This is a genomic window from Streptomyces sp. NPDC007917, from assembly GCF_042959105.1.
In the GTDB taxonomy this organism is placed as follows: Bacteria; Actinomycetota; Actinomycetes; order Streptomycetales; family Streptomycetaceae; genus Streptomyces.
This window is the reverse complement of sequence record NZ_JBIBKK010000007.1, coordinates 57,672-284,756: the sequence shown is the minus strand read 5'-3', so window position 1 is coordinate 284,756 and position 227,085 is coordinate 57,672. Positions and strand designations below refer to the sequence as shown.

The 227,085-nt window shown below is 71.3% G+C and carries 200 protein-coding genes, 5 tRNA genes, 3 pseudogenes and 1 riboswitch (2 of these 209 running past the window's edge); of the genes and pseudogenes, 129 read left to right on the top strand and 79 right to left on the bottom strand.

Annotated elements, in window-relative coordinates; translation table 11 throughout:
- Together ACFZDL_RS16400 and ACFZDL_RS16395 are read left to right on the top strand one after the other, a co-directional pair.
- Nucleotides 1–162, top strand: the end of a protein-coding gene (locus ACFZDL_RS16400) for a helix-turn-helix transcriptional regulator (protein ID WP_353593424.1). It extends 666 nt beyond the left edge of the window; the window shows 162 of its 828 coding nt (coding positions 667–828); its start codon lies off the left edge, out of view; the stop codon is at nt 160–162.
- A complete protein-coding gene (locus ACFZDL_RS16395; protein WP_353593425.1) occupies nt 159–383 on the top strand; it encodes a DUF397 domain-containing protein in 225 nt (74 codons plus the stop codon). Before ACFZDL_RS16400 ends, ACFZDL_RS16395 begins: the two co-directional genes overlap by 4 nt.
- A 31-nt stretch (nt 384–414) precedes the next feature.
- Here ACFZDL_RS16395 and ACFZDL_RS16390 read toward each other — a convergent pair whose 3' ends face one another.
- Nucleotides 415–2,718, bottom strand: a complete 2,304-nt coding sequence (locus ACFZDL_RS16390) for a tetratricopeptide repeat protein (protein WP_353593426.1) — start codon at nt 2,716–2,718, stop codon at nt 415–417.
- 42 nt (nt 2,719–2,760) lie between these two features.
- Here ACFZDL_RS16390 and ACFZDL_RS16385 point away from each other — a divergent pair, with 42 nt between their 5' ends.
- Nucleotides 2,761–3,039, top strand: coding sequence for a hypothetical protein (locus ACFZDL_RS16385; RefSeq protein WP_353593427.1), 279 nt, complete (start codon nt 2,761–2,763; stop codon nt 3,037–3,039).
- A 68-nt stretch (nt 3,040–3,107) separates the two neighbouring features.
- Here the strand turns inward: ACFZDL_RS16385 and ACFZDL_RS16380 are convergent, their stop codons facing one another.
- On the bottom strand, nt 3,108–5,075 hold the full coding sequence (locus ACFZDL_RS16380; RefSeq protein WP_353593428.1) for a heavy metal translocating P-type ATPase: 1,968 nt from the start codon (nt 5,073–5,075) through the stop codon (nt 3,108–3,110).
- A 108-nt stretch (nt 5,076–5,183) separates the two neighbouring features.
- Between ACFZDL_RS16380 and ACFZDL_RS16375 the strand changes: the two genes are divergently transcribed.
- Nucleotides 5,184–5,582, top strand: a complete 399-nt coding sequence (locus tag ACFZDL_RS16375; protein WP_353593429.1) for a metalloregulator ArsR/SmtB family transcription factor — start codon at nt 5,184–5,186, stop codon at nt 5,580–5,582.
- A gap of 8 nt (nt 5,583–5,590) precedes the next feature.
- Nucleotides 5,591–5,737: pseudogene (locus tag ACFZDL_RS16370) on the top strand (Uma2 family endonuclease); the annotation flags it as partial.
- Nucleotides 5,738–5,761: 24 nt separating this feature from the next.
- Here the strand turns inward: ACFZDL_RS16370 and ACFZDL_RS16365 are convergent.
- Nucleotides 5,762–6,139: a TraR/DksA C4-type zinc finger protein gene (locus ACFZDL_RS16365; RefSeq protein ID WP_353593430.1), complete on the bottom strand. Its 378-nt coding sequence runs from the start codon at nt 6,137–6,139 to the stop codon at nt 5,762–5,764.
- Nucleotides 6,140–6,158: 19 nt separating this feature from the next.
- Nucleotides 6,159–6,386: a DUF5133 domain-containing protein gene (locus ACFZDL_RS16360; protein ID WP_353593431.1), complete on the bottom strand. Its 228-nt coding sequence runs from the start codon at nt 6,384–6,386 to the stop codon at nt 6,159–6,161.
- Between the two features lie 216 nt (nt 6,387–6,602).
- On the opposite strand from ACFZDL_RS16360, the gene ACFZDL_RS16355 reads away from it, so the two are divergent.
- On the top strand, nt 6,603–6,932 hold the full coding sequence (locus tag ACFZDL_RS16355; RefSeq protein ID WP_353593432.1) for a plasmid stabilization protein: 330 nt from the start codon (nt 6,603–6,605) through the stop codon (nt 6,930–6,932).
- 45 nt (nt 6,933–6,977) lie between these two features.
- Here the strand turns inward: ACFZDL_RS16355 and ACFZDL_RS16350 are convergent, their stop codons facing one another.
- Nucleotides 6,978–9,032: a heparinase II/III family protein gene (locus tag ACFZDL_RS16350; RefSeq protein WP_391191307.1), complete on the bottom strand. Its 2,055-nt coding sequence runs from the start codon at nt 9,030–9,032 to the stop codon at nt 6,978–6,980.
- Nucleotides 9,033–9,130: 98 nt separating this feature from the next.
- Here ACFZDL_RS16350 and ACFZDL_RS16345 point away from each other — a divergent pair, with 98 nt between their 5' ends.
- Nucleotides 9,131–11,227 (top strand): DUF2264 domain-containing protein, encoded by a 2,097-nt coding sequence (locus ACFZDL_RS16345; protein WP_353593434.1) that lies wholly within the window; start codon nt 9,131–9,133, stop codon nt 11,225–11,227.
- Here the strand turns inward: ACFZDL_RS16345 and ACFZDL_RS16340 are convergent.
- Nucleotides 11,205–12,308, bottom strand: a complete 1,104-nt coding sequence (locus ACFZDL_RS16340) for a substrate-binding domain-containing protein (RefSeq protein WP_353593435.1) — start codon at nt 12,306–12,308, stop codon at nt 11,205–11,207. The two genes, ACFZDL_RS16345 and ACFZDL_RS16340, sit on opposite strands and share 23 nt — an antisense overlap.
- Before the next feature lie 227 nt (nt 12,309–12,535).
- Here ACFZDL_RS16340 and ACFZDL_RS16335 point away from each other — a divergent pair, with 227 nt between their 5' ends.
- From ACFZDL_RS16335 to ACFZDL_RS16315, 5 genes are all read left to right on the top strand, one after another.
- The gene (locus ACFZDL_RS16335; protein ID WP_353593436.1) at nt 12,536–13,555 is read left to right on the top strand and encodes a hydroxyacid dehydrogenase; all 1,020 of its coding nucleotides are present in this window, start codon (nt 12,536–12,538) and stop codon (nt 13,553–13,555) included.
- Nucleotides 13,556–13,697: 142 nt separating this feature from the next.
- Nucleotides 13,698–14,972, top strand: a complete 1,275-nt coding sequence (locus ACFZDL_RS16330; protein ID WP_353593437.1) for an extracellular solute-binding protein — start codon at nt 13,698–13,700, stop codon at nt 14,970–14,972.
- Nucleotides 14,969–15,964 carry a sugar ABC transporter permease gene (locus ACFZDL_RS16325; RefSeq protein ID WP_353593438.1) on the top strand — a complete coding sequence of 332 codons (996 nt, stop codon included), beginning with the start codon at nt 14,969–14,971 and terminating at the stop codon, nt 15,962–15,964. The genes ACFZDL_RS16330 and ACFZDL_RS16325 overlap by 4 nt, the downstream gene beginning before the upstream one ends.
- On the top strand, nt 15,961–16,896 hold the full coding sequence (locus ACFZDL_RS16320) for a carbohydrate ABC transporter permease (RefSeq protein ID WP_353593439.1): 936 nt from the start codon (nt 15,961–15,963) through the stop codon (nt 16,894–16,896). Before ACFZDL_RS16325 ends, ACFZDL_RS16320 begins: the two co-directional genes overlap by 4 nt.
- A gap of 10 nt (nt 16,897–16,906) precedes the next feature.
- Nucleotides 16,907–17,665, top strand: coding sequence for a DUF624 domain-containing protein (locus ACFZDL_RS16315; protein WP_353593440.1), 759 nt, complete (start codon nt 16,907–16,909; stop codon nt 17,663–17,665).
- Between the two features lie 82 nt (nt 17,666–17,747).
- Here ACFZDL_RS16315 and ACFZDL_RS16310 read toward each other — a convergent pair whose 3' ends face one another.
- The 4 genes from ACFZDL_RS16310 to ACFZDL_RS16295 form a co-directional block, all read right to left on the bottom strand.
- Nucleotides 17,748–18,527, bottom strand: a complete 780-nt coding sequence (locus ACFZDL_RS16310; protein WP_353593441.1) for a SprT family zinc-dependent metalloprotease — start codon at nt 18,525–18,527, stop codon at nt 17,748–17,750.
- Between the two features lie 6 nt (nt 18,528–18,533).
- Nucleotides 18,534–22,175 (bottom strand): type I restriction endonuclease, encoded by a 3,642-nt coding sequence (locus ACFZDL_RS16305; protein WP_353593442.1) that lies wholly within the window; start codon nt 22,173–22,175, stop codon nt 18,534–18,536.
- A gap of 220 nt (nt 22,176–22,395) precedes the next feature.
- A complete protein-coding gene (locus ACFZDL_RS16300) occupies nt 22,396–22,647 on the bottom strand; it encodes a hypothetical protein (protein WP_353593443.1) in 252 nt (83 codons plus the stop codon).
- On the bottom strand, nt 22,644–22,808 hold the full coding sequence (locus tag ACFZDL_RS16295) for a hypothetical protein (protein WP_353593444.1): 165 nt from the start codon (nt 22,806–22,808) through the stop codon (nt 22,644–22,646). Before ACFZDL_RS16295 ends, ACFZDL_RS16300 begins: the two co-directional genes overlap by 4 nt.
- A gap of 603 nt (nt 22,809–23,411) precedes the next feature.
- On the opposite strand from ACFZDL_RS16295, the gene ACFZDL_RS16290 reads away from it, so the two are divergent.
- Nucleotides 23,412–24,239, top strand: coding sequence for a helix-turn-helix transcriptional regulator (locus tag ACFZDL_RS16290; RefSeq protein ID WP_353593445.1), 828 nt, complete (start codon nt 23,412–23,414; stop codon nt 24,237–24,239).
- A complete protein-coding gene (locus tag ACFZDL_RS16285; protein WP_353593446.1) occupies nt 24,232–24,456 on the top strand; it encodes a DUF397 domain-containing protein in 225 nt (74 codons plus the stop codon). Before ACFZDL_RS16290 ends, ACFZDL_RS16285 begins: the two co-directional genes overlap by 8 nt.
- Nucleotides 24,457–24,526: 70 nt before the next feature.
- On the opposite strand, the gene ACFZDL_RS16280 is transcribed toward ACFZDL_RS16285, so the two are convergent.
- The 4 genes from ACFZDL_RS16280 to ACFZDL_RS16265 all read right to left on the bottom strand — a co-directional run bounded on the left by ACFZDL_RS16280 (nt 24,527) and on the right by ACFZDL_RS16265 (nt 29,944).
- A complete protein-coding gene (locus ACFZDL_RS16280) occupies nt 24,527–25,132 on the bottom strand; it encodes a restriction endonuclease subunit S (RefSeq protein WP_353593447.1) in 606 nt (201 codons plus the stop codon).
- The gene (locus tag ACFZDL_RS16275; RefSeq protein WP_353593448.1) at nt 25,122–27,836 is read right to left on the bottom strand and encodes a class I SAM-dependent DNA methyltransferase; all 2,715 of its coding nucleotides are present in this window, start codon (nt 27,834–27,836) and stop codon (nt 25,122–25,124) included. The genes ACFZDL_RS16280 and ACFZDL_RS16275 overlap by 11 nt, the downstream gene beginning before the upstream one ends.
- 102 nt (nt 27,837–27,938) lie before the next feature.
- Entirely contained in the window at nt 27,939–28,688 is a 750-nt protein-coding gene (locus ACFZDL_RS16270) for an RloB family protein (protein WP_353593449.1), read from the bottom strand.
- On the bottom strand, nt 28,688–29,944 hold the full coding sequence (locus tag ACFZDL_RS16265; protein WP_353593450.1) for an ATP-binding protein: 1,257 nt from the start codon (nt 29,942–29,944) through the stop codon (nt 28,688–28,690). Before ACFZDL_RS16265 ends, ACFZDL_RS16270 begins: the two co-directional genes overlap by 1 nt.
- 166 nt (nt 29,945–30,110) lie before the next feature.
- Here ACFZDL_RS16265 and ACFZDL_RS16260 point away from each other — a divergent pair, with 166 nt between their 5' ends.
- Both ACFZDL_RS16260 and ACFZDL_RS16255 read left to right on the top strand, forming a co-directional pair.
- Nucleotides 30,111–32,276: a PrsW family intramembrane metalloprotease gene (locus ACFZDL_RS16260; RefSeq protein WP_353593451.1), complete on the top strand. Its 2,166-nt coding sequence runs from the start codon at nt 30,111–30,113 to the stop codon at nt 32,274–32,276.
- Between the two features lie 41 nt (nt 32,277–32,317).
- Nucleotides 32,318–32,785, top strand: coding sequence for a hypothetical protein (locus ACFZDL_RS16255; protein ID WP_391191298.1), 468 nt, complete (start codon nt 32,318–32,320; stop codon nt 32,783–32,785).
- 247 nt (nt 32,786–33,032) lie between these two features.
- Here the strand turns inward: ACFZDL_RS16255 and ACFZDL_RS16250 are convergent, their stop codons facing one another.
- The 6 genes from ACFZDL_RS16250 to ACFZDL_RS16225 form a co-directional block, all read right to left on the bottom strand.
- On the bottom strand, nt 33,033–33,650 hold the full coding sequence (locus ACFZDL_RS16250) for a hypothetical protein (protein WP_353593453.1): 618 nt from the start codon (nt 33,648–33,650) through the stop codon (nt 33,033–33,035).
- A gap of 1 nt (nt 33,651) precedes the next feature.
- On the bottom strand, nt 33,652–34,341 hold the full coding sequence (locus ACFZDL_RS16245; RefSeq protein ID WP_353593454.1) for a hypothetical protein: 690 nt from the start codon (nt 34,339–34,341) through the stop codon (nt 33,652–33,654).
- 362 nt (nt 34,342–34,703) lie between these two features.
- Nucleotides 34,704–37,769, bottom strand: coding sequence for a glycoside hydrolase family 38 C-terminal domain-containing protein (locus ACFZDL_RS16240; RefSeq protein WP_353593455.1), 3,066 nt, complete (start codon nt 37,767–37,769; stop codon nt 34,704–34,706).
- Nucleotides 37,770–37,817: 48 nt separating this feature from the next.
- Entirely contained in the window at nt 37,818–38,714 is an 897-nt protein-coding gene (locus tag ACFZDL_RS16235; RefSeq protein ID WP_353593456.1) for a carbohydrate ABC transporter permease, read from the bottom strand.
- Nucleotides 38,714–39,631, bottom strand: a complete 918-nt coding sequence (locus ACFZDL_RS16230; protein WP_353593468.1) for a sugar ABC transporter permease — start codon at nt 39,629–39,631, stop codon at nt 38,714–38,716. The genes ACFZDL_RS16235 and ACFZDL_RS16230 overlap by 1 nt, the downstream gene beginning before the upstream one ends.
- Nucleotides 39,632–39,636: 5 nt before the next feature.
- Nucleotides 39,637–41,013: an extracellular solute-binding protein gene (locus ACFZDL_RS16225; protein ID WP_353593457.1), complete on the bottom strand. Its 1,377-nt coding sequence runs from the start codon at nt 41,011–41,013 to the stop codon at nt 39,637–39,639.
- A 312-nt stretch (nt 41,014–41,325) separates the two neighbouring features.
- On the opposite strand from ACFZDL_RS16225, the gene ACFZDL_RS16220 reads away from it, so the two are divergent.
- Nucleotides 41,326–42,564 carry an ROK family transcriptional regulator gene (locus tag ACFZDL_RS16220; RefSeq protein WP_353593469.1) on the top strand — a complete coding sequence of 413 codons (1,239 nt, stop codon included), beginning with the start codon at nt 41,326–41,328 and terminating at the stop codon, nt 42,562–42,564.
- Nucleotides 42,565–42,589: 25 nt separating this feature from the next.
- On the opposite strand, the gene ACFZDL_RS16215 is transcribed toward ACFZDL_RS16220, so the two are convergent.
- The 4 genes from ACFZDL_RS16215 to gcvT all read right to left on the bottom strand — a co-directional run bounded on the left by ACFZDL_RS16215 (nt 42,590) and on the right by gcvT (nt 46,989).
- Nucleotides 42,590–43,972 carry an L-serine ammonia-lyase gene (locus ACFZDL_RS16215; protein ID WP_391191293.1) on the bottom strand — a complete coding sequence of 461 codons (1,383 nt, stop codon included), beginning with the start codon at nt 43,970–43,972 and terminating at the stop codon, nt 42,590–42,592.
- Nucleotides 43,973–44,062: 90 nt separating this feature from the next.
- The gene (gene glyA, locus ACFZDL_RS16210; protein WP_353595663.1) at nt 44,063–45,328 is read right to left on the bottom strand and encodes a serine hydroxymethyltransferase; all 1,266 of its coding nucleotides are present in this window, start codon (nt 45,326–45,328) and stop codon (nt 44,063–44,065) included.
- A 24-nt stretch (nt 45,329–45,352) separates the two neighbouring features.
- On the bottom strand, nt 45,353–45,730 hold the full coding sequence (gcvH, locus tag ACFZDL_RS16205; protein ID WP_353595662.1) for a glycine cleavage system protein GcvH: 378 nt from the start codon (nt 45,728–45,730) through the stop codon (nt 45,353–45,355).
- Nucleotides 45,731–45,867: 137 nt separating this feature from the next.
- Nucleotides 45,868–46,989 carry a glycine cleavage system aminomethyltransferase GcvT gene (gene gcvT, locus ACFZDL_RS16200; RefSeq protein ID WP_353595661.1) on the bottom strand — a complete coding sequence of 374 codons (1,122 nt, stop codon included), beginning with the start codon at nt 46,987–46,989 and terminating at the stop codon, nt 45,868–45,870.
- A gap of 158 nt (nt 46,990–47,147) precedes the next feature.
- Nucleotides 47,148–47,258: riboswitch (glycine riboswitch) on the bottom strand.
- A 221-nt stretch (nt 47,259–47,479) separates the two neighbouring features.
- On the opposite strand from gcvT, the gene ACFZDL_RS16195 reads away from it, so the two are divergent.
- Nucleotides 47,480–48,178 (top strand): AAA family ATPase, encoded by a 699-nt coding sequence (locus ACFZDL_RS16195; RefSeq protein WP_391191289.1) that lies wholly within the window; start codon nt 47,480–47,482, stop codon nt 48,176–48,178.
- 28 nt (nt 48,179–48,206) lie between these two features.
- On the opposite strand, the gene ACFZDL_RS16190 is transcribed toward ACFZDL_RS16195, so the two are convergent.
- Complete coding sequence (locus ACFZDL_RS16190) at nt 48,207–49,574, bottom strand: hypothetical protein (RefSeq protein WP_353595659.1); 1,368 nt, start codon at nt 49,572–49,574, stop codon at nt 48,207–48,209.
- A 247-nt stretch (nt 49,575–49,821) separates the two neighbouring features.
- Between ACFZDL_RS16190 and ACFZDL_RS16185 the strand changes: the two genes are divergently transcribed.
- The 9 genes from ACFZDL_RS16185 to ACFZDL_RS16145 all read left to right on the top strand — a co-directional run bounded on the left by ACFZDL_RS16185 (nt 49,822) and on the right by ACFZDL_RS16145 (nt 60,027).
- Nucleotides 49,822–50,646: an enhanced serine sensitivity protein SseB gene (locus ACFZDL_RS16185; protein WP_353595658.1), complete on the top strand. Its 825-nt coding sequence runs from the start codon at nt 49,822–49,824 to the stop codon at nt 50,644–50,646.
- Between the two features lie 145 nt (nt 50,647–50,791).
- On the top strand, nt 50,792–51,559 hold the full coding sequence (locus ACFZDL_RS16180) for an enhanced serine sensitivity protein SseB C-terminal domain-containing protein (protein ID WP_353595666.1): 768 nt from the start codon (nt 50,792–50,794) through the stop codon (nt 51,557–51,559).
- 315 nt (nt 51,560–51,874) lie between these two features.
- Entirely contained in the window at nt 51,875–52,879 is a 1,005-nt protein-coding gene (locus tag ACFZDL_RS16175) for an ABC transporter permease (protein WP_353595657.1), read from the top strand.
- A gap of 131 nt (nt 52,880–53,010) precedes the next feature.
- Nucleotides 53,011–54,777 (top strand): ABC transporter substrate-binding protein, encoded by a 1,767-nt coding sequence (locus tag ACFZDL_RS16170; RefSeq protein WP_353595656.1) that lies wholly within the window; start codon nt 53,011–53,013, stop codon nt 54,775–54,777.
- Between the two features lie 154 nt (nt 54,778–54,931).
- Nucleotides 54,932–55,906, top strand: a complete 975-nt coding sequence (locus ACFZDL_RS16165; protein WP_353595655.1) for an ABC transporter permease — start codon at nt 54,932–54,934, stop codon at nt 55,904–55,906.
- Nucleotides 55,903–57,066, top strand: a complete 1,164-nt coding sequence (locus ACFZDL_RS16160; protein WP_353595654.1) for an ABC transporter ATP-binding protein — start codon at nt 55,903–55,905, stop codon at nt 57,064–57,066. The genes ACFZDL_RS16165 and ACFZDL_RS16160 overlap by 4 nt, the downstream gene beginning before the upstream one ends.
- Before the next feature lie 20 nt (nt 57,067–57,086).
- On the top strand, nt 57,087–58,196 hold the full coding sequence (locus ACFZDL_RS16155; RefSeq protein WP_353595653.1) for a dipeptide ABC transporter ATP-binding protein: 1,110 nt from the start codon (nt 57,087–57,089) through the stop codon (nt 58,194–58,196).
- A 104-nt stretch (nt 58,197–58,300) separates the two neighbouring features.
- Nucleotides 58,301–58,960: a trimeric intracellular cation channel family protein gene (locus ACFZDL_RS16150; protein WP_353595652.1), complete on the top strand. Its 660-nt coding sequence runs from the start codon at nt 58,301–58,303 to the stop codon at nt 58,958–58,960.
- Nucleotides 58,961–59,106: 146 nt separating this feature from the next.
- Nucleotides 59,107–60,027 carry an SRPBCC family protein gene (locus ACFZDL_RS16145; protein ID WP_353595651.1) on the top strand — a complete coding sequence of 307 codons (921 nt, stop codon included), beginning with the start codon at nt 59,107–59,109 and terminating at the stop codon, nt 60,025–60,027.
- 76 nt (nt 60,028–60,103) lie between these two features.
- On the opposite strand, the gene ACFZDL_RS16140 is transcribed toward ACFZDL_RS16145, so the two are convergent.
- Together ACFZDL_RS16140 and ACFZDL_RS16135 are read right to left on the bottom strand one after the other, a co-directional pair.
- Nucleotides 60,104–60,955, bottom strand: a complete 852-nt coding sequence (locus ACFZDL_RS16140) for an alpha/beta hydrolase (RefSeq protein ID WP_353595650.1) — start codon at nt 60,953–60,955, stop codon at nt 60,104–60,106.
- A 47-nt stretch (nt 60,956–61,002) separates the two neighbouring features.
- A complete protein-coding gene (locus ACFZDL_RS16135) occupies nt 61,003–61,482 on the bottom strand; it encodes a carboxymuconolactone decarboxylase family protein (protein ID WP_353595649.1) in 480 nt (159 codons plus the stop codon).
- A 154-nt stretch (nt 61,483–61,636) separates the two neighbouring features.
- Here ACFZDL_RS16135 and ACFZDL_RS16130 point away from each other — a divergent pair, with 154 nt between their 5' ends.
- Together ACFZDL_RS16130 and ACFZDL_RS16125 are read left to right on the top strand one after the other, a co-directional pair.
- Nucleotides 61,637–62,806, top strand: coding sequence for a cysteine desulfurase family protein (locus ACFZDL_RS16130; protein ID WP_353595648.1), 1,170 nt, complete (start codon nt 61,637–61,639; stop codon nt 62,804–62,806).
- Between the two features lie 198 nt (nt 62,807–63,004).
- A complete protein-coding gene (locus tag ACFZDL_RS16125) occupies nt 63,005–63,490 on the top strand; it encodes a hypothetical protein (RefSeq protein WP_353595647.1) in 486 nt (161 codons plus the stop codon).
- Between the two features lie 18 nt (nt 63,491–63,508).
- Here ACFZDL_RS16125 and ACFZDL_RS16120 read toward each other — a convergent pair whose 3' ends face one another.
- Nucleotides 63,509–64,240: a peptidoglycan recognition family protein gene (locus ACFZDL_RS16120; RefSeq protein WP_353595646.1), complete on the bottom strand. Its 732-nt coding sequence runs from the start codon at nt 64,238–64,240 to the stop codon at nt 63,509–63,511.
- 155 nt (nt 64,241–64,395) lie between these two features.
- Between ACFZDL_RS16120 and ACFZDL_RS16115 the strand changes: the two genes are divergently transcribed.
- The 3 genes from ACFZDL_RS16115 (at nt 64,396) to ACFZDL_RS16105 (ending at nt 68,652) form a co-directional block, all read left to right on the top strand.
- Complete coding sequence (locus ACFZDL_RS16115) at nt 64,396–65,298, top strand: TIGR03619 family F420-dependent LLM class oxidoreductase (protein WP_353595645.1); 903 nt, start codon at nt 64,396–64,398, stop codon at nt 65,296–65,298.
- A 73-nt stretch (nt 65,299–65,371) separates the two neighbouring features.
- Nucleotides 65,372–66,544: a tRNA 2-thiouridine(34) synthase MnmA gene (gene mnmA / locus ACFZDL_RS16110; RefSeq protein ID WP_353595644.1), complete on the top strand. Its 1,173-nt coding sequence runs from the start codon at nt 65,372–65,374 to the stop codon at nt 66,542–66,544.
- A gap of 686 nt (nt 66,545–67,230) precedes the next feature.
- Nucleotides 67,231–68,652 (top strand): non-reducing end alpha-L-arabinofuranosidase family hydrolase, encoded by a 1,422-nt coding sequence (locus ACFZDL_RS16105; RefSeq protein ID WP_353595643.1) that lies wholly within the window; start codon nt 67,231–67,233, stop codon nt 68,650–68,652.
- A gap of 229 nt (nt 68,653–68,881) precedes the next feature.
- On the opposite strand, the gene ACFZDL_RS16100 is transcribed toward ACFZDL_RS16105, so the two are convergent.
- Complete coding sequence (locus tag ACFZDL_RS16100; RefSeq protein WP_353595642.1) at nt 68,882–69,550, bottom strand: phosphotransferase; 669 nt, start codon at nt 69,548–69,550, stop codon at nt 68,882–68,884.
- Nucleotides 69,551–69,631: 81 nt separating this feature from the next.
- On the opposite strand from ACFZDL_RS16100, the gene ACFZDL_RS16095 reads away from it, so the two are divergent.
- On the top strand, nt 69,632–70,252 hold the full coding sequence (locus tag ACFZDL_RS16095) for a hypothetical protein (protein WP_353595641.1): 621 nt from the start codon (nt 69,632–69,634) through the stop codon (nt 70,250–70,252).
- Between the two features lie 9 nt (nt 70,253–70,261).
- Here the strand turns inward: ACFZDL_RS16095 and ACFZDL_RS16090 are convergent, their stop codons facing one another.
- The 6 genes from ACFZDL_RS16090 to ACFZDL_RS16065 all read right to left on the bottom strand — a co-directional run bounded on the left by ACFZDL_RS16090 (nt 70,262) and on the right by ACFZDL_RS16065 (nt 75,235).
- On the bottom strand, nt 70,262–72,517 hold the full coding sequence (locus ACFZDL_RS16090; RefSeq protein ID WP_353595640.1) for an N-acetylmuramoyl-L-alanine amidase: 2,256 nt from the start codon (nt 72,515–72,517) through the stop codon (nt 70,262–70,264).
- A gap of 323 nt (nt 72,518–72,840) precedes the next feature.
- Entirely contained in the window at nt 72,841–73,086 is a 246-nt protein-coding gene (locus tag ACFZDL_RS16085; RefSeq protein WP_353595639.1) for a hypothetical protein, read from the bottom strand.
- 321 nt (nt 73,087–73,407) lie between these two features.
- Nucleotides 73,408–73,611, bottom strand: a complete 204-nt coding sequence (locus ACFZDL_RS16080) for a DUF397 domain-containing protein (RefSeq protein WP_353595638.1) — start codon at nt 73,609–73,611, stop codon at nt 73,408–73,410.
- A 13-nt stretch (nt 73,612–73,624) separates the two neighbouring features.
- Nucleotides 73,625–74,158 (bottom strand): Uma2 family endonuclease, encoded by a 534-nt coding sequence (locus tag ACFZDL_RS16075; protein WP_391191275.1) that lies wholly within the window; start codon nt 74,156–74,158, stop codon nt 73,625–73,627.
- A 9-nt stretch (nt 74,159–74,167) separates the two neighbouring features.
- Entirely contained in the window at nt 74,168–74,368 is a 201-nt protein-coding gene (locus ACFZDL_RS16070) for a DUF397 domain-containing protein (RefSeq protein WP_353595636.1), read from the bottom strand.
- A 12-nt stretch (nt 74,369–74,380) separates the two neighbouring features.
- Complete coding sequence (locus ACFZDL_RS16065; protein WP_353595635.1) at nt 74,381–75,235, bottom strand: helix-turn-helix transcriptional regulator; 855 nt, start codon at nt 75,233–75,235, stop codon at nt 74,381–74,383.
- A gap of 159 nt (nt 75,236–75,394) precedes the next feature.
- Here ACFZDL_RS16065 and ACFZDL_RS16060 point away from each other — a divergent pair, with 159 nt between their 5' ends.
- Both ACFZDL_RS16060 and ACFZDL_RS16055 read left to right on the top strand, forming a co-directional pair.
- Nucleotides 75,395–75,856 carry an ATP-binding protein gene (locus ACFZDL_RS16060; RefSeq protein WP_353595634.1) on the top strand — a complete coding sequence of 154 codons (462 nt, stop codon included), beginning with the start codon at nt 75,395–75,397 and terminating at the stop codon, nt 75,854–75,856.
- A gap of 68 nt (nt 75,857–75,924) precedes the next feature.
- Nucleotides 75,925–76,449 (top strand): TIGR00730 family Rossman fold protein, encoded by a 525-nt coding sequence (locus tag ACFZDL_RS16055; protein WP_353595633.1) that lies wholly within the window; start codon nt 75,925–75,927, stop codon nt 76,447–76,449.
- Nucleotides 76,450–76,503: 54 nt separating this feature from the next.
- On the opposite strand, the gene ACFZDL_RS16050 is transcribed toward ACFZDL_RS16055, so the two are convergent.
- Nucleotides 76,504–76,629, bottom strand: a complete 126-nt coding sequence (locus tag ACFZDL_RS16050) for a hypothetical protein (RefSeq protein ID WP_353595632.1) — start codon at nt 76,627–76,629, stop codon at nt 76,504–76,506.
- Between the two features lie 256 nt (nt 76,630–76,885).
- Between ACFZDL_RS16050 and ACFZDL_RS16045 the strand changes: the two genes are divergently transcribed.
- From ACFZDL_RS16045 to gatB, 11 genes are all read left to right on the top strand, one after another.
- A complete protein-coding gene (locus ACFZDL_RS16045; protein WP_353595631.1) occupies nt 76,886–79,816 on the top strand; it encodes a BTAD domain-containing putative transcriptional regulator in 2,931 nt (976 codons plus the stop codon).
- A gap of 138 nt (nt 79,817–79,954) precedes the next feature.
- Entirely contained in the window at nt 79,955–80,644 is a 690-nt protein-coding gene (locus tag ACFZDL_RS16040) for an SDR family oxidoreductase (RefSeq protein WP_353595630.1), read from the top strand.
- Nucleotides 80,645–80,754: 110 nt separating this feature from the next.
- On the top strand, nt 80,755–81,210 hold the full coding sequence (locus ACFZDL_RS16035; protein ID WP_353595629.1) for a MarR family transcriptional regulator: 456 nt from the start codon (nt 80,755–80,757) through the stop codon (nt 81,208–81,210).
- Nucleotides 81,211–81,349: 139 nt separating this feature from the next.
- Nucleotides 81,350–82,810, top strand: coding sequence for an MFS transporter (locus ACFZDL_RS16030; protein WP_353595628.1), 1,461 nt, complete (start codon nt 81,350–81,352; stop codon nt 82,808–82,810).
- Nucleotides 82,807–83,844, top strand: coding sequence for a methionine synthase (locus ACFZDL_RS16025; RefSeq protein ID WP_353595627.1), 1,038 nt, complete (start codon nt 82,807–82,809; stop codon nt 83,842–83,844). Before ACFZDL_RS16030 ends, ACFZDL_RS16025 begins: the two co-directional genes overlap by 4 nt.
- A 15-nt stretch (nt 83,845–83,859) precedes the next feature.
- Nucleotides 83,860–86,046 (top strand): NAD-dependent DNA ligase LigA, encoded by a 2,187-nt coding sequence (gene ligA, locus ACFZDL_RS16020; RefSeq protein WP_353595626.1) that lies wholly within the window; start codon nt 83,860–83,862, stop codon nt 86,044–86,046.
- Nucleotides 86,047–86,369: 323 nt separating this feature from the next.
- Nucleotides 86,370–88,544, top strand: coding sequence for a bifunctional diguanylate cyclase/phosphodiesterase (locus ACFZDL_RS16015; RefSeq protein WP_353595625.1), 2,175 nt, complete (start codon nt 86,370–86,372; stop codon nt 88,542–88,544).
- A gap of 134 nt (nt 88,545–88,678) precedes the next feature.
- The gene (gene gatC / locus ACFZDL_RS16010) at nt 88,679–88,975 is read left to right on the top strand and encodes an Asp-tRNA(Asn)/Glu-tRNA(Gln) amidotransferase subunit GatC (protein WP_353595624.1); all 297 of its coding nucleotides are present in this window, start codon (nt 88,679–88,681) and stop codon (nt 88,973–88,975) included.
- A 5-nt stretch (nt 88,976–88,980) separates the two neighbouring features.
- Nucleotides 88,981–90,474 carry an Asp-tRNA(Asn)/Glu-tRNA(Gln) amidotransferase subunit GatA gene (gatA, locus tag ACFZDL_RS16005; protein ID WP_353595623.1) on the top strand — a complete coding sequence of 498 codons (1,494 nt, stop codon included), beginning with the start codon at nt 88,981–88,983 and terminating at the stop codon, nt 90,472–90,474.
- Nucleotides 90,471–90,710: a hypothetical protein gene (locus ACFZDL_RS16000; protein WP_353595622.1), complete on the top strand. Its 240-nt coding sequence runs from the start codon at nt 90,471–90,473 to the stop codon at nt 90,708–90,710. Before gatA ends, ACFZDL_RS16000 begins: the two co-directional genes overlap by 4 nt.
- Before the next feature lie 14 nt (nt 90,711–90,724).
- Nucleotides 90,725–92,233, top strand: a complete 1,509-nt coding sequence (gene gatB, locus ACFZDL_RS15995; RefSeq protein ID WP_353595621.1) for an Asp-tRNA(Asn)/Glu-tRNA(Gln) amidotransferase subunit GatB — start codon at nt 90,725–90,727, stop codon at nt 92,231–92,233.
- Nucleotides 92,234–92,300: 67 nt separating this feature from the next.
- Here gatB and ACFZDL_RS15990 read toward each other — a convergent pair whose 3' ends face one another.
- The 3 genes from ACFZDL_RS15990 to ACFZDL_RS15980 form a co-directional block, all read right to left on the bottom strand.
- The gene (locus tag ACFZDL_RS15990) at nt 92,301–93,806 is read right to left on the bottom strand and encodes a M81 family metallopeptidase (RefSeq protein ID WP_353595620.1); all 1,506 of its coding nucleotides are present in this window, start codon (nt 93,804–93,806) and stop codon (nt 92,301–92,303) included.
- A gap of 131 nt (nt 93,807–93,937) precedes the next feature.
- Entirely contained in the window at nt 93,938–94,516 is a 579-nt protein-coding gene (locus ACFZDL_RS15985) for a GNAT family protein (protein WP_353595619.1), read from the bottom strand.
- Nucleotides 94,494–95,798, bottom strand: coding sequence for an MFS transporter (locus ACFZDL_RS15980; RefSeq protein WP_353595618.1), 1,305 nt, complete (start codon nt 95,796–95,798; stop codon nt 94,494–94,496). The genes ACFZDL_RS15985 and ACFZDL_RS15980 overlap by 23 nt, the downstream gene beginning before the upstream one ends.
- Before the next feature lie 55 nt (nt 95,799–95,853).
- Between ACFZDL_RS15980 and ACFZDL_RS15975 the strand changes: the two genes are divergently transcribed.
- Together ACFZDL_RS15975 and ACFZDL_RS15970 are read left to right on the top strand one after the other, a co-directional pair.
- Entirely contained in the window at nt 95,854–96,849 is a 996-nt protein-coding gene (locus ACFZDL_RS15975; protein WP_353595617.1) for a helix-turn-helix domain-containing protein, read from the top strand.
- 213 nt (nt 96,850–97,062) lie between these two features.
- Nucleotides 97,063–99,351: an MMPL family transporter gene (locus tag ACFZDL_RS15970; protein WP_353595616.1), complete on the top strand. Its 2,289-nt coding sequence runs from the start codon at nt 97,063–97,065 to the stop codon at nt 99,349–99,351.
- On the opposite strand, the pseudogene ACFZDL_RS15965 reads toward ACFZDL_RS15970, so the two are convergent.
- Nucleotides 99,242–100,210: pseudogene (locus ACFZDL_RS15965) on the bottom strand (transcriptional regulator); the annotation flags it as partial. The gene ACFZDL_RS15970 and the pseudogene ACFZDL_RS15965 overlap by 110 nt on opposite strands.
- A gap of 58 nt (nt 100,211–100,268) precedes the next feature.
- Here ACFZDL_RS15965 and ACFZDL_RS15960 point away from each other — a divergent pair.
- From ACFZDL_RS15960 to ACFZDL_RS15950, 3 genes are all read left to right on the top strand, one after another.
- Nucleotides 100,269–101,468, top strand: coding sequence for an MFS transporter (locus tag ACFZDL_RS15960; RefSeq protein WP_353595615.1), 1,200 nt, complete (start codon nt 100,269–100,271; stop codon nt 101,466–101,468).
- 129 nt (nt 101,469–101,597) lie between these two features.
- Nucleotides 101,598–101,792, top strand: a complete 195-nt coding sequence (locus ACFZDL_RS15955) for a hypothetical protein (RefSeq protein ID WP_353595614.1) — start codon at nt 101,598–101,600, stop codon at nt 101,790–101,792.
- Between the two features lie 78 nt (nt 101,793–101,870).
- A complete protein-coding gene (locus tag ACFZDL_RS15950; RefSeq protein ID WP_391191262.1) occupies nt 101,871–105,026 on the top strand; it encodes an AAA family ATPase in 3,156 nt (1,051 codons plus the stop codon).
- Between the two features lie 140 nt (nt 105,027–105,166).
- Here ACFZDL_RS15950 and ACFZDL_RS15945 read toward each other — a convergent pair whose 3' ends face one another.
- From ACFZDL_RS15945 to ACFZDL_RS15935, 3 genes are all read right to left on the bottom strand, one after another.
- On the bottom strand, nt 105,167–105,334 hold the full coding sequence (locus ACFZDL_RS15945) for a DUF6191 domain-containing protein (protein WP_353595612.1): 168 nt from the start codon (nt 105,332–105,334) through the stop codon (nt 105,167–105,169).
- A gap of 85 nt (nt 105,335–105,419) precedes the next feature.
- Nucleotides 105,420–106,604, bottom strand: coding sequence for a PQQ-dependent sugar dehydrogenase (locus tag ACFZDL_RS15940; protein WP_353595611.1), 1,185 nt, complete (start codon nt 106,602–106,604; stop codon nt 105,420–105,422).
- A gap of 153 nt (nt 106,605–106,757) precedes the next feature.
- A complete protein-coding gene (locus ACFZDL_RS15935) occupies nt 106,758–107,756 on the bottom strand; it encodes an aldo/keto reductase (protein WP_353595610.1) in 999 nt (332 codons plus the stop codon).
- A 73-nt stretch (nt 107,757–107,829) separates the two neighbouring features.
- On the opposite strand from ACFZDL_RS15935, the gene ACFZDL_RS15930 reads away from it, so the two are divergent.
- The 8 genes from ACFZDL_RS15930 (at nt 107,830) to ACFZDL_RS15895 (ending at nt 120,260) form a co-directional block, all read left to right on the top strand.
- Nucleotides 107,830–108,828: a 2-hydroxyacid dehydrogenase gene (locus ACFZDL_RS15930; protein ID WP_353595609.1), complete on the top strand. Its 999-nt coding sequence runs from the start codon at nt 107,830–107,832 to the stop codon at nt 108,826–108,828.
- 276 nt (nt 108,829–109,104) lie between these two features.
- Complete coding sequence (locus tag ACFZDL_RS15925; RefSeq protein ID WP_353595608.1) at nt 109,105–112,089, top strand: EAL domain-containing protein; 2,985 nt, start codon at nt 109,105–109,107, stop codon at nt 112,087–112,089.
- Between the two features lie 215 nt (nt 112,090–112,304).
- Nucleotides 112,305–114,161, top strand: coding sequence for an acetolactate synthase large subunit (locus tag ACFZDL_RS15920; protein ID WP_353595607.1), 1,857 nt, complete (start codon nt 112,305–112,307; stop codon nt 114,159–114,161).
- Nucleotides 114,162–114,205: 44 nt separating this feature from the next.
- A complete protein-coding gene (gene ilvN, locus ACFZDL_RS15915) occupies nt 114,206–114,733 on the top strand; it encodes an acetolactate synthase small subunit (RefSeq protein ID WP_353595606.1) in 528 nt (175 codons plus the stop codon).
- A 132-nt stretch (nt 114,734–114,865) separates the two neighbouring features.
- The gene (gene ilvC, locus ACFZDL_RS15910; RefSeq protein WP_353595605.1) at nt 114,866–115,864 is read left to right on the top strand and encodes a ketol-acid reductoisomerase; all 999 of its coding nucleotides are present in this window, start codon (nt 114,866–114,868) and stop codon (nt 115,862–115,864) included.
- Nucleotides 115,865–116,109: 245 nt separating this feature from the next.
- Nucleotides 116,110–117,714 carry a phosphoglycerate dehydrogenase gene (gene serA / locus ACFZDL_RS15905; RefSeq protein ID WP_353595604.1) on the top strand — a complete coding sequence of 535 codons (1,605 nt, stop codon included), beginning with the start codon at nt 116,110–116,112 and terminating at the stop codon, nt 117,712–117,714.
- A 220-nt stretch (nt 117,715–117,934) separates the two neighbouring features.
- Nucleotides 117,935–118,657, top strand: coding sequence for a helix-turn-helix domain-containing protein (locus ACFZDL_RS15900; RefSeq protein WP_353595603.1), 723 nt, complete (start codon nt 117,935–117,937; stop codon nt 118,655–118,657).
- A gap of 103 nt (nt 118,658–118,760) precedes the next feature.
- Nucleotides 118,761–120,260: an MFS transporter gene (locus ACFZDL_RS15895; protein WP_353595602.1), complete on the top strand. Its 1,500-nt coding sequence runs from the start codon at nt 118,761–118,763 to the stop codon at nt 120,258–120,260.
- A gap of 9 nt (nt 120,261–120,269) precedes the next feature.
- Here ACFZDL_RS15895 and ACFZDL_RS15890 read toward each other — a convergent pair whose 3' ends face one another.
- A complete protein-coding gene (locus ACFZDL_RS15890) occupies nt 120,270–120,719 on the bottom strand; it encodes a hypothetical protein (RefSeq protein ID WP_353595601.1) in 450 nt (149 codons plus the stop codon).
- Nucleotides 120,713–121,321 carry a TIGR03086 family metal-binding protein gene (locus ACFZDL_RS15885; protein WP_353595600.1) on the bottom strand — a complete coding sequence of 203 codons (609 nt, stop codon included), beginning with the start codon at nt 121,319–121,321 and terminating at the stop codon, nt 120,713–120,715. The genes ACFZDL_RS15890 and ACFZDL_RS15885 overlap by 7 nt, the downstream gene beginning before the upstream one ends.
- A 69-nt stretch (nt 121,322–121,390) precedes the next feature.
- On the opposite strand from ACFZDL_RS15885, the gene ACFZDL_RS15880 reads away from it, so the two are divergent.
- Nucleotides 121,391–122,803: a PLP-dependent aminotransferase family protein gene (locus ACFZDL_RS15880; RefSeq protein ID WP_353595599.1), complete on the top strand. Its 1,413-nt coding sequence runs from the start codon at nt 121,391–121,393 to the stop codon at nt 122,801–122,803.
- On the opposite strand, the gene ACFZDL_RS15875 is transcribed toward ACFZDL_RS15880, so the two are convergent.
- From ACFZDL_RS15875 to ACFZDL_RS15850, 6 genes are all read right to left on the bottom strand, one after another.
- Nucleotides 122,804–123,304: a PPOX class F420-dependent oxidoreductase gene (locus tag ACFZDL_RS15875; RefSeq protein ID WP_353595598.1), complete on the bottom strand. Its 501-nt coding sequence runs from the start codon at nt 123,302–123,304 to the stop codon at nt 122,804–122,806.
- Between the two features lie 44 nt (nt 123,305–123,348).
- The gene (locus ACFZDL_RS15870) at nt 123,349–124,827 is read right to left on the bottom strand and encodes an MFS transporter (RefSeq protein WP_353595597.1); all 1,479 of its coding nucleotides are present in this window, start codon (nt 124,825–124,827) and stop codon (nt 123,349–123,351) included.
- Between the two features lie 106 nt (nt 124,828–124,933).
- Nucleotides 124,934–125,413, bottom strand: coding sequence for a MarR family transcriptional regulator (locus ACFZDL_RS15865; protein ID WP_353595596.1), 480 nt, complete (start codon nt 125,411–125,413; stop codon nt 124,934–124,936).
- Between the two features lie 33 nt (nt 125,414–125,446).
- A complete protein-coding gene (locus ACFZDL_RS15860; protein ID WP_353595595.1) occupies nt 125,447–126,304 on the bottom strand; it encodes a hypothetical protein in 858 nt (285 codons plus the stop codon).
- Between the two features lie 3 nt (nt 126,305–126,307).
- Nucleotides 126,308–127,261: a glycoside hydrolase family 6 protein gene (locus ACFZDL_RS15855; RefSeq protein ID WP_353595594.1), complete on the bottom strand. Its 954-nt coding sequence runs from the start codon at nt 127,259–127,261 to the stop codon at nt 126,308–126,310.
- Between the two features lie 245 nt (nt 127,262–127,506).
- A complete protein-coding gene (locus ACFZDL_RS15850) occupies nt 127,507–129,156 on the bottom strand; it encodes an MFS transporter (protein WP_353595593.1) in 1,650 nt (549 codons plus the stop codon).
- 97 nt (nt 129,157–129,253) lie between these two features.
- Between ACFZDL_RS15850 and ACFZDL_RS15845 the strand changes: the two genes are divergently transcribed.
- Nucleotides 129,254–129,862 (top strand): helix-turn-helix domain-containing protein, encoded by a 609-nt coding sequence (locus tag ACFZDL_RS15845; RefSeq protein ID WP_353595592.1) that lies wholly within the window; start codon nt 129,254–129,256, stop codon nt 129,860–129,862.
- A gap of 7 nt (nt 129,863–129,869) precedes the next feature.
- On the opposite strand, the gene ACFZDL_RS15840 is transcribed toward ACFZDL_RS15845, so the two are convergent.
- From ACFZDL_RS15840 to ACFZDL_RS15810, 7 genes are all read right to left on the bottom strand, one after another.
- Nucleotides 129,870–131,219 (bottom strand): activator-dependent family glycosyltransferase, encoded by a 1,350-nt coding sequence (locus ACFZDL_RS15840; protein WP_353595591.1) that lies wholly within the window; start codon nt 131,217–131,219, stop codon nt 129,870–129,872.
- A gap of 89 nt (nt 131,220–131,308) precedes the next feature.
- Nucleotides 131,309–132,349 carry a polyprenyl synthetase family protein gene (locus tag ACFZDL_RS15835; RefSeq protein ID WP_353595590.1) on the bottom strand — a complete coding sequence of 347 codons (1,041 nt, stop codon included), beginning with the start codon at nt 132,347–132,349 and terminating at the stop codon, nt 131,309–131,311.
- Nucleotides 132,346–133,416, bottom strand: coding sequence for a terpene cyclase (locus tag ACFZDL_RS15830; RefSeq protein ID WP_353595589.1), 1,071 nt, complete (start codon nt 133,414–133,416; stop codon nt 132,346–132,348). The genes ACFZDL_RS15835 and ACFZDL_RS15830 overlap by 4 nt, the downstream gene beginning before the upstream one ends.
- On the bottom strand, nt 133,413–134,813 hold the full coding sequence (locus ACFZDL_RS15825; RefSeq protein ID WP_353595588.1) for a cytochrome P450: 1,401 nt from the start codon (nt 134,811–134,813) through the stop codon (nt 133,413–133,415). The genes ACFZDL_RS15830 and ACFZDL_RS15825 overlap by 4 nt, the downstream gene beginning before the upstream one ends.
- 118 nt (nt 134,814–134,931) lie before the next feature.
- A complete protein-coding gene (locus ACFZDL_RS15820) occupies nt 134,932–136,302 on the bottom strand; it encodes a cytochrome P450 (RefSeq protein ID WP_353595587.1) in 1,371 nt (456 codons plus the stop codon).
- Between the two features lie 214 nt (nt 136,303–136,516).
- Nucleotides 136,517–137,113 (bottom strand): hypothetical protein, encoded by a 597-nt coding sequence (locus ACFZDL_RS15815; RefSeq protein ID WP_353595586.1) that lies wholly within the window; start codon nt 137,111–137,113, stop codon nt 136,517–136,519.
- Between the two features lie 123 nt (nt 137,114–137,236).
- Complete coding sequence (locus ACFZDL_RS15810; RefSeq protein ID WP_353595585.1) at nt 137,237–138,634, bottom strand: helix-turn-helix domain-containing protein; 1,398 nt, start codon at nt 138,632–138,634, stop codon at nt 137,237–137,239.
- Nucleotides 138,635–138,792: 158 nt separating this feature from the next.
- Between ACFZDL_RS15810 and ACFZDL_RS15805 the strand changes: the two genes are divergently transcribed.
- The 3 genes from ACFZDL_RS15805 (at nt 138,793) to ACFZDL_RS15795 (ending at nt 142,033) form a co-directional block, all read left to right on the top strand.
- Complete coding sequence (locus ACFZDL_RS15805; RefSeq protein WP_353595584.1) at nt 138,793–139,719, top strand: proline dehydrogenase family protein; 927 nt, start codon at nt 138,793–138,795, stop codon at nt 139,717–139,719.
- 74 nt (nt 139,720–139,793) lie between these two features.
- Nucleotides 139,794–141,425, top strand: a complete 1,632-nt coding sequence (gene pruA, locus ACFZDL_RS15800; RefSeq protein WP_353595583.1) for an L-glutamate gamma-semialdehyde dehydrogenase — start codon at nt 139,794–139,796, stop codon at nt 141,423–141,425.
- A gap of 485 nt (nt 141,426–141,910) precedes the next feature.
- Nucleotides 141,911–142,033: a hypothetical protein gene (locus tag ACFZDL_RS15795; RefSeq protein WP_014176128.1), complete on the top strand. Its 123-nt coding sequence runs from the start codon at nt 141,911–141,913 to the stop codon at nt 142,031–142,033.
- A 55-nt stretch (nt 142,034–142,088) separates the two neighbouring features.
- Here the strand turns inward: ACFZDL_RS15795 and ACFZDL_RS15790 are convergent, their stop codons facing one another.
- A complete protein-coding gene (locus ACFZDL_RS15790) occupies nt 142,089–143,723 on the bottom strand; it encodes a metallophosphoesterase family protein (RefSeq protein WP_353595582.1) in 1,635 nt (544 codons plus the stop codon).
- Nucleotides 143,724–143,852: 129 nt separating this feature from the next.
- On the opposite strand from ACFZDL_RS15790, the gene ACFZDL_RS15785 reads away from it, so the two are divergent.
- The 6 genes from ACFZDL_RS15785 (at nt 143,853) to ACFZDL_RS15760 (ending at nt 151,074) form a co-directional block, all read left to right on the top strand.
- Nucleotides 143,853–144,896 carry a 3-isopropylmalate dehydrogenase gene (locus tag ACFZDL_RS15785; RefSeq protein ID WP_353595581.1) on the top strand — a complete coding sequence of 348 codons (1,044 nt, stop codon included), beginning with the start codon at nt 143,853–143,855 and terminating at the stop codon, nt 144,894–144,896.
- Nucleotides 144,897–145,104: 208 nt separating this feature from the next.
- Nucleotides 145,105–146,190 carry a branched-chain amino acid aminotransferase gene (locus ACFZDL_RS15780; protein ID WP_353595580.1) on the top strand — a complete coding sequence of 362 codons (1,086 nt, stop codon included), beginning with the start codon at nt 145,105–145,107 and terminating at the stop codon, nt 146,188–146,190.
- A gap of 382 nt (nt 146,191–146,572) precedes the next feature.
- Nucleotides 146,573–148,171, top strand: coding sequence for a citramalate synthase (gene cimA, locus ACFZDL_RS15775; protein ID WP_353595579.1), 1,599 nt, complete (start codon nt 146,573–146,575; stop codon nt 148,169–148,171).
- A gap of 301 nt (nt 148,172–148,472) precedes the next feature.
- Nucleotides 148,473–148,994, top strand: a complete 522-nt coding sequence (locus ACFZDL_RS15770) for a hypothetical protein (RefSeq protein ID WP_353595578.1) — start codon at nt 148,473–148,475, stop codon at nt 148,992–148,994.
- 216 nt (nt 148,995–149,210) lie between these two features.
- Nucleotides 149,211–150,794 carry an acyl-CoA carboxylase subunit beta gene (locus tag ACFZDL_RS15765; protein ID WP_353595577.1) on the top strand — a complete coding sequence of 528 codons (1,584 nt, stop codon included), beginning with the start codon at nt 149,211–149,213 and terminating at the stop codon, nt 150,792–150,794.
- 43 nt (nt 150,795–150,837) lie between these two features.
- Nucleotides 150,838–151,074, top strand: coding sequence for an acyl-CoA carboxylase subunit epsilon (locus ACFZDL_RS15760; RefSeq protein ID WP_353595665.1), 237 nt, complete (start codon nt 150,838–150,840; stop codon nt 151,072–151,074).
- A gap of 106 nt (nt 151,075–151,180) precedes the next feature.
- Here the strand turns inward: ACFZDL_RS15760 and ACFZDL_RS15755 are convergent, their stop codons facing one another.
- The 8 genes from ACFZDL_RS15755 to ACFZDL_RS15720 form a co-directional block, all read right to left on the bottom strand.
- Nucleotides 151,181–151,759, bottom strand: coding sequence for an ATP/GTP-binding protein (locus ACFZDL_RS15755; protein WP_078610434.1), 579 nt, complete (start codon nt 151,757–151,759; stop codon nt 151,181–151,183).
- Nucleotides 151,740–152,429: a DUF742 domain-containing protein gene (locus tag ACFZDL_RS15750; RefSeq protein ID WP_353595576.1), complete on the bottom strand. Its 690-nt coding sequence runs from the start codon at nt 152,427–152,429 to the stop codon at nt 151,740–151,742. The genes ACFZDL_RS15755 and ACFZDL_RS15750 overlap by 20 nt, the downstream gene beginning before the upstream one ends.
- Nucleotides 152,430–152,512: 83 nt before the next feature.
- Nucleotides 152,513–152,926 carry a roadblock/LC7 domain-containing protein gene (locus tag ACFZDL_RS15745; protein WP_179285426.1) on the bottom strand — a complete coding sequence of 138 codons (414 nt, stop codon included), beginning with the start codon at nt 152,924–152,926 and terminating at the stop codon, nt 152,513–152,515.
- A 10-nt stretch (nt 152,927–152,936) separates the two neighbouring features.
- Nucleotides 152,937–156,014 carry a nitrate- and nitrite sensing domain-containing protein gene (locus ACFZDL_RS15740; RefSeq protein ID WP_353597291.1) on the bottom strand — a complete coding sequence of 1,026 codons (3,078 nt, stop codon included), beginning with the start codon at nt 156,012–156,014 and terminating at the stop codon, nt 152,937–152,939.
- A gap of 349 nt (nt 156,015–156,363) precedes the next feature.
- On the bottom strand, nt 156,364–156,951 hold the full coding sequence (locus tag ACFZDL_RS15735) for an ATP/GTP-binding protein (protein ID WP_353597292.1): 588 nt from the start codon (nt 156,949–156,951) through the stop codon (nt 156,364–156,366).
- Nucleotides 156,932–157,342: a DUF742 domain-containing protein gene (locus ACFZDL_RS15730; protein WP_353597293.1), complete on the bottom strand. Its 411-nt coding sequence runs from the start codon at nt 157,340–157,342 to the stop codon at nt 156,932–156,934. The genes ACFZDL_RS15735 and ACFZDL_RS15730 overlap by 20 nt, the downstream gene beginning before the upstream one ends.
- Nucleotides 157,343–157,445: 103 nt before the next feature.
- Nucleotides 157,446–157,859, bottom strand: a complete 414-nt coding sequence (locus ACFZDL_RS15725) for a roadblock/LC7 domain-containing protein (RefSeq protein ID WP_391191378.1) — start codon at nt 157,857–157,859, stop codon at nt 157,446–157,448.
- A gap of 9 nt (nt 157,860–157,868) precedes the next feature.
- Nucleotides 157,869–161,798, bottom strand: coding sequence for a nitrate- and nitrite sensing domain-containing protein (locus ACFZDL_RS15720; RefSeq protein WP_353595383.1), 3,930 nt, complete (start codon nt 161,796–161,798; stop codon nt 157,869–157,871).
- A gap of 571 nt (nt 161,799–162,369) precedes the next feature.
- On the opposite strand from ACFZDL_RS15720, the gene ACFZDL_RS15715 reads away from it, so the two are divergent.
- The 8 genes from ACFZDL_RS15715 (at nt 162,370) to ACFZDL_RS15680 (ending at nt 165,617) form a co-directional block, all read left to right on the top strand.
- Nucleotides 162,370–162,552, top strand: a complete 183-nt coding sequence (locus ACFZDL_RS15715) for a hypothetical protein (protein WP_353595391.1) — start codon at nt 162,370–162,372, stop codon at nt 162,550–162,552.
- Between the two features lie 126 nt (nt 162,553–162,678).
- Complete coding sequence (locus ACFZDL_RS15710) at nt 162,679–163,473, top strand: fumarylacetoacetate hydrolase family protein (protein WP_353595382.1); 795 nt, start codon at nt 162,679–162,681, stop codon at nt 163,471–163,473.
- A gap of 4 nt (nt 163,474–163,477) precedes the next feature.
- A complete protein-coding gene (gene gltX, locus ACFZDL_RS15705; RefSeq protein ID WP_353595390.1) occupies nt 163,478–164,953 on the top strand; it encodes a glutamate--tRNA ligase in 1,476 nt (491 codons plus the stop codon).
- A 189-nt stretch (nt 164,954–165,142) separates the two neighbouring features.
- Nucleotides 165,143–165,214: transfer RNA gene (locus tag ACFZDL_RS15700), tRNA-Gln, on the top strand.
- Between the two features lie 49 nt (nt 165,215–165,263).
- Nucleotides 165,264–165,336: transfer RNA gene (locus ACFZDL_RS15695), tRNA-Glu, on the top strand.
- 38 nt (nt 165,337–165,374) lie between these two features.
- Nucleotides 165,375–165,447 (top strand) — tRNA-Glu (locus tag ACFZDL_RS15690).
- A gap of 13 nt (nt 165,448–165,460) precedes the next feature.
- Nucleotides 165,461–165,532: transfer RNA gene (locus ACFZDL_RS15685), tRNA-Gln, on the top strand.
- A gap of 12 nt (nt 165,533–165,544) precedes the next feature.
- Nucleotides 165,545–165,617: transfer RNA gene (locus ACFZDL_RS15680), tRNA-Glu, on the top strand.
- A 47-nt stretch (nt 165,618–165,664) separates the two neighbouring features.
- Here the strand turns inward: ACFZDL_RS15680 and ACFZDL_RS15675 are convergent.
- On the bottom strand, nt 165,665–166,312 hold the full coding sequence (locus ACFZDL_RS15675; protein WP_353595381.1) for a MerR family transcriptional regulator: 648 nt from the start codon (nt 166,310–166,312) through the stop codon (nt 165,665–165,667).
- Nucleotides 166,313–166,406: 94 nt separating this feature from the next.
- Here ACFZDL_RS15675 and ACFZDL_RS15670 point away from each other — a divergent pair, with 94 nt between their 5' ends.
- Nucleotides 166,407–166,898 carry a DUF4188 domain-containing protein gene (locus ACFZDL_RS15670; RefSeq protein WP_353595380.1) on the top strand — a complete coding sequence of 164 codons (492 nt, stop codon included), beginning with the start codon at nt 166,407–166,409 and terminating at the stop codon, nt 166,896–166,898.
- A 78-nt stretch (nt 166,899–166,976) separates the two neighbouring features.
- Here the strand turns inward: ACFZDL_RS15670 and ndgR are convergent, their stop codons facing one another.
- Entirely contained in the window at nt 166,977–167,693 is a 717-nt protein-coding gene (gene ndgR, locus ACFZDL_RS15665) for an IclR family transcriptional regulator NdgR (protein ID WP_353595379.1), read from the bottom strand.
- A 141-nt stretch (nt 167,694–167,834) separates the two neighbouring features.
- On the opposite strand from ndgR, the gene leuC reads away from it, so the two are divergent.
- The 4 genes from leuC (at nt 167,835) to ACFZDL_RS15645 (ending at nt 170,932) form a co-directional block, all read left to right on the top strand.
- A complete protein-coding gene (gene leuC, locus ACFZDL_RS15660; RefSeq protein ID WP_353595378.1) occupies nt 167,835–169,265 on the top strand; it encodes a 3-isopropylmalate dehydratase large subunit in 1,431 nt (476 codons plus the stop codon).
- 6 nt (nt 169,266–169,271) lie between these two features.
- Entirely contained in the window at nt 169,272–169,865 is a 594-nt protein-coding gene (gene leuD, locus ACFZDL_RS15655) for a 3-isopropylmalate dehydratase small subunit (protein WP_353595377.1), read from the top strand.
- Between the two features lie 126 nt (nt 169,866–169,991).
- Nucleotides 169,992–170,237 (top strand): hypothetical protein, encoded by a 246-nt coding sequence (locus tag ACFZDL_RS15650; RefSeq protein WP_014176104.1) that lies wholly within the window; start codon nt 169,992–169,994, stop codon nt 170,235–170,237.
- A gap of 125 nt (nt 170,238–170,362) precedes the next feature.
- Nucleotides 170,363–170,932 carry an HU family DNA-binding protein gene (locus tag ACFZDL_RS15645; protein WP_353595376.1) on the top strand — a complete coding sequence of 190 codons (570 nt, stop codon included), beginning with the start codon at nt 170,363–170,365 and terminating at the stop codon, nt 170,930–170,932.
- A gap of 77 nt (nt 170,933–171,009) precedes the next feature.
- Here ACFZDL_RS15645 and ACFZDL_RS15640 read toward each other — a convergent pair whose 3' ends face one another.
- On the bottom strand, nt 171,010–171,222 hold the full coding sequence (locus tag ACFZDL_RS15640) for a hypothetical protein (RefSeq protein ID WP_353595375.1): 213 nt from the start codon (nt 171,220–171,222) through the stop codon (nt 171,010–171,012).
- A 45-nt stretch (nt 171,223–171,267) separates the two neighbouring features.
- Entirely contained in the window at nt 171,268–171,912 is a 645-nt protein-coding gene (gene cofC / locus ACFZDL_RS15635; RefSeq protein WP_353595374.1) for a 2-phospho-L-lactate guanylyltransferase, read from the bottom strand.
- Between the two features lie 172 nt (nt 171,913–172,084).
- On the opposite strand from cofC, the gene ACFZDL_RS15630 reads away from it, so the two are divergent.
- From ACFZDL_RS15630 to ACFZDL_RS15620, 3 genes are read left to right on the top strand one after another with little or no spacing between them, the layout of a single operon-like run.
- Complete coding sequence (locus tag ACFZDL_RS15630) at nt 172,085–172,837, top strand: lysophospholipid acyltransferase family protein (RefSeq protein WP_353595373.1); 753 nt, start codon at nt 172,085–172,087, stop codon at nt 172,835–172,837.
- Nucleotides 172,834–173,835 (top strand): NAD(P)H-dependent glycerol-3-phosphate dehydrogenase, encoded by a 1,002-nt coding sequence (locus ACFZDL_RS15625; protein WP_391191242.1) that lies wholly within the window; start codon nt 172,834–172,836, stop codon nt 173,833–173,835. The genes ACFZDL_RS15630 and ACFZDL_RS15625 overlap by 4 nt, the downstream gene beginning before the upstream one ends.
- Nucleotides 173,836–173,869: 34 nt before the next feature.
- Nucleotides 173,870–175,042: a D-alanine--D-alanine ligase family protein gene (locus tag ACFZDL_RS15620; protein WP_353595372.1), complete on the top strand. Its 1,173-nt coding sequence runs from the start codon at nt 173,870–173,872 to the stop codon at nt 175,040–175,042.
- Nucleotides 175,043–175,137: 95 nt separating this feature from the next.
- On the opposite strand, the gene ACFZDL_RS15615 is transcribed toward ACFZDL_RS15620, so the two are convergent.
- On the bottom strand, nt 175,138–175,656 hold the full coding sequence (locus ACFZDL_RS15615) for a DUF3515 domain-containing protein (RefSeq protein ID WP_353595371.1): 519 nt from the start codon (nt 175,654–175,656) through the stop codon (nt 175,138–175,140).
- A gap of 19 nt (nt 175,657–175,675) precedes the next feature.
- Complete coding sequence (locus tag ACFZDL_RS15610) at nt 175,676–175,909, bottom strand: Lrp/AsnC ligand binding domain-containing protein (RefSeq protein ID WP_353595370.1); 234 nt, start codon at nt 175,907–175,909, stop codon at nt 175,676–175,678.
- 137 nt (nt 175,910–176,046) lie between these two features.
- Here ACFZDL_RS15610 and ACFZDL_RS15605 point away from each other — a divergent pair, with 137 nt between their 5' ends.
- Both ACFZDL_RS15605 and thiD read left to right on the top strand, forming a co-directional pair.
- Nucleotides 176,047–177,015: a thiamine-phosphate kinase gene (locus ACFZDL_RS15605; RefSeq protein WP_353595369.1), complete on the top strand. Its 969-nt coding sequence runs from the start codon at nt 176,047–176,049 to the stop codon at nt 177,013–177,015.
- Nucleotides 177,016–177,095: 80 nt separating this feature from the next.
- Complete coding sequence (gene thiD, locus ACFZDL_RS15600) at nt 177,096–177,908, top strand: bifunctional hydroxymethylpyrimidine kinase/phosphomethylpyrimidine kinase (protein WP_353595368.1); 813 nt, start codon at nt 177,096–177,098, stop codon at nt 177,906–177,908.
- A gap of 174 nt (nt 177,909–178,082) precedes the next feature.
- Here the strand turns inward: thiD and rpmB are convergent, their stop codons facing one another.
- Nucleotides 178,083–178,268: a 50S ribosomal protein L28 gene (gene rpmB / locus ACFZDL_RS15595; protein ID WP_009714771.1), complete on the bottom strand. Its 186-nt coding sequence runs from the start codon at nt 178,266–178,268 to the stop codon at nt 178,083–178,085.
- A 248-nt stretch (nt 178,269–178,516) separates the two neighbouring features.
- Between rpmB and ACFZDL_RS15590 the strand changes: the two genes are divergently transcribed.
- From ACFZDL_RS15590 to mutM, 9 genes are all read left to right on the top strand, one after another.
- Complete coding sequence (locus tag ACFZDL_RS15590; RefSeq protein ID WP_353595367.1) at nt 178,517–180,322, top strand: DAK2 domain-containing protein; 1,806 nt, start codon at nt 178,517–178,519, stop codon at nt 180,320–180,322.
- Between the two features lie 51 nt (nt 180,323–180,373).
- Nucleotides 180,374–182,605: an ATP-dependent DNA helicase RecG gene (gene recG, locus ACFZDL_RS15585; protein WP_353595366.1), complete on the top strand. Its 2,232-nt coding sequence runs from the start codon at nt 180,374–180,376 to the stop codon at nt 182,603–182,605.
- Between the two features lie 120 nt (nt 182,606–182,725).
- Complete coding sequence (gene rsmD / locus ACFZDL_RS15580; protein WP_353595365.1) at nt 182,726–183,313, top strand: 16S rRNA (guanine(966)-N(2))-methyltransferase RsmD; 588 nt, start codon at nt 182,726–182,728, stop codon at nt 183,311–183,313.
- Nucleotides 183,310–183,819 carry a pantetheine-phosphate adenylyltransferase gene (gene coaD / locus ACFZDL_RS15575; protein WP_353595364.1) on the top strand — a complete coding sequence of 170 codons (510 nt, stop codon included), beginning with the start codon at nt 183,310–183,312 and terminating at the stop codon, nt 183,817–183,819. Before rsmD ends, coaD begins: the two co-directional genes overlap by 4 nt.
- A 164-nt stretch (nt 183,820–183,983) precedes the next feature.
- Complete coding sequence (locus ACFZDL_RS15570) at nt 183,984–185,096, top strand: cell division initiation protein (protein WP_353595363.1); 1,113 nt, start codon at nt 183,984–183,986, stop codon at nt 185,094–185,096.
- A gap of 194 nt (nt 185,097–185,290) precedes the next feature.
- On the top strand, nt 185,291–185,881 hold the full coding sequence (locus ACFZDL_RS15565; RefSeq protein WP_353595362.1) for a DUF177 domain-containing protein: 591 nt from the start codon (nt 185,291–185,293) through the stop codon (nt 185,879–185,881).
- A 2-nt stretch (nt 185,882–185,883) separates the two neighbouring features.
- Entirely contained in the window at nt 185,884–186,057 is a 174-nt protein-coding gene (rpmF, locus tag ACFZDL_RS15560) for a 50S ribosomal protein L32 (RefSeq protein ID WP_065965136.1), read from the top strand.
- A gap of 19 nt (nt 186,058–186,076) precedes the next feature.
- Nucleotides 186,077–186,907, top strand: coding sequence for a ribonuclease III (gene rnc, locus ACFZDL_RS15555; RefSeq protein ID WP_353595361.1), 831 nt, complete (start codon nt 186,077–186,079; stop codon nt 186,905–186,907).
- A gap of 76 nt (nt 186,908–186,983) precedes the next feature.
- Nucleotides 186,984–187,934 (top strand): bifunctional DNA-formamidopyrimidine glycosylase/DNA-(apurinic or apyrimidinic site) lyase, encoded by a 951-nt coding sequence (gene mutM, locus ACFZDL_RS15550; protein WP_353595360.1) that lies wholly within the window; start codon nt 186,984–186,986, stop codon nt 187,932–187,934.
- On the opposite strand, the gene ACFZDL_RS15545 is transcribed toward mutM, so the two are convergent.
- Nucleotides 187,826–188,323, bottom strand: a complete 498-nt coding sequence (locus tag ACFZDL_RS15545) for a helix-turn-helix domain-containing protein (RefSeq protein WP_353595359.1) — start codon at nt 188,321–188,323, stop codon at nt 187,826–187,828. The two genes, mutM and ACFZDL_RS15545, sit on opposite strands and share 109 nt — an antisense overlap.
- Before the next feature lie 110 nt (nt 188,324–188,433).
- Between ACFZDL_RS15545 and ACFZDL_RS15540 the strand changes: the two genes are divergently transcribed.
- Entirely contained in the window at nt 188,434–189,024 is a 591-nt protein-coding gene (locus ACFZDL_RS15540; protein WP_353595358.1) for a flavodoxin family protein, read from the top strand.
- A 45-nt stretch (nt 189,025–189,069) separates the two neighbouring features.
- Here the strand turns inward: ACFZDL_RS15540 and ACFZDL_RS15535 are convergent, their stop codons facing one another.
- Nucleotides 189,070–190,023 carry a CAP domain-containing protein gene (locus tag ACFZDL_RS15535; RefSeq protein ID WP_353595357.1) on the bottom strand — a complete coding sequence of 318 codons (954 nt, stop codon included), beginning with the start codon at nt 190,021–190,023 and terminating at the stop codon, nt 189,070–189,072.
- Between the two features lie 134 nt (nt 190,024–190,157).
- On the opposite strand from ACFZDL_RS15535, the gene ACFZDL_RS15530 reads away from it, so the two are divergent.
- The 4 genes from ACFZDL_RS15530 (at nt 190,158) to ACFZDL_RS15515 (ending at nt 196,781) form a co-directional block, all read left to right on the top strand.
- A complete protein-coding gene (locus ACFZDL_RS15530; protein ID WP_353595356.1) occupies nt 190,158–190,439 on the top strand; it encodes an acylphosphatase in 282 nt (93 codons plus the stop codon).
- 374 nt (nt 190,440–190,813) lie between these two features.
- Nucleotides 190,814–191,020, top strand: a complete 207-nt coding sequence (locus ACFZDL_RS15525) for a hypothetical protein (protein WP_311727813.1) — start codon at nt 190,814–190,816, stop codon at nt 191,018–191,020.
- A 275-nt stretch (nt 191,021–191,295) separates the two neighbouring features.
- On the top strand, nt 191,296–195,147 hold the full coding sequence (locus ACFZDL_RS15520; RefSeq protein ID WP_353595355.1) for an AAA family ATPase: 3,852 nt from the start codon (nt 191,296–191,298) through the stop codon (nt 195,145–195,147).
- 215 nt (nt 195,148–195,362) lie between these two features.
- Complete coding sequence (locus ACFZDL_RS15515; protein WP_353595354.1) at nt 195,363–196,781, top strand: sugar porter family MFS transporter; 1,419 nt, start codon at nt 195,363–195,365, stop codon at nt 196,779–196,781.
- A gap of 45 nt (nt 196,782–196,826) precedes the next feature.
- On the opposite strand, the gene ACFZDL_RS15510 is transcribed toward ACFZDL_RS15515, so the two are convergent.
- Complete coding sequence (locus tag ACFZDL_RS15510) at nt 196,827–197,825, bottom strand: LLM class flavin-dependent oxidoreductase (RefSeq protein WP_353595353.1); 999 nt, start codon at nt 197,823–197,825, stop codon at nt 196,827–196,829.
- Between the two features lie 207 nt (nt 197,826–198,032).
- Between ACFZDL_RS15510 and ACFZDL_RS15505 the strand changes: the two genes are divergently transcribed.
- From ACFZDL_RS15505 to ftsY, 5 genes are all read left to right on the top strand, one after another.
- Complete coding sequence (locus tag ACFZDL_RS15505; RefSeq protein WP_353595352.1) at nt 198,033–198,431, top strand: hypothetical protein; 399 nt, start codon at nt 198,033–198,035, stop codon at nt 198,429–198,431.
- Nucleotides 198,432–198,586: 155 nt separating this feature from the next.
- On the top strand, nt 198,587–198,931 hold the full coding sequence (locus ACFZDL_RS15500; RefSeq protein ID WP_353595351.1) for a hypothetical protein: 345 nt from the start codon (nt 198,587–198,589) through the stop codon (nt 198,929–198,931).
- On the top strand, nt 198,928–201,123 hold the full coding sequence (locus tag ACFZDL_RS15495; protein WP_353595350.1) for a histidine kinase: 2,196 nt from the start codon (nt 198,928–198,930) through the stop codon (nt 201,121–201,123). The genes ACFZDL_RS15500 and ACFZDL_RS15495 overlap by 4 nt, the downstream gene beginning before the upstream one ends.
- Nucleotides 201,120–201,788: a response regulator transcription factor gene (locus ACFZDL_RS15490; protein WP_353595349.1), complete on the top strand. Its 669-nt coding sequence runs from the start codon at nt 201,120–201,122 to the stop codon at nt 201,786–201,788. Before ACFZDL_RS15495 ends, ACFZDL_RS15490 begins: the two co-directional genes overlap by 4 nt.
- Before the next feature lie 35 nt (nt 201,789–201,823).
- Nucleotides 201,824–203,041, top strand: a complete 1,218-nt coding sequence (ftsY, locus tag ACFZDL_RS15485; RefSeq protein WP_353595348.1) for a signal recognition particle-docking protein FtsY — start codon at nt 201,824–201,826, stop codon at nt 203,039–203,041.
- A gap of 168 nt (nt 203,042–203,209) precedes the next feature.
- On the opposite strand, the gene ACFZDL_RS15480 is transcribed toward ftsY, so the two are convergent.
- Nucleotides 203,210–203,881, bottom strand: a complete 672-nt coding sequence (locus ACFZDL_RS15480) for a bifunctional DNA primase/polymerase (RefSeq protein ID WP_353595347.1) — start codon at nt 203,879–203,881, stop codon at nt 203,210–203,212.
- A 427-nt stretch (nt 203,882–204,308) separates the two neighbouring features.
- Between ACFZDL_RS15480 and ACFZDL_RS15475 the strand changes: the two genes are divergently transcribed.
- From ACFZDL_RS15475 to ffh, 5 genes are all read left to right on the top strand, one after another.
- Nucleotides 204,309–205,808 carry a hypothetical protein gene (locus tag ACFZDL_RS15475; protein WP_353595346.1) on the top strand — a complete coding sequence of 500 codons (1,500 nt, stop codon included), beginning with the start codon at nt 204,309–204,311 and terminating at the stop codon, nt 205,806–205,808.
- 217 nt (nt 205,809–206,025) lie between these two features.
- Entirely contained in the window at nt 206,026–207,318 is a 1,293-nt protein-coding gene (locus ACFZDL_RS15470) for an ammonium transporter (RefSeq protein WP_353595345.1), read from the top strand.
- Nucleotides 207,315–207,653, top strand: a complete 339-nt coding sequence (locus tag ACFZDL_RS15465) for a P-II family nitrogen regulator (protein WP_089510916.1) — start codon at nt 207,315–207,317, stop codon at nt 207,651–207,653. The genes ACFZDL_RS15470 and ACFZDL_RS15465 overlap by 4 nt, the downstream gene beginning before the upstream one ends.
- A gap of 44 nt (nt 207,654–207,697) precedes the next feature.
- Complete coding sequence (locus tag ACFZDL_RS15460; protein WP_353595344.1) at nt 207,698–210,340, top strand: [protein-PII] uridylyltransferase; 2,643 nt, start codon at nt 207,698–207,700, stop codon at nt 210,338–210,340.
- Nucleotides 210,341–210,473: 133 nt separating this feature from the next.
- Nucleotides 210,474–212,021: a signal recognition particle protein gene (ffh, locus tag ACFZDL_RS15455; protein ID WP_353595343.1), complete on the top strand. Its 1,548-nt coding sequence runs from the start codon at nt 210,474–210,476 to the stop codon at nt 212,019–212,021.
- A 58-nt stretch (nt 212,022–212,079) separates the two neighbouring features.
- Here the strand turns inward: ffh and ACFZDL_RS15450 are convergent, their stop codons facing one another.
- On the bottom strand, nt 212,080–213,021 hold the full coding sequence (locus ACFZDL_RS15450) for an SAM-dependent methyltransferase (protein ID WP_353595342.1): 942 nt from the start codon (nt 213,019–213,021) through the stop codon (nt 212,080–212,082).
- 251 nt (nt 213,022–213,272) lie between these two features.
- Here ACFZDL_RS15450 and proS point away from each other — a divergent pair, with 251 nt between their 5' ends.
- The 17 genes and pseudogenes from proS to whiG all read left to right on the top strand — a co-directional run.
- On the top strand, nt 213,273–214,688 hold the full coding sequence (gene proS / locus ACFZDL_RS15445; protein WP_353595341.1) for a proline--tRNA ligase: 1,416 nt from the start codon (nt 213,273–213,275) through the stop codon (nt 214,686–214,688).
- A gap of 241 nt (nt 214,689–214,929) precedes the next feature.
- A complete protein-coding gene (locus tag ACFZDL_RS15440; RefSeq protein ID WP_353595340.1) occupies nt 214,930–215,523 on the top strand; it encodes a hypothetical protein in 594 nt (197 codons plus the stop codon).
- Between the two features lie 155 nt (nt 215,524–215,678).
- Nucleotides 215,679–216,119, top strand: coding sequence for a 30S ribosomal protein S16 (gene rpsP, locus ACFZDL_RS15435; protein WP_353595339.1), 441 nt, complete (start codon nt 215,679–215,681; stop codon nt 216,117–216,119).
- 2 nt (nt 216,120–216,121) lie between these two features.
- Nucleotides 216,122–216,361 carry an RNA-binding protein gene (locus tag ACFZDL_RS15430; protein WP_005311361.1) on the top strand — a complete coding sequence of 80 codons (240 nt, stop codon included), beginning with the start codon at nt 216,122–216,124 and terminating at the stop codon, nt 216,359–216,361.
- Nucleotides 216,362–216,444: 83 nt separating this feature from the next.
- Nucleotides 216,445–217,005, top strand: a complete 561-nt coding sequence (gene rimM, locus ACFZDL_RS15425) for a ribosome maturation factor RimM (RefSeq protein ID WP_353595338.1) — start codon at nt 216,445–216,447, stop codon at nt 217,003–217,005.
- Nucleotides 217,005–217,910 carry a tRNA (guanosine(37)-N1)-methyltransferase TrmD gene (gene trmD, locus ACFZDL_RS15420; protein ID WP_353595337.1) on the top strand — a complete coding sequence of 302 codons (906 nt, stop codon included), beginning with the start codon at nt 217,005–217,007 and terminating at the stop codon, nt 217,908–217,910. The genes rimM and trmD overlap by 1 nt, the downstream gene beginning before the upstream one ends.
- Before the next feature lie 129 nt (nt 217,911–218,039).
- Nucleotides 218,040–218,390, top strand: a complete 351-nt coding sequence (rplS, locus tag ACFZDL_RS15415) for a 50S ribosomal protein L19 (protein ID WP_014176061.1) — start codon at nt 218,040–218,042, stop codon at nt 218,388–218,390.
- Nucleotides 218,391–218,452: 62 nt separating this feature from the next.
- A complete protein-coding gene (gene lepB / locus ACFZDL_RS15410; protein ID WP_353595336.1) occupies nt 218,453–219,238 on the top strand; it encodes a signal peptidase I in 786 nt (261 codons plus the stop codon).
- A pseudogene (gene lepB / locus ACFZDL_RS15405) lies at nt 219,231–220,004 on the top strand (signal peptidase I); the annotation flags it as partial. The gene lepB (ACFZDL_RS15410) and the pseudogene lepB (ACFZDL_RS15405), both read left to right, overlap by 8 nt.
- 352 nt (nt 220,005–220,356) lie before the next feature.
- Nucleotides 220,357–221,442, top strand: a complete 1,086-nt coding sequence (gene lepB / locus ACFZDL_RS15400) for a signal peptidase I (protein WP_353595335.1) — start codon at nt 220,357–220,359, stop codon at nt 221,440–221,442.
- Between the two features lie 82 nt (nt 221,443–221,524).
- Nucleotides 221,525–222,283 (top strand): signal peptidase I, encoded by a 759-nt coding sequence (gene lepB, locus ACFZDL_RS15395; RefSeq protein WP_353595334.1) that lies wholly within the window; start codon nt 221,525–221,527, stop codon nt 222,281–222,283.
- Nucleotides 222,276–222,797, top strand: coding sequence for an NUDIX hydrolase (locus ACFZDL_RS15390; RefSeq protein WP_353595333.1), 522 nt, complete (start codon nt 222,276–222,278; stop codon nt 222,795–222,797). The genes lepB (ACFZDL_RS15395) and ACFZDL_RS15390 overlap by 8 nt, the downstream gene beginning before the upstream one ends.
- A gap of 39 nt (nt 222,798–222,836) precedes the next feature.
- Nucleotides 222,837–223,145, top strand: a complete 309-nt coding sequence (locus tag ACFZDL_RS15385; protein ID WP_004944840.1) for a DUF2469 domain-containing protein — start codon at nt 222,837–222,839, stop codon at nt 223,143–223,145.
- Nucleotides 223,146–223,228: 83 nt separating this feature from the next.
- A complete protein-coding gene (locus ACFZDL_RS15380; protein WP_353595332.1) occupies nt 223,229–223,588 on the top strand; it encodes a YraN family protein in 360 nt (119 codons plus the stop codon).
- The gene (locus ACFZDL_RS15375) at nt 223,588–225,213 is read left to right on the top strand and encodes a YifB family Mg chelatase-like AAA ATPase (protein ID WP_353595331.1); all 1,626 of its coding nucleotides are present in this window, start codon (nt 223,588–223,590) and stop codon (nt 225,211–225,213) included. Before ACFZDL_RS15380 ends, ACFZDL_RS15375 begins: the two co-directional genes overlap by 1 nt.
- Nucleotides 225,214–225,413: 200 nt before the next feature.
- On the top strand, nt 225,414–226,595 hold the full coding sequence (dprA, locus tag ACFZDL_RS15370; RefSeq protein ID WP_391191228.1) for a DNA-processing protein DprA: 1,182 nt from the start codon (nt 225,414–225,416) through the stop codon (nt 226,593–226,595).
- Between the two features lie 129 nt (nt 226,596–226,724).
- Nucleotides 226,725–227,085: the 5' portion of an RNA polymerase sigma factor WhiG gene (gene whiG, locus ACFZDL_RS15365; protein WP_353595329.1), read on the top strand. It continues 473 nt past the right edge of the window; 361 of the gene's 834 nt are visible here — the first part of the coding sequence; the start codon lies at nt 226,725–226,727; its stop codon lies beyond the right edge, outside the window.

The window sequence follows — 227,085 nt, the reverse complement described above, 5'->3', positions numbered from 1 at the left end:
AACATCGTCTACACAGACACGGCGATCGCAGGTCAGGTGATCGATGGACCGGAAGAAGTGGAAGCCGCGACTGCTGCGTACGACCGGCTACGGGCTGCTGCCCTGAACCCGGATGAGTCGCTGGCCGTGATCCGCAGAGTGATGGAGGAGTACACCAGATGAGGACTGCCCTCGACCTGTCCCGCGCCATATGGGTCAAGTCCAGCTACAGCAACGGCAACGGAGGCCAGTGCGTCGAGTTCGCGCCCGGCATAGTCACCGCTGCCGGTGTCGTCCCCGTCCGGGACAGCAAGCACCCGGCAGGTCCGGCCCTGGTCTTCTCGGCCGCCGCGTGGGGCTCGTTCACGGCTGCCGTGCGGGCCGGGGAATTCCCCATGGCCTGAGGCACAACACTTCGTGGCCCTGTCGCGCCACTCAGCCCAAGGCGTCGTCACCGCCATCGGCCGCGAGAGTGCGGCGCAGGGCCGCGAGGTTGTTCAGGTAGAGAACGGTGTCGGGGTGGTTGGAGCCGAGCGTTGTCTCGGTGATGGCCAGCGCCCGCTCCGCGAGTGGTAGGGCCTCGGTGTGGCGTCCCAAATCGCTGAACGTGGCGGCGAGGTTGCCCAGTCGGAGAGCGGTGTCGCGGTGGTTGGGGCCGAGGGTTGTCTCAGTGATGGCCAGCGCCCGCTCCTTCAATGGGAGGGCGTCGGTGTGGCGGCCGAGGTAGCTGAGCGTGACGGCGAGGTTGCCCAGGCGGGTTGCGGTGTCGGGGTGGTTGGGGCCGAGGGTTGTCTCGGTGATGGTCAGGGCCCGCTCTTCCAGGGGGAGGGCGTCGGCGTGGCGGCCGAGGTAGCTGAGCGTGACGGCGAGGTTGCCCAGGCGGGTTGCGGTCTTGGGGTGGTTGGGGCCGAGGGCGGTCTCGGTGATGGTCAGGGCCCGCTCCTTCAGGGGGAGGGCGTCGGTGTGGCGGCCGAGGTCGCTGAGCGTGGTGGCGAGGTTGTTCAGGCAGGTTGCGGTGGTGGGATGGTTGGGGCCGAGGGTTGCTTCGGTGATGGTCAGGGCCCGCTCTTCCAGGGGGAGGGCGTCGGCGTGGCGGCCGAGGTCGCTGAGCGTGGTGGCGAGGTTGTTCAGGCGGGTTGCGGTGGTGGGGTGGTTGGGGCCGAAAGCTGCTTCGGTGATGGCCAGGGCCCGCTCTGCGAGTGGGAGGGCGTCGGCGTGTTGGCCGAGGTTGTCGAGCGTGGCGGCGAGGTTGTTCAGGCGGAGGGCGGTGTCGGGGTGGTTGGGGCCGAGGGCTGCTTCGGTGATGGTCAGGGCCCGCTCCTCCAGCGGCAGTGCTTGTGTGGCCTGGCCGCGTGCCCACAGATGGAAAGCGGACGTCTCCAGCACAAAGGCGAGGTCGGGATGGCTGTCGTCGATCTCGGCGTAGTTGATTACAGCTTGGATGTGGGGCAGGAGCTTCTGCCACGCGGGCCAGGTCTCGACATCCTCGGGGCTGTCGGACGGGACCGCCGCGCTCAGGAGCGAGAGGGTGGTGGAGGCCGGGTGCAGCGGTGCAGGTGGCGTGCGCCGGGGTCGCAGTCGGCGGATGCCCCGGGGAGGGGGTATCGGCATGGTGGGCGGTGTAGTGGCGCGGATGACCGCCTGGACGAGGCGGTGGATGGTGACCGTGGTCTCGGTGAGGGTGATCATGCTGTAGGCGGCCAGCACGCCCAGGGCGTGGTCGACGGCGCGCCGGGACTCCAACGCGCCGTCCAGCACCGTGCGGGGCAGTGGATCCGGGGCGCAGTACGCCAGGATGCGCAGCAACTCCACCGCGTGCGGGTCGGCGCTCTCCACAGCGCTCAGGGTGACGCTCCACAACTGGGCGATGGTGCGCTGCTGGGGATCACCAGGGGTGGTGGCGGCTAGGACCCCGGCCGGGTCCTCGTGGAGCTGATCGAGGTAGTCCCCGGGGGTGGTGCAGGTCTGGGCCAAGTAGGCGCCGGCCTGTTGCAAGGCCAGCGGCAGGTAACCGAGTTCCCCGGCCAGACGACCGAGCCCCGCCGCGTCCGTACTGCCCGTGATCTCCCGCAGCACGTCCACCGCCGCCTCGGGGGCGAGCGTGTCCAAGCGGAGCGGGGTGCCCAGGTCGCGCCAGGGTAGATCGCGGCGCGTCGTGATCAACACCTGTCCGGTGGTCAGGCGCCCCAGGTACGGGTCGAGATCAGCCGGATCCTCCGCGTTGTCCAGCACCAGCAGCCATCCCGTACGGCCCTGTAGCCAGACCACTGCCCACTGCGCCGCCTCGTCCAGCGGCAGCCCCGCGTGCACTGGATTCAGCGCCGTCGCCAGCTCGGCCAGCCCCGCCATCACCTTCGACGCGGAATCGGCGTCCATCCACCACACCGGCCCGCCGCCCGCCGCCAGGAATCGCCGTGCGTGGTGCAGCACCAGCGTGCTTTTGCCCACCCCGCCCAACCCGCGCACGCTTTGCGCGACTACCCCCGCCCCGGCCGCCGGTAACGCTTCCAGCACCGCGAGGGCCTCGTCCCGGCCCCGAAATACCGCGCTGTCCAGCGTGGGCAGGTTGTTCACCCGTCCCACGGCGTCGCCGGTCACCGCCGCGCCCACAGCGCCAGCAGGCAGAACCATGGTCCGGTGCTCGATGCGGTTGCCGTCACCGGTCGCGACCACCCCGGAATTGCTCCCCGCCGCAGCCGAACGGCCACCGGACGCGGACGGCACGATCTCCTCGCTCACCGCTGAACCGTGCCTCCGTCACCCGTCACGATGACACCCGAGTTGTCCTGCACAGCCACCGACCGCTCCCCGGACGCCGTAGGCCCACCCGAACCCGCCCCAGGCGACGTCGGCGCGGGCGGCGGCGGAGCTGGGGACCCGTTCAGCGAGGACACCCATGCCACCAGCACCCCAGCCGCGACGGCGCCGGCCCCCGCGCCCGTCCCGATGCGCTCCGGCCGGTCCCAGGGCAACACCAGCTCCCCCAGCCACACGAACAACCCGAACACCGCCAGCGACCCAAGCCCCGCCAGCAACCACCGCATCCACGCGCTCACGTGACGCCCCCTCACGCCGTAGAAACCCTTCCATGGTGGCATGACACAGCGTGCGGGGGACGGCCTCGCGGCCTACCCGCCGTCCCCGGAGCCCCGCGCGCGGCGCCACGCACCATCGGCCAGCAACCGCAGACCGTTGAGGCCGACGATCACCGTGGAGCCCTCGTGGCCCGCGACACCCAGCGGCAGGGGCAGGGTCCCGGCCAGGTCCCACACCACCAGGCCGGTGATGAAAGTCCCGGCGATGACCAGGTTCTGTACCACCAGCCGCCGGGCGCGGCGGGAGAGCGCGACGACAGTCGGGATGGTGGCCAACTCGTCTCGCACCACGACCGCGTCGGCGGTCTCCAGGGCGAGGTCGGAGCCGGCGCGGCCCATGGCGATGCCGGTGTGGGCGGCGGCCAGGGCGGGGGCGTCGTTGACGCCGTCGCCGACGACCAGGACCTTTCGCCCGGCGGCCTCCAGCTCCCGCACCGCCGCCACCTTGTCCTGCGGCAGCAGTCCCGCCCGTACGTCCGCGATGCCGACCTCGTCGGCCAGACGCGCGGCGGCGCGCGGGTTGTCGCCGGTGACGAGGACCGGGGCGGTGCCGGTGAGCGTGGCCAGGGCGGTGACGGTGACGGTGGCCTCGTCGCGGAGCCGGTCGGCGATGCCGAGCACACCGACCGGGGCGCCGTCCACCAGTACCAGGACGGCGGTGCGGCCCTCGCTCTCCAGTTGTTCAACAACTGCAACGGCGGCGCTTCCGTCCAGGAGCCGGGCCGGGCTGCCGACCGCGACGACCTGACCTTCGACGCGGGCGGTCACGCCGGTGCCGGGCTTGGAGTTGAAGTCCCCAGCCGGGGGGAGACGGAGGTGACGCGCGGCGTCCACGATGGCGCGGGCCAGGGGGTGTTCGCTGGGGTGCTCGGCCGCCGCCGCGAGCCGTAGCAACTCGTCCTCGGTGAGGCCGGACGCGGGCAGCGGGCGGATGTCCGTCACCTTCGGGGTGCCCTCGGTGAGGGTGCCGGTCTTGTCGAGCGCCACGGCGTCGATCTGCCCGAGGCGTTCCATCACCACGGCGGACTTGACCAGTACGCCATGGCGTCCGGCGTTGGCGATCGCCGACAGCAGCGGGGGCATGGTGGCCAGCACCACGGCACACGGCGAGGCGACGATCATGAAGGTCATCGCCCGCAGCAGAGTGGGCTGCAGCGCGGCGCCGAAGACGAGGGGGAGCGCGAACAGCGCGAGGGTGGCGGCGACCATGCCGAGGCTGTAGCGCTGTTCGACCTTCTCGATGAACAGCTGGGTGGGGGCCTTGGTCTCGGCGGCCTCCTCGACCATGGCCACGATGCGGGCGATGACCGAGTCCGACGGGTCGCGTTCGACCTTCACCCGGAGCGCGCCGGTGCCGTTGAGGGTGCCGGCGAACACCTCGTCACCCGCCTCCTTCGCCACCGGCAGCGGCTCGCCGGTGATGGTGGCCTGGTCGACGTCGCTCGCCCCGTCCAGTACCCGCCCGTCGGCGCCGATGCGCTCCCCGGGCCGCACCAAAACCGTGTCGCCCACGCGCAACTGCTCGGTGGGCACCGTCTCCTCCCCGCCGTCGTCGGCGAGGCGCGTGGCGGTGGCCGGGGCGAGGTCGAGGAGGCCGTGTACGGAGTCGGCGGTGCGGGCGGTGGCGATGGCCTCCAGCGCGCCGGAGGTGGCGAAGATGACGATCAGCAGCGCGCCGTCCAGCACCTGTCCGATGGCTGCCGCGCCGAGTGCGGCGACGACCATGAGCAGGTCGACGTCGAGGGTCTTCTGCCTGAGCGCCTGAAGGCCCGCCCAGCCGGGCTCCCAGCCGCCCGTCACGTACACCAGCGCGAACAGCGGACCCCATGCCCACCCCGGCGTCCCCAGCAGATACAGCGGCAGCCCGACCAGGAACAGCACCAGCGCGGCCGCCGCCCAGCGGGCCTCGGGCAGGGCGAAGATCCGCGTACGGCGCCTGGGCGCCACCGCGTCGCGGGCGGCGCCGGGGGCCTGGGCGGGGCGGGTGAGAGTGGACGACATCGCGGCAGTGGTCCTTACGCGGGCGGGGGGAATGGCATCCGACGGCACTACCGTAACAGGAATAGATGAACAACAATTCATGCATTCATCGGGCCGTACGATGGCCGCATGGGTCATGGAGCCGCATCCCCCGCCAGCGCAGTCCCCCGTGCGCGCCTGGACGCGGCCGGTGCCGCCAAGGTGGCCACGACCCTGCAGGCCCTGGCCACCCCCTCCCGGCTGCTGATCCTCGCCCGGCTGCGCGAGGGTCCCCTCGCGGCCACCGAACTGGCCGCCGAGGTCGGCATGGAGCAGTCAGCCTGCTCCCACCAGCTCCGCCTGCTGCGCAACCTCGGCCTGGTGACCGGCACCCGCAAGGGGCGCTCCGTGGTGTACGCCCTCTACGACAACCACGTCGCCGAACTCCTCGACCAGGCCCTCTACCACGTGGAGCACCTTCGCCTGGGCCTGAGCGACACCCCGGCCGGGGCGGCGGAGTCCGCGCCTGGGGCGGTGGTGGCCGACTGATCGGGGCGGTCGAGCAGACCGCCACCGGCGTTCCGCTGGTGTACACGTACGTCCTGGACCCGGCTACCAGGGCGTATCGGGACGGAGACGTGTTCACCGGCGTGGTGAAGGTCGCGGCTCCGTTCCCGGTGGAGATCGGCCTCGGCCAGATCTAGCCTCTCCAGCGCGCCCCGCGGCGCTCAGGGCCCGCTCTGCCGCTCGGTGCAGGCGACGCACCGTTCGGCGTGTGGCATGGCCATCACCCGTTCCCGGCCGATGGGGGCGCCGCAGGTGGCGCAGGTGCCGAAGGTGCCGTCCTGGATGCGGGTGAGCGCGGCGAGGGTCCGGTCCAGGAGGGCGGTGGCGGTGTCGGTGCGGGTGTGCAGCTCCTCGATGGCGAGGGTGGTCGCGCCGGCGTCCGCGGCGTCCAGGACGCAGTCGCCGCGGACGGCCGACTCGGTGTCCCGTGCGGCGGCGATCTCCGCGCGGAGGCGGTCCCGCTGGTCGGACAGCTTGGCGGCCGCTTCCTCGAGATCGTGTGGTCCCAGTGGGCTTTCGCGCGGGGGTGTGCCGTTCATCGCCTGGCCGATCCCGCCGTCAGCCGGCCACGAGGGAGTCGTCCTCGACGCGGGCGCCGGGGAGCCGGTGCCGGGCGGCGATGAGGGCGGCGTCCACGTCCCGGGTCCCGGTGGAGATGCACAGGGTGTAGGCGACGTCGTCCATGCGCTGCCGCACTTCGGGGCTGCCCTGGTCGGCGTTGAGCGCTTGCAGGGCTTCGTACTGCTGGACGAGGTTGCGCAGGACCGCCGGGTGTGCCATCAGCATGGGGCCTCCTTTGACCGCGGAATCGCGAAGCGCGGAATCGGTACAGCTGTCAGCGGAAGCTCGGATACCCGCCCGGCGAAGGCGTATGCCCTTGCGTCATATGAGACCTGTGTGGTGTTAGAGCCGGGGAATGGCGGGGACACGAAGCGTGGTGCCCACGGGCCGTGGGCACCACGGACACGGCAGGCAACCGAAGGGCAGGGAAGAGGGATAACCATGCCCGCAGGATCCAGCAGCAAGCGTGAACGACAGTACGAGCACATCAAGGAAGGCGCGGAGAAGCGAGGCACGTCCGAGGGCCGCGCCAAGGAGATCGCGGCGCGCACCGTCAACAAGGAACGCGCCCGCGCCGGGGAGTCGAAGTCCGCGAGCAAGAGCTCGACCCGGGACCGGAAGTCCGCGCCGCAGCGTGGCGGCGAGCGCTCGGGCGGCGGCGGCCCGAAGGGGCCGACGCGTGATCAGCTGTACAACGAGGCGAAGCAGCGCGGCATCGAGGGCCGCTCGCACATGACCAAGGACGAGCTGGCCAAGGCCCTGGGCCGCTGACCGTACGCGCCGCGCCGCCGCAGGCTCTCGGGCGGCCGGCGCCGCTCACACGGGGTCCGCCGAGCGGCCGTCGCGCTCCATCCGGACGGTGAACGGCTCCCCGGCGGCGGGGCCCGGGACGGTCAGGGTGAGCCTGGTCAGTCGCTCTCCCCACGACTCGCGCAGCAGCGGGTCGTCGAGGCGGCGGTGTTCGAGGGACGCGGTGGCGCGGTTCGGGTCCCAGCTGATCGACAACGAGTGTCCGTCGGCGGTCACCCGCGCCCGTCCCTCGGCCAGTTCGACGTCTTCCACGTCGCCCGCCAGGACGTGCCGCAGCAGTACGGGGGCGGCGAGGTCGGGCGTCCAGCGGTCCTCGATGAGGACGTGCGCCGGGGAGTTCGCCGTGGCGCGTACCAGCCGCAGGGAGCGGCGCCAGGTCCGCAGCAGGCCCGCCGGGTACGCGCCGGCGAGTTCGGCGTGCAGGGCGGCAGCGGCGGGGGTGAGGTCGACCCGTACGTCGTCCGCTCGGTGGCCGGGGCCCGGTTGTTGCGCGGCGCCGGGCTCGGGGACGTTGTGCCAGGCGCTCTGGAGGGGCCACGCCTGATAGCGGCCGGGGCCGAAGCTGGCCGCGGTGTACGTCGGCTGGCCGACGTCGACGACCAGGGGGCGGCCGTCCAGGGCGACCCAGTACGAGCCCACGTCGAGGTGGTTGTGCCGCTCGCCGTTGTGGCCCGCCTTCGCCGCCAGGGTCAGACCCGCGGCCGTGCCCGCCGTCTCCCTGGCGACGAGCACCTGCACGCGGGGCAGCCAGGTCTCCCGTGCCGCCCAGGGCGCGGGGCCGTCGTCCGCATCGGCGGTGGTGGCCAGGGCGCGGCGCCACCGGGGGTCGCGGAGTCCGGCCAGTGCCCGGCCGAGGCCCGCTCGCGGGCGTACGGCAGGACCTCCGCGCGCGCATGCCAGGGCGTGCGCGCGGACGTCGGGGTCGGCCAGTCGCTCGCCCCATTGGAAGAGCACATGCCAGGGCTGGTCGGGCCACAGACGGGCGGGGGCGTCACCGGCGTTGACGTACCAGTGCCCGGCGAGGTGCATACGGTGCGGGAACTTGCTGAGCGGACCGAATACGGGCAGGTCGCGGGCGTCGAGCGCGGCGCCGCCCGCGTCGGCGAGCAGGTCGAGGGCTTCCAGCAGCCGGCCGGCGCCCTGCCACCAGTAGGCGACGCCCTCGTCGATGCCGCCGTCGTCGGGGAGCACCGCGAGGTAGTGGTCCAGGCCCTCGACGACGAGCCGTACGAGCCGCGCCCGCCGTTCCTCGTCTTCGGTCAGCAGGAGGGCCGCGGCGAGCACCGCGCCATGAATCCAGGGGTTCCAGTTGTGGGCGTCCCCGTCGAGGCCGATCCAGTGCCAGTCCCGGGTGCGCTCGAACGGCGTCAGCACCCGCAGGTCCACCTCGCGCCGTAGCCGCCTGCGCAGGCCGGGGACCCGGGTGTCCAGATGCGGGCCCAGGACGTGATCGGCCCAGGCCAGCAGGGATGCCACCTCGGCGGCCCCCAGGTCGAGGAACGGCTCGTCCGGGTCCGGCAGCACCTCACCGCGGGCCTTGGCGAAGCGGTCGTGCGGGGCCCAGCACCACGTACTGGTCTCGGCCAGGGCCATCAGCGCGTCGGCCGCGGCGTCCAGATACGGCGCGGCCCCGGGCGGGGCGTCGGCCGGCGCCACCTCGCCGGTGAGCGTGGCGGCGAGCACGAACAGGGTGGCGCGCTCGCGCAGCCGCCTGGCGGAGTCCTCGTACGCGGTCCGCACCCCGTCACGGAACGTCCGCGCCCAGTCCGACGCGGTCAGCACGGGTGCGGTTTGGCGGAGTTCGGCCGCGGCCTCGTCCAGCAGCCCCTCGCGCGTGGTGGCGTCCACCGCCTCCCACACCGGGCGCGCGGTGACGGCGGGGACGGGCAGCCGGGCGGGGGCGTCCCGCAGGAGCCCGACCAGCGGATCAGGGCCGGAGGAGGGGCCGGAGACGGAGCCGGAGGAGGAGTCGGAGACCGGGCCGGAGGTGGGGTGCAGGGCCGGGCCCAGTCGGCTCCGGAGGGAGCGGTACGCGGGGGAAACCAGCTCTACCAGGCCCATCATCTCTCCTGATCGATTCTGTTCGAAATCGTTGACTCGGAACTATGCCACGGGATGAGGTGGCATCCACCACCACCCACCCACCTTCGGAGGAAGCCGTGTCGCCTGACGAGGACCGGGACCTGGCCCCGTACACCGGCTGGACCAGGGCGCACTGGACCGCGCTCGCCGACCGGATGCTCGCCGCCACCCAGCCGTACGCCTCCCCGGCGGGAGCCCGGATCGACCTGCCCGGTCCCGCGAGCGCGAACGGCGCGGTCTCCGACGGCCTGGAGGGCTTCGCCCGCACCTTCCTGCTCGCCGGCTTCCGCGTCGCGGGGGAGCGGGGCGCGGACCCCGGCGGGCTGCTGGAGCGGTACGCGCGCGGCCTGGCGGCGGGCACCGACCCGCGTTCGCCCGAGGCCTGGCCCCGCCCCGACCAGCTCGGCCAGGCCAAGGTCGAGGCCGCCTCCATCGCCCTGGTCCTGCAGCTGACCAAGCCGTGGCTGTGGGACCGGCTCGACGACGGGGTGCGCGAGCGGGTCATCGACTGGCTGGGGACCGTCATCGGGCAGCCCTATCCGCCCATCAACTGGGTCTGGTTCAGGATCGTCGTCGAGTCGTTCCTGCGGGAGGCCGGCGGGCCGTGGTCGGCCGGCGACATCGAGGAGGACCTGGCCGTCCACGCCTCGCTGCGCCGGGCGGGCGGCTGGCTCAGCGACGGGCAGGAACGGGCCTTCGACCACTACACGGGCTGGGCGCTGCACCTGTACCCGCTGCTGTGGACCCGCCTGTTCGACGTCACCGGCACCCTGTGCCCGCCCGCACTCCGGGAGACCTGGGCCGCGGACCTCGCGCGCTACCTCGACGACGCGGTGCGCCTGGTCGGCGCGGACGGCTCCCCGCTGCTGCAAGGGCGCAGCCTCGCCTACCGCTTCGCCGCCGCCGCGCCCTTCTGGGTCGGCGCGGTCACCGGGGCGGGCGGGCAACCGGCAGGGCTGGTACGCCGGGTGACCAGCGGCATCGTCCGGCACTTCGCCGACCGGGGAGTCCCGGACGGGGACGGACTGCTGGGCCTCGGCTGGTACGCCGCCTGGCCGATGATGCGGCAGTCCTACTCCGGGCCCGGCTCGCCGTACTGGGCGGTCAAGGGCATGCTCGGCCTGATGCTCCCCGAGGACCACCCGGTGTGGACGGAACCGGAACTCCCGCTGCCGGTGGAGACCGGGGACGTCGCACGGATCGTCGAGGCCCCCGGCTGGCTGGTCTCCGCGCGCCGCCGCGATGGCATCGCGGTGGTGCTCAACCACGGCACCGACCACGCACGCCCCGGCGACACCAGCGCGGACTCACCCCTGTACGCGCGGCTCGGCTACTCCACCGCCACCGTGCCCCCGCTGACCGCCGGGGCGGCGGCCGATCCGGTCGACAACGCGGTCGTACTGCTCGACGACGCCGGCCGGGCCAGCCACCGCACCGGGTTCGAGACCCTGTTCGCCCGCGAGCTTCCCGGCGGGGTGCTCGCCGCCGCGTCCCGGGGGCCGGTGCGCTGGGTCGACAGCAGCGCCGACGACTCGCCCGACCACGGCTCCGGCCGGACCGGGCCGACGACGCCGGGGCCCGTGATCACCGTGGCCTCGGTGCTGCGCGCGGGGGTTGAGGTCCGGCTCGTCAGGGTGGACGCGCCGGAGTCGGGGTCCGGGCCGGGGTCCGAGTCGGGGGCGGGCCGGGCCTGGGACCGGGTGCGGATGGGCGGTTGGCCGGTCGCGGCCGACACCCCGCCCGAGACCCGGGTGGGCACCGGCCCCGCGGGCGACGGGCCGTACGCGGAAGCGCTGTACGCCGAAGCGGGCACCGCGTCCCCGCGCTCGTCCCCGCGTTCGCCGCTGCGTTCGTCGATGCGCGGGCTGCGGGGTCTGCACCGCGGCGGAGTCGCCACCGGGAAGGACGACAGCCCGCTGGGCGCCCGGACCGCGACGCCGTGGCTGGCCACGGACGGTGTGCCGTACGGCGAAGTGCTCGCGGCCGTGGTCACCCTCGACGGTGGCGGCCACGGCGGTGGCGGCCACGGCGGCCCGGACGGTCCCGATCCCGCCGTCTCCGTCCACCCGGGGCCCGGCGGTGGCCACCGCGCCCGGCTGACCTGGCCGGACGGCCTCACCACCGAGGTCGAGCTGCCCTCCGGCCGCACCGTCACAGGGCCCGCGCCCGCTTGACCGACGAGTCGCGGAGGATCAGCTCCGGCAGGATGGCGACGCGCTGCGCCGGGCGGCGCTTGCCCTCCATGAGCCTGGACACCATCATCTCGACCGCGACCCGGCCGACGCGGGCCTTGGGCGGGCGGACGGCCGTCATCGCCGGCTCCGCGAGATGGGCCACCTCGTCGTCGTAGCTGACCAGAGCCATGTCGTCGGGGATGGAGAGCCCCCGCTCGGCGAGGTACTGGGCGACCGACATCGCGTCCGGGTCGCTGTGCACGATCAGCGCGGTGATCCGGGACGCTCGGCACCGGTCCAGGATGCCCTTGATGATCTGCCGGTGGCCCGGCTGGTCGAGGGCCACGCTTTCGCGGACCACCAACTCGCTGGGCAGATCGAGCTCCGTGCACGCCTTCAGCCAGCCCTGGGCGAGGTGGGTCGAGTGCGGGCTGCCCTTGGACAGCACCAGACCGATCCGGCGGTGGCCGTGCTCGTGGAGGTGGCGTACGGCCATCTCCATGCCGAGCGCGTGGTCGCTGCGCACCCACTCCAGCTGGCGCGGGGTCGGTGCCCACTGCGAGGTCTGCCGCTCCACGAGGATGGTCGGCACCGGCAGGTTGGCGATCCATTCGATCATCTCGTCGACGCCGTTGCCCTCGAGGTTGGGTGCCAGCAGCAGTCCTTGGACCTGCTTGGCCTCGATCAGCCGGCTGATCTGGCGGCGGTCCTCGGCCTGGTCGTACGTCGACCCGCGCAGCTGGAGCTGGACGCCGAGCCCGGCGGCCGCTGTGCGCGCGCCGCTGACGATCGACGGCCAGTAGAAGTCCAGGGAGGGCACGACCATGCCGATCGTGAAGGGCACGGGCGTGGGGCGGGGCCGGCGGACCGGGGCCTGGTCGAGCTCGGTCGGCAGGGTGGCGCCGCCGTGCACCTTGGTGAGCAGACCGCGGGCGGCCAGGGCGGTGATGTCGCGCCGTACGGTCAGTTCGCTGACGTCGAGCAGCCGGGCGAGGTCACGGACCCGCACGGTGCCGTGCCGGCGCAACTCGTCCATCAGCCGTTCCCTGCGCTGAAGGGCGAAAGGTCGGTCTGCGCTCATCGGGCCCCCTTGGTCGACGGCCTGATGGCCTGTTCGAGTCTGAACGAATTGCTTCGATTGTGTTCGCTCTATGGCGAGCGTGTGCTGCTGACCACTATCCCTGTTCCAACGTGTTCGACAAGTTCCCCTGTGTTCCACGCAACACGGTATTTAGCGGGAAATAACGACCTCGCGTCAGATGGCAACGGTGCCGGTCCCCCGCCGGCCTAGGGAAGGACTCGACGCCCGTGCAGGCGAAACCCCAAGCGCTGGTCGTCATGGACAGGCAGAGCTTCGACGCGCACTTCGACTCCGCCCGGCTCGCGCGTCTGGCGGAGCTGGTGACCCTGGGCGACCCGGTCTGGGCCGACGACCTCGACGATCCGGCGGTGCGGGCGCGCCTGGCGGAGGTGGAGGTCATGCTCACGTCCTGGGGCGCGCCCAAGCTGACGCCGGAGCGGGTCGCCGCGGCCCCCGCGCTGCGGGCGGTGCTGCACTGCGCCGGCAGTGTGCGGGGCCTGGTGGGTGAGGAGGTGTGGCGCCGCGGAATCCGGGTGACCAGCGGCGCGGACTCCAACGCGATCCCCGTCGCTGAGTACACCCTGGCGGCCATCATCTTCGCCGGCAAGAAGGCCCCGTTCCTGGCCGCCGACGAGGAACGCGCCTACCAGGGCTGGGGCACGGTGACGGGGTACGGCGACCTGTCCAACTTCGGCCGGACGGTGGGGATCGTCGGCTTCTCGCGGATCGGCCGCAGGGTGGTCGATCTGCTCAAGATCCTCGGGGACACCACCTGCCTGGTCGCGGACCCGTATGCGGACGCGGAGGAGGTGAAGCGCGCCGGCGCCACGCTGGTCCCGCTGGAGGAACTGCTTCCGCGCGTCGATGTGCTGTCGCTGCACGCTCCCGAGCTGCGCGAGACCCGCCATCTGATCGGCGCCGACCAGCTCGGTCTGCTCCGCGATCACGCGACCGTGATCAACACGGCGCGCGGCAGCCTCATCGACTCCGACGCGCTCGCCGCCGAATGCGCCTCCGGCCGCCTCTTCGCCATCCTCGACGTCACCGACCCCGAGCCCCTGCCCGTCGACTCGCCACTGAGACACCAGGCCAGCGTGATGATCACCCCGCATATCGCGGGCTCGCTCGGCACGGAGATCGGGCGCCTCACCGACCACGCCATGGACGAGCTGGCCCGGTGGACCGCGCGCGAACCCCTGCAGTCCGAGATCACGGCGGAGGCGCTGGCGCTCGGCCTGAGCGCCTGAGTCCCGTCGCCCCGCTCGCCCCACCAGGACTCTTCGCATCACCACCCCCCCCGCGCCACGTACCCCCGCAACGCACCCCCCGCAACGCACCTCCCGCAACGCACCTCCCGCAACACATCCCTCATCACAAGGAGCCGCTCCCGTGATACGCACCCTCAAAGGTCCCGTCAGAGGCCTGACCGCGGCCGTCGCGCTGTCCCTGCTCACCGTCGGCTGCGGCAGCGACGAAGGCAGCGGCAAGACTGCCGACGGCAAGACCATCGTCAAGGTCGCGGTGTGGGACTACGAGAAGACCCCCGAGTTCAAGGCGCTGATCGACGGATTCGAGGCCGAGAACAAGGACATCGACGTGCAGCCGGTCGACATCCTCTCCGCTGACTACTCCAACAAGGTCACCACCATGCTCTCCGGCGGTGACAACACCGACGTGCTGACCATGAAGAACGTCACCGACTACGCCCGCTACGGCACCCGCGGCCAGCTCCAGTCGCTCACCACCGACGTCAACAAGCTGGACAAGGCCAAGTACTCGGGCCTCGACGCCTTCGACCTCAAGGGCGACTACTACGCCGTGCCGTACCGGCAGGACTTCTGGGTGCTCTTCTACAACAAGGACCTCCTCAAGAAGAGCGACGCGGACCTGTCCAAACTCACCTGGTCCGACTACGCCGAGCTGGCCAAGAAGCTCACCACCGGTTCGGGCTCGTCCAAGGTCTACGGCACCTACCACCAGACCTGGCGCTCGGTGGTGCAGGCGATCGCCGCCGCGCAGACCGGCGGGGACCAGCTGAGCGGCGACTACGGGTTCTTCAAGAAGCAGTACGAGATGGCCCTGGACCTGCAGAAGGCCGGAGCCGTGATGCCGTTCGCCACGGCCAAGACCCAGCAGACCACCTACGACGCGATGTTCTCCACCCGTAAGACCGAGATGGTGCCGATGGGCACCTGGCTCGCGGCCCGTCTGCTGCAGCTGAAGGCCGAGGGCAAGAACGACGTCGACTGGGGCATGGCACCGCTGCCGCAGACCAGTGCGAACGGCAAGACGGTCACCTTCGGCTCCCCGACCGCGTTCGCCGTGAACAAGAAGGCCAGGAACTCCGAGGCGGCCAAGAAGTTCGTGCTGTGGGCTTCCGGCCCGAAGGGAGCGGCCGCGATCGCCAAGGTCGGCGTCGTGCCGTCCTACACGGATGACGCGGTGATGAAGAACTTCTTCGGCGTCAAGGGCATGCCGAACGACGATCTGTCCAAGAAGGCCATGAGCCCGGACACCGTCAAGCTGGAGATGCCGGTCAGCCCGAAGTCCTCCGACATCGACCAGATCCTCAAGGAGGAGCACGAGCTGGTGATGTCCGGTGAGAAGTCCGTCGACAAGGGCATCCAGGAGATGGAATCCCGTGTGAAGTCCGAAGTCGAATGAGCGAGATCTCCGGCGCCACGGCCCTCGACAAGGCCCTCGACAAGACCTCCGGAGCAACGGCCCTCGGCCGGGCCTCCGGGGGTACGGGCCGCGGCAAGACCTCCCACACCGCGGCCCTCAAGCGGCGCCGCCGGCGCAACGCGCTGGTGGGCTGGACCTTCATCCTGCCGAACCTGCTGGGCTTCGCCGCCCTGACCCTGGTCCCGGTGGTCGCCACACTGCTGCTGTCGTTCACCGACTGGAACTCGTACAACACGCCCCAGTGGATCGGGTTCGACAACTTCCGCCGGATGTGGGACAACGACAACTTCTGGACGGCCCTGACCAACACCTCCTGGTACGCGGCCGGGCACATCCCGCTCACCATGGCGGCCTCCCTGGGCCTTGCGGTGCTGCTCAACCAGAAGCTGCGCGGTGTCGCCTTCTTCCGCACGGCCTTCTTCTTCCCCTACATCACCTCGCTCGTCGCGGTGGCCGTGGTGTGGAACATGCTGTTCAGCCCGGACGCCGGTCCGGTGAACCAGCTGCTGAAGGCCGTGGGGATGGCCCATCCGCCGGGGTGGACCACCGACACCGACTGGGCGCTGCCCGCGGTGATCATCACCAGTGTGTGGCGGGACATGGGCTACTACATGGTGCTGTACCTGGCGGGGCTCCAGGCCATTCCGGCGGAGCTGTACGAGGCCGCCAGGGTGGACGGGGCCGGGGCGTGGAAGCGGTTCTGGCACGTCACGGTGCCGTCCCTGCGGCCGACGACCTTCTTCGTGCTGGTCATGCTGACGGTCTCCAGCTTCAAGGTCTTCGACCTCGTCCAGGTCATGACCGAGGGCGGCCCCGGCCGCTCGACGCTGGTGCTGTCACAGCTCATCTTCAGGGAGGGCATCACCCAGGGCCGGTTCGGCTACTCCTCGGCCATCTCCCTGGTGTTGTTCGTCATCGTCCTGATCATCACGGTGACCCAGTTCCGATTCCAGCGGAGGAACGAGCGATGAAGACGACGACCGTGCTGCCGAAGGGCAGCTCGACGGCCGAGTCGTCGCGATCGAGCGGCCGCGCCACCGCTCCCGCCGGGCCCCGTCGCCGGGGCCCGGCGGGGCCGGGCGGGCCGGGGCGGATCGTCGGCCGGGCCCTGCTGTACGTGGTGCTGACGGTGCTGTCGGCCGCGGTCCTGGTGCCGTTCGTATGGATGCTGGTGTCCTCGCTGAAGCAGGACACCGAGGTCTTCACGGTCCCGATCCAGTGGATTCCGAAGTCCTTCCGCTGGGAGAACTTCTCCGACATCTGGACCGCGATCCCGCTGTGGACCTACATGGGGAACTCGCTGTTCCTCAGCGTCGTCATCACCGCACTTCAGGTCCTGACCGGGAGCTTCGCCGCCTACGGCTTCGCCAAGATGCGGTTCCCCGGGCGCGACGCCGTCTTTCTCGCCTACATCGCCACCATCGCGGTGCCGTGGCAGGCGTACATGGTGCCGCAGTACATCATGATGCAGAAGCTGGGCCTGGTGAACACGCACCTGTCGCTGATCCTGCTGCAGGCGTTCGGCGCGTTCGGTGTCTTCCTGATGCGCCAGTTCTACCTGACCATCCCGGACGAGCTCAGCGAGGCCGCCCGGCTGGACGGGCTGACCGAGTACGGCATCTGGGCGCGGATCGTGCTGCCGCTGTCGAAGCCCGCACTGGCCAGCCTGGCCCTGCTGACCTTCGTCAACACCTGGAACGACTACATGGGTCCGTTCATCTATCTGACGGACAACAACCTGTGGACCGTACAGCTCGGCCTGCGGTCGTTCGTGGGCATGTACAGCTCCCAGTACGCGATGATCATGACCGGCTCGGTGCTGTCCGTGCTGCCGATCCTGGTGGTCTTCCTGCTCGGTCAGCGGTACTTCGTCCAGGGCATCTCCACCAGCGGGATGAAGTGAGGTGACGGCGATGAGTACACCGGGCACACCGAGCACACCGGTGAGCGGCCGCAGGCTCCGGCTGAACGTCGGCCACGACTCATGGGACCTCATCTGGTCCCATGTCCACCGGGTCCTGGTGGTCAACCTCGGAGTGGCGGTCACCAACCTGCCGCTGCTGCTGGCCCTGGCCGCCGAGCACCAGCCCTGGCGGTACCCGGTCTTCTTCGGCCTGCTGTCGCTCGGGGCCGGCCCCTCCCTCGCCGCGGTGTTCGCCTACCTGGGGCGCACCGCCGACGACGAGCGGGCGCCGGTGGCCGACCTGTTCCGCGGCTACCGGCGCCTGTTCACCCGGGCGCTCCTCGGCTGGACCCCCTTCGTCCTGCTGGTCGCCGTGGCGGCCGCCGACCTGGCCGCCCTCTGGGGCTCCTCACTCGGGCCGGCTCTCGCGCCGCTGCTGCTCGTGGTGATCGTCCTCGCCCTGAGCTCCGGAGTCGTCGCCATGGCCGGCCTGGCCGAGGACCCCCGCGCCGTGCGGCACACCCTCCTGGCGGCCTGCTACGCCTCGGTGCGCCGCTGGCCGCTCGCGCTGCTGAACCTCGCCCTGCTGGCCGTCTCCCTGGCACTGGTCAACCAGGCCCCGCTGCTGGGCCTTGCCGTGGTGCCAGGCTGCGCGCTGTTCGTCGTATGGCGCGACTGCGGCGCCATGCTGGAGTCGGTGCCCGGCGCGGGCGCGCAGCCGGACGACGCGGCACACCTCGCCGAGCAGGCCTTCGCTAGCACTCGATGACGTTCACCGCGAGCCCGCCCTGCCTCGCGCCACGGGACGGCGATGCGGTTGATCCGCGACGGCGACCTGGACGGCTTGGGCATCACTCGGCCAGGTCGCCCATCCACACCCTCCGGCCCATTTCGTCCAGCTCCGCCTTCCACCGGGCGCACTCGGGCATCGCCCGGCGCAGCAGCCGCCAGTATTCCGGCCCATGCCCCGCGATCCGGGCGTGCGCCAGCTCGTGTGCGATCACGTAGTCGACGAGATGGAAGGGAAGCTGGAAAGTGGCCCAGTGAAGCGCGACGCGGCCGTCCGTGCCACGGCCGGATCGGTAGGTGCCCCAGCGGCGCCCCACATCCCGCACCTCGACATGGGGCTCGCGCACATCCATACGGGCCGCCCACGGCTGAAGCCGTCCCTGAACCCAGCGCAGACCGGCCCTGGTGTACCAGTCGGCGATCGCCCGCCTGGCCCGCCGGGGGTCGGTGGCGTCGGACTGGTCCATGCGCAGCCGCCCGGCGACGAGCCGTACGGGCGCTCCCGGCTCGTCCACGACGAGCAGCCGGTAGTCCCGGCCGAGATAACGGTGGATCTCCCCGTCGGCCAGCTTCCGGGTGGGATGCAGCGGCTGCCGTTCCTCGCGCAAGCGCAGTTTGCTGTCGATCCAGCCCCGGTTGCCGCGGACGAATTCCTGGGCCCGCTCCGGCGCGCACTCCTGCGGAACCCGCAGGGTCAGCGACCCGTCCCGCTCCACGGTCAGTCCGAGGCGGGAGCGGCGCGCGCTGACGCGTATCTCCAGCGCCAAACCGTCCACCGACAGCGTCTGCCCGTCGGTGAGGCAGGCGCTGTCAGTGAGAGAGGAGGACCTTGCGTCGGGCACGGCCGCCTATTCTGCCCGACCCTCCGCGCGAAAGATCTCCAGGTGGTCCTGTGCAAAGCCCGCCAGTGAGTTCGACAGATCGCGCAGCGGCCCGATCCCCCCTTGCCGGGGTTTGAGACCTGCGCGGCGCAGCCGCTGCCAGAGGTGGCCCTGCAACTCCGTCACGTCCCGGTCGCTTCCCGTGTACGAGGCGAACCCCACCCGCTTGACGATCTCCGCGTACACCTCCTGGGTCAGCGTGCGCAGAAAGTCCGTATCCGGTACAGCGAAGGAGGGGTGCTCGGCGAGACGGTCGCCCAGCTGGGCGTAGAGCCGCTGCTCCATCGGCGACAGGTCGGCGACCTCCGAGTCGGGCTCCTCCGCCTTACGGGCCCGGTCGATCAGCGGGCCGACCTTCTCTTTGATCTTGTCCCAGCGGCCGTCGAACTCGCGCAGCACCTCCTCCAGCTCCTCCGACAGCTTCCGGTACACGGGCCGGTCGTCCCGCTGTGTGCGCTCCTCGAGGTGGTAGCGCAGCGCCTGCACCTGCTCAGCGGCGGACTCCCGGATATCCGGGATACGGTCCACGATCTCGTCGAAGTCGGTCGCGAGGATGGACACCGGAGCTATGGTCTGCTCGATCTCGGGCAGCTCCAGATGGTCGGCGATCAGCGCACGCACCTTGCGCCCGTAGCCACGAAGCGAGAAGTCGCCTCCCGGGGCGTCGCGGTAGTGCCGCCGTACGCGCTTTTGCAGCAGCGTCCAGACCTGCGCCTTCGGCACCTGCTTCAGCGCGTCCTCGTGCGGCAGGGCGCGGTCCAGTGCGCCCATGAACTTCTTCAGAAAGCGGTCGAAGGTGGCCCGCTGCTCCTCGTCGTGGAGGGTGAGCATGGCCTGAGAGATACGGCCGGGCGTGGAGAGGTCGTCGATGTCCAGCTCGTCCAGGAACACCTCGACCAGATCCGCCGCCTCCTCCAGAGCGGGCAGCTCGTCGGCCATGCTCGTCGCGCCGAGTGCCGGCGGCGCGCCCTGGTAGGCGGCGAGGGTGACGGCGAGGTTGTTCAGCACGCCGTAGTAGTCCACGACGCGCCCTTCGTCCTTGCCGGGGGCCGGACGGTTGACGCGGGCCACAGCTTGCAGCAGCTCCGCGTCCTGGATGGGCCGGTCCAGATACAGCACCTGCTCGATGGGCGCGTCGAAGCCGGTGAGCAGCATCGACTTCACGATCAGGAACGCGATCGGAAGCTTCTCCGGGGCGGCGTGCGCGAGCGGGGTGTGGCCGCTCCACGGATTGAGGCCGCCCGCCGGCACGAGGGCGGGATCGGGCTTCGGATCCTCGTGAATGGTCTCCCACGGGTTGTCGGGCGGCAGGTTGGGGAACGGCTCCAGGAACCTCTCGACGTGGTCGTCCTGCTTGTTCTTGTCCGTCCACTCCCGCCACAGGCCCGACTTCACCTCATCGCCCGCCGAGATCACCGGGACGAAGTCGATACGGCGCAGCAGATCCTGGTAGTGCCAGGCACGGAGCAGCAGCAACTCGTCCCGGGTGTACTCCGTGGGACTCTTCCCCCGCAGGGCCTCCCGGACCTCCGGGCCGAACTCGGTGCGAACCCGGGTGAGGAGCTCTGCGCGTACGTCACGCAGTGCGTGCCGGTAGAGCACAGCGGCCCGGCGGCTGACCGCGGCGACCTGGGCCTTGAAACCGAAGCCCATCGCGCCCAGCACATAGTGGTGGAGCATGTCCTTCGCCTTTGCCCGGATCATGGACGTGGACTCGGAGACGTCACGGGGGGTGGGCTTCGAGTTCTGACGGACCTTGTCCTGGGCGGTTTTCTCAAGGGAGGCGATCAGGTCCTCGAACGTGGCGTCCATCTTCTGCCCGTCACGGACGCGCGCCGGTCCGGTGCGTCCCTCGTACCGGATGGGCACGACGACCTGGTCCCGCTCTGCCTCGCGCATCCGGTACTCGTCGAGAAACCCTCCACCCGGCTCCAGACCGAAGATCCGACCCGTGTCGGTCAGCTTTCCCTTCATGATCGGTGTGCCGGTGAAGCCGATGCGGGCGGCGTTCGGCAGCGCGTCGCGCAGGCATGCGTGCAGCACCGAGGTGTGCGAGCGGTGCGCCTCGTCCACCAGCACCAGGACCCGGGTCGAGTCACTGCACTCCCGGAACTCGCGCCGCGCGGCACGCGTCGTCTCCTCATCCGGTGTCGGGTCCGCCACCTCCTCCGGGCTCGCGCCGGCGGCGACGCGGGCCCGGCCGCGTTCGAAGTCCTCCTCAAGCACCCGGCCGTCACCCCGCGAGTCACCGAGGCCGGGAATGCTTCCCAGGTACTTCTGGATCATCGCGAAGATCACCGCACGCCCGCCGTCCCGCCCCGCGCGCTCCAGCCGCCCCTCCAGGTCGGCCTGCGAGGTGGCCACGCCGATGTCGCTGCCGCTGACCCGGACCGCGGCCGACAGCTGGTCCTGGAGCTGGGTGCGGTCGGTGACGACGAGGAGGGTGAACCTGTTCAGCTCCGGATCGAGGCTCATGTGCAGCCGTCGTGAGAGGAACGCCATGGTCAGACTCTTGCCGGAGCCCTGGGTATGCCAGACGACGCCTCCGCGCTCGTCGTCCTCCGCGCCCGCGTCGAGCCGGGTCCTGCCGGTCCGCAACTTGTGGACCATCTTCTCCACGGCCCGGTACTGCTGGTGGCGGCAGACCGCCTTGACCGTCTTCGCGGGCTCGCCCTCCTTGACCTTGAGCGGGAGCTCGAAGACGTAGTGCCGGATGATGTTGAGCAGGTTCTCTGGCTTGAGCACGACGCCGATCAGCTTGTGCTGCTCGGTCAGCTCGGCCCCCGGCTCCAGCAGCCGCCGGCCGTCCGCCGTACGCCGCTCCTCCAGTTCACGCCGCAGCTCCCGAGCGTCGCGGTAGTCGGGCGTGACGCTGCGCCACGGCGCGTAGTGCGCCTCGTCGGAGGAGATCGTGCCGAGCGCGGCGGTGGTGCCGCAGGCGGCGATCAGCAGTTGGGCGGGCGCGAACAGCTCGGGGATGGCCCGGGGCTTGTCCCGGCCTTTCCGGCCGTCGTCGCTCAGCGGGTTTCCGGTGTACGCCCGCAGGTCCCGGACCGCCGAGCCGATGGGGTCCTTGATGTCGGGGCTCTTGCACTCGACGACGGCGACGGGGATGCCGTTGACGAAGAGGACGAGGTCGAGGACCTCCGGTTTCCCGTCCGCTGTGTGGACGCGGAGCTGGTCGACGACCAGGAATTCGTTGCGCTTGAGGTGTTCTGGGTCCTCGAAGTCCCAGTCGATGTAGTGGACCTTCTGATCGGTGCCCTTGTGGTGGATCTCGTGGCCCTTCACGAGAGTGCCGTGCAGGAGCAGATCGGTGGCCTGGCGGTTGGCGGCGAGCAACGGGCGCCCGGAGATGTTCCTGGCCGCCTGTCGCAGGTTCTCCTCGGCCCGGCGAGCCTGTGCGTCCCCCACCCAAGCGGCGTCGGTCTCCGCGAGGCGGTTGAGGCGGCGGAGGGCGGCATCCAGACGGCGAGGGAGGAACACGTCCTCGTACGAGCGGTCCTTGGAGGAGAGGTCGGGACCGTGGATGTGGGTCCACCCCATCGAGACGAGCTGGTCGATGAACGGCCGCTCGACCTCGTCCCGTTCGGTCTCTCTCCGTACCATGCGCCCGCGCCCCTTCGCCCGTCCGGCTGTGCCTGCCCGTGCTCGCTTGTGCCGCTACTCCATTGTGCGGCAGGGGGGTTGGGCTACGAGGGGAGGGAGGGGCGGCGTCGAGTCCGGTGCCTGTGTTTGCGGTGAGTATGGGACAACGACACGCCGTCGCCTCGGCGTGTCGTTGTCCCATACTCACCGCAAATCGTGGAGAGGGGCGTCGGTACGGGCGTCAGGTGGCCCGTTCCTCGGCGACGGGGCTACGGAGGGTGGAGGCATCGGCCAGCCACTCGACCCCGCCGCGCGCCGGCCGGAGGAAGGCGACACGGCTGCCGGTCATCCTGTGGTCGAAGCACAATTCGGCGGCGCTGTACACCGCTTGCACGACGCCAGTACGCCCGCTGGCGGGGTCGTACGCCACTTGGCCGAGGGCGGGCACGCGGCGGTCGGGGTGTGGGTGGGGGAGTCGGGGTCGGTTGTTCATGCGGTGCGCCCTTCGGACTGCCGGGGGATGTGGACGGCGTGGGTGGGGTGGCGGCGGCGCAGCACCTCGTAGTCGGTGGCTTTGCTGTAGTCCCCTGCCTGTTTGGCCTGTTCGCGCAGGGCTGCGTAGTGGCGGCAGGTGGGGCAGGTGTTGTTGCTCAACGGTCACTCTCTGGGGGGTGTGGGTGCGGCGTGGGTGCCTGGTGGCCGGGATATTCGTGCCGGTCGAGGTGGGCGCGGACTGCGGCGCTCAGCTGGTCGGCGAGTTGCCACAGCTCGTCGAGGGCGGTGGTGCTGGGTGACGGCTGGGTCTCCCGGTGTGTGGTGGGACGTGTTGACGTCTGCGCCGGCGTGACTGCGTTCATGACGGTGGCTGCTCCGTGTTCCGGGCCCTGATGTCCTGCGACGAGCCGCCGTGCGAGGTCTTCGGCAAGCGCTCCGCAGAAGAGTGCGTGCGGAGTCTCTGCTGCTGATGGCTGGGGTTGGGCTGTCGGAACCCAGCCGCGTCGGTGCGCCACTGCCTGCATCTCACGGGTCACTTGGTCCGTGACGCGGCGGAGGCCGTGGGGGGCTGTGGTCGTCGGTTCCGTGGGTTGCGTGGATTCGATGGGGTGTTCGGAGGGAAACACCATGGGGGGTTCTTTCTGACCTGGATGCTTCTTGCGAGGTTTAATCACTCTGTGTACTCCCAGCGTTGCGGTGAGGGACGGCGAGCAACAGGGGATTGAGCACACCAAGAGGCTTGGGGTGAGGGGAGAACCGCAGGTGAAAGAGGTCAAGGAAGGACAGGAGCCGTCGAGTGGGGCGGCCTTTTTCGGGGCCGAGGTGCGGATCTGGCGGCTACGGGCCGGGCTGAGTCAGCGGGAGTTGGGCTTGAAGGCCAACTACGGGCAGCAGTATGTGGCCAAGGTGGAGGCGGGTGAGCGGTTGGCGAGCCCTGAGTTCGCCGACGCGTGTGACCGGGTCTTCGGTACGCCGGGGACTTTCGCGCGACTCCGGAAGCGGGCCAGTCGGCATGGTTATCCGGAGTGGTTCGTGCCGTACGTGCAGTTGGAGCAGCAGGCGACGAGCATCCTGGACTACTCGGCGACGCTCATCATGGGGATGTTGCAGACGGAGGAATACGCGCGGGCGGTTTTCCGGGCCGTGCATCCCCGGGAGAGTGCGGACAAGATTGAGGCGATGATCGAGCGGCGGCTGCGGAGGCGGGAGGTCATGGAGAAGGACACGCCTCCGCTCCTGTGGTGTGTCCTTGACGAGTCCTGTCCGAGGCGCATGGTGGGTGGAGCGGGCGTGATGCGAGCGCAACTGGCGCATCTGGCCGAGGCAGCAGAATCACCGCACATCACCATCCAGATGTTGCCATTCTCGTCGGGAGCGCCAACGCGGCATATGCCGTTTACCCTGCTGAAGTTCGAAGACGAGCCCAGCCTTCTATACGTCGAGAATCCGGTCTCGGGACACGTGATCGACTCGCGGTCTGTCGTGGAGGGCAGCGAGGTGGCTTACGATCGGCTGCGAGCCGACGCGCTTTCCCCAGAGGCGTCAATTGCCATGATTCGTAATGTAATGGAGGAACTAACGGATGAGTAGCACACCTGACATCTCCTGCGCCGAATGGGTCAAGTCCAGTTACAGCGGTGGTAACGAAGGTCAGTGCGTGGAGTTCGCGCCCGGCATAGCCGCCACTGCCGGTGTCGTCCCTGTCAGAGATAGCAAGAACCCGGCAGGTCCGAGCCTTTTCTTCTCTCCGGAGGCGTGGGATTCGTTCACAGTTGCCGTGTGCAGCGGAGAGTGCCAGGCCGACTGAGTCTGAATATTTTTAGCCCCGCCTTTCACTCAAACGAAAGGCGGGGCTCTTTGTCTATTTCAATCCAGAGTCATGCGATGTTACTGAAGCGAACCCTGCCACTCAGAAGGTCGTCCGCCAATCCTTGCTTGACTGCTCTCAGCTTGGTCAGCTCGGCTTCCATGGATTTCTCGCGGGCTGTCACCGATTGGAGTACCGAGACAATTTGGTCTTGCTCTTCGGCAGGTGGGACTCGCAAAGAATATCCGGATAGATCAGATCGGTTGATCTTTGGGATCCCTGTTCGCCCAGAAGCGTTTTCCGCGTATTGTGAAAAATGTTCGCTCAGCAATACGGCGAAAATGAATTCTGGACGAACGCCCTCGTGGGGGCGGAGAGGATACATGTCTGCCGAGCAAATGCCTGTAAAGTCCGCCAAGGCGACTTTTCTGAGAGCTGGCCTGATCTTGCTAAGTACGACATCTCCTGGACGAACCGTATACTTTCCGCTTGAAGCTCCTTGTTTTTCTGCAGATTCTTTCTTGAGGATTTTGCCCGTCCCAGATTCTATGTGATCGGGTGCCAAAAGGATTTGATCACGATATGGGCTCTTGCGGGGATCAACTTGTCCGACTGGAAGTTGGACGATATCTGTAAGCCTCCGCACAGGCCAATTCTGGTCGAAGTTACCCGACATAACCCAGCTCCTCCAGGAACCCGTCCAGCCGCTTCGCGGCCTCCGCCCGCCGCGCTTCGATCTCCCGCATCGACACCGCGTACTTGTCCTCCCACACCCGGTACGCCTCCACCAACTCCCGGCGGCGCCGGACCACATGGCCCTCCAGCTTGCTGGCCAGGTCGTCGCGCAGAATGCCGAGCACCACCCGGCGCTCACCATCCGTCTCCTCCGCCAGCGCCTTGCGGGCGCGGGTGAGACGAGCCTCCGCCGACTTGCCGACCTCGGCCTCAGCAGACACAACCGCCTGGACCTCCAGCATGCCCTGCACGGCGGCGCCCTCCTCAGCGGGGGCCACCGCCTTCTTCGCTTTCGGCCGTCCCCGCTTGGCGGACTCCAGCGGCCAGAAGTCGGCTTCCAGGCGCTTGACCTCGTTACCCGCCGCTGTCCGATCCTTCTTCAGCTTGGTCATCTCTGCCTTGCTGAGCACCGCCTCAGCAAGCGCCGGATCGATGCCCCCGGAATCGCCCTCGCCGTCATCGCCCTCACCCGCCTCAGCCTCCGCCCTCGCCTCCGCGAGCGCGGCCTCCGCCTCCTGCGCGGCCTTGAGCTTCGCGTCAAGCTGCGCCTTGTGGCGGTCCGCCGACGCCAGCTCCTCCAGGAAATCAGAGGCAATCGCGGCGACCACCTTGTGGTCGTACGCCTGGCGCCGCTCCGCGCCAGACCGATTCCGGGCCCCGCCCGTCTTGGGGTCACGCTCGGGAGCCAGCATGGTCTCGACGTTCTCGACCCAGCCGTCCACCACGCCCGTAAAGCCGCCCACCGACAGGGCCTTGAGCTCGTTGCGCGCGTCCTGCCACCAGCCGGCGACCGCGCCCGCCAGCGCGTACTCGTCCAGCAGCCCGACCCGGAGCAGTTCGGTGCGGAAGGAGTCGATCAGATCCTCACGCAGACGGGCGAGCTGCCTGCGGCGCTCGCTCTCCGTACGGTCGTCGCCCTCGGCCGGGGCCAGCGCCGCGATCTGCTCGGCCTCCCGGGCCCACCAGTTCTCGAACTCCCCGCGCAGCACGTCCTCACGCGTCCGCGCCAGCTCCGCGAGGCGGGCCGCGTCCGGCCGCTGCCCTTCCGGCAGGAAGTCGACGTAATCCGGGTCGCCGGCGCGCTCCGCGAACAGATCGGCGATCCCGATCTCGTACGCGTCCAACAGCCCCTTCTTCGCCTCGATCTCCGCGCGCGGCACCCCGCCCTTCAAGTGCGCCCGGACATCCTGTGGCTCGGGCGGCGGGGTGTTGTCCACGTAGCGGCGGATGTTGAGGTTGTCGTCGTTGTCCGCGAGTTCCTGGCGGGTGACGACGCGGGCGAAGCCCTCGACCCCCGCGAACGTCTCGTCGTCACGGAAGCGGTGATAAGTCGAGACGATCTTCTCCACGTGCTCGGGCAGCAGCACGTTCTGGGCCCGCTCCGCGTGGAACTCCCGGTCGGCGTTGATGAAGAGCACCTTGTGCCCTTGGTGGCGCAGCTTGCCGCCCGGGGCACGCAGCACGATGACACACGCGGGGATGCCGGTGCCGTAGAAGAGGTTCGGGGCGAGCCCGATGACGGCCTCGACCAGGTCGGCGTTGAGAAGCTCACCGCGGATGGAGCGTTCCGCGCCGCCGCGGAAGAGAACACCATGTGGCATGACGCTGAAGACGGCTCCGCCCCGGTCGCGCACCTGGTACAGCATGTGCTGGAGGAACATGAGGTCGGCTTTGCCGCGCTCGGAGGTCCCCCCGTACGGCATGCGCGAGGTGAGGTGTTTGACCTCGGCCTGCGCGTAGTCCATGGAGAAGGGCGGGTTGGAGAGTACGAGGTCGAAGTCGGTGTCCAGGTGTGCCGGGTCGGTGAGGGTGTCGCCCGTGCTGAGCAGGAATTTGTTGGCACCGTGGAACAGCATGTTCATGGTGGCCATGACCCAGGAGCCGCTGTTCGCGTCCTGTCCGGCGAGCAGCAGGTCGTCGGAGTCGCCGCCGTGCTCGTCGATGTACTCCTTGGCGTGGATGAGCATGCCGCCGGAGCCGACGCACGGGTCGTAGATCCTCTGATTTTCCTGGGGCCGGGCCAGCTCCACCATCATGCGGACGACCGCACGGGGGGTGTAGAACTCGCCGCCCTTGCTGCCCGCCGAGTCGGCGAAGTCCTTGAGCAGGTACTCGTAGGCGGCGCCGATCATGTCGGGGAACTCGAAGTCCTCGCCGCGCAGTCGCAGGCTGCCGAAGTGGCCGATCAGCGCCGAGAGCCGTTTGTCGGCGAGTTTCGCGGAGGAGGTGCTGTTGCCCGCGCCGCCGCCGATGCGGTTGAAATTGATGTGGTCGAAGAGGCCGCGCAGAGGGGAGTTGTTCGTCTCCAGCTCGCGGAGAGCGGGCTGGAGGTAGTGGCCGGCCACATCGTCCACCGCTCCGGACAGCCGCTCCCAGCGGGCTGCCTCCGGGACGTAGAGGACCTTGCGGGTGACGTAGCTCTCGGGGCTGTCGGCGATTTCCTCGGCTTCCTCTTGGGAGGCCCCGGTCGCCAGCTCTTCCGCGACGACCGCTTCCCGGGCGGCGTCGAACTCGTCGTTGACGCGTTTGAGGAAGAGCAGGACGAGAATGAAGTCGCGGTACTCGGCCGCGTCCATCGTGCCCCGCAGGATGTCCGCCGCCGCGAACAGATGGCGTTCCAACTGGGCGAGCGTGAGCTTTGCCACGTACGAGACTCCCTCTGCTGATGTACTGCCCGGCACCCCGCCCCGCACGGCGGGACGCGGAGCGCCGGAGAGCAGCCTACGGCCTCGGGCGGGGAGCGCCGGTCAGTAGTCGGTCAGCCCGATGGCGTCCTCGACAAAGCGCCATACATCGGTGTAAGGGTCCCATTTCTCGCGCTCGGGGGAGGTGTGCTGCTCGTTGATCTTCTTCGCGAAACCCTTGGCCTGCTTGTAGCCGTCCCGCACCTGATCCGGAAGCACCAGCTTCGCCTGGTCCTCGGAGACGGAGGTCAAGTGCCGACCGTACGTCTTGATGAACTTCGGATTCCGCCGGAGGCGGGCTGACGCCTCTCCGCACACCCCGCCGAGGGGGGTCGTGTAGTTCTGATAGTGCAGCAGTCGCCATAGTTCGAAACAGGGGTGGGAGTACGCGACCTCGACGCCTGCCTTGGACGCCGCGGTGGCCGCCCGCTGTACGCCCTGGTGATCGTCCCGGTCGAAGAGGCACCACACCGAGGGTTGGTACTGCTTGCCCAGGTGCCGTGCTTCCCGTGTCACCTTCTTCTTGTGGGCGATGGCGGCCTCGACGATCACCAGCGGCTTGCGCTCATAAGTGGCGCGCTTCGGACCGCGCGTCCCGCCGTGGGTGCGCTCGTCCCATTTGATCTCGATGGTGGACTCGACGCCATCCGCCCTGAGTGTTCCGTTGTCACGCGCCTGCTGCTTGAAACCGATCAGCGCGTCGATGTACGAGGGCTCGGTGAGAGTGCCCTCCGTGAACACGTAGACCATCCGGCGGCGAACCGATGGCCGGGTGGTGCGCTGTGCCGAGTCCTTCCCCCTCTTCGGAGCCATCAGGTCCGCTCCACCTCCGTCGCTCGTGCCATCAGCAGTCTGCGTCCGATCTGTCCCGCGGTGAGCGTGGGGATGCCTCCGAACGCGCCTTCCAGATAGGACCGGGTCAGATCCTCGTCCTCGCCCGGTTCCGCCGCCGTCAGCGGATACAGCTCGCTGGCGCCCCTGCTGTCCTTCTCGGTGAGCCAGATCTGGCCGGGGTCCAGCAGCCTGCCGCCGCTCGGGGTGGACAGCAGCGAAGGGTCATGGGAGGTGAAGACCAACTGTGCGCCCTTGGGATTAACGAGAGGGTCGTGGAAGAGCCGGACGACCTCGGCGGCGAAGCGCGGATGCAGGCTGGAGTCCAGTTCGTCGATCAGTAGGACCGCTCCCTCGTCCAGGGCGAGCAGCAGCGGTCCCAGGAGGGCGTACCAGGAGCGGGTGCCGAAGGACTCCCGTTTCCAGTCGATGGCCACTCCATCGCCATCACCGTCGGCGTGGATCAGGCGGACGACGGGACGGTCGGTGCCGGGGGGCTGATCGACGCGGGTGCCCGTGATTCCGAGGTCGGCGACGCGCAGCAGCTCCTCGATGCGGGACCGGGCTTCGGGGTCCTGGAGCCTTTCCGTCGTGTACGCCTCGCGCTGGGGCCGCTCCGTCTCGGGGCCGATGTCCCAGAGGTTGCCGAAGAACCAGCGGTGGATCCGGCTGAGCTGGGGGTGATTGTCGGCGGCGGCCCGGGAGAGCAGCAGGGCGTTGGACCTGGTGGTACGGGCAAGGAGCGCGCGGTCCTGGATCCGCTCTCCGGGGAAGTGGAATTCCCTGTCCCGCGAGGCGTCTCGGTCGAGCCATTCCTGTCGGCGCCCTTTGGGGTAGGCGTGCAGCCATTCGGCTTCGACTCGGATATCGCTCAGCTCGAAGCCGTAGGTCCAGCGGACGCCGTCCTCGAGAACGAAATCCGCTTCGTAGAAGGTGTTCTCGTCGGCCGAGTGCGGATCGAGGGCGAAGCGCTCGCGGGGGACGGGCCCGTGGGATCCCCAGCCCGTGTAGGACTGCAGGACGGCCTCTCGCATCTTCTTGAGCGAGCTGAGGACGTTCGACTTCCCGGAGGCGTTGGCCCCAAAGATGCCCAGGAGAGGGTAGACGTCGAGCGTTTTGCCGTCGGACAGCTTCAGGGCGCGGGCCGTCGGCGCGTCCTCACCCTGCGGGACGACGAAGGACAGCTCCTGCTCGTCGCGCAGGGACAACGCGTTCGCCACGCGGAATCTCAGCAGCATGCCACCCTCCTCATCGACACAGCGTAACGGTGATGCGGCAGCTTGGAGTGATCGTCTTGCACTCCGGTCGGACGGCGGCAAGAAAATCATCTTGTCGCGCCCGTGATCAAGGCGTAGCCTCGCCAGCCGATTCGACCAGCCATCGGGGGCGGGTTTGGCGTTACTCATGGTCGCCGCGACGGTGTACGGCGTGGCGCAGTTGCTGGTGCTGTCCTCGTCGACGCGGTCGGTGCGGGTCTTCACGGCATTGCTGGCCATCGCGGTGGGTGTCTACGGGTGCGGGGTCGCGGCGGCGCTGCTGGAGCTGGCATACACCCGGAGCGTCGCGGAGGTGACCGGGGAGCCGCTGACCAAGGTCGTGGAGACCGCGAGCTACACGGTCGACCCGGTCATCGAAGAGCTGGTGAAGCTCGCGCCGCTGCTGCTGGTGGCTTGGAACATCAGGATCCGGCGGCAATGGGGGCTCACCGATTACGTCGTGCTGGGCACGGGGCTGGGGGCCGGTTTCGGGTTGCTGGAGGCGGTGACCCGCTACGGACTGGACGCGGGACGGGCGATCTCCCACCCGGGTGGTGGCTGGGTCATCCCGGACAGTCTCCGCGCGCCTTACATCCCTGGTCCCGAGCAGGTCTTCTCCGCCTGGTTCCCCGCTCCGCAGGGGACACTCGAACTGGGCGATCTCTCGCCTGCCGCGGGAACCAGCCCCCATCTGGTCTACACGGCTCTGGCGGCGCTCGGGCTTGGGATTCTGCTGCGTACGAGGGGCTGGATACGCGTTCTCGGCATCCTGCCCCTGGCCGCCACGTCCGCTCTGCACATGCTGACCAACTACGCAGCCGCGCATCCGACCGACCGGGGCGCCGCGTCACGGGTCGACACGTTCGAGGGGATGCTGTGGGCGGTGCCGCTGGTGTGCCTGGCCGTGGCCATGGCTGCCGATCTGCGGCAGGTGTGGCGTGCGAAACCGGTCGTGCCGGGCGCCCTCCTGCACGCGGAGCGGTCCGGGAAACCCGGCCTGAGTGCGCTCTCGGGCTACGCCGCCTGGTGTGTTCCCTGGTCCACGCTGATCGCGTTACGTTTCGCCCGACTGCGGCGGTCGCTGCTCTACGGGGTGAGGGGCGGGGCACCGTATGCCGGTGCCGAGGCCCTGTACCGCACGGTCGCCTGGGCCGCCGCCCAGATCGACGCCTCCGACCGTGAACATGCGTGGCGTGGTGTGGACTTACGGGCCGTGCTCCGGGCGGGGCGCGGGCTTCGGGACCCACGCCGGAAGTGGTTCGTGGTCGTTTCACTCGGGCTGATGATCCCGGCCCTGGCCCTTCTGCTGGTCGGCTCCTTTCCCGCTGCGGCTGAGGTACAGCAGTATTTCGGCTCGGGCAACGGGCCGTACATCCTGGTCGGCTTCGGGATCGCCGGTCTGCTATTGACCGGCTGGCGGCTCGTGCGGCTGCTGGTCGCTTGGCGGGCGACTCTCGCGCTTCCGCATGGCGAGGTGCTCGCGATCATCCGCCTCCGGCTCTGGGTGGCGTTCGGCAGCGGTGTCACGGGTGTGGTGTTGGTGCTGAGACTGGGGGACGGCGTGGCGCCGGATGGCCCGGTGATCCGCAATCTCCACCTCCTGGACGCGCTGAACAACTTCCTGGCATACCTCGGCTTTGCCCTTATGCTGCTCGCCTTCCTCGCCCTCCTCCCGCCCGCCGGCGGGCTCGCCCTCGCGACCACGGGGGTGACGGCCGGCGTCATCACCACCGAGGCGGCCGTCCACGCCGCCGCGCTCGGCGCCCTGGGCGTCGTCCTGATGGCTGCGGCGGCTGACGGCAGTGGCGCGGAAGAGGGCACATCAGCCCATGCGCCATCCGAGAAGCAAGGGAAGCAATCAGGCCGCACCGATGGGCGCTTTCCATCGGATGAGTCCGGCCCGGTCACCGAGGAACAGCAGCGAGCCTTTACACAGAGCCAGCAGCAGCTGAACGGGCTCACTAAGAGGAAACAGGCCGAGGAAGTCGGAAGAGGGTTCGAGAAGGACGGCCAGAAGTACAAACCGGAGGCGCCCCTGCTCAGAGGAGGAAAGCACGGGTTGGACTGGTCGGAGGGAACGGCTCGTGCGATCAAAGATGGCCGTCCGCAAGGACGCTTCGGGAGTGCCGCGGATGTCAAGTACGCTACCGAGCGCGGAGCCGAACTGGGGCCGGGCAAGGAGGGGTTCTTCAGGTTACCGGACGGGCATAACTGCGTGGAATATCTGTCGGATGGAACGACCCGCACGCCGAACAGCATATTCGTGAAAGTTTATCCGAACGGTAAGGTGCACGCCTACCCGTTGACCCGATAGAGGTTTTTGTGAGCTTTTACATCCAATCCGGGTGTCCCGAGGTGCTGAAGGTCGAAGCCGCTGACGACATGGCCGATGCGGTGGGTCAGCTTTATCCTCTGGAGACCGAGCACGCGGTTTTGGTGTGGAACCGGGTTCCGGTGCTGCTGGAGTACCGTTATGATATTCCGGTGCTACTCGACGACCTTGTGCCCCTACTTGAGGGGGTGCAGCGTCGGGAGTTCTCCGAAACGCGGGTCTACTGGGGATCGGACACTTTCTCTGCCGAATGGCTGATTCGTCGGGATGGGGAATTGCTGAGTATTGATTCCCGCTGGATGGCCGTCTCCGGAGGTTACGAGTCCCTTCTCAACGACAGGAGTCAATTGGCCGTCGAGATCAACTCGTTCGTCGCCGAGTGGCTGAAGGTGCTGCGACGGATCACAAACGATCTGGGCGCCCAGTCCGTATATCTTGAGGATGACGAAATAGCGGTACGGGCGAACGCTCTGCTGACGTCATCGCAGTGACGTGGGCCGTGCGGTCTTGTTCACCGTTGCGTTCATGTCTTCGTTAGGTAGGAAATGAGCGACGGGTTTCTCTATTGGTACCGGCAGGGACGGGGGCCGCCGACGCCAGGCAGGTCATCGGCGCGCTCGAAGGCAACGGGTTGCAGCTCAGCAGCCCCCGTACCGGGCTGATCACGTTTATCTGTTCTCCTCGATTCCGCGACTCCACGGCGAGGGGCCGGCTCCGGCTGATCGGCTGCCACCCGAGTCACTCCAGTCGTGCGTCCCCGAGTTTCGCGGTGAGCATGGCCTGTCCCAGAAGCGGCAGCCGCCTGCTCAGTTCGTCATGCATGCGCAGCTGCGTGTTGATCTCGTCGAGCGCGCCCGCCAGCGCCCGCTGGCTGTCCAGGTCGGGCAACAACACCGGCAGCTCTGACAAGTTCTTGGACGTCAGGGTTTCCACGGCCTGCCCTGGGTTGGCCCGGTTGCCGATCCAGCGGTGCACCGGCGGATGGCCCAGGTAGTGCAGCAGATAGGACGGGAGGAGCCGGTCGCTCGTCACCACGACCCGAAGGCAGGAGGTGGCGAACAGCCATCTCTCCTGCTCTTCGGTGATCAGAGCTCGTCGCCCGAGGCCCGTCGTCGACTGGCGGACGAGGACCACATCGCCCGCGCAGAGCCGGAATCGGTCCGCCAAGCTGTTCGCGGTTTCCCCGTTCACCCGCCGGATGCGGCTGGTGTCCACGACTTGGCGGTCGGTGAGGTCGGGAGGCGAGATGACGGGCACACCGTCGATACCTGCCGACAGCTCGTCCAAGAGGCCACCGGAAGGGCCGGGTACGATCTCGCAGAGTTCGCCGAGGCGAAGCCGTTCGTACGTGGGCATCTCAGAGTTCCTTCCGGGGGCCCGGGAGCGCCGGAGCGCAGAGAGTCGGGCGCTCGGCGAGCACCTGGGGAATCCGGTCCTCTGCGAGCGCCCAGTCGTGCACATCCGCCGAAAGGTACCCGAGGATCCGATACGCGCTTTCCCGGTCGGCGGCGAGAGTCCGGGAGCCGATTGGCTCGTGGTGGGCCACCTGGTTGCGCAGTTCCCGCAGCTCGTCCAGGTCCTTGTAGAGGGGCTTGCGGGCGCCGCGATAGGAAGGGAAGGCGTGCCGCAGGGTGGGCCGCCAAAGCCGGGTCTCGTAGTCGTTGCCCGGGCCGAGTAGAGCGACCCAGAAGCCCAGCGTGAGCTCATGCTGCACGGCCTCGGCCGTGAGCACCCGGCGGCGGTTGCGGGCGAGCTTCTTCTGGACGGCTGTGATCTTGCCCCGGGAGACATGGTGGAGGTCGATCTCGGGGTGGTCCCACCAGTCAGCCCGGCCGAACCGTGCCGTGAGCTGCTTCGCCATGGCGTGCCGGAGCGTTCGCTCCAGGTGGCGGAGGAGAGGTACGAAGGCCGAGGCGATCTCGGCCTCCCAGGCGTACCACCGCATGACGCCGTCGCACTCAGGAGAGCAGAGGCTGCCGGGCGGGGAGAACACCTCCGCCCGTACGGCCCTGGCAACCGCGCCGAGACTTAACTCCTGAGTACGCACCGCACCCCCCACGGGATTGATTCCGTTGTTGACGCCAGGTATGGTCGGCGTGTAAGCCCCGGTGTGCGCCTAGGCATAGCAAGCGCCCCGGGGCATAGCTCTGCCGTCAGGCAGTCGCTTTTGGCTTCCAGCCGAATAATTAGCCGCCGTCTTCTGACTGATGAAAAGCTATCAGAAAGTAAGAGCGCTTGTCGCGTAGGTGCCTACGCGAATTTGTGCGCAGCGGCGCGTAGTGACGGAAGAGTCCGGCGGGACGGCACTTGATGACGTTCGCCGCGAGCCCGCCCCGCATCCCCAGATGGCCTCGTTGTTCTCGCGCATCCCGCGAGAACAACGAGGCCATCTGCTCAGGCTTCCTGCGCCTAGGCGCCCTGGGCCGCCGCCGGGCGGAGGCGGAGGGTGAGGATCTGGAAGGGGCGCAGTGTCAGCCGGACGGTGCCGTCGGTGACCTGGTGGCTCGCCGGGTCGTCGAGGGGGCGTTCCAGGAGGTCGGTGACGAGGGCGGACGCGAGCGGGAACCCTGGGGTGAGGGTGGCGCGGGCGCGGACGCCATGGGCCTCGTAGAGGCGGACGACGACGTCGCCACTGCCGTCGTCGGCGAGCTTGACGGCCTCCACGACCACCCCCTCCTGGTCGACCGAGATCAGGGGGGCCACGGGCGCGCTCCCGGGCAGGGCACGTTCGGGCAGGTTGAGGTGGTAGCCCTCGCGGACGGCGTCGGCGATGTCGGCGCCGATCAGCAGGGCGTAGCGGAGCTGGTGGGTGCCCTGGTCGGTGTCCGGGTCGGGGAAGCGGGGGGCGCGCACCAGGGAGAGGCGGACCGTGGTGGTGGTGCCGCCGTCGGGGCGGACGTCGCGGGTGACGTCGTGGCCGTAGGTGGAGTCGTTGACCAGCGCCGCGCCCCAGTCGCGTTCGCCGACGTGCAGGAATCGGTGGGCGCAGATTTCGAACTTCGCCGCGTCCCAGCTGGTGTTGGTGTGGGTGGGGCGCTCGACGTGCCCGAAGGGGATCTCGGCGGTGGAGTGCGCCGCGCGTACGTCCAGGGGGAAGGCCGCCTTGAGGAGCTTCTCCTTCTCGTGCCAGTCGACGACGGTGTCGATCAGGAGCTGCCGGGAGCCGGCGGGCAGGGTCAGGGTCTGCTCGATCCGTGACGCGCCGAAGACGCGGACGACGCGCACGCCGCCGTCGGTCGCCGTGACCGACTCGGCTTCGACGAGGTCGCGGACGGTGTTGCGGTAGAAGACGTCGATGTCCCAGGCATCCCACTGGTTGGGGAAGTCCTGGTGCAGCTGGAGCAGGTTGGCCCGCGCGCCGGGGGGCAGCGCCTCGCGGTCGGCGGTCAGGTCGTATGCGGAGGTGATCAGGCCCTGGGCGTCGATGACCACCCGGACCAGGCCGTTGTCCAGGGTGAAGCCGTCGCCGTCCGCGACCGGCCGCACCGGGGAGTCGGTGGTGGCACGTGGCGCGGCGCCGAACGCCGGGATGCCGCCACGGGCGTGGGGCGCGGCGTTGAAGACGACGGTGCCCTCTCCTGGTCCGGCCAGCGCCCGCTGGGCGTCCTCGATCAGCCGGCCCAGTTCGTCGGCGACGGCCGCGTAGGTCTCCTCGGCCTCCCGGTGCACCCAGGCGATCGACGTGCCCGGCAGGATGTCGTGGAACTGGTGCAGCAGCACCGTCTTCCACAGCCGGTCCAGCGCCTCGTACGGGTAGGGGTGCCCGTGGCGCACGGCGGCGGTGGCCGCCCACAGTTCGGCCTCGCGCAGCAGGTGTTCGCTGCGCCGGTTGCCCTGCTTGGTGGCGAGCTGGCTGGTGAGCGTGCCACGGTGGAACTCCAGGTACAGCTCGCCCGACCATACGGGGGCGCCGCCGTTCTCCTCGAACTCCGCGTGCGCGCGGGTGAAGAAGTCGGCCGGCTTCTCGATGGCGATCCGGGCCGAGCCCTCCAGATCCTTCAGCCGAGCGGCGCGGGCCAGCATCTCGCGGGTGGGGCCGCCGCCGCCGTCGCCGTAGCCGAAGGGGATCAGGGAGCTGTTGGCGGCGGCCTTGTCCTGGAAGTTCCGTACGGTGTGGGCGAGCTCGGCGCCGGACAGTTCGCCGTTGTAGCTGTCGACGGGCGGGAAGTGGCTGAAGATCCGGGTGCCGTCGATGCCCTCCCACCAGAAGGTGTGGTGGGGGAACTTGTTGGTGGTGTTCCAGGAGATCTTCTGGGTGAGGAACCAGCGGACGCCGGCCAGCTTCATCAGCTGCGGCAGGGCGGCGTTGTAGCCGAAGGTGTCCGGCAGCCACATCTCCTCGGTCTCGACACCGAACTCCTCGAGGTAGAAGCGCTTGCCGTGGACGAACTGGCGGGCCAGCGCCTCGCCGCCGGTGATGTTGGTGTCGGGCTCCACCCAGAGACTGCCCGTGGGCAGGAACTGGCCGCACCGCACCTTCTCCTGGGCGCGGGCGTACACCTCGGGCCGGTGTTCCTTGAGCCAGGCGAGCTGCTGGGCCTGGGACATCACGAACCTGAACTCGGGGTGGTCGTCCATGAGCTGGGTGACGTTGGAGACGGTGCGGGCGACCTTGCGCACGGTCTCGCGCAGCGGCCACAGCCAGGCGGTGTCGATGTGCGCGTGCCCGACCGCGGAGACGCGGTGCGCGCTGGCGCTCGCGGGCGCCGCGAGGGCCGGGGCGAGGGCCGCGCGGGCCGCGGCGGCGCTGCCGCCGATGTCCTGCAGGTCGACTGCGTCCAGGGCGCGCTCGACCGCGCGCAGGATCTGCCACCGCCGCGGGGAGTCGGGGGACAGCTCGTGCATGAGCTGTCCGAGCACCTCCAGGTCCTGGACCAGCTCGTGGACCTCACGGTCGAAGACGGCGAGGTCGAGGCGGCGCAGCCGGTACAGGGGCGCGCCCGGGTCGGCGGCCGGGTCGCCCAGCCAGGGCGCGCGTCCGCCGACCGAGGTGGGGCCGAAGGCGAGGGCGTCGGGGCCGGTGTGCATGACGACCGGGTTGGCCGCGGCCTCGATGTACGCCACGAACTCCTCGCCGCCGGTGGCCGATCCGGTCACGGGGAGCCAGGTGTTGCGCGGGTTGAGCGCCTTCACCGCGGTTCCGTCGGCGCGGTAGACCAGGCCCTCGGCGGAGAACCCGGCGGAGTGGGTGGCGAAGCCCAGGTCCAGTACGGCCTCCACGGGCAGCCCGGCCCACTCGGCCGGGACGGTGCCGCTGACCTTGAACCAGCTGGTCGACCAGGCCGGGCCCCAGTGGTCGCCGACCCGGGCGGGGCGGTAGGGGGCGGCCAGGCCCTCGGCGACGGGCACGGGTTCGCCGGGTACGTCCCAGATCTCGACCCGGAGGGGTACCGCGCGGGCGTGGACGGCCGGGCGTATGCGTTGGTTCAGCACCCGGTCCAGTCGCTGCTCGGTGACTTCGCGGTCGTTGTGCATGGGCGTTTCTCCGTTGGGGCCTGGGGTGGGGAGCCTGGGGTAGGGGGATCAGCCCTTGAGGGCGCCGCCGAGTGCGAAGCCGCCGCCGAGCTTGCGGGACAGCAGCAGGTAGAGCATCACGACGGGGAGGGAGTAGATGATCGAGAACGCCGACAACTGCCCGTACTGGGTCTGGTCGTGGGCGCTGAGAAAGGTGAACACGCTGACGGACGCGGGGAGTTTCTCCGGTGACAGCAGCAGGATGAAGGGGACGAAGAAGTTCCCCCACATGCCGATGAAGGTGAAGATGGTGACCACGACGACACCGGGCTTCATCAGCGGCAGGACGACCCGCCACAGCACCTGGAGGGTGTTCGCGCCGTCGATCCGGGCGGCCTCCTCCAGCACGATGGGCACGCCGTCCATGAAGCTCTTCATCAGCCAGATCCCGAACGGCAGCGAGGACGCGGCCAGGAACAGCGTCGTGCCGGGCATCGAGTCGATGAGGTTGACCTGCACGAACATGCTGTAGACGGGGATCATCACGGCGGTGATGGGCAGCCCCGTGGAGAACAGGATGGTGTAGAGGAAGGGACGGCGCAGCCGGGAGCGGTAGCGCGACAGCGGGTAGGCGCACAGGATCGACGCCACCACGGTCACGGCGGTCGCGAAGCCGCACAGCAGCAGGCTGTTGAGCATCGGCCGGTAGGTGGTGTCGACGTTGAGGATCGCGTCGAAGTTGTCGAGGCTGAACGCCGACGGCCACGTCAGCCGGAAGCTGTTGGTGTCGCTGACGGAGGCGAGCAGCATCCACAGCAGCGGCAGGACGTACACCACCGACACCGCCAGCAGGACGGCGTTGACGGCTACGCGGCCGAGCGGGGAGCGGCGCCGTCGCGAGGCCGTCGGCGCGGCGGTCGTACCCCGCGGGGTGGAGGTGGCGGGTGGTGAGGCGACAACGGCCATCAGTCGTCCTCCAGTCTGAGCAGGGCGACGTACACGGTGGAGAACAGGGCACCGACCACCAGCAGCACCAGGGCGATGGCGGTGCCGTAACCGATGAGACTGTTCTGGAATGCCTGCTGGTACATGAAGATGGGCAGAGTCTCGCTCTTGTTGCCGGGACCGCCGCGGGTCATGGTGTAGATCAGCCCGAAGACGGAGAGCGTCTGGAGCGTGATCAGCATCAGGTTGGTCATGATCGACCGCCTGATGACGGGCAGGGTGACCCGCCACAGCCGCTGCCAGGGGCTCGCGCCGTCCATCTCGGCCGCCTCCAGGAGTTCCCGTGGTACGTCGTTGAGGGCGGCGGAGAAGACCATCATCGAGAAGGCGGTGCCCCGCCAGACGTTGGCCAGGCAGACCGCCAGAATCGGCATCGTGTACAGCCAGTTCTGCTGCGGCAGGTGCAGGGCGTCGAGGATCGAGTTGAGTGAGCCCTGGTTGTAGAAGAAGGCGTACATCAGATAGCCGGCGACCACCTCGGGCAGCACCCAGGCGGCGATGACGACCCCGTTGACGATCGCCCGCACCGGCTTGGTGGCCTTCTCCATCAGGACGGCCAGGGCCAGCCCCAGGGTGTTCTGACCAATCACGGCGGAGCCGATCACGAAGACGAAGGTCAGCCAGACCGCGTTGAGGAAATCGGTGTCGCCGAAGGCCCGGGTGAAGTTGTCCAGGCCCACGAAGTGGGTGCCGGACGCGCCTGTCAGCTGCATGTCGGTGAACGCGTAGTACACGCAGTAGGCGATCGGGCCGGCCAGGAAGACGGTCAGCAGGACCACCGCCGGGAGCGTGGGCAGGCCGCGCAGCAGGGAGCGTACGGGGGAGGGCACCCCGGAGGGCCGGCGGTGGTCGCCGGCCTTCCGGGGGGCGGTGGCCATCGTGGTCACGAGTCACCCTTGACGGTCTTGTCCTTGCCGACGGCGGCGGCCACGTCGCTGTCGAAGGTGGCGGCCGCCTTGGCGACCGACGCCTGGCCGGTGGTCACCGACTCCATGGCCTTCTGGATCGCGGTCGACACCTGGTTGTAGGCGGGCAGACCGGGCCGGTAGTGGGTCGAGGACACGAGCTCGGTGAAGAACTTGTTCGTCGGGACCGCGTTCAGGTACGTCGGGTCGGTCGCGACGTCCGTGCGCACGGCGATGGTGGCGTTGAGCGCGTTCCACTTCGCGGAGTTGGTCTTCGTCTGGATGGACTTCAGGAACTTCCACGCCAGGTCCGGGTTGCCGGCCTTGGCCGGGATGGACCAGGCCCAGCCGCCTGACATCGATGTCTTGCCAGGGGCCTGGCCGTTCTGGGTGGGCATGGCCGCGGTGCCCATCACCGATTGCCACTCCTTCCACGGCTTGCTGCTGGAGGAGCCCCAGTTGTTGGGCATCCAGGAGCCGTCGATGTCCATCGCGAGCTTGCCCTGGGGTATCAGCTCGGTGCCGACGGTGGTGCCGAAGTTGGCGCCGAGGGCCTGCTCCTTGGCGGGGCCGAGCCCCTCGCCGTAGACGGTGTGGACGAAGTTCAGCGCGTCCTTGAAGCCCTTGCTGCCGACGACCCACTTCTTCTGCCCCGCGTCGTAGAGGGACTTGTCGCCGGCCGGGGTGCCGTACAGCAGCATCTCCAAGCCCTGCATGGAGGACGCCTCGCCGCCGGCCGTGCCGGTGTAGAGGTTCAGCGGCGTGACGCCGGGCAGCTTCGCCTTGATCTTGCGGGCCGCGCTCAGCACGTCGGCCCAGGTCTTCGGCTGCCACGGGACGGCGATCCCGGCCTTCTTGAAGAGTTGCTTGTTGTACCAGATCCCGCGGGTGTCGGTGTTGTCCGGGACGCCGTAGACCTTGCTGTCGGAGGCGCCGGTCACCGCGCCCTTGGCCGCGGCCGCGTACTTCGACCAGTCGGCCCACTTCGCGGTGTAGGCGTCCAGCGGCTTGAGGTAGCCGCCCGCGATGTCGGAGTTGATGAGGGCGGTGTCCTCGTAGACCAGGTCAGGGGCGGTCGCCGGGGACCGCATCATGAGCTGGATCTTGGTGTAGTAGTCGTTCTCGGAGGCGGTGACCGGGACGAGCTTCACGGTGGTGCCCGGGTTGGCCTTGGTGAACTGCTTCACCATCGAGGCGAGGAAGTTCGCCTGGAGCTTGTTCGTGCTGTCCAGGTTCTGCCAGTAGACGACCTTGATCGACTTGGCGGAACTCCCTGAAGAGCCCGAACTACAGCCTGTGGCTACCAGGGCAGTGGCGGCGGTGAGCGCCGCGGCGGCGATGAGTTTCGAACGCACAGTGGTTCCTCCGGAACGCGAAACCTGAGGGAAAGCCGCGATGGCGTGCGGGTTGCAAGTACGTCGTGCGGGGCTGCTTCGCTCGACGCGCCCTCACGACCTGGCCTTTTCTGGCCTGCTTGGTGGCGACAGCTAAATCCAATTGATGGATGAAGTCAATGCTTCCGGTATGTAAAGTTCCGGTACTGAACGGCGCGCGGGGCGCATACCCTGTCGCGTACGCCGATGATGGGGTGCCCAACTCCGACGACAGGGCAAAACGGGGCAAGACGGGGCAGGGTGCGAGGTGGGACAGGTGACCGACAGGTGACGATGCTCGGTGGGACGAACCTGCCGCGGGTCGGCGGGTACAACCAGGCCGTCGTGCTGGACGCCATCCGGACCGGCGGCCCGGTGAGCCGGGTCGAGTTGGCCGACCTCACCGGCCTGACCAACCAGACCGTCTCGAACGTCGTCCGTAAGCTGCTCGACATCGGCCTTGTCACGGAGTCCGGCCACGCCCCGTCCAACGGCGGCAAGCGCCGCACCCTGCTGTCCCCCCGCCCCGACGGCGCGTACGCGCTCGGTGTCCACCTCGACCCCGACACGGCCGTCATCGTCCTGGCCAACCTGGCCGGAGAGGTGATCAGCAGCCGCCGGCTGCGGCTCACCGCCCCGAGCGACCCCGCCGACGTCGTGGACCGTGTCGCCCGCGCGGCGCTGCGACTGGTCGCCCGGTCGGAGGTGGACGCCTCCCGGCTGCTGGGCCTGGGCATCGCCGCGCCCGGACCGATCGACGGCTCCGCGGGTGCCGTCGTCTCCCCGCCGAACCTGCCCGGCTGGGGCCGCGTGCCCCTGGTGGAGATGTTCGCCGAGGCCACCGGCATGCCCGTCGCGCTGGACAACGACGCGACGGCCGCCGCCATCGGGGAGCGCTGGATCGGCGGCAAGGCCAGGGCGGGCAGCTTCCTGTTCGTCTACCTGGGCACCGGTATCGGCGCCGGCATCGTGCTCAACAACACGGTCATGCACGGGGATTCGGGCAACGCCGGCGAGTTCGGCCACATGGCCGTCGAACCCGGCGACCGCGTCTGCCACTGCGGCGGCACGGGCTGCCTGGGACCCTATTGCAGCCCGTCCGCGATCATCGACGACCTGCTGCGCCGCCACGGCCAGGCCGCCGCCGACCGGATCGGCCTGGCCTGCACCCCCGACTCCCTGCACAGCGACTGGCAAACCCTGCGCCGCGCCGCCCGCGCCGGCGACCCGGGCGCCGTCGATGTCATACGCGCCGCCGCCCGCCGCATCGGCCAGGCCGCCCGGGGAGCCGTCAGCCTGCTCGACGTCAACCGGGTCGTCCTCGGCGGCGAGGCGCTGCGCGGTGTCGAACCCCTCATGCGGGAGGAGATCGACAAGGCCGTCAACGCCACGTCCGTGGCCCGCGGCATCCGCCCCATAGCGATCGAGCGGAGTGTCATCGGTGACACGGTCGGCGCCGTGGGTGCCGCGTCACTCGTGCTGCACGGCAACTACGCGCCCGGCTGGCGCATGCTCACGGACGCCTCCGGCTGACCCGCGCGAGCCAAGGACCGTCCCGTCAGCACTCGATGACGTTGACCGCGAGCCCGCCCCGCGCGGTCTCCTTGTACTTGACCTTCATATCGGCGCCCGTCTCCTTCATGGTCTTGATGACCTTGTCGAGGGAGACGTGGTGCCGCCCGTCCCCGCGCAGCGCCATGCGGGCCGCGGTGACGGCCTTCACCGAGGCCATGCCGTTCCGCTCGATGCAGGGGATCTGGACGAGGCCGCCGACCGGGTCGCAGGTGAGGCCCAGGTTGTGTTCCATGCCGATCTCGGCGGCGTTCTCCACCTGTTCGGGGGAGCCGCCCAGGACCTCGGCGAGGCCGCCGGCGGCCATGGAGCAGGCGGAGCCGACCTCGCCCTGGCAGCCGACCTCGGCGCCGGAGATGGAGGCGTTCTCCTTGAAGAGCATGCCGATGGCGCCCGCGGCGAGCAGGAAGCGGACGACGCCCTCCTCGTCGGCGCCCGGCACGAAGTGCGTGTAGTAGTGGAGGACGGCGGGGATGATGCCGGCCGCGCCGTTGGTGGGGGCGGTGACCACGCGGCCGCCCGCGGCGTTCTCCTCGTTGACGGCCATGGCGTACAGGGTCACCCACTCCATGGCGCGGGTGGCCGGGTCGCCCTCGGCGCGCAGCGCGCGGGCGGCGGTGGCGGCGCGGCGGCGGACCTTGAGGCCGCCGGGGAGGATGCCCTCGCGGGACAGACCGCGTTCGACGCAGCCGCGCATGACCTGCCAGATCTCCAGCAGACCCGCGCGGATCTCCTCCTCGGTGCGCCAGGCCTTCTCGTTCTCCAGCATCAGGGCCGAGATGGAGAGCCCGGTCTCGTGGGACAGGCGCAGCAGCTCGTCGCCGGTGCGGAAGGGGTACTTCAGCACGGTGTCGTCGAGCTTGATGCGGTCCGCGCCGACCGCGTCCTCGTCCACGACGAAGCCGCCGCCGACGGAGTAGTACGTCTTCTCCAGCAGGGGGAGGCCGTCGCCGTCGTAGGCGAACAGGGTCATGCCGTTGGCGTGGTACGGCAGCGAGCGGCGGCGGTGCAGGACCAGCTCGGCGGACTCGTCGAAGTCGATCTCGTGCTCGGCGCCGATCTCCGCGCCGAGCAGCCGCAGCCGCTTGGTGGTGCGGATGCGGGCCACCTCGTCGTCGGCGGTCTCGACGTCCACGGTGCGCGGGGAGTGGCCTTCGAGGCCGAGGAGGACGGCCTTGGGGGTGCCGTGGCCGTGGCCGGTGGCGCCGAGGGAGCCGAAGAGCTCGGCGCGTACGGCGGCGGTGTGGGCGAGCAGACCGTCGTTCTTCAGCCGGCGGACGAACATCCTCGCGGCCCGCATGGGGCCGACCGTATGGGAACTGGACGGACCGATGCCGATCGAGAAGAGGTCGAAGACGGAGATGGCCACCGGTGAACTCCTTGCGTCTGCACGGTGGGTGCGTGGTGCGGGGCGGGCAGGGGCGCTGGGATGTGCGCCCCCGCCCGCCTTCCGGGCCCGTTACTTCTTCAGGTCCGGGTACAGCGGGTGCTTGTCGGCGAGCGCGGTGACGCGCGCCTTCAACCCCTCCGCGTCGTAGGACGGCTGGAGGGCGGCGGCGATGATGTCGGCGACCTCACGGAAGTCGTCGGCGGTGAAGCCGCGGGTGGCCAGCGCCGGGGTGCCGATGCGCAGGCCGGAGGTGACCATCGGGGGGCGCGGGTCGTTCGGGATGGCGTTGCGGTTGACCGTGATGCCGATCTCGTGGAGGCGGTCCTCGGCCTGCCGGCCGTCCAGCTCCGAGTCGCGCAGGTCGACCAGGACGAGGTGGACGTCGGTGCCGCCGGACAGTACGGAGACCCCGGCCTTGGCCACGTCCGGCTGGGCGAGCCGGTCGGCCAGCAGCCTGGCGCCTTCGAGGGTGCGCTGCTGGCGCTCCTTGAAGTCCTCACCCGCGGCGATCTTGAACGCCACGGCCTTGGCCGCGACCACATGCTCCAGCGGGCCGCCCTGCTGACCGGGGAAGACCGCGGAGTTGATCTTCTTGGCCAGTTCGGCCGTGGAGAGGATCACACCGCCGCGCGGGCCGCCGAGGGTCTTGTGGGTGGTGGTGGTGACCACATGGGCGTGCGGCACCGGGGAGGGGTGCAGCCCGGCCGCCACCAGACCGGCGAAGTGGGCCATGTCCACCATGAGGTAGGCGCCGACCTCGTCCGCGATCCGGCGGAAGGCCGCGAAGTCCAGCTGACGCGGGTACGCCGACCAGCCCGCGATCACCAGCTTGGGACGGTGCTCCTTGGCCAGCCGCTCGACCTCCTCCATGTCGACCAGGCCGGTCTCGGCGTCCACGTGGTAGGGCACCACGTTGTAGAGCTTGCCGGAGAAGTTGATCTTCATCCCGTGGGTGAGGTGGCCGCCGTGCGCCAGGTTCAGCCCGAGGATGGTGTCGCCGGGGGAGAGCAGGGCGAACATCGCGGCCGCGTTCGCCTGGGCGCCGGAGTGCGGCTGAACGTTGGCGGCCTCGGCGCCGAAGAGCGCCTTGACGCGGTCGATGGCGATCTGCTCGACCACGTCGACGTGCTCACAGCCGCCGTAGTAGCGGCGGCCTGGGTAGCCCTCGGCGTACTTGTTGGTCAGGACCGAGCCCTGGGCCTCCATGACCGCGACCGGAGCGAAGTTCTCCGAAGCGATCATCTCCAGGGTGGACTGCTGGCGGTGGAGTTCGGCGTCGACCGCGGCGGCTACGTCCGGGTCGAGCTCGTGCAGGGAGCTGTTGAGAAGCGACATCAGGGTCCCGATCGAAGGAAGGGTTCAGTTTTCGGTGAAGGCGGCGTACTCGTCGGCGGACAGCAGTTCGTCCGGCTCGTCCGTCACCCGCACCTTGAACAGCCAGCCGCCCTCGAAGGGGGCGGAATTCACCAGCGCCGGGTCGTTCACCACGTCCTCGTTGATCTCGGTGACCTCGCCGGTGACCGGCGCGTAAAGATCGCTGACGGACTTCGTGGACTCCAGTTCGCCGCAGGTCTCACCCGCGGTGACCGTCGTGCCGACCTCCGGAAGCTGGACGAAGACGACATCGCCGAGCGAGTTGGCCGCGAACTCGGTGATGCCGACCGTCGACACACCGTCCTCGCCGGCCGACAGCCACTCGTGCTCCTTGCTGTAACGCAGCTGCTGGGGGTTGTTCATAGGTCCGATTCTCCTGGATACGGGGGAGTGCTTGGGAAACGGGTCTTGCCTGGTGGGACAGGCGGTACGCAGGGATATGCGCGGGATGGCCCGGCGCCGCCCGGTGGACGGCGGCCGGGCACCGGGGGACGGCGGGCTCAGCGCCGCTTGTAGAAGGGGAGGGCCACGACCTCGTACGGCTCATGGGTACCGCGGATGTCCACCGACACTCCCGCCGTCCCCGGCGCGGCGTGCGCGGCGTCCACGTACGCGATCGCGATCGGCTTGCCGAGGGTGGGCGAGGGCGCGCCCGAGGTGACCTCGCCGATCACCGCGCCGTCCGCGGCGAGCACCGCGTACCCCGCGCGCGGGACCCGGCGGCCCGCCGCGACCAGGCCGACCAGCGCCCGCGGCGGATCTGCCTCGGCCCGCCGGGCCGCCGCCTCCAGGGCCTGGCGCCCGACGAAGTCACCGGGCTTGTCGAACTTCACCACCCGGCCGAGCCCCGCGTCGAAGGGCGTGGTCGCGCGGGTCAGCTCATGCCCGTACAGCGGCATCCCGGCCTCCAGGCGCAGCGTGTCCCGGCAGGACAGCCCGCACGGGACCAGCCCGGCCGGGGCCCCCGCCTCGCTCAGCGCCTGCCACAGCCGCTCGGCGTCGCCCGGCGGGACGAACAGCTCGAAGCCGTCCTCGCCCGTGTAGCCGGTACGGGCGATCAGCGCCGGGACGCCCGCGACCGTGCCGGGCAGGCCCGCGTAGTACTTGAGGCCGTCCAGATCGGCGTCGGTCAGGCCCCCCAGGATCGCTGCGGACGCCGGGCCCTGGACGGCGATCAGCGCGTACGCGTCCCGGTCGTCCCGTACGGCGGCGTCTAGGCCCTCGGCGCGCTCGGTCAGCGCGTCCAGCACCACCTGGGCGTTCGAGGCGTTGGCGACCACCAGGAACTCCTGCTCGCCGAGGCGGTAGACGATCAGGTCGTCCAGGATGCCGCCTTCGGCGTCGCAGATCATGGTGTAGCGGGCGCGGCCGACGGCGAGCGCCGACAGATGGCCCACCAGCGCCCGGTCCAGGGCGGCGCCGGCCTGCGGACCGGTGAGTGTGATCTCCCCCATGTGGGAGAGGTCGAAGAGGCCGGCGCGGGTGCGCACCGCGGTGTGCTCGTCGCGCTCGCTGCCGTAGCGCAGCGGCATGTCCCAGCCGGCGAAGTCGGTCATGGTGGCGCCCAGCGCGCGGTGCACCGCGTCCAGGGCGGTGCGGCGGGGGGTTGAGACATGGGTCATAAGGGTTGGCTCCAGGGCGGGACGACGACGAGGACGACGAGGACGTTGTCCTCCCCATCTGTCATCGGAACCTGAGAGGTTCGCCGTGACCCCTTCTTCGAGCGGTCCGGCTTGCACCGTGGGTGGAGCCACGCCAGCGGCTCGCTTTTCAGATCTGCCTCGTCCACGCGGTATCGGGGCCTGAGAGATTCAAGGGAGGACTTGCTCCTTCGGCGCCCCGGACGGCCGGCACTGCTGCCGGTGGCCGAGGACTCTCCCGCGCGGATTCAAGCGGCCGGTATGGAGTTGCGCGCAACATCATCGCACGTACGCCCGAGAAGGGAAGGCCCGAACGGGCAGAACCGCCGTCGCCCCTGGCCCCTGACCCCCGAAGGCCGGACCCACAGGGCACGAACACCCAGCCCACGGGAATACCACCTTGCTGGACATTACCTTTTCTTGACACTCTTCGGGAACGAGCCGCAGTGACCGACCTAGGAGGACGATCACGGTGCACGGGCAGGGTACGTACGCGACGACGACATGTGGACCCCTGCCGGTGACGCAGGGCGCGGCGCCGACCGGAGGTGCGCTCAGGCCGGGGCGCGGGGCGCATGTGCACGATCTGCGCGGCGACGGCGGCGCGGCCGCGACCGGGCGCGAGCTGCGCTACCGCGCGGGGGACGTGGTGGTCGCCTCCGGGCTGCCCGGCAGCGGCAAGAGCACCATGATCGGCCGGGCCGTGCCCCGCCTGGACCAGCGCGGGGGCGTGGTGCTGCGGGTGGACTCGCAGGACACCCGCGAGCGCTGGGAGCGGCGGGTGCCCCGCTGGCTGCCGTACGCCCTCTACCGCCCCCTGGTGCGCTGCGCCCACTACGCCGGGCTGCGCCGGGCGCTGCGCTCGGGCGCCAGCGTCGTGGTGCACGACTGCGGCACGCTCCCCTGGGTCCGCCGCTGGCTGGCCCGCGACGCCCGGCGCACCGGCCGCCGGCTGCACATGGTGCTGCTGGACGTGGGGGCCGCGGTGGCCCTGGAGGGGCAGGCCGCCCGCGGCCGCGCGGTCTCCCGCTACGCCTTCGGGCGGCACCGCCGCGCCGTGGGACGGCTGGTCGCCGCCGCGGAGGGCGGGCGGCCGCCCGAAGGCTGCGCCTCGGTGGCGCTGCTGGATCGGGCGGCCGCCGGCGCGCTGCGCCGCATCGGCTTCGAGTGACGCGCGGCGGGACGGCGGAGCGCAGCCGTCACGGGGTCCCGGCGATCGCCTCCACCGGGTGGGGCAGCGGCATGGGGGCCACGGAGTCGTCCTCGGCCACCTTGGGCGCGGCGGGCTCGACGGCAGACAGGGGGCTGAGGGCCGTCGTGGTGGGCCGCTGCGTACCGGGCTTCTTCACGTCCGGCTTCTCGGCGGGCTTCTCGGCGCCGGGCTTCTCGGTGCCGGGCTCCTCGGTGTCGCCGGGCTTGGTGTCGTGCTTCTTGGCGTCCTGCTTCTTGGCGTCCGGCTTCTTGGCGTCCTGCTTCTTGCCGTGGTCGCTCTTGTCGTGGTCCTTCTTGCCGTGCTCGTTCTTGTCGTGCTCGTTCTTCGCGTGGTCCTTCTTTACGTGATCGTCCTTGCCGTGGTCGTGCTTACCGGGCTTGTCGGTGCCGGGCTTCGCGCCGGGCTCGGTGGCGGCAGCCATGGTGATGGGCCGGGCGGCGAGCGCGGACGCGTCGTCGGCGAGGGTCGATGCCTCGTCCGGGAGCGGCAGCATCGGGGGCGTCATCGGCTGGCCCATCCCCGGGAGCGGGCCGACGAGAGAGCTGATCAGCTCGACGATGGCGTCGGCGATACGGGGGAGCGCCGCCGCGGCGGCGGCTTCGTCGCCGGCGGCGATGGCGTCCAGCAGGTCGTCGATCGCCCGCTGCAGCGCGTCCAGCGGGTCCGTCGAGACGTCCGTGGGCTCGGTCTGGGCGGCGTACGGCGGCATCTGGGCCTGCTCCTGCCCGGCGGCCTGCCCCTGCTCGGCGGCCTGCGGCGGCACGGTGATCTGGCCCTGCTCCTGGCCCTGGTTCTGACCCTGCTCCTGGTTCTGGCCCGGCTGCTGGTCCTGGCCTTGGTTCTGGTTCTGGCCCTGCTCCTGGTCCTGGCTCTGGCCCGGGTCCTGGCCCTGCTCAGGGTCGTCCGAGGGCATCCGGTCCCGGACCTGCTTGCGGCCCTCGGCCTGGGCCTTGTCGCGCGCCTTGCTCTGGGCCTTCTCCTGGACGTGCGCGGTGGCCCTCGGGGTGCGGGCCGCCTCTGCGGACTTGCGGGCGGCCTTCACCGCGCTGTCGATCGCCGCCGCGTGCTTGACCAGCTCGGCCTCGGAGAGCATCCCGCCCGGGGCCTCCTCCACCGCCTTGGCCAGGGCGGCCACCCGCTCGAGGAGGACCCGCAGATCGCGCATGGCCTGGGTCTGGGCGGGGCTCATCCGTGTGTCGGCGAGTGCTGCCGGGGTGGGGACCGGGGCCTTGGCGCCGGCCGCGCCCCCGGACCCGCCGGTCGAGGCTGCGGACAGCCCGGCGGTGCCGAACAGAAGGGAGCCGGCCATGACGGAGGTGACAAGGACTTCGGCCTTGCGGGAGGGGCGGATCATGAGACCTTCCTTCGCTGTGGTGACGTACGGGCGTACTCGACATCACGGTGCGAAGAACGCAAACGGTGCGCAACTCGACAATTACTGCCTGAAGCGGTCAGAAGTGGTCGTAAGGCGTAACACGTCTGGCCGTCTCCTCGCCCCCGGCCTGGGGATTTGCTGTGGAGATCGACGGCCCCCGATGCCGCCGGGCGATGCAGCCGTTAGGGTGCTTGTGCAGGTCCGACGAGATGGCGGTTGAGCGGAAATGAGCATCCCGGAGCAGTACGGTCCAGTACCGGCTCACAACGGGTTTTCTGACGGTGCGTTTGCTGAGTCCCCGGCTGGGACCCCGGCGTTTCCGGCCTTTCCGGGCAATGAGCTCGAAGAGGTGCTCGCCGCCTCGGTCGACGTCCCCGGCGCCGGCGCCCGCATCGTCGAGACCCTGGCCCGCAGCCGGATCTGGGTGCCGCTGCCCAAGGGGGGCGGCCCGGACAGCAACGGCCTGGACCTGCCCACCATGGAGATCGAAGGCGGCGCCTATGTGCCCGTGTTCAGCTCCGAACAGCAGTTCCTGCAGGTCGTAGGCGCCCATATGGCGTTCACCGTCGCCCCTGCCGTCGAATTCGCCCGCGGACTGCCGCCCCAGCTCGGCATCGCGGTGAACCCCGGCGGCGCGGTCGGCGTCCCGCTTCCGCCGCCGGCCGTGGCCGAGCTGTGCCGGAGCGGGCGCAGCGAGCTCGACGGTCCGGCCACCGGTGGCCGGGTGCGCCTCTTCGAACCGGACTGGCAGGACGAACCGGTCGACTTCCTGGCCGCCGCCGGGCTCGAGTTCGGCAAGGTGGACGGATTGCGCACCGCCCGGCGCGCCCTGGCCAGCGTCGAGGGGGAGCCGCCCGCGCTGTTCGTCGGCGTCGAGCTCGACCTTCCGGGCCCGGAGAGCCAGGCCACCGCGGTGGAGGCGCTCGGCCGTGCGCTCGGCGCCGTGCCGTTGCCGTGGACGGTCCAGCTCGTTCTGCTGGACGTCGCGCAGGACCCGGTGGCGGACTGGATGCGCGAGCGGGTGCGACCGTTCTACGACCGTGACCGCTGAGTCGCCCGGGAGACCCCTGTAAGGGCCCGTAAGCTGGTTGGATGACCGGTGACGGGGCGCGGTCGTGCGCCCCTGGCCGAGTGTTGTGGACAGGCCGAGAGAGGGGCGGACCCAGGTGAGCGCGGGAGGCGGCCATATCGAGCGGATGCTGCAGCAGGTCGCTCCCGGCCGGTACGACGCCTATGAGTCACTGCTGTACGCGCTCGCCGACGGCCAGGTCTGGATGCTGCTGTGGCACGGCACCCCCGGCTCGCCCGACGCGCAGTACGGAAACATGGACGTCGCCGGGCTCGGCTACGCCCCCTGTGTGACCTCCGCCCAGGAGCTCGCCGCCAGCGGCTGGAACCGCGCCCATGAGGTGGTGGGCGGGCGCCAGATCGCGTCCTCCCTCTTCCCCGACCACTACGGCCTGTGGCTCAACCCGCACGCCCCCGGCGGTGGCGTGGGCATTCCCTGGCTCGATCTGCGCAGAATCGCCTGCGGCCTGGACCTGCTGCCCGCCGGGCCGCTGCGGCTGAGTGAGCCGGCCATTGAAATCCCCCAGTTCTACGCCCTGTTGGGGCAGAACGCGCACCGCACACCCGCGGTGCGGTCGATGCGCCGCGCCTGGGTGCAGCCCGCGCTCGGCGCGCCGTATCTGGCGATCGGGCTCGACCTGTACGACACCGGCGCCGCCGGGGTGGAGGCCGCGCGGGCGATGATGCGCCAGTCGGTCGGCGCGGTGCCGGACGGGCTGCCGGTCTCCACGGTCGCGATGTCCGACGAGTACGACCCGGTGGCGATGTGGATGCGGGCCAACGCCCGCCCGTTCTTCGACCGTGACGCCTTCGGGGCGGCCCAGCCCGCGCCCTCGTACGGCTATCCGCCGCAGCACGGCGGCCGGCAGTCCGGACCCGCCCCCAGCACCTGGTAACACCCCTGTCACCACACCGGTAACGGTCCTGTTAACCGGACGGCACGCACCGCTGAGCGGAGTCGCGGTCCGGATAACGGAACACTCCTCGCCACATCACGGTTAGGCATCCATTGCCCGGATGGGCTGGCGGGTGATCACAAGCGCGATGAAGACTCCCGCAACGGGAGGTGTCCGTACCTGCGGGTAGCTCACACTTCCCCTTCGCAAAACTTCCGCACCACAAGCACGACATTCACTTGCGTTTGTGAACCATGCCGCTACAGCGGCGGGTCGTGGGCCGGTCACCACCGGTCGAGAGGGGTCCCCACCACGATGACGGCACCATTGCACGGCACGAGCACGGACGTGGAACCGGCCGCGCCCGTCGATGTCGCGGCGGATGTAGTCAAGGCCTCGGTCGAGGGCAGGTCGCTGCGTCAGATCGCCTGGATGCGCCTCAAGCGGGACAAACTGGCGCTGGCCGGCGGGGCCGTGGTTCTGTTCCTGGTGCTGGTGGCCATCTTCGCGCCGCTGATCGTGAGTCTGCTGGGGCATCCGCCCAACGAGTTCCACCAGGAGGAGATCGACCCGCTGTTCGGCACCCCGAAGGGGTCGATGGGCGGCATCAGCTCCGACTTCCTCCTCGGTGTCGAACCGCAGAACGGCCGCGACGTGTTCAGCCGGATCGTCTACGGCGCGCGGATCTCGCTGCTGGTGGCCTTCCTCGCGGCGGTCGTCGCCGTGGTGCTGGGGACGGTCTTCGGCGTCATCGCGGGGTATTTCGGCGGCTGGGTTGACACCGTTATCAGCCGCGTGATGGACATGCTGCTGGCCTTCCCGCAGCTGCTGTTCATCATCTCCCTGGTCTCGGTGCTCCCGAACGACCTGCTGGGGCTGAGCGGCAGCGGGGTGCGCATCGCCATCCTGGTCTCCGTCATCGGCTTCTTCGGCTGGCCGTACGTCGGCCGCATCGTCCGCGGCCAGACGCTGTCGCTGCGCGAGAAGGAGTACGTAGAGGCGGCGCGCAGCCTGGGCGCCGGCCGGCGCTACATCCTCTTCCGGGAGCTGCTGCCCAACCTGGTCGCCCCCATCACCGTCTACGCCACGCTGATGATCCCCACCAACATCCTCACCGAGGCGGCGCTCAGCTTCCTGGGCGCGGGCGTGAGGCCGCCCACCGCCTCCTGGGGTCAGATGCTCTCCAAGGCCGTCGGCACCTATCAGGACGACCCCATGTTCATGATCATCCCGGGTCTGGCGATCTTCATCACGGTGTTGGCGTTCAACCTCTTCGGCGACGGCGTCCGCGACGCCCTCGACCCGAAGGGAACGCGTTGACGGCGACCCGCCCGGCCGCGGCCCAGCCGCACCGAAACGAATCTGCCCCTACCGCGTCTGTCAGGCGGCGGTCCCCCGATGGTTCTCCGGCGCCGTGCCAAGGACCCATACCCCGGAGGTTGCAGGAAACAATGAAACCCCTACGTTCGTCGAGAAGCAGGCGGATCGCCGGTGCCACGATCGCCGTCGGTGCCCTGATGGCCACCGCGGCGTGTGGCGGCGGCTCCAAAGACGACAAGGGCGAGGGCGCCGGTTTCAACGCCGCGGTGACGGGCATCGCCAGCAAGTCGACCAAGACGGGCGGCACGCTGAAGTTCGTCAACAAGCAGGACTTCGACTCGCTCGACCCGCAGCGCCAGTACTACGGCTTCGCCTGGGACTTCGCGCGGTTCTACACGCGCCAACTGATCACCTACGCGCCCAAGCCGGGCAAGGAGAGCAACAAGCTCGTCCCCGACCTGGCCACCTCCAACGCCAAGATCACCGACGGCGGCAAGACCTACACGTACACCCTGCGTGACGGGATCACCTGGGAGGACGGCTCGCCGATCACCGCCCAGGACATCAAGTACGGCATCGAGCGCATCTGGGCCAAGGACGTCGTCTCCGGCGGCCCGGCCTATCTGCGCCAGGTCCTCGACCCCGACGGCAAGTACAAGGGCCCGTACAAGGACACCTCCAAGGACAAGCTGGGCCTGAAGGCGATCGAGACGCCTGACGCGAAGACGATCATCTTCCGTCTGCCCAAGCCCAACGGTGACTTCGAGCAGATGCTGGCCATGCCCACCGGCTCGCCCGTGAAGGCTTCCAAGGACACCGGCGCCAAGTACACCAACCGGCCCTTCTCCTCCGGCCCGTACAAGGTCGAGTCGTACAAGCCGGGCAAGGGCGCGGTGCTGGTCCGCAACACCAAGTGGAAGAAGGAGTCCGACCCGATCCGCCCGGCCCTGCCGGACAAGATCACGGTGGACTTCAACTCCAACCTGGACGCCATCGACCAGCGGCTGATCAAGGGCGACTACGACGTCTTCCTCAGCGCCACCGGCATGAGCCAGGCCGGCCGCAGCGACGCGCTCAAGCAGCACAAGGGCAACGTCGACAACATCCCGACGAGCTTCGTCCGCTACGTCGACTTCGTCACCAAGGTCAAGCCGTTCGACAACGTCCACTGCCGCAAGGCGGTCTTCTACGCCACCGACTACAAGGCGCTGCAGACCACCCGCGGTGGCCCGCAGGCCGGCGGTGACATCGCTCCCAACATGCTCCCCAAGAGCATCGCGGGCTCGGACGACTACGACCCGTACGGCGTCCTCGAGCGCAAGGGCGCGCCGGACGTGGCCAAGGCCAAGGACGAGCTGAAGCAGTGCGGCAAGCCGGGCGGCTTCAAGACCAACATCGTCGCCCGTACCGACCAGCCGAACGAGGTCGAGGCCGCCGAGACGCTCCAGGAGTCGCTGGCCAAGGTCGGCATCGACATCGAGGTCAACAACATCGACGGCGCCGCCTCGGCGAGCATCACCGGCTCCCCCGAGGTGATGAAGAAGCGCGGCTACGGTCTGTCCATGACCGGCTGGGGCCCCGACTTCCCGACCGGCCAGGGCTTCGAGCAGCCGCTGATCGACGGCCGCTTCATCCAGCAGACCGGTAACTACAACGTCTCCGAGACCGACGACCCGAAGATCAACGGACTCTTCGACGACGCGCTCAAGGAGACCGACCCGGCCAAGGCGGGCGAGATCTACAAGGAGATCAACCACGCCATCGCCGACAAGGCCGTGCAGATGCCCTTCCTCTACGAGAAGAACATCACCTGGCGCAGCTCGCGGCTGACGAACGCCTTCTCGTCGGGGGCCTACAACGGCCGTTACGACTACTCCCAGCTCGGCGTCGTCAAGTGATGGTTCGCCAAGCGACCGTCACACCCCACCATCGCCGAACCGTATAGGCCCGAAGGGCAGGTGATGGCCGCGGGCGGTGGTCCGGGCGCTCCCCGATCGGGGGCCCCGGACCACCGCCGGGCCGCGCACAGTGCTTGCTTATGTCATCCGGCGCTTGTTCGCCGTCATCATGATGCTGTTGGTCGTCACGCTCACGACCTTCGCCATCTTCTTCATGATCCCGAAGTGGGCCGGTTCCGATCCCGCGCTCCTCTTCGTCGGCAAACAGTCCGACCCGGAGGCCATCGAGGGCATCAGACAGAAGCTGAGCCTCGACGATCCGCTGCTGGTGCAGTTCTGGCACTTCATCGAGGGTCTGTTCGTCGGGCGTGACTATGCCAACGGCAGTGACGTCACCCATTGCCCCGCGCCCTGCTTCGGCTACTCCTTCCGCACCGAGCAGGCGGTGTGGCCGCAGCTGACCGACGCCATGCCGGTCACCCTCTCGCTCGCCGCGGGCGCCTGTGTGCTGTGGCTGGTCGGCGGTGTCCTCACCGGTGTCGTCTCCGCGCTGCGCCGGGGCACCCTGTGGGACCGCGCGGCAATGGGCGTCGCCCTCGCCGGTGTCTCGCTGCCCATCTACTTCACCGGCCTGCTCTCCCTGGCCGTCTTCAGCTACCAACTGAACTGGATCGACGCGGACTACACGAGCATCGGCGACGACCCGGCCGTGTGGTTCCAGAGCCTGATCCTTCCCTGGATCACCCTGGCCTTCCTCTACGCCGCGACCTACGCCCGGCTCACCCGCGCCACCATGCTGGAGATCCTGGGCGAGGACTACATCCGCACGGCCCGCGCCAAGGGCCTGCGGGAGCGCGTCGTGATCGGACGGCACGCCATGCGCTCCACCTGGACCCCGATCCTCACCCTGCTCGGTCTGGACCTCGGTGCCCTGCTGGGCGGCGCGGTGCTGACCGAGACCACGTACAACCTGCCGGGCCTCGGCCGGCTCGCGGTGACCGCGATCACCAACAAGGACCTGCCGGTCATCCTCGGCGTCACCTTGATCGCGGCCCTGTTCATCGTGGTGGCCAACCTCATCGTGGACCTCCTGTACGCCGTCGTCGACCCGCGAGTGAGGCTCGGATGACCGATATCGAAAAGTCCGGGACCGACAAGCCCGCCAAGCTCGACAAGCCCGAGAAGACCGGCGATCTGCCGGCCACCGGCACCGCGCTCGGCGAGGTGGCCGCGGCCGGCTCCCCGGCGCCCACCGCCTTCCTCGAGGTGCGCGACCTCAAGGTCCACTTCCCGACGGACGACGGCCTGGTCAAGTCGGTGGACGGGCTCAGCTTCCGGCTGGAGAAGGGCAAGACGCTCGGCATCGTCGGCGAGTCCGGCTCCGGCAAGTCCGTCACCTCGCTGGGCATCATGGGCCTGCACACCGCCGGGCAGTACGGCCGGCGCAAGGCGCGGATCTCCGGCGAGATCTGGCTGAACGGGCAGGAGCTGCTGGGCGGCGACCCGGAGGAGGTGCGCAAGCTGCGCGGCCGTGAGATGGCGATGATCTTCCAGGATCCGCTGTCCGCGCTGCACCCCTACTACACCATCGGCCGCCAGATCAGCGAGGCGTACCGGGTCCACCACGACGTCACCAAGGACGTGGCCCGCAAGCGCGCCGTCGAGATGCTGGACCGCGTCGGCATCCCGCAGCCGGACAAGCGGGTGGACAGCTATCCGCACGAGTTCTCCGGCGGTATGCGGCAGCGCGCGATGATCGCGATGTCGCTGGTCAACAACCCCGAGCTGCTGATCGCCGATGAGCCGACCACCGCCCTGGACGTCACCGTGCAGGCGCAGATCCTCGACCTCATCCGGGATCTCCAGAAGGAGTTCGGCTCCGCGGTCATCATCATCACCCACGACCTGGGCGTCGTCGCCGAGCTCGCCGACGACCTCCTGGTGATGTACGGCGGCCGCTGTGTCGAGCGCGGTCCGGCCGAGAAGGTCTTCTACGAGCCCCAGCACCCCTACACCTGGGGCCTGCTCGGCTCGATGCCGCGTATCGACCGCGACCAGACCGACCGCCTCATCCCGGTCAAGGGCTCCCCGCCCAGCCTGATCAACGTGCCGTCCGGCTGTGCCTTCCACCCGCGCTGCCCGTACGCCGATGTGCCCAAGGACAACATCACGCGCACGGAGCGGCCGGAGCTGCGTGTGGCCGGGAGTGGCGACCACTTCTCCGCGTGCCACATGACGCAGGAGGAGCGCACGCGGATCTGGACCGAAGAGATTGCGCCGAAGCTGTGACGGACACGAAGGATCCGAAGATGACGGTCCCGGAGCAGGCGACCACCACCCCCGAACCCCTGCTCAAGGTGTCCGGCCTGGTCAAGCACTTCCCCATCAAGAAGGGGCTGCTGCAGCGGCAGGCCGGCGCGGTGCAGGCGGTGGACGGCCTGGACTTCGACGTACGGCCCGGGGAGACCCTGGGCGTGGTGGGCGAGTCCGGGTGCGGCAAGTCCACCATGGGACGGCTGATCACCCGGCTGCTGGAACCCACCCGCGGGAAGATCGAGTTCGAGGGCAAGGACATCACACACCTCGGCACCGCCGGGATGCGGCCGATGCGCCGCGATGTGCAGATGATCTTCCAGGACCCGTACTCGTCGCTGAACCCCCGGCACACGATCGGCACCATCGTCGGCGCGCCCTTCCGGCTCCAGGGGGTCAAGCCGGAGGGCGGCATCAAGGCCGAGGTGCAGCGGCTGCTGGCGCTGGTCGGCCTCAACCCCGAGCACTACAACCGCTACCCGCACGAGTTCTCCGGCGGCCAGCGCCAGCGCATCGGCATCGCCCGGGCGCTCGCGCTCAAGCCCAAGCTGGTCGTCGCGGACGAGCCGGTCTCGGCGCTGGACGTCTCGATCCAGGCCCAGGTGGTCAACCTGCTGGACGACCTCCAGGACGAGCTCGGCCTCACGTATGTGATCATCGCGCACGACCTGTCGGTCATCCGGCACGTCTCGGACCGGATCGCGGTGATGTACCTCGGCAAGATCGTCGAGCTGGCGGACCGCAAGGACCTGTACGAGCGCCCCATGCACCCGTACACCAAGGCGCTGCTCTCGGCGGTGCCGGTGCCGGACCCCAGGCGGCGGGCCAAGCGCGAGCGGATCCTGCTCAAGGGCGATGTCCCCTCGCCGATCTCACCGCCCTCCGGCTGCCGCTTCCACACCCGGTGCTGGAAGGCGACCGAAGTGTGCAAACAGCAGGAGCCGCCGCTGGTCGCGCTGGCGACCGGGCACCAGGTGGCCTGCCACCACCCGGAGTCTGTATCCGATATGCGGCTACCGCCGCCTGGCCCCGACCAGGTCCCGGCGGAGAAGGCCGGGCCCGAGGCGGCGGCGAAGGTGGAGAAGAAGGTGGAGAAGGGGGACTAGCCCGGACTAGCCCAGGAGGGAGCGGCAGCGGCCCGGGGAGCGGTCGTCGAGCGGTCAGGGGGAGCGGCCCGAGGACGGGAACACCCGATGAGTAAAAATGTCGGGTGTTCATCGATCTGTTCAGCCCCTCCGTGCAGCACTCGCTCGAGCTCGCCGGAATCTTCGTCTTCGCGATATCCGGCGCGCTGCTCGGCGTGCGCAAGAACTTCGACGTCTTCGGCATGGCGGTGCTCGCGGAGGTCACCGCGCTGGGCGGCGGGGTGTTCCGTGATCTGGTCATCGGCGCCGCGCCGCCGGCCGCCTTCACCGACCTCGGCTACTTCCTCACCCCGCTCATCGCCACCACCATCGTCTTCTTCCTGCACCCCGAGGTGGAGCGGATCACCGTGGCGGTGGGCGTCTTCGACGCGGCCGGGCTCGGACTGTTCTGCGTCACCGGCACCATGAAGGCGTACGACCACGGGCTCGGCCTCACCTTCTGCGCCGTCCTCGGCATGACCACGGCGATCGGCGGCGGGGTGCTGCGCGACCTCCTCGCCCACGAGGTGCCCTCGCTGCTGCGCTGGGACCGCGATCTGTACGCGGTCCCGGCCATGGTGGGCGCGACGATCGCGGCGCTCCTCCTCCACTACGACGCGCTCACCGGGGGCACCAGCGCCCTCGCGGCCGCCGTGGCGTTCGCGGTCCGGCTGATGGCGATGCGTTTCGGATGGCGCGCGCCGCGCGCATGGAACCGGCGCAGCACGGCGGCCGAAGAGGTCTGACCGAGCGGGCCGGTCAGGGAGCGGTCGGCCCCGGCGGCGTTCACCGTGGTTGTATGGCGACTATCGGGGCCGCTGCCGTCCTGGCGGGGGCACCTCCCCGCGGTGGCCGGAGAGACCCGAGCCCTGAAAAAAAGGGGAGAAGCGCGGTGAAGGACACCTTGAGCTCGACCGAGGGCGGCCGCTCCGCCCTGCGCCTGGAGCGGCGGATCGCCCATCCGCCGGAGGAGGTCTGGCGGGCCCTGACCGAGCCCGCCCTGATGGCCCACTGGTTCCCCGCCGAGGTCCGGCTGGAGCCGAGGGCCGGCGGGCGGATCGACTTCGTCTTCCCCGGGTCCGACGTACCGGACACCCACGGGACCGTCACGGAGCTCGACCCGCCGCGCGTGTTCGCCTTCACCTGGGGCGACGACCAGCTCCGCTGGGAGCTGCGCCCTGAGGCCGACGGCTGCGCGCTGACCCTCACCCACACCTTCCGCGACCGCTTCGGCGCGGCCAGTTTCGCCTCCGGCTGGCACACCTGCGTCTCGGCGCTGGCCACCCTGCTGAACGGCGAGGCAGGCGGCGGGACAGGCGGCGAGACCGGCGACCAGGCCGGCGAGCAGGCCGGGGTCACGGCGGACATGGCCGAGCTGCACGAGCGCTACGTCGAGGCGTTCGGACTGGCCGAGGGGGTCGTCGAGACCACCGAGGACGGCTGGCGGCTGCGGTTCGAGCGGCAGCTGGTCCGTCCGGCCGAGACGGTGTGGCAGGCGCTGACCGGGCCGGCCGGCGCGGAGGGGCCGGTGGTCGGCGGCGCGGTGCCGATCGGGTTCCGTACGGACGCGGTCCCGCCCGGCCCGGTCGCGGAGGTGACCGCGCCCCGCGAGCTCGCCTACGACTGGCTCCTCGGCGGCCGACCGGTCGGCCGGGTCCGATGGCAGCTGACCGTCGGCACCGGCCACGGCGCCCGCCTGATCCTCACCCAGACCGGCCCGGCCGGGGCCGACGAGGAGCGGGAGGCGGCGCTGGCCGAGTGGCGCAAGCACATCGCGCTGCTGGCCACGAAGCTGCTGCACATGCGGGGCTGAGGCTGAGCGCCCCGGCGGCGCGCTGCCGCGACGCGACGCGCTGCCGCGACGCCGACGCGCCTTCTCGTCTACTCGCCTACTCGCCGAGAAAGCCCAGCAGGGCCGCCGTGAGTTCGGCCGGGGCGTCCTCCTGGACGAGATGGCCCGCACCCTCGAACAGCCGCAGTCGCGCACCGGGGATCAGGGCCGCCAGCTCCCGCCCCCGCTCCGGCGGAATCCAGGAGTCCGCGGAGCCCCAGCAGACCAGGACGGGCAGCTCCAGCTCGCCGTACCGGCCCTGGATCTCATCGGTGAAGCGCTGGTCGTTCTGCGCCATCTGCCGGTACAGCGCGGCCTGCCCCTCGCCGTCGCACCACGGTGCGACGAGCCGGTCCAGGACCGCCGGATGCAGCCCGGGACCGCTCGCCGAGGCGACGTACTCGCGCACCAGAGCCCGGTGCAGCCCCGGCGGCAGCCGCTCGAAGACCTCGGCGTGCTCGCCGAGCAGCCGGTAGGTGGGTGAGCCCCAGGGGGCCAGGGCCACCGGGTCGGCCAGGGCCAGCCGGCGGTAGCGCGCCCCGTGCAGCAGATGGGCGCGCAGGGCGACGCAGCCGCCGAAGTCATGGGCGACGACGGCCGGCGCCCGCCGGTCCCCGGCCAGACCCCAGTGGTCGAGCAGTTCGGTGAAGACCCGGGCCTGGGCGGCCAGGGAGACGTCCTGGCCCGCGCGCTTCTCCGAGGCGCCGTAGCCGGGCATGTCCCAGACGTAGACCCGGTGGCGGTCGGCGAGCGCGCGGGCGACGGACCGCCAGACGTACGAGGAGAAGGGCGTGCCGTGGAGGAGGACGACCGGCGGGCGGTCCGGGTCGCCGAGCACGGCCCAGCGGACCTCGCCGGAGGAGCTGCGGTGGGTGCGGTCCAGTGTCCAGTCTGCCCAGTCGTCTGTCATGAGCAAAACGCTAGTTGCTCATGACAGTTTCTGTCGAGGCTCTTTCGTCAGCCGTTCTGCGGGGTCCCGGCGGCTTCGGCTGCGGCTTCGTCTGTGGTCTCGGTGACGGCTTCCGCGCCGGGGACGGGCAGCAGCCCGCGCTCGCCGAAGACCTTCTTGGCGACGAAGGTGGCGTTGAGCGCCTTGGGTATGCCGCAGTAGACGGCCGCGTGCAGCAGCGCTTCCGAGATCTCGGTGGGGGTGAGCCCCACGTTCAGCGCGGCGTTGATGTGCACCTCGAGCTGCGGCTCGCAGCCGCCGAGACCGGTGAGTATGCCGAGGGTGACCAGCTGTCGGTCCCGGGGGGCCAGCTCGGGGCGCGCGTACATGTCGCCGAAGGCCCAGGCGGCGACCTGGTGGCCGAGCTCGGGGGAGACGTCGGCCAGCGATTCGACCACTCGCTCCCCGACCTCGCCGTCGATCCGGCTGAGCACCTCCATGCCGTACTCGAACCGCTCCTGCTTGATCTTGTCGTTCGCGTTGCTCATGTCCTGAACGGTAGGAGTTGGAGCACACTCGAAGGCAAGCGGCCGGCCAGGCGGGGGCGAGCAGGGTGCGGCAGCGGCCGGGCAGGGCGCGGGTGCCGGGCTCCCCGTGCGCCCGGCACGCGCCCCCGCTGCGGCTCGTAGAATCGAGCCCACCATGGTTTACCTCGACCACGCCGCCACCACCCCGATGCTTCCGGAGGCGGTGCAGGCGATGACCGCCCAGCTCGCCGTCACCGGCAACGCCTCCTCGCTGCACGCCGCCGGCCGCCGGGCGCGCCGTACCGTCGAGGAGTCCCGCGAATCGCTCGCGGCCTCGCTGGGCGCGCGTCCAAGTGAAGTCGTCTTCACCTCGGGCGGGACCGAGGCCGACAACCTCGCGGTCAAGGGACTCTACTGGTCCCGCAGGGACGCCGACCCCGCCCGCACCCGCCTGCTCGCCAGCCCCGTCGAGCACCACGCGGTCCTCGACGCCGTCGACTGGCTCGCCGAGCACGAGGGCGCGCGGGTCGAGTGGCTGCCCGTCGACGCGTACGGGCGGGTCCACCCCGACGCGCTGCGGGAGGCGATCGCCCGCGACCCCTCCGATGTCGCGCTCGCGACCGTGATGTGGGCCAACAACGAGATCGGCACCGTCATGCCGGTGCCGGAACTGGCCGCCGTGGCGGCGGAGTTCGGGATTCCGCTGCATGCCGACGCGGTCCAGGCCTTCGGCCAGCTCGACCTCGACTTCGCCGCCTCGGGCGTGGCCGCGATGACGGTCAGCGGCCACAAGATAGGCGGGCCGTACGGCATCGGCGCGCTGCTCCTCGGCCGTGAGTGGACCCCGGCGCCGCTGCTGCACGGCGGCGGCCAGGAGCGCCAGGTGCGCTCCGGCACGCTCGACACCCCCGCCATCGCGGCCTTCGCGGTCGCGGCCGCCCATGCCGCCGAGCACCGCGAGGAGTTCGCGCGCGAGATCGGCGCGCTGCGCGACGCGCTGATCGGCGCCGTCCGGGCCGCCGTCCCCGACGCGATCCTGGGCGGTGACCCGGACCCGGCCGGCCGCCTCCCCGCCAACGCGCACTTCTCCTTCCCCGGCTGCGAGGGCGACTCGCTGCTCCTGCTGCTGGACGCGCGGGGCATCGAGTGCTCGACCGGCTCGGCCTGCACCGCGGGCGTGGCCCAGCCCAGCCATGTCGTCCTGGCCACCGGCACCGACCCCGACCTGGCGCGCGGCACGCTGCGCTTCTCGCTCGGCCATACGTCCACCAAGGCGGATGTGGAGGCGGTGGCGGACGCGATCGGCCCGGTGGTGGAGCGGGCGCGCGGCGCGGGCCTGAGCTAGGGCGCGATCGGCCGCACGAGGATAAGCACAGCCAAAGGCTGGACCAATGGCGGAATTCACCGTGGCGAAAAATGCCCCGAGCTGAATCGGGATATTTTTCCGACCCGGCTGAGAATCCTTCCCCGGCGGTTAGTCTCTCCCCGGAATGCAACCCCCTTCCGAGGAGGCTCGATGATGAGATTTTCGGTGAGACGGAGCATGGCCGCCGCCGCAATTGCCGCGACGGCTCTCATAGGAACGAGTGCGACGGCGCAGGCCACACCGGCCAATTTGGAATACGAACCCGTAACCGGCATTCAGAACTGCTGGGTGGGCGGACACACCTGGTTCGGTGTCCAGGGCGGCGAGGTCGAGGTCGCGGCCTGCTACGACATCCAGAAGGACGACCAGGGGTACAAGGTCGCCTCGGTTATCCGGATACGGCGGGAAGAGGGAACCCCGGCCCCGGTGAACCTCACGACCTTCGTGACCGGCGGCGAGGACCAGAGCGCCACGGCGGCGACCGTCGACGTCTCCAAGGACTCCGTCTGGCACGAAGTGCGCAGCCCCTGGAATCGGGCGTCCGGCGTCTATAACGCATACGGCAGCTACTTCGCTCCCGGGATGAAAGACGAGAACGGCTGGCCGGTGACGACGCCGCGCGAGCTCGATTTCATGCACAACGGCCACATCTGGCTCCCATGAACTCCGCGAGACCATGGCTCACCGGTCGGCCAGGGCCGCGCGCACCAGCCGTAGATAGCGGTCCCAGTCCCAGTGCGGCCCGGGGTCGGTGTGGTCGGTGCCCGGCACCTCGGAGTGGTTGACGATGTGGTCGCGGTCCGCCGGGAATCCGTACCGCCGGCAGATCCTGGCCGTCAGCCGCGCCGAGGCCTGGTACATCGGGTCCGTGAAGGAGCTCGCCCGGTCCACGAACCCCTCGTGCTCGATGCCTACGCTGCGCTCGTTGTACGGGCGGTTTCCCGCGTGGAAGGCGACGTCCAACTCGCGGACCGTCTGCGCGATACGCCCGTCGCGGCGCACCACATAGTGAGCCGCGGCGCCGTGGCTCGGGTCCCGGAACGCCTCCAGCGCGTCGTAGTAGCTCCCCTGGACGACATGGATCACCACCCGGTCGACCGTGTAGTCGTACGGCCGGTCCGCCCGCCGCCAGTTCAGCGGCGAGGCCGGGACCCACTGCGCCCCCGGATAGTCGACCGCGCCCTCCTCGCGCGGCTGGTCCACGCCGGGCAGCCGCCACCACAGCCGCTCCAGCTCGCCCCGCGCCGCATAGCCGACCCCGGCCAGCCCGGCGGCGACCCCGCCGATCAGCAGCGCCCGTCTCCCGAGGCGCCGCCGGCCGCCGGGCACGCCGTCGCCGGGCGGCCCCTGGCCGCCGCCGTCCTTGCCGGAGCCCGCGCGGTCCGGGGCGGCGGCGTCCGTGGTCTCGCTCATGGAACTGTCAACGGGCGGCGTGGCGCGCCCGGTTCCACGGCGGTTGTCGGATCATGGCGCAAACCGAACGCCGAGGGACAGACCGCTCTATCCCCAGGTAGATGAAAGTTGGACCATCTAGTGACTCGACAGTGACTCGACGAGGAGTGAACAGCATGCGCATTGGGTTCTCGCTGCCCCAGTTCGGCGCTCTGGCGCAGCGCCCGGAGGAGGTGGCGCGGTTCGCGCGGCAGGCCGAGGAACTCGGCGCGGCGAGCCTGTGGGTCGGCGACCGGCTGCTCGACCCGGTCCATCCGACCGTCGGATACGCGGGCGCCGATACGATCCCGCCGGAATTCCGCACCGCCCTGGACCCCTTCGCCACGCTGGCCACCGCCGCCGCCGTCACCGAACGGGTCCAGCTGGGCAGCAACGTCATCAACGCCCCCTGGTACCCGCCGGCCGTGCTGGCCCGCTCCCTCACCACCATCGACGCGATGAGCGCGGGGCGGCTGCTGGTCGGGCTCGGCACCGGCTGGTCCCCGGAGGAGTACGAGGCCGTGAACGTCCCGATGGCCGAGCGCGGCCGCCGCCTCGACGAAATCCTCGACGCCCTGACGGCCTGGTGGACCACCAACCCCGTCGAATACCGCGGCGAACACTGGACCGTGCCCGCCTCGTACATCGACCTCAAGCCGGCCACCCGCCCCCACCCGCCCGTCTACCTGGGAGGCTGGGCCCCCACCGCCCTGCGCCGGGTGGCCCGCCGCGCCGACGGCTGGCTGCCGATCGCCGTCCCGCCCGTACCGTTCGACGCCCAAGCCGCCGTCATCGGTCCCATGGCCACCATCCGGGAGGCGGCCGAGCGCGAGGGCCGGGACCCCGCCGCGCTGGACGCGATCCTGCGGGTCAACCCTTCGTCCGAGGCCACGGTCCGGGACGTGACGACGGTGCTGTCCCGGGCGGAGGCGGAGGCGGGCGTGGACCACGCCTTCGTGGACCTGATCTATCTGGCCAAGGACGTGGACCAGGCCCTGGACCTGGCGCAGCGCATCCTGGAGGGCGCAAGCGCCGCCTGACTGCTCTACTACTCTCCGTAACGATCAGCCGGGGAGCCGACCGCCCACCCCCAGGGCCTACCCTGGAGGGGCTATGAATGACTTCCCCGGTGCGCCCACAGGTCCCCGCGACGGCCGTCGCCTGCGCGTCCTCGCCGCCATGTCCGGCGGCGTGGACTCCGCGGTCGCGGCCGCGCGCGCGGCCGAGGCGGGCCATGACGTGACCGGCGTCCACCTCGCCCTCTCCGCCAACCCGCAGTCCTTCCGCACCGGCGCCCGCGGCTGCTGCACCATCGAGGACTCGCGCGACGCCCGCCGCGCCGCGGACATCATCGGCATCCCGTTCTACGTATGGGACCTCGCCGAGCGCTTCCGCGAGGACGTGGTGGACAACTTCATCTCCGAGTACGAGGCCGGGCGCACCCCCAACCCCTGTCTGCGCTGCAACGAGAAGATCAAGTTCGCGGCGCTCCTCGACAAGGCCCTGGCCCTCGGCTTCGACGCCGTCTGCACCGGCCACTACGCCACCGTCGTCCACCGCGAGGACGGCACCCGCGAGCTGCACCGCGCCTCCGACATGGCCAAGGACCAGTCGTACGTCCTCGGCGTCCTCGACGAGCGCCAGCTGGCCCACGCCATGTTCCCGCTCGGCGACACCCTCACCACCAAGGACGAGATCCGCGCCGAGGCCGAGCGGCGCGGCCTGGCCGTCGCCAAGAAGCCCGACAGCCACGACATCTGCTTCATCGCCGACGGCGACACCCAGGGCTTCCTGGCCAAGCACCTCGGCACGGCCGAGGGCGACATCGTCGACGAGGACGGCCGCAAGCTCGGCACCCACGAGGGCGCGTACGGCTTCACCATCGGCCAGCGCAAGGGCCTGCGCATCGGCCACCCCGCCCCCGACGGCAAGCCGCGCTACGTCCTGGACATCTCCCCGGTGAACAACACCGTCACCGTCGGCCCCGCCGAAGCCCTGGACATCACCTCCCTCACCGCCATCACCCCCCGCTGGTGCGGCACCCCACCCACCGCCCCCGCCACCTACACCGCCCAACTGCGCGCCCACGGCGGCGAAACCGAGGTGACGGCCGCACCCGTCGACGGTGACGGCGACGGCGGCGGCGCACTGCGCGTGACCTTCGCCGAACCGGTCCGTGGCGTGGCCCCGGGCCAGGCGATCGTGCTGTACGACGGGACGCGGGTCGTGGGCTCGGCGACGATCGCGACGACGGAGCGGGCGGAGCGGGCCACGTCGGCGAGCTGACGCCTGGCGACGTCAAGCAGAGGTTGGACAACGCTCAGTCCGAGCCCGGAGCAGGGGGATGACCCCGGCGGGGTGGTTGCGTGCGATCCGCCGTGTCCCAACAGCCCCCGGATGCGGTTCCGTGCCGTGAAAATCGGGACAACTGGGCTGCCTGGCACGCCCGATCAGGCTCCGCGTCTTGACGGCGAGTGCCACCTGATGCAGTTTATGTTTCTGGCACATCACGAGAAACTTTCCTTTACGTACGGCATTTTTGAGGACGCACGAGGACGGCCGGCCGACGGTCGGATCCAGCACCGCCCAGTTCTTCGCCAAGGCGCGCATTGCTGCCTTGCCCCCTCACGCGAGGAGAGTGGTCTTCCATGTCCTGGCTCTCTGCGGAGCCTCCTCTCCGCCCGGTCTTCGCTGTGGTCACCGGTTCGATCGCCGACGAGTCCCCGGCCGGCGGCCGGCACCAGGTCCGCGGTCCGTACCGGCGACGCCCTGAGGGCGCGGGTGGCTGAGCACCGGCACTGATCCGGTACGACGGCGGCAGCCGGGGATCCGCATCCGCAGCGCCCCGCGCGGGCCCCCGGTCTCTGGCCCGGTGCCCACGGACCGCCGCGCACCGCACCACATCGACAGTCCGGAGAGCCTCTGACGGGGCCGGCCGGAAACCCGCTCACTCAAGGGAGCATGAGGTCCCCATGCGCAGATTGAGTTTCAGCCGCAGACGTATGTCCGTGGTGCTCGCCGCTACGGTTACGGCCCTGATCTCGTTGGCGGCGATGCTCGTCGCCAGTCCGGCTCAGGCGGCCACCAGCGGCGCCTTGCGCGGTGTCGGTTCCGGCCGGTGTCTCGATGTGCCGGGTGCCAGCCAGACCGAGGGCACGAACGTGCAGATCTGGGACTGCATCGGCGGGGCCAATCAGCAGTGGACGCTGACGGACAGCAACCAGCTGACCGTATACGGCAACAAGTGCCTGGACGTCCCGGGCCACGCCAACACGGCCGGTACCCGGCCGGTGATCTGGGCCTGTAACGGCGGTACGAACCAGCAGTGGCGGGTGAACTCCGACGGCACGGTCGTCGCCGTGGAGTCCGGGCTGTGCCTGGACGTGTCGGGCGGCGCTACGGCCAACGGCACGGCGGTGCAGCTCTGGCCGTGCAGCGGCACCAGCAACCAGAAGTGGACCGGCCTGTCCGGAGGGGGCGGCACGTGTTCCCTTCCGTCGACGTACCGGTGGTCCTCGACGGGCTCGTTGGCGCAGCCGGCGAACGGGTGGAACTCGCTGAAGGACTTCACCAACGTGGTGTACAACGGCAAGCACCTGGTCTACGGCTCGAACGTGTCAGGGGGGACGTCGTACGGCTCGATGGCGTTCAGCCCCTTCACGAACTGGTCGGACATGGCGTCGACCGGCCAGACCGGGATGAGCCAGGCCGCGGTGGCGCCCACGCTGATCTACTTCGCGCCCAAGAACATCTGGGTGCTGGCCTCCCAGTGGGGTGCCTCGCCCTTCATCTATCGCACCTCCAGCGACCCCACCAACCCCAACGGCTGGTCCTCCCCGCAGCCGCTGTTCACCGGCAGCATCCCGGGCAGCGGCCCGCTCGACCAGACCCTGATCGCCGACGACAAGACCATGTACATGTTCTTCGCCGGCGACAACGGCAACATCTACCAGGCGAGCATGCCGATCGGGGACTTCCCGGGCAGCTTCGGCTCCTCGTACAAGACGATCATGACCGACACGACGGCCAATCTGTTCGAGGCACCGGAGGTCTACAAGGTCCAGGGCCAGAACCAGTACCTCATGATCGTCGAGGCAATGGGTGCCAACGGGCGCTTCTTCCGCTCGTTCACCGCCTCCAGCCTGAACGGTCCGTGGACCCCGCAGGCCGCCACCGAGTCCAACCCCTTCGCGGGCAAGGCCAACAGCGGTGCCACCTGGACCAACGACATCAGCCACGGTGACCTGGTCCGCACCAACCCCGACCAGACCAAGACCATCGACCCCTGCAACCTGCAGTTCCTCTACCAGGGCCTGAACCCCGCCGCCGTCACCCCGGGCATGCCCTACAACGAGCTGCCCTGGCGGCCGGCCGTGCTGACCCTGCAACGCTGACCAGCCCACGGTGATCGCCATGTGGTGCGGTCCGCCGACGCGTAGAAGAGCGGTCTACGGCGTGGGCGACTTCACCCGCTGACCGATACTCACCGCCTTGAGGAACCCCAGCCGCGCCTCGGCCGGGGTTCCTCTCTTTCGTGGACTTTCCTCGTGGGTGCGGACCGAAGCCCGCTGACGCCACCGGAGATTCCAGGTGGCCCACACCTGTGCTCTCGTGTTCCCGGGGCTACTCCTGCCACCCCGCCGTCGCGATCGCGCGCTCCCGCCACAGCGTCACGGCCGGACCGTTCGGCTCCCAACGGTGGCAGAACTCCCGCAGGGACGCGCATCTGGCCAGCATGGCGGCCCGGCGGACCGGCCAGGGCGGCACCGCGTCCCCGCCGTAGGCGCGGAAGAAGCCGTCGAGGGCGTGGCGGTGCCCTGGGTGGTGCGTCCGTACGATCCACTCGCACCAGGCCAGGTCCTCGACGGGGTCCCCGAGGTGGGCGAACTCCCAGTCGACCACGGCGGTGACCTGGAAGGTGACGGGGTCGAGCAGCACGTTGTTGGGCCCGTAGTCGCCGTGCACCAGCACCTTGCCTTCGTCCACCTCGCCCTCGTCGCGGGCGCCCGCCTCATGGATGCGGCGCAGCAACTCCCCGCATGCCTCCAGGACCTCCACGGCGTGTCCGGCGTCCAGCAGTTCCTGGCCGGGCGCGCCGGGCATGAAGCCGAGCGTGAGGGTGCCGTTGCCCGCCTCGTGTACGGGCGGCACGGGGAGCCGGCCCCGGAGCCGGGTCAACAGTGTGCGCTCACGGTCGAGCCTGAGCTCGGCGTCCGGACCTTCGTAGGTCTTCTTCACGACGGCTCCGTCGCCGAGGGTGCGGTTGGTGTAGCCGTGCTTCAGCGGACGCATCCCTCGATGATCAGTCATGGGCCGGTATGCCGCCACCCAAATCCGGGGCCACCGTCCCGCTGCCGTGGCAGAGTCATGACCATGCTGACCTCGACGCGTGAGCGGCGAAGACACCTCGCCGCGGTCGCTCTCCTCCTGGGGGCCGCCATATCCCTGACCGCCTGCGGCGAACAGCGCGGCACGGACCCGGCGGCCGGTGCCCCGGCCCCGCCCCCGCCCCCGAGTTCCAGCCCGAGTTCCGGCCCGAGTTCTCCCGGCACCACCCCCTACGTGGAGCCCGGAGCGGGCGATGGCGCCCCCCACTACAACGAGAACAACGCCGGCCGCCGCCCCGGCGAGATGTCCGTCGACAGCGCGGAGGACGCCCGGAAGGAAGCCGCCCGCATCGAGCCCGTGCTCAGGCGGCTGTGGAAAGAGAAGAAGTGGGACGTCAAGAGCGTGCGCGCGGCGATGCTGGAGCTCGGGTACGAGGAGGAGCGGACCGGGGCCGGGGGCAAGCGGCTCGGCGGGACGCTCAGCGTGAGAGGGATGGAACCACGCTTCGAGACCGACCACTACGTGACGCCCGAGGGCGCCCGAGTCGGCCTGCGCGTCCATGACGACGCCTGCGTCACGGCCTTCGTGCAGAAGACCAACTACGAGGTGAAGACGAACGGTCCGTACCCGGAGAGCGGCTGCTTCGAGCCGCCCTTCGCCCACTGAGCTTCCCGGTTACTTGATGTAGACCAGGCCGTCGGAGGTGATGGTCGGCCGGCCGCTGGTGCCGACGACGACGATCTTGACGGTGTGCTTGGCGCTGGTGGACCAGGACTTCGTCCAGATGGCGTTGCGGTACATCGTCGAGGAGGAGCGCAGGTCGACGGTGGCGGCCTTGGTGCCGTCCACATAGATGTACGCCTGGCCGGAGGTCGAGGCCCGGGAGACCACCCAGGCCGCGGAACGGCCGGTGAAGGTCCAGGTCAGGCCGGCGCCCTTGCTGCCGCTCGCATACGACTTGCCGCCCAGGTAGCTGGTGGAGGATCTGGTCGTCCAGCTACCGGACTTCACCGCCGAGGACTCCTGGAGGATGACGGGCGTGTAGGAGGGCGAGGAGGTGCGGTAGTTGCCCGCGTAGTCGTAGGCGCGCATGGACCAGGTGGAGGCGGTGCCGGACGTGGCCGTGCGGTTGGACGTGGTGGTCGTCGGGCCGAACGTCGCGGTGGTCGGGGAGAGCAGCTTGACCTCCCGCAGGGCGGCGTCGTCGGTTGCCTTCCAGTCCAGGCGGACCGGGACGGCGGTGGTGTTGACCGTGCCGGTCCGCAGGGTGAGCTTCGGTGTCGTGGCGAAGGTGGGGGCGGTGGTCTCGGCGATGACGGTGGAGGCGGCGGTGGTCGCCGTCTTCCCCGACTGGTGCACGGCCCGTACCGCGACCTTGTGCGTGCCCAGCGCCAGGGTGGTCGACGCGGAGGCGCTGGTGCCGGAAGTGGTGGCGACGACGTTGCCGTCAACCAGCAGCTCGTACCTCTTGATCAGGGCTGGCGGAGTGGTGGCCGACCAGTGAACGGTGAGGCCGGCCTTGGTGTAGTAGGCCGAGTTGTACAGGCCGGCCCCGGACACCGAGGTGATCTTCAAACCGGCGACGGGGCCGGATGCCCAGCTGCGGATGGTGGGCAGCTGGGCGTACAGCGAGTTGCCGGGGCACTCGGTGTTGTAGCCGTCGCGGTGTCCGGAGATCCGGTTGAAGGTGTACTTCGTGTCGGCCGTGTAGCTGGTGCCGAAGTAGTTCTTCTGGGTCGCCCCAGCGGTGAGCTGGACGGTGCTGGCGGGGTCGGCGCCGTACTGACCGAGCTTCCATCCGGCCAGACGGGCGATCGACGTCAGTGCGTCCGTGGACGCGCCGGTGGAGGTGTAATTGCCCAGGACGGCGATGCCGGCGCTCTCGCGGTTCCAGCCGTAGGTGTGCGCGCCGAGTACCGGCATATCGACGCCGCCTGCGCGGCCTTCGAAGATGGTGCCGCATTTGTCGACCAGGAAGTTGTACCCGATGTCATTCCAGCCGTTGGTCTTGACGTGGTAGATGTAAATGCCACGCACAATTGATGCGGAGTCCGCGCAGCTGTAGTCATTGGTCCCGTCCGTGTGGTGGACGAAGACCGATTTGACGTCCGTGTTGTACGTCGGAGGGTCTTCCGGTGTGATGCCCGTGGTGTCGGCGCCCCATTCGGCGCGCGAGACGATCGGCGGCTCGGGCACGGTGGAGGGCGGCCCGCTGGTGGGTGAGGCGCTCGGCGAGGGTGAGGTCGTTGCCGTGTCGCTCGGCGAGGCGGACGGGGTATCGCTGGTCGTGGCCTGGGTCGGCGTGTCGCTCGGCGAGGGGGAGTCCGTCGCCGTGGTGGAGGAGGTGTCGCTGGGAGTGGGTGTCTCGGTCGCCGCGTCCGTGGGCGTGCCGGTCGGCGTATCGGCCGGTGTCGCGCTGTCCGAGGCGGAGGCGGAGGGATCATCGAGAGCGTACGCGGCCGGGGCGGGGGCGACGGTGGCGGCCTTTCCGGGGTCCACCAGATCGAGGCGCAGGCCGTGCGGCAGGGCGGCCGAGGTCTTGCTGCCCGCCAGGACGCGCAACTGGACGCCGCTGGAAGGCCCGACCCAGTAGGGCTCGGTCGCCCCCCGCTCGCCCTTCGCCGGGACGTCCCCCCGGGCGTCGTTGTTTCCCAAGGTGAACCACTGCGACCACGTACCGGACTTCGCGTCACGGGTGCGCGCTTCGACCTTGGCGGGCGCCTTGGCCTTGGGGTTCGTCCAGCTCACTCCGAGCAGGCTGAAGGGTTCGGTGGAACGATGTCCGAGCGTCACCTTCCCGTCTGCGCCAGGCTTCAGGGCGATGACGTGGACAGCGGCCTTGACCGGCCCGGAAGCCGCTGCCCTTCCGGTGTCCGTCGAGCCGCCGGCCAGCCCTTCGAAGACGAGCACCCCCGCCAGGCCGACTGTCACCGCGGCAGCCGTTCCCCATATGCGTCGAGATCTCAACGTTCTCTCCCAGCCCACGGTTGTCCGGGCGGTCCGGTGGCCCGCGCGGGGGCGGGCCAGGTATCTGATCGGGCGCGAACGGTCGTCGTGACCGCTGCCGCGTGTGGGGGGAAGCGGATTGAGTTGTTCCGGTAACTGCATTGGGCAGCTTATGGGGCTGGAAGGTCACTTTGCCGGGTCACCTGGGTGATGCGCGTCACTCATCGGTATGAGTCGGGCCCGGGTCGTGCCATGCGAGGGGCCCCGGTGCGCGTCCGCACCGGGGCCCATGGTCGCAATTGCTGTATTTACGATTTCAGAATCACTGCCACCTTCACGGTCCAAATGATGACTAGAACCGCGATGCATAGGGTGGCCACTTGAAGGAATGTTCCACAAATATTCTCAAGGGATTCCATGACCCCGGCGCCTGTTGCGAGGGTTATGTAACCGGCGATCAAAGCGGTGATCATGGAAATTGCGAAAGCGGTGACGAGGTGCCAGGTAAGCGAGCGAAAGATGGAATGCTTAAGTTCTGAGCCGGATGTACTCATGATTTCTACTCCTTGATAGTCTCGGCATGATTTCCTCCAATTTCTGGCGATACAGAGATAGCGGGGTATCGCGAATTACCCGCAGGTGAATCCTGGTGTGCGTCACATGAGTGCGCTGGGGGATTATCAAGGCCCTCTCATGGCGACCTCCCTCCTGACGGCAAATCCGGCATCGGCATCAAGGCCCCCCACCGCGTCGGCAGGGGGTTGGGGCGCACGGCGGAGCCATGTCCCGTTGCATTGAACGTTCTTGACGGCCCGAAGGTTCCCGCACCGGTCCCTGCCGACCTCGCCTGGGGCCGGCCGGGCCCGTCACGTCGGCTACCGGCGGCTCAGCAGTCGGTCGAAGTGTCCGTCCTTCACGCCGAGGACGAAGGCGCGCAGCGCGGTGCGGTCGGTGGTCAGGACGGCGTTGGGCTCGGCGCTTTCGCGTATGGCTATGCGGCTGCCGTCGGCTGCGACCTCCATGCAGTTGTTGCCGCCGCCGCTACAGAACGATGATCGCTGCCAGGTGTGCTGGTCCATTCGTGCGGGCTCCTCAGTAGGTGTAGAGCGCCGAGGTGTCGAGGGTGGTGCCGATCGGCTCACCGATCGGCACGGGCTCGCCGAAATCGGTCTCCAGCGACGCGCGGTAGTGCTCCCCGCTGGGGAGCGAGTACAGCAGGCACTTGCCGACGATGGCATTGACGATGAGGTAGTACGGGATCCCTGCCAAGGCGTACTTCCGGACCTTCTTCTCGGTGTCGTTCTCGGGGTTGGAGTCCGAGACGATCTCCGCTACGAGGGTGACCTCATCAGCGGGGAATTTCCCGAGCCGCGTGCCACGGCAGGAAGAGTCGGCCACGGAGATGTCCGGCCGGAGGATTGTCCGGCCCCGCCACCCTTCGTAGACGGTATCCACCTTGGTCATGACGCACCGCTCAGACATGAACTGTGCTGCGACGGACACGACCATCTGTCCGTGGGCGCTGGCGACCGAGGTACTGAGGCAGACCTCTCCGTCGATCATCTCGGCGTGGTAGTCCGGGAACGCCGCGTCGAACTGCTCGAAGCGACGCATTTCCAGGGTCAACTGGCCGCGCTATCGGTTCAGGAGCTGGTCGAAGTGTCCGTCCTTCACGCCGAGGACGAAGGCGCGCAGCGCGGTGCGGTCGGTGGTCAGGACGGCGTTGGGCTCGGCGCTTTCGCGTATGGCTATGCGGCTGCCGTCGGCTGCGACCTCCATGCAGTTGTTCCCGCCGCCGCCGCAGAACGATGACCGCTGCCAGGTGGACTCGTGCACCGATGGTTCCTCTCACATATCGCGAGCGATGGACCGGATGAGCTTTTGAGACTCGTCAGGTGGGAGCGCTGAGTCTTCCATCAGGTCCAGCAGAACACGATAGTTGGCGAGGGGGGTGGGGGCATCGGCGAAATGGGGACCGTGGGCTGTGTCCAACTGCACGGTGTCGAGCTGCGGTACGGATCCCTCCGCGTACAAGATCGACTGACCGGCGCCGTGGAAGCTTTCCGCGCTGAACGGGATGACGAGCAGGGTGACGTTGTCGCGGTCGGCTGCGTCGGCCAGGTATGCAAGCTGCTGCCGGGCCACATCACGGCCGCCGAACTGCATACGCAGTGCTGCTTCGTGAATGATGCCGACGTAGGGGGTCGGCTGTGCCCGGGCGAGGATGTTCTGGCGTGCCAGGCGGTGCGCCACGCGCAGTTCGACTTCCAGGCGCGGCAGTTTCGGAACCACTAGCTCGAAGAGCGCGCGGGCGTGTTCTTCGGTTTGCAGCAGTCCAGGCAGGTGCACGGTCTGCGCCGTGCGGATCCGCGTGGCGTGGTGCTCGATCTCAGAGATGTCCAGAAAGCCGTCCGGCAGCTTGCCTCTGTACTCCACCCACCAGTCCCGGCTCCGGCGACTGCCCGTCATAGAGGCCAGCGCGTTGATCAGCGGCTCGTCCGTGCATCCGTAATTGCATGCAAGCTGACGGACGCGCTCTTGGCTCAGCCTCGTCCGGGCGGCCTCGACGTTGGAGATCATCGTTCGGTCGGCGCCCAGCATCGTGGCCGCCTGCTGGATGGAAACCCCGGCTTGCTCGCGCATGCGCCGTAGTTCCACGGCGAGGCGGCGCTGGCGGCCTGTAGGGGCGCTTCTTGGTGCCATGAGTCCTCTCTTGCTACCCGTCCAGGCAGTCTGGCAGGGGGGTAAGTGAGCGTCTACTGAGTCGAGTTTTGTTTCACTCGTTCGTGTTTCAGTGACTCACAAGTTACTCAAAGTGCTCTAGCTTGTGACCGCGAACACAACGCCCACCGGAGGTGCCCCGTGACCCCGCAACCACCACCGCTGCTGTTCACCGAGCCCTGGGAGTACGAACTCCGCTTCCCCCGAGACCCCCGCGGCCCGGGCGTCGTCCGGGCCACCCTGCGCGCCGTACTGACGGCTCACGGGCTGTGCGAACTGGTCGAGTTGGCCTCGCTGCTCACCTCAGAGCTGGCGACCAACTCCGTCCGCTACTCGGACGACTGCGCGTCCGTACGGCTGCTGTGGACACACCCCGTGCTGCGGGTCAGCGTCACCGACACCAACCCCGAGCTCCCGGAACCGTTCAAGCCTTGCACCGAGCTCGACAGCGGTCGGGGGCTGTTCATCCTCGACCTCCTCGCCGATCGGTGGGGCGGCTGTGCCATGGGGGAGGAGCCGTTCGGGGTCGGTGGGAAGACGGTGTGGTTCGAGCTGGGCTGGAGCGGGCCGCCGCCGACGCCCGTGGCGGCGCTCGCCGCGTAACCGGACGCATACAGTCCGTAGGGCGCGGATCAGGGGTGCTGTCGGACCCGGGCCGTACAGTGGCGGGCATGAATATCTGCGTCTTCTGTTCCGCCGCCGACCTGGACGACCGCTACACCGCCCCCGCCCGCGAGTTCGCCGAGCTGATCGGCAAGCGCGGGCACACGCTCGTGTGGGGCGGGTCGGACGTCGGGCTGATGAAGGTGATGGCGGACGGGGTGCAGGAGAACGGCGGGCGGCTCGTCGGGATATCGGTGGAGTTCCTGGCCGCGAAGGCCAGGGAGAACGCCGACGAGATGGTGATCGCCAAGGATCTCGCCGAGCGGAAGGCGCAGCTGCTCGCGCGGGCGGACGCGGTGGTGATCATGGTGGGCGGCACGGGGACGCTGGACGAGGCCACCGAGATCCTGGAGCTGAAGAAGCACGGTCTGCACATCAAGCCGGTGGTGCTGCTTAACACGGCGGGCTTCTACGACGGTCTGAAGCAGCAGTTCCAGCGGATGGAGGAAGAGGGCTTCCTGCCGGTGCCGCTGAGCGAGCTGGTCATTTTCGCGGAGAGCGGCGCGGACGTGCTGGCGCATCTGGAGCAGTGAGAGCTGCGGGCGTGGCTCCGCCGGGGCGGAGCCGCGCCTCCAGTGTGTCGAGGCTCAGCGGCCCACCACGTACACATGGCGCTTGCGCGGGTGCTCGCCGAGTGCCCAGATGCCGTCCCGGTCGCCGTCGTAGCTGAGGTCTTCGGGCTGGGAATTCGGCGGGTCCGCGCGCCGGTCCACACCGTTACGCGTCGGTTCGGCATCCGCCGGGGCGGTTCCGCCGGCCGGGGGAGCACGCCGCGCGCCGCGCGTCGGGGTGGGCGCGCGGGCGGGGCGGCATGGCGGCACCCACCCCCCGACTGGGCGCCGCGTGGACAGCCTTTCGAACCGGTATTGCGCAAACCTTGTGCAGACCTTGAATCTGCTGGTCGGATGGACCGTCACAGGGCAGGCTGTTTCCAGGGGTGGGGGCGAAATGGCGGTCAGGTTCGGGTTATTGGGCGGCGTAGAGGCCTGGGTCGACGATCGGCCGCTGGACCTCGGGCCCGTGCGGCAGCGGTCCGTTCTGGCGGCGCTGCTCGTCGACGTCAACCGTTCGGTCTCTGTTGATCAGCTCGGGGACCGGGTCTGGGGGGAGCGGCCGCCGCGGCGATTCCGTACGACGCTCTACAGCTATCTGTCGCGGCTGAGGAACGCTCTGTCCGAAGCCGGGGTGGGGATCGGGAAGGAGCCGGGGGGTTACGTCATGGCGGCGGAAACGGCGGCCATCGACCTGCACCGCTTCCGCCAGCTGGTCGGCGAGGCCCGCGGCGCGGCCGACGACGTACGCGCCGAGGAGCTGCTGGAGCGGGCGCTCGGGCTGTGGCGGGGGGACGCCTTCGGGGCGGTGGACACGCCCTGGTTCAACGCGCTGCGCGAGACCCTTGCTCAGGAGCGGATCGCGGCCGAGCTGGATCGCAATGACGCGGGGCTGCGCCGCGGGCGCCACGGGGAGCTGCTGGCCGGGCTGTTCACCCGGGCCGGAGAGCGTCCGCTGGACGAGCGGCTGGCGGGGCAGCTGATGCTCGCGCTGTACCGGTGCGGCCGGCCGGCCGAGGCGCTGGAGCACTTCCGGCGCACGCGGCACCGGCTGGTCGACGAGCTGGGCATCGGCCCGAGCCGGCCACTGGAGCAACTGCATCAGCGGATTCTGGAGGCGGACCCCGCGCTCGCCCCGCCTTTACCCCTTGCGTCCCCTGGGGCTCCTGAGTCCCCTGCACCCTCTGTTTCCCCTGCGTCCCTTGCGTCCCCTGAGGTCCCTGCCTCTGCTTCCCCTGCGTCCTCTGCGCACCCGCAGCCCCCCGCGCCCCCCTCCGCCCCGCCGCGCATCCCCGTACCCCGTCAGCTCCCCGCGCCCCCGCCCGCCTTCACCGGCCGCGCGCGGGAGCTGCTGCGGCTGAGCGAGGTGTGCGACATACGGGCCGAGGAGGGCGGCGAGACGGTCGTGATCTCGGCGATCGGCGGGATCGGCGGGGTCGGCAAGACCTGGCTGGCGGTCCGCTGGGCCCACGAGAACATGGCGCGGTTCCCCGACGGGCAGCTGTACGTCAATCTGCGCGGCTTCGACGCGGCGGCGGAACCGGTGCCGCCGCCGGTCGCGGTCCGGGGGTTCCTGGACGCCCTCGGCGTCGCGCCCGACAGCATCCCCGTGGACCTGGACGCGCAGACCGCGCTGTACCGCAGCCTGCTGGCGGGCCGGCGGGTGCTGGTCGTGCTGGACGACGCCCGCGACGCCGGGCAGGTGCGGCCGCTGCTGCCCGGCAGCCCCGGCTGCACCGTGCTGGTGACCAGCCGGTCCAGACTCACCTCCCTGGTGACCACGCACGGCGCGCTGCCGCTGCCGCTCGATGTCTTCGGGCCGGGCGAGGCGCGCGAGCTGCTGGTGCGGCATCTGGGAGTTGGGCGGGTCGAGGCCGAACCGGACGCGGTGGAGGCGCTGTTGGGGCACTGCGCGGGCCTTCCGCTGGCCCTGGGGATCGTGGCCGCGCGCGCCGCCACCCACCCCGAGCTGCCCCTCGCCGTGCTCGCCGAGGAGCTGCGGGAGGCGGCGACCAGGCTGGACGCGCTGGACACCGGCGATCTGACGGCCAGTCTGCGGGCCGTCTTCGCTGCCTCGCACCGTGCCCTCTCCGGCCCGGCGGCCGAGCTGTTCGGGCTGCTGGGCCTGGCGCCGGGCCCCGACATCGGCCTGTCCGCCGCGGCCAGTCTCGCCGGGCTGGACGGGCCCCGTACCCGCGTACTGCTCGGCGAGTTGGAGGCCGCGTACCTGGTCCAGCGGCATGCCCCGGCCCGCTACCGGATGCACGATCTGGTCCGGCTCTACGCGGCCGAGTGCGGCCGGGCCGCCGAGGGCGGGCCGGCCGGGGAGAGCCGCCGCGGCGCGGACGCGCTGCGGCGGCTGGTCGACTTCTATCTGCACACCGCCTTCGCCGCCAACCGGCTGGTGGACGGGCCGAACACACCGTTCCGGCCCGAGCTGGACCCGCCCGCGCCCGGCTGCGTCCCGGACCGTCTCGAGGACCCCAGCGCGGCCCTGGGATGGTTCGAGGCGGAACACGCCTGCGTCCTCGCCGCCCAGCGGCTGGCCCTGAAGCAGGAACGGCACATCGCGGTCTGGCAGCTGGCCTGGACGCTGATCTCCTACCACTGGCGCGGCGCCCACTTCCGGGACCACGTCAGGGTCTGGCGGGCGGGGCTCACCGCCGCCGAGCGGCAGGGCCATCCGCCCGCGCGGGCGCTCGCCCACTGGCGTCTGGGCCAGGCCGCCTCCCACCTGGGACGGGGTGCCGAGGCCCTGGACCACCTCGGCCGCGCTCTGGCGGTGTACGAAGAGGCCGACGATGTCCCCGGCCAGGCCCATACACATCGCACGCTCGGATGGGTTTGGGAGCAACAGGGCGACAAAGAGGCCGCGCTGAGCCACGCGTGTCAGGCCCTGCGTCTGTACGAAGGGCTCGGCAATCCGGTCTGGCAGGCCGGTCAGCTCAACGCGGTCGGCTGGTGCCACGCCCAGCTGGGCCGCTTCGAGGAGGCCCGCGACCACTGCGAGCGGGCCCTGGCGCTGTTCCGCGCCGAGGCCGGCCGCGGCGCCGAGGCCTCGACGCTCGACAGCCTCGGTTACATCGCCCACCACACCGGCTGCCACGACCAGGCGCTCGACCATTACGGCGCGGCCCTGGAGCTGTTCCGCGAGGCGGGCAACGCGTACGACGAGGCCGACACCCTCGCCCGCATCGCCGACGCCCAGCAGGCCCTGGGCCGGGCCGAGGAGGCTCGGGAGAACCGGCTGCTGGCCCTCGACCTGTACCGCGCCCAGCGCCGCGACGTAAAGGCCCAGCACATCCAGGCCCGGCTGGACGCGTCACCCGGGCCCAACCGGCTGCCCTGACGCCACATCGTTCGACGGTGGCGGCCTGCTGACCGAGCGGTCCCCGCTCCTGGCCGCGGGTCACCGCGCCGGGGCGGCGCCCTGCGGCGTCGCGCCGCCTCGTCCCGGGGCTCCGGACCGGTGCGGCATGCTGGGGGCATGGGAACGCATCTGATCACTGGAGCAGGCTCGGGCATCGGCGAGGCCGTCACCGAGCGGCTGGCCGAGCGGGGCGAGGAACTGTGGCTGCTGGCCCGCGACGCCGGGCGGGCGCGAGAGTTGGAGGGGCGCTTCCCCGGGGTCCGTACGGTCGTCGGTGACCTGGCGGACCCGGACAAGCTGTCCTGGGCGCTGGGGCACCAGGCGCTGCCCGATCGGCTCGACTCGCTGCTGCACATCGCCGGCGTGGTGGACCTCGGCGAGGTCGGTGAGCTGACCCCCAAGGCGTGGACCCGCCAGCTCGCCGTCAACCTGGTCTCGCCCGCCGAGCTGACCCGGCTGGTGCTGCCGCAGCTGCGGGTGGCCCAGGGGCATGTGGTCTTCGTCAACTCCGGCGCCGGGCTGCGGGCCAGCGCCCAGTGGGGCGCGTACGCGGCGAGCAAGCACGGGCTCAAGGCGCTCGCGGACGCGCTGCGCTGGGAGGAGAGCGGCCACGGGGTGCGGGTGACCACCGTCTATCCGGGGCGTACGGCCACGCCGATGCAGCTCAAGGTGCATCAGCAGGAGGGCAAGGAGTACGACCCGGAGCGCTGGATGACGACCGGGTCCGTCGCGACCACGGTCCTCACCGCCCTCGACCTGCCGCGCGACGCGGAGATCACCGATCTGTCGGTGCGGCCGCTTGCGTGACGGCCGCTGGCGTGACGGCCGCTGGCGTGACGGCCGCTGGCCTGACGGCCGCGCGGGGGGAGCCCCGTCGCGTCGGCGGCGAACCGCTCGCGCCGACGTACGCTGACGAGGTGAGCAGCGAAGCCGAAGCGACAGCGACAGCGACCGCGGAGCAGGCGGGGTGCGGGGTCAGGGAGATCCGGGGGCTCGTCACCGAGCTGTCCCGCCGGATGGACGCGCACCGGCGCAGCCGGATCGCCGAGCTCGACCTCACCCCCACCCAGGCGAAGGCCCTGGAGGAGCTGGGGGAGCCGAAGACGGCGCGGGAGCTGGCCGCGGTGCTGTGCTGTGAGCCGCCGAACGTGACGTATGTGATGGACAAGATGGAGAAGCAGGGGCTGGTCGTACGGCGGCCGCACCCCAGGGACCGCCGGGCCAAGCAGCTGGTCCTGACCGACGCGGGGCGGGAGCTGCGGCTGGATCTGCTGCGGCGGATGGGGAAGGACTCACCGCTGGACCACCTGACCGACGAGGGGCGTCATGAGCTGCGGACGCAGCTGCTGAAGGCGCTGGACCGGGCGGGGTAGGCGGGGGAGGCGTGCCGGAGCCCCCGGGAGCGCCGCGAGAACCCGAGCGGTGCGGGTCCCGGGGGCTTTCGTATGCGATCAGTAAAGTTATAGCTGTATCTATTGTCGATGAAATAGATACAGCTATAAGTTCCTGGGCATGATCACTCGTACGGAGAGAGCCCGGCAGGGGCAAGGGGACGCGGCGCGAAGCGCGGGACGTAAGCGGCAGGGGGCGCAACTCCTCGCGCTGGCCCTCGGGTTCGTGATGGCCACCCTGGACGTGACGATCATCAACGTCGCGGGGCCCCAGCTGCGGTCCGGCCTGGATCTGACCCTCTCCGGCCTCACCTGGGTCGTCGACGGCTATGTCCTCGTCTTCGCGTCCCTGCTGCTGCTCGCCGGGTCGCTGGCGGGCCGCTTCGGGGCGCGGCGGATCTATCTGGCGGGGCTCGGGCTGTTCACCGCGGCCTCCCTGGTGTGCGCGGTGGCCCCGGTCGCCGGGGTGCTGGTGGCCGGGCGGCTGGCGCAGGGGGCCGGGGCCGCGCTGTTCATGCCGAGCTCGCTCACCCTCCTCATGAACGCCTTCCCGGGCGGCCCGGAGCGCACCCGGGTCCTGGGCATCTGGTCCGCGATCGTCTCGACGGCGGCCGGCGTGGGGCCCGCGGTCGGCGGGCTGCTGGTCGGGGGCCTCGGCTGGCGCAGCATCTTCCTGGTCAACCTGCCCGTCGGGCTCGCCGCCCTGGTGCTCGCCCGCCGCCACGTCGCCCCGCTGCCCGGCCGCGCCGTGCCGCTGGGCGGTGCCGGGCACGCGCTCGGTCTGGTCGCGCTCGCGGCGCTCGCGTACGCCCTCATCCAGGGGCCGGAGGCGGGGTGGGGCGCGGCGCCGGTGCTCGCCGCGTTCGCGGTCGCACTGCTGGCCGGGGCCGCCTTCGCGGTACGGGAGCGGGCCGCCGGGACGACGGCCCGGGTGCTGCCCGGCGAGCTCTTCGCCAACCCGCGCTTCTCGACCGCCAACGCCGTCGGCTTCCTGTTCAACCTCGGCTGCTACGGCGCGATGTTCGTGCTCGGGCTCTTCCTGCAGAACGCGCGCGGCGCGAGCCCCATGGAGGCGGGTCTGCAACTGCTCCCCACTCAGATGGTCTTCCTGCTCGGCAATGTCCTGTACGCCAAGGTGGGGCACCGGGTGGGCAACCGGGCCGCGCTCGCCGGGTCGCTGCTGTACACGGCGGCTGGGACGATCACCCTCGCGGTCGTCCTCTCGCCGGGGCTGCCCTACTGGGCGCTCGCCGTGATCCTGGGCGCCTTCAACACCGGTCTCGGCGTCGCCTCCCCGGCGATGACCGGCGCCCTCATGGACGCCGCCGGACGCGAGCACGCGAACATCGCCTCGGCCACGCTCAACGCGAACCGGCAGATCGGCACGCTGGTGGGCATCGCCGTCATGGGAGCGGTGCTCGCGGGCGCGGGCGGCTGGTACGCGGGCACCGCGGCCTGCTTCGCGCTGGCCGGCGGGGCGTACGCGGCCGCCGCCGCCCTGGCCTGGTTCGGCCTGCGGGCGCCGCGGGCCGACGGAGCGGTTCACGCCGCCGGCCCCGCGGCTCGTACCCTTCGGGGGTGAGCGAGAAGAACACCGCGGACGACGCGAACACCACCACCGGGCCGAGCTGGGGTGCCGGGGCCGCGACCGGCGTCGGGTCGATGCCCGGCGGCGACGCGCGGGAGGCCGCCAAGACCGTCACCGGGTCGCTGGAGACGCTGCCGTACCTGCCGGAGCTGCCCGCGCGCGGGCCCGGCGCGGACATGATCGGGCGGACCGCCGGAATGCTGGTCGAGGTGTACGCGCATGTGGAGCCGAGCGGCTGGCGGATCAGCGACCGCCCCGGCCGCGACACCCGGCGGGCGCGCTCCTGGCTGCGGGAGGACCTGGACGCCCTGGAGGAGTTCACCCAGGGCTACCGGGGCGCGCTCAAGGTGTCGGCCGTCGGGCCCTGGACCCTGGCCGCCGGGCTCGAACTGCGGGGCGGAGAGGCCGCGCTGAGCGACCCGGGCGCCTGCCGGGACCTGGCCGCCTCGCTCGCGGAGGGGCTGCGCGCCCATCTGGAGGAGGTGCGGCGCCGGGTCCCCGGGGCCGAGGTGGTGCTGCAGCTCGACGAGCCGTCCCTGGTGGCGGTGGCGCGCGGGCGGGTCCGCTCGGCCAGCGGCTACCGCACCTACGCCGCGGTGGACCGGGGCGTGCTGGAGGGCGCGCTGCGGGATGTGATCGCGGTCGCGGACGGTCCGGTGGTCGTCCACTCGTGCGCGCCGAGCGTGCCCTTCGGACTGCTGCGGCGGGCCGGGGCCGCGGGGGTGTCGTTCGACTTCTCCCTGCTCACGGAGCGTGAGGAGGAGGCGATCGGGGAGGCTGTCGAAGGCGGCACCTCGCTGTTCGTCGGCGCGGTGCCGGGCACCGATGCCGTGTTGTCGGACCCTGCCGGTAGCGTCATGGGTGTCAGGACGCTGTGGCGCAGGCTGGGGCTGTCACCGGGGATTCTCGCCGAGTCCGTGGTGGTCACCCCCGCGTGCGGCCTCGCGGGTGCCTCGCCCGGGTACGCGCGCGCCGCGCTGGCCCACTGCGTCCGGGCGGCGAGATCCCTCGCGGACAACCCTGAGTGACGGGAGGACGACACGGTGGCCGGCGAACAACAGTCGACAGTGCCCGCCGAGGCACGGGACAAGCACGCCAAGCTCGCTGAGCAGGTCGAGGAGCACCGCTTCCGGTACTACGTCAAGGACGCCCCGATCGTCAGCGACGCCGAGTTCGACCGCCTGCTGCGCGAGCTGGAGGCGCTGGAGGAGGAATTCCCGGAGCTCAGGACGCCCGACTCGCCCACCCAGAAGGTCGCCGGGGCGTACGAGACCGAGTTCACCGAGGTCCAGCACCGCGAGCGGATGCTCAGCCTGGACAACGCGTTCGACGGCGAGGAACTGGCCGCCTGGGCCGAGCGCATCGCCAGGGAGCTCGGGGGCACCTCGTACCACTTCCTGTGCGAGCTCAAGGTCGACGGCCTCGCGGTCAACCTGACGTACGAGCGGGGCCGGCTGACCCGCGCCGCCACCCGCGGCGACGGCCGCACCGGCGAGGACATCACGCCCAATGTGCGAACGATCTCCGCGATCCCCAACCGCCTCGAGGGGGACCGCATCCCGGAGCTGGTGGAGGTCCGCGGCGAGGTCTACTTCCCCGGGGAGCGCTTCGAGGAGCTGAACGCGCGACTGGTGGAGGCCGGCAAGCCCCCCTTCGCCAACCCGAGGAACGCGGCGGCGGGCTCGCTGCGCCAGAAGGACCCCAAGGTCACCGCGAGCCGCCCGCTGCGCATGGTGGTCCACGGCATCGGCGCGCGCGAGGGCTTCGCCATCGACCGGCAGTCGCAGGCGTACGAGCTGCTGCACGAGTGGGGGCTGCCGACGGCCGCGCATTTCAAGGTCGTGGATTCGCTCGACGGCGTCCGCGAGTACATCGCGCACTACGGGGACCCCAAGCGGCGGCATTCGCTGGAGCACGAGATCGACGGCGTCGTCGTCAAACTCGACGAGATCCCGCTGCAGGGGCGGCTGGGCTCCACCTCGCGGGCGCCGCGCTGGGCCATCGCCTGGAAGTTCCCGCCCGAGGAGGTCAACACCAAACTGGTCGACATCCGGGTCGGCGTCGGGCGCACCGGGCGCGTCACGCCGTTCGCCGTGGTCGAGCCGGTCACGGTGGCGGGCTCGGAAGTCGAATTCGCGACCCTGCACAATCAGGACGTCGTCAAGGCCAAAGGCGTACTGATCGGCGATACCGTGGTGCTGCGTAAAGCGGGCGATGTCATTCCGGAAATTGTGGGGCCGGTCGTCGATCTGCGGGACGGCAGCGAGCGGGAGTTCGTGATGCCCGCCGAGTGCCCGGAGTGCGGCACCGCGCTGCAGCCGATGAAGGAGGGCGACGTCGATCTGCGCTGCCCCAACGCCCGATACTGCCAGGCCCAGATCCGCGAGCGGGTCTACTACCTCGCGGGCCGCAAGTGCCTGGACATCGAGAATTTCGGCTATGTCGCCGCCGGGGCGCTCACCCAGCCGCTGGACCCGGCCGAACCGCCGCTGAAGGACGAGGGCGATCTGTTCGATCTGAAGGTCGAACAGCTGCTGCCCATCACGTCATACGTGCTGGACCCGGACAGCGGACTGCCCAAGCGCGACCCCAAGACCGGCGAGGAGAAAGTCGTCACCTTCTTCGCCAACCAGAAGGGCGAGCCGAAGAAGAACACCCTCGCCATGTTGGACAACATCGAGGCGGCCAAGAAGCGTCCCCTGGCCCGAATCATCACCGGCCTTTCGATCCGTCATGTCGGGCCGGTCGCGGCGGCCGCGCTGGCCCGTGAGTTCCGCTCGCTGGACCGGATCGCCGAGGCGAGCGAGGAGGAGCTGGCCGCCGTGGAGGGCGTCGGCCCCACCATCGCGGCCTCGGTCAAGCAGTGGTTCGCCGAGGACTGGCACCGCGAGATCGTGGAGAAGTGGCGCCGGGCCGGGGTGCTGTTGGAGGAGGAGGCGCCCGAGGACGAGGGGCCGCGCCCGCTCGAAGGGCTCACGGTCGTGGTCACGGGCACCCTGCAATCGCACACGCGGGACGGGGCGAAGGAGGCGCTGCAGAAGCGCGGCGCCAAAGTCGCGGGTTCCGTTTCGAAGAAGACCGATTTTGTTGTTGTCGGCGACAATCCAGGATCGAAGTACGACAAAGCCATGCAGTTGAAGGTTCCCGTGCTCGATGAGGATGGATTTGCGGTCCTCCTCGAACAGGGGCCCGAGCCCGCGAGAGAGGCCGCGATGCCGCCTGCCGAGTAGTACGCCTGCTGAGTAGTGCGGAGTCATGGAGTCAACGGAGTCAACCGGAGTCATCCGGATGACCCCGCGTCACCCGTCCGGCCGAACTGCCCAGTGGAGTAGCGAGCGGGTTCCGGTCCAACCTGGCCGGAATACGACCGGGAGCACTTCCCGGGCATAGCGAGCGGGCATCACCCTTACAGCGCATACCAGATGGTTATGGATCGTCGGGCGGCATTCGGGCAACCGTCGCCGATCGTCGCCCGTCAAAGCCATCTGCCGCCTACTGTTGATGGTGTGCGCCTGCCGTGGCGCTGGCACCGCCGGCTGTGAGAGGGACGGGTATGAAACCGACCGAAAGCGCCGCCCCGGCGTCGCGGCTGCGCCGGCTCGTACTGCCCGCGCTGCCCGCCGCGGCGGTCGCGATGGCCGCTTTCGCACTCGGCATCGGGGTATTCCGGGTGCTCGACGCGGGCCATGCGCTCTTTCCCGACGGCACGGTGGGCTGGTCCCTGGCCGTCCTCACCGGAATCATCGTCGGCCATCTGGTCGCCATGGGCCGCGACCGCTGGTGGGGCGGCACCGGATCCGGCGCCGCGTTAACCCTGGCCGCGCTGCTGCTGTTCGGCTGGCTCCCGGCCGGTCTTGTCAGCCTCGCCGTCGTCGTCCTGGTCGGCGCCGCCCGGCGGCACCGCTGGCGGCAGGCGGCGCTGCACGGCGCGGTCGACATCCTCGGCGTCGGCGCGGCCGCCCTGACCCTCGCCGCCTTCGGCACCGTCCCCACCGTCGAGGACCCCTGGCGGCCGGTCGACTGGGAGATGTCCGCCGTCCCCCAGACGGCCCTGGCCGCCTTCGGCTATCTCGCGGTGACCCGCGCCCTGCTCTGGTACTCCCTCGCCCCGCCCGGCGCCGGACTGCCCACCCTCGCCCGCACCGCACTCGTCCGGCAGGCCCTCGTCGGCATCGCGCTGCTCGGCATCGCCCCGCTGATCGTCGTCGTCGCCGACGAGATGCCCCTGCTGCTCCCGCTGTTCGCGGTGCCCCTGATCGCCCTCGACTCCACGCTGTGGATCGCCCGGGTGCGCGCCGAGGAGCAGCTGCGCGACCCGCTCACCGGACTGCCCAACCGCCAGTGGCTGCTCGAGCGCACCTGGACCGCGCTGGACGAGGCCGAGCGCGGCGGCACGCGCAGCGCGCTGGTCCTGCTCGACCTCGACCGCTTCCGTTCGGTCAACGACACCCTGGGCCATCTGGCGGGCGACCGGCTGCTGCTGCAGATCGCCGACCGGCTGCGGCTCGCGCTGCCCGGCGGGGCCGAGGTGGCGCGGCTGGGCGGCGACGAGTTCGCGGTGCTGCTGCCCACCACCGACTCGCTGACCAGCGCCCAGCGGGCGGCCCGCAGCCTGGTCGGCGACCTCGGCTCGCCGCTCGACCTGGACGGGCTCACCCTGGTCCTGGAGGCCAGCGCCGGCGTCGCCGTCTACCCCGACCACGCGCTCGACGCCGAAGGGCTGCTGCGCCGCGCGGACGTCGCCATGTACCAGGCCAAGCGCGACCGCAGCGGCGTCGAGCTGTACGAGGCCCGGCGCGACGGCAACACCCCCGACCGGCTCGGCCTCCTCGGCGATCTGCGGCGGGCGCTGGACGCGGGCGACGTCGAGCTCCACTACCAGCCCAAGGTCGGCTTCGACGGTCATGTCTCCGGCCTCGAAGCGCTCGTCCGCTGGGTCCACCCCGACCGGGGGCGGGTCCCCCCGGACGAGTTCATCTCCATGGCCGAGACCTCCGGGCTGATGCCCCGGCTGACCGAGTACGTGCTGGAGACGGCGCTCGGCCAGGTCGCCCGCTGGCGCGCCGACGGCCTGGACGTACCCGTCGCGGTCAATGTCTCGCCGCGTGATGTGCACACCCCCGGCTTCGCCGGCGCGGTCGCCGGGCGGCTCGCCCGCCACGGCGTCCCGGCCGGCGCGCTGCAGCTGGAGATCACCGAGCACGTCCTGCTCGAGGACCCGCAGCGGGCCGCCGACACACTGGCCAGCCTCACCGGGCACGGCGTGCGGATGTCCCTCGACGACTTCGGCACGGGCTACTCCTCGCTGGTCCACCTGCGGCGGCTGCCGGTGAGCGAGCTCAAGATCGACCGGTCCTTCGTGGCCCGGCTGGCGGTGGACAACGAGGACGCGGAGATCGTCCGCTGCACGGTCGACCTCGCCCATTCACTGGGGCTGCTGGTCGTCGCGGAGGGCGTCGAGGACGACGAGACCTGGGAGCGGCTGCGGGATCTGGGCTGTGACGCGGTGCAGGGCTGGCTGGTCGCGGCGGCGATGCCGCCCGACGAGATGACGGCCTGGCTGCGGGCCCGCGGCGAAGGCGGCTGGCGCCGCGAGGACTCCGCCCCGGCACCGACCACGACCCCCGCCCCGCCCCTGCCCCCGCCTCCGCCCCCGACCCCGACCCCGACCCCGGCCACCGCCACGGCCGCCCCGGCCGAAGAGGACGCGGACCAGCCGGTCACATAGCCGGTCACCAAGCCGCGCCGGAATCCCCCGGGGCGCGGCTCGGGGACCGGCCCGGGAAAGCGTTTCGCCCGCAGCGTGGCGTGAGCCATAGGATTGGGGCGAAAACTCTCCACACTCACCCTGAGGATCGCTGCATGCCTGGCATCACGCGCGAGGAGGTCGCCCACCTCGCCCGGCTGGCGCGTCTGGAGCTGAAGGACGAAGAGCTCGAGCACTTCGCCGGACAGCTCGACGACATCATTGGCGCGGTCGCCCGCGTCTCCGAGGTCGCCGACCAAGACGTACCGCCGACCTCCCACCCGCTGCCGCTGACCAACGTCATGCGCCAGGACGTCGTCCGTCCGTCGCTGACCCCGCAGGAGGCGCTGTCCGGCGCCCCCGCCCAGGAGCAGCAGCGATTCAAGGTGCCGCAGATCCTGGGGGAGGAGTGACTCGCATGGCTGATCTGAACAAGCTCACCGCATCCGGCATCGCCGAGAAGATCGCCTCCGGCGAGGTCACCGCCGTCGAGGTGACCGAGGCGCACCTGTCCCGTATCGAGGCCGTCGACGAGAAGGTGCACGCCTTCCTGCACATCGACCGCGAGGGCGCGCTCGCGCAGGCCCGTGCCGTGGACGACAAGCGCGCCCGCGGCGAGGAGCTCGGCCCGCTGGCCGGCGTCCCGCTCGCGCTGAAGGACATCTTCACCACCAAGGGGATCCCGACCACGGTCGGTTCCAAGATCCTCGAAGGGTGGATCCCGCCGTACGACGCGACGCTGGTCACCCGCCTGAAGAACGCGGACGTGGTGATCCTCGGCAAGACCAACATGGACGAGTTCGCCATGGGGTCCTCGACGGAGAACAGCGCGTTCGGCCCGACCGGCAACCCCTGGGACCTCACCCGCATCCCCGGCGGCTCCGGCGGCGGCTCCTCCGCCTCGCTGGCCTCCTTCCAGGCCGCGCTCGCGATCGGGACCGACACCGGCGGCTCGATCCGCCAGCCCGCCGCCGTGACCGGCACCGTCGGCGTCAAGCCGACGTACGGCGGGGTGTCCCGCTACGGCATGGTGGCCTTCTCCTCGTCCCTGGACCAGGGCGGCCCGTGCGCCAGGACCGTGCTGGACGCGGCGCTGCTGCACGAGGCCATCGCCGGGCACGACCCGTTCGACTCCACCTCCATCGACGCCCCGGTCCCGCCGGTCGTCGAGGCCGCCCGCAACGGCAGCGTGCGCGGCATGCGCATCGGCGTGGTGAAGGAGTTCGGCGGCGAGGGCTACCAGGCCGGTGTCGTGCAGCGCTTCAACGAGTCGGTGGAGCTGCTGCGCGAGCTCGGCGCCGAGGTCGTGGAGCTGTCCTGCCCCTCCTTCGACAAGGCGCTGGCCGCGTACTACCTGATCGCGCCGTCCGAGTGCTCGTCCAACCTGGCCCGCTTCGACGGGCTGCGCTACGGGCTGCGGACCGGCGACGACGGTTCGAGGTCCGCCGAGGAGGTCACCGCGCTGACCCGCGCGGAGGGCTTCGGCCCCGAGGTCAAGCGCCGGATCATGCTGGGCACCTACGCGCTCAGCTCCGGCTACTACGACGCGTACTACGGCTCCGCGCAGAAGGTCCGCACCCTGATCACCCAGGACTTCCGGCGCGCTTTCGAACAGGTCGACGTGCTGGTCTCGCCGACCACCCCGACCACCGCCTTCCCGATCGGCGAGCGCGTCGACGACCCGATGGCGATGTATCTGGCCGACCTGTGCACGATTCCCGCGAACCTCGCGGGGAACGCGGCCATGTCACTGCCCTGCGGCCTGGCGCCCGAGGACGGTCTGCCGGTCGGCCTGCAGATCATCGCTCCCGCCCTGGCCGACGATCGGCTCTACAAGGTCGGCGCCGCGGTCGAGGCCGCGTTCGTCGACAAGTGGGGCCACCCGCTGCTTGAGGAGGCACCGTCACTATGAGCGCGTTGAAGAAGGCCAAGAGCTTCAAGAAGTCCAAGCCCGGCACCTACCTGTCCATCGGCTCCTCGCTCTTCGGCGCGGTGAGCGTGGCCAAGCAGGTCAAGAAGGCCCGATCCGAGAACGACAAGCTGCAGCTGGTCGACGCGGTGGTCTCGGCCGCCGCGATCGTCACCACCGTCGCTCTGCTCATCCGAGAGCTCAAGCGCATGGGCGACGACGACGTCCTGGCGGACTGAGAGGTTAGTTTTCTGTGACCGTCACTGAACTGGTGTCGTACGAGGACGCCCTCGCCGCCTACGACCCCGTGATGGGGCTCGAGGTCCACGTCGAGCTCGGCACCGCGACCAAGATGTTCTGCGGCTGCTCCACGGCGCTGGGCGCCGAGGCCAACGCGCAGACCTGTCCCACCTGCCTCGGCCTGCCCGGTTCGCTCCCGGTCGTCAACGCGACCGGCGTCGAGTCAGCGATCAAGATCGGCCTCGCGCTGAACTGCGAGATCGCCGAGTGGTGCCGCTTCGCCCGGAAGAACTACTTCTATCCGGACATGCCGAAGAACTTCCAGACCTCGCAGTACGACGAGCCGATCGCCTTCAACGGCTACCTGGACGTCGAGATCGACGGCGGCGAGGTCTTCCGGGTCGAGATCGAGCGCGCCCACATGGAGGAGGACACTGGCAAGTCCACCCACGTGGGCGGCGCGACGGGCCGTATCCACGGCGCCCAGCACTCCCTCCTCGACTACAACCGGGCCGGCATCCCGCTCATCGAGATCGTCACCAAGCCGATCGTGGGCGCCGGGGACCGGGCCCCGGAGGTCGCCAAGGCGTATGTCGCGGAGCTGCGCGAGCTCATCAAGGCGCTCGGGGTCTCCGAGGCGCGCATGGAGATGGGCCAGATGCGCTGCGATGTGAACCTGTCGCTGCGGCCGCACGGCGCCGACAAGTTCGGCACCCGCTCCGAGACCAAGAACGTCAACTCGCTGCGCTCCGTCGAGCGCGCGGCCCGCTTCGAGATCCAGCGCCAGGCCGCGGTGCTCGGCGACGGCGGCACGGTCATCCAGGAGACCCGCCACTTCCATGAGGAGGACGGCTCCACGACGCCCGGCCGGGTCAAGGAGGAGGCGGAGGACTACCGCTACTTCCCCGAGCCGGACCTGGTGCCGGTCGCCCCGTCCCGGGAGTGGGTGGAGGAGCTGCGGGGCGCGCTGCCGGAGCTGCCGCGGGTGCGCCGCACCCGGCTGCGCGAGGAGTGGGGCATCTCGGCCCACGAGATGCAGTCCGTCCTCAACGCCGGCGCGATCGACCTGATCACCGCCACGATCGACGCGGGCGCGGACGCCGCGTCGGCGCGCAAGTGGTGGATGGGCGAGCTGGCCCGCCGGGCCAACGAGGACGGCGTCGACCTCGCGTCCCTGCCGATCACCCCGGCCCAGGTCGCGCGCGTCTGCGCCCTGGTCGCCGAGGGCGCGCTCAACGACAAGCTGGCGCGCCAGGTCATCGAGGGCGTGCTGGCGGGCGAGGGCGACCCGGACGCGGTCGTTCAGGCCCGCGGTCTGCAGGTCGTCTCGGACGAGGGCGCGCTCGGCGCCGCCGTCGACGAGGCCATCGCGGGCAACGCGGCCATCGCCGACAAGATCCGCGGCGGCAAGGTCGCGGCGGCGGGCGCGCTGGTGGGCGCGGTCATGAAGGCCACCCGCGGCCAGGCGGACGCGGCGCGCGTCCGTGAGCTGATCCTGGAGAAGCTCGGCGTCCAGGGCTGACGGCCCCGGACCCGGCGGCGGGGCGCACCCTGGGGGTGCGCCCCGCCGTCTGTCTTTGCGCCAGGGCCTAGAGCAGCTCCGGCGTGAGGTCCGGGGCCGGCATGTCGGGGTCGAAGGGGAACAGCGGGCGCTCCAGGTGGCGGTGGCCCAGCCGGGGGAGGTCCTGGTCGACGCCGCCCGGGGTGAGGGCCAGGCGCCAGTCGGCCGCGAGGTCGTACAGCTCCGGCTCCGGGCAGCCCGCCTTCACGACGAGCAGGTCGTAGCCGCGCGGGTCCAACTCGCCGAAGTCCGCGCGGGTGCGGAACGGCTTGCGGCGGCTGACCAGGACCGCGGTCACCCCGCCGCGGCGCACGGCGGCCAGGTCGCCGCCGACCTCGTCGGCCTCGCGGAGGGCCACGACCTCGCCGGTGAGCTCGTACGGTGCGAACGGGGCGCATGCCGTGCCGGACCCCGCGGCCCCCTCGCCGTACGCGCCGCCGACCGACACCCGTACCGTCGCGCCGAGGCCCGCCGCGAAGCACCGCGCGACCGCCGCCGGGGCGGTGATGCCGGCGTGCAGCGCGGTGGCGCGGCCGGTGGCCAGGGCCTGGTCGGCCAGCAGCCGCCGCAGCATGTACGCGAGGTCGCCCGCGCCGCCCGCCGCCGGGTTGTCGCCGGAGTCGCTGATGAGGAACGGGCGGGCGGGGGAGGCGACGGCCGCCTCGACGCACGCGTCGGCGTCGGCGGCGGGGCCGGCGAAGACGAAGTCGCGGCGCAGATCCCAGTACTCCTTGGCCAGCGAGCGCGCCTGCTCGACGGCGAGGACGGGGTCGTCGCCGGTGACGACGACGGCCGCCTTGCAGCGCGGCTCGTCGCCCCAGGGGCAGCCGGCCCAGACCGCCGCGTCCACGATGCCGTCCAGCTCCTCGATGGAGCCCAGCCGCCCGTACAGCGACCTGGCGGGCTCCAGCCGGGGGCTGGTCCGCTCGGCCGGCAGCAGCACGGGCACCTGCACCCAGGCCAGATGGGGGCGGCCCTTGCCCGCGAGGAGGCGTTCGACGAGCTTGCGGGCGGCGCGCTCGCGGGTCCGGCCCGCCTCCTGGCGCGGGGCGAGGCGGTGCGCGGTGACGAGGTCCAGCCGGCCGGCGAGCCGGCGCGAGACATTGCCGTGGGGGTCCATGGCGGCGGAGATCAGCGCGCCGGGGGCGAGGGCGTCCCGTACCGCGTCGGTCAGATCAGCCTCGGCGTCCTCCAGGCCGACCACGCTCATCGCGCCGTGGAGGTCATGGACGAGGCCGTCGAGGGGGCCCGCCCGCCGTACGCGGTCCACCAGTTCGGCCTTGAGGCGGCGGTACGCCTCCGGCTCGACCGGTCCGCCCGGCGGCGCCCCGGCGTGGAGCAGCGGCACCCACTCCACCGGGCCGCCCGGCTCGCCGTCCGGCCGGGCCCAGGGGTAGCGGTCCCACAGCCGTGCGCCCCGGATGACGCGGAAGTCCTCGTATCCGGTGCGGTGCGGGCTGAAGACGCTGGACGGGGCGCAGACGCCGCCGATGCCGATGCGCGGCCGGCGGCCGGCGGGGGAGGGCGTGGTCATGCGGATGAGGGCTCCTCTCCGGTTTCCGGCCGGCCGTATGGTGCGGGCATCTTATTCGGGCATGGAGTGATTTCCGTGCGACAATCGCCTATTGCGGAACAATGGCTATGAATTGGTGTGTGTCAGGCTGCTTATGCCCGCGGAGCACCCCCGGCCGCGTTCCGCCGCTCGCGCCATTCCGGCGCCAGCACCGACCAGACCTCCATGTCGCGGCGTACCCCCCGGTGCGGATAGCTCTGCCGCAGCACTCCGTCCCGCACCATCCCGAGCCGCTTGGCGACCTTGATGCTCGCGGTGTTCGTGGCGGCCGCGACCCACTCCACGCGGTGGATCCCGCGCTCCTCGACCGCCCAGTCGATGAGCACCCGGATCGCGCGCGTGATCAGCCCGCGTCCGACGGCCGCCCGCTCCAGCCAGCAGCCGACCTCGCACGTGCCGAAACGCGTGTCGAAGGTCTTGAAGAGGACGCCGCCGACGAGCGTGCCGTCAAGCCAGATGCCGTAGAGGCGCCCGCTGTCGGCCGCCGCCTTGTCCGCGTACGACTGGAGGAACGCCTGCGCGGACGGCAGGTCGGTGGCGCGGTCGGCCAGCGCGACGTACGGGCTGATGTATTCGCGGCTCCGGTTTATGTGGGCGAGGTATTCCTCGGCGTTCCACGGCTCCAGCGGCCGCAGCTTCGCACCGTCGTCACCCAGCGATATCGCGAACATGTTGCTCCTTCACAGACGGGCGGGAATCGTGGTTCGGGGGAAGGCCCGCCTGTCGCGGGAGTTCCCGGCGGGTGCGCACCGGGGAGAGGAAGACGGGCAGAAAGGCGAGCGCCAGCAGGCAGCCGCCCACCCACAGGGCGGGGCGCACTCCGGCGAACTGACCGATCAGGCCCGCAGCCGCGGAGCCGATGGCGGTCACCCCGGTGAGCAGGAAGCGAAAGGTGGCGTTCATGCGGCCGAGGAGCGGGTCGGGCGTCAGACGCTGGCGCAGGCTGACGCCCAGCACGTTGTCGAGGCCGATCTTGAACGTGGCCAGCAGCCATCCCGCCCCGGCCGCCCAGAGCCACGGGCCCCGGCCGATGAGCGGGATGAGCAGCGCGGTCGGCGCCAGGCAGATGCCGGCCAGGGAGAGGGCGCGACCGTGACCCAGGCGCCGGGCGGCGGGGCGGGCGCAGCGCGCGCCGAGGAAGATGCCGACCCCGCCCACCGCCCAGTACGCGCCCAGCACCCCGGCGGACAGGCCGGGCTCGCGGGTGAACAGTACCGGGAGCAGGGTGTTGATGATCTGCGTGCCGAGATTGGTGAGGGCCGCGGTGAACGCGAGGGCGCGCAGTTCCCGGTCGCGCAGGACGTGCCCCAGCCCCTCGGCGATCCGCGCCCCCAGCCGGGCGGGCCGCTGCCCGGGGCCGGCCGGCGGCGTCGGCGTACGACGGATGCCGGTGAGCCGGAGCGCCGAGGCGAGGTAGCACGCCCCCACGCTCACCACGGCCACCGGCGCCGTGAGCAGCTGTACGAGCGCGCCGCCCGCGCCTCTGCCCGCCACATTGCCCGCGGCCTGGAGGCTCACCACCGCGGCGTTCGCCTCCACCAGCCCGCCGCGGCCGACCAGCTGCGGCAGGAAGCTCTGCGAACCCACGTCGAAGAAGACCGTGGCGCAGCCGTTCAGCAGGACCACGGCGTACAGCTGGTGGAGGGTGAGGGCGTTCAGCGACCAGGCCACCGGCACGGACGCGAACAGAGCGGCCCGCGTCAGATCCGCGGCGATCAGCACCCGGCGGTGGCGCATCCGGTCCACCCAGGCCCCGGCGGGCAGACCGATGACGAGGAACGCGGCGGTGCTCAGCGTGGCCAGGAGACCGACCTGGCCGGGGCTCGCGTCGAGGGCGGACACCGCGATCAGCGGGACGGCGACATAGCCGATGTTGGTGCCGAGCTGGCTGAGCGCCGTGGCGGTGAACAGCGTCCGGAAGTCGCGTATCCGCCAGGGGGTTTGCGTGGGCATGATGGGTACGGTGCCGGGAGCCGCCGCTCCGCGGCAATGATTTAGCCTGGGCTGAATGAGGCATGAGCGGCAGGACGCGAGCCGCACGCTGGAGATCGAGTTCTCGGCCGAGGACGTGGCCCGTACCCGCTTCGCCGTCTCCCCGCTGTGGGAGGTGGTGGCCAGCGTGCGCGTCCTCAAGGGCGCCGACGAGCACGGCATGCACCGGCGGTGGACCGAGCAGGTGCGACCGAGGCTCGCGGCCGCGAAGCTGGACCTGGCGCCGCTGTCCCGCCTGATCGCCGTGCCCACCGCGGGCATCCCCGCCTTCCTCGTGCCCCCGCCCACCACCCCGCAGCCCTCGCTCGAGGTGGAACTGGCGGCGTTGCGCTCCACTCCGCCCGATTTGCTGGTGACGACGACACCGGAGGCGCGGGCGGCTGTCGCCGCGCTCCGCGAGGACCCGCGGCGCGGGCTTGACCGGCTGGTAGAGGTGATCGCCGCGTACTGGGAGGTGGCGCTCGCGCCGTACTGGCCGCGCGTCCTCGCCCTGTTCGAGAGCGACATCCTGCACCGGGCCAGGCACTTCGCGGAAGGCGGCGCCCGGCGCCTCTTCGACGACCTCGACCCGCAGCTCACCTGGGACTCGGGCACCTTGCGGATGGCCCATCGCTGCATCCGTGGGGTGCGGCGGCTGGACGGACGGGGCCTGCTGCTCGTCCCCTCGGCGTTCGTCTGGCCGCGGATCTTCTCCACCCTCGACGGCGACGACTGGCAGCCCAATCTGCGCTACGCGCCACGCGGCATCGGCACCCTGTGGGAGCAGCGCCCCCAGCCGTGCTCCGACGCCCTGGCCGGGGTGCTCGGCCGCACCCGCGCCCTGCTGCTGGCCCAACTGGCCGCCCCCGCCTCCACCACGGACCTCGCCCGCCGTATCGGGCTCTCACCGGGCGGCGTCTCCCAGCACCTGACGGCGCTGCGCGCGGCGGGCCTGGTGAGCGCGCACCGCACCGGGCGGGTGGTGCTCTACGCGCGCACGAGCGTGGGCGAGGCGCTGGTGGGCGGCCGCTGACGCGTGGCGGACCTCATTCCCGCGAGCGGTGTGGGGAAGTCCACAAAGGGGACAAAGGATCTCTTCCGGGTGTCACAGTGCATGAGGAGTTCGCCGCCGGTGCAGGTCCTGGAGGTGCGGCGGGCCCTCATATGTTCATCAGTGCGTGCGCCGCCAACGGTTCCCCTCGACCCCGGGCCCGTCGCGTTCGGCGCGATACCCGGAAAGCAGGCCATGGCCGCACTCGCCCGGTGGTGCCTCAGACGCCGCCTCGTCGTCATCGTGCTGTGGCTGGCCGCCTTCGCGGGCGTATCCGTCGCGGCCGCGGTCGCGGGGTCCGCGTACTCGAACGACTACGGCATCCCGGGCACGGACTCGGCGCGGGTCTCCGAGCTGATGGAGCGGGAGTTCCCGAAGCAGGCCGGGGACAGTGACACGATCGTCTGGCACACGGCGCCAGGCGCGGGCACGGTGCGCGCGGTGGACGTACGGCAGCGCATGACGGCGGCGCTGCTGCGGGTCGAGAAGCTGCCCGGCGTCGTCTCCGTCGCCGGGCCGTACGGGGGCGGCGCCAACGCCGGCACCGAGACGGACACGACCCGGATCAGCGCCGACGGGCACACCGCCTACGCCACCGTCCTCTTCGACCGGCCCGCCTCCGAACTCGGCGCGGCCCAGGTGCGCGAGGTGGTCGACACCGCCCGCGCCGCGGCGGCCGACGGGCTCGAGGTGGAGATGGGCGGCGCGGGCATCGGCGCGGCCCAGCAGACGGGCTCGGCCCATCTCAGCGAGGTCATCGGGATCGCCGCGGCCGCGGTGGTCCTGTTCCTCGCCTTCGGCTCGCTCGCGGCGGCGTTCCTGCCGATCGCCACCGCGGTGGTCGGCGTGGGCACCGCGTACGCGGGCGTCGGGCTGCTCGGCCACGCCATGACCGTCGCCGACTTCGCCCCCATGCTCGGCACGCTGATCGGGCTCGGCGTGGGCATCGACTACGCGCTGTTCATCGTCACCCGGCACCGCCAGGGGCTCAAGGCGGGGCTGCCGGTCGACGAGGCGGCCCGGCGCGCGGTGGCCACCTCGGGGCGCGCGGTGATCTTCGCCGGGGCGACCGTGTGCATGGCGCTGCTGGGGATGCTGGTGCTGCGGCTGGGCTTCCTGAACGGGGTGGCGGTCGCCGCCGCGCTGACCGTCCTGCTCACCGTCGCCGCCTCGGTCACCCTGCTGCCCGCCCTGCTCGGGCTGATCGGCACCCGCGCCCTGAGCCGCCGCGAGCGGCGCCGGCTGGCGGGGCACGGGCCGCGGACCAGGGTCCGCGGCGGGTTCGCGGTCCGCTGGTCGACCCTGGTCGAGCGGCGCCCGAAGCTGCTGGCCGCCGTCGCGGTCGTGGTGATGCTGGTCCTCGCGCTGCCCACGCTCTCGCTCCGCCTGGGCACCTCCGACCAGGGCAACGACCCGGCCTCCTCGACGACCCGGCGCGCCTACGACCTGCTCGCCGAGGGGTTCGGGCCCGGCTTCAACGGCCCGCTGACGCTCGTCGGCCGGATCGACGGCGCCGCCGACCGGCTCGCCTTCGGCAAGCTGCCCGAGACCCTGCGCGGCGTCGAGGGCGTCGCCTCGGTGAGCGGGTCCGCGCTGAGCACCAGCGGCGACACGGCGCTGATCACGGTGGTCCCCGAGACCGCCCCGCAGTCGCGCGCCACCTCCGAGCTGGTCGCCCGGCTGCGCCATGACGTGCTGCCGAAGGCCGCGGAGGCCACCTCGCTCAGCGTGTACGTCGGCGGGCTGACCGCGGGCTACGACGACTTCGCGACGGTGATCGTCGGAAAGCTGCCGCTGTTCGTGGGCGTGGTCGTGGGCCTCGGCAGCGTCCTGCTGCTGCTCGCGTTCCGCAGCATCGGCATACCGGTCAAGGCGGCGGCCATGAACGTGGCCGCCGTCGCCGCGTCCTTCGGGGTCGTCGTCGCCATCTTCCAGTGGGGCTGGGGGAGCGAGCCGCTGGGGCTCGGCCGGGCCGGGCCGATCGAGCCGTTCCTGCCGGTGATCATGGTGTCGGTGCTCTTCGGACTGTCCATGGACTATCAGGTCTTCCTGGTCAGCCGGATGTACGAGGAGTGGCGGAGCACCCGCGACAACCGGGTCGCGGTGCGGGTCGGCCTCGCCGAGACCAGCCGGGTCATCAACTCGGCCGCCGTCATCATGATCGCCGTCTTCTCGGCCTTCGTGCTCAGCGGCGACCGGATCATCGCGATGTTCGGCATCGGCCTGGCCGCCGCCGTCGCCCTCGACGCCTTCGTCCTCCGTACGCTCCTGGTGCCCGCCCTGATGCACCTGCTGGGCGGGGCCAACTGGTGGCTGCCGCGCCGGCTGGACCGGTGGCTGCCGAGGATCAGCATCGAGGAGCCATGGCCCGCTGACCATCCCCCTGAGCCGTCACCAGTACTTCTCCCGCAGCCGTCCGGAAGTACAGAACGGACCGACCGGCGCGCCGCCGCCGCACCAGGCGGGCATCGAGCAGGACCTTGAGATGGCGGCCCACCGACCCCAGCCCCTGGCCGGTCAGGGCCACGAGCTGCGTGGTGCTCTTCGGGGTGTCGAGCAGGACGAGAACGGCCGCCCTGGCCGGGCCCAGCAGCCTGCCCAGGGACTCGGGCGCCGCGGCCCGGTCCGCCTCGGCCAGCGCGCCGGAACAGGGATAGACCACCGCGTACCGGTGCGGGGCCTCCCAGGAGACCCAGCCCTGGTACGGGGTCACCGGGACGAACAGCAGCCGCGCCCCCGCGATCTCCCGCGGCGGATTGTCGTACGGGTTGATCTGCAGCCGGCTCTCCCCGAGCCACCGCATCCCCGGCCGCATGGCGTTCAGCACGGCGGCCCAGCCGCCCTGGCTCAGCCGCGCCGTACGCGCCACCACGTCCGCCTCGAGTATCCGCCGGCGCCGGGGCCAGGTGGGCAGCACCGTCTCGGCCCACACCCACTCCAGGACATCGGCGCAGCGCTGGGCGAGATCGCGGCGGCGCAGCGGGCCGGGGAGCGGGCCGCCCATCGACACGGCCAGATCGGCACGGGCGGTCTCGGGCGGGGTCTCACGGACCCGCGCCAGCTCCTCCGCGAAGCCCGGCTCGCCGTCACCGGTGGGCGTGGGGGTGAGGAAGTCCGCGAACCAGCGGTGCCCCAGAGCGGCCTGTACGGTCAGCGCGGTGAGCGGATCGCCGGACAGCAGCGCCCGGTAGGCGGGCAGATGGGCGTCGAGCCAGGCGCGCTCGCCCGGATGCCCGGCCACGCCCCGCTCCAGGCAGACCAGGCCCGCGATGGCCTCGGCGAGCGGTGAGACGACGAACCGGCTTCCGGCCAGTGTGTCCGCGTTGACCAGCCACAAGCCCATTTTTCGCCTCCGCGCGAAACTGTAACGCCCCGCGCGGGGAGCGCTGAACCTTAGGGCCATGCGCACCTACCGAGAGCTCTTCGCCGCACCGGAGTTCACGCCGCTCTTCCTCACCGGCACCCTGCAGACGGCCGGTTCGACGGTGAGCGGACTGGCCCTGGGCACGCTGGTCTACGCGGCGACCGGCTCACCGCTGCTGTCCGCCCTGAGCATGTTCGGCCCCAGCCTGGCCCAGGTGGTCGGCGCGACGGTGCTGCTGTCGGCCGCCGACCGGCTGCCGCCGCGCGCGGCGATATGCGGTCTGGCGCTGTTCTTCGCCCTGGGCACCGCCGTCCAAGCCGTTCCCGGCCTGCCGCTGCCGGCCGTCTTCGCGGTCCTCCTGGTCCTCGGGGCGATCGGCTCGCTGGGCGGCGGAGTGCGTTCCGGGCTGCTCAACGAGATCCTGGCGCGGGAGGGATATCTGCTGGGCCGCTCCGTGCTCAACATGTCCACGGGCACCACGCAGATCTGCGGATACGCGGTCGGCGGCGTGCTGGTGACGGCCCTGTCGCCGCGCGGCACCCTGCTCACCGCCGCCGCCCTCCACCTCGCCGCCGCGGCCGTCGCCCGCCTCGGGCTCAGTCGGCGGCCGCCGCGCGCCGCCGGGCGGCCGTCGATCGCCGCGACCTGGCGCGACAACGCCCGGCTGTGGTCCTCCGCGCCGCGCCGTTATGTCTACCTCGCGCTGTGGGTGCCCAACGGGCTGATCGTCGGCTGCGAATCCCTCTTCGTCCCCTACGCGCCCCGGCACGCCGGGCTGCTGCTGGCCTGCGCCTCCCTCGGCATGCTCGTCGGCGACATCCTGACCGGCCGGTTCGTACCCCCCTGGTGGCGGGAGCGGCTCGGCGCCCCGCTGCGGCTGCTGCTCGCCGCCCCGTACCTCGTCTTCGCCCTGCACCCGGCGCTGCCGCTCGCGGCGGCGGCGGTCACCCTCGCCTCGGTCGGCTTCGCGGCCAGCCTGCTGCTCCAGGAACGGCTGATGGCCCTGACCCCCGAGGAGCTGAGCGGGCACGCCCTTGGGCTGCACTTCTCGGGCCTGCTCACCATGCAGGGCGTCGGCGCCACCCTCGCGGGCGCCGTCGCCCAGCACACCTCGCCCGCGACGGCGATGGCCGTCATGGCGGTGGTCTCCGTCACGGTCACCCTGGCGCTGGCCCCGGGCCTAAGGCCCCACAGCAGTCCTAAGGCCCCCGCGGCGGACGGGGCGCGGGAGACCTAAGTCCCCGGCACGCGCGAACATCGGGCACTCTCCCGATGTGGTGGACCCCCCTCGCGGACGAAGGTGGAGGGGTGCTGAAGACCCCGTCACCTACGGGAATCCGTCACCGACGTCACTGAGGAGAACACGATGTTCCACCACGAGCTTTTCAAGGTCCGCGAGGCCGAGGCGCTGCGCGAGGCCGCCGCGTACCGGCTGGCCCGCCAGGCCCGGCGGGAGGGCAGGAGCCGATCCGCCGCCGATGAACCCGAGGGGCGGGTGAGGAACGTGAACCAGCGGGACGGCGGCCGCCGTTCGCCGCGGGCGTACGGCACCGCGGTCTGACGGCCGGACCGCGCCGTGCTGCCCGTACCGCGCACCGCGGCGGTCCGCGTCATCGCCCATGGTGGGGCCCCCGCTGCCATGGGCGCGACTGAGGGGCAGGACACAGATCAAACCCTTACCCCCCTGTCGGACCCCTGTGCGATCCTCGACGGCGTGCACCACACCTCAGTCAGCCCGGTGTTCGTCGGCCGCGCCGAGGAACTGTCCACGCTCACCGACGCGCTCGCCCGCGCCAGCGCGGGCGAGCCGCAGGTGCTGCTCGTCGGAGGGGAGGCGGGGGTCGGCAAGAGCCGGCTCGTGGACGAGTTCCTGACCGGGGCCACCGCCGCCGGGGCCACCGCCGCGGTCGGCGGATGCGTGGAGATCGGGGTGGACGGCCTGCCGTTCGCCCCCGTGTCCACCGTGCTGCGCTCGCTGCGCCGCAAGCTGGGGGACGAGCTGGACCGCGCCGCCGCCGGGCAGGAGGGCGAGCTCGCCCGGCTGCTGCCGGAGCTGGGCGAGACGGCCCGCGAGTCGAGCGAGGAGGACAGCCGCGCCCGGCTCTTCGAGCTCACCGTCCGGCTGCTGGAGCGGCTGGCCGCCGACCGGACGCTGATCGTCGTGATCGAGGACCTGCACTGGGCCGACCGCTCCACCCGCGAGCTGCTCGGCTATCTCTTCCGCGCCCTGATCAGCGCCCGGCTGCTGGTCGTCGCCACCTACCGCTCCGACGACATCCACCGCCGCCACCCGCTGCGCCCCTTCCTCGCCGAGATCGACCGGATGCGGGCGGTGCGCCGCATCGAGCTGCCCCGCTTCAACCGCTCCGAAGTCCGCGCCCAGATAGCGGGGATCTACGGAGCCCGGCCCGAGCGGGCGCTGGTCGACCGCGTCTTCGAGCGCAGCGACGGAAACGCCTTCTTCGTCGAGGAGGTCGCCCGCAGCATCAGCGAGGGCTGCACCACGGGCCTCAGCGAATCGCTGCGTGACCTGCTGCTGGTGCGGGTCGAGGCGCTGCCCGAGGAGGCCCAGCGGGTGGTGCGCATCCTCGCCGAGGGCGGCTCCACCGTGGAGTACGAACTGCTGCGCGCGGCCGCCCGGCTCGGCGAGGACGACCTCATCGACGCGCTGCGCGCCGCCGTCGGCGCCAACATCCTGCGGCCCACCGGCGACGACAGCGGCTACCGCTTCCGCCACGCCCTCGTCCGCGAGGCGGTGGCCGACGATCTGCTGCCCGGCGAGCGCTCCCGCATCAACCGGCGCTACGCGGAGGCGCTGGAGGCCGAGCCCGCGCTGGTGCGGGCCGATGAGCGCGCCGCCCGGCTGGCCAGCTACTGGTACCACGCGCATGACCCGGCCAAGGCCCTGCCCGCCGTGTTGCGGGCCTCCGTCGAGGCCCGCCGGCGGTATGCGCACGCCGAGCAGCTGCGGCTGCTGGAGCGCGCCATGGAGCTGTGGGAGGACGTCCCCGAGGAGATACGCCAGGCGCAGCGCCCCCTCGACTACGCCGAGGCCTACCCGGCGTGCGGCTGCGACGACAAGGCGCTGCGCCATCTGGACCTGCTGGCCGAGGTGGTGGTGGCGGCGAACAGGTCAGGGCAGCGGGAGCGGGCGCTGGCCGTCGCCCGGCGGGCGCTGCGCGCGCTGGACGAGACGGAGGACCCGCTGCGGGCCGCCTGGTTCTGGACCCAGAAGTCCAGGCTGATCGGGGCCCTGGGGCGGGGCGACGGCTGGGCCGAGCTCGGCCGGGCCCAGGAACTGGTGCGCGGCCTGCCGCCGTCCGCCGTGCACGCCGATGTGCTGGCGCAGGCGGCCGGCTGGACCATGGTCCGCCGTCCGGGGCCGGAAGGCTTCGCCGTGGCCGAGCGGGCCGTGGAGCTGGCCCGGCTGGTCGGCGCCCGCAGCACCGAGCTCCACGCCCGGCTGACGCTGGGCTACTTCATGGCCGAGTCCGGGGATGTGGAGTGCGGCCTCGCCCAGATGCGGGAGGTCTGCGCAGCCGCCATCGAGCTGGGCGACGTCAGCATCGTGGGGCGCTGCTTCATCAACCTGACCTCCGGGCTCGAGGGCCTCGGCCGGTCGGCCGAGGCGGTCGAGGCCGCCGAGCAGGGCCTGCGGATGCTGGACCACTTCGGGCTGACGGACTCCCTGGCCTGGGTGTCGGGCAACATGGCCGAGTCGCTGCTGTCGCTGGGCCGCTGGGCCGAGGCGGAGGAGGCCGCGGCGGCCACCCGGCGCCTGGCGATCGGCAACAAGCCGCGCCGCATGGCGCTGAACCGGTTCGCCCGGCTGGCGCTGGCCCGGGGCGACTGGGGCACCGCGGAGCGCGAGCTGGCGGTGGCCCGGGGAGAGCAGGACCTCATCGGCGAGCCCCAGTTCGCCATCCCGCTGGCACACCTCTTCCTCGAACTCGCGGCGTCCCGCGGCCGGATCCTGGAGGTCCGCGAGCTTCTCGGCCGGGCCCTGGAGGACGGCTTCCGGGCCGGTATGCAGCGCTACACCTGGCCGCTGCTGGTGGCCGCCGCCGCGGCCGAGGCGGACGCCCGCGGCCTGCCGGCCGCCGAGCCCGGCCGGGCCGAGACCCTGGCCCAAATCCGGACGGCCGCCAAGCGGGTGGCGCAGCCGGTGCCGGTGTGGCGGGCCTACGGCCTGCTGCTGGACGCCGAACTGGCCCGCGCCGAGGGCCATGACGACGCCGACCGCTGGGCGGCCGCCGTGACCGCCCTCCAGCGGCTGGACCGCCCGCACCCCCTGGCCCAGGCCCGCTTCCGCTGGGCGGAGGCGCTGCTGAGCTGCGGCGCGCCCCGCGAGCGGGTCGCCGAGCCGCTGGCGGCGGCACACACCACGGCGGTCCGGCTGGAAGCGCGCCCGCTGCGCGAGGGGATCGAACTGCTGGCCCGCCGCGCCCGGCTGCCGCTGACCCCCGCCCCCGGCTCAAGCCCCGGCTCCGGCTCCGTATCCACCTCGCTCGCCGCCCTCCCCGCGACCTGTACGCCGGACCCCGCCGCCGAGCCCACCGACCCCGCCGAGGCCCTTGGGCTCACCCCTCGCGAGCGCGATGTGCTGCGGCTGGTGGCCCGGGGGCGCAGCAACCGCCAGATCGCCGAGGAGCTGTTCATCTCGCCGAAGACGGCGAGCGTGCATGTGTCCAACATCCTGGCCAAGCTGGAGGTCTCGGGCCGTGGCGAGGCGGCGGCGGTGGCCCACCGGCTGAGGCTGGTGGACGGCCTGGCGGACGAGGCGGTCGCCCACTGAGCCGACGGGCGCCGACCCACTCCCGAGGGCGCGCCCCGGGGCGCGGCGGCTTCAGGCCTGCTGGACTCAGGCCTGCTGGCTTGGACCTGCTGGACTCGGGCCTGCCGGGCTCAGGCCTGCTGGACTCGGGCCTGCCGGGCTCAGGCCTCGCGTGGCCGGACGACCACCCGGCCGGATTCCAGGTCGATCGGCCCCTGCCACGGTTTGTCGCCGTCGCCCACGTCGTCCACGGTCAACTCCAGCCGGTTGCGCTCTTCTTCGGTGTGTTTACGGCCCGGCGAGAACAGTTCCTCGATGATGTTGAACATGTGCGACCCCCAGGGGCAAGCGACTCCCGCCAGTCTAAGCGCAGCCCCGATGATCTCCCCGGGCCCGTCGTAGGACCCCGTCCCGTCAGGAGATCTGCAGCTTCAGAATCCGGTCGTCCTCCTTCCCCGGCTTCCCGCGCCCGTCCGTATTGCTCGTCGTCACCCACAGCCCGCCGTCGTCCGTCGCCACCACCGAGCGCAGCCGCCCGTACTTCCCGTCCAGGAACGACTGAGGCTTCCCCGCGGGCCGGGTGCCTTCCAGGGGGATGCGCCACAGCCGCTCCCCGCGCAGCGCCGCCATCCAGATCGAGCCCTTGGCGTACGCGATGCCGCTGGGCGAGGCGTCCTTGGGTTTCCACTCCTCGACCGGGTCGACGAACCCCTTCTTGCCGGCCTTGCCCTCGGCCTCGGGCCAGCCGTAGTTCTTGCCGGGCTGGATCAGATTGAGCTCGTCCCAGGTGTCCTGCCCGAACTCGGAGGCCCACAGCCGCTTGTCCATGTCCCAGGCCAGGCCCTGCACATTGCGGTGGCCGGAGGAATAGACCACCGAGTCGGCCCGGGGATTGCCATGGGCGGGCTCGCCCTCCGGGGTCATCCGCAGGATCTTGCCCCCGAGCGAGTCCTGGTCCTGGGCGAGCCCGCGGTCGCCGCCCTCGCCCGTGCCCGCGTAGAGCATCTTGTCGGGGCCGAAGGCGATCCGGCCGCCGTCGTGAATCGCGCCCTTGGGGATGCCCTTGAAGATCGTGTCCGGGGCGCCGAGCTGGGAGCCGGCCGGGCGCTTGTCGTCGTACGACATGCGGGCGATGCGGTTGTCCGACGCGGTGGTGAAGTACGCGTACACCATCGGATTCGCCCCGTAGTCCGGGGAGACCGCCAGGCCGAGCAGCCCTCCCTCGCCGCCGGGGGAGACGCCCGGGACCGAGCCCGCCTCCGTCTTCTCCCCGCTGGACGTGTCGACCTTGTAGATCTTGCCCGTGTCGCGCGAGGAGACCAGCAGGTTTCCATCGGGCAGCGGGGCCAGCCCCCACGGCGAGTCCAGTTTGGTGGTGAGCGTGCGGACCACCTTCGCCGTGCCCTTGCTGGGAGCGGGCGGGGCGGAGGAAGAGGGGGAGGAGGAAGGCCTCCCCGAGGAGGGGGAATCGCCGTCGGGCCCGGACTTCGCGGGGCCGGACGCGCTTGTGCGGTGGCCGAAGGGGCTCTGCCCGCCGTCACCGGACGAGCAGCCCGCCGCGAACAGCAACGCGGCAGCGGAGGCGAGCACAGGGATCACACCAGGACGTCGCACCTTCGGTTCCTCTCCGTGGGCACATGTGCCTCGGCACGGCACTGATTCTTATACACCGCAGCCCCGCCGCCGGTTCCCACCACCAAAGCCCCCCTCACCCGAGCTCGCCGGCCACAACGAGCCACAGCCGCACCGCCCCTAGTCCCATGACCCCTGGGCCGGGGGCAGCGTGGCTATCTCCGCGAAGTCCTCGTCCGTCAGCCGCAGTTCGGCCGCCGCGCAGTTCTCCGCCGCCCACCGCTCCCGCTTGGTCCCCGGCACCGGCACCACATGCCGCCCCTGCCCCAGCAGCCACGCCAGCGCCACCTGCGCCGCCGTGACCGATTCACCGTGGCGCCTCGCCACCCGGCGCAGCCCGGCCACGATCGGCTGGTTCGCCGCCATCATCTCCGCGGTGAAACGCGGATGCCTGGCCCGTACGTCGTCCGGCTCGAACCCCTGCCCCGGGGTCAGGGTCCCGCTCAGGAAGCCGTTCCCCAGCGGCATCGCGGCCAGGAACCCCACCCCGCGGGAGGCGCACCACGGCACCAGCGCCTCCAGCGCCTCCGGCGACCACACCGACAGCTCCGCCTGCACACAGCTGACCGGAAAGACCTGCTGCACCCGCTTGAGCTGGCGCACCGTGGCGTCGTGCATCCCGGCCCCGGTCCGCCGCTGTGCCCGCGCCCCCAGCGCGCACAGCCCCAGCGCCCGTACCTTCCCCGCCGCGACCAGCTCCGCCATCGCGCCCCAGGTCTCCTCTATCGGCACCTCCGGGTCGGCCCGGTGCAGCTGGTAGAGGTCGATCACGTCGGTCCGCAGCCGGCGCAGCGAGGCGTCGCAGGCCCGTTTCACATAGCTGGGGTGGCCGTTGGCCACGATGTGCGTCTCGCCCACGAGCAACCCGCATTTGGTGGAGACGAAGGCGTCCCGGCGCCGCTCCTTGAGCACCCTCCCCACCAGCCGCTCGTTGGTGAACGGCCCGTACATGTCGGCGGTGTCCAACAGGCTCGCGCCCGCGTCGAGCGCGGCGTGCACGGCGCGCACCGAGTCCTCGCCGCTGCGCTGTGAAGCGGTGTACGCCCAGCTCATGGGCATGCACCCGAGGCCTATCGCGCCCACCTCGAGCGCCCCCGCTCCGATTCTCCTGCGCTCCACCTGGCCTGACCCCTCCCGTTTCCCGCACCAAACTAACGTCTGAGTGCGCCCCGTGATCGCATAGCCTCCAGGCATGAGCGCAGATCACAGCGACAACCCCGACAACCCGCACCCCGACACCCCGCTGTCCGGCACCGCGCGCCCCCTCGCGTGGCTGCCGTTCCCCGCGGACGAGATCGACGGGCTCCCCGACAGCCTGGAATACGCCCACTGGGACGGCGAGTCCGACTACCCCACCGACCCCGCCCGCTGCGCGTTCTATTGCCTGCCGTACATGAAGAACAAGGAGGGCGTGCGGCCGCTGCCGGCCATGAGGAACCTGAGCGTCGTGCAGACCCTCACCGCCGGCATAGACCATGTGCAGCCGGTGCTCGCCGAGCTGCCCGGCGGCGTACGGCTGTGCAACGCGCGCGGTGTGCACGACGCGAGCACCGCCGAGCTCGCCCTGACCCTGATCCTCGCCTCGCTGCGCGACATCCCCGGTTTTGTGCGCGCCCAGGACGCCGGGCAGTGGAGGCAGGGCTTCCGTCCCGCGCTCGCGGACAAGTCCGTGCTGATCGTCGGCTACGGGTCCATCGGCAGCGCGATCGAGGACCGGCTTGTGGGGTTTGAGTGCGAGCGGGTGCTACGCGTCGCGCGCTCCCCGCGCACGACCGAGCGCGGCCCGGTGCACCCGATCGACGATCTGTCCCGACTGCTTCCGGAAGCCGATGTGGTGGTGCTCGTCACGCCGCTCACCCCTGCCACTCGCGGCCTGGCCGGGGCAGACTTCCTGGCCGGTATGAAGGACGGCGCGCTGCTGGTGAACGTCGCGCGCGGTCCGGTGGTGGACACCGAGGCGCTGCTCGCGGAGTTGAAGACGGGCCGGCTGCGGGCCGCGCTGGATGTGACCGACCCCGAACCGCTGCCCGCCGGGCATCCGCTGTGGCACGCTCCAGGAGTGCTCATCACCCCGCACGTGGGCGGTCCGTCGTCGGCCTTCCTGCCCCGCGCGAAGCGGCTGCTGCGCGACCAGCTGCGCCGATTCGCGGCCGGTGAACCGCTCAGTCATATCGTCACAACGACCGGATGAAATGCCCGTGGCAGCACATACAGACACGGTATGACTGCACTCCGTATATACAACGCCGTTGTCGGTTACGGTGTGTAGATGGCCTATGTCCCTGAGTGACCACTCTGGTGTATCGTCCCGAGCGGGGGCTGCGCCACTGACCTGACGGCGTCAGCGATGGACCGGAACTCAAGGGGGGCGACGGGCGATGTATGGCCAATGGACCGACGACCCGACGCGACTCAGGCGTCGACTGCTAGCTTCCCGCGCCCTCGCGCGGCACTCGAAGGCCGTCCGGTGAGCGCCACCGGAGCGGTGCTCGCCCGGCCGTCGGTGTCCGACGGCGGGGCGGGGCTGCTGCCTCAGGTCCTGCTCGCCCTCATGTGCGGCGGGTACGCGGCGGGAGCGGCGCTCGGCTGGGGCTCCCCCGAACTGGCCCTGTTCATGGGCGACTTCGGCCTGAGTGCCGCCGCCCTGGCCGCCGCCGTGTCCTGCCTGTGGTACGGGCGTGCGCGCTCCGGGCAACTGCGCCCCGCCTGGCTGCTGTTCGCGGCGTCCTCCTTCATGGCCGCGCTGGGCAACGGCGTCTGGGGCTGGTACGAGGTGGTGCTCGGCCGTCCCGTGCCCAGCCCCTCGGCCGCCGACTTCTGCTTCCTGCTCTTCGCCCCGCCCGCCATCGTCGGCATGCTGGTGCTCGCCAAGCGCCCGGTGACCCGCGCCGGCTGGATCTGTCTGGCGCTGGACGCCTGGCTGATCGCCGGGTCGCTGCTGACCCTGTCCTGGAGCCTGGCGCTCGCACACGCCGCCCAGTTCGGCGGGGGCGGCGAGCCCGTGGCGCGCAGGGCCTTCTCGCTGGCCTATCCGCTGCTGGACATCGTGCTCATCAGCATGGTCGTCGCGGTGCACTTCCGGCGCTCCTCGGCCAACCGTTCCGCGATCAACACGGCGATCGCCGCCTTCGCGCTGACCGTGCTGTGTGACGCGCTGTTCACCTCGCCGCTGCTGCGTGAGCACTACCGCTCCGGACAGATCCTTGACGCCGGATGGTTCGCGGGCTCCATACTGCTCGCGTACGCCCCCTGGGTGGCCCGGCGCGAGGCCGCTCAGGCCCCGCCCGCCGCCGCGCTCCGCCGCCCGGCGCAGCCCAGCCGTGCCAGCGCGGGCTCGCTCGCCGCCCTCGCGCCGTACCTGGCCGCCGCCGTCTGCACCCTGGGGATCCTGTACAACGTGATGGACGGCCGACCGATCGACGGGGTGATGCTCTTCACCGCCTGCGCGGTCGTGCTCGCCCTCGTCGTCCGCCAGGCCATCATGCTGCTCGACAACATCACGCTCACCCAGGAGCTCGCGGAGAAGGAGAACCACTTCCGCTCCCTGGTGCAGAGCTCGAGCGACGTCATCATGATCGCCGCGCCCACCGGCATCCTGCGCTACGTCAGCCCGGCCGCCTCCGGGGTCTACGGCCGCGACGCGGACGAGCTGGTCGGCTCCGAGCTGGCCTCCCTCATCCACCCCGAGGACCTGGGCTCGGTCGTCCACGAGGTCCGCCGCTTCCTGGCCGCCTCGCCGGGGGAGGAGCCCACCACCCGCATCGAGTGCCGCTTCCGTTCCGGCTCCGGCGACTGGCTCAACGTGGAGTCGACGATCAACCGCCACCATGGCGGCCTCATCTTCAACAGCAGGGACGTCACCGAGCGGGTGCGCCTGCAGGCCCAGCTCCAGCACAGCGCCGAGCACGACCCGCTCACCGACCTGCCCAACCGCTCCCTGTTCACCAAGCAGGTCCGCCACGCGCTGGCCGGGCGGCGCCGCACCGACGCGGGCACCGCCGTGCTCTTCATCGACCTCGACGGCTTCAAGGCCGTCAACGACACCGTCGGTCACCAGGCGGGCGACGAGCTGCTGGTCCAGGCGGCCCGCCGGCTCCAGGAGTCCGTGCGCTCCGGGTCCGGCGACTGCGCGGCCCGGCTCGGGGGGGACGAGTTCGCCGCGCTGATCCTCGGCGACGGCGACCGGGACTCCGCCGCCCGCGAGTGCCGCATCCTGGAGATCGCCGACCGGCTGCGCGCCCGCCTCTCCCAGCCCTACCAGGTCGTGGGCGGCACCGAGGTCCGGGTGGCCGCCAGCATCGGCGTCGCCTTCGCCGAGCCCGGCATCGGCCCCGGAGAGCTGATGCGCAACGCCGACCTGGCGATGTACCGCGCCAAGGCCGCGGGCAAGAACCGGGTCGAGCTGTACGCGCCCCAGATGCAGGCCGACGTGACGCGCCGCGCCGAGTTCGCCACCCGGCTGCGCACCGCCCTGCACGACGGCGAGTTCGTCCTGCTGCACCAGCCCGTCGTCGAGCTCGCCGGCGGCCGGATCACCGCTGTCGCCGCCCAGCCCCGCTGGCGTTCGGCGCAGGGCATCCTCTTCACCCCGGCCGAGTTCCTGCGGGTCGCCGACAGCGGGCGCGACAGCGGGCGCGACGGGGGCCGGGGCGGCGCGGAGGACGCGGCCCGCACCGCCGAGCTGGCCCGCTGGACGCTGGAGGCGGCCGTCGAGCAGGCCGCGGAGCGCCGGCGTGACGGATTCCCGGTCCCGGTGTGCGTACGGCTCCCCTCGAGCCGCCTGGTGGACAAGTCCCTGCCGCCGAAGAGCGTCGAGACCCTGCTGGCCCGGCACGGCCTGCCCTCCGGCGCGCTGATCCTGGAGCTGACCGACAGCGACCCACGGGTGCCGCTCGACGAGCTGGAGCACCGGCTGAGCGCGCTGCGGCGCCTGGGCGTCCGTATCGCCCTTGACGGTTTCGGCAGCGGATACGCCGCGATCCGGGCGCTGCGCAGACTCCCCATCGACATGCTCAAGCTGGACCGGGGGCTGGTCGAGGGCGTCGTCGAGTCCTCCCGGCTGCACAAGATCACCTCGGGGCTGCTGCGGATCGCCGGCGACCTGGGCATGCAGTCCCTCGCGGAGGGGGTCGACCTGCCCGAGCAGATCGTCGCCCTGCGGGCCATGGGGTGCACCCAGGCCCAGGGGACGGCCTTCTCCGGGCCGCTCGACGAGCACCGGCTGCGCCGCGCGCTGAACCGCGGCTCGTACCCCGTGCCGCGCTCGGACAGCCCCGTACTGGTGGGCGGCCCGCTGTCGACCCGGCACCTCGGTCATATCGCCGTGCACGGCGCGGGCCACCCGGCGGGACATGGCGCCGGACACGGCGCGGGTCATGGGCCGCGGCGGGCGGAATCCCACACGCATCCGCCGTCCCGCTCAAATACTGAGACGCCCGTCCCACCCACTTGACACCCGATACGCGCCGGGGGGAGGGTCGGAGCCATGCGCACCCGAATTCTCGTACTTGGAAAGCGCGTCGGCTGAGCAGGGCCACCTCTACAAGCCCTGCGGACCTCTCCGGCGCGCTCCCCTCGCTTGCCTCACGGCACGAGGGGTTTTTTGTTGCACTGACACAAGTCGTACCGCTCTCCCACTCCCCGCACAGACCCTCATCCGAGAAGAGAATGCCGATGACCGAGCAGGCCACCGGGGCCCACCATCCCCAGCCGCGGCCCCGTAACGGCGGTTCCCATCCCGCCCCAGTCGAGCACGTCACGGGCGCGCAGTCCCTCATCCGCTCGCTCGAAGAGGTCGGCGCCGACACCGTCTTCGGCATCCCCGGCGGTGCCATCCTCCCCGCGTATGACCCGATGATGGACTCCACCAAGGTCAGGCACGTGCTCGTCCGCCACGAGCAGGGCGCGGGCCACGCCGCCACCGGCTACGCCCAGGCCACCGGCAAGGTCGGCGTGTGCATGGCCACCTCGGGCCCCGGCGCCACCAACCTGGTCACCCCGATCGCCGACGCGCACATGGACTCGGTCCCCATCGTCGCGATCACCGGCCAGGTCGCCTCCAAGGCCATCGGTACGGACGCCTTCCAGGAGGCGGACATCTGCGGCATCACCATGCCGATCACCAAGCACAACTTCCTGGTCACCAAGGCCGAGGACATCCCGCGGACGATCGCCGAGGCGTTCCACATCGCCGCCACCGGCCGCCCCGGCCCGGTCCTGGTCGACATCGCCAAGGACGCCCTGCAGGCGCAGACCACCTTCTCCTGGCCGCCGCAGACCGACCTGCCCGGCTACCGCCCGGTCACCAAGCCGCACGCCAAGCAGATCCGCGAGGCCGCCCGCCTGATCACCCAGGCCGAGCGCCCGGTGCTGTACGTGGGCGGCGGCGTCATCAAGGCCCACGCCACCGCTGAGCTGAAGGTGCTGGCCGAGCTGACCGGCGCGCCCGTCACCACCACCCTCATGGCGCTGGGCGCCTTCCCCGACACCCACCACCAGCACCTGGGCATGCCGGGTATGCACGGCACCGTCGCCGCCGTCACCGCCCTGCAGAAGGCCGATCTGCTCATCGCCCTCGGCGCGCGCTTCGACGACCGCGTCACCGGCAAGCTCGACTCCTTCGCCCCCCACGCCAAGGTGGTCCACGCCGACATCGACCCGGCCGAGATCGGCAAGAACCGCGCCGCCGACGTGCCGATCGTCGGCGACGCCCGCGAGGTCATCGCGGACCTGGTCGTCGCGGTCCAGGCCGAGCACGACGCGGGCCGCACCGGCGACTACTCCGGCTGGTGGGAGGACCTGAACCGCTGGCGGGAGACCTACCCGCTGGGCTATGAGCAGCCCGCGGACGGCAGCCTGTCCCCGCAGCAGGTCATCCAGCGGATCGGACAGCTGGCGCCGGAGGGCACCGTCTTCGCCGCGGGTGTCGGCCAGCACCAGATGTGGGCCGCCCACTTCATCGACTACGAGAAGCCGGCCACCTGGCTGAACTCCGGCGGCGCCGGGACCATGGGCTACGCCGTCCCGGCCGCGATGGGCGCCAAGGCCGGCGTCCCGGACCGTACGGTCTGGGCGATCGACGGCGACGGCTGCTTCCAGATGACCAACCAGGAGTTGGTCACCTGCGCGCTGAACAACATCCCGGTCAAGGTCGCGATCATCAACAACGGCGCGCTGGGCATGGTCCGCCAGTGGCAGACGCTGTTCTACAACCAGCGCTACTCCAACACCGTGCTGCACTCGGGCCCGGACGCCCCCGCCCAGACCAACGCGGGCACCCGCGTCCCCGACTTCGTCAAGCTCGCCGAGGCCATGGGCTGCATCGGCATCCGCTGCGAGGACCCGTCCGACCTCGACGCCGTCATCGAGAAGGCCAACTCGATCAACGACCGGCCGGTGGTCGTGGACTTCATCGTCCACGAGGACGCCATGGTCTGGCCGATGGTCGCGGCCGGCACCTCCAACGACGAGATCCAGGCGGCGCGCGGCGTCCGCCCGGACTTCGGCGACAGCGAAGACGACTGAGGCCGAGGATTCAAGGGACTCAGAGAAAAGAGAGAGTTCAGCCCATGTCCACCAAGCACACGCTCTCCGTCCTGGTGGAGAACACCCCAGGCATCCTGGCCCGGATCGCCGCGCTGTTCTCCCGCCGCGGCTTCAACATCGACTCGCTCGCGGTCGGCGTCACCGAGCACCCCGACATCTCCCGGATCACCATCGTGGTCAATGTCGATGAGCTCCCGCTGGAGCAGGTCACCAAGCAGCTCAACAAGCTCGTCAACGTTCTGAAGATCGTCGAGCTGGAGGGCAGCCAGGCGATCCAGCGGGAACTGGTCCTGGTGAAGGTCCGCGCCGACAACGAGACCCGCTCCCAGATCGTCGAGATCGTCCAGCTGTTCCGCGCCAAGACCGTGGATGTCTCCCCGGAGGCCGTGACCATCGAGGCCACCGGCAGCAGCGACAAGCTCGAGGCCATGCTCAAGATGCTGGAACCGTACGGCATCAAGGAGCTGGTCCAGTCCGGCACCATCGCCATAGGGCGCGGCGCCCGCTCCATCACCGACCGGAGCCTGCGCTCGCTCGACCGGACCGCCTGACCAGCGGACCTGGCACCGGCCGGCCGATCATGGCCGGTTCGAGGGGCCCGTATGGCGAGACCCCGAAACCTTCACCCGCCCGCCCGTCATACGGTGGGACGCACAACCCGAAAACGCTAGGAGAACCCCGAAGTGGCCGAGCTGTTCTACGACGACGACGCCGACCTGTCCATCATCCAGGGCCGCAAGGTCGCGGTCCTCGGTTACGGCAGCCAGGGCCACGCCCACGCGCTGTCGCTGCGCGACTCGGGCGTCGACGTCCGGGTCGGCCTGCACGAGGGCTCGAAGTCCAAGGCCAAGGCCGAGGAGCAGGGGCTGCGCGTGGTCACCCCGGCCGAGGCGGCCGCCGAGGCCGACGTGATCATGATCCTGGTCCCGGACCCGATCCAGGCCAAGGTCTACGAGGAGTCGGTGAAGGCCAACCTGAAGGACGGCGACGCGCTGTTCTTCGGCCACGGCTTCAACATTCGGTTCAATTTCATCCAGCCCCCGGCCGGCGTGGACGTCTGCATGGTCGCCCCCAAGGGCCCGGGCCACCTGGTCCGTCGCCAGTACGAGGAGGGCCGCGGCGTGCCGTGCATCGCGGCCGTCGAGCAGGACGCGACCGGCAACGCCTTCGCGCTCGCCCTGTCCTACGCCAAGGGCATCGGCGGCACCCGCGCCGGCGTCATCAAGACCACCTTCACCGAGGAGACCGAGACCGACCTCTTCGGTGAGCAGGCGGTGCTGTGCGGTGGCACCTCCGCGCTGGTCAAGGCCGGGTTCGAGACCCTGGTCGAGGCCGGCTACCAGCCGGAGATCGCGTACTTCGAGTGCCTCCACGAGCTGAAGCTGATCGTGGACCTCATGTACGAGGGCGGCCTGGAGAAGATGCGCTGGTCGATCTCCGAGACCGCCGAGTGGGGCGACTACGTCACCGGCCCGCGGATCATCACCGACCAGACCAAGGCCGAGATGAAGAAGGTCCTCGCCGAGATCCAGGACGGCAGCTTCGCCAAGAACTGGATGGACGAGTACCACGCGGGTCTGCCGAAGTACAACGAGTACAAGAAGGCCGACGGCGACCACCTGCTGGAGACCACCGGCAAGGAGCTGCGCAAGCTGATGAGCTGGGTCGACGACGAGGCGTGAGCCTCCTGGGACCGGCCCCCCGAGCCCGCACCTCGGGGGTCCGGTCCTCGACTTGTCCATCATGCAAGACCACGTGCGGGTGATCCTGCCGGTATGGCGCAAAACGCCTCCCGGACGCCACTACACTGCAGGGAACAAGCGCGTCAGGGCTCACAGCGTCGTGCGTCTTTCACGCGGCTGCCCCCTTCACGCCTGCGGCCGTCGGGACGGCCGTCCGCATAGGACTAGTGAGGACTGAAGACCACGTGAGCACTGCTTCCACGGGTAAACCCGTCGTACTCATCGCCGAAGAGCTCTCGCCCGCCACGGTGGACGCCCTCGGCCCGGACTTCGAGATCCGCAGTTGCAACGGCGCGGACCGGGCCGAGCTGCTGCCCGCCATCGCCGACGTGGACGCGATCCTCGTGCGCAGCGCCACCAAGGTCGACGCCGAGGCCATCGCCGCCGCCAAGCACCTCAAGGTGGTCGCCCGCGCCGGTGTCGGCCTGGACAACGTGGACGTCTCCGCCGCCACCAAGGCCGGCGTCATGGTCGTCAACGCCCCGACGTCCAACATCGTCACCGCCGCCGAGCTGGCCTGCGGCCTGCTGGTCGCCACCGCCCGCAACATCCCCCAGGCGAACGCGGCGCTGAAGAACGGCGAGTGGAAGCGCAGCAAGTACACGGGCGTGGAGCTGAGCGAGAAGACCCTCGGCGTCGTCGGCCTCGGCCGCATCGGCGTGCTGGTCGCCCAGCGGATGTCCGCCTTCGGCATGAAGATCGTCGCGTACGACCCCTACGTCCAGCCCGCGCGCGCCGCCCAGATGGGCGTCAAGCTGCTGTCGCTCGACGAGCTGCTCGAGGTCTCCGACTTCATCACGGTCCACCTCCCCAAGACCCCCGAGACCGTCGGCCTGATCGGCGACGAGGCGCTGCACAAGGTCAAGCCCGAGGTCCGGATCGTCAACGCCGCGCGCGGCGGGATCGTCGACGAGGAGGCGCTGGCGTCGGCCCTCAAGGAGGGCCGGGTCGCGGCGGCCGGCCTGGACGTGTTCTCCAAGGAGCCGTGCACGGACTCCCCGCTCTTCGAGTTCGACAATGTGGTCGTCACCCCGCACCTGGGCGCCTCCACCGGCGAGGCCCAGGAGAAGGCGGGTATCGCGGTCGCCCGCTCGGTGCGCCTCGCCCTGGCGGGCGAGCTGGTCCCGGACGCGGTCAATGTGCAGGGCGGCGTCATCGCCGAGGACGTACGGCCCGGGCTGCCGCTGGCCGAGAAGCTCGGGCGGATCTTCACCGCGCTCGCGGGTGAGGTCGCGGTCCGGCTCGACGTCGAGGTGTACGGCGAGATCACCCAGCACGACGTCAAGGTGCTGGAGCTCTCCGCGCTCAAGGGCGTGTTCGAGGACATCGTCGACGAGACCGTGTCGTATGTGAACGCCCCGCTGTTCGCGCAGGAGCGCGGTGTCGAGGTCCGCCTGACCACCAGCTCGGAGTCCTCGGAGCACCGCAATGTGGTGACCGTGCGCGGCACCCTCTCCGGCGGTGACGAGGTCTCGATCTCCGGCACGCTGGCCGGACCCAAGAACCAGCAGAAGATCGTCGCGGTCGGCGATTACGACGTCGACCTGGCGCTCGCCGACCACATGGCCTTCCTGCGCTACACCGACCGCCCGGGTGTGGTCGGCACGCTCGGCCGCATCCTCGGCGAGGCCGGGATCAACATCGCCGGCATGCAGGTCTCGCGTTCGGCGGCGGGCGGCGCGGCGCTGGTGGCGCTGACCGTGGACGACACGATCCCGCAGCCGGTCCTCACCGAGATCGCCGAGGAGATCGGGGCGACGTCGGCCCGCTCGGTCAACCTGGTGGACTGAGCGGCAGAACAGCACAGAGCAGCAGCACAGGGCCCGGCCCCCGCTTCGGCGGGGGCCGGGCTTTGTCATGCGTGCGTACGCGTCTCTGTTCGGGGCCCGTCCGATCTTTTTCATCACGTGTTGAATATCCTGGCGGCAGTGGATACGCTGATAGCACTAAGTGGAGAAAAATTCTCCACCTGGCTCTGTGTTGTCCCTCGCTGCTCGCGGGAGGTTCGCCGTGTCCACCACCATCCCGGGCGCCGACCCGGCCGACGCCCCCGACGGCCCCGCGTCCCCCGGCCCCCGGATGCGGGCCGACGCCCGGCGCAACCGCGAGCAGATCCTGCGCGCCGCCCGCGCGGTCTTCGTCGACCAGGGCCCGGACGCCCCGCTCGATGAGATCGCCCGCCGGGCGGGCGTGGGCATCGCGACCCTCTACCGGCGGTTTCCCGAGCGCGCCGACCTGATCAGCGGGGTGGCGATCGACGTTTTCACCGCCCTGGTCGAGGCCGCACACGAGGCGGCCGAGGCGGAGCGCGACCCGCTGGACGCGCTGCGCCGCTTCATGCACGCGGCCCTCGACCTCAAGATCGGCTCGGTGGTGCCCGCCCTCTACGGCCGGGTCGCCGTCGACGAGATCCTGGACGCCGTCCGCCAGGACGCCGCCGACCCCGTGGACGAACTGCTCCGGCGGGCCCATGAGGCCGGGCTGATCCGCCCCGACGTCGCCTTCGGGGACATCACCCTGATGATCATCCGGCTGTCCCGTCCGCTGCCCGGCGGGGGCCTGATCCCGGACGACGAGGCGCTGGCACACCGCCACCTGGACATCTACATCGACGGCCTGCGTCCCGACGGCAGCGCCCGGCCCAATACCCGGCTGTCCGGTCCGGCCCTGGACGCCGCCGGGTTCAAGCGCCTCAGAGGAGGAGTGCTGCGCGCCGGATCCGGCGACGGCTGACCCGTCCGGCCGCTTCCGGAGGAATCCCCTCGCCCGGCGATCCCGGGCGGGGAAGGTCACTCAAAGCCCGAAATCTCCAGATAAGCCCCAGAAAGGCACGCTCATGGCCCAGCCCCTCGACACGCAGCCCGCAGTGAACCCCCGGCGCTGGCTGGCCCTGGTCTTCATCGGCCTGGCCCAGCTGATGATCGTCCTCGATATCACCGTCGTGAACATCGCCCTGCCCTCGGCCCAGCAGGACCTCGGGATCTCCGACGGCGACCGGCAGTGGGTCATCACCGCCTACACCCTGGCGTTCGGCAGTCTGCTGCTCCTCGGCGGCCGGATCGCCGACTACACCGGCCGCCGGCGCTCCTTCCTCATCGGCCTGATCGGCTTCGCCGCGTCCTCCGCCTTCGGCGGCGCGGCCTCCGGATTCGGCATGCTCCTCGCGGCCCGCGCGCTGCAGGGCATGTTCGCCGCCCTGCTCGCCCCCGCGGCGCTGTCCCTGCTCGCGGTGAGCTTCACCGAGCCGCGCGAGCGCGCCAAGGCCTTCGGTGCCTTCGGCGCCATCGCGGCGGGCGGCGGCGCGATCGGGCTGGTCGTCGGAGGGCTGCTGACCGAGTATCTGAACTGGCGCTGGTGCCTGTACGTGAACGTCCCCATCGCCGCCGTCGCCGTCTTCAGCTGGTACGTCCTGCCCGCCGACGAGCGCGCCGAGGGCGGCCGCACCCGCTTCGACCTGCCCGGCGCGCTGCTGGCCGTGTCCGGTCTTGTCGCGGTGGTGTACGGGTGCAGCGAGGCGGAGTCCAAGGGCTGGGACTCGCTGACCGTGACCGGCCTGCTGACCCTGGGCGTGGTCCTGCTGACGGCCTTCGTGCTGACCGAGCGCAGCGTCGCACACCCCCTGCTGCCCCTGCGGGTGATCATGGACCGCACGCGCGGCGGCGCCTATCTCGCGGTCAGCCTCTCGGTGGTCGGCATGTTCGCGATGTTCCTCTTCCTCACGTACTACATGCAGCGCGTCAAGGGCTACTCGGCGCTGGTCAGCGGCGTGGCCTTCCTGCCGATGACCGCAGCCGTGCTGGCCGCGGCCGCCGGCATCGGCTCCCGTCTGCTCCCCAAGCTGCCGCCCCGCGCCCTCATTACCCCGGGCATGCTCACCGCGGCCGCCGGTGTCGCGCTGCTGATCCCCCTGGAGCCCGGCAGCTCGTACGCGGCGGGCGTCCTGCCCGCCGAACTCCTCGTCGGCTTCGGCATGGGCCTGGTGATGGCCCCGGCGATGAACTACTCCACCCACGGAGTCCAGCCCCAGGACGCGGGCATCGCCTCCGCCACGGTCAACACCGCCCAGCAGATCGGCGGCTCGGTCGGCACGGCGATGCTCAACACGATCGCCACCAGCGCCACCGAGGACTACCTGGCCCCCGCGGTCCGCGCCCATGAGGTGACCCCGCAGCTGGCCAAGGAGGGGCTGGTCGAGGGGTTCTCCGAGGCGTTCGTCTGGTCCTCGGTGATCCTCGCGGCGGCGGCGGTCATCGTGGGCCTGCTGATGAACACGCCGCGCCCGAGCCGCCGGCCCGGCGGGGACCAGGCGGCGCCGCTTCCGGTCCACCTGGGGTAGGCCCACTCGTCAACGCCCGAGCTGCCCCTCACCCGGATGAGGGGCAGCTCCGGCGTTCCGGCCCGCCGGGCCGGTGCCCGATCCCGTGAGCATGCGATAGGCGTCCCGCCAGATGCCGGTCTCGTCGAACTCGGGAGAGACCCAGGTCGTCGCCCTGGCCACGCCGCGGGCCCGGTACTTGCGCATGATCGCGACATGGTCCGGGCGGCCCACGAAGCCGTGCAGGGCCTCCTCACCCGTCCACACCGACACCGCGCCGCAGCGCCGGGCCCGCGGCGCGGTCCACAGCCACAGGCCGACCGCGCCGTCGAGCGCGGGCCAGGCGCGCCGCAGCCGCACGGCCGCGCGGGCGATGCCGGGCAGGTCCATCCGTTTGGCGAAGGTGAAGTCGGTGACGCTGACGAGCACCGGGCCGTCCATGCCCGCCGCCGGCCCCGGGCGCCAGCTCGATCTCAGCACGGTCCACCCGCCCAGGACGGGACGCGGCCGAGCAGGCCGAGCAGCCGGTGGTGCGGTGGCGCGTCGTCCAGGGGCGGGACGCGGCCCTCGAAGGCGGCGCCGGGGCCGCGGCCCTCGTCCGGGACCTGCTCGGCGACCCGCAGCGCGGCGGCGGTCAGCTCTTCGTCCGGCTCCCAGGGGACGCCGATCGTCGCCGCGACGTCCCAGGCGTGGACGACGCAGTCGACGAAGTGGAAGCTGATCGCGACGCGCCCGGGGAAGGCGCCGCCGTCCCGCACCTCCGGCAGGACGAACGGCCGCGTGAGGACACCGTCCTCCGCGAACGCCGCATCGACCAGCGCCGCAGACGCCTCGAACGCGGCGCGCGCGTCGTCGCCGAGGTCGCCGCCGCGCCAGGCGGAGAGCGCCCCGCCCGCGCCGCGCGCCGACGCGGCGAACCCCTCGTTCTGGCTGACGAGATGGCGGAGCAGGCCGTGCAGCGTCCAGTCCGGGCACGGCGTCGGGAGACGCAGCTGATCGTCCTTCAATTGGGCGACGACCCCGCCCAGCAACGCCAGGGCCCGGCGGTCGAGCTCTTGGATGTCCAGCTCTCGAAGATCCATGATCCAGAGCCTAGGAACGGGCAATGGACCAACACCAGGGCCAATAACCCCACATATGATTGAGCCAATATGGAGGTCCACGTCAGCCTCGACGGCCATCGCGATCTGTCCGGCCAGATCTACCGACAGATCCGCGCCGCCATCCTCGACGGGCGGCTGCGCCCGGACGATCCGCTGCCGCCGACCCGGGAGATGGCCCGTCGGCTCGCGGTGGCCCGCAACACGGTCGGTGTCGCCTACGACCGTCTGGCGAGTGAGGGCTATCTGGAGGGCCGGGTCGGCGCGGGCACCTTCGTGAGAGCCGTCGGCCGGACGCCGGGCGCCGCCACCACCACCGGTTCCGCCCTCGCGCCGCGCCCCGTCTGGGACGGGGTGGTCGCCCCGTGGCTCGGCCCCGCCGACGCCGAGCTGACCTCCGTCGCGTACGACCTGCGGGTGGGCCTGCCGGACGCCCGGCTGTTCCCGTACCAGACGTGGCGGCGGCTGGTCGCGCGCGAGCTGCGCCCTTCGGCCGGGATGGCGCGGGGCTCCGGCCACCCGGCCGGCCACGGCGGACTGCGCGCGGCGATCGCGCGACACATCGGACTGTCCCGGGCGGTGCGGGCCTGTGCCGACGACGTGGTCGTGACCAACGGAATCCAGCAGGCCCTCGACCTGATCTGCCGGGTGATGATCGAGCCGGGCGACGGCGTCGCGGTCGAGGACCCCGGCTATCCGCCGGCCCGGATGCTCTTCCGCTCACTGGGCGCCACGGTCGTGGACGTCCCGGTGGACGCCGAGGGCCTGTGCGTAAACGCCCTCCCGGACCATGTCCGCGTCGTCTATGTGACGCCCTCTCACCAGTTCCCGCTGGGCATGCCGATGTCGCTGCGGCGCCGGATGGCCCTCGTCGAATGGGCCGAACGTCACGGTGCCGTCGTGATCGAGGACGACTACGACAGCGAGTTCCGCTACGGCGGACGGGCGATCGACCCCCTGCAGAGCGTCGACCGGTCCGGTCATGTGATCTACGTCGGCTCCTTCTCCAAGGTCATGCTGCCCTCGCTGAGGCTCGGCTTCCTCGTCGCGCCCGCCCCGCTGCGGGAGGCGCTGCGGGCGGCCAAGTACGTGACCGACTGGAGCACGTCGTTCCCCACCCAGGCGGCGCTGGCCAGGTTCATCGACGACGGTCTGCTCGCCCGCCACATCCGCCGGATGCGCCAGGAGTACGCGGCCCGGCACCAGCTGATCACGACCACGCTCGCGCAGGGGTTCGCGGACCGGCTCGAGGTCATCCCGTCCTCGGCGGGTCTGCATGTGACCGCCTATGCCACCGATGACCCGGCGGAGCTGGCCACGAGGGCCCGCGCCTCGGGGGTGGCGCTCTACACCCTGGCGGAGGTCGCCATGAGCCCTTCCGTACGCCCGGGCCTCGTCTTCGGCTACGGAGCGATCGCAGCGCCGGACATCGGTCCGGCGCTGCGGCGGCTGTCGGTCGTGTGATCAGTCGGAGGCGGGGATGTCGAGGGCGGTGCCGTACAGCCGGGACACCCGGATCCTGATCACCACGCGCCGGTCCGCCACCATCTGCTCCAGGAACGCCGCCTCGTCCCGCGGATCGTCGAAGCCGGGCGTCAGGGAGAGCAGTTCCCGCCCGACCGCGTCACCGGGCACGGTCGTCACCTCGGAGATCTCCGCTTCGCCCTCGGCGACCGCGAACGACCAGACGTTCGGGCCGTTCACGTGCAGGGCGGCGTGCGGATCGCGGCGCAGCTGACGCACCTTGAGGCGGTCGGCCGTGGTGGAGATCCGCACCACGCGCTCCTCGGGGCTCCAGCGGTGGAGCACGGTCGACAGGTGCGGGTGGCCGCTGCGCCTGACCGTGGCGAGCACCCCGAACTGCTGCTCCCGCAGCAGCCGGGACAGTTCCTCGTCCGTGAGCGCCCGGGGCGCGGGTCCGGCGCCCGGCTTCTGCTCTTCTTCGTTCGCCACGTTCGTGTTCATGGGGATCGGGCCTTTCGCTGGTGGCGGGGGAGGAGGTCAGGGGGTCAGGCGGCGGTGACGTGCGAGGCGGCCGGGGCGGCGTCCTCGGCCGGCGCGGTGGGCTTCGCCCCCGTCCGGCCGAGCACCGTGAAGGCGACCGCGAAGGCGGCGACGAGAAGCCCCGTGCCGACGGTGAAGGCCAGGTGGTAGCCGCCGGTCAGCGCCTCGGCCCGGCTCTTGCCCTGCGCGAGCAGGCCGTCGCTGCGGGAGGCCGCCAGGGTGGACAGCACCGCGACGCCCAGGGACATGCCGATCTGCTGGGTGGTGTTGAACAGTCCGGAGGCGAGCCCGGCGTCGTCCTCCTTCGCACCGGACATCCCGAGGGTGGTCAGCGCGGGGAGCGCGAGGCCGAAACCGCCGGCGAGCAGCATCACGGGAAGGAGGTCGGTGAGGTAGTTCGCGTGCACCGGCACGCGGATGAGCAGCCCGAGGGTGCCGATCAGGAGCAGGATTCCGGTCAGCAGCACCTTGCGCTCGCCGAAGCGTGCGTTGAGCCGGGCGGAGACACCGAGGGAGACCGCGCCGATGACGGCGGCGGCCGGGAGCATGGCCAGGCCGGTCTTGGCGGCGCCGTACCCCAGCACCTTCTGCAGATAGAGGGCGACGAGGATCTGGAAGGAGAACAGGGCCGCCACCATCAGGACCTGGATGAGGTTGGCCCCCACGACGCTGCGCGACCGGAAGATCCGCAGCGGCATCAGCGGGGTACGGGCCGTGGCCTGGCGGGCGACGAACGCGGCGAGCAGGAGGAGCGAGAGGGCGCCGAAGCCGAGGGTGGGCGCCCCGGTCCAGCCGTGTTCCTCGACCTTGACCACGGTGTAGATCCCCAGCATCAGCCCCGCCGTGACGAGGAGAGCGCCGATGACGTCGGCTCCGCCGGCCAGGCCGAGCCCTCGGTCGGCGGGCAGGACGGGCACGGCGACCGCGAGGGCCGCGAGCCCGATCGGCAGGTTGATGAAGAAGATCCAGTGCCAGTTGAGCGCGTCGGTGAGGACCCCGCCGAGCACCTGGCCGATCGACGCGCCGGCCGCGCCGGTGAAGCTGAACACGGCAATCGCCTTGGCGCGCTCCCCGGGTTCGGTGAACAGCGTCACCAAAATGCCCAGACTGACCGCGGAGGCCATGGCGCTGCCGATCCCCTGCAGGAACCGGGCGGCGATCAGCACCCCGGGGGAGGTGGCGGCGGCCGCCAGCAGCGAGGCCGCGGTGAAGGTCGCGACGCCGGCCAGGAACATGCGCTTGCGGCCGATCAGATCGCCGAGCCGTCCCGCGAGGAGGAGCAGGCTGCCGAACGCGATGAGGTAGGCGTTGACGACCCAGCTCAGTCCGGCGGGGGAGAAGCCCAGGTCGTCCTGGATGGCCGGCATGGCCACGGTCACGATGGAGCCGTCCAGGACGACCATCAGCATCCCCGTGGCGATGACGCCCAGGGCGAGCCCGCGTGAGCGTGAAAGGGCGGGTTCGGAACTGGATATGACGGACATGTGGGCTCTCCTGTCGGGGGCCTCAAGTGATGACGACAGGAGAGACCGTAGCAGATAGTTCCGTTGCAGACGATCTATTTCGGTTCTACTTGTGTTTCCGCTTGCTCTACTGGCGCGCCCTCCGGGCCGGCCGGGGGCTCTCCGCCGGTGTGGCCAGATGCCCTTCGACCAGCTGGTTCAGGGCGCTCAGCAGGGTGTCCCGGCCGGACTTGGGCAGTGAGGCCAGTGCCTCCCGGTGCACCCGGTCGACGATCTGCTGGCTCTGCTCGGCGACCTGCGCGCCCTTCTCGGTGACCGCGATGATCCGGGCCCGCCGGTCCGTGCTGGAGGGGCGGCGCTCGGCGAGGCCGGCCGTCTCCAGGGCGTCCACGGTCACCACCATCGTGGTCTTGTCCATGTCGCCGAGCTCGGCGAGCTGGGCCTGGGTGCGCTCCTCCTCCAGGGCGTGGACGAGTACGCAGTGCATCCGTGCCGTCAGCCCGATCTCGCCGAGCGCCGCCGCCATCTGGGTGCGCAGGACATGGCTGGTGCGGTCCAGGAGGAACGACAGGTCCGGTTCGGTGCGCGAGGGTGCCAAGGCTGTCATGGGTGCCAGGGTAACAATTCGATCCGTGGTGGATTATCCGGAAGAGGACTTCTTGGCCGCGGCCATCTCGAACTTCCGCCGGGCGAGGGCGTCCATGGCGAAGGGGCGGCCCCGGTACCAGGAGCCCGTATCCGCGAACTGGTGGCCGTGGAAGTTGGCCAGCACGATGTCCGGGGAGGCGCCGGGGCCGGTGTGGTCGATCCACAGGTTGCGGCCGGTGACCACGGACATCGCGTCGAAGCGCGCGTTCCAGGCGCCCTGATCGCCGTCGCCCGGGTCCCAGCTGGGGAAGTGGTCGACGGGCGCCTCGAAGCGGAGGTTGCGGACGATGATGTTCTGGCCGGTGTTGACGGTGAGGTCGACGCCGAGGAGCGCCGGGTCGTCACCGGCGCCGAGGAGCGTGGTGTTGCTGGGGACGGTCAGCTGGATCTGCTGCTTCTGGGCGTTCGAGCCGGTGATCCGCAGCGTACGCATGCGCTTGCACCACTCGTGGCGGTCATCGCTCCAGGCCGTGCCGTCGGGGCCGAAACAGTCCATGGAGCGGGCCAGGTCCCAGCCGGGGGCGTAGTCCTGGGCGTCGAGGAGGCGGCCGTCGTCGGTCTGGTTGCCCTGGATGGCCCCGCGGACGGTGATGACCTTGGGTGCGGTGGGGTCGCCGTGGTTGGCCAGGGCGGCCTCGAGCTCGGCCCGGTTCCGTACGACATGGACGCTGTCCGGCGCGGCGCCCGCGCCGCCCGTCGTGCCCGCGCCCGCCGTGGCCCAGCCGGTGGCCGAGCTGGTGGGCCGGACCTGGGATGACGCGGGCCCTGTCGCGGCGGCGGCCCCGCCGGGTGCGGCCAGGAGCCCGCACAGTAGTGCCGCCGCCGCGGCGTACGAGGTGCGTTCGCGCACTGCCTAACCCGCCAGCTCGTAGGCGTAGTCGGGGGAGAAGCTGCCCGCGGCGCCCGCGCAGCCGTCCAGCTCGCCCGGGAGCTTGATCCACAGATAGGCGTCGATGGCCGGGTCCCCGGTGTTCGCGGTCGGGTTCTCGCCCAGCTTGCGGCCGTGCGGATCGCACCAGGCGTTGTCGGGGGCGGGGCCGTTGCCGTTGCGGCTGGTGTCGATGACGGCGGTCAGGCCCGAGCCGCCGAGCTGGCTGAGCACGCTCTTGGCGAAGGCGACCTCATTGGCGGTGCGCTGGTAGTTGGAGACATTGCTGTAGATGCCGTCGCCGCTGGTCAGCACGCCCGCCGAACGCAGCCGGGAGGCCTGTACGGAGGCGCTGTTCCACGCGGAGTGCCCGGCGTCGAAGTAGACCCGAGCCTTCGGGTTCGCCGCGTGGATGGCGTTCGCGGCCCGGGCGAGCGAGGCGTAGCGGCCGCTCAGCTCGCTGGCGGACAGGCAGCTGATCAGCGCGATCGAGTCCGGTTCGAGGATGACGATCGAGGACCCGCTGCCCAGCCCGGCGGCGAAGTTGCGCGCCCAGGCGTCGTAGGCGGCGAGGTCCGGGGCGCCACCCGCGGAGGCGCCGCCGCAGTCGCGGTTGGGGATCATGTACGCGACGAGGACGGGGACCTGGTTCTTGGCGGCGGCCGCGGAGGTCACCTTGCGCACGTCCGCGGTGACGGTGGAGGGGGAGTAGCGGGCGAACCAGACGGCCTGCGGCTGGCTGCCTATGCGCGAGGCTATGCGCGGTTGGCGCGAGTCATGGGAGTTGGCCGCGACCCACTTGTTGACCTGGGAGTCGGGGTCGGTGAAGAACGTGGTGCCGGTGGGCAGTTCACCCGCGACGGCTTGGGGCGCATGGCCCGCCCCCACCAGGAACGCGGTGGCGAGCGCGGCGGTCACGAACGCTCGGAGGAGGCGCACGGTGCATCAGTCCTCTCGGGGGGGGATTCAGGGGACTTTGGGGACTTCTGGTGCGTCAGGTGACAGTGCGAAACGGGTAGCGCTCTGTTGCATCTGGTTGCCGCCGAGCGGGCAGAGGGTTGCTGTCGGACGGGCGAGAAATCGAGTCACATTCCAGGGATCTCGCGGAGGTTGACGGCTCCCGGCATGACGCGACCCCGCCCGTGTCCCGGGCGGGGTCGCGTCGGTGAGGGGCGCGGGGGCCGTCAGCGGCTCGCCACCGGCTCCGGCCGGCGTTCACCCGGTGCCGTCCCCGGCTCGGCACCGATCCCCTGCGGCCCGGCGGTCGGCTCCGCGCCCGGCTCCCCGTCCGCGCCCGGCTCCCCTTCCGCCGCCGGGGCCTCGACCCGTACGTGGCGCAGGGCGACGGACGCCACGGCCGCGGCCGCGACCAGGACCAGCGCCCCGGCCACCGCGGCCACCTGCATCCCGTGGGTGAACGCCTCGCGCGCCGCGCCCAGCACCTCGTCCCCGGCCCGTCCGCCCAGCCGGTCCGCCACCGCCGCCGCGCCGCCCAGCGTCTCGCGCGCCGCGTCCAGCGCATCGGCCGGCAGGCCGGCGGGCAGCTCGCCGGTCATGTCGTGGCGGTAGACCGCGTTGCCGACCACGCCGAGCAGCGCCATCCCGAGCGCCCCGCCGAACTCCTGGCCGGTCTCCAGCAGGGAGGAGGCGGAACCGGCCTTCTCCGCCGGGGCGGTGCCCATCGCCATGTCGGTGATCAGCGACATCACGGTGACGATGCCGGAGGCGAGGACGCCCGCCGCGATCAGCACGAGCCACAGCGAGTCGGTGCCGGCGAGGGCCAGCAGCCCGAAGCCGGCGGCCGCGAGGAGGAATCCGCCGCCGATGACGTACGCCCGGTTCACCTTCTGCGCGATCACGGCCGACGCGGGGCCGGCGGCGCCCACCATGACCGAGGGGAGCAGGCTCCACAGCGCGGCCTCCAGCGGGCCCTTGCCGAGCACCGACTGCAGGTACTGGGTGGTGAAGAGGGAGGAGCCCATCATGGCGAACGAGGCCATGAGGTTGAGCCCGATCGAGGAACCGAAGCCGCGGCGGCGGAAGAGCTCAGGGCTGATCATCGGGTGTGCGTGGGTGCGCTGGCGGTGGACGAAGACGAGGCCGATCAGCAGCCCGGCCGCGATCCACAGCGCGCGCGGCCCGCTGAACCCGTGGGCCGCGGTCTCCTTCAGGCCGTAGATCACCGGCAGCACCGCGCCCATGGACAGCGGAACGCCCAGCAGGTCGAACTTCCCCGGGGCCGGGTCCTTGAACTCCGGCACCAGGAGCGGGGCGAGGATCAGCAGCAGCACCATCACCGGGGTGTTGATGAGGAAGACCGAGCCCCACCAGAAGTGGGCCAGCATGACCCCGCTCAGCACCGAGCCGAGCGCCACCCCGCCGGCCATGGCGCCGGACCAGATGCCGATCGCGGTGGCGCGCTGCTTCGCGTCCTGGAACAGATTGCGGCTGAGTGCCATGGTCGAGGGCATCAGGGTCGCCCCTCCGACGCCGAGCAGCGCGCGGGCCGCGATCAGCATCTCCGCGCTGTTCGCGTACGCGGCCGCCACCGAGGCGGCACCGAAGGCCGTGGCGCCCAGCATCAGCAGCTTCCGGCGCCCGATCCGGTCGCCGAGCGACCCCATCGTGATGAGCAGCCCGGCGAGGGCGAAGCCGTAGATGTCGAAGATCCACAGCTGCTGGGTGGAGCTGGGGTGCAGCTGTGCGCTGATCTCCGGGAGCGCGAAGTACAGCACCGACACGTCCATGGACACCAGGAGCAGCGGAAGCATCAGGACCGCGAAGGCGGTCCATTCCCGGCGGCCGGCACGCGAATTGGCGGGAGTCGAAGTCATGCCGAGGACTATACGAACGTCTTAAACGCTTGTCTAGTACGGTTGTGTAAGACGTCTGTCTGGGACGGTTGTATGGGTGTCGGGATAGGCTGACGCCATGGGACATCGAGAGGATCTGCTGGCGGGCGCCAAGCGCTGCCTGCTGGAAAAGGGCTGGTCGCGCACCACCGCGCGGGACATCGTGGCCGCCTCGGGCGCCAATCTGGCGTCCATCGGCTACCACTACGGCTCCAAGGACGCCTTGATGAGGGAGGCCCTGTTCGCGGCCATGGGCGACTGGGCCGATGACATCGAGCGGTCCCTGAAGGAGGAAGGTGCGGGCGCCCGGGCCCCGGACGCCTCCGGCTCGACGGCGGAGTTCGAGGCGGGGTGGACCCGGCTGCTCGAACTGTTCGGCAAGCACCAGGCGCTGTGGCGGGCGCAGTTCGAGGCGATCCTGCAGATCGAAGGGGACCCCGCGTTGCGTGAGGCCTTCGCGCGGGCGCAGCCGCAGGGGCGGAGCGGGCTGGTGGCGCTCTTCCACGGGATCCCCGAGGAGGAGGTCGACGAGGAGACCGCGCGGGTCATGGGCTCGTTCTATATGACCCTGGTGGCGGGGATGGCTTCCCAGATGGTCGTCGACCCCGGCCTCACCCCCGACGCCCGGGACCTGACGGAGGCGATGCGCCGCATCCTGGCCGGGCCGCTCCTCGGCCCGGCCGACTGACCCGGCGTCACCCGCGGGCCGGGGCCGAGCCGCGTGACATCTCGGTCAGCCTCTCCAGCGCGGGAACCAGGTCGTTGGGCGTCGGCGCCGCGAGCATCTCCTGCCGCAGCCGCGCGGCCGAGGCCCGGTAGGACGGCTCCTCCAGCAGCCGGACGAGCCCCGCGCGCAGCGTTTCGGCCGTCACCTCGGAGGCGTGCAGATACGCGCCGCCGCCCTGGGCGTCGAGCAAGGTGGCCTTGGCCCACCAGTCCGAGAACCGGATCGGGAGCAGGAACTGCGGCACACCGTGCAGCAGCGCCGCCGACCAGCCGCCGAAGCCGCCGTGGTGGATGACCGCGGAACAGCTCGGCACGATCGTGTGCAGGGGCACGAAGTCCACGATCCGGGTGTTGTCCGGCACCCGCCGCAGGGTGGCGGCCTCCTGGGCGGGGATCGAGGCGACGAACTCGATGTCCAGGCCGTCCACGGCGTCCACGATCTCGTGCAGGGGCAGGTGCGAGGCGCCGATGACCGAGGCCGAGGAGGACCCCGGGGTGAAGCACACCCGGGGCCGGTCGGGGGCGCGCCGCACCCAGTCGGGCTCCACCGACGGGCCGTTGTAGGGCGCGTAGCGCACGGCCACGCGCCTCAGGCCCAGGGGGAGCTGGAGGCTCGCGGGCCCCTGGTCGATCGTCCACTGACCGGTCGTGACCTCCTCGGCGAAGTCGCTGCCGTGGCGCCGGAGGTGGCCGTCCAGCCACTCGGCGAGCGGGTCCTCGCGCTCCGCCGCGGGCCGCTGCCCCGCCAGTTCGAGGAACACCCCGCGCATCGCCGGGTAGATGTCCACGTTCCACAGCAGCCGGGCGTGGGCGGCGCCCACCACCCGGGCCGCCACCGGCGCCGCATAGCTGAGCGGCGACCAGATCACCAGGTCGGGCCGCCAGGCGCGGGCCAGCTCCACCAGGTCGTCGACCATGCCGTCGTTGTACACGCGGTACATGCCCTCGACGTTGACCTGGTACTTCTTCAGCACGCTCGCCCAGGTCTCCCGCTCCGCGCTGGGCTCGTTCCAGTCCGTCGCCTCGTTCTCCAGCAGCGCGTGCAGGCTGCGGTACAGATCGCGGGCTCCGGCGCGGTCGCCCCGCTTGCGGGCGTCGATGATCCGCGCGGTCAGATCCTGGTACGGGGCGAAGGCCTCGCGCATCCGATGGTCGGTGCCCACCGGCGTCGCGGTGAGACCGGCACCGGTGATGGTGTCGGTGAGCGCCGGATTGGCGGCGACGCGCACCTCGTGCCCCGCCGTGGTCAGGGCCCAGGCCAGCGGAACCATGGTGTACAGATGGGACTTCTCGGAAACCGTCGCGAACAGCACGCGCATCGGTGGGGTTCCTTCTCTCGTGAGTGCGATCCGTGCGCCGGCGCCGTGGGGGCGGGCGCCGGCCGGCGGTCCGGCCGGCGCCCGACCGGTCAGCTGCTGCGGTGCGTGGCCAGGTCCACCAGCGACCGCAGACCGTGAGCGGCCTGCGGATCGAGCGTGACCTCGGCCAGCCGGTCCAGCGCCAGGGACCGCTGCCGGGCCGCCTCCGCCAGGGCCCAGTCGCGCCCGCCGGCCTGCTCGACCAGCGTGGTCGCGCGGGCGACTCCGGTGGGCTTCATGGGACGCTCGTCGTGGTACAGCTCGGCCAGCCGGCGCCCGGCGGGCGTATCGCTGCGCAAGGCCGCGACGACCGGCAGGGACTTCTTGCGGCGGTGCAGATCGGCCCCGACCGGCTTCCCGGTCGCCCGGGTGTCCCCCCAGATGCCCAGCAGGTCGTCCACCAGCTGGAAGGCCAGGCCCAGGTGGTGTCCGAAGCCGCGGAGCGCCTCCACCTGGGCGGGGCCGCCGTCGGCGGCGAGCGCGCCCAGCCCGCAGGCCCCGGCGAACAGCGCCGCCGTCTTGCCGGCGGCCATGGCCAGGCACTCCTCGAGACCCACGTCGGCGCGCCCCTCGAAGGCGAGGTCCGCGCTCTGGCCGGCGACCAGCTCCAGCAGCGCCCGGCAGAGCTCGTGGGTGCCGGTGGCGTGCCGTACGGGGGAGGAAGAGGAGGCCAGCTCCTCCATGGCCAGGACCAGCAGCGCGTCACCGGCCAGCAGCGCCTGGGCGGATCCGAAGACGGTCCAGGCCGTGGGCCGCCCCCGGCGGGTGGCGTCCTGGTCCATGACGTCGTCGTGGAGCACCGAGAAGTTGTGCACCAGCTCCACCGCCGCGGCGGCGCCGAGCGCCCGCCCGGCCGTCGCGCCCAGGGCCTGGGCGCCGCCGAGCACCAGCGCGCCCCGCAGCCCCTTGCCCCACCCGGCGTCGGTGTGCCGCCCGTCCGCGTCGCACCACCCGAAGTGGTACCGGGCGACCGTACGGACCGGCTCGCCCAGCCGGTCGAGGGCCTGGCGGATCCGGGGGCCGGTCAGCTGCCCGGCCCGGCGCAGCACCTGCCAGGATTCCGAGGTGTCCGGAGTCAGGGTGGTCGTCATCGGTCGGCCACCACCAGATCGGGCTCCAGGTACAGCGCGGGCTGGGGCGCCGGGCCGCCGGTCCGCGACTGGTACCGCTTGGTGCGGCTGGACCAGTCCAGGTTGCCGCGGATCCAGGTGCGCATCCCGGCGAGACAGGAGGTGAGCAGGGGTGAGTGGTCCGCGTACCGGCTCAGCAGCCGCTTCTCGAGGGCCAGATAGCGCCGGGTCTCCTCCGAGGTGGCCGCGCAGACGTGGGCCATGGCCCGCTCCTGGTCCAGCTCCCGGTGGTGCTGCACGACGTACACCAGGTTGTGGACCTCTCCCAGGGACCGCTCCTTCTCCAGCGAGTAGATGTCGTTGGTCCAGCAGACGACGTTGCAGGCGGCGTCCAGCGCCTCCTGGAACTCCTCGCTCCGGTAGAGATCCACCGGTACATCGAGGCGCTCCACCACGTCGATGAGGTCCATGCACACGTAGATCGCCCCGGTGTGGCGCCGGTTCTCGATGTAGTCGTCCTCCTCGGGGACGATGCCGCGCACCCGGTTGCCCGCCTCCCAGACCGCCGCCGCCGTCAGACAGTCCTCCAGATGCCCTACGAAGCGGCGCCGCCAGGCCTCGGTCATCCCGGTCGCGGTGCGCTGCCACAGGTCGGCGAGGGAGGAGACCGCGGTCGGCAGATCGGTGCGGCGGGCCGCGGCCGCACCGTGGTCCTCGCTCTCCAGGACCGCGCGCATCCCCGCGACCACCTGTCCGGCGTGGTGCGGATCGCGGCCGAAGTCACCGTCGTCCAGCTGGTCGTCGACGAGGAAGAGCCAGGCGAACCAGTCCGCCATCAGGGCGATCTGTTCCTCATCGGCCGTCGGGTAGACCACCGAGGCGAACCAGCCGAAGTCGGCGTGCTCGAAGCGCCGCCTGGCCGATTCCCGCTGGATGAGGCCCACCGTCCGCACCCAGTCGCTCAGCTGTCGGCGAGCCTGCTCGGCGTGCTGGTTCACCCGGTGCGGGAAGGGGCAGTAGAGCTCCGGTATCCGGGCGGCCGGTGCTGTTTCCGTCGGTCCTGCCGTTCCTGTCGTTCCTGTGGTCATCGGCGCCCCTCCAGCCGCAGGTGGATACCGCCCCCGGGATGCAGGGTGATCATGGCCTCGGGGTGGACCTCGGTCGTCGCCTCGGGCAGCGCCAGCCGGTATCGGCGGGCCACCGTCGCCAGGACCAGGACGAGCTCGGTGAGGGCGAAGTGCTTGCCGATGCAGATCCGGTGCCCGGCGCCGAAGGGCGTGTAGACGTGCTTGGGCCGGGCGGCGATCGCCTCGGGCGTGAACCGCTCGGGGACGAAGCTCTCCGGGTCCTCCCAGAAGTCCGGGTGCCGGTGCAGGAAGTAGCTGTTGATCAGGACGTTGGTGTTCGCCGGGACCCGGTACCCGTCGATGACGTCCTCCTCGCGCGCCCGGCGCATGAACTGGTAGGCGGGCGAGTAGATCCGCAGGGTCTCGTCGACCACCATCCGGGTGTACGTCAGCCGGGGAAGGTCCTCGAAGGACGGCACGGACCGCTCGCCGAGCACGGCGTCCACCTCGGCGTGCAGCCTCTCCTCCACCTCGGGGTGCCGGGCGAGCAGATAGAAGGCCCAGGAGAGGGTGTTGGTGGTGGTCTCGTAGGCCCCGATGCAGATGTTCAGCACCTCGTGGTGCAGCTGCTCCAGGTCCATGCCCTTGCCGTCCTCCTCGTCCACGGAGTGGAGCAGCAGGGTGAGGAGGTCCGCCTCGTCGCCGACGGGGACGTCCGCCCGCAGCTTCTCCTTGATGAAGTCGGAGACGAAGGTGTCCATGTCGCCGATCGCCCGGTGCAGCCTCCGGTTGCGCGGCGTCGGGACGTTCAGCGGTGGGAAGGGGAAGCGGAAGAAGTCGCCGAGGATCGCGTTGGCCGTCTGGAAGGCCCGCTCGAACGCCTGGGCCGTCCGGCCGACGTCGGCGCTGAACAGCGACCGGTTGACGATGCGCAGCGCGAGCTGGCCGATCTCGTCGGTGACGTCCAGCACCTCATGGGTACGCGGCTCCCAGCGCTGGAGCATCTGGACGGTCTCGTCGGTCATGTTGCGGGCGAAGTGGCTGACGGTGCGCGGGGTGAAGTGCGGCGCCATCATCCGCCGTTGCCGGCGCCACAGTTCCATGTCGGCGTTGGCGATCAGGCCCTTGCGCAGCACCGGCCGGACCACGCGGAAGAGCATCGCGTCCTTGTCGTAGCTCTCGCCCTTCTCGACCAGGATGTGCCGGATGTAGTCCGGGTGGTTGACCAGCACGATGGGGATGCCCAACGGCCGGAAGCGGAAGATGTCGCCGTACCGGGCGAGGCCGGCTCCGAGGAAGCTCAGTTGGTCGTTTCGAAAGGCCAGCGCCCCGCCGATGCCGTCCTTGCGGCGGATCGTCGGTATCTCTCTGGCGGCTGGCCGTCGGCCCGAGTCGGGCACGGTCGGTGCTGAAGACATCGGTTGTCCGTTCATCGATGCGGTGACAGCCCAGGACGGCGCACACTCCCCAGCCGGCGCTGGGAGGTGCCCGCCGGGCTTCCGTGAAGAAGGGGGTCCGCTCGCGGGGCGCGCTCGGTCAGCGACGCGCCAGGCGCAGCCGGATGCCGCCCTTGGGGTGCAGGGTGACCAGCGGCGCGAACCCGACCGGCGGCTGCCCCGGGGGCACCGTCACGGTGAAGTTCTGCGCGAGCATCGCGATGACGATCTGCATTTCGGTGAGGGCAAAGTATTTGCCGATGCAGTATCGGGGCCCGCTGCCGAACGGCTGGTAGACATTGCGCGGACGCTTCGCCGTGTTCTCAGGTGTGAAGCGCTCGGGGTCGAAGCGATCCGGGTCGGGCCAGAATTCCGGGTGCCGGTGATAGGTGATGAAGTTGAGATAGACGCTGCACCCCTGGGGGATGCGGTAGCCGCCGATCCGGTCCTCGTGAATGGCCCGGCGCATGGTCTGCCAGGCAGGGGTGTGCAACCGCAGGGTCTCATCGATGACCATGCGGGTGTAGGTCAGTTCGGACAGGTCCGCAAGGGTCGGCACCCGCCCTTCGAGGACCCGGTCGACTTCCTCTTGCACACGGCGCTGGATTTCCGGGTGCCGGGCCAGCCGATAGAAGACCCAGGCCATCGAATTACTGGACGTCTCGTATCCGGAGACGATGGTGGAAAGGATTTCGCCGAGCAGTTCCTGCCGGGTGAGGTTCACCCCGCCGGTGGGGTGGGTCATGGTCAGCAGCGCGGCGAAGAGGTCGCGCCGCTCGGCCGGGTCCGCCTCCCGGTCCGCCACGAGCCGGTCGACGAAGTCGTCCATGTCGCCGATGAGCGCCCGCAGCCGGGGACGCCGGCCCAGCGGCGGGAAGGGGAAGCGGAAGAAGTTGCCGATGATGGTGTTGAGCTCGAGGAACTTCCGCTCGAACGCGGCGACCTCGGTACTCGCCTCCACGCCGAACAGGGAGCGGAGGGCGATCTTCAGGGCCAGGTCGCGGATGTCCGCGGAGACGTCGACCACCGCGTCGGGGTCGTCCCGGCCCGCCCACCGGCCCAGCAGGTCGCCGGTCAGCTCGGTCATACCGGGCGTCAGATCGACGATGCTGCCCCGGTTGAAGGAGGGCTGCATCATCCTTCGCCGCGCGCGCCAGCGCTCCCCGCCCGGATTGGACACCAGTCCGCCCCGGAAGACGGTCTGGACCGCGCGGTAGAGGAAGTTGTCCTTGTCGTAGTTGGCGTGGGCGTCGACCAGCACATGCTGGAAGTGGTCGGGGTGGTTGATGAGAACCATCGGAAGGCCACCCAGGCGCAGGCGGACGATGTCCCCGCGGGTGGCGGCATGCTGAACAAAACTCAACTGGTCGCGGCGGGCCGCGAGGATTCCGGATAAGTTTTCCCTCAGAGTGAGGCCAGGAATTGACGAATTCTTTTGTAAATCTTTGCTGCTGTGCGTCGGTGCGGTCATATAGTGCCCCCGATTCTGCAATAGCAGACCCTATGTCTCGAGAGTATGCCAGAGGTTGTTTTCCGGTGTCGACCCCTCAAATGATCAGCATTTGGTCGGAATTCATCCGGCTGCGCCATAGGGGTGGATTTGTTTTCGTCGAAGATGCACGGTTTGAGCGCCATTGCAACAGCAACAGGTGCCCGCCGGGCCGGCCGGCCCGGCGGGCGGCCATTCAGAACTTGCCCGACTGCTCCTCGGTGCGGTGCCCCAGCCGCCCGGAGAACTCGGCGAGGAAGGCGGCGGCGAGCGGCGGCCACCCCCAGAAGTCGAATGCGAGCGCCCCGAGGCCGAACTCGGAGCCGAACCGCCACTCGCTGACCGGAACGGCCGCACCGCACGCGGAACAGGACACGCTTCCCTCGCCCGTCTCCGTCCAGGCGGCGATGGCCTCCCGGTACGGCCGCCAGACCTCCTCGTCGGCCTCGAACTCCTTCGGATAGTCGATGACCACGGTCGTGGCGCCGCAGCGCGGGCAGGTCGCGGAGTCGGCCTCGTCCTGGCCCTGGCCCCCGACGTAGTAGTCCCGCCCGACCATGACCGCCACCGGGCCGGGCTGCCACGTCGTCTCCGCCGAACCCGCCACGGCCCGGTCCCAGTGGGGCCCGGGCACATATCCCTCGTCCGCGGTCTGGCTGTACACCCCTTCGCCGGACGTCTCGCGCGAGATCACGCCCTCTGAGACCAGCCAGTCGACCATCCGCTCGGCCAGCGGCCCGGCCTCCCCCTCGTCCGCCTCCACGTCCACGATCCGCTGGAAGTAGTCACCCACGGCCGGCCCCCGTCGCCTTCACTCATCGTCCTCGGGCGTCGCCGACCGTCTTCCCGGCCGACGGTGCCCACTGTGCCACCCACCACCGACAGCGGGCCCCGACGCCCGGGGCACGGGCGCCGCTCACAGCCGCGCGGACTTCAGCGCCATGTGCAGCAGCAGCCGGTCCTCGCCCGCGTCGAGGTCCAGCCCCGTGAGCTGCTCGACGCGGGAGAGCCGGTAGTAGAGCGTTTGCCGGTGGATGCCGAGCGCCTGGGCGGTGCGGCTCGCCTGCCCCGCGCAGTCCAGATACGCCTCAGCGGTGCGGGCGAGTTCGGCGTGCGAGGGCTCCAGCAGGGCCTGGACGAGAGGGTCGGGGCCGGTCCCGGCGGGCAGCGCGGCCAGCAGCCGGTACGGGCCGATGGCCGACCACTCCGCGACCGGGCCCAGCCGCACGTCCGCCCGCGCGGCGCGCGCGGCGGCCAGCGCCTCGGCCCAGGCGGCGGGCAGGTCGTCCAGGCCACGGCGCGGCGCGCTGACACCCGCGAACCAGCCTTCCCGCTCCGTCTCGGGGCGCTCCGATGTGCGGGCTTCCCCCGTCGCCGTCCGCTCCTCCGTCGCCGCGCGGCTCCTCGGGCCGGTCCGCACAGCGCCCCGGGCCGTGCTTGCCGCACCGGAGACGGCGACCTGCGCGGCCGCGCCAGCCGAGCGCAGCAGGTGCTCGGCCGCGGTACGGGCCGGGTCCAGGGCGACCTGGGCACGCAGCCGGACCAGGGCGGCCAGGCACACCGCCGGGGAGCGCTCTGCCTCCGGGCCCGCCGCGGGGGCCGGCCCGGGGGGCGCGGGAAGGACGCAGACGGCGGCCACGCCGGGTGGGCTGGGCAGCCTGGCGGAGGGGTAGTCCCCGGCGTCGTCGGCGGTCGCGGCGCCCTCCGGGGCCCACGGGGTCACCGCGACGAGCGCCAGCGGCCCGTCGGCCGCCCCGCGCAGCGCGGCGCGCAGGGCCGTGCGCGCGGTGTCGCGGCTACCAGGCGGCCCGGTCAGCAGATCGCGCAGGTGCCCGCCCAGCTCCTCGTCGGCTCGGGCCTCCGCCGCCAGCAGCGCCCCGATCCGGGCCGCCGTCTCCATCGCGCGGGCGAGCCGGGGGTCCGGCGGGCCGGACGGTCCGCCGAGCTCCAGATCGGACAGATGGCCGTCGTCGAGCAGCCACACATAGCCGTGCACCACCCCCCGGTGGCGCACCGGCAGACAGATCCGGCCCATGAAGACCCCCGCCCCCGGGTCCGGCGGGATCCGCAGCGGGGCCTGGGCCCGGGCGATGCCGAACCCCTCGAACCAGGCGCGCACCGCCGCCGTGGACCGGCGCCGCAGGATGGAGCGGGTGCGCACCGGGTCGAGCGCCGGCTCGTCGGCCCCGTCGAGATCCCCTCCGGTGTCATGGGCGCCGAAGGCGATCAGCCCGAAGTCCCGGTTCTCGAGCGTCGCGGGCGCGCCGAGCGCCGCCGAGATCTCGTCCACGAGCTGCTGATAGTCGTCGAGCACGGGCCCGCCTCCCTTCCACAGCTCCCATTCTCATACAAATGTCTGAGATCCCGGACACGGATGCGTGACAGCTGTCGATGGCCGTGGATGCGAGCGATCCTTAAGTTTCACGGTGAGTCAACAAAGCCGTCCGACGGCCGTCATCGTGGAGGTGCCCCGTGCTGGGTCCCGTGCTGCTCGCCGCTTCCCGCAGTGCCGCCATCCGCCGTATCGTCTCGGCCGCCCCGGTGACCCGCCCGACGGTGGACCGGTTCGTCGCGGGTGAGCGCCTGGCGGAGGCCGTCCCGGTCGTCCGCGCCCTGGCGGAGCGCGGCCTGTCGGTGACGCTCGACCACCTCGGCGAGGACATCACCGATCCGGCGGAGGCGCTGCGCAACCGGGACGCCTATCTCGCGCTGACCGAGGCGCTGGCCGCCGAGGGCCTGGCCGGGCGCGCGGAGATGTCGGTGAAGCTGTCCGCCTTCGGGCAGGCGCTGACCGGCGGCCACGACCTGGCCCTGGCCCATGTGACCCCGGTGGTGGAGGCGGCGGACGCGGCGGGCACCACCGTCACCCTGGACATGGAGGACCACACCACCGTGGACTCCACCCTGGCGATCCTCGCCGAGCTGCGCCGGCGGTTCCCGAAGACCGGCGCGGTCCTCCAGTCGTATCTCTTCCGCAGCGAGGACGACTGCCGGGCGCTGGCCGGGGAAGGCTCGCGGGTACGGCTGGTGAAGGGCGCGTACAAGGAGCCGGCGAGCGTCGCCCACCAGGACAAGCGCGAGGTCGACCTGGCCTATGTGCGCTGCCTGAAGATCCTCATGGCGGGCGAGGGCTACCCGATGATCGGCTCCCATGACCCCCGGATGGTCGCCATCGCCCAGGAGCTGGCGCGCCGCTTCGGCCGCAAGCTCGACGAGTACGAGTTCCAGATGCTGTACGGGATCCGTCCGGTCGAGCAGGAGCGGCTGGCCGCCGAGGGACACCGTATGCGGGTTTATGTCCCGTATGGAACAGACTGGTATGGGTACTTCATGCGGCGCCTCGCGGAGCGCCCAGCGAACCTGGCGTTCTTCCTGCGCTCGCTGGCCGGCCGCGGCTGACCAGCCAGAACGCTCCCCCGCCCCCCTCGCGGACACGACGATCGACCCCGACGCTCGAAGGAGACAACGCCACCATGGACGCCGTGACCCAGGTCCCCGTGCCGGTGAACGAGCCGGTGCACACCTACGCCCCCGGCACCCCCGAGCGCGCCCGCCTCGAGACCAAGCTCAAGGAGCTCGCCCAGAACCCCGTCGATCTGCCGATGACCATCGGCGGCGAGAAGAGGATGGGAGGAGGGACGCGTTTCGACGTCGTACAGCCGCACAACCACGCGGCGCGCCTGGGCACCTACGCCAACGCCACCCAGGACGACGCCCGGGACGCGATCGACGCCGCCCTGGCCGCCGCCCCGGCGTGGCGCGCGCTCAGCTTCGACGACCGGGCCGCGATCATCCTCAGGGCCGCCGAGCTGCTGTCCGGCCCCTGGCGGGAGACGCTGGCCGCCTCGACCATGCTCGGCCAGTCCAAGACCGCGCAGCAGGCCGAGATCGACACCCCCTGCGAGCTGGTCGACTTCTGGCGCTTCAACGTCCACTTCGCCCGCCAGATCCTGGCCGAGCAGCCGGTGACCCACTCCCCGGGGGTCTGGAACCGCACCGACCACCGGCCGCTGGAGGGCTTCGTCTACGCGATCACGCCCTTCAACTTCACCGCCATCGCGGGCAACCTCCCGACCGCCCCCGCCCTGATGGGCAACGTGGTCGTGTGGAAGCCGTCCCCGACGCAGACCCACGCCGCCGTGCTGCTGATGGAGCTGCTGGAGGAGGCGGGGCTGCCCAAGGGCGTGATCAACCTGGTCACGGGCGACGGCAAGGACGTCTCCGAGGTGGCCCTGGCCCATCCGGACCTCGCCGGCATCCACTTCACCGGCTCGACCCGCACCTTCCAGTACTTGTGGAAGACGGTCGGCGCCAACATCGAGACGTACAAGACCTACCCGCGCCTGGTCGGTGAGACGGGCGGCAAGGACTTCATCGTCGCCCACCCGTCGGCCGACCCCAAGGTGCTGAAGACGGCGATGACCCGCGGCGCCTTCGAGTACCAGGGCCAGAAGTGCTCCGCCGCCTCGCGCGCCTACGTGCCGCGCTCGCTGTGGGAGAGCGGGTTCAAGGAGGAGCTCGCCGCCGAGGTGGACGGCCTGGCGATGGGCGATGTGACCGACCTGTCCCACTTCCTCGGCGCCGTCATCGACGAGCGCGCCTTCGCCAAGTCCAAGGCGGCCATCGACCGGGCGAAGTCCGACCCGACCATCGAGATCGTGGCCGGCGGCACCTATGACGACAGCGAGGGCTGGTTCGTCCGCCCGACGGTCCTCGTCTCCACCGACGCCGACAACGAGATCTTCAGGGACGAGTACTTCGGCCCGATCCTCGGGGTGTTCGTCTACGAGGACGCCGAGTACGACGCGATGCTGGAGCAGATGGAGTCGGCGTCGCCGTACGGGCTCACCGGCTGCGTCATCGCCCAGGACCGCGCCGCGGCCGCCGCCACCTGCGAGGCGCTGCGCTTCGCGGCCGGCAACTTCTACATCAACGACAAGCCGACCGGGGCCGTCGTCGGCCAGCAGCCCTTCGGCGGCGGGCGGGCCTCCGGCACCAACGACAAGGCGGGCGCCAAGCAGAACCTGATGCGCTGGACCTCCACCCGCTCCATCAAGGAGACCCTGGTCCCGCCGACCGACTACCGCTACCCGCATATGGGCTGAGCCGCCCTGCCGGGCTCCCGCTGAGCCCTGGGCCCGACCCCCGACGGCCGCCGCCCGCGCCTGTGCGCGGGCGGCGGCCGTCGTCGTGCGCGGGGCGGGTGCGACAAGCCGAAAAATCGTGGACGGCGGAGGCGCGGCGGTGCTAGCGTCTGACAGCCAAGTAGCTGTTATTCACGGCAGTTTACGAAGCTAACCAACGAGTAAGCACCTTCTGAACGGCGCGCGTACTGGTTGGTCGAGGCCGAACGGGGGTTGGCCTCGACCAGCCCATACGCGTTTCTGCGTCTCAGATAGTAGGACGTCCGACTAATTGTGCGGACAGTCAGCCTTCGAGGCCTTATTTTTGTGGAAGCCGAACGTCTCGCTCGATCGAGCGATGGCGGCCGCGGCCGGTGCGCATGCGCAGGTGACCCCTGCCGCACTCAAGGCCCCCGCCCCTCCGGCATCTTCCGCAGCACCTCTCGGGACTACAGGGAGACGCGATCATGGCTGAGACGACTGTCCGCAGGACCCGCCGCAAGACCGACAACACCGACCGCAAGAACGCCGCCGCCGCGCTGCAGCGCGCCCTCGACCGCCGCGACAACGGCGGGGCCACCGGCCACTGACGCGAGCGAGGAGGGCGCCGGTCACCTCCCGGCGCCGGTCACCTCCGGGTGCCGGTCACCTCCCGGGCGTGCGCACCACCTCGAAGTGGTCCACGCGCTCGCCCGATTCGGCCAGCGTCGTGACCTTCAGCCTGGGGCTCGGGCCCGGCCGCACCTCCACCGCGAGGAACGAGAAGCCGGTGTAGCGCACCCGCGACCACTCCACCGTGTCCTTGTTCTTCGCCCCGTCCTTCGCCCAGTGGTAGGTCTTCACCTCGTCGAGGTCCTTCACATGGCCCTCGTAGCTGTCGGGCACCGGGAACTCGTACAGCCGCGCCCCGGCTCCGCCGGCCGTCGCGTAGACGATGCCGTCGCGCACCGCGTCGGCGCTGCCGCCGATCGGGACCGGCTTGGCGGCCCGGCCGCCCCGGATGGCGTCGGTGCGCTCGTAGACGTGGTTGTGGCCGTTGATGACCAGGTCCACCTGGTGCTTCTCGAACAGCGGCACCCAGGCGTCGCGCACCCCGCCGTCCGAGGCGTGGGCGCTGGTGGTCGAGAAGGCGCAGTGGTGGAAGAAGACCACGACGAAGTCGATGCCGGTCTGGCCGCGCAGCTGCGCGAGCCGCCGGTCCAGCCAGCGCGTCTGCTGCCCGCCGGTGTATCCGGTGTTGGCGGTGATCTCGTAGCTGACGTCGTTGGCGTCCAGCGCGACGATCCCCACATTGGCGTAGGTGAAGGAGTAGACACCGGGCGCCTTGCGCGGATCGGGGCCGTTGTCGGGCAGGGACCAGCGGGCCAGCTGGCCGCCGTAGCCGTCGGGGGAGTACCAGGCCTCCATGTCGTGGTTGCCGGTGGTCACCATCCACGGCACGCTCGCCGCGACCGAGGAGGTCTGGGCGAGGAAGGAGTCCCACACCCGGGCGTCGAAGACGTCCGTCTTCTGGCCGTGGCCGGTGGTGTCCGCGTAGCACAGGTCCCCGGCGTGCAGATGGAAGGCGGGGTTCTGGCCGAGCAGCAGCTGGTCGTTGGCGAGCGCGTCATAGCTGACGCCCTGGTCGCCGAAGGCGGTGAAGACGAAGGACTCGGCCGCTTCGGGCGCCGTGCGGAACGTCCCCAGGGCGGAGAAGCGGCGCGGGTCGGCGGGGTCGAAACCGTCGTGGCCGACGCCGTAGTAATAGGTGACGCCGGGGCGCAGGCCATCGAGCGCGGCGTGGAGGTAGTACTGGTCGACGGCCGGGAGCTTGTCGCTGAGCGCGGGCGTGTGCAGATGGCGGACCTCGGCCTCGATCTTCCGGCTCAGCTCCCCGGGCCCGAGGCCGATCCGTACATACGGCGCCTTCACGGCGAAGGGGACCTGCCAGGAGATCCGCATCTGGGTCCTGGGGTCGGAGCCGAAGGCGAGATGGCGGCCGAAGGGCGCGACCAGCGCGCCGTCCACCTTCCGCGAGGCCGGGCGGGTGACCGGCGCCGGCGTCGGCCGCGCACTCGATGGAGCCGTCTCCACCGCGCCCGCCGAACCGGTGAGCAGCCCCGCCCCCGCCACCGTCCCCGCCCCCGCGACACCGCCGCGCAGCACCCCGCGCCGGGAGAGCCTGGCCCGCAGATACTCGTGCTGCTCGGCCATCGTCATCCGGCGCGCCAGGCGCTCGGGAATGCCGACCCGTGGGACATCGGAGGAGGTGCGGGGCGCGCCCCGGGAGAAGTCAGCCATGTGCCGGAATCTGCCCCCGGAAGGCGACGTCACGCGGTACTGCGGGTGAACGTGAGCCATCCGGATGAGGATCTGTCCACATGCCGGACGGCCAATGTCATTCAGTGGGACGAGGGGTAGGGTCCCGGTATGTCTCGCAGCATTCGCCTCGCAGTGATCCCCGGTGACGGTATCGGCCAGGAAGTCGTGGCCCAGGGCCTCAAGGTCCTTGGCGCCGTCCTTCCGCAGGACGTGAAGCTGGAGACCCAGGAGTACGACCTCGGCGCCCGGCGCTGGCACGCGACCGGCGAGACCCTGCCGGACGCGGAGCTGGAGTCGCTGAAGAACCACGACGCGATCCTGCTCGGCGCCATCGGCGACCCGTCCGTGCCCTCGGGCGTGCTGGAGCGCGGGCTGCTGCTCAAGCTGCGCTTCGCCTTCGACCACTACGTCAATCTGCGTCCGTCGAAGCTGTTCCCGAACACCGCCACCCCGCTGGCCGGCCGCCCCGACATCGACTTCGTCGTCGTCCGCGAGGGCACCGAGGGCCCCTATACGGGCAACGGCGGCTCGCTGCGCACCGGCACCCCGGCCGAGGTGGCCACCGAGGTCAGCGTGAACACCGCGTACGGCGTCGAGCGCGTGGTGCGCGACGCGTACGCCCGGGCCGCCGCCCGGCCGCGCAAGAAGCTCACCCTCGTGCACAAGAACAACGTCCTGGTGCACGCGGGCCACCTGTGGAAGAACATCTTCGACACGGTCGGCGCGGAGTACCCCGAGGTCACCACCGACTATCTGCATGTCGACGCCGCGACGATCTTCTTCGTCACCCAGCCCGAGCGGTTCGACGTCATCGTCACCGACAACCTCTTCGGTGACATCCTCACGGACCTGGCCGCCGCCGTCACCGGTGGCATCGGGCTCGCCGCGAGCGGCAACATCAACCCCTCCGGCACCTTCCCGTCGATGTTCGAGCCGGTCCACGGCTCCGCGCCGGACATCGCGGGCACCGGCAAGGCCGACCCGACCGCGACCGTGCTCTCGGTGGCCCTGCTCCTGACGCACCTGGGATACGAGGCCGAGGCCGCCCGTATCGAGACCGCCGTCGCGCAGGACCTCGCGGAGCGCACCGGCGACACGCCGCGCACCACCGACGAGATCGGCGACGCGCTGGCCGCGCGAGTATCCGGCTGACCCCAGCCTGTGCCGACGCGCGGCTGGGTGCGACCATCGACCTGGGCCGCGCGAACGCAACGCACGCATCTCTACCCCGGCCCCACTCCGAGCGATAATCGGACGTGGGGCCGTCGTATGAGAGGAAGCTCGGACGTCCTAGTACCCCTCGGGGGCCGGGACGGCGCGGGCGCGGTCCGCTACAACCAACGGTGAAGGACTACCACTCATGACGACGCCCACGATCGAGCTCAAGCCCTCCGCACATCCCCTCTCCGACGAGGAGCGGGAGCGGATCCTGGCCAACCCCGGCTTCGGCCGCCACTTCACCGACCACATGGTGACCATCAAGTGGACCGAGGGCCGCGGTTGGCACGACGCCCAGCTCGTGCCGTACGCGCCCCTCTCGCTCGACCCGGCGAACATGACCCTCCACTACGCTCAGACGATCTTCGAGGGGCTCAAGGCGTACCGGCAGCCCGACGGCGGCGTGGCCACCTTCCGCCCCGAGGAGAACGCCGAGCGCTTCCGCGCTTCCGCGCGCCGCATGGGCATGCCCGAGCTGCCGGTCGAGACCTTCATCGAGGCCTGCGACGCGCTGGTCACCCAGGACAAGGCGTGGGTGCCGGGCAGCGGTGAGGAGTCCCTGTACCTGCGGCCCTTCATGTTCGCGACCGAGGTCGGCCTCGGCGTGCGGCCCGCGAACGAGTACCTCTTCGTCGTGATCGCCTCCCCGGCCGGCGCCTACTTCCCCGGTGGGGTCAAGCCGGTCTCCGTGTGGCTCTCCGAGGAGTACGTGCGCGCCGCCCCCGGCGGCACCGGCGCCGCCAAGACGGGCGGCAACTACGCCGCTTCGCTGGTCGCCCAGGCGCAGGCCGCCGAGCAGGGCTGCGACCAGGTGGTCTGGCTGGACGCGATCGAGCGCCGCTGGATCGAGGAGATGGGCGGGATGAACCTGTACTTCGTGTACGGGGACCGCATCGTGACCCCCGAGCTGTCCGGCTCGCTGCTGCCAGGCATCACCCGCGCCTCGCTGCTGCGGATCGCCGCCGACCTGGGCCATGAGGTCTCCGAGGGCCGCATCAGCGTCGACGACTGGCGCCAGGGCAACGCGGACGGCAGCCTCACCGAGGTCTTCGCCTGCGGTACCGCCGCCGTCATCACCCCCGTCGGCTCGGTCAAGTCCGCCCGGGCCGCCTGGACCGTGGCGGACGGGGAGCCGGGCGAGGTCACGATGAAGCTGCGCAAGGCGCTGCTGGACATCCAGACCGGCGCCGCCCCGGACACCCACGGCTGGATGCACCGCCTGGGCTGACGCCGGACCGGCCGGCGGCCCGCCCTGGTCGACCCGACCGGTGCCGGCCGCCCCTCCGAACGTGACTGCGATATCGATCCGCGCGGCGGTTCGCATCCTGAGACGGATGGGAGCGCGGAGGCGGGATGTGCTTGACTGCCTCCGTGCTCTCGTTCGCCATGATTATTGGCAGCAGGCGCGCCGGTCCGCAGTGACCGCCCCGTACGACCCGGTACGGCGCGGACACCGTGCCCCAGACCCGCGCGCAGACCTCTCGCACCCGCGAGGGGTCTTTTCGTTTTCCGGACCACCCCGCCGGACGCGGAGCGCGAGGGATCATAGGAGGGCGCGGAACCGGTTATTCCGGTAGACCGAGATCGATCCCAACAGGAGCCAGACCACCATGAAGGACCTACCCGACGACAGCTTCCACGTCTTCGACACCACGCTGCGCGACGGCGCGCAGCGCGAGGGCATCAACCTCACCGTCGCGGACAAGCTGACCATCGCCCGTCACCTCGACGACTTCGGCGTGGGCTTCATCGAGGGCGGCTGGCCCGGCGCCAACCCGCGCGACACGGAGTTCTTCGCCCGGGCCCGAGCCGAGATCGACTTCAAACACGCCCAGCTGGTCGCGTTCGGCGCCACCCGCAAGGCGGGCGTACGGGCATCGGCCGACCCCCAGGTGCGGGCGCTCCTGGACTCCGGGGCCCCGGTGATCACGCTGGTGGCCAAGTCCCACGACCGCCATGTGGAACTCGCCCTGCGCACCACGCTCGAGGAGAACCTGGAGATGGTCCGGGACACCGTCTCCCATCTGCGCGCTCAGGGCCGCCGGGTCTTCGTCGACTGTGAGCACTTCTTCGACGGCTACCGCGCCAACCCCGACTACGCCAAGCAGGTCGTCAGCGCCGCCCACCAGGCGGGCGCCGACGTCGTGGTGCTGTGCGACACCAACGGCGGCATGCTCCCGGCCCAGATCGACGCGGTGGTCCGCACCGTACTCGCCGACACCGGGGCCCGGCTGGGCATCCACGCCCAGGACGACACCGGCTGCGCCGTCGCCAACACCCTGGCCGCCGTGGACGCGGGCGCCACCCATGTCCAGTGCACCGCCAACGGCTACGGCGAGCGGGTCGGCAACGCCAACCTCTTCCCGGTGACCGCCGCCCTGGAGCTCAAGTACGGCCGTAAGGTCCTGCCCGCCGGCGCGCTCGCGGAGATGACCCGCATCTCCCACGCCATCGCCGAGGTGGTCAACCTCACACCCTCGACCCACCAGCCCTACGTCGGCGTCTCGGCCTTCGCGCACAAGGCCGGGCTGCACGCCTCCGCGATCAAGGTGGACCCCGACCTCTACCAGCACATCGACCCCGAGCTGGTCGGCAACACCATGCGCATGCTGGTCTCCGACATGGCGGGCCGGGCCTCGATCGAGCTCAAGGGCAAGGAGCTGGGCGTCGACCTCGGCGGCGACCGGGAGCTGGTCGGCCGCATCGTCGAGCGGGTCAAGGAGCGCGAGCTCGCGGGCTACACCTACGAGGCCGCCGACGCGTCCTTCGAACTGCTGCTGCGCGAGGAGGTCGAGGGGCGGCCCCGCCGCTACTTCCGCGTCGAGTCCTGGCGGGCCATCGTCGAGGACCGCCCCGACGGCACCCACGCCAACGAGGCGACGGTCAAGCTCTGGGCCAAGGGCGAGCGCATCGTCTCCACGGCGGAGGGCAACGGCCCGGTCAACGCCCTGGACCGGGCGCTGCGCCTGGGCCTGGAGCGCATCTACCCGCAGCTGGCCGCGATGGAGCTGGTGGACTACAAGGTGCGCATCCTGGAGGGCAAGCACGGTACGGAGTCCACGACGCGGGTGCTGGTCTCGACGGCGGACGGCAAGGGCGAGTGGTCGACGGTGGGCGTCGGGGGGAACGTGATCGCGGCCTCGTGGCAGGCGCTGGACGACGCGTACGCCTACGGGCTGCTGCGGGCCGGTGTGGATCCTCAGGAGTAGGCCGGGGACCGGAGCCTCAGCAATGGCCGGGGGCGCCCGGCGGCCGGGGCCCGGCCGGTGAACACGGCCCCGGCGGAGCCTTGGGGGGTGTAGCTCCGCCGGGGCTGGTCTGTTGAATCTTCAACGTCATCTACCATAACCCCATTTCCCGCGTACACAAAATCTCCGGACAATCTCCCCGAGTGTTCACCGGAGAAGGTGGCCGACGCGCGTAGAAGTCCGCCATCATCCTGCTGTCGCCCCCCACCTGCACAGCCGCACGGTTCCCAGCACGGTCCCACGGTCCCCAGCAGGAGGTCCCATGAAGCTCCGCTCCGCCGGCAGCGCCGCCGTCACGACCCTCGTCCTCGTCCTCGGTGTGCTCTTCGCCCCCGGAGTCGGGGTGATCAGCGGCGCCGGCGAGGCGTTCGCGGTCACCAAGATCAGCCACTCCCAGGCCACCTCGATGTTCCGGGCCAGCGGCATCACCTGGTCCTCCTCCGGCGGCTGCTCGGACCGGAACAACCCCACCTGCACCTCGTTCGAACAGCTCAACCTGGCCACGGCACAAGGCGCGCAGACCCTCAAGAGCGCCAGCGGCTGTGCCCTGAACATCACCGGCGGCACCGAGACCGGGCACGCGAGCGGCACCTACAGCCACTGGAACGGCTACAAGCTCGACTACGCCCTCAACAGTTGCGTCAGCAACTACATCACCGGCCACTTCGCCTACATCGGCGAGCGCGGTGACGGCGCCAAGCAGTACAAGGCCAACTCCGGCAACATCTACGCCCTCGAGGGCAACCACTGGGACGTCGTCTACTACAACTGCGGCGGCTGCTGACCCCGGCCGGGCGCGCCCATCCGGGTGGTCATGTCCCCCGGTCCTGGGCGCGCCACGTCGGGGTTTGTGGGGTGCCGACAGCGCCGATCGCCCAGTGGCCCATGCGGTGGCGAGAAATCCGCTGTCCAGTTCTGTTCCGCCTACCCACCAAAACGCGCCCGACGTTGTATGGAATTGACATGCGTCTCGGGGGGTCCGGGAACGTACCGTCTTTCCATGACCAATCTCGAAGGTGCGCCCGCTGAGGCGAGCGACGTCCGCGGGCGTGTCGCCGAGCTGCACGCGATCCGCGAGCAGGCTCGGCGCGGGCCGAGCGAGCGGGCGACCGAGGCCCAGAAGGCCAAGGGGAAGCTGACGGCCCGCGAACGGATCGATCTGCTCCTGGACGAGGGGTCCTTCAACGAGGTCGAGCCGCTGCGGCGGCACCGCGCGAGCGGGTTCGGGCTCGAGGCGAAGAGGCCCTACACCGACGGTGTCGTCACCGGCTGGGGGACCGTGCACGGGCGGACCGTGTTCGTGTACGCACACGACTTCCGGATCTTCGGCGGGGCGCTCGGGGAAGCCCACGCCACGAAGATCCACAAGATCATGGACATGGCCATCTCGGCCGGGGCGCCGCTGGTGTCGCTCAACGACGGTGCCGGCGCCCGCATCCAGGAGGGCGTCTCGGCGCTCGCCGGCTACGGCGGCATCTTCCAGCGCAACACCAAGGCCTCCGGCGTCATCCCGCAGATCAGCGTGATGCTCGGCCCGTGCGCCGGCGGGGCCGCCTACTCCCCGGCGCTCACCGACTTCGTCTTCATGGTCCGCGAGACCTCGCAGATGTTCATCACCGGGCCCGACGTGGTCCAGGCGGTGACCGGCGAGAAGGTCACCCAGAACGGACTGGGCGGCGCCGATGTGCACGCCGAGACCTCGGGCGTGTGCCACTTCGCGTACGACGACGAGGAGAGCTGCCTGGAGGAGGTGCGCTACCTCCTGTCGCTGCTCCCGCAGAACAACCGCGAGAACCCGCCGGCCGTCGAGTCCGACGACCCGGCCGAGCGGCGCGGCGAGGCGCTGCTCGACCTCGTCCCGGCCGACGGCAACCGCCCGTACGACATGCGCAAGGTCATCGAGGAGATCGTCGACGACGGCGAGTACCTGGAGGTCCACGAGCGCTGGGCGACCAACATCATCTGCGCTCTGACCCGGATGGACGGCCAGGTGGTGGGCATCATCGCCAACCAGCCGCAGTCGCTGGCCGGGGTGCTGGACATCGAGGCGTCGGAGAAGTCCGCCCGCTTCATCCAGATGTGCGACGCCTTCAACATCCCGCTGATCACACTGCTGGACGTGCCCGGCTTCCTGCCCGGCGTCGACCAGGAGCACGGCGGGATCATCCGGCACGGCGCCAAGATGCTGTACGCGTACTGCAACGCCACCGTGCCGCGCATCTCGGTCATCCTGCGCAAGGCGTACGGCGGTGCCTACATCGTCATGGACTCGCAGTCCATCGGCGCCGACCTGACCTACGCCTGGCCGACGAACGAGATCGCGGTGATGGGCGCCGAGGGCGCCGCCAACGTGATCTTCCGCCGTCAGATCGCCGATGCCGACGACCCCGAGGCCATGCGCGCCCGCATGGTCAAGGAGTACAAGTCCGAACTGATGCACCCGTACTACGCCGCCGAGCGCGGCCTGGTCGACGACGTCATCGACCCCGTGGAGACCCGCGAGGTCCTCATCCGGTCCCTGGCGATGCTGCGCAACAAGCACGCCGACCTGCCGTCCCGCAAGCACGGCAACCCGCCGCAGTAACGCGAGCATTGGAGACGAAGCCACCGTGAGCACCGCACAGGACATCGCCGAGAACCCAGCCGATACCGCCGCCGCCGTCGGCGGCGCCACCGTCGTCCGCGTCGAGAAGGGCCACGCCGACGCCGAGGAGCTCGCCGCGGTCACCGCGGTCCTCCTGGCCCGCGCGGCCGCGGGCGCCGTCCACCGCCGCTCTACGGGCCACACCGGCCGCAGCGCGGCGGGCTGGCGCCGGCTGGAGCGTCAGCGCGGCTTCCGCGCCCCGCACAGCTGGCAGGGGTAAGCCCCGGCGGCCGGCGAACGCGGTCAGAATCGCACAAATCCCCCGCTCTCCCGGAGAGCGGGGGATTTGTGCGTTCGGCGGCGGGTGCCGCCGACGCCGGCTGTCGCTATCGCAAACGCGCCATCAGGGCGTGCTCGACGAGCGTGATGAGCGCGCTCTTGGCCTCGCTGCGGTGGCGGGCATCGGTGATGATGATCGGCGCGTCCGGGCCGATCTGCAGCGCCTCGCGGACTTCCTCGGGGGTGTAGGGCTGGTGTCCGTCGAAGCCGTTGAGGGCGATGACGAAGGGGAGCCCGGAGTTCTCGAAGTAGTCGACGGCGGGGAAGCAGTCGGCGAGGCGGCGGGTGTCGACGAGGACGACGGCGCCGATGGCGCCGCGGACCAGGTCGTCCCACATGAACCAGAACCGGTCCTGGCCGGGCGTGCCGAACAGGTACAGGATCAGGTCCTGGTCGAGCGTGATGCGGCCGAAGTCCATGGCCACCGTGGTGGTGGTCTTGTCCGGCGCGTGGGTGAGGTCGTCGATCCCCGCGGAGGCGGAGGTCATCACGGCTTCGGTGCGCAGCGGGTTGATCTCCGAGACCGCGCCGACAAACGTGGTCTTGCCCACGCCGAAGCCGCCCGCCACCACGATTTTCGCGGAGGTGGTGGAGCGGGCTGCACCGCTAGAGCTTGCGAAGTCCACTGAGCACCCTTTCGAGCAATGTCACGTCAGGCTGGCCGCCGGCGGTCTCGTCGCCGCCGGGCTGATGGATGGCGACGAGCCCGGCCTCGGCCAGGTCGGCTACGAGGATTCGGGCGACGCCGAGGGGAATGGTCAGGAGTGCGGAGATCTCGGCGACCGACTTGATCTCGCGGCACAGGTGGCAGATCCGCTGGTGCTCGGGCAGCTGGCCCTGGAGCTGGGCGGGGTCCGCCGTGGTGGAGACCAGCGCCTCGATGGCGAGCTGGTAGCGGGGCCGGGTCCGGCCTCCGGTCATGGCGTACGGCCGCACCAGCGGGTTGTGGCCGGTGGCCGGGGAGGACGGCTCCGGAGCGTGCCGCACGGGCGGCGGCGCGGGCCGGCTGGGCGGTGGCTGGTGCGGCCCCATCGGCTCGGACGACAGCCCGGCCGGGCCGCCCGGCGGGGCGTAGGAGGGCGCGTACGGCTGCTGAGGGGGCTGCGCGTGCAGGGGCGGGGGCACAGCCTCATGAGGCTGCTGAACGGGCTCCTGGGGCGCCGCAGGGGGCTGCTGGGCCGTACGGACCTGGCGGCTTGGCGCGGAGGGGAAGTTGAAGCGCTTCAACGGGGCGTCACCGTGCGGCTCGGCCTGCTGCCCATGGCCGTACGGATATCCACTGGGGGGCGTTGCCACGTGTCCTCCTCCAACTTGCCTGTCTGCCGGTCGCGCCACCGCACCCTAACGGCGCGGTGGCGCGAAACGCATCTTTGTGTTTGCTAGTTGAGAAGACTGCCTTGCAGTTCGGCGCGGAGGTCCGGGGTGAGGACGCCGCCCGCGCGGTCGACCAGCAGGGCCATCTCGTAGCCGACGAGGCCGATGTCGCACTCGGGGTGGGCGAGTACGGCCAGGGAGGAGCCGTCGGAGATGGACATGATGAACAGGAAGCCTCGTTCCATCTCGACGACGGTCTGGTTGACCGCGCCGCCTTCGAAGATGCGGGAGGCTCCGGCGGTGAGCGAGGTCAGGCCGGAGGCGACCGCCGCCAGCTGATCGGCTCGGTCACGGGGAAAGCCTTCGGACATCGCCAGAAGGAGTCCGTCGGCGGAGACCACCACCGTGTGCGACACCCCGGGGGTGTTGTCCACGAAGTTGGTGATCAACCAGTTCAGGTTCTGCGCCGCCTGGCTCATCGGGCTCACACTAACGCTCCTGATCGTAGGTGCTGCCGGGGCCGTAGCCCTGTTGGTCATGCTGGTCACGCTGTTGGCGCCCCTGCTGGACGCCGCGGCGCAGGTTGCTCAACCTGCCGCGGATGTCCTCCGGCGCGCGGGAGACCTGGGGGCCGCCCGCTCCGGTGGACTCCGCGGAGCCCTCGACCAGGTTGGCCTTGGGCACTCGCCGGGGCAGACCGGAAGAGGTGACCCCGCCGGCCTTCGGCTCACGCAGCTGCTCGGCTCGGTGCCAGCGCTGGTCGTTCTCCGGGTGCCACGTGAAGGTGTCCGAGTAGTCCTGCTGCCCCGAGACCTGACCGGGCTGCTCCGGCGCCCCCGCTTCCGCGGTCGGCTGCTGGGCCCCTGGGTCCTCCGACGGCTGCCACTGCTTCTCGCGGCGGGGGAGACCGGCGTCGGTCAGGGAGCCGGTGGTGCTCGGGGAGGGCCCCGGACGGTGGAACTCTACGCTTTCCGCCGCCACTTCGGGAGCGCTTGGCGCAGATTCCGTTTGTTCGGAGTGCGCTGTGTAATTGGCGCCAAAGGGCGACTCAAACGAACCAGTGTCGCTCCAATTTCCCTGGTGGGACGGGGAAGTGAAGTCGGCGTACGGCGGCGGTCCGGATTCCGCGGCGCCTGTCACGGTCCCGTATTCCGATTCCGGTTCGGGATACGGCGCAGAAGGCGGGAAGGGCATGGCCGGTCCGGTCGGCGCCGCGGGGGCGGATGCCCCGGTTTGGGTCATCGGCCCGAACAGCGGATCGTCGCCGTATGCGGAGTCGTCGAAGCCGTAGTCGGCGGCCGTACGCGGCGCGGCGGGCTCCTGGGCGGTCTGCGGCTGGGCGGCCTGCGGCGGCTGCGGCGCCACAGGGGGCTGAGGGGCCTGGGGGACGGTCTGCGGCGCCTGCGGGGCCTGGGGGGCCTGGGGGATCTGCTGGGCCTGTTCCTGGCCGATCCGGGGGGAGACCGTGAAGTCCTGGTTTCCGGGCAGCTCCTCGCCGCCTCCGCCGTGCGTGATCGCGTCCGGCAGCATCACCAGCGAGGTGGTGCCCGCCTGCTCGCCCGACGGGCGCAGCTGGACCCGGATGTGGTGCCGGTCGGCGAGGCGGCCGACCACGTACAGACCCATGCGCTGCGAGACCGCGGCGTCGACGGTGGGCGGATTGGCCAGCTTGTGGTTGATGTCCGCGAAGTCCTCGGCGGTCAGGCCGATGCCCTTGTCATGGATCTCGATCATCACACGGCCGTCGGGCAGCCGGGTCGCGGTCACCCGCACCTTGGTGTGCGGCGAGGAGAAGGTGGTGGCGTTCTCCAGCAGCTCCGCGAGCAGGTGCACCAGGTCGGTCACCGCGTTGCCGTGGATCTCGGTCTCCGGGACGCCGGCCAGCTCGATCCGCTCGTACGACTCCACCTCGGAGGAGGCGGCGCGCAACACGTCGATCAGCGGCACCGGCTGGTTCCAGCGGCGGCCCGGCTCCTCGCCGGCGAGGATCAGGAGGTTCTCGCCGTTGCGCCGCATACGGGTCGCCAGGTGGTCCAGCCGGAAGAGGTGCTCGAGCTGGTCCGGGTCGGCCTCGCGGTTCTCCAGTTCGGAGATCAGGGAGAGCTGGCGCTCGATGAGGCCTTGGTTGCGGCTGGAAAGGTTGGTGAAGATCGCGTTGACGTTGCCGCGCAGCATCGCCTGCTCGGCGGCGAGCCGGATCGCCTCGCGGTGCACCTGGTCGAAGGCCCGGGCCACCTCGCCGATCTCGTCCCGCGTGGTGATCGGGGTCGGGGGCACCCGGGTGTCGATCCGGCCCGGATCTGCCCGGGAGAGCTGGTCGACCAGCATGGGCAGCCGCTGCTCGGCGACGTCGAAGGCGGTGTTGCGCAGCTGCCGCATGCTGCGGCTCATGGAGCGGGCCATCCGGCCCGCCACGACGAAGGCCAACAGGAGGGCGAGCAGCACGATGGCGGAGTTCACAAACGCGTCGCGCTTTGCGTTCGCGGAGATTTGCGAAGCCTCGTTCACCGCCTTGTCGACGAGGTCCTTCTCGATCTCGCGATAGGCGTCGAACTTGGCCGTGGAGGCGGCGAACCACGACTCCGGGGTGATGCCGCGCTCCTTGAGGTCGGCCGGCTTCCCGCCGTCGCCGATGGCCTCGATCATCTGCTCCATCGACGGCGGCACCACGAACTGCCGGTCCTCGGCTGCGGCCTTCCGCCGGGCCTCCTTGACCTGCTCCTCGGCCTTCTTCTGCCCCGCCGCCATGGCCTGCTTCAGCCGGGCCACGTCCTCGGGGAGGCCGGCCGACTGGAACTCGGTGAGGGCGATCTTCTCCAGGTAGACGTACGAGCCGAACGCGGTGAGCTGGGTCTTGCGGTCAGCTGCGGAGGGGCCGGGTTTGACCAGCAGATGGCTGCCGATGGAGCGCTGCAGCGACTCGGCTCCCTTGGCCAGCGAGACCGCGTAGACGGTGCGGCCGTAGGAGGTGATGTTGCCGGTGCCCAGACCCAGTTCGTTTGCGAACTCCAACAGTGAGTGCTCTACCGCGACATAGCCCTCTTCGGTCTGCACCCCGCCCAGCCGGTCGGTGTAGGCGTAGCGGCGCAGATTGGCCAGCTGCGGCTCCGCCGCCCGGAACGCCTTGAGGCGGCGCTTGAGGCTCGCGGTGTTCGGCATGTTCTCGGCGTACTTGTCGAACTCGGCCTTCGCGGCGTCGGTCGCCGCCCGCGCCTTCTTGACCTCGTCCTCGGCGGAACCGGTGAGCAGCGGAACCGCGGTGCGGTCCCGCTCGTCAACCAGGGCGTGGCTGTAGGTGGCGGCCGCGCGGACCAGCCGGGCGGTGCGCTCGGCGTCCTCGGCCTCGTTCCAGGTGGAAACGGAGGACTGGACGCGGAAGCCGCCGAAGAGCAGGGCGACCAGGACGGGTATGAGCAGGATCGCGTTCAGGCGGGCCGGCACCCGCCAGTTCCGCGGCGACAGGCGCCCGCCGGCCGCGACGGGGGGCTCCGTCGCGTCGGCGGGCTGCGCCGCTGTGCGCGGCGGCGGGGTGAAGTTCCCCCGCACCTGTTTCGCGGAGTCCGGCATGCTTCGCCTCACTCGACCAACAACCTCTCGGCGTCGGCACCTGTGTCGTGCCGTTCCCAGCTGAGCCCGTACCGCCCAGTTCAGCGAATTCCAGCATGCTGCGTCGGTGCTTTCCAAACAGTCGGCCAAGCACCCGATCAGTTGTCTGGACCAGAGATAAAACGGGCGTTACGGGTGAGACATGTCAAACGACGAACTAATTGAGCGCGCAACGGAGCTGTCTGAACGCGCTCCGTATTGGATCCCGTGTTTTTCTCTGTCGAAACGTTATGAACGCCCGAGCGGGCCGTGTCGTAGGACACAGCCCGCTCCGGTCATCGGATTTCAGACAACTTCCGGGATTTTACGCCTACTTCAGTCGAGCCATCAGGGCGTGCTCCACGAGTGTGATAAGCGCGCTCTTGGCCTCGCTGCGGTGGCGGGCGTCAGTGATGATGATCGGCGTGTCCGGGCCGATCTGGAGTGCTTCCCGCACCTCTTCGGGGGTGTAGGGCTGGTGTCCGTCGAAGCCGTTGAGGGCGATGACGAAGGGCAGTCCGGAGTTCTCGAAGTAGTCGACGGCGGGGAAGCAGTCGGCGAGGCGGCGGGTGTCGACGAGGACGACGGCGCCGATGGCGCCGCGGACCAGGTCGTCCCACATGAACCAGAACCGGTCCTGACCGGGCGTGCCGAACAGGTACAGGATCAGGTCGTCGTCCAGGGTGATGCGGCCGAAGTCCATCGCCACGGTCGTCGTGGTCTTGTCCTGCACATGGCTCAGATCGTCGATCCCGGCCGAGGCGGAGGTCATCACGGCCTCGGTGCGCAGCGGGTTGATCTCCGAGACCGCGCCGACGAACGTGGTCTTGCCCACGCCGAAGCCGCCCGCCACCACGATCTTGGCCGACGTGGTCGCGCGGGCCGGCGGAGCGCCGCCGCTAGAGCTTGCGAAGTCCACTGAGCACCCTTTCCAGCAGTGTCACATCCGGGGTCCCGCCCGCGTCCGCGTTGCCGCCGGGCTGATGGATCGCCACCATCCCCGCCTCGGCCAGGTCGGCGACCAGGATCCGGGCCACTCCCAGCGGCATGTTGAGCAGCGCGGACACCTCGGCGACCGACTTGACCTCGCGGCACAGATGGCAGATCCGCTGGTGCTCGGGGAGCAGCCCCTGCAGATGCGCCGGGTCCGCCGTGGTGGAGACCAGCGCCTCGATGGCGAGCTGGTAGCGGGGCCGGGTCCGGCCACCGGTCATCGCGTACGGGCGCACCAACGGCTGGTCGCCTTCACTCCCGTACGGCGAATGATGATGGCCGCCGTACGGGCCGGGCGAGGCAGGGGGCGGGGTCATGGGTCCTCCGGTCGGGACAGGAAGGTGACGGTGTCGCCGTCGGTCGGTGCCGTTTGGGGGGCGTTCGGCCTGTCAGCCGAGCGGGTGGGCGGCGGGTTGATGGTCAGTTCAGCAAGCTGCCTTGCAGTTCGGCGCGGAGGTCCGGGGTGAGGACACTGCCCGCGCGGTCGACCAGCAGGGCCATCTCGTAGCCGACGAGGCCGATGTCGCACTCGGGGTGGGCGAGTACGGCCAGGGAGGAGCCGTCGGAGATGGACATGATGAACAGGAAGCCTCGTTCCATCTCGACGACGGTCTGGTTGACCGCGCCGCCTTCGAAGATGCGGGAGGCTCCGGCGGTGAGCGAGGTCAGGCCGGAGGCGACCGCCGCCAGCTGATCGGCTCGGTCACGGGGAAAGCCTTCGGACATCGCCAGAAGGAGTCCGTCGGCGGAGACCACCACCGTGTGCGACACCCCGGGGGTGTTGTCCACGAAGTTCGTGATCAACCAGTTCAGATTCTGCGCCGCCTGGCTCATCGGGCTCAACTAACGCTCCTGCTGGTAAGTCGGGCCTACGCCGCGATCGTGATTGCCGCCCGGGCCGGTTCCGGCCCGGCGGCCCTGCTGGATCCCCCGGCGGAGGTTGGTCAGTCTTCCGCGCACGTCATCGGGCGCGCGCGAAACCTGTGGTCCGGTCGGACGGGACTGCTGCTGCTGTGCGGCGCCCTCCACGAGATTCGCGCGGGGTACGCGGCGTGGCAACCCGGAAGACGTCACACCGCCCGCCGCGGGCCCCTCCTCGCGAAGCTGCCCGGCGCGGCGCCAGCGCTCGTCGTTGGGCGAGGTGCGCCAGTTGGACGCCGGGCCGCTGCCGTTCGCCCCGGGGCCGAAGCCGTCCGCCTCCGGCCCGAAGCCGTTGGCTCCGAAGCCGGAGCCGTTCGTACCGGAGCCGTTCGTACCGGAGCGGTCCGCACCCGGTCCGGCGCCGATTCCGGCGCCTTCGCCGGCGTCCCGGGACGCCGGCTGCGGGTCGCGGCGCGGGGTGGGCGGCACGGCGGACGCCGGGCGGCCGGACCCCGGCGGCTCGGTGGTGAGCCGCTGGCCACTGCCCAGGGTCCCGCCGTCCTGCGAGCGGAACCAGTTCGACTCGATCGTGTCGAAGATCGGAGTCCGGCCGTCGCCGGGCCCAGCGGGCGGAAGCGTGCCGGACCCCCCGGCGCCACCGCCACCCGGGCCCTGCGGCAGCGGGAACTCCCCGGTGCCGGAGTTCTGGTCGCGCCCGACGCCCGGGCCGCCCTGCCGGTAGGAGCCGGTGTCGGCCTCCGGGCGCGGGGCGTTGAAGTCGGGCCGGGCGAACTCGGAGGTGTCACCGGGCCCACGGCCGCCCCGCCCGGCGGGCTCGCCGAACCGGGGCTGGGGGAACTCCCCGGTGTCGCCGGGGCCCTGGCCGAACTGGGGCTGGGGGTACTCGCCCGTGTCGCCGGGGCGCCGGCCCAGCTGGGGCTGGGGGTACTCGCCCGTGTCGCCGGGGCGCCGGCCCAGCTGAGGCTGCGGGAACTCACCCGTGTCGCCGGGGCCCTGGCCCAGCTGGGGCCGGGCGAACTGGCCGGTGTCGCCCGGGCCGCGGCCCGCCAGCGGATCGCGGCCGCCGTCGCCCTGGCCCGGCAGCGCGAACTCGCCCGTGTCACCAGGGCCGCGCCGCGGCTCGAACACGCTCGGCGACTGGCCCAGCTGAGGCCGGGCGAACGGGCCGGTGGTGTCGTTCTCCTCGTGCCCGCGGGGCGCGTCCATCGCCTCGCGCGTGGTCGGCCAGTCGTCCTCGCCCGACCGGCGCGCGCCCCAGCTGGTGCCGGGCTCCTGGGGGCCGGGCAGCTCGGGCGCCGCGCCACGCGACGGAAGCTGCGGGCGCCCGCCCTGGTCACCGGCGGAGTCCGCACGCATCGGAGCACCGGTCGGCGGGGCCACGGTCGGGCCCTCGCCGCGGCCGTCGGTGCGCGCGTCGCCGCGCGAGGGGAGCGGGGGACGCCCGGCGAAGTCGCCGGGCGGGCCGGCCGGGGCACTCCTCTGGGCCGGGGGCCGGTTGCCGCCCTCGAAGAAGTTCGGACCGGAGGGGGCGCTGCCCGAAGGACCCGCGCCCGCGCCGACGGGACGGGTGGGCAGTCCGCTGCCGGGCAGCGCGGCCCGCGAGCCGGAGCCGGGGACCTGCCGCCTGGACGGCAGGGAGCCCAGCATTCCGGCCGAACCGCTGCTGGGGGCAGGACCGCCGGGACCACCGGGGCCGCCCGGACCGCCCTGGCCCGCGTTCCCCGGCGTCGGGGCGCCCGGCTTGCGGCCGCCCTGGGCGACGTCCACCGGCAGCATGACCAGCGCCGTGGTGCCGCCCGAGTCGGACGGCCGCAGCTGGATGCGGATTCCGTGGCGCAGCGACAGCCGGCCGACCACGAACAGACCCATGCGCCGGGAGACCGACACATCGACCGTGGGCGGGCTGGCCAGCCGCTCGTTGATCGCCGCCAGGTCCTCGGGGGAGAGCCCGATGCCGGTGTCGTGGATCTCGACCAGCACCCGGCCGTCGGGCAGGGCGTGACCGGTGACCTTCACCTTGGTCTGCGGCGAGGAGAACGAGGTGGCGTTCTCCAGCAGCTCGGCGAGCAGGTGCACCAGGTCGTTGACGACCCGCCCGGCCACCTCGTTGGTGGGCACGGAGCTGAGCTCGATGCGCTCGTACTGCTCCACCTCGGACGCCGCCGCGCGCAGGACGTCGACCAGCGGGACCGGCCGGGTCCACCGGCGGCCGGGCTCCTCGCCCGCGAGGACCAGCAGGTTCTCGCCGTTACGGCGCATACGGGTGGCCAGGTGGTCCAGCTTGAAGAGCGAGGACAGCTGGTCCGGGTCGGCCTCGCGGCTCTCCAGCTCGGAGATCAGCGAGAGCTGGCGCTGGATGAGGCCCTGGCTGCGGCGCGAGAGGTTGGTGAACATCGCGTTGACGTTGCCCCGCAGCAGCGCCTGTTCGGCGGCCAGCCGGACCGCCTCGCGGTGCACGTCGTCGAAGGCCGTGGCCACCTTGCCGATCTCGTCCCGGCTGTGCACGCCGACGGACTCCACGGAGATGTCCACGTCCTGCGGATCGGACTCGGACAGCTGCTTGACCAGCTCCGGCAGCCGCTTCTGGGCGACGTCCTGGGCGGTGTCCTGCAGCCGGCGCAGCGAGCGGACCATGGACCGGGCGACGACGAACGCGCCGACCAGTGTGACGCCGAGGACCAGCAGGATCAGGGCGCCGTTGAGGATCGCGTCCTGCTGGGCTTCCGCGCGTAGATCACGCGCCTTCTGCTTCATCTCGCCCAGCAGCGTCTGCTCGATCCGGGCCATCTCATCGATCTTGATGGAGTCCTGGTCGTACCAGTCGATGGCGGAGCGCTTCTCGGCCTGGAGCCCTCGGGGGTCGCGCACGGCGCGGTCGGCGTACAAGGTCGCCGACTTGATGTCCGCGCGGCTGTCCAGCGGCTCCAGCAGGTCCTCGGAGTCGCCTTCGCGGATCTGGTTGAACCGCCGCAGCGCCTCCTCCTCCTTGTCCACCGCGGTCCTGGCGAAGCGGCGGTCGTTGGCGGAGAACTCGGCGCCCTTGGGGTTGGCGAGCGCGGCGCTGATGAGCGCGCGCTGGATCGAGGCGTACTCCTTGGCGGAGGAGAACGTGGCCAGTGCACGGGTATTGTTGATCATGTCGCTGTTGCTGGTGGCCTGGGCCATGTCCTGGGACAGCAGCAGCAGTGAGTCGATCAGTTCGTTGTAGTCCTGGGCGGTCAGCGAGTAGTACTGCTCGTCCTGATAGGCGGAGTCGCGGATCTGGCTGATATTGCCGAGCTGTTTGCTGATGTCGACGAGCGTGGACTGCACGCCCGCCATCGCCTTGTCCCCCGGATCCAGGTCCTGGGTGGCTTTGTTGAACGACGCTATTTCGCGGTCGGTCTTCTCGCGGGTCGCGACGACGCGGTCGTCCTTGGCGTTGCCCTTGCTCGCCAGCGGCGCCGCCGACTTGTCGCGCTCCTCCTGGAGCGCGTTCGCGAGCTGGGTGGCCTGCTGGGTCATCTCCGTCAGCAGCTTCATGCGGTCGAGCTGCTCGATGTTGTCCAGCGAGCTGTCGATGCGCAGCGCGCCCAGGGTGGTCGCGGCGACCACGGGGAGCGCGAGCAGGGAGACCAGCCGGGTGCTGATGCGCCAGTTGCGCAGGGCGAGCCTGGTGCCCGGTCCGCTGGGGCCCTTCGGCTTGGGCTGGGCGGCCGGTGCGGCACCGCCGGCCTGCGGGGCGGACTCCGGACCCTGGTGGTCGGCCGGGCCCCGTCCGGTGACTTGGGCGCGCGGGGGCGAGGAGCCGCGGTCGGTCCCACCGCGCGGCCCCGGGTCCGCCGAAGCGTCCCCTTGGCCCTGGAGGCCCTGGGGAGACCCCTTACCTTCCCTCTTGAAACGTCCCTGCACTAGTGTCGCAACCTCTGGACCAGGCGCTTCACCGACTGCGCGGTGAAGCGGTGTCGAGTCGTGGGGGACGGTCAGGCCCCCCTGGCGGTCGTGAGTGACCGGCGCGCTTCCTTCCGTAGTCGAGAAGAGGAGCCACCGCCGCTCGGCGTCTCCTTCTCCTTGCACCCCCCTGCGCGCCGGCTGTGTCCGCGGCGGTCCCGGGAATTCCAGCACAGTGCCGGATGCTGCAACAAGGGCAAGCGAAAAGGCTGTGACGGGTGTGACGCTCAGTACGGGATTTATTACCGGACGTAGAAAGCCATCTCGGCGATAACGGACTTTTTCCTGCGAGTTGCCCGCAAACAGCGCGTGTCCGGGTGGCGATGATCAAGATCGGAACGTCAGCTTCGGGGCGGCAATGTCCGTTTCGGGGGCTTGGGGTGAGTGTCTTCAATGCGGCATTTGCCCGGGGAGTCGTGAGGAAACTCACAAGCCGATCGCGACTTCTTTCCCGGATCGGTGGGCAAAGGGGCCTCTAGCCTGACGCTTTACACAGCCGGTCAAAACGACAACTACACGAGGCATGACTCACGTGAAGACGACGATGATGTTCCGCACCATAGCCAATCCGCGGCGCACCACCCTGGCGCATCTGAAGGACGCCGGTGAGCTGCAGACCGCTGCCGAGGAGCGCCCGGAGCACCCCGTCGACCTCCCGACGCAGACCGCGAACCCCAACCGCACGATCCTGACCAAGGCGCCCACCGACAGCTGAGTCGGCGGCCCTGGGCGGGCACCGGAGAACCGCCCGCGGACAAAAAGGGCAGGGGCCCGCAGGGCGCGGAGCGATAGCCTGGAGCGTCAGTCTCCAGCGACTCCAGTGAAAAGGCAGCAGCTTCCCGTGCGCATTGCCAGGTTCTCCATCGACGGCAACGTCGCCTTCGGCGTGGTCGAGGACGGGCCGTCCGCCCAGGACGGCCCTGTGATCGACATCATCAAAGGCCACCCCTTCGCCGAGTTCGAGCGTTCGGGCCGGACGATCCCGCTGAGCGAGGTCCGGCTGCTGCCGCCCGTCCTGCCCAACAAGATCGTCGCGATCGGCCGCAACTACGCCGAGCACGCCGCCGAACTGGGCAACGAGGTCCCCGGCGTCCCGGTCGCCTTCTTCAAGCCGTCCACCTCCGTGGTCGGCCCCGGCGACCCGATCGTCTACCCCTCCTTCTCCCAGGAGGTGCACCACGAGGCCGAGCTGGCCGTGGTCATCGGCCGGATGTGCAAGGAGGTGCCCAGGGAGCGCGTCAAGGACGTGATCCTCGGCTACACCTGCGCCAACGACATCACCGCGCGCGATGTCCAAAAGCGCGAGAAGCAGTGGGCCCGGGCCAAGGGCTTCGACACCTCCTGCCCGCTCGGACCGTGGGTGGAGACCGGCATCGACCCCGCCGACATCAGCGCGGGCCTGGGCATCGGCTGCACCGTCAACGGGCAGCAGCGCCAGCTGGGCCGCACGAGTGAGATGGTGCGCCCGGTCGAGGACCTGATCGTGCACATCACCGAGGCGATGACGCTGCTCCCCGGCGACGTCGTGCTCACCGGCACCCCGGCGGGCGTCGGACCGCTCAGCGTCGGCGACGAGGTCGCCGTCACCATCGAAGGCATCGGCACTCTCACCAACAAGGTGATCAAGCGTGGCTAGCGCAATCCCCTCCGCCCCCGTGCGGGTACGTTTCTGTCCCTCGCCGACCGGCAACCCCCATGTCGGCCTGGTCCGCACCGCCCTGTTCAACTGGGCCTTCGCCCGTCACCACGGCGGCACCCTGGTCTTCCGTATCGAGGACACCGACGCCGCCCGCGACTCCGAGGAGTCGTACGAGCAGCTGCTGGACGCGATGCGCTGGCTGGGCCTCGACTGGGACGAGGGCCCCGAGGTCGGCGGCCCGCACGGCCCGTACCGCCAGTCGCAGCGCATGGACCTCTACCGGGACGTCGCGGACCGGCTGCTGGCGAGCGGCCACGCCTACCACTGCTACTGCACCGCCGAGGAGCTGGAGCAGCGCCGCGAGGAGGCCCGGGCGGCCGGCCGGCCCTCCGGCTACGACGGCAAGTGCCGCACCCTGACCGATGAGCAGCGCGCCGCCTACGAGGCCGAGGGCCGCTCGTCCATCGTGCGCTTCCGGATGCCCGACGAGCCGATCACCTTCACCGACCTGGTGCGCGGCGAGCTCACGTTCACCCCGGAGAACGTGACGGACTACGGGATCGTGCGGGCCAACGGCGCCCCCCTCTACACGCTCGTCAACCCGGTTGACGACGCGCTGATGGAGATCACCCATGTGCTGCGCGGCGAGGACCTGCTGTCCTCCACCCCGCGCCAGATCGCGCTCTACCGCGCCCTCGCCGAGATCGGCGTCGGAGGCGGCACCGTGCCCGCCTTCGGTCATCTGCCGTATGTGATGGGCGAGGGCAACAAGAAGCTCTCCAAGCGCGATCCGCAGTCCTCGCTGAACCTCTACCGGGAGCGCGGCTTCCTGCCCGAGGGCCTGCTCAACTACCTCTCCCTGCTGGGCTGGTCGCTGGCGCCCGACCGGGACGTCTTCACGCTGGACGAGATGGTCGCCGCGTTCGACATCGCCCAGGTGAACGCCAACCCGGCGCGCTTCGACCTCAAGAAGGCCGAGGCGATCAACGCCGACCACATCCGGCGGATGGACGTGAAGGCCTTCATCGACGCGTGCGGGCCCTGGCTGAAGGCGCCGCACGCGCCCTGGGCCCCGGAGGCCTTCGACGCGGCCGCCTTCGAGGCGCTGGCCCCGCTGGCCCAGACCCGGCTGACGGTGCTGTCCGACATCACCGCGAACGTGGACTTCCTCTTCCTCGATACGCCGGTGGAGGACGAGGCGTCCTGGACGAAGGCGATGAAGCCGGGCGCGGACGCGCTGCTCGCCTCGGTCCGCCCCCGGCTCGCCGAGGCCGAGTGGAACGCCGAAACACTGAAGGCGGAGGTCCTGGCGGCCGGCGAGGAGCACGGCCTCAAGCTGGGCAAGGCCCAGGCGCCGGTGCGCGTGGCCGTCACCGGCCGCACGGTCGGCCTGCCGCTGTTCGAGTCCCTGGAGGTCCTGGGCCGTGAGCGCACGCTGGCCCGTGTCGACGCGGCGCTGGCGAAGCTGACGGCATAGGCGCTCCTCACGCGCGTACGGGGGCGGTCGCCGGGTCCCGGCGACCGCCCGCGCCGCCTGTGGCGCGGCGATACTCGTTTTGGTGGCCCGTCCACCATCGGGTAATGTTCTTCCTGCGCCGCCCGGGCGGGCCGAGAGGCCGGACCGGAGCGCAAACCAGACAAAACCCCCAAAGGGGTGGCGTTTTGGTGGGGTATGGTGTAATTGGCAGCACGAGTGATTCTGGTTCACTTAGTCTAGGTTCGAGTCCTGGTACCCCAGCAAGGGAATCTCCCGGTTCTCCCGGAAATCCCTTGACCAGCAGGATCAGGCCCCCGTTGTGTAGCGGCCTAGCACGCTGCCCTCTCAAGGCAGTAGCGCCGGTTCGAATCCGGTCGGGGGTACGGATCTCTTCTTCTTCGCGGAGACGGAGATCGCTAGGGCCCCCGTTGTGTAGCGGCCTAGCACGCCGCCCTCTCAAGGCGGTAGCGCCGGTTCGAATCCGGTCGGGGGTACTGGTCTATACCATGGGCTATGGTGTAATTGGCAGCACGAGTGATTCTGGTTCATTTAGTCTAGGTTCGAGTCCTGGTAGCCCAGCGCAGTACTCAAGCCCCCGTTGTGTAGCGGCCTAGCACGCCGCCCTCTCAAGGCGGTAGCGCCGGTTCGAATCCGGTCGGGGGTACTTTATCGAGAAATCCCTCCGTGTTTTTCACGGAGGGATTTTTCGTATCAGGAATCCTTGAATCGGCGACCGGACTCCTCGGTCTCGGCGAGCCGCCGCAGCGCCAGCAGCACCGGCTCGTACAGCACGGTCAGCGCGACGACCGCCTCGATCCGCTCCGTGGGGGAGCCGCCGTACTTCTCGACCAGATCCAGGTCCGCGACGGCCAGTTCGGCGGCGAGGCGGGCGTGCAGCAGCAGGTGGTCGGTCTCGTGCGGATAGCCGAGGCGGGCCAGCGAGGCGATCGCCGCCACCAGCATCCCGTACGCGGGGGAGGTGTCGCCGAGCTCCTGGCTGTACGCCCACCCCAGCCGCTCCAGCAGGGCGTCGACCTGACGGCGGGCGTCCTCGGTCTCCGGGTCGTCCGCGGCGGGCTCGGGGCCGTGTGGCAGCGCCCAGACCGCGGCCCCCATCCGGGTGTTCTGGGACAGCGACTCGTCCTCGGCGGTCTCCAGCACCTCGCGGGCGGTGGCCACTGGCACCCGGCCCACCTGGATCAGCGCCCGCACCAGCCGCAGTCTGCGCAGATGCTCCTCGCCGTACTCGGCCTGGGTGGCGCTGACGCGCTCGCCCGGCGGCAGCAGCCGCTCGCGCAGGTAGTACTTGATCGTCGCGGTGGGCACCCCGCTGCGCTCGCTCAGCTCCCTGAGACGCATCCACTTGCCTTCCTGGTTGGAGAGTGGCACTATCCAAGCGTTGGATAGCGCCGCTATCCGAGATTACCGCGTTGCGAGGGATGAGGGGATCGCCATGGGTGCCAAGCCGATAGCCGGGCGCATGACCGCCGACGCCGAGGGTGGGGTGACCGTTTTCATGATCGGCATGCGGATCAACCGCTTCCGGGCGCTGCGCAGCTGGTGGCCGGTGTTCCGGGCGATGCCGCGGATGCTGCGCGAGCTGGCGCGGGACAAGGACAGCGGCATGCTCGGCTACCACCTGCTGTTCGGCCCGCCCCGGGTGATCTATCTGGTCCAGTACTGGGAGTCGCACGAGAAGCTGCTGGCGTACGCCGTGGACCAGGACAAGGAGCACCGGCCGGCCTGGGCCGCGTTCAACCGGCGGCTGCGGGAGGGCCGGGGCAAGGTCGGCTTCTGGCACGAGACCTTCGTCGTCCCGGCCGGCGCGCACGAGGCCGTCTACATCAACATGCCGGAGTTCGGCCTGGCCAAGGCGCTCGGCGCCATCCCGGTCGGCCGCCGCGGTGACCGGGCGGCCGACCGGCTGAACCTGAAGGGCGCGTGACCGGTCGGATGGTCTACCCGGCGGGGGCACCTCCCAGCGGTAGCTGGGGGAGAACCGAGCCACCCCAAAAGGGGCGTCTCAGGCGCCGCGGCGCAGCGCGTCCGTGAGGCGCGCGGCCGCGTCGATGACCGCCTGGGCGTGCATCCGCCCCGGGTGCCGGGTCAGCCGCTCGATCGGGCCGGACACGGACACCGCGGCGACGACGCGGTTGGAGGGGCCTCGTACGGGCGCGGAGACCGAGGCGACACCGGGCTCCCGCTCGCCGATCGACTGGGCCCAGCCGCGCCGCCGTACGCCCGACAGCGCGGTCGCCGTGAAGCGGGCCCCCTGGAGGCCGCGGTGCAGCCGCTCCGGCTCCTCCCAGGCCATCAGGACCTGGGCCGCGGAGCCGGCCTTCATGGGCAGGGTCGAGCCCACCGGCACGGTGTCCCGCAGTCCGGACAGCCGTTCCGCCGCCGCGACGCAGATGCGCATGTCGCCCTGGCGCCGGTAGAGCTGCGCGCTCTCCCCGGTCACATCCCGCAGGTGGGTGAGGACCGGGCCCGCGGTGGCCAGCAGGCGGTCCTCGCCCGCCGAGGCGGCCAGCTCGGCCAGGCGCGGGCCGAGGATGAAGCGTCCCTGCATGTCGCGCGCCACCATCCGGTGGTGCTCGAGTGCTACCGCGAGCCGGTGCGCCGTGGGGCGCGCGAGACCGGTCGCCCCGACCAGCCCGGCGAGGGTGGCCGGACCGGACTCCAGAGCGCTCAGTACCAGAGCCGCCTTGTCGAGAACGCCGACGCCACTAGAGTTGTCCATGAGACGATATTCGCGTCTCACACTGTGAAACGCAAGTTCAATTTACGAGGCGACGCGCCACTCTGTAATGGCGGGCCCGCAGACCAGGGCGCGCAGTACACACGAGCAGGGCCGGCGACGCTGCCGGCCGAAGGGAAAGCGATGGGACGGACACTCGCGGAGAAGGTCTGGGACGACCATGTCGTCCGGCGCGCCGAAGGCGAGCCCGACCTCCTCTTCATCGATCTGCACCTGCTGCACGAGGTGACCAGCCCGCAGGCCTTCGACGGCCTCCGCAAGGCCGGCCGCCGGGTCCGTCGCACCGACCTCACCATCGCGACCGAGGACCACAACACCCCCACCCTGGACATCGACAAGCCGATCGCGGACCCCGTCTCCCGCGCCCAGTTGGAGACGCTGCGCAAGAACTGCGCGGAGTTCGGCGTGCGGCTGCACCCGCTCGGCGACGTCGAGCAGGGCGTCGTCCATGTGGTGGGCCCCCAGCTGGGGCTCACCCAGCCCGGCACCACCGTCGTCTGCGGTGACAGCCACACCTCCACCCACGGAGCCTTCGGCGCGCTCGCGTTCGGCATCGGCACCAGCCAGGTGGAGCATGTGCTGGCCACCCAGACGCTGCCGCTCGCGCCGTTCAAGACCATGGCGATCACGGTCGAGGGCGAGCTGCCCGAGGACGTCACCGCCAAGGACCTGATCCTGGCGATCATCGCGAAGATCGGCACCGGTGGCGGCCAGGGCTATGTGATCGAGTACCGGGGCTCCGCCATCGAGAAGCTGTCGATGGAAGCCCGGATGACCGTCTGCAACATGTCCATCGAGGCCGGCGCCCGGGCAGGCATGATCGCCCCGGACGAGACCACCTTCGCGTACCTCGAGGGCCGCGCACACGCCCCCCAGGGCGCCGACTGGGACGCCGCCGTGGAGTACTGGCGCACGCTGCGCACCGACGACGACGCGGTCTTCGACCGCGAGGTGGTCATCGACGCCGCCGAGCTCGCGCCGTTCGTCACCTGGGGCACCAACCCGGGCCAGGGCGCGCCGCTGTCGGCCAGCGTCCCGGACCCCGCCGGCTTCGAGGACGCCAGCGAGAGGCTCGCCGCCGAGAAGGCCCTGGAGTACATGGGTCTGACGGCGGGTCAGGCGCTGCGGGACATCAAGGTCGACACCGTCTTCGTCGGCTCCTGCACCAACGGCCGCATCGAGGACCTGCGCTCCGCCGCCTCGGTCCTGTCCGGCCGTTCGGTGGCCGACGGGGTGCGGATGCTGGTCGTCCCCGGCTCCGTACGGGTCGCCCTGCAGGCCGTCGAGGAGGGGCTGGACAAGGTGTTCACCGCGGCCGGCGCCGAGTGGCGGCACGCGGGCTGCTCGATGTGCCTGGGCATGAACCCGGACCAGCTCGCGCCCGGCGAGCGGTCGGCGTCCACCTCCAACCGCAACTTCGAGGGCCGGCAGGGCAAGGGTGGCCGCACCCACCTGGTCTCCCCGCAGGTGGCCGCCGCCACCGCGGTCCTCGGCCATCTGGCCTCGCCCGCCGACCTGTCCGACGCCGACGCAACCGTTCCCGTGGGGGTCTGAGCAGACATGGAAGCATTCACCACGCACACCGGCCGGGCCGTCCCGCTGCGCCGCAGCAACGTCGACACCGACCAGATCATTCCCGCGCACTGGCTCAAGAAGGTCACCCGCGACGGCTTCGAGGACGGGCTGTTCGAGGCCTGGCGCAAGGACGCGGACTTCGTGCTCAACCGGCCCGAGCACAAGGGCGCGACCGTGCTGGTCGCCGGCCCCGACTTCGGCACCGGCTCCTCGCGTGAGCACGCGGTGTGGGCGCTGCAGAACTACGGCTTCAAGGCCGTCATCTCCTCGCGTTTCGCCGACATCTTCCGCGGCAACTCCCTCAAGAACGGCCTGCTGACGGTGGTGCTGCCGCAGGAGACCGTGGACCGGCTGTGGAAGCTGATCGAGGCCGACCCGTCGGCGGAGGTCACCGTGGACCTGGTCGAGCGCCAGGTTCGAGCCGAGGGAATCACGGCTGATTTTGAGCTTGACGAGAACGCCCGATGGCGGCTTCTGGAGGGGCTGGACGACATCAGTCTCACCCTCCGGGAGGAGGCCGACATCGCCGCGTACGAGGCGCGGCGGCCCACCTTCAAACCGAGCACGGTTGAGGTCTGAGCCCCCCGGGTCTTCCCTGTACAGAGCATGTTTGACACGATGCGTCGCCAGCCCTCGGGCAGGCGGCGCATCGGCATGTTGAGGCCCCCTGAAGCGACAACTCGCCTCAGATGGCACAATCAGTGCATGGAACGCGACGGCCAACTCGAGCTCTACGGGCTTGTCGCGGACCGGCTCAAGGAAGCGCACACAAGGGTGCGCTCACTGCAAGTCCCGGAGGGCGTACGGATGGCGCTGTCCCGGAAGCTGCTGGTCATCACGGCCGCGGCGAAACACGATCTCGCGGACGCGGCAAGGCGTCTGGAGCGGTTGATGAACGACCTCGACGAGGGACGTTTCCCCCAAGATCCTGACTCCGACGGAAGTCCGTGACATCCGAGTGCGTTGCGGCACAAGGGTGATAAGCCCGTTTCGTGTTTGATTTGCGGTATATATCTGCCTAACGTGCGAAAAAGCTTGAACACATTCGTTCTGGCAATGTCTCCGAAGGGGAAGACGTGAACAAGGCGCAGCTCGTAGAAGCGATTGCCGACAAGCTCGGCGGCCGTCAGCAGGCCGCCGATGCGGTCGACGCGGTACTGGACGCGATGGTCCGTGCGGTCGTCGCCGGGGAGCGAGTTTCGGTCACCGGATTCGGCTCGTTCGAGAAGGTCGAGCGTCCGGCCCGCTACGCCCGCAACCCGCAGACCGGGGAGCGCGTCCGGGTCAAGAAGACCTCGGTGCCCCGCTTCCGTGCGGGTCAGGGGTTCAAGGACCTGGTGAGCGGGTCGAAGAAGCTCCCGCGGGGCGGCGAGGTGGCCGTGAAGAAGGCCCCCAAGGGCAGCCTCCAGGCGGCGGCGAAGAAGGCGGCGGCCAAGAAGGCCGCGGCGAAGAAGGCGGCCCCCGCGGCGAAGAAGGCGGCCGCCAAGAAGGCCCCCGCGAAGGCGGCGGCCGCGAAGAAGGCGCCTGCGAAGACCACGGCCAAGAAGGCGGCACCCACCAAGAAGGCGACGGCGAAGAAGGCTCCGGCGAAGAAGGCCCCGGCGCGCAAGGCCACCGCCAAGAAGACCACCGCCCGCAAGCGCTGACCCGTCGGTCAGCGGCTTCCAGCGGCGGTGTCACGCGTCGGGCCGGGCTCCCTGGACGGGCCCGGCCCGCGGTGCGTTCAGAAGGACTGCAGGGTCACCAGCACGACGCGGCGCCCCTCGGGAGTTCCCTCGGGACCTTCCACCTCGATCCGCACCCGCTGCCCGGGCCGCAGCAGCCGCAGGCCCCCTGCGTCGAAGGCCGCCGCGTCGAAGGGCAACGGAGTCCCGTCGTCCAGCAGCACGCTGCCGGCGCGGGTCTCGGGGTCGTACGTGTACGCGGTCGCCTGCATGGGCCCAGCCTAGGCCTCGGCGTCCGGCGGGGGCACCTCCCGGCGTCAGCCGGGGGAGAACCGAGCCCCGGAAATAGGCGACCGGCGGGCGGTGTGGGGGCCGACGCCGAGGGCCAGCGCGGCGCGCAGGTCCTCGCCCGTGTCCACGTCGCGCCGCACCGAATCGACCCCCCGCAGCCGTATCTCCCGCGCTCCCGACGCCCGGTGCCGGGCCCGGGAGGGCCCGCCGAACGCGGGGGACAGCTCCACCCCGGGCGCCGCGGCCAGCAGCGTCGTACCCACCCCCGCCGCATCCGCCAGAAAGGCCCGTGGAAAGGCGGAGGCGGCCTCGAGCACCTGCTCGAGCTCCGTCGGCCGCAGGGCCGGGAGATCGGCGTTCAGAGCCGCCACAGCGGCCGTCGGGAGCTGTTGCCGCACGGCCAGGGCGCCCCGTGCGAGCGCCGCGTTCAGACCGCCGCCAGGCGGGTCCGTGACGATCCGGGCGCCGAGGGCCGACAGCTCCCGCGCCGCGAGGGGGTCGTCCGTGACGACCGTCACCCCGCGCACGGCCCGGCACGCCAGCGCGGCACCCACCGTGTCCTGTGCGAACGCGAGGGCGAGCCCCGGCCGCAGCGCGTCCCCCGCGACGTCGGCGAGCCTGCTCTTGGCCCGCGGCAAGGGCTTCAGCGGCACCACCAGCGTCCACGCCACACGGGCTCCATCGCTTCCCACAGGCCTCATTCTCGCCTGCTGCCGGAGCCGCGGGACACGTACGGGGTTACGGTGTCCTCGACAGACCGGGTACCTGGGGCGACACTTGTGCGGCTGCCCGGACGGCAGCAAAAGCCAGCAGGTCAGCGGGTCCAAGAGGAGGATGTTCCGAGTGTCCGGCCGCAGAATCGGCTTCTGGTACCGCATGGCGGCGGTCCTGGTGAAACCGCCGCTCGTGGTCCTCTTCAAGCGGGACTGGCGCGGAATGGAGCACATTCCCGCTCAGGGCGGATTTATCACCGCCATCAACCACAACTCACATCTCGATCCCTTCTCGTACGCCCACTTCCAGTACAACACCGGGCGCGTGCCGCGCTTCCTCATCAAGGCCGGCGTCTTCAAGGGCGGCTTCGTGGGCGCCTTCCTGCGCGGGACCTCCCAGATCCCGGTCTACCGGGAGTCCACCAACGCGGCCAACGCCTTCCGGGCCGCCGTGGAGGCGGTCAACAAGGGCGAGTGCGTGGCGTTCTACCCGGAGGGCACCCTCACCCGCGACCCCGCGCTGTGGCCCATGCGCGGCAAGACCGGCGCGGCGCGCGTCGCGCTGCTCACCAAGGCGCCGGTGATCCCGGTCGCGCAGTGGGGCGCCAACGAGGCCCTGCCGCCCTACACCAAGCGGCCCCGGTTCTTCCCCCGCAAGACGCTGACCGTGCATGCGGGCCCGCCCGTGGACCTGTCCGCGTACTACGGCAAGGAGCCCACCGCCGAGGTGCTGCGGGCGGCCACCGACGACATCATGGCGGCGGTCGCCGAACTCCTCTCCGAGGTGCGCGGGGAGCCCGCGCCCGCCAAGCGCTACGACTACCGGCCCGGAACGCCCCGCGCCGCCGAGGACCCGCCCGCGGCCGACGAGGAGAGCAAGTGACGCGCTGCGCCGTCTACGGCACCGGCTCCTGGGGCACCGCCTTCGCGATGGTGCTCGCCGACGCGGGCTGCGAGGTGACGCTGTGGGGCCGCCGTCCCGGCCCCGTGGAGGCCGTCAACACCACCCGCACCAACCCCGACTACCTGCCGGGGACCGAGCTGCCGCGGTCGGTGCGGGCCACCACCGACCCGGCCGAGGCGGCCCGCGGCGCCGAGTTCACCGTGCTCGCCGTGCCCTCCCAGACGCTGCGCGGCAACCTCGCCGAGTGGGCGCCGCTGCTGCCCGCGGACACCGTGCTCGTCTCCCTGATGAAGGGCGTGGAACTGGGCACCGCCAAGCGGATGAGCGAGGTGATCGAGGAGGTCGCCAAGGCGCCCGCGGAGCGGGTCGCCGTGCTCACCGGGCCCAACCTGGCCAAGGAGATCGCCGCCCGCCAGCCCGCCGCCTCGGTCGTCGCCTGCCGCGACGAGGGTGTGGCGCGCCGCCTCCAGGCCGCCTGCCACACCCCGTACTTCCGCCCGTACACCAACACCGACGTGGTCGGCTGCGAGCTCGGCGGCGCGGTCAAGAACGTCATCGCGCTCGCCGTGGGCATCGCCGACGGCATGGGGCTCGGCGACAACACCAAGGCGTCGCTGATCACCCGGGGCCTGGCCGAAACGACCCGGCTGGGGCTCGCCATGGGCGCCGACGCGCACACCTTCGCAGGCCTGGCGGGCATGGGCGACCTGGTCGCCACCTGCTCCTCGCCGCTGTCCCGCAACCACACCTTCGGCACCAACCTCGGCCGGGGCATGACCCTGGAGGAGACCATCGCGGCCACCAAGCAGACCGCGGAGGGCGTCAAGTCGTGCGAGTCCGTGCTCGATCTCGCCCGGCGGCACGACGTCGACATGCCGATCACCGAGACGGTGGTGAGCATCGTCCACGACGGCAAACCGCCGCTGGTGGCGCTGAAAGAGCTGATGTCGCGCAGCGCCAAGCCCGAGCGGCACTGACGAGCGCCGGACCGCAAGGTAACCTCAACGCGTTATGAGCAGCCAGAGCCCCGTTCCCAGCCCTGTCCCGCCCCCCTCCGACGGGGAGCCGCGGAAGCTGCGCGTCGCCGTCGTCTTCGGCGGCCGCAGCTCCGAGCACACCATCTCGGTGGTCACCGCAGGCGCGGTGCTGCGCGCCATCGACCGCGAGAAGTACGACGTGCTGCCGATCGGGATCACAGGGGACGGGCGTTGGGCCCTGACGGCCGACGAGCCCGACCGGATGGCCATCGCGGGCCGGGAGCTGCCCAGCGTCGAAGGCCTCGCCGAGTCCGAGGAGGGCTCGGTCCTGCTCCCGGTCGATCAGGGCAACCGCGAGGTCGTCTACGCCGAGCCGGGCGCGGTGCCCAAGGCGCTCGGCGAGGTCGACGTGGTCTTCCCCATGCTGCACGGCCCTTATGGCGAGGACGGCACCCTTCAGGGGCTGCTCGAACTGTCCGGCGTGCCCTATGTGGGCGCCGGGGTGCTCGCCTCCGCCGTCGGCATGGACAAGGAGTACATGAAGCGGGTGTTCGTCTCCTTCGGGCTGCCGGTCGGCCCGTACGAGGTGATCCGCCCCCGCGAGTGGGAGAAGGACCCGGCCGCCGCCCGGAAGAAGATCGTCGACTTCGCCGGTGAGCACGGCTGGCCCGTCTTCGTGAAGCCCGCGCGCGCGGGCTCGTCCATCGGCATCTCCAAGGTCGACGACATCTCCGGCCTGGAGGAGGCGATCGAGGAGGCGCGGCGCCACGACCCGAAGATCGTCGTGGAGGCGCTGCTGCGCGGCCGTGAGATCGAATGCGGTGTGCTGCAGTTCGAGGACGGCCCGCGGGCCAGCGTGCCCGCCGAGATCCCGCCGGTCTCCACCCACGACTTCTACGACTTCGAGGCGAAGTACATCGACTCGGCGGACGGCGTGGTGCCCGCGCCGCTCACCGAGGAGCAGACCCGTCGGGTGCAGGAGCTCGCGGTGCGGGCGTTCGAGGCGGCGTCCTGCGAGGGCCTGGTCCGCGCGGACTTCTTCCTGCTGGACAGCGGCGAATTCGTGATCAACGAGATCAACACCATGCCCGGCTTCACGCCCATCTCGATGTACCCGCGGATGTGGCAGGAGAGCGGGGTGAGCTACCCCGAACTGGTGGACCGGCTCATCCAGGCCGCGCTGCGCCGCCCGACGGGGCTGCGCTAGCCGACGGAGCCATGGCCCCGGGCGGTGCCCGCCCGGGGGGCACCTCCCAGCGGTAGCCGGGGGAGAACCGAGCCGCCAAAAAAGGGGGGGCCCGCTCAGACGACGCCCTCCGGCACGCTCTTCTTGACGGCGTTCGCCAGATCGGTGAGCGGGTTGACCTCAGGCGCGTACTTCCCGGGCACCGTCACCTCGACATACGCCTTGCGCAGTACGGTCGTGAAGCGGTAGCCGTCGTCCAGCTGCTCGGGGAGCCACTCCACGCCGTTGACCTCGGCCGAGGGCGCGTAGGGGTTGTAGTGCTCGGTGCCGGGCGTGAGATCGGCGGGCTTGGCGACCCCGCAGCGCAGCTTTATGGCGGGGTCGCCCCAGGCGGCGGTCAGCTCCGAAGCGGGCTCGGGGGTGCGCCGCTCCAGCCCCTCCACGGTCTTGGGAAGTTCCTTGTGCAGCGCCCGGCACAGCGAGGCCGTCTCCGCGTTCGGCTTGGGAACCGTGAGCGAGAGCGAGCCGTCGGACCCTCCGGTGAAGGAGCAGCCGGCCGCCGACAGCACGAGCAGCGCCGCGGCGGCGGACGTGGAGACGACCCCGCGGGTGGGGCTACGGTGTGCGCAATTCACGGGCTGAGCATACGGGGAGTCAGAGATGGACCACGGGGCAGGTCAGGGTGCGGGTGATGCCGTCCACTTGCTGGACCTTCGCGACCACCATGCGGCCGAGTTCATCGACCGTATCGGCCTGAGCGCGCACGATGACGTCGTACGGGCCGGTGACGTCCTCGGCCTGTATCACTCCGGGGATCTTGGCGATGACGTCGGCGACGGTCGACGCCTTGCCGACCTCGGTCTGGATCAGGATGTACGCCTGTACCACGGAACCTCCAGGGCGGCTACGAGGATCATGTGGGGAGAAGGGACGCCACGGTACCGCGTCGCCGAGCGACGCGGGGAGACCCGCGCGGCGTGCGCGCCGCGGCGGGCAGGGAGCGACAAGTGCGAAGGGGCAATGGGATGAAGGGCACCGTGGGCGAGTTGGGGGAGTTCGGGCTCATCAGAGAGCTCACCTCCCGGCTCACCACCACCCCGGCGGTGCGGCTCGGGCCCGGCGATGACGCCGCGGTCGTGGCCGCGCCCGACCGGCGGGTCGTGGCCAGCACGGACGTACTGCTGGAGGGGCGGCACTTCCGCCGCGACTGGTCCACCGCCTATGACGTCGGCCGCAAGGCCGCCGCCCAGAACCTCGCGGACATCGCGGCGATGGGCGCGGTGCCGACCGCGCTCCTGCTGGGCCTGGTGGTGCCCGCCGAATCCCCGGTGACCTGGCCCGTCGAGCTGATGGACGGCATCCGCGACGAGTGCCAGGTGGCGGGCGCGGCCGTGGTGGGCGGCGATGTGGTGCGCGGCGAGACCATCACCGTGGCGATCACCGCCCTGGGCGATCTGCGCAACCACGAACCGGTCACCCGATCCGGTGCCCAGCCGGGCGACGTGGTCGCGGTCACGGGCTGGCTCGGCTGGTCGGCGGCCGGCCACGCGGTGCTCTCCCGCGGCTTCCGCTCGCCGCGCGCCTTCGTCGAGGCGCACCGCAGGCCGGAGCCGCCCTACCACGCCGGACCCGCGGCCGCCGGGCTCGGCGCGACCGCCATGACCGACGTCAGCGACGGGCTGGTCGCCGACCTCGGGCACATCGCGGAGGCCAGCAAGGTCCGGATCGACCTGCGCTCGGGGGACATCGACATCCCCTCCCAGATGTCCGACATCGGGCAGGCGGTGGGCGTCGATCCGCTGCAGTGGGTGCTCAACGGGGGCGAGGACCACGCGATCGTGGCCACCTTCCCGCCCGACGCGAAGCTGCCCGCCCGCTGGAAGGTGATCGGCGAGGTGCTCAACCCCTCGGCGCTGCCGCAGGTGACCGTGGACGGCGCGCCCTGGCCGCACGCCGGCTGGGACCACTTCGGCAAGGACAAGGACGCCGACTAGCAAGGACGCCGACCAGCAAGGACGCCGATCAGCAGCGCCGACCGCAAGCCCCGCCCGGATCGCCGAGTAGATTCGGCGGCATGGCGACTCTCCCCGCATCCCCGCCCAGCGCACCGCCGCGCGTGCTCACCGTCGCCGGATCCGACTCCGGCGGCGGTGCCGGCATCCAGGCCGACCTGAAGGCGATGCTGGCCCTCGGCGTGCACGGCATGAGCGTGATCACGGCGGTGACGGCGCAGAACTCGCTGGGCGTGAGCGGCGCGTGGGAGCTGCCCGCCGAGGCCGTACGGGCCCAGTTCCGCAGCGTCGTCGACGACATCGGGGTGCAGGCGGTCAAGACCGGCATGCTGGCGTCGGCCGAGCTCGTCGAGACCGTCGCCGGGCTGCTCGTGGATGTCCCGGCCCCCGTCGTGGTCGACCCGGTCGGGGTCTCCAAGCACGGCGACTCCCTGCTGGCCACGGAGGCCCTCGACTCGGTCCGTACGCGGCTGCTGCCGGTCGCCACCGTGGCCACACCCAACCTGGACGAGGTCGCCCAGCTGACGGGCGTGGAGGTGGCGGCGGAGCGGGACCTGCGGCGGGCCGCCGGCGCGATCCTGGAATTCGGCCCGCGGTGGGCGCTGATCAAGGGCGGCCACCTCGACGGCGACGCGGTCGATCTGCTCACCGACGGCACCGAGGAACACTGGCTGCGGGCCGCACGCCACGACAACCGCCATACGCACGGCACGGGCTGCACCCTCGCCAGTGCCATCGCCTCGTATCTGGCGCTGGGGGCGGAGGTGCCGCGGGCCGTCACGGCGGCCAAGGAGTACGTCACGGGCGCGATCGCGGCCGGGTTCCCGCTGGGCCGGGGGATCGGCCCGGTGGATCACGGCTGGCGGTGGCGCTGACGCTACAGGCCGTGGCGCTGACGCTACAGGAGGGACAGGGCCGGTCTCAGCGCCGAGGGGAGACGGAACCCTGAGGGCATGCGAAAAGCCGGCCCACCCCTGAGGTGGACCGGCTCGGCAACCGGAAGGTCGCACTCGACACGCGCTCGGGGTCGCCCCCGGTCGCGCGGGAAGTCAGCGCGAGACCTTGCCGGCCTTGATGCACGAGGTGCAGACATTGAGCCGCTTCGGGGTCCGACCGACCACAGCGCGCACCGTCTGGATGTTGGGGTTCCAACGACGGCGGGTGCGGCGGTGCGAGTGCGAGATGTTGTTGCCGAAGCCCGGCCCCTTGCCGCAGACGTCGCAGTTGGCAGCCACGGGTTACTCCAAAGACGGGTCAACCCCGCTTGCGCGAGGAGACAGACACTTACGGTGAGCCCCAGCGCACAGGATCGTGAACGATCGGCGGTGCCGGGGGGAATGGCCCGATTCGCATCGGGCAACCGGAGCAGCATACAACGGCCGATCCGCTACCCCGAAATTACCATGGCCCCCGGGCCCGCGCTGCGGGTGGCGACTACCCTGCGATGACGGTCCCGCCCCCTGCCCTCCCGAGGAGGACGTACGTGCCGCACACGCTCGACGCCGATGCGGTACGCACCTGGTGCGGTCTGGCGCTGGAGGCGCTCGGCCGCGCCCGCGAGGAGATCGACGCGATCAATGTCTACCCGGTCGCGGACGCGGACACCGGCACCAACCTCTACCTGACGGTCGAGTCCGCCGCCCAGGCCGTGACCGCCGCCTTCGACGGCCACGCCGCCGCCCCGGGGCCCGCCGCCCGCCCGAGCCTGCCCGAGGCGGTGCGCGCCATGGCCCATGGCGCCCTGATCGGCGCGCGCGGCAACTCCGGCACGATCCTGGCGCAGCTGCTGCGCGGCATGGCGGACGTGCTCGCGGGCGGCGACGCCGGATACGGCCGCGGCGATGAGGGTGACGAGGGTGATGAGGGCGACGAGGGGGGTGTCGGCCGGGCCGGGGCCGCGGGCCCCCAGGGTGAGGCGGACGGCCTGCGCCGGGCCCTGCGCCGCGCGGCCGAGCTGGCGTACCGGGGCGTGGCCCACCCCGTCGAGGGCACCGTACTGACCGTCGCGCGGGCCGCCGCAGACGCCGCCGCCCGCGCCGAGGACGACCCGGCCGCGGTGGCCCGCGCCGCGTACGAGGGCGCCCGCGCCGCCCTGGAGGCCACCCCCGCCCAGCTCGGGGTGCTCGCCCGCGCGGGCGTCGTCGACGCGGGCGGCTACGGCCTGGTGGTGGTGCTCGGCGCGCTCGCCGAGGCCGTGTCGGGCCGGCCCCCGGCCCCCGCGGGCTGCCCGTCCGCCGGGCACGCGGCCGGCGCCCACGGCGCCGAGGGCCCGGCGGGCGCCGGGCCGGACGGCGGGCCCGCCTTCGAGGTGATCTATCTGCTGGAGGCGGACGAGACGGCCGTCGCCCGGCTCCGGGACCGGCTGGACGCGCTCGGCGACTCCCTGGTGGTCGTCGGCGGCGACGGACTGTGGAATGTGCACGTCCATGTGGACGACGCGGGCGCCGCCGTGGAGGCGGGCATCGAGGCGGGCCGCCCGCACCGCGTCCGCATCACCCACTTCGGCACGGCCGCCGCCCGCCGGGCCCACGCCGACGAGCCCTATCCCCGTCCCCGTACCGACGACGCCGGGCCGTGGCCGGGCCGGCCGGGCGCCCAGGAGCCCGAGGGCGCCCGTGCGGACCGCGCGCCGCGCGTCGTGGTCGCGGTGGTGCCCGGCGAGGGACTGGCCGCGCTGTGCGCCGAGGCCGGCGCGACCACGGTCGCCGCGCGGCCCGGGGAGCGCCCGGCCGCGGGTGAGCTGGCCGAGGCCGTACGCCGGGCCCGCGCCCCGGAGGTCGTCCTGCTGCCGAACGACGCCGAGCTGCGCCACGCGGCCGCTGCCGCCGCCGCCCAGGCCCGTGCCGAGGGCGTACGGGTGGCGGTCATCCCCACCCGCTCCCCGGTCCAGGGCCTGGCCGCGCTCGCCGTTCACGAGCCGGGCCGCAGCTTCGACGAGGACGTCGTGGCCATGACCTCCGCGGCGGGCGCCACCCGCTACGCCGAACTGGCCGTCGCCGAGCGCCAGTCCTGGACCATGGCCGGGGTGTGCCAGGCGGGGGACATGCTGGGGCTGATCGACGGCGATGTGGCGGTGATCGGCGACGGTCTGGCGGAAACCGCCGAGACCGTGCTGGACCGGATGCTGGCCGCGGGCGGCGAGCTGGTCACGCTGGTGCTCGGCGCGGACGTCCCCGACGGCGTCGCCGGGCACCTGGAGCGCCACGTACGGGAGGGGCACTTCGCGGTCGACACGGTGGTCTACCACGGCGGCCAGCCGGGCGTGCCGCTGATCATAGGCATCGAATAACCAGCGCATCCCGGGGCGGGACGGCCCCGCTTGTCGGTGCGGTGGTGTGCAATGGACAGCGTGCCCGCGCTGGATGAACCTCTGAAGAAAGTGCTCGGCGGCAACACCGCGAAGGTGATGGCCGACCACCTCGACCTGCACACGGTCGGCGATCTGCTGCACCACTACCCGAGGCGGTACGCCGAGCGCGGCGAGCTGACCCGGCTGTCCGACCTGCCCCTGGACGAGCATGTGACGGTCGTCGCGCAGGTCGCCGACGCCCGCGTGCACAAATTCGACCGCGGCACCAAACAGCGCCTGGAGGTCACCCTCACCGACGGCAGCGGCCGTCTGCAGCTGGTCTTCTTCGGCCGCGGGGTCTTCGGGGCGCAGAAGGAGCTGCTTCCCGGCCGCCGGGGCATGTTCGCGGGCAAGGTCGGCGTCTTCCGTAATGTGCGCCAGCTGGCCCACCCCGCGTACGAGCTGCTGGGCAAGGACGACGGCGCGGCGGCCGTGGAGGCGTGGGCCAACCAGCTGCGGCCGCTGTACCCGGCCTGCGCCCAGCTGGAGTCCTGGAAGATCGAGAAGGCCGTCGGGACGCTGCTCGACACCCTGGAGGCCACCGGCTGGGACGGCCTGGTCGATCCGCTGCCCGAGAGCCTGCGGCTCGGCCGCGGGCTGGCCGAGCTCCCCGAGGCGCTGCTGAAGATCCACCGGCCGCGCACCAAGACGGACATCGCGGTGGCCCGGGACCGCCTCAAGTGGGACGAGGCCTTCGTGCTCCAGGTGGCCCTCGCCCGGCGGCGCCACGCCGACGCCCAACTGCCCGCCGTGCCGCGCGCCCCCGCCGAGGGCGGCCTGCTCGACGCTTTCGACGCGCGGCTTCCGTTCACCCTCACCGAAGGCCAGCAGAGCGTCAGCCGGGAGATCTTCGCCGACCTCGCCACCGACCACCCCATGCACCGCCTGCTGCAGGGCGAGGTCGGCTCGGGCAAGACCATGGTCGCGCTGCGCGCGATGCTGGGCGTCGTGGACAGCGGGGGACAGGCCGCGATGCTCGCGCCCACCGAGGTGCTGGCCCAGCAGCACCACCGCTCGATCACGGAGATGATGGGCGACCTGGCCGAGGGCGGCATGCTGGGCGGCTCGGAACAGGGCACCAAGGTCGTGCTGTTGACCGGCTCCATGGGCGCCGCGGCCCGCCGTCAGGCGCTGCTCGACCTGGTCACCGGCGAGGCCGGGATCGTGGTCGGGACCCATGCGCTGATCGAGGACAAGGTCCAGTTCCACGACCTGGGCCTGGTCGTGGTCGACGAGCAGCACCGCTTCGGCGTGGAGCAGCGCGACGCCCTGCGCTCCAAGGGCAAGCAGCCGCCCCACCTGCTGGTGATGACGGCCACCCCCATCCCGCGGACCGTCGCCATGACCGTCTTCGGCGACCTGGAGACCTCCGTCCTGGACCAGCTGCCCGCCGGACGCTCCCCGATCGCCTCCCATGTGGTGCCCGCGAAGGACAAGCCGCACTTCCTGGCGCGGGCGTGGGAACGGGTGCGTGAGGAGGTGGCGGCCGGCCACCAGGCGTATGTGGTGTGCCCGCGGATCGGCGACGACGAGGAGGACGAACCCAAGGGCGCGGCACGCAAGTCGGCCAAGCCACCAGGCAAATCCCCCGAGGACGAGGCCGAGAAGAGGCCGCCGCTCGCGGTCCTCGACATCGCCGAGCAGCTTTCCAAGGGCCCGCTGCGGGAGCTGCGCGTGGAGGTGCTGCACGGCCGGATGCAGCCCGAGGCCAAGGACGAGGTGATGCGCCGCTTCGCCGCGGCCGAGGTGGACGTCCTGGTCGCCACGACGGTCATCGAGGTCGGTGTCAACGTGCCCAACGCCACCGCCATGGTGATCATGGACGCCGACCGCTTCGGCGTCTCGCAACTGCACCAGCTGCGCGGCCGCGTCGGCCGCGGCTCGGCCGCCGGCCTGTGCCTGCTGGTGAGCGAGATGCCGGAGGGCAGCCCCGCCCGCGCCCGGCTCGGCGCGGTCGCGGCCACGCTGGACGGCTTCGAGCTGTCCCGGATCGACCTGGAGCAGCGGCGCGAGGGCGATGTGCTGGGGCAGGCCCAGTCCGGGGCGCGCTCCTCGCTGCGGGTGCTCGCCGTCATCGACGACGAGGAGGTCATCGCGGCGGCCCGGGAGGAGGCGGCGGCCATCGTCGCGGCCGACCCCGAGCTGGCTGGATACCCGGAGCTGCGCACCGCGCTGGACGCGTTCCTGGACGAGGAGCGGGAGGAGTACCTCGAAAAAGGCTGACGAGGGCCGACAAGGGCTGGGCCGGGGCCGGATCCACGGGGCGGGACGCCATATCGTGGAGGGGCAGCGGTCTCGTACGGCCCGCCGCTACCCCTCCCACCGCGAAGGACTGCGTCACCGATGACCCGCGTGATCGCCGGAGCCGCCGGCGGCCGCCGCCTGGCAGTGCCGCCGGGAAACGGCACCCGACCGACCTCGGACCGGGCGCGCGAAGGCCTCTTCTCCACCTGGGAGTCGCTGCTGGGCTCGCTGCGCGGGGCCAGGGTGCTCGACCTCTACGGCGGCTCCGGCGCGGTCGGCCTGGAGGCCCTTTCGCGCGGCGCCGAGCATGTGCTGCTGGTGGAGTCCGACGCGCGCGCCGCCCGCACCATCCGGGCGAACATCCGGGCGCTCGGCCTGCCCGGCGCCGAGCTGCGCACGGGCCGGGCCGAGCAGGCCGTTGCCGGACCGGCCCCCGCGAGCGGACCGTACGACGTGGTCTTCCTGGACCCGCCGTACGCGGTCGCCGACGAGGAGCTGCGGGAGATCCTGCTCACACTCGCCGGTAACCGGTGGCTCGCGCCCGACGCGCTCGCCACGGTGGAGCGGAGCACGCGAGGCGGAGATTTCGGGTGGCCTGCCGGTTTCGAGGGCTTGCGGGCCCGTCGCTACGGCGAGGGCACGCTTTGGTACGGTCGCGCCGCCTCGACGTGCGACAACGCGTCATGACCGGACCCGAGAGCGAGGAACCACCAGTGCGCCGCGCAGTCTGTCCGGGGTCCTTCGACCCCGTCACCAATGGGCACCTCGACATCATCGCCCGAGCGTCCAAGCTGTACGACGTCGTCTATGTCGCCGTGATGATCAACAAGTCCAAACAGGGCCTGTTCACGGTGGATGAGCGGATGGACCTGCTCCGCCAGGTCACCGCCGAGTACGGAAACGTCTCGGTGGAGAGCTTCCACGGCCTGCTCGTGGACTTCTGCAAGGCGCGTGAGATCCCCGCCATCGTCAAGGGGCTGCGGGCGGTCAGCGACTTCGACTACGAGTTGCAGATGGCCCAGATGAACAACGGCCTCTCGGGGGTGGAGACGCTGTTCGTGCCCACCAACCCCACCTACAGCTTCCTCTCCTCCAGCCTGGTCAAGGAGGTCGCGACCTGGGGCGGAGACGTCTCCCACCTGGTGCCCCCGGTGGTGCTCGACGCCCTGACCGAGCGGCTGGGCCGGCGCTGACCCGCTGACGGCCGGGCCGACGGGTGTCGGGCGGGACCCGCTGGCCGTACAGTCGTCCCCGGCCGTTCCGGCCGCCCCGTTCGTTCCCTCACGTTCCGTCAAGCCCCGTCAAGTTCCGTCAAGCCCCGTCAAGTTCCGTCAAGAGAGAGTGGCGAGCACCCAAGGTGGACGTGCAGAAGAAGCTCGACGAGATCGTCGGCGCCGTCGGCAGCGCCCGGTCCATGCCCATGTCGGCCTCGTGCGTGATCAACCGCGCCGAGCTGCTCGCCATGCTCGAAGAGGTGCGCGCCGCTCTGCCCGACTCCCTCGCCCAGGCACAGGATGTGATCGGCGGCCGCGACCGGATGGTCGAGGAGGCCCGCCAGGAGGCCGAGCGGATCATCGAGTCCGCGCACGCCCACCGGGGCTCGCTGGTCTCGGACACCGAGGTGGCCAGGAAGTCCCAGGAGGAGGCCGACCGGATCCTGGAGGAGGCCCGCCGGGAGGCCGAGGAGATCCGCGCCGAGGCCGACGACTACGTCGACAGCAAACTCGCCAACTTCGAGGTCGTGCTGACCAAGACCATCGACTCCGTCGACCGCGGCCGCGAGAAGCTGCTGGGCCGCGCCGCGGGCACGGAGCAGGACGGGGTGGCGGGGCAGCTCGAGGACGGGCCGGAGCGCAGCGCCGACCCCCAGACGCTGCGGCACCGCGCCGACGAGTACGTGGACACCAAGCTCGGCGCGGTCTCGGCAGTGCTCACCAAGACGCTGGAGGCGGTCGGCCGGGGCCGGCAGAAGCTGCTCGGGGCCCGCGCGATCGACGAGCTGGGCGCGCATCTGGCCGCCCAGGACGCCCACGGCCAGGTCGGCCACCAGACCAGCGACGACGATTACCTGGCCGACCTGGCCCAGTCCCAGGCGCAGCCGCCCTCGGCGCGGCCCGAGCCGGTGCCCGACGCCTCCCAGTACTACGCGGCCACGGCCGGCTATCAGCAGCAGGACGCGTACGGCTACCAGCAGCAGGGCTACGTCCAGCAGCAGGACCCGTACGCGGCGGCCCAGGGCGGCTATCAGCAGCAGGACGCGTACGGCTGGCAGCAGCAGCCCCAGGGCTACGACCCGAGCGGCTACGCCCCCGAGCAGCAGCCCCAGCAGCCCCAACAGCCCCAGCAGCAGTTGGAGCACCAGCCGCACCACCAGCACCAGCAGCCGGCCGCGGCCCTCGACGAGACCAGCCTGTTCGACACCAGCATGATCGACCTGGACCAGCTGCGTCAGTACGAACAGGGCCGCTGAGCCCCGGACAGGGCCCGGCCACCGCAGCGGGGGCGGATTGGGTCTACGGCCGCCGGTCCAGTATCCTGGCTGTTCGGTCGCGCGTACGTCCGCGATCTCGGCTGCCCGCTTCGTAGTACGAGCGTCGGGTGGCCCGCCGCAGCCGTAGAAAGCAGGAAGCCCTGAACGCCCGCCTCGACCACCGTGCCCCTCTCGTGTTCGACACACGCGAGCTGGGCCGTCGTCCAGGTGCGCTCAAAAGGCTCTCCCGTTCGGTCCCGGCCCCCAAGGACCTCGGTATCGAGGTCATCGGGGTGCGGGAGGGCGCGACCGTCGAGCTCGACCTCCGCCTGGAGTCGGTCATGGAGGGGGTGCTTGTCACAGGCACCGCCCGTGCACCGCTGACAGGGGAGTGCGTAAGGTGTCTGGAGCCGCTGGAGCGGGAGCTCGAAGCGGACTTCCAGGAGATGTACTCCTACCCCGACGCCGATGACCGGAGCCGCTTCGCGGACACCGGCGACGACGCCGAGGACGAGGACACGCTCTTTCTCGAGGGCGACCTGTTCGACCTCGAACCCGTGCTGCGGGACGCGGTGGTGCTGGCACTGCCGCTGCAGCCGGTGTGCCGGGAGGACTGCCCCGGGCTGTGCGCCGAGTGCGGCGCGCGGCTCGAGGAGGACCCGGACCACCATCACGACGCCGTCGACATCCGTTGGGCGGCACTGCAGGGACTCGCCGAGTCCGTTTCGGACGGCGAGAAGGACAACGCACCCCGCGAGCGCGGGGATGACTCACAGGAGAAGTAGCCGTGGCTGTTCCGAAGCGGAAGATGTCGCGCAGCAACACGCGCCACCGCCGGTCGCAGTGGAAGGCTGCGGTCCCCACCCTGGTGGCGTGCGAGCGCTGCCACGAGCCGAAGCTGCAGCACATCGCGTGCCCGAGCTGCGGCACCTACAACCGCCGCCAGGTCCTCGAGGTCTGATCGGCGGGTGACAGGCTCTATGTCGGACGCCAACACGACTCCCCGCAAGCGAGCGGGAGAAGCGGCCCAGGCGGACACGGCCTCGTCTCACACGATTCTGGAAGGGCGGCTCGGGTATCAGCTCGAGTCCGCCCTTCTGGTGCGTGCGCTGACCCACCGCTCCTTCGCGTACGAGAACGGCGGGCTGCCCACCAACGAGCGCCTGGAGTTCCTCGGGGACTCCGTGCTCGGCCTGGTGGTCACCGACACGCTGTACCGCATCCACCCCGACCTGCCCGAGGGCCAGCTGGCCAAGTTGCGGGCCGCCGTGGTCAACTCGCGCGCGCTGGCCGAGGTGGGGCGCGGCCTCGACCTCGGCGCCTTCATCCGGCTCGGCCGGGGCGAAGAGGGCACCGGGGGGCGGGACAAGGCATCCATCCTCGCCGACACCCTCGAAGCGGTGATCGGCGCCGTCTACCTCGACAAGGGGCTGGACGCCGCCGCGGAGCTGGTGCACCGGCTCTTCGACCCGCTGATCGAGAAGTCCTCGAACCTGGGCGCCGGCCTGGACTGGAAGACCAGCCTCCAGGAGCTGACCGCCACCGAGGGACTCGGGGTCCCGGAATATCTGGTCTCCGAGACCGGACCCGACCACGAGAAGACCTTCACGGCTGCCGCCCGCGTCGGTGGTGTCGCGTACGGCACCGGCACCGGCCGCAGCAAGAAGGAAGCCGAGCAGCAGGCGGCGGAGGCCGCCTGGCGCGCGATCCGCGCCGCGGCGGACGAGGCCAAGGCCGACGCGGCCGCGGCCCAGGGCACCGCCGTGGCCTCGGACGGCAAGGCCGCCGACACGGCCCCGACGGCACACTGATCCAACCCTCCTCGCCCTCCCCGCCACCGGGCCCCGGTGGCGGGGAGGGCGAGGGCTTCGGCCAAGGAGGCCCCCGTTGCCCGAGCTGCCTGAGGTCGAGGTGGTCCGCCGCGGCCTGGAGCGCTGGATCAGCGGCCGTACGGTCGCCGAGGTGCAGGTGCTGCATCCGCGCGCGGTGCGCCGCCATCTCGGGGGCGGGGAGGACTTCGCCGCCCGTCTGAAGGGCCGGCGCGCCGGGGTGGCCCGCCGCCGCGGCAAGTACCTGTGGCTGCCGCTGGAGGACGCCGACGAGTCGGTGCTGGCACACCTGGGCATGAGCGGCCAGCTGCTCGTCCAGCCGCACGGCGCCCCGGCCGAGAAGCATCTGCGCATCCGGGTGCGTTTCGCCGACTCCATCGGCACCGAACTGCGCTTCGTCGACCAGCGCACCTTCGGCGGCCTCTCGCTGCACGAGGTGGTGGACGGCGCCGCGGACGGGCTGCCGGCCGCGATCGCGCACATCGCACGCGACCCGCTGGACCCGGCGTTCGACGAGGCCGCCTTCCACACCGCGCTGCGCCGCCGCCGCACCACCCTCAAGCGGGCGCTGCTCGACCAGTCGCTGATCAGCGGGGTGGGGAACATCTACGCCGACGAGGCGCTGTGGCGCGCCCGGCTGCACTACGACCGGCCGACGGCCACCCTCACCCGCCCGCGCAGCGCCGAACTCCTCGGCCATGTGCGCGACGTCATGAACGCCGCGCTGGCGGTCGGCGGCACCAGCTTCGACTCCCTGTACGTCAATGTGAACGGCGAGTCGGGCTACTTCGAGCGCTCCCTGGACGCGTACGGCCGGGAGAACGAGCCCTGCCGCCGCTGCGCCACGCCGATGCGGCGCCGCCCGTGGATGAACCGCTCCAGCTACTTCTGCCCGCGCTGTCAGCGCCCGCCGCGCCCGGCGGCCCCGGCGCTTCCGGCCACGGCACCCCGTACCGTGGTGCCGCGCTCCGTGGTGCCGCGCTCCGTGGTGCCGCGCTCCTCGTCGTAGCGTGCCCGGGCGGTCAGCACCTCGGGCATGCGCTCCTCGACGAGGCCGATCAGCGCCAGCAGCCGCTCGGCGACGGCGTGGCCCAGCGGCGTCAGCTCGTAGTCCACGCGCGGCGGATTGGTCGGCTGCGCCTCGCGGTGCACCAGGCCGTCGCGCTCCAGCGCGTGCAGCGTCTGGGACAGCATCTTCTCGCTCACACCGTCGACCCGGCGGCGCAGCTCGTTGAAGCGGAGGGTGCCCTCCTTGAGGGCCCCCAGGGTCAGGCCGCCCCACTTGCCGGTGATGTGCTCCAGCGTGGCGCGTGAAGGGCAGGCGCGGGCGAACACGTCGAAGGCCAGGTCGTCGTATTCCGATGCGGCGCTCGGCGCCGCCGCGCGGTCACTGTGCATAGCACGAGCATACTCCCATGCAGCGCTCTCCTTCAGGTTGCGCTTTCTGAAAGTTAGTGCTTCGCTGAGTGGGTCAGTGCACCGCGTACGACGCCTCAGGAGCGCATACCGTGACCACCCCTGTCATCGCCATCGCCTATCACTCCGGCTACGGCCACACCGCTGTCCTCGCCGAGGCCGTCCGCGACGGCGCGGCGGCCGAGGGCGCCACCGTCCACCTGATCAAGGTCGACGACATCACCGAAGAGCAGTGGGCCCTGCTCGACGCCTCGGACGCGATCGTCTTCGGCTCGCCCACCTACATGGGCACCGCGTCCGGTGCCTTCCACGCCTTCGCCGAGGAGTCCTCCAAGCGCTGGTTCACCCAGGCGTGGAAGGACAAGCTCGCGGCCGGCTTCACCAACTCGGCGTCCAAGAGCGGCGACAAGCTGCACACCCTGCAGTTCTTCACCGTGCTCGCGGCCCAGCACGGGATGACTTGGGTGAGTCTGGGCCTGCTCCCGGGCTGGAACAGCTCCACCGGCTCCGAGAACGACATCAATCGCCTCGGCTTCTTCCTCGGCGCCGCCGCCCAGTCGAACAACGACCAGGGCCCGGAGGGCGTGCACAAGGCCGACATCGCCACCGCGGAGCACCTCGGCCGCCGGGTCGCCGGGAGCGCGAAGGTGGCGGCGGCCGGGCGCGCCGCCCTCGCCGCCTGACGGCGGCCCCCCGGAGGGCGGCGGGGGAGCGGGCTCAGGACCGGCTCAGTAGCCGAAGTCCTGCGTCCACCAGGGGCCGTCCCCGTCCCCGAAGTTCGCGCCGACGCCCAGGGTCTTGTAGCTGCAGTTGAGGATGTTGGCGCGGTGGCCGGGGCTGTTCATCCAGGAGTCCATCACGGCCTGCGCGTCCTGCTGGCCGCGGGCGATGTTCTCCCCGCCCAGGTTCAGGATGCCGACCTGCTCCGCCCGCTCCCAGGGGCTGTCGCCGTCCGGGTCGAGGTGGTCGAAGAAGCCCCGCAGGGCCATGTCGTCGGTGAAGTCCTGGGCCAGCTGGGTCAGTTTGGGGTCGGCGGTCACGGGCTCGCAGCCGACCTTCGACCGCTCCTGGTTGACCAGCGCCAGGACCTCCCGCGCGGCGGACTTCTCGGAGTTCCCCGGCGCGCCGGGGCCGGTGCTCTGGCCGGGGGGCGTGGTGGGCTTGTGGGACGACGAGGAGCCGTTGCCGCCCGAACCTCCGTTCCCCTTGCCGTTCCCGTGGCCGTTCGCCTTCCCGTTCCCGTTCCCGTTGCCGGTCGCCTGGCCGGAGCCCGAGGAGCCGGGCTGCTTCGAGGGGGTCGTGGAGGGAGCGGAGGAGGACTGGCCCGGGGTCTTCGAGGGGGTCGTGGACGGCGCCTGCGGCCGGTCCTCGCCGCGGCCCGCGGGGGTCGTGCCGCGCTCCACCGGCGACGCCGACGGGGAGCCCTGCGTCTCCAGGCCGGAGCCCGTCGGGGCGTCCGCGCGTACGCCTCCGGCCGGGTCGTTGCTTCCGCTAAGGGTCGGGCCTCCCGGCAGCAGCCCGGTGGCCATGGCCACCGCACCCACCGCGACAGCGGCGGAAACACTCAGCAGACCGGTCCGCACCGGTGCCAGAGGGCTTCGGCGGGCTCCCCGGTGGCGCCCCGCGCCGGGAACGGGGGGTGTCGGCGCGGATCCGGGGGCAGATCGTCGATGGCGGCCCATCTCCTGCCTTCCTTGCAAGATCGGGGTCACATGAGTCACTCGTACGGGTGAGTATTGCGTTGAGCCGGGACTGTACGCCATGACGGGGTGGCTGAGGCGCCCGGGGAGCAAATTGCTCGGCTAGCGTGCCCCCCATGAACGAGAGAGTGCGCCTCACCGCATGGGTCCGCGGTCGAGTCCAGGGAGTCGGTTTTCGCTGGTTCACCAGGGCAAACGCGCTACGCATCGGTGGGCTGGCCGGGTTCGCCTCCAACCTGTCCGACGGCCGGGTCCAGGTCGTCGCCGAAGGCGAACGTATGAACTGCGAACAGCTGCTCGACTGGTTGCGGGGCGGCGACACGCCCGGCCGCGTCGACGGCGTGACCGAGATCTGGGACACACCCAAGGGCGGTTACGAGACCTTCGAGATCCGCTGAGCGACCCCGCCGCACCCGCCCGCCGCGACCCCTCGCCGGGCGGGCTTTCTGCACCGCGCGTGAGCGGAAACAAGCTGATGGTTGCCAATGCGGCCGGTCCGTGGAAGGCTGCGGCGTAAGGGATGATCCCTTCGCTTCGACGGCCTGATCGATGCGGGCTCGGCGCTTCTCGCCGCTCGATATGCCCCCGGCCGCGGGGCCCCGTCGGCCTGTGATCGTGTTGACCCTCAAACCATTTGGTGAGACGCTGGAAGCCCCGCGCACCTTAACTGTTTGCCACTCAGCACGGTAGTAACGGCAGGCATCGCGGGTGCGAAATCCCTCACGACCCACCACCGCTTCGGTCGGTCACTCAGTGTGGAGGACCATCCATCATGGCAAAGGCGCTTCTCGGTTACGTCGGCGGTTCCGACCCCCGAGTCCTCGCCGAGATGCGACGGCTTCAGCAGCGCGTCCAGGACCTCGAATCCGAGCTCATTCGGATCCAGGCCGAGAACGACGCTCTGTCCGCCGCCGCTCACCACGGCGACTCGCTGCTCGAAAGCATCGACGTATCCCAGGCGGAGCCTGCGCTCGCCTGACCCGGCTTCCGGGCCGGTCGGGCTGCACCGTCAGCCGCTTGAGAATCTGCAAGGGACGCCCATGGCGTCCCTTCGTCGTTTCCGCGGCGGCCGGCCGCGCTTCCCTTACCGTGTGATGTGCCCCACCCCCTGACCGGTGAAACCGAGAAGAAACCGCGAAGAACCGAGAAACACTGAGAGAAGCCGAGAGGGGCCGAGAGACGCCAGCGGTGACCTCGCGGCGCCACGGCCGATGGGCGGTGCCCGGTGAGGCACGGGAGGTAGAGTCCAAAGGCGTGCATCTCAAGAGCCTGACCCTCCGAGGCTTCAAATCCTTCGCCTCCGCCACGACGCTGCGCTTCGAGCCGGGCATCACCTGCGTCGTCGGCCCCAACGGTTCGGGCAAGTCCAATGTCGTGGACGCGCTTTCCTGGGTCATGGGGGAACAGGGCGCCAAGTCGCTGCGCGGCGGAAAGATGGAAGACGTCATCTTCGCCGGGACGACCGGCCGCCCCCCGCTCGGCCGCGCCGAGGTCTCCCTCACCATCGACAACTCCGACGGCGCCCTGCCCATCGAATACGCCGAAGTCACCATTACGCGGATCATGTTCCGCAACGGCGGCAGCGAGTACCAGATCAACGGGGACACCTGCCGGCTCCTGGACATCCAGGAACTGCTCTCCGACTCCGGCATCGGCCGCGAGATGCACGTCATCGTCGGCCAGGGCCAGCTCGACTCCGTCCTGCACGCCGACCCGACCGGGCGCCGCGCCTTCATCGAGGAGGCCGCGGGCGTCCTCAAGCACCGCAAGCGCAAAGAGAAGGCGCTGCGGAAGCTCGACGCCATGCAGGCCAACCTCGCCCGCGTCCAGGACCTCACCGACGAGCTGCGGCGCCAGCTCAAGCCGCTCGGACGGCAGGCCGCGGTCGCCCGGCGGGCCGCCGTCATCCAGGCCGATCTGCGCGACGCCCGGCTGCGGCTGCTCGCCGACGACCTGGTGACCATGCGCGAGGCGCTGCGGACCGAGATCGCCGACGAGGCCGCGCTCAAGCAGCGCAAGGAGGCCGCCGAGGCCGAGCTGCGCGCCGCGCAGCAGCGGGAAGCGGCGCTGGAGGAGCAGGTCCGGCAGCTGGCGCCGCGGCTGCGGGACGCCCAGCAGACCTGGTACGAGCTCTCGCAGCTCGCCGAGCGGGTGCGCGGCACGATCAGCCTGGCCGACGCCCGGGTCAAGAGCGCCACGACCGCCCCCGGCGAGGAGCGGCGCGGCCGCGACCCGGAGGACATGGAGCGTGAGGCGGCCCGCATCCGTGAGCAGGAGGCGGAGCTGGAGGCCGCGCTGGAGGCGGCGAGCCGGGCGCTGGACGACACCGTCGCACACCGGGCCGAACTGGAGCGCGAGCTGGCGCTCGAGGAGCGCCGGCTGAAGGACGCGGCGCGCGCCATCGCCGACCGCCGCGAGGGGCTGGCCCGGCTGCAGGGCCAGGTGAACGCCGCCCGGGGCCGGGCGGGTTCGGCCCGGGCCGAGATCGACCGGCTGGCCGCCGCCCGCGACGAGGCGCGGCAGCGGGCGGCCACCGCGCAGGAGGAGTACGAACAGCTCCAGGCCGAGGTGGACGGGCTGGACGCCGGCGACGCGGAACTGGCGGAGCGCCATGAGGCCGCCAAGCGGGAGCTGTCCGAGGCGGAGAGAGCGCACCGGGCGGCCCGTGAGGCCCTGACCGCCGCCGAGCGCGAGCGCGCCGCGACCTCCGCCCGCCATGACGCGCTGGCCCTGGGCCTGCGCCGAAAGGACGGCACGGGCGCCCTGCTCGACTCCGCCGACCGGCTGACCGGCCTCCTCGGCCCGGCCGCCGAACTCCTCACGGTCGCCCCCGGCTTCGAGGTCCCCGTGGCGGCGGCCCTGGGCGCCGCGGCCGACGCGATCGCCGTCGAGGACCCCCGGACCGCGGCGGAGGCCATCCGTCTCCTCCGCAAGCAGGACGCGGGCCGCGCGGCGCTCCTGCTCGGCGCCCCGGCGGCCGCCCGCGCCGACTCCGCCTCGTCCGGGTCGCCCTTGGACGCCCGGGCCGCGGTGCCGTCGGCCGGCGGACCGGTCGAGACGAACGGCTCCGTGTCCGGGGCCGCGGCGCCTGGCGTGCCCGGCGGCCCGACGGTCGGACAGCTCGGCCCCGTACGCGTACCGCACCCCGCCGAAGGCGGCGCGGACGGCCGGCGGGCGCACGCGGACACGGTTCCGGGCGCCAGACCGGGCGAGCCCACGGAAGCGGCCGGCGGCGACGAGGGCCGGACGGGGCCGGTGGCCGAGGTGGCCGGGCCGGGCGGCGACGCCGGGGTACCGCGAGCGGCGGAGCTCGTGGGCGGGCCCGCGGGGCTGTTGTCGGCCGTGCGGTGGCTGTTGCGGGACGTGGTGGTGGTCCGGACGCTGGAGGACGCCGAGGAACTGGTCGGGCGGCGGCCGGAGTTGACGGCGGTGACCGCCGAGGGCGATCTGCTCGGGGCGCACTTCGCCCAGGGCGGGTCCGCCGGGGCGCCCAGTCTGCTGGAGGTGCAGGCCTCGGTCGACGAGGCGGCGGCGGAGCTGGAGGAGCTCGCCGTGCGGTGCGAGGAGTTCACCCACGCGCAGCAGGCGGCGGCGGAGCGGCGGGCCGAGTGCGCGGCGCGGGTCGAGGAGCTGGCGGCCCGGCGTAGCGCGGCCGACCGGGAGAAGTCGCAGGTCGCCCAGTCGCTGGGGCGGCTGGCCGGGCAGGCGCGGGCCGCGGCGGGCGAGGCCGAGCGGATGACCGCGGCGGCGGCCAAGGCGGAGGAGGCGCTGACCAGGGCAACGGAGGAGGCCGAGGAGCTGGCCGAGCGGCTGGTCGTCGCCGAGGAGGAAGCCACCTTTGGTGAAGGAGGGGCTGAGGAGCCGGACACCTCCGTACGGGACCGGCTGGCGGCAGACGGGGCGAACGCCCGGCAGACCGAGATGGAGGCGCGGCTGCAGGTCCGTACGCACGAGGAGCGGGTCAAGGGGCTCGCGGGGCGGGCGGACGCGCTCGACCGGGGCGCGCGCGCCGAGCGCGAGGCGCGGGCGCGTGCGGAGCAGCGCCGGGCGCGGCTGCGGCATGAGGCGACCGTGGCCTCGGCGGTGGCCTCGGGCGCCCGGCAGCTGCTGGCGCATGTCGAGGTCTCGCTGGTGCGGGCCGAGCAGGAGCGGGACGCGGCCGAGCGGGCGAAGGTGGAGCGGGAGCGCGAGCTGGTCGCCGAGCGCAACCACGGGCGTGAGCTCAAGAGCGAGCTGGACAAGCTGACCGACTCGGTCCACCGGGGCGAGGTGCTGGGTGCGGAGAAGCGGCTGCGGATCGAGCAGCTGGAGACCAAGGCGCTGGAGGAGCTGGGCGTCGAGCCGGCCGGGCTGATCGGCGAGTACGGCCCGGACCAGCTGGTGCCGCCGTCCCCGCCCGCCGAGGGCGAGGTGCTGCCGGAGGACCCCGAACACCCGCGCAATCAGCCGGTGCCCTATGTCAGGGCGCAGCAGGAGAAGCGGCTGAGGGCCGCCGAGCGCGCGTACCAGCAGCTGGGCAAGGTCAACCCGCTGGCGCTGGAGGAGTTCGCGGCGCTGGAGGAGCGGCACCAGTTCCTGAGCGAGCAGCTGGAGGACCTGAAGAAGACGCGGGCTGATCTGCTGCAGGTGGTCAAGGAGGTGGACGAGCGCGTCGAGCAGGTGTTCACGGAGGCCTACCGGGACACGGCGCGTGAGTTCGAGGGCGTCTTCTCGCGGCTGTTCCCGGGCGGCGAGGGCCGGCTGGTGCTCACCGACCCGGAGAACATGCTGACCACGGGCGTGGACGTGGAGGCCAGGCCGCCGGGCAAGAAGGTCAAGCGGCTGTCGCTGCTGTCCGGCGGGGAGCGGTCGCTGACCGCCGTGGCGCTGCTGGTGTCGATCTTCAAGGCGCGGCCGAGCCCGTTCTACGTCATGGACGAGGTCGAGGCGGCGCTGGACGACACCAATCTGCAGCGGCTGATCCGGATCATGGAGGAGCTGCAGGAGAGCTCCCAGCTGATCGTGATCACCCACCAGAAGCGGACGATGGAGGTCGCCGACGCGCTGTACGGGGTCTCCATGCAGGGCGACGGGGTCTCGAAGGTCATCAGCCAGAGGCTGCGGTAAGCGCTTCAACACTTGAAGTCATTTGATCAACCACCTTCGAAGGCGCTCAATCCACCTGTGGCGACTGCTTCGTCACATCCTATTGACTTCGAAACTTGAAGGCATAGTCTCGGCAACGTCGCTTTTACCTTCAAGTGGTGGCCGACCGTCCGGCCGACCCTGCTGGAAGGCCCCCCACGTCCGGCAGCGTTGCCGGATGGCCACAGGAGTTCACGTTGACCACCACCGTGCAGGCACAGGGGTCCGCGGGCCGCCAGGCCCGGCCGGCCCCCCTCGGCCGTGTCATCTTCATCACCGCCGCCGCCGCGATGGGCGGCTTTCTCTTCGGCTACGACAGCTCGGTGATCAACGGAGCGGTCGAGGCCATCCGCGGCCGCTACGACATCGGCTCCGCCGCGCTCGCCCAGGTCGTGGCCATCGCCCTGATCGGCTCCGCCATCGGCGCCGCCGTCGCCGGACGGATGGCCGACCGCATCGGCCGGATCCGCGTCATGCAGATCGCCGCCGTGCTGTTCACCATCAGCGCCGTCGGCTCGGCCCTGCCCTTCGCCCTGTGGGACCTCGCCGTATGGCGGGTGCTCGGCGGTATCGGCATCGGCATGGCCTCCGTGATCGGCCCGGCCTACATAGCCGAGGTCGCCCCGCCCGCTTACCGGGGCCGGCTGGCCTCCTTCCAGCAGGCCGCGATCGTGATCGGCATCGCCCTGTCCCAGCTCGTCAACTGGGGCATCCTCAACCTCGCCGACGGCGACCAGCGCGGCAGGATCGGCGGCATCGAGGCCTGGCAGTGGATGCTCGGCGTGATGGTCGTCCCGGCCGTGCTGTACGGACTGCTGTCCTTCGCCATCCCCGAGTCGCCCCGATTCCTGATCTCCGTCGGCAAGACCGACCGCGCCAAGCAGGTCCTGGCCGAGGTCGAGGGCTCGGGCAGCCACCTCGACGCGCGCGTCGCCGAGATCGAGCAGGCCATGCGCAGCGAGCACAAGTCCACCTTCAAGGACCTGCTCGGCGGCCGGTTCGGGCTGCTGCCGGTGGTCTGGATCGGCATCGGTCTCTCGGTCTTCCAGCAGCTCGTCGGCATCAACGTGGCGTTCTACTACTCCTCGACGCTGTGGCAGTCCGTCGGCGTGGACCCGAGCGGCTCGTTCTTCTACTCCTTCACCACGTCGATCATCAACATCATCGGCACCGTCATCGCGATGGTCTTCGTCGACAAGATCGGCCGCAAGCCGCTCGCGCTGATCGGCTCGGCCGGTATGGCGGTCTCGCTGGGGCTGGTGGCCTGGGCCTTCTCGGCACACCTGGTCGACGGCAAGCTTCCGCACGCCCAGGGCGTCCTCGCCCTGATCGCGGCCCACGCCTTCGTCCTGTTCTTCGCCCTCTCCTGGGGCGTGGTGGTCTGGGTGCTGCTCGGCGAGATGTTCCCGAACAAGATCCGCGCCGCCGCGCTGGGCGTCGCCGCCTCCGCGCAGTGGATCGCCAACTGGGCCATCACCGCCAGCTTCCCGAGCCTGTCCGACTGGAACCTGTCGGCGACGTACATCATGTACACCGTCTTCGCCGCGCTCTCGATCCCCTTCATCCTCAAGTGGGTGCCGGAGACCAAGGGCAAGGCGTTGGAGGAGATGGGCTAACCCCCCGCCGGCCCCTCCTCGCCCTTCAAAGGGTTCTGCCCCGTCTCACTTCTTGAGGCGGGGCAGAACGCGTTCCGCGAACAGCCGCAGCGAGCGCCAGCCCTCCTCCACGGGCATCCCGCCGCACAGCGGATGCAGCACCAGGCTCGCCGCGTCCCCGCCCTCCTCGGCCAGTGCCACGCACTCCTCGGGCGTGACGACGCGGTACACGCCCTCACCGCGCAGCGCCGCCACATCCTCGGCGTGGGAGCGGACGGCGGAGTGGACACCCCCGCCCGACTGCCACGAGTCGTACATCCGCGCCTCGTGCAGCAGATGCGGGCCGAACTCGGCCCAGGCCCGCTCCGCTTGTTCCGGGTCCTCGACCACATGCAGCAGGGACGTCCGCGCGGCGGGCATCACGCACCAGCCCTGCGTCCCGTACTCCGCCCGCCGGGCGTGGTAGTACGCCTCCAGCTCCGGCAGATGGGCGCTGGGGAAGAACGGCAGCCCCAGCCGGGCGGCGCGGCGCGCGGCGGCCTTGGAGCTGCCGCCGACCAGCAGTGTCGGATGCGGCCGGGTGTACGGGCGCGGGGTGACCCGCACCGTGCGGCCCCGGTACTCGAAGGGCTCGCCGGTCCAGGCCGCGAGCAGGGTCTCCAGCGCCTCGTCCTGGAGCGCGCCCCGCCGCTTCCACTCCCTGCCGAGCCCCGCGTACTCCTCGGGCCGGTAGCCGATGCCCGCCACCGTGACCAGGCGCCCGCCGCTCACCAGGTCGAGCACGGCGATGTCCTCGGCCAGCCGCAGCGGGTCGTACAGCGGGGCGATCAGCGCCGAGACGGTGACCGCGATCCGCCGGGTGGCGCCCAGCACCGCACCGGCGAAGGTCAGCGGGGAGGGCAGCCAGCCGTTCGCGGCGCCGTGGTGCTCCTCGGTCTGCACGGTGTCGATGCCCTGCTCGTCGGCGAAGGCGGCCATCTCGACGGCCGCGCGGTAGCGCCGGGACAGGGACTCGGGCGTGGCATCGGGATCGACGAGATTGAGCCGTACGACCGTGACGGTCATGACGGTCCCCCTTCTGTCCCTGGGCGGTGTGCGGGCGAGGGCACGTTAACTGACGGGCCGTCAAATAAACAGGGAAGCGGCTGCCGTGGGCAGGGGCGGGGCGGATGACTCATGCGCCTGGGACACAGGGCGGCTGACGGTAGAGGCAGGCCCGGTGCCCCGGGCCTCGACTCCCCGCCGCCGCGCGGACACAAAAAGGAGGGGCGCATGACGATCACGACGGGGGAACCGGCCATCACCGGACCCGACATCGACGACCTGGTCATCCGGGTGCGGCGCGCCGCCGGCGACACCGCGCAGCTCGAAGCGGCCAAGACGGCACTCTTCGGCACGGCGGGCGCCGCCCCGGCCGACGCACAGCTCATCCGGCAGCGGCTGCTGACCGTCGCCCTGCACCACGGCGGCGACCTGCTGGCCAAACTGCTCGTCCGGCTCGGGCCGCGCGAGACCGCCATGGTCCGCCGCTACGCCCACCGGCTCGGCTACTTCCTGGAAACCCTCGAGATCTGGTCGGCCAAGCCGATCATGCTCACCCTGATGCGGTTCGGCGTGCCCTACATCGAGGCCGAGTCCATCGCCGTCGCCATCCTGCTGCTGGTGTGGTGACGGGTGAGCCCAACGGAACGGATCAGCCCGACGCGGACAGCGGGCCGGAACGCGGGTGCGGGTCAGTCACCGGTTCGGGTGGGCCCGGGCCCGCGCACACTTCACCCGCCCCACCGCGGGTAGTGCTCGGACCGGAGAACCAAGGAGGTGGCCAGATGACCCCATCCCGGACCCGCCGGCCCCGTGTGATGACCGCGCTCGCCCTGCTCACCGGCGCCGTCGTGGGGACCGCCCCGGCAGCGCCCGCCGCCGCGGCCCAGGGAGCGGCATGGCGGCAGGCCGGGCACTTCGACACCACCAGCGCCTGCCGCAAGGCGGGCCGGAACGGGGTCGAGACCCACAAGTGGAGTGAGTACAAATGCCGGCCGGGCCACAGCGACAACTACATCACGCTGTGGGTCAGGGGCCGGGGCGGGAGCCGTACCGCCGGCCCGGCCCCGGCTCCGGCCGCGAGCCCGGTCTCGGCCCCTGCCCCGACCCGGGGCTCCGGGATGGGATGAGGCGCGCGGTCCAGCCCAAGGACCGCGCCGTGCAGGCCGCCGGCGGAGTCTCCGCCCTGTTCGTGGTGGTCTTCGCCGGCTGGCTGGCCGGGCTGCTGCGGGTGAACGACCAATGGCTGGCCCTGTCCTACCCGCAGCCGCGCGGCACCGCCGTGCTCACCCGCGTCGCCGTGGGCATCCCCGTCCTCGGCGTCGGGGTGCTCCTGCTGGCCGAGCGCTCCGCCCGCCGCTACGGCAGCGTCCTGCTGGTCGCCGGGGCGCTGTGGCTGCTGCCCTCGGCCGCCGCCGACCTGCTGGGACTGGCCGACCTGGGGTCGGCGGGCGCCGTGGTCCAGCTGCTGATCTCGGCCGCCGGGATCGCCTGCCGCCCGCTGACCGTCCTCCTGCTGCCGCTGTGGCTCTTCCCGCGCGGCTCCCAGCGGCGGTGGCAGTGGTGGGCGATGAGCGTCGGCGCCTCCGCGTACTGGCTGGGCTACGCCGCCCTCTGGCTGGTCAGCGAGCCGATGGTCGGCTCGGCGGCCAACCCCTTCTTCGCCACCGCCTGGGGTCAGTGGGCCTTCGGCCACCTCGAGCACTACGCGACGGCCGAGGAGTGGGTGCTGCGCGCCGTGGCCGCCGTGGTGACGGGCTCGCTGTGCTGCCGCGCCGCCGTCGCCCGCAGCGCCGAGCGGCGCAACTGGGCCCTGCTCGCCGCCGCCTACCCCGCCTGCGTCTTCCTGCTGCTGTCCGAGTGGGCGGAGGGCATGCCCACCATCGTGGCGCGCACCGTCGGCAGCGCCGTCTGGGCGGCCGCGATCTGCCTGGGCGTCGCCCGCACCGGTATATGGCGCCTGGACCGCGTCACCAGTCACCGCCTCGCCCGCGCCTTCGTCCTCACCTCTCTCGCCGCCGTCGTCGTCTGCGCGGTCGTCGCCGTGCAGGCCGGACTGCCCTCCCTGCGCGGCGGGGCGATCAGCACCGCCGTCGGCTGCGCCCTGCTGCTCGGCTGGTCCCTGCGGCCGACCGCCCGCTGGCTGACCCTGCGCGTCGAGCGCGCCTTCTACGGGCCGCGCGCCCGCCCCCACGAGGCGGCCAGCGCCCTGGCCGTACGCCTCCAGCAGGCGCCCCACCCCGGCGAGGTGCCCCAGCAGATCTGCCGCAGCGCCGTCGAGGACCTCGGCGTCGCGGGCGCCGCCGTCAGCGTCGACACCCGGTCAGGACCCCGGCGGCTGGCCGCGGCCGGAGCGCCGCTCACCGGCCCGGTCCAGGCCTTCGTCCTGCGCCACCACGGCCGTACGGTCGGCCGCCTCGAAGTCGCCCGGGACGGCTTCGGCACCCCCGCCGAGCGGGACAGCGGACTGCTCTCCCTGCTCGCCGACCAGGCGGCCCCGGCGCTCGCCGCCCTGCGCCTGACCGAGGAGGCCCAGGCCGCCCGGGAGCGGCTGGTGCTCGCCCGCGAGCAGGAACGCCGCAGGCTGCGACGGGAGATCCACGACGGCCTCGGCCCCCAGCTCGCCGCCGTACGGCTGCGCCTGGACATCGCGCAGACCACCTGCCCGCCCGGGCACCCGGCCCGCCACCAGCTGCGCGAGGCCGCCGAGACCCTCGCCGAGGCCCTGGTCGAGGTGCGGCGGATCACCTCGGGCCTCGCCCCCGCCGCCCTGGCCGAGCGCGGTCTGGCCAAGGCGGTACGGGACCTGGGGCGGCGGCTGGGCGGCGCCGGGCCACGGGTGACCGTGGCCACCCGCCCCACCGCGCTGCCGCCGCTGTCACCCGGCGTGGAGACGGCCGCGTACCGGATCTCCGCCGAGTCGCTGACCAACGCGGTGCGGCACGCGCGGGCCCGGCAGGTCCGGATCGAGCTCACCGCGGGCCCCGACACGCTCGAGGTCAAGGTCGTCGACGACGGGAGCGGGCTGCGGCGCGGCGCCGTGCCCGGCGTCGGGCTGGCCTCCGTGGCGGAGCGCGCCGAGGAGATCGGCGGCTCCTGCTCGGTGACGGGATCCGCGACGGGCACGGTGGTGCACGCGATCCTGCCGCTCACCGGGCCGGGGGAGGCCGAGCCGCCCGAGCACCCTGGGGCCGACGCTGCGAACGCCGTCCATGAGGCGGCCGTGTCCACCGCACCGCAGGAGCACCGCCGCGGCCGAGGCCGGGAGCACGGCGGCGAGCGTGGCGAGGGAGACCGCCGAGAAGAGGGGCCGGGCCGGTGACAGCGGCGGCGGGAGCACCGCGGTGGCGCGTACTGCTCGTGGACGACCATCCGCTCTTCCGCGAGGGGCTGGCGGCCGCGGTCAACCTGGACGACGCGTTCACCGTGGTCGGCCAGGCCGCGTCCGCGGAGGAGGCGGTCGCCGAGGCCGGGCGCACCGAGCCCGACCTGGTGGTGATGGACCTCGGGCTGCCCGGCAGATCCGGTACGGAGGCCACCCGGCGGATCCTGTGCGCCCACCCCGAGGCCCGTGTGGTCGTGATGACCATGTCCGAGGACGACGACAGCCTGCTGGCGGCCATGCGCGCCGGCGCCCGCGGCTATCTCCTCAAGGGCGCGGGCCGCGACGAGATCCTGCGCGCCCTGCACACCGTGGCGCGCGGCGGCGCGGTCTTCAGCCCCCGCATGGCCGAGCGTCTCGGCACCCTGCTCGGCTCCTTCGGCACCGCCTCGGCCAAGGAGGCGTTCCCCACCCTCACCGCCCGGGAGCGCGAGGTCCTGGAACTGCTCGCGGGCGGGCTCGGCTATCGCCAGATCGCCCAGCGGCTGGTGGTCACGGACAAGACCGTGCGTAACCACGTGGGCTCCATTTTCGCCAAGCTGCAGGTCCGCGATCGCGCCCAGGCGATCGTCCGGGCCCGTGAGGCAGGGCTGGGAGGTGAATGACTCCCCGCAGCCCGTTGGCTGATACTGGGTGCGTTATGGAACAAGTCATCCTTGCTGTAGTCATCGCTGTGATCGCGCTCGCCGCGGTCAGCGGGCTCGTGATCGGCAGCCGTAAGAAGAAGCGGCTGCCCCCGCCCCCGCCGAGCAGTCCGTCCGTCACCGCGCCGCCCGCCGAGCCGCAGGTCGGCGAGGATGCGGAAACCACACTCGAGGAACCGCGCAGAACCATCGAAGAGGTGGATCTGTCGGTCACCGAGGCGCCCCCCGCGCCCGCCGTGCCCGCACAGCCGGAGGCGCCCGCGATCGAGGTGCCCGAGCCCACCGCCGGCCGGCTGGTGCGGCTGCGGGCCCGGCTCTCCCGCTCCCAGACCACGCTGGGCAAGGGCCTGCTCACCCTGCTGTCGCGGGAACACCTGGACGACGAGACCTGGGAGGAGATCGAGGACACCCTGCTGACCGCCGACGTCGGCGTCACGCCGACGCAGGAGCTGGTGGAGCGGCTGCGCGAGCGGGTCAGGGTGCTGGGCACCCGTACCCCCGAGGAGCTGCGCGCCCTGCTGCGCGCGGAACTGCTCCAGCTGATCGGCACCGAGGCCGACCGCGCCGTGCACACCGAGAGCGGCGTGGGCGCGAACGGCGAGGAGAAGCCGGGCGTCGTCATGGTCGTCGGGGTCAACGGCACCGGTAAGACCACCACCACCGGCAAGCTCGCGCGGGTGCTGGTCGCCGACGGCAAGTCGGTGGTCCTCGGCGCGGCCGACACCTTCCGCGCGGCCGCCGCCGAGCAGCTGCAGACCTGGGGCGAGCGGGTGGGCGCCCGCACCGTCCGGGGCCCCGAGGGCGGCGACCCGGCGTCGGTCGCCTTCGACGCCGTCAAGGAGGGCATCGCCGAGGGCGCGGACGTCGTGCTGGTCGACACCGCGGGGCGGCTGCACACCAAGACCGGCCTGATGGACGAGCTGGGCAAGGTCAAGCGGGTCGTGGAGAAGCACGGCGCGGTGGACGAGGTGCTGCTGGTGCTCGACGCCACCACCGGGCAGAACGGCCTGGTGCAGGCGCGGGTCTTCGCGGAGGTCGTGGACATCACCGGCATCGTGCTCACCAAGCTGGACGGCACCGCCAAGGGCGGCATCGTGATCGCGGTCCAGCGGGAGCTGGGCGTACCGGTCAAGCTGGTGGGCCTGGGCGAGGGCGCGGACGATCTCGCGCCGTTCGAGCCGGAGGCCTTCGTCGACGCGCTGATCGGCGACTGACGGGCCGATCCCTTGATCCACTCCGCCCCCTCCGCTCCGGGCGCCCGAGATGTCTCGGGCGCCCGAAGCGTTTTGTGGGGGGTGTTTCCGGTGGTGCCTTCGGGACGGTGCGGCTCGGTCCTGCGCGCCCCCGGCCGCTGCCTCAGCGGCCGGGAACGGCCGTTGCCTTCAGCCGCCCGCGCGGTGGGCCGCGTACGCCAGCGTGCCCAGCAGCAGCCGCGCGTGCGGGGGGTTGCCCGCGGTGTCGAGCACGGGCGGGCGCAGCCAGCGGACCGGGCCGAGCCCGCCGAGGTCGCTGGGCGGGGCGGTGATGTGGTCGCCGGGCCCCAGACAGCGCAGGTCCAGATCGGCGTCGTCCCAGCCCATGCGGTAGAGCAGCTGCGGCAGCTGATCGGCGGCACCCGGGGCGACGAAGAACTGGGCGCGCCCCCGCGGTGTGGCGGTCACCGGGCCGAGCGGCAGCCCCATGCGCTCCAGCCGGACCAGGGCGAGCCGGCCCGCCTGCTCGGAGACCTCCAGGACGTCGAACGACTTGCCCACGGGCAGCAGCACCGCGGCCCCGGGGACCTCCTCCCAGGCCGCCGTCGCGTCGTCGAGCGTGGCGCTCGCGGGGACGGCGGAGGCGAAGGCGAGGGGGTGGGCGCCGGGGGCGGCGCAGTCGGCCTCACCACATGAACATTCGTTTCTGCTGCCGCCCGCGCCGCGGGTGGCCCGGGCGCCCGGCACCACGTCCCACCCCCACAGGCCGGTGTACTCCGCCACCGTCGTGCACTCGGATGTACGGCCGCGCCGCCGCGAGCCTGGCCGCATGTCCCGGATGCCGCCGATCGTGAAGCCCATGCCCCCTCCAACGGGTCGCCCTGCCGATGGTTACGAGCCGAATGACGCAGTGGCGCCGTGCACTCGCGCTCCGTAGCCGGATATGGCGCGGGGGCTGCGGTGCGGCGGTGCGTCGTGGTGCAGCGTGGTGCAGAGGGTGGTGAGACGCTGGGCGCGCGCCCCGGTAGGCACCCCTCCACCTGTTTCCGCTGGTTCTGGTCGTTCGGTGTCAAGTGAATCGTGTGAATCGCCGGTGGCGTTCATTCGAAGGGGTGGCGAATGGTGGCGTTTTAGCGAACTTCCTCGCCGGGGGCGTGATCGTAAGATTACTTTCAGTGCATGACCCCCCGTCTCCCGCGATTGATGCGGCGGATCGCGGGGACAACTGACCGTGACAGACGGCATTCTGGTCGCGGTGCGAGCGGAATCGTGGGATGGGGGCGTTCCAGTGGGCGACAGCAGCGGCAGTGCTGACAAGCGTCCCAACGCGCAGTTGAGTTCGTGGTTCGTGCGCAGCGGCTGGTCCAAGGGCGAGCTCGCGCGCCAAGTCAACCGCAGAGCACGTCAGTTGGGCGCCCACCACATCAGCACCGACACCTCACGGGTGCGCCGCTGGCTCGACGGCGAGCAGCCGCGCGAGCCGATTCCGCAGATTCTCTCCGAGCTGTTCTCCGACCGCTTCGGCTGTGTGGTCGGGATCGAGGACCTCGGGCTGCGCACAGCCCACCGGTCACCGTCCGTGTCCGGGGTGGACCTGCCCTGGGCCGGTCCGGAGACGGTCGCGCTGATCGGCGAGTTCTCGCGCAGCGACCTGATGCTCGCCCGCCGGGGCTTCCTCGGCACCTCGCTCGCGCTGTCGGCCGGCCCGGCCCTCATCGAGCCGATGCAGCGCTGGCTGGTGCCCTCGCCCTCCGCCCGGCCCGACGGCCGGACCCAGCCGGACGCCGGCCGCTCCCGGCGGATCTCCCGGCTCTCCGAGCCCGAGCTCGAACTGCTCGAGTCGACCATCGTGATGTTCCGGAAGTGGGACGCCCAGTGCGGCGGCGGGCTGCGCCGCAAGGCGGTGGTCGGCCAGCTCCACGAGGTGACGGACCTGCTGCAGGAGCCGCACCCCGAGCGGGTCTCCAAGCGGCTGTTCAAGGTCGCGGGCGAGCTGGCCGAGCTCGCCGGGTGGATGAGCTACGACATCGGGCTGCAGCCGACCGCGCAGAAGTACTTCGTCCTCGCCCTGCACGCGGCCAAGGAGTCCGGGGACCGGCCGCTCGGCTCGTACATCCTCTCCAGCATGAGCCGTCAGATGATCCATGTGGGGCGGCCCGAGGACGCGCTGGAGCTGATCCACCTCGCCCAGTACGGCAGCCGGGAGAGCGCGACGCCGCGGACCCAGGCCATGCTGTATGCGATGGAGGCCCGGGCGTACGCCAATATGGGCCAGCCCAGCAAGTGCCACCGCGCCGTGAAGATGGCCGAGGACACCTTCGCCGAAGCCGCCGCGGGCGACGGGGACCCGGACTGGATCGGCTTCTTCTCCGAAGCCGAGCTCAACGCGGAGAACGCGCACTCCTACCGCGACCTCGCCTATGTCGCGGGCCGCAGCCCCACCTACGCCAAGCTGGCCGACCCCGTGATGCGCCGCGCCGTCGACCTCTTCGGCCAGGAGACGGCCGACGAGGGCGGGCACCAGCGTTCGTATGCGCTGAACCTGATCGGGCTGGCCACCGTCCACCTCCTGCAGAAGGAGCCCGAGGAGTGCGCGGCGGTCGCCGAGAAGGCCCTGCCGCTCGCCCGGCGGGTGCGCTCCGAGCGGGTCAGCAACCGGCTGCGCAAGACCGTGGACACCGCGATCCGCGACTTCGGGAGCGTCCCGGAGGTCGTCCAGCTCGGCGAGCGGCTTGCCGACCACCTGCCCGACTCCTCGGAGGCGGCGGAGTCCGTCCGGGCCGTCTGAGCCCACCCGTCCACGCTTGAGACGGGTTGCGACACGGTAACCAGGCCTTCCGGCCGTCCAGTACCAGTTCATCAGCGCGTAACACTTCCGCGCCCTTCGTCACTGCCGTGAAACATCGAGCGGCATCGACTGAAACGGCGCTGCGTCAACCTCGTGGCGAAAACCGGCCCACCGAAGTTCTGCCCGCACGGGCCGTCATCCCGAGGAGACGTCCACATTGAATGGCGCAAATACCGCATTCGTATTGATCAGCGCCGCGCTCGTGATGCTGATGACCCCCGGCCTGGCCTTCTTCTACGGCGGCATGGTCCGGGTGAAGAGCGCCCTGAACATGCTGATGATGTCCTTCATCGCCCTGGGTGTCGTCAGCCTCCTGTGGGTGCTGTTCGGCTACTCCCTCACCTTCGGTGACGACATCGGCGGCGGGCTGCTGGGCAACCTGGACCACATCGGCTTCAAGGGCATCAACCCCGAGTCGCTGTGGGGCACCAAGCCCGATGCGATCCCGGTGTTGGCCTTCGCCTTCTTCCAGCTGATGTTCGCGGTCATCACCCCCGCGCTGATCAGTGGTGCGGTCGCCGACCGGGTCAAGTTCGGCGCCTGGACGCTGTTCATCACCCTGTGGGTCACCGTCGTCTACTTCCCGGTAGCCCACTGGGTCTGGCAGGCCGACGGCTGGCTGTTCAAGAAGGAAGTGATCGACTTCGCGGGCGGCACGGCGGTCCACATCAACGCGGGTGCGGCCGGTCTCGCCTGCGCCCTGGTCCTCGGCAAGCGCATCGGCTTCAAGAAGGACCCGATGCGGCCGCACAACCTGCCCCTGGTGATGCTCGGCTCCGGCCTGCTGTGGTTCGGCTGGTTCGGCTTCAACGCCGGTTCCGCGCTCGCCGCCAACGGCACCGCCGCCAACATGGCGTTCAACACCCAGATCGCCACCGGCGTCGCGATGCTCGGCTGGCTCGCCTACGAGCGCGTCCGGCACGGAGCCTTCACCACGCTGGGCGCGGCCTCCGGCGCCGTCGCGGGCCTCGTCGCCATCACCCCCTCCGGCGCGGCCGTCAACGCCTGGGGCGCGATCATCATCGGCCTCGTCGCCGGCGTCGTCTGCTCCTGGGCGGTCAGCCTGAAGTACAAGCTGGGCTACGACGACTCGCTCGACGTGGTCGGCGTGCACCTGATCGGCGGCATCCTGGGCACCCTCCTGGTCGGCCTCCTCGCCACCGACGGGGTCGGCGGCCTGGACCAGCTGGGCAAGCAGGCGCTCGGCGCCTTCACGGTCCTGATCTACTCGTTCGTCGTCTCCTGGATCCTCGCCAAGGCGATCGACGTCACCATCGGCCTCCGGGCAAGCGAAGACGAAGAGGTCGGCGGCCTCGACCAGGCCTACCACGCCGAGACGGCCTACGACTTCAGCGCCGTCGGCACCTCCCACGTGGGGCGTCATACGGTGGCCTCCATCCAGGACCAGGCCGGCGCGGGTGCGCCGCACAACAAGAAGGTGGACGCGTGAAGCTCATCACCGCGGTCGTCAAGCCGCACCGGCTCGACGAGATCAAGGAAGCCCTGCAGGCCTTCGGTGTCCACGGCCTGACCGTCACCGAGGCCAGCGGCTACGGCCGCCAGCGCGGCCACACCGAGGTCTACCGGGGCGCCGAGTACACCGTCGACCTCGTGCCCAAAGTCCGCATCGAGGTGCTGGTCGAGGACGACGACGCCGACGACCTCATCGAGGTCGTGGTCAAGTCGGCCCGCACCGGCAAGATCGGGGACGGCAAGGTGTGGAGCGTCCCCGTCGACACCGCGGTGCGGGTCCGGACCGGCGAGCGCGGTCCGGACGCGCTCTGAGGAATCCACCCCCGGACGTCCCTCCCTGTGATCAAGGAGCCGAGTTGACGGACAGCGTCGAGGCGAAGACAGAGACGGCCGACTCGGTGCCCGGTGGCTACGCGGCGGCCCGGCTGCGACTTCTGCAAGAGGAGTCGCGGTCCGGGCCGCCGCGCCGTGCCGCTCTCGCCGAGCTCACCGACCGGTGGCTGGCCGCGCTGCTGGCCGGCGGGGCGGAGAAGGCCGGCATCGCCCAGGGCGTCTCCCTCGTGGCGGTCGGCGGATACGGGCGCGGCGAGCTGTCCCCGCGCAGCGACCTGGACGTGCTGCTGCTCCACGACGGCTCGGCGGACGCCTCGGCCATCGCCACCCTCGCCGACCACGTCTGGTACCCGGTGTGGGACATGGGGCTGGCCCTCGACCACTCCGTACGCACCCCCGACCAGGCCCGCAAGACCGCGGGCGAGGACCTGAAGGCCCACCTCGGCCTGCTGGACGCGCGGCACATCGCGGGCGACGCCGCGCTCAGCGCCGGGCTGCGCACGGCGGTGCTCGCCGACTGGCGGGCCCGGGCCCCGGGGCGCCTGCCCGAACTGCGCGAGCTGTGCCAGGAGCGCGCCCACCGCCACGGCGAGCTGCAGTTCCTGCTGGAACCGGACCTCAAGGAGGCGCGCGGCGGGCTGCGCGACGCGACGGCGCTGCGCGCCATCGCCGCCTCCTGGCTCGCCGACGCCCCGCGCGAAGGTCTCGCGGAGGCGCGCCGGCGGCTGCTGGACGTACGGGACGCGCTGCACCTGACCACCGGCCGGGCCACCGACCGGCTCGCCCTGCAGGAGCAGGACCAGGTCGCCGCCGAGCTCGGCCTGCTGGACGCCGACACCCTGCTGCGCCAGGTGTACGAGTCGGCCCGGACCATCTCGTACGCGAGCGATGTGACCTGGCGCGAGGTCGAGCGGGTGCTGCGCGCCCGGTCGGCCCGGCCGCGGCTGCGCGGCCTCCTCGGCGGCCGCGGGCGCGGCGGCGGGTCGTACGGCGGCGCGGACGCGGCGGGGGAGCGCAGCCCGCTCGCCGAGGGCGTCGTCGAGCAGGACGGCGAGGTGGTGCTGGCGCGCGCCGCGCGCCCCGAGCGCGACCCGGTCCTGCCGCTGCGGGCCGCGGCGGCCGCCGCCCAGGCCGGGCTGCCGCTGTCGCTGCACGCCGTACGGCGCCTGGCCGCCGCCGCACAGCCCCTGCCCGTGCCGTGGCCGCCCGAGGCCAGGGAGCAGCTGGTCACGCTGCTCGGCGCGGGCGAGTCCACCGTCACGGTCTGGGAGGCCCTGGAGGCCGAGGGGCTGATCACCCGGCTGCTGCCGGACTGGGAGCGGGTGCGCTGCCGTCCCCAGCGCAACCCCGTGCACCGCTGGACCGTCGACCGCCACCTCGTCGAGACCGCCGTGCGGGCCAGCGCCCTCAGCCGCCGCGTCGGCCGCCCCGACCTGCTGCTGGTCGCCGCGCTGCTGCACGACATCGGCAAGGGCTGGCCCGGCGACCACTCGGTGGCGGGCGAGACCATCGCCCGGGACGTGGCGTCCCGGATCGGCTTCGACCGCGCCGACGTCGCCGTCCTGGCCACGCTGGTCCGCCACCACCTGCTGCTCGTCGAGACCGCCACCCGCCGCGACCTGGACGACCCCGCCACCGTGCGCTCGGTCGCCGAGGCCGTCGGCTCCACAGCCACCCTGGAGCTGCTGCACGCCCTCACCGAGGCCGACGCCCTCGCCACCGGCCCCGCGGCCTGGAGCGCCTGGCGCGGCTCGCTCGTCGCCGACCTGGTCAAGCGGGTCACGGGGGTCCTGGCCGGCGAGCCGGCGGCGGACTCCTCCGCGCCCCAGCAGACCACCGCCGAGCAGGAGCGGCTGGCCGTCGAGGCCTGGCGCACCGGCGGCCCTGTGCTGGCCCTGCACGCGCGCTCGGAGGCGCTGCCGCCGGGCGAGGCCGCGGGCATCCGAGCGGGCGGCGCGGCCTTCGGCGCTCCGGACGCCGCCGCGGGCGCGGAGCAGGGCTCGGAGGCCATCGGCGTCGAGCTGCTGATCGCCATCCCCGACCAGCCCGGTGTGCTGCCGGCGGCGGCCGGCGTGCTGGCGCTGCACCGGCTGACCGTACGGGCGGCGGACCTGCGCGCCGTCGAGCTGCCGGGGGAACTGGCCGGGGAGCTGTCCGGCGAACCGGGCGACGAGCCCTCCGGGCCGGGCGTGCCGGAGCCCCGCCGGCCGGCTTCCGAGCCGGGCCCCGGCGTGCTGCTGCTGAGCTGGCGGGTGGCCGCCGAGTACGGCTCGCTGCCGCAGGCCGCGCGGTTGCGCAAGGACCTGCTGCGGGCCCTGGACGGGTCGCTGGACATCGTCGCCCGGCTCGCGGAGCGCGAGGCCGCGTACCGCCGATACCCCCGCCGCCGCGGTGTGCACGCCCCGCCCCCGCGGGTCACCGTCGCGCCCGGCAGCTCCCAGCTCGCCACGGTGATCGAGGTGCGCGCCCAGGACGCCCCGGGGCTGCTGCACCGCATCGGCCGCGCCCTGGAGGACGCGGGGGTGACGGTGCGCAGCGCCCACGTCAGCACGCTCGGCGCCAACGCGGTGGACGCCTTCTACGTCACGGACGCCTCCGGCGCCCCGCTGCAGCCCATGCGCGCGGCGGAGGTGGCCAAGGAGGTCGAGCGGGCGCTGAGCGCGTAGCGCCCCGCGGCGCCCCCGCGGACGGGCCCGTGGTGTGCGGCACCGGCCCGGGGGCAGACCGTTCGGGCGGCGGGCGGATACCCTTGGAGGCCGACCGCCGACCCGACATCCGACCGAAGGATTCGCGACCACCGTGTTCGATACCCTCTCCGACCGCCTCGCAGCGACTTTCAAGAACCTCCGGGGCAAGGGCCGCCTCTCCGAGGCGGACATCGACGCCACGGCGCGTGAGATCCGTATCGCCCTGCTCGAAGCGGACGTCGCGCTTCCCGTCGTCCGGGCCTTCATCAAGCAGGTCAAGGAGCGGGCGCTCGGCGCCGAGGTCTCCCAGGCGCTGAACCCCGCCCAGCAGGTCATCAAGATCGTCAACGAGGAACTGGTCGGCATCCTCGGCGGTGAGACCCGCCGTCTGCGCTTCGCCAAGCAGCCGCCGACCGTGATCATGCTCGCCGGTCTGCAGGGTGCCGGTAAGACCACGCTCGCCGGAAAGCTCGGCCGGTGGCTGAAGGGGCAGGGCCACGCGCCGCTGCTGGTCGCCTGTGACCTTCAGCGCCCCAACGCCGTCAACCAGCTCTCGGTGGTCGCCGAGCGGGCCGGTGTCGCGGTCTTCGCCCCGGAGCCGGGCAACGGTGTGGGCGACCCGGTGAAGGTGGCCCAGGACTCGATCGAGTTCGCCACGACCAAGCAGTACGACGTGGTGATCGTCGACACCGCCGGCCGCCTCGGCATCGACCAGGAGCTGATGCAGCAGGCCGCGGACATCCGCGACGCGGTCCGCCCGGACGAGGTCCTCTTCGTCGTCGACGCGATGATCGGCCAGGACGCGGTGAACACCGCCGAGGCGTTCCGCGACGGCGTCGGCTTCGACGGCGTGGTGCTCTCCAAGCTCGACGGCGACGCGCGCGGCGGTGCCGCGCTGTCCATCGCGCATGTCACCGGCCGCCAGATCATGTTCGCCTCCAACGGCGAGAAGCTGGACGACTTCGACGCGTTCCACCCGGACCGCATGGCGTCCCGCATCCTGGGCATGGGCGACATGCTCAGCCTGATCGAGAAGGCCGAGCAGACCTTCAGCCAGCAAGAGGCCGAGAAGATGGCGGCCAAGCTGGCGAAGGGCCCCAAGGAGTTCACCCTCGACGACTTCCTGGCGCAGATGGAGCAGGTCCGCAAGATGGGCTCCATCTCCAAGCTGCTCGGCATGCTGCCGGGCATGGGCCAGATCAAGGACCAGATCAACAACCTCGACGAGCGGGACGTGGACCGCACCGCCGCGATCATCAAGTCGATGACGCCCGCCGAGCGCCAGGACCCGACCATCATCAACGGCTCGCGCCGCGCCCGTATCGCGCGCGGCTCCGGCGTCGAGGTCAGCGCGGTCAAGAACCTGGTGGAGCGGTTCTTCGACGCGCGCAAGATGATGTCGAAGGTGGCGCAGGGCGGGATGCCCGGCATGCCGGGGATGCCGGGCATGGGCGGCGCCGCCAAGCGCAAGGGCAAGCAGCAGAAGAAGGCCAAGGGGAAGCAGCGCTCCGGCAACCCGATGAAGCGCAAGGCCGAGGAGCAGGCCGCCGCGGCCCGGCGCGAGCAGGCCGGGCAGCCGGGCGGCGCGTTCGGCCTGCCCGCCGGCCAGGGCGGGCAGGACTTCGAACTGCCCGACGAGTTCAAGAAGTTCATGGGCTGAGCGGGGCGCGAGGGCCGGGCGGGCCGAGGGGCCCGCGGGCCCTCACACCCGAGTGCCTTTACGCCCGCGCGATCAGATAGCGCATCACGTTCTCCATCCACACCGTGCCGTCCTGGCGCCGGTACGGATGAAGGGCCTCCGCGATCTCCTTGCGCACCTGTGTGGCGTCCGTGGCCCGCTCCGCCGCGTCGAACAGCCCGGTCGACAGCAGCCCGCGCACCGCGCTGTCCACGTCCGCGTACCCGAAGGGGCAGGCCACCCGGCCCGAGCCGTCGAGCCGCAGCCCGGCCCGCTGGGCCAGGTGCTCCAGATCGTCCCGGCCGCACGGCTGCCAGCGCGCGGGGGAAGGGGTGCCTCCCAGCGGTGGCTGGGGGAGCATCGGGTCGCCGAGCCGCGCGCCCACGCGCAGCACCGTGGCGGTGTCGCACCGCTCGGGCGGGCCCCATCCGGCCAGGACGACCGGACTGCCGGGCTCGGCGAGGGCGGCGGCCGAGGCGAGCCGCTCCGGCAGAGCGCTTCCTGACCCGAGAGCCGACAGCGGTTCGAAGACGGTGACCATGGTGAAGCCGGCGCCGGCCCGCGCCGCGTTCCCGGCCCCCGCCGCCGTCAGGACGCTCCCCAGGCCGCCGTCCGCCAGACGGGCGAGGCGTACGGCGCCCCCCGGCGCGCCCGGCCGTGCGCCGCCCGGCCGCGCGCCGGGGCCCGCGAGCAGCCGCTCACAGGCGAGTTCCAGGCGCTCCTCGTCCGGGTCCACCCCGCAGACGGTGGCGCCGCGCGCCACCGCCATCAGAAGGGCCAGGCCCGAACCGCAGCCCAGGCCCAGCAGCCGGGTCCCGGAGCCGACCTCCAGCCGCTCGTACACGGCCTCGTACAGCGGCACCATCATCCGTTCCTGGATCTCCGCCCAGTCGCGGGCACGGGCGCGGGGTATCGCCGCGCCCGCCGCGGAGGGGGAGGAGAGGTACGGGGGAAGGTGCCGCCGTATGAGCGTAGATGTCATCGAAAGCGCCCCAATCCGACGAGAGCAGGCGTGAGCCCAGGAGACTGTTGCCACCGTTGTGCGCCGCGCGATCCACCCCCGTAGGCCAGGGAACTGCGCATCCGTCCGCGCGTCCAGAGCTTTCGCGGCCATGCTTGCGTGCCCCCGTTGTGCGCCCCCCTCTTCTTCCGGGGGCTCGATCCGGCCCTCGTCTTGATGCCCCCGCCAAATGAATTCACGGTTCCGCGCGCCGTCGCCGTACGATCGGCGCCATGGCGAAAGCTCCCGTTCTCACCCCCCAGGCGGAGGATTTTCCGCGCTGGTATCAGGATCTGATCAACAAGGCCGAACTGGCCGACAACGGTCCGGTGCGCGGCACCATGGTCATCCGACCGTACGGCTACGGGCTCTGGGAGCGGATGCAGCAGGACATGGACGCCCGCATCAAGGCCGAGGGCGTCCAGAACGCGTACTTCCCGCTCTTCATCCCGCAGTCGTATCTGACGAAGGAGGCGGAGCACGTCGAGGGGTTCGCCCCCGAACTCGCCATCGTCACGCACGGCGGCGGCAAGAAGCTCGAGGAGCCCGTGGTCGTCCGGCCCACATCCGAGACGATCATCAACGAGTACTTCGCGAAGTGGGTGCAGAGCTACCGCGATCTGCCGCTGCTGATCAACCAGTGGGCCAACGTGGTGCGTTGGGAGCTGCGGCCGCGGCTGTTCCTCCGTACGTCCGAGTTCCTGTGGCAGGAGGGCCACACCGCCCACGCCACGTACGAGGACGCCCGCGACTTCGCCGCCCGCATCCACCGGCACGTCTACGCCGACTTCATGGAGAACGTGCTGGCCATGGACGTGGTCCTGGGCCGGAAGACCGCCAAGGAGCGCTTCGCGGGCGCCATCAACACCCTCACGCTGGAGGGGATGATGGGCGACGGCAAGGCGCTGCAGCTGGGCACCAGCCATGAGCTGGGCCAGAACTTCGCCCGCGCCTTCAACACCCAGTTCCTGTCCAGGGAAGGCAAGCAGGAACTGGTCTGGCAGACCTCCTGGGGCTCCACCACCCGCATGGTGGGCGCGCTGGTGATGATGCACGGCGATGACAGCGGGCTGCGCATTCCGCCGCGGCTGGCTCCCGTGCAGGCCGTCGTGCTGGCCATCAAGGGGGACGAGGCGGTGCTGGCCAAGGTCCGCGAGATCGGCGACCGGCTCGCCGCGGCCGGGGTGCGGGTCCAGGTCGACGACCGGACCGACACCCCCTTCGGCCGCCGCGCCGTGGACTGGGAGCTCAAGGGCGTTCCGGTGCGGATCGAGGTCGGCCCGCGCGATCTGGAGGGCGGCACCGCGATGGTGGCGCGGCGGATCCCGGGCGGCAAGGAGCCGGTGCGGCTGGACGTCCTTCCCGACCTGCTGCCGAAGGTCCTGGAGGAGGACCAGGCGCTGCTGCTGCGCCAGGCGCGGGAGCGGCGCGAGGCCCGTACCTCGGATGTGCGGACCGTCGAGGAGGCCGCCGAGGCCGCGACGGCCGGCGGCTGGGCGCGGATCCGGTGGGCGGACCTCGGGCCGGAGGGCGAGGCGGCGCTCGCCGAGCAGGCCGTGTCCGTGCGCTGTCTGGTGGCCGAGGACGGGTCGGTGCCGGACGCCGATGACGCGCCCGGTAACGTCGCCTTTGTCGCGCGCGCCTACTGAGGCGGCCGCTGAAGCGCGCTCCGGCTGAGCGGAAGGCTGAAGCGCGCTCCGGCTGAGCGGAAGTCCGGGGGCGGCGGGGGCGGGCGTTACGTACCGCCTTGGTGCGGGGTGGGTGGCTCATCCACACATTTGCGCACCCGCCCTCCTCGGGACGCATCAGCGCTGAACTGACTGGTACGTGCAAATTATTTGTGATGCCCCGGAATCGGAACACCGGGCACTCCCCGCTCGTTATCACGACGTGAGCACGACACCACCTGTACTCGCCGCAGAGCTGGCGCAGGCGTGGGCCGATATTCAACGGCACCACCCCGAGCTGCCGGATCTCGCCGCGCCCGAATCGCTGATCGGAGAGTCGTCGTCCGCATGTGGCGCCGAGCTCTCCTTCGAACGGCTGCTGCACGAGGCAGTCCACGGCATCGCCGCGGCGCGAGGTGTCCGTGACACCTCGCGCGCCGGCCGCTACCACAACCGCCGCTTCCTGGCCATCGCCGAGGAGCTGGGCCTGGACCACTCCGATGAGCCGCACCCCAGCAGCGGCTTCTCGCTGGTCACCCTCAGCCCCGAGGCGAGAAGGCGCTATCGGACCACCATCGACCGGCTGCAGCGCGCCCTCAAGGCGCACACCGTCGCGACCGCCGCCGACACCGCCCGCACCTTCCGCGGGCCGGCCGCCCGGCACGGCTCGTCGGGCGGTGGGGTCCGGGTGAAGGCGGTGTGCGACTGCGGGCGCAATGTCCGCGTCGTCCCGTCGGTGCTGGCGCAGGCGCCGATCATGTGCGGGGGGTGCGGGAAGCCGTTCCGCATCCCGGAGCCGGTGGCCGCGGTCGGCTGACCTGTCACGGTGTGGCACAATGGTCCGCTGTACTCGACAGCCGACCAGGACCCCTCTCTCCTCCGGCTGACGCGTCCATCGGGCACTCGGGTACCGCAACCCCACGCGGCACTTCGCGGTGCTCAACCACGTCAAGACCAGGAGACACCACTCCCGTGGCAGTCAAGATCAAGCTGAAGCGTCTGGGCAAGATCCGTTCGCCTCACTACCGCATCGTCGTCGCCGACTCCCGGACCCGCCGTGACGGCCGGGCCATCGAGGAGATCGGGCTGTACCACCCGGTGCAGAACCCCTCGCGCATCGAGGTCGACTCGGAGCGCGCGCAGTACTGGCTGAGCGTCGGCGCGCAGCCGACCGAGCCGGTGCTCGCCATCCTGAAGGTCACCGGCGACTGGCAGAAGTTCAAGGGCCTGCCCGCCCCGGCCCCGATGCTCGTCGCCGAGCCGAAGGCCGACAAGCGCGCCCTGTTCGAGGCCGCCGCCAAGGACACCGGTGGCGAGGCGAAGGGTGAGGCCATCACCCCGAAGGCGAAGAAGTCCGAGAAGAAGTCGGACGAGGCGGCCGCTGACGCGGCGGCCGAGTCGACCGAGGCCTGAGGATGCTCGAGGAGGCCCTCGAGCACCTGGTGAAGGGCATCGTCGACAACCCCGACGACGTGCAGGTCGCCTCGCGCAACCTGCGGCGCGGGCGCGTGCTCGAGGTGCGGGTCCACCCCGACGACCTCGGCAAGGTGATCGGTCGTAACGGCCGCACCGCCCGCGCCCTGCGCACCGTCGTGGGCGCCATCGGCGGCCGTGGCATCCGCGTCGACCTCGTCGACGTGGACCAGGTTCGCTGAGCAGCGTCAAGAAGAGCACCGGCACGGGCCGGGGAGGGCTTTGGGCCGTCCCCGGCCCGTGTGTGTGAAGGGAACAGGGAACAGTGCAGTTGGTTGTGGCGCGGATCGGCCGCCCCCACGGCATCAAGGGCGAGGTCACCGTCGAGGTGCGCACCGACGAGCCGGAGCTGCGGCTCGCCCCGGGTGCCGTCCTGGCCACCGAGCCCGCCTCGGCCGGGCCGCTGACCATCGAGACCGGCCGGGTGCACAGCGGCCGGCTGCTGCTGCGCTTCGCGGGGTTCGCGGACCGTACGGCCGCCGAGTCGCTGCGCGGCACCCTCCTCATCGCGGAGGTCGACCCCGAGGAGACCCCCGAGGACCCCGATGAGTACTACGACCACCAGCTGATCGACCTGGACGTGGTCACGGTCGACGGCACCGAGATCGGCCGGATCGAGGAGATCTCCCATCTGCCGTACCAGGACCTGCTGATCGTCCGGCGGCCCGACGGCAGCGAGGTGATGGTCCCCTTCGTCTCCGAGGTGGTGCCGGAGATCGACCTCAAGGCGCAGCGCGCCGTGATCGACCCGCCGCCCGGCCTGCTCGACGAGACCGAGGCCGAGGTCGCCCGCGGCGAGGGCGGCGCCGAGCGCGGGGGCGCGTGATGCGGCTCGACGTCGTCACGATCTTCCCGGAGTACCTGGAGCCGCTCAACGTCTCGCTGGTCGGCAAGGCGCGCGCCCGCGGGCAGCTGGACGTACGCGTCCACGATCTGCGGACCTGGACGCACGACCGGCACAACACCGTCGACGACACCCCGTACGGCGGCGGGCCCGGCATGGTCATGAAGCCCGAGCCGTGGGGCGAGGCGCTGGACGAGATCATCGAGTCCGGGGCCGGCGGCGGTACGGAGGCCGGCGCGCCGGTGGCCGGTGCTGCGGGGATCGGCGAGCCGGGCGACGGCGCGCCGGCGGTCGGCGGGGAGGGGGCGGCGCGGCTGCCCGCACTGGTCGTACCCACCCCGAGCGGCCGCCCGTTCACCCAGGCGCTCGCCGTCGAGCTGGCCGAGCGCCCCTGGCTGGTCTTCGCCCCCGCCCGCTACGAGGGAATCGACCGCCGGGTGATCGACGAGTACGCCGAGCGCCTGGATGTGTACGAGATCTCCATCGGCGACTATGTGCTGGCCGGCGGGGAGGCCGCGGTCCTGGTGATCACTGAAGCCGTGGCCCGGCTGCTGCCCGGCGTGCTGGGCAACGCCGAGTCGCACCGCGACGACTCCTTCGCCCCCGGCGCGATGGCCGATCTGCTGGAGGGGCCCGTCTACACCAAGCCGCCGCAGTGGCGCGGCCGGGGCATCCCGGAAGTGCTGCTCAGCGGCCACCACGGCAAGATCGCGCGCTGGCGCAGGGACGAGGCGTTCCGCCGCACCAGCCGCAACCGGCCGGACCTCATCGAGCGCTGCGACCCGGAGGCGCTCGACAAGTACGACCGCAAGCTCCTGGTGGAACTGGGCTGGGAAGAACTTCCCGGGGGCCGATTTGGGCGGTCGGGTCCGGCCGTGGAAGAATAGGTCGCTGCTGTACGTCCGGCGTGCGCCCCTGCCACAGGGGGATCGACGCCCGCCCGACCAGACGGCACTCCCATCAACATCCGATATGCCGCTGATGACCTGTGGCATCAGCGAGGAGAGCAGACGATCATGTCTCACGTGCTCGACACCGTCGACGCCGCGTCGCTGCGCAGCGACATCCCGACCTTCCGCCCCGGCGACACGGTCAACGTCCACGTCCGCGTCATCGAGGGCAACCGCTCCCGTGTCCAGCAGTTCAAGGGCGTCGTCATCCGCCGCCAGGGCTCTGGCGTGCGCGAGAGCTTCACCGTCCGCAAGGTGAGCTTCAGCGTCGGCGTCGAGCGCACCTTCCCGGTGCACACCCCGATCGTCGAGAAGATCGAGGTCGTCACCCGCGGTGACGTCCGCCGCGCCAAGCTGTACTACCTGCGTGACCTCCGCGGCAAGGCCGCGAAGATCAAGGAAAAGCGCGACAACTGAGTTTTGCGCGACAACTGAGCTACTGACGGACGGCACAGGCGGGCCGGATAGGCTCTGGCCCGATGGAGACCGACGCACAGCTCTCGGAGCGCGACCGCTCCTCCCGCTCCCACGAGGGGCAGGAGGAGCGGTCGCGCTCTTCGCGTACGCGGCGGGGGCTCGGCCTGCTGACCGGGGGCGGCCCCTGGCGGCGGGCCGGCGTGCTCGCGGCGGTCTGCGTCGTCTTCGTCCTTCTGCTGAGCGCCTTCGTCGTACAGCCCTTCCTGATCCCCAGCGGATCGATGGAGGACACGTTTCGGCCCGGAGACCGGGTCCTGGTGAACAAGCTGGCGTACCGTTTCGGTGATACGCCGCGCCGCGGTGACGTCATCGTGTTCGACGGAACCGGGTCCTTCGTCCAGGAGGAGCCGTCCCAGAATCCGGTGGCGGCGCTGTTGCGCGGCGCGGCCGCGGCGGTCGGGCTGGCCGAACCCGCCGAGACCGACTACATCAAGCGTGTCGTGGGTGTGGGTGGTGACCGGGTCAGGTGCTGCGACAAGCGGGGGAGGATCGAGGTGAACGGGAAGCCGGTGGACGAGGACTACCTGTTTCCGGGGGATGCCCCGTCACAGGTCCCGTTCGACATCGTGGTGCCCGAGGGAAAGCTGTGGGTCATGGGGGACCACCGCAGTGATTCCAGGGACTCACGGGACCACCTCGGCGAACCGGGCGGAGGTACGGTCCCGGTCGACAAGGTGATCGGGCGTGCCGACTGGATCGGCTGGCCGGTCGGCCGCTGGAGCGGAGTGCACCGCCCGGCCGCCTTCGACCGCGTACCGGACCCGGCACCGGGCGGCGCGCATGGGTAACCGCGGACGGTCCCGGCACGGGACCCGCCGCCCCGGTCCCGGGCGCCTGGGCTCCGGCCGTCTGGGACCGGGCCACCAGGGCTCGGGCCCCGGCACTCCTGGCTACATCCCCGGCTCGGGCCCCGTGCACAGCGCGGACGCGCCGCGTACGGGGCCGCGTCTGGGCGGGCGTGCGGAGCGGCGCAAGGTCCAGCGCCGTATCAAGCGCAGACGGCGCCGTTCGGCCATGAAGGAGATCCCGATCCTGATCGGCGTGGCGCTGCTGATCGCCCTGGTGCTCAAGACCTTTCTGGTCCAGGCGTTCGTGATCCCGTCGGGCTCGATGGAGCAGACGATCAGGATCGGCGACCGGGTGCTCGTGGACAAACTCACACCGTGGTTCGGCTCGAAGCCGTCGCGCGGGGATGTGGTGGTGTTCAAGGACCCCGGAAACTGGCTCGAGGAGGAGCGGAAGCCGTCCAAGGGAGATCCGGTCGTCATCAAGCAGGCCAAGGAGTTCCTGACCTGGATCGGGCTCCTTCCGTCCTCGAACGAACAGGATCTGATCAAGCGGGTGGTCGGAGTCGGTGGCGACACGGTGGCCTGCTGTGACAAGAACGGTCGGGTGACCGTCAACGGCACGCCGCTGAACGAGCCGTATCTGCACCCGAACAATGTGCCCTCGGAGCGCCGGTTCAAGGTGACCGTCCCCCAGGGGCGAATCTTTGTGATGGGCGACCACCGGGCCAATTCGGCGGACTCCCGGGTCCATCTGGACGAGCCTGACCAGGGAACCGTCTCCGAGGACCTGGTCGTCGGCCGGGCCATCGTGATCGCGTGGCCCTTCGGTCACTGGCGGAGTCTCGAAGAACCTGAGACATATGCCTCAGTGAAGGACGCGCCGAGCGGGGCGACGCAGGCGCGCGGCTCGCCGCATAGGCTGTCCTTGGACCAGCAAGGGTTGGTCCAGCTCCCGACCCCTGCGGAACTCCCGCTCGTTATGGGAGTGGTGGGCCTGCGCCGTTCGTGGCGTGGGCGGCAGCGCGGCGTGAGGAGTGGATGTGGGGGATTTGGCGGTCGGCGCTCGATCCGGTCACGAAGAGCCCGAGAGGCAACCGGGGGGGAGCGAAGAGCCACCCGTGAACGGGGCGCGCGCGGCCGGTGCGCCTACGGGCGGGACCCCCGAGACGTCCGAGGCGCCGGGGGGCCCAGGTGCCAGGGACGCGGCGGCCGCCCCCGAAGGCGGTTCACCGGCCGCTCCCGGCTCCGCTGACTCTCCCGTCGCGCTCGGCAAGCCGGGTTCCTCGGCCTCTGCCGGCTCCTCGGGCTCTCCGGACCCCTCGGACCCCCCTGGAGCCGAGGGATCGCCGGGCGACAAGCCCGGCCAGGACGGAGAGGGCGGCGAGGGCGGTGACGGGGAGGGGAAGGACGGCGCCAAGGACGGTGCCAAGAAGCCGCGCTCGTTCTGGAGAGAGCTGCCGATCCTCGTCGGCATCGCGCTGTTGCTCGCCCTGCTGATCAAGACCTTCCTGGTCCAGGCGTTCTCCATCCCCTCCGACTCGATGCAGAACACGCTGCAGCGCGGCGACCGGGTGCTGGTGGACAAGCTGACCCCGTGGTTCGGCGCCGAGCCGGAGCGCGGCGAGGTCGTCGTCTTCCACGACCCGGGAGGCTGGCTCGGCGAGACCCAGAAGTCGGACTCGGGACCGCTCGCCGAGGGCGTCCAGCGGGTGCTCAGCTTCATCGGCCTGATGCCGTCCGCGGAGGAGAAGGACCTGATCAAGCGGGTCATCGCGGTCGGCGGGGACACGGTCGAGTGCCAGAAGGGCGGACCGGTCAAGGTCAACGGAAAGGCGCTGGACGAGAAGAGCTACATCTTCGACGGGAACACCGCCTGTGACGACAAGCCGTTCGGCCCGATCAAGGTGCCCAAGGGCCGGATCTGGGTGATGGGCGACCACCGCCAGGACTCCCTGGACTCGCGCTTCCACCAGAACCTGGACAACGGCACCGTCTCGGTCGACAAGGTCGTCGGGCGGGCCATCGTGATCGCCTGGCCGCTCGACCGCTGGTCGACCCTCCCCGTCCCCGGCACCTTCGACCAGCCGGGGCTGAACGCGGCGGCTTCCATGGCCCCCTCGGCGCTCGGGTTCGTGGGCGCGGTCCCGATCGTGCTGTGGCGCCGCCGGAGGCTCATCCGCAAGGCGCGGGAGGCGGCTGCCTGAGGTCCGTACCGCCGGGTAGGGTGCTAATCCCTTGGGCATGCGGACCTGATCGACGTCTGCTAGGTGAGGCAGGAGCACTGGAATGAGCGGAGCCCGGCAGGTCGGAAGGGGCGGCAGGGGGCTTGGAAGCGTCCTGTCCGGAGTGGCGGTCGCCGTCGGCTGTGTGCTCTTCCTGGGGTCCTTCGTCTGGGGCGCGCTGCTCTACAAGCCGTACACCGTCCCGACCGACTCGATGGCGCCGGCCATCGACCGGGGCGACCGCGTGCTGGCGCAGCGAATAGACGGCGACGAAGTGCGCCGCGGGGATGTGGTCGTCTTCAAGGACTCGGTCTGGGGCGATCTGCCGATGGTGAAGCGGGTCATCGGCATCGGCGGGGACACGGTCGCGTGCTGTGACAAGCAGGGTCGGCTGACGCTGAACGGCAAGCCCCTCGATGAACCGTATCTGCACTCCAAGGGGCTGGCCTCGCCCACCGTCTTCTCGGCGACGGTGCCCAAGGGGAAGCTGTTCCTGCTGGGCGACCACCGCGATGACTCCCTGGACTCCCGTGTGCACATGTCCGACGGCGCGGACGGGGCCGTCCCGCGCACCGCGGTGAGCGGCCGGGTGGACGCCACCGCCTGGCCGCCGGACCTGGGGATGCTGGAGCGGCCGCAGGCCTTCAAGGCGCTGCCGGGCGGGGTCTCGCAGCCGGGGCCGCTGCGGCTGATCCTGATCTCCGCCGTGGGCGGCGCGGTGCTCATCCTGGGTGGCGCGGCGTACGGGCCGCTTGCGCGCCGGATGGGGCGCGGCGGCAAGCGGGAAGGCGGGAGGAAGGCGGAGGTGGCGACGGGTGTCTGAGGGTGAGGGGACCGGCGAGGAGGGCCGGGGCGAGGGCCTGCGGAAGGTCTCCCGGGTGGTCCTGCTCGACCCGCGCGACCGGATTCTGCTGATCCACGGGTTCGAGCCCGAGGACCCGTCGATGACCTGGTGGTTCACCCCCGGCGGCGGCCTGGAGGGCGATGAGAGCCGGGAGCAGGCGGCGCGCCGGGAGCTGGCGGAGGAGACGGGGATCACGGACGTGGAGCTGGGGCCCGTGGTGTGGCGGCGGGTGTGCTCCTTCCCGTTCGACGGGCGCCGCTGGCACCAGGACGAGTGGTACTACCTGGCCCGTACGGAGCAGACCGCGATGTGGACCGGCGGACATACGGAGCTGGAGCGGCGCAGCGTCACGGGACTGCGGTGGTGGACGGTCGAGGAGCTGGCGCAGGCGCGGGAGCCGGTGTACCCGTCACGGCTCGTGGTGCTGTTGCGTAGGCTGCTCGACGAGGGACCCCCGACTGTGCCGGTGATCCTGGAGACTGAACGCGTCTGACGCACAATGGGGGGACGCACGGCTGAAGGGGAACATGCCATGAGCGCCGAGGACCTCGAGAAGTACGAGACCGAGATGGAGCTGAAGCTCTACCGGGAGTACCGAGATGTCGTCGGTCTGTTCAAGTACGTGATCGAGACTGAGCGGCGTTTCTATCTCACCAACGACTACGAGATGCAGGTGCACTCGGTGCAGGGTGAGGTGTTCTTTGAGGTCTCCATGGCCGACGCCTGGGTCTGGGACATGTACCGACCGGCCCGCTTCGTGAAACAAGTGCGCGTCCTGACGTTCAAGGACGTGAACATCGAGGAGCTGAACAAGAGCGATCTCGACCTTCCGAGTGGCTGAGTTGTCCACAACCGGTCGGTTGTCCACAAAGATCCAATAATCTGGCGCCGAGGCGTCACAGTCGGTGCCGGAGGTGGTGCCGAATGAACGCCCGAGGAGCGCTCGGACGCTACGGCGAGGATCTGGCGGCGCGTCGGCTGTCCGAGGCCGGGATGACCGTCCTGGAGCGGAACTGGCGGTGCCGGGACGGAGAGATCGACATCGTCGCCCTGGACGCCGGGGCGCTGGTGGTGTGCGAGGTCAAGACGCGCCGTGTCGGGGGCTACGAACATCCGATGGCGGCCGTCACCCCCGGCAAGGCCGACCGGCTGCGGCGGCTGGCCGAGCGCTGGCTGGAGCGCCACGGCGGCCCGCCGCCCGGCGGGGTGCGGATCGACCTGATCGGTGTGGTGCTGCCCGAGCGCGGCGCGCCGGTGGTCGAGCATGTGCGGGGGGTGGCCTGATGGGGTTCGCCCGCACCTGCTCGGTCGCGCTGGTCGGGGTCGAGGGCGTGGTGGTGGAGGTCCAGGCCGATCTGGAGCCGGGCGTCGCCACCTTCACCCTGGTCGGACTGCCCGACAAGAGCCTGGTCGAGAGCCGGGACCGGGTCCGCGCGGCCGTGGTGAACTCCGGCGCCGACTGGCCGCAGAAAAAACTCACGGTCGGGCTCAGCCCGGCGTCCGTCCCCAAGGGCGGCAGCGGCTTCGACCTGGCCGTGGCCTGCGCGGTGCTCGGGGCCGCCGAGCGCATCGACCCACGGGCCATCGCCGACCTGATGATGATCGGCGAGCTCGGACTGGACGGGCGGGTCCGCCCGGTGCGCGGGGTGCTGCCCGCGGTGCTCGCGGCCGCCGAGGCCGGATACCGGCAGGTGGTCGTCCCGGAGCAGACGGCGGCCGAGGCGTCGCTGGTGCCGGATGTCTCGGTGCTCGGCGTGCGGACCCTGCGCCAGCTGATCGCCGTGCTGACGGACGCACCGGTGCCCGACGAGGAGGAGCTGTCCGAGGAGGGCCGCCCCGACTCGATGCTCGCCGGGCTGAGCATGGCGGGCGCGGGCATGGGCGTCGGTGTGGCGGCCGGCGCGGGGGCGGCCGCCGACCGCCGCCCCGACCTGGCCGAGGTGGCCGGCCAGCGGGCCGCCCGCAAGGCCCTGGAGGTCGCTGCGGCCGGGAGCCACCATCTCTTCCTGGCCGGCCCGCCCGGCGCCGGCAAGACCATGCTCGCCGAGCGGCTTCCCGGCCTGCTGCCCCCGCTTACCCGGCGGGAGTCCCTGGAGGTGACCGCCGTCCACTCGGTGGCCGGGATCCTCCCGCCCGGACAGCCGCTGGTGGCCGCGCCGCCGTACTGCGCACCGCACCACTCGGCCACCATGGCCGCCCTGGTCGGCGGGGGAAACGGGCTACCGAGACCGGGCGCGGTCTCGCTCGCGCACCGGGGCGTGCTCTTTTTGGACGAGGCGCCCGAGTTCAGCGCGCAGGTGCTCGACGCGCTGCGCCAGCCCCTGGAGTCCGGCCATGTGGTGGTGGCCCGCTCGGCCGGCATGGTGCGCATGCCCGCGCGCTTTCTGCTCCTGCTGGCCGCCAACCCGTGCCCTTGTGGACGCCACTCCTACATCGGCGACGGCTGCGACTGCTCGCCCGCGATGGTCCGCCGCTATCAGGCGCGGCTCTCCGGGCCGCTGCTGGACCGGGTGGATCTGCGGGTCCGGGTCGAGGCGGTCAGCCGGGCCGAGCTCACCGGGGCCCTGGCCGCGGGGGAGAGCACCGCGGCCGTCGCGGCCCGGGTGTGCGAGGCGCGGGAGCGCGCCGCCGCGCGTTACGCCGACACCCCCTGGCGCACCAACAGCGAGGTGCCGGGCCATGAGCTGCGCACCCGCTGGTACGCGCGCTCCGGGGCGCTGCGGGAGGCCGAGCGCGACATGGAGCGCGGGCTGCTCACCGCCCGTGGCCTCGACCGTGTGCTGCGGGTCGCCTGGACCGTCGCGGATCTGGCGGGCCACGACCGGCCGGAGGCCGAGGACGTGGCGCAGGCGCTGCAGCTGCGCACCGGCGTCAGCCGTGGAGTTCCGGCCGGGGCGGTGGGGTTCTGATGGCTGGGCCACCGGAGGCCGGAGGACCGGTGTCAGGGGTCTCGGGCCCCGATCCCGGCGAGGCCGGGGCCGGAGGCGTGGCCGGGGGCCGGGAGGCGGCGGCCGGGGCCCGGGGCGAGGCCGGGGGTGTGTTCGTCGCCGGGGCTGCGACAGGGACGGGGCCAGGGGCCGGCTCGGGGTCCGGGCCGGGGACCGGGGGCGTGGCGGAGGAGGAGCGCCTGGCGCGGGCCGCGCTCACCCGGCTGGTGGAGCCCGGGGACGAGACGGTGGGGCGCTGGCTGCGCGAGCTGGGGCCGGTGGCGCTGCGGCGGGCGCTGTGCGGGGCCGGAAAGCCGCCGCCCGGGGCGAGCGCGGAGCGCATCGCCGGATGCCGGCTGCGGGCCGAGCGCATGGACCCCGCCCGGGACCTGGCCGTCGCCGCCGCCCGGGGTGGCAGGTTCGTATGCCCCGGCGACCTGGAGTGGCCCGGTCAGCTCGACGACCTGGGCGACGCCCGCCCGGTCGGGCTGTGGGTGCGCGGGCGGCCCTCGCTGCGGATGTGGGCGCTGCGCTCCGTCGCCGTGGTGGGCGCCCGGGCCTGCAGCGACTACGGCGCGCATGTCGCCGCGACCCTGGGGGCCGGGCTCGCCGAGCGGGGCTGGGTGGTGGTCTCCGGTGCGGCCCATGGGGTGGACGGCGCCGTGCACCGGGGCGCGCTGGCGGCCGCCGGGGCGACCATCGCCGTACTCGCCTCCGGCGTGGACATCCCCTACCCCCGGGGCCACGCCGAGTTGATCGAGCGCATCGCGGAACAGGGCCTGGTGCTGGCGGAGTTACCGCCCGGCGCGCATCCGACCCGCAGCCGCTTTGTGCTGCGCAACCGGGTCATCGCCGCGCTCACCCGCGGCACGGTCGTCGTCGAGGCCCAGTACCGCAGCGGGTCCCTGGTCACCGCGCGCCGGGCGCTCAAGCTCGGGCGGCACACCATGGGCGTGCCGGGCCCGGTCACCAGCGGGCTCTCCTCGGGCGTCCATGAACTGCTGCGCGGGGAGGCCGTTCTGGTCACCGACGCGGATGAAGTGGCCGAGCTGGTCGGCGGCATCGGGGAGCTCGCCCCCGCGCGGCGCGGGCCACTGGTGGAGCGGGACCTGCTCGATCCCGTGACGGCACGCGTCCTGGAAGCGTTGTCGGCACAGGGCGGCAGCGACGGACGCGAGGTCGCCCGGGACTCGGGGACGAGCTGCGAGGAAGCGCTGAGCCGGCTGTATGAGCTGCTCGCCCTGGGGTTTGTCGAACGTCATGGCGACCGCTGGGAGTTGGCCCCTGCGGCTCGCCGGAACGACGGCACACGGCGAGGCGATCCGCAGATTTGGGGCAATCGGGTGAAAGGGTTGAGGCGATGACCGTATCCGCACACCGCCGAGCCGACTCCCTTCGCATACGGCGATGGCTCAGTCACGCTACGCTCACTAGGTTTCCGGCGGAGGCGCACGTCCTCACCCACGTCATGGCAGAACGGCACAAGGCGACGAATGCCCCAGCACATCTCCGGGTCTGACCGAGCGGCGCCGACCCCTGCCCGCGGCGCGGTGCGTCCCGCCGCCCCGTCCTCGCTCGACGAGCTGTGGCGGTCCTACAAGTCCACGGGTGACGGTCGGCTCCGCGAGCAGTTGATCCTCCACTACTCACCGCTGGTGAAGTATGTGGCGGGGCGGGTCAGCGTCGGGCTGCCGTCCAATGTCGAGCAGGCCGACTTCGTCTCCTCGGGCGTCTTCGGACTCATCGACGCCATTGAGAAGTTCGACCCCGAGCGGGCCATCAAGTTCGAGACCTACGCGATCACCCGGATCCGTGGCGCGATGATCGACGAGCTGCGCGCTCTGGACTGGATCC

Coding starts and splice junctions, on each gene's coding strand:
- ACFZDL_RS16395 (WP_353593425.1), top strand. CDS start 159: ATGAGGACTGCCCTCGACCTGTCCCGCGCCATATGGGTCAAGTCCAGC.
- ACFZDL_RS16380 (WP_353593428.1), bottom strand. CDS start 5,075: ATGTCGTCCACTCTCACCCGCCCCGCCCAGGCCCCCGGCGCCGCCCGC.
- ACFZDL_RS16375 (WP_353593429.1), top strand. CDS start 5,184: ATGGGTCATGGAGCCGCATCCCCCGCCAGCGCAGTCCCCCGTGCGCGC.
- ACFZDL_RS16365 (WP_353593430.1), bottom strand. CDS start 6,139: ATGAACGGCACACCCCCGCGCGAAAGCCCACTGGGACCACACGATCTC.
- ACFZDL_RS16360 (WP_353593431.1), bottom strand. CDS start 6,386: ATGCTGATGGCACACCCGGCGGTCCTGCGCAACCTCGTCCAGCAGTAC.
- ACFZDL_RS16355 (WP_353593432.1), top strand. CDS start 6,603: ATGCCCGCAGGATCCAGCAGCAAGCGTGAACGACAGTACGAGCACATC.
- ACFZDL_RS16350 (WP_391191307.1), bottom strand. CDS start 9,032: ATGGGCCTGGTAGAGCTGGTTTCCCCCGCGTACCGCTCCCTCCGGAGC.
- ACFZDL_RS16340 (WP_353593435.1), bottom strand. CDS start 12,308: ATGAGCGCAGACCGACCTTTCGCCCTTCAGCGCAGGGAACGGCTGATG.
- ACFZDL_RS16325 (WP_353593438.1), top strand. CDS start 14,969: ATGAGCGAGATCTCCGGCGCCACGGCCCTCGACAAGGCCCTCGACAAG.
- ACFZDL_RS16320 (WP_353593439.1), top strand. CDS start 15,961: ATGAAGACGACGACCGTGCTGCCGAAGGGCAGCTCGACGGCCGAGTCG.
- ACFZDL_RS16315 (WP_353593440.1), top strand. CDS start 16,907: ATGAGTACACCGGGCACACCGAGCACACCGGTGAGCGGCCGCAGGCTC.
- ACFZDL_RS16305 (WP_353593442.1), bottom strand. CDS start 22,175: ATGGTACGGAGAGAGACCGAACGGGACGAGGTCGAGCGGCCGTTCATC.
- ACFZDL_RS16300 (WP_353593443.1), bottom strand. CDS start 22,647: ATGAACAACCGACCCCGACTCCCCCACCCACACCCCGACCGCCGCGTG.
- ACFZDL_RS16285 (WP_353593446.1), top strand. CDS start 24,232: ATGAGTAGCACACCTGACATCTCCTGCGCCGAATGGGTCAAGTCCAGT.
- ACFZDL_RS16280 (WP_353593447.1), bottom strand. CDS start 25,132: ATGTCGGGTAACTTCGACCAGAATTGGCCTGTGCGGAGGCTTACAGAT.
- ACFZDL_RS16270 (WP_353593449.1), bottom strand. CDS start 28,688: ATGGCTCCGAAGAGGGGGAAGGACTCGGCACAGCGCACCACCCGGCCA.
- ACFZDL_RS16265 (WP_353593450.1), bottom strand. CDS start 29,944: ATGCTGCTGAGATTCCGCGTGGCGAACGCGTTGTCCCTGCGCGACGAG.
- ACFZDL_RS16260 (WP_353593451.1), top strand. CDS start 30,111: ATGGTCGCCGCGACGGTGTACGGCGTGGCGCAGTTGCTGGTGCTGTCC.
- ACFZDL_RS16250 (WP_353593453.1), bottom strand. CDS start 33,650: ATGCCCACGTACGAACGGCTTCGCCTCGGCGAACTCTGCGAGATCGTA.
- ACFZDL_RS16240 (WP_353593455.1), bottom strand. CDS start 37,769: ATGCACAACGACCGCGAAGTCACCGAGCAGCGACTGGACCGGGTGCTG.
- ACFZDL_RS16235 (WP_353593456.1), bottom strand. CDS start 38,714: ATGGCCGTTGTCGCCTCACCACCCGCCACCTCCACCCCGCGGGGTACG.
- ACFZDL_RS16230 (WP_353593468.1), bottom strand. CDS start 39,631: ATGGCCACCGCCCCCCGGAAGGCCGGCGACCACCGCCGGCCCTCCGGG.
- ACFZDL_RS16220 (WP_353593469.1), top strand. CDS start 41,326: ATGCTCGGTGGGACGAACCTGCCGCGGGTCGGCGGGTACAACCAGGCC.
- glyA (WP_353595663.1), bottom strand. CDS start 45,328: ATGTCGCTTCTCAACAGCTCCCTGCACGAGCTCGACCCGGACGTAGCC.
- gcvH (WP_353595662.1), bottom strand. CDS start 45,730: ATGAACAACCCCCAGCAGCTGCGTTACAGCAAGGAGCACGAGTGGCTG.
- gcvT (WP_353595661.1), bottom strand. CDS start 46,989: ATGACCCATGTCTCAACCCCCCGCCGCACCGCCCTGGACGCGGTGCAC.
- ACFZDL_RS16190 (WP_353595659.1), bottom strand. CDS start 49,574: ATGATCCGCCCCTCCCGCAAGGCCGAAGTCCTTGTCACCTCCGTCATG.
- ACFZDL_RS16185 (WP_353595658.1), top strand. CDS start 49,822: ATGAGCATCCCGGAGCAGTACGGTCCAGTACCGGCTCACAACGGGTTT.
- ACFZDL_RS16180 (WP_353595666.1), top strand. CDS start 50,792: ATGCTGCAGCAGGTCGCTCCCGGCCGGTACGACGCCTATGAGTCACTG.
- ACFZDL_RS16175 (WP_353595657.1), top strand. CDS start 51,875: ATGACGGCACCATTGCACGGCACGAGCACGGACGTGGAACCGGCCGCG.
- ACFZDL_RS16170 (WP_353595656.1), top strand. CDS start 53,011: ATGAAACCCCTACGTTCGTCGAGAAGCAGGCGGATCGCCGGTGCCACG.
- ACFZDL_RS16160 (WP_353595654.1), top strand. CDS start 55,903: ATGACCGATATCGAAAAGTCCGGGACCGACAAGCCCGCCAAGCTCGAC.
- ACFZDL_RS16155 (WP_353595653.1), top strand. CDS start 57,087: ATGACGGTCCCGGAGCAGGCGACCACCACCCCCGAACCCCTGCTCAAG.
- ACFZDL_RS16140 (WP_353595650.1), bottom strand. CDS start 60,955: ATGACAGACGACTGGGCAGACTGGACACTGGACCGCACCCACCGCAGC.
- ACFZDL_RS16135 (WP_353595649.1), bottom strand. CDS start 61,482: ATGAGCAACGCGAACGACAAGATCAAGCAGGAGCGGTTCGAGTACGGC.
- ACFZDL_RS16130 (WP_353595648.1), top strand. CDS start 61,637: ATGGTTTACCTCGACCACGCCGCCACCACCCCGATGCTTCCGGAGGCG.
- ACFZDL_RS16125 (WP_353595647.1), top strand. CDS start 63,005: ATGGCCGCCGCCGCAATTGCCGCGACGGCTCTCATAGGAACGAGTGCG.
- ACFZDL_RS16120 (WP_353595646.1), bottom strand. CDS start 64,240: ATGAGCGAGACCACGGACGCCGCCGCCCCGGACCGCGCGGGCTCCGGC.
- ACFZDL_RS16115 (WP_353595645.1), top strand. CDS start 64,396: ATGCGCATTGGGTTCTCGCTGCCCCAGTTCGGCGCTCTGGCGCAGCGC.
- mnmA (WP_353595644.1), top strand. CDS start 65,372: ATGAATGACTTCCCCGGTGCGCCCACAGGTCCCCGCGACGGCCGTCGC.
- ACFZDL_RS16105 (WP_353595643.1), top strand. CDS start 67,231: ATGCGCAGATTGAGTTTCAGCCGCAGACGTATGTCCGTGGTGCTCGCC.
- ACFZDL_RS16100 (WP_353595642.1), bottom strand. CDS start 69,550: ATGCGTCCGCTGAAGCACGGCTACACCAACCGCACCCTCGGCGACGGA.
- ACFZDL_RS16095 (WP_353595641.1), top strand. CDS start 69,632: ATGCTGACCTCGACGCGTGAGCGGCGAAGACACCTCGCCGCGGTCGCT.
- ACFZDL_RS16085 (WP_353595639.1), bottom strand. CDS start 73,086: ATGAGTACATCCGGCTCAGAACTTAAGCATTCCATCTTTCGCTCGCTT.
- ACFZDL_RS16080 (WP_353595638.1), bottom strand. CDS start 73,611: ATGGACCAGCACACCTGGCAGCGATCATCGTTCTGTAGCGGCGGCGGC.
- ACFZDL_RS16065 (WP_353595635.1), bottom strand. CDS start 75,235: ATGGCACCAAGAAGCGCCCCTACAGGCCGCCAGCGCCGCCTCGCCGTG.
- ACFZDL_RS16055 (WP_353595633.1), top strand. CDS start 75,925: ATGAATATCTGCGTCTTCTGTTCCGCCGCCGACCTGGACGACCGCTAC.
- ACFZDL_RS16040 (WP_353595630.1), top strand. CDS start 79,955: ATGGGAACGCATCTGATCACTGGAGCAGGCTCGGGCATCGGCGAGGCC.
- ACFZDL_RS16030 (WP_353595628.1), top strand. CDS start 81,350: ATGATCACTCGTACGGAGAGAGCCCGGCAGGGGCAAGGGGACGCGGCG.
- ACFZDL_RS16015 (WP_353595625.1), top strand. CDS start 86,370: ATGAAACCGACCGAAAGCGCCGCCCCGGCGTCGCGGCTGCGCCGGCTC.
- gatC (WP_353595624.1), top strand. CDS start 88,679: ATGCCTGGCATCACGCGCGAGGAGGTCGCCCACCTCGCCCGGCTGGCG.
- gatA (WP_353595623.1), top strand. CDS start 88,981: ATGGCTGATCTGAACAAGCTCACCGCATCCGGCATCGCCGAGAAGATC.
- ACFZDL_RS16000 (WP_353595622.1), top strand. CDS start 90,471: ATGAGCGCGTTGAAGAAGGCCAAGAGCTTCAAGAAGTCCAAGCCCGGC.
- ACFZDL_RS15990 (WP_353595620.1), bottom strand. CDS start 93,806: ATGACCACGCCCTCCCCCGCCGGCCGCCGGCCGCGCATCGGCATCGGC.
- ACFZDL_RS15985 (WP_353595619.1), bottom strand. CDS start 94,516: ATGTTCGCGATATCGCTGGGTGACGACGGTGCGAAGCTGCGGCCGCTG.
- ACFZDL_RS15980 (WP_353595618.1), bottom strand. CDS start 95,798: ATGCCCACGCAAACCCCCTGGCGGATACGCGACTTCCGGACGCTGTTC.
- ACFZDL_RS15975 (WP_353595617.1), top strand. CDS start 95,854: ATGAGGCATGAGCGGCAGGACGCGAGCCGCACGCTGGAGATCGAGTTC.
- ACFZDL_RS15970 (WP_353595616.1), top strand. CDS start 97,063: ATGGCCGCACTCGCCCGGTGGTGCCTCAGACGCCGCCTCGTCGTCATC.
- ACFZDL_RS15960 (WP_353595615.1), top strand. CDS start 100,269: ATGCGCACCTACCGAGAGCTCTTCGCCGCACCGGAGTTCACGCCGCTC.
- ACFZDL_RS15955 (WP_353595614.1), top strand. CDS start 101,598: ATGTTCCACCACGAGCTTTTCAAGGTCCGCGAGGCCGAGGCGCTGCGC.
- ACFZDL_RS15950 (WP_391191262.1), top strand. CDS start 101,871: ATGGGCGCGACTGAGGGGCAGGACACAGATCAAACCCTTACCCCCCTG.
- ACFZDL_RS15945 (WP_353595612.1), bottom strand. CDS start 105,334: ATGTTCAACATCATCGAGGAACTGTTCTCGCCGGGCCGTAAACACACC.
- ACFZDL_RS15930 (WP_353595609.1), top strand. CDS start 107,830: ATGAGCGCAGATCACAGCGACAACCCCGACAACCCGCACCCCGACACC.
- ACFZDL_RS15920 (WP_353595607.1), top strand. CDS start 112,305: ATGCCGATGACCGAGCAGGCCACCGGGGCCCACCATCCCCAGCCGCGG.
- ilvN (WP_353595606.1), top strand. CDS start 114,206: ATGTCCACCAAGCACACGCTCTCCGTCCTGGTGGAGAACACCCCAGGC.
- ACFZDL_RS15895 (WP_353595602.1), top strand. CDS start 118,761: ATGGCCCAGCCCCTCGACACGCAGCCCGCAGTGAACCCCCGGCGCTGG.
- ACFZDL_RS15885 (WP_353595600.1), bottom strand. CDS start 121,321: ATGGATCTTCGAGAGCTGGACATCCAAGAGCTCGACCGCCGGGCCCTG.
- ACFZDL_RS15880 (WP_353595599.1), top strand. CDS start 121,391: ATGGAGGTCCACGTCAGCCTCGACGGCCATCGCGATCTGTCCGGCCAG.
- ACFZDL_RS15875 (WP_353595598.1), bottom strand. CDS start 123,304: ATGAACACGAACGTGGCGAACGAAGAAGAGCAGAAGCCGGGCGCCGGA.
- ACFZDL_RS15870 (WP_353595597.1), bottom strand. CDS start 124,827: ATGTCCGTCATATCCAGTTCCGAACCCGCCCTTTCACGCTCACGCGGG.
- ACFZDL_RS15865 (WP_353595596.1), bottom strand. CDS start 125,413: ATGACAGCCTTGGCACCCTCGCGCACCGAACCGGACCTGTCGTTCCTC.
- ACFZDL_RS15850 (WP_353595593.1), bottom strand. CDS start 129,156: ATGACTTCGACTCCCGCCAATTCGCGTGCCGGCCGCCGGGAATGGACC.
- ACFZDL_RS15845 (WP_353595592.1), top strand. CDS start 129,254: ATGGGACATCGAGAGGATCTGCTGGCGGGCGCCAAGCGCTGCCTGCTG.
- ACFZDL_RS15840 (WP_353595591.1), bottom strand. CDS start 131,219: ATGCGCGTGCTGTTCGCGACGGTTTCCGAGAAGTCCCATCTGTACACC.
- ACFZDL_RS15835 (WP_353595590.1), bottom strand. CDS start 132,349: ATGACGACCACCCTGACTCCGGACACCTCGGAATCCTGGCAGGTGCTG.
- ACFZDL_RS15830 (WP_353595589.1), bottom strand. CDS start 133,416: ATGACCACAGGAACGACAGGAACGGCAGGACCGACGGAAACAGCACCG.
- ACFZDL_RS15825 (WP_353595588.1), bottom strand. CDS start 134,813: ATGTCTTCAGCACCGACCGTGCCCGACTCGGGCCGACGGCCAGCCGCC.
- ACFZDL_RS15820 (WP_353595587.1), bottom strand. CDS start 136,302: ATGACCGCACCGACGCACAGCAGCAAAGATTTACAAAAGAATTCGTCA.
- pruA (WP_353595583.1), top strand. CDS start 139,794: ATGGACGCCGTGACCCAGGTCCCCGTGCCGGTGAACGAGCCGGTGCAC.
- ACFZDL_RS15795 (WP_014176128.1), top strand. CDS start 141,911: ATGGCTGAGACGACTGTCCGCAGGACCCGCCGCAAGACCGACAACACC.
- ACFZDL_RS15790 (WP_353595582.1), bottom strand. CDS start 143,723: ATGGCTGACTTCTCCCGGGGCGCGCCCCGCACCTCCTCCGATGTCCCA.
- ACFZDL_RS15785 (WP_353595581.1), top strand. CDS start 143,853: ATGTCTCGCAGCATTCGCCTCGCAGTGATCCCCGGTGACGGTATCGGC.
- ACFZDL_RS15780 (WP_353595580.1), top strand. CDS start 145,105: ATGACGACGCCCACGATCGAGCTCAAGCCCTCCGCACATCCCCTCTCC.
- cimA (WP_353595579.1), top strand. CDS start 146,573: ATGAAGGACCTACCCGACGACAGCTTCCACGTCTTCGACACCACGCTG.
- ACFZDL_RS15770 (WP_353595578.1), top strand. CDS start 148,473: ATGAAGCTCCGCTCCGCCGGCAGCGCCGCCGTCACGACCCTCGTCCTC.
- ACFZDL_RS15765 (WP_353595577.1), top strand. CDS start 149,211: ATGACCAATCTCGAAGGTGCGCCCGCTGAGGCGAGCGACGTCCGCGGG.
- ACFZDL_RS15745 (WP_179285426.1), bottom strand. CDS start 152,926: ATGAGCCAGGCGGCGCAGAACCTGAACTGGTTGATCACCAACTTCGTG.
- ACFZDL_RS15740 (WP_353597291.1), bottom strand. CDS start 156,014: ATGCCGGACTCCGCGAAACAGGTGCGGGGGAACTTCACCCCGCCGCCG.
- ACFZDL_RS15730 (WP_353597293.1), bottom strand. CDS start 157,342: ATGACCCCGCCCCCTGCCTCGCCCGGCCCGTACGGCGGCCATCATCAT.
- ACFZDL_RS15725 (WP_391191378.1), bottom strand. CDS start 157,859: ATGAGCCAGGCGGCGCAGAATCTGAACTGGTTGATCACGAACTTCGTG.
- ACFZDL_RS15675 (WP_353595381.1), bottom strand. CDS start 166,312: ATGCGTCTCAGGGAGCTGAGCGAGCGCAGCGGGGTGCCCACCGCGACG.
- ACFZDL_RS15670 (WP_353595380.1), top strand. CDS start 166,407: ATGGGTGCCAAGCCGATAGCCGGGCGCATGACCGCCGACGCCGAGGGT.
- ndgR (WP_353595379.1), bottom strand. CDS start 167,693: ATGGACAACTCTAGTGGCGTCGGCGTTCTCGACAAGGCGGCTCTGGTA.
- leuC (WP_353595378.1), top strand. CDS start 167,835: ATGGGACGGACACTCGCGGAGAAGGTCTGGGACGACCATGTCGTCCGG.
- leuD (WP_353595377.1), top strand. CDS start 169,272: ATGGAAGCATTCACCACGCACACCGGCCGGGCCGTCCCGCTGCGCCGC.
- ACFZDL_RS15650 (WP_014176104.1), top strand. CDS start 169,992: ATGGAACGCGACGGCCAACTCGAGCTCTACGGGCTTGTCGCGGACCGG.
- ACFZDL_RS15640 (WP_353595375.1), bottom strand. CDS start 171,222: ATGCAGGCGACCGCGTACACGTACGACCCCGAGACCCGCGCCGGCAGC.
- ACFZDL_RS15620 (WP_353595372.1), top strand. CDS start 173,870: ATGAGCAGCCAGAGCCCCGTTCCCAGCCCTGTCCCGCCCCCCTCCGAC.
- ACFZDL_RS15605 (WP_353595369.1), top strand. CDS start 176,047: ATGAAGGGCACCGTGGGCGAGTTGGGGGAGTTCGGGCTCATCAGAGAG.
- thiD (WP_353595368.1), top strand. CDS start 177,096: ATGGCGACTCTCCCCGCATCCCCGCCCAGCGCACCGCCGCGCGTGCTC.
- recG (WP_353595366.1), top strand. CDS start 180,374: ATGGACAGCGTGCCCGCGCTGGATGAACCTCTGAAGAAAGTGCTCGGC.
- rsmD (WP_353595365.1), top strand. CDS start 182,726: ATGACCCGCGTGATCGCCGGAGCCGCCGGCGGCCGCCGCCTGGCAGTG.
- coaD (WP_353595364.1), top strand. CDS start 183,310: ATGACCGGACCCGAGAGCGAGGAACCACCAGTGCGCCGCGCAGTCTGT.
- rnc (WP_353595361.1), top strand. CDS start 186,077: ATGTCGGACGCCAACACGACTCCCCGCAAGCGAGCGGGAGAAGCGGCC.
- ACFZDL_RS15545 (WP_353595359.1), bottom strand. CDS start 188,323: ATGCACAGTGACCGCGCGGCGGCGCCGAGCGCCGCATCGGAATACGAC.
- ACFZDL_RS15535 (WP_353595357.1), bottom strand. CDS start 190,023: ATGGGCCGCCATCGACGATCTGCCCCCGGATCCGCGCCGACACCCCCC.
- ACFZDL_RS15530 (WP_353595356.1), top strand. CDS start 190,158: ATGAACGAGAGAGTGCGCCTCACCGCATGGGTCCGCGGTCGAGTCCAG.
- ACFZDL_RS15525 (WP_311727813.1), top strand. CDS start 190,814: ATGGCAAAGGCGCTTCTCGGTTACGTCGGCGGTTCCGACCCCCGAGTC.
- ACFZDL_RS15510 (WP_353595353.1), bottom strand. CDS start 197,825: ATGACCGTCACGGTCGTACGGCTCAATCTCGTCGATCCCGATGCCACG.
- ACFZDL_RS15505 (WP_353595352.1), top strand. CDS start 198,033: ATGACGATCACGACGGGGGAACCGGCCATCACCGGACCCGACATCGAC.
- ACFZDL_RS15500 (WP_353595351.1), top strand. CDS start 198,587: ATGACCCCATCCCGGACCCGCCGGCCCCGTGTGATGACCGCGCTCGCC.
- ACFZDL_RS15495 (WP_353595350.1), top strand. CDS start 198,928: ATGAGGCGCGCGGTCCAGCCCAAGGACCGCGCCGTGCAGGCCGCCGGC.
- ftsY (WP_353595348.1), top strand. CDS start 201,824: ATGGAACAAGTCATCCTTGCTGTAGTCATCGCTGTGATCGCGCTCGCC.
- ACFZDL_RS15480 (WP_353595347.1), bottom strand. CDS start 203,881: ATGGGCTTCACGATCGGCGGCATCCGGGACATGCGGCCAGGCTCGCGG.
- ACFZDL_RS15450 (WP_353595342.1), bottom strand. CDS start 213,021: ATGACATCTACGCTCATACGGCGGCACCTTCCCCCGTACCTCTCCTCC.
- proS (WP_353595341.1), top strand. CDS start 213,273: ATGGCGAAAGCTCCCGTTCTCACCCCCCAGGCGGAGGATTTTCCGCGC.
- ACFZDL_RS15430 (WP_005311361.1), top strand. CDS start 216,122: ATGCTCGAGGAGGCCCTCGAGCACCTGGTGAAGGGCATCGTCGACAAC.
- trmD (WP_353595337.1), top strand. CDS start 217,005: ATGCGGCTCGACGTCGTCACGATCTTCCCGGAGTACCTGGAGCCGCTC.
- rplS (WP_014176061.1), top strand. CDS start 218,040: ATGTCTCACGTGCTCGACACCGTCGACGCCGCGTCGCTGCGCAGCGAC.
- lepB (WP_353595336.1), top strand. CDS start 218,453: ATGGAGACCGACGCACAGCTCTCGGAGCGCGACCGCTCCTCCCGCTCC.
- lepB (WP_353595334.1), top strand. CDS start 221,525: ATGAGCGGAGCCCGGCAGGTCGGAAGGGGCGGCAGGGGGCTTGGAAGC.
- ACFZDL_RS15385 (WP_004944840.1), top strand. CDS start 222,837: ATGAGCGCCGAGGACCTCGAGAAGTACGAGACCGAGATGGAGCTGAAG.
- ACFZDL_RS15380 (WP_353595332.1), top strand. CDS start 223,229: ATGAACGCCCGAGGAGCGCTCGGACGCTACGGCGAGGATCTGGCGGCG.
- ACFZDL_RS15375 (WP_353595331.1), top strand. CDS start 223,588: ATGGGGTTCGCCCGCACCTGCTCGGTCGCGCTGGTCGGGGTCGAGGGC.